The organism is Ruegeria sp. BG7, assembly GCF_056535685.1.
The window spans coordinates 2105001-2334209 of record NZ_JBQFIU010000001.1; the positions used below are offsets into that span (position 1 = coordinate 2105001).

The 229209-nt window shown below is 56.5% G+C and carries 220 protein-coding genes, 4 tRNA genes, 1 pseudogene and 2 riboswitches (1 of these 227 cut by a window edge); of the genes and pseudogenes, 124 read left to right on the forward strand and 101 right to left on the reverse strand.

Annotated features, from left to right (window positions below; translation table 11 throughout):
• Positions 1-96 precede the first annotated feature (96 nt).
• A complete protein-coding gene (locus tag ACR3EH_RS10440) occupies positions 97-1716 on the forward strand; it encodes a GMC family oxidoreductase (protein ID WP_171184786.1) in 1620 nt (539 codons plus the stop codon).
• A gap of 4 nt (positions 1717-1720) precedes the next feature.
• Here ACR3EH_RS10440 and ACR3EH_RS10445 read toward each other — a convergent pair whose 3' ends face one another.
• A complete protein-coding gene (locus tag ACR3EH_RS10445; protein WP_171184784.1) occupies positions 1721-2566 on the reverse strand; it encodes an SDR family oxidoreductase in 846 nt (281 codons plus the stop codon).
• Positions 2567-2654: 88 nt separating this feature from the next.
• Here ACR3EH_RS10445 and ACR3EH_RS10450 point away from each other — a divergent pair, with 88 nt between their 5' ends.
• On the forward strand, positions 2655-3287 hold the full coding sequence (locus ACR3EH_RS10450) for a class I SAM-dependent DNA methyltransferase (RefSeq protein ID WP_171184782.1): 633 nt from the start codon (positions 2655-2657) through the stop codon (positions 3285-3287).
• A gap of 24 nt (positions 3288-3311) precedes the next feature.
• On the opposite strand, the gene ACR3EH_RS10455 is transcribed toward ACR3EH_RS10450, so the two are convergent.
• Together ACR3EH_RS10455 and ACR3EH_RS10460 are read right to left on the reverse strand one after the other, a co-directional pair.
• Positions 3312-4301, reverse strand: coding sequence for a sterol desaturase family protein (locus ACR3EH_RS10455; RefSeq protein WP_171675770.1), 990 nt, complete (start codon positions 4299-4301; stop codon positions 3312-3314).
• 23 nt (positions 4302-4324) lie between these two features.
• Positions 4325-5080, reverse strand: coding sequence for a class II aldolase and adducin N-terminal domain-containing protein (locus ACR3EH_RS10460; RefSeq protein WP_171184778.1), 756 nt, complete (start codon positions 5078-5080; stop codon positions 4325-4327).
• A 114-nt stretch (positions 5081-5194) separates the two neighbouring features.
• Here ACR3EH_RS10460 and ACR3EH_RS10465 point away from each other — a divergent pair, with 114 nt between their 5' ends.
• From ACR3EH_RS10465 to ACR3EH_RS10480, 4 genes are all read left to right on the forward strand, one after another.
• Entirely contained in the window at positions 5195-6064 is an 870-nt protein-coding gene (locus ACR3EH_RS10465) for a LysR family transcriptional regulator (RefSeq protein WP_171648148.1), read from the forward strand.
• A 164-nt stretch (positions 6065-6228) separates the two neighbouring features.
• Entirely contained in the window at positions 6229-8031 is a 1803-nt protein-coding gene (gene ade / locus ACR3EH_RS10470) for an adenine deaminase (protein ID WP_171648150.1), read from the forward strand.
• The gene (locus ACR3EH_RS10475) at positions 8028-9491 is read left to right on the forward strand and encodes an AMP nucleosidase (protein ID WP_171648152.1); all 1464 of its coding nucleotides are present in this window, start codon (positions 8028-8030) and stop codon (positions 9489-9491) included. Before ade ends, ACR3EH_RS10475 begins: the two co-directional genes overlap by 4 nt.
• 130 nt (positions 9492-9621) lie before the next feature.
• Complete coding sequence (locus ACR3EH_RS10480) at positions 9622-9909, forward strand: HU family DNA-binding protein (RefSeq protein ID WP_068347305.1); 288 nt, start codon at positions 9622-9624, stop codon at positions 9907-9909.
• Between the two features lie 57 nt (positions 9910-9966).
• Here the strand turns inward: ACR3EH_RS10480 and ACR3EH_RS10485 are convergent, their stop codons facing one another.
• Both ACR3EH_RS10485 and ACR3EH_RS10490 read right to left on the reverse strand, forming a co-directional pair.
• Entirely contained in the window at positions 9967-10200 is a 234-nt protein-coding gene (locus ACR3EH_RS10485) for a hypothetical protein (protein ID WP_171092684.1), read from the reverse strand.
• A gap of 115 nt (positions 10201-10315) precedes the next feature.
• Positions 10316-11512, reverse strand: coding sequence for a BCCT family transporter (locus ACR3EH_RS10490; protein WP_171093338.1), 1197 nt, complete (start codon positions 11510-11512; stop codon positions 10316-10318).
• A 182-nt stretch (positions 11513-11694) separates the two neighbouring features.
• On the opposite strand from ACR3EH_RS10490, the gene ACR3EH_RS10495 reads away from it, so the two are divergent.
• Positions 11695-12582, forward strand: a complete 888-nt coding sequence (locus ACR3EH_RS10495; protein WP_171184772.1) for a DMT family transporter — start codon at positions 11695-11697, stop codon at positions 12580-12582.
• Here ACR3EH_RS10495 and ACR3EH_RS10500 read toward each other — a convergent pair.
• Positions 12558-13079, reverse strand: coding sequence for a glutathione peroxidase (locus ACR3EH_RS10500; protein WP_171648154.1), 522 nt, complete (start codon positions 13077-13079; stop codon positions 12558-12560). The genes ACR3EH_RS10495 and ACR3EH_RS10500 overlap by 25 nt on opposite strands.
• Positions 13080-13223: 144 nt before the next feature.
• On the opposite strand from ACR3EH_RS10500, the gene msrB reads away from it, so the two are divergent.
• A complete protein-coding gene (gene msrB / locus ACR3EH_RS10505) occupies positions 13224-13670 on the forward strand; it encodes a peptide-methionine (R)-S-oxide reductase MsrB (RefSeq protein ID WP_171184768.1) in 447 nt (148 codons plus the stop codon).
• The gene (msrA, locus tag ACR3EH_RS10510) at positions 13670-14182 is read left to right on the forward strand and encodes a peptide-methionine (S)-S-oxide reductase MsrA (RefSeq protein ID WP_171092693.1); all 513 of its coding nucleotides are present in this window, start codon (positions 13670-13672) and stop codon (positions 14180-14182) included. The genes msrB and msrA (ACR3EH_RS10510) overlap by 1 nt, the downstream gene beginning before the upstream one ends.
• Positions 14183-14221: 39 nt before the next feature.
• On the opposite strand, the gene ACR3EH_RS10515 is transcribed toward msrA (ACR3EH_RS10510), so the two are convergent.
• The 7 genes from ACR3EH_RS10515 to ACR3EH_RS10545 form a co-directional block, all read right to left on the reverse strand.
• Positions 14222-16225: a hydantoinase/oxoprolinase family protein gene (locus ACR3EH_RS10515; RefSeq protein WP_171184766.1), complete on the reverse strand. Its 2004-nt coding sequence runs from the start codon at positions 16223-16225 to the stop codon at positions 14222-14224.
• A gap of 72 nt (positions 16226-16297) precedes the next feature.
• A complete protein-coding gene (gene queG / locus ACR3EH_RS10520) occupies positions 16298-17335 on the reverse strand; it encodes a tRNA epoxyqueuosine(34) reductase QueG (RefSeq protein ID WP_171184764.1) in 1038 nt (345 codons plus the stop codon).
• Between the two features lie 71 nt (positions 17336-17406).
• Positions 17407-18072 carry an FtsZ-binding protein FzlA gene (gene fzlA / locus ACR3EH_RS10525; RefSeq protein ID WP_171093340.1) on the reverse strand — a complete coding sequence of 222 codons (666 nt, stop codon included), beginning with the start codon at positions 18070-18072 and terminating at the stop codon, positions 17407-17409.
• A 58-nt stretch (positions 18073-18130) separates the two neighbouring features.
• On the reverse strand, positions 18131-18865 hold the full coding sequence (mtgA, locus tag ACR3EH_RS10530) for a monofunctional biosynthetic peptidoglycan transglycosylase (RefSeq protein WP_171184762.1): 735 nt from the start codon (positions 18863-18865) through the stop codon (positions 18131-18133).
• 39 nt (positions 18866-18904) lie between these two features.
• Positions 18905-19819, reverse strand: a complete 915-nt coding sequence (locus ACR3EH_RS10535; RefSeq protein ID WP_171184760.1) for a Hint domain-containing protein — start codon at positions 19817-19819, stop codon at positions 18905-18907.
• Between the two features lie 202 nt (positions 19820-20021).
• Complete coding sequence (gene gltB, locus ACR3EH_RS10540) at positions 20022-24554, reverse strand: glutamate synthase large subunit (protein ID WP_171184758.1); 4533 nt, start codon at positions 24552-24554, stop codon at positions 20022-20024.
• A 58-nt stretch (positions 24555-24612) separates the two neighbouring features.
• Positions 24613-26046 carry an NAD(P)-dependent oxidoreductase gene (locus tag ACR3EH_RS10545; protein WP_171184756.1) on the reverse strand — a complete coding sequence of 478 codons (1434 nt, stop codon included), beginning with the start codon at positions 26044-26046 and terminating at the stop codon, positions 24613-24615.
• A gap of 229 nt (positions 26047-26275) precedes the next feature.
• Between ACR3EH_RS10545 and ACR3EH_RS10550 the strand changes: the two genes are divergently transcribed.
• Positions 26276-27079, forward strand: a complete 804-nt coding sequence (locus tag ACR3EH_RS10550; RefSeq protein ID WP_171675772.1) for an undecaprenyl-diphosphate phosphatase — start codon at positions 26276-26278, stop codon at positions 27077-27079.
• Here ACR3EH_RS10550 and ACR3EH_RS10555 read toward each other — a convergent pair.
• Complete coding sequence (locus ACR3EH_RS10555) at positions 27070-28062, reverse strand: complex I NDUFA9 subunit family protein (RefSeq protein ID WP_171675774.1); 993 nt, start codon at positions 28060-28062, stop codon at positions 27070-27072. The genes ACR3EH_RS10550 and ACR3EH_RS10555 overlap by 10 nt on opposite strands.
• Positions 28063-28263: 201 nt before the next feature.
• On the opposite strand from ACR3EH_RS10555, the gene ACR3EH_RS10560 reads away from it, so the two are divergent.
• Positions 28264-28350 (forward strand) — tRNA-Leu (locus tag ACR3EH_RS10560).
• A 297-nt stretch (positions 28351-28647) separates the two neighbouring features.
• Here the strand turns inward: ACR3EH_RS10560 and ACR3EH_RS10565 are convergent.
• The 3 genes from ACR3EH_RS10565 to ACR3EH_RS10575 are packed head-to-tail and all read right to left on the reverse strand — an operon-like array spanning position 28648 to position 32218.
• Positions 28648-30141 (reverse strand): heme biosynthesis protein HemY, encoded by a 1494-nt coding sequence (locus ACR3EH_RS10565; RefSeq protein WP_171675776.1) that lies wholly within the window; start codon positions 30139-30141, stop codon positions 28648-28650.
• Positions 30142-30151: 10 nt separating this feature from the next.
• On the reverse strand, positions 30152-31450 hold the full coding sequence (locus ACR3EH_RS10570) for a COG4223 family protein (RefSeq protein ID WP_480634832.1): 1299 nt from the start codon (positions 31448-31450) through the stop codon (positions 30152-30154).
• 54 nt (positions 31451-31504) lie between these two features.
• Entirely contained in the window at positions 31505-32218 is a 714-nt protein-coding gene (locus ACR3EH_RS10575) for a uroporphyrinogen-III synthase (protein WP_171184746.1), read from the reverse strand.
• Positions 32219-32317: 99 nt separating this feature from the next.
• Here ACR3EH_RS10575 and tsaD point away from each other — a divergent pair, with 99 nt between their 5' ends.
• From tsaD to ACR3EH_RS10600, 5 genes are all read left to right on the forward strand, one after another.
• Positions 32318-33415 carry a tRNA (adenosine(37)-N6)-threonylcarbamoyltransferase complex transferase subunit TsaD gene (tsaD, locus tag ACR3EH_RS10580; RefSeq protein WP_171184744.1) on the forward strand — a complete coding sequence of 366 codons (1098 nt, stop codon included), beginning with the start codon at positions 32318-32320 and terminating at the stop codon, positions 33413-33415.
• A complete protein-coding gene (locus tag ACR3EH_RS10585; protein ID WP_171184743.1) occupies positions 33412-34374 on the forward strand; it encodes an NAD(P)H-dependent glycerol-3-phosphate dehydrogenase in 963 nt (320 codons plus the stop codon). Before tsaD ends, ACR3EH_RS10585 begins: the two co-directional genes overlap by 4 nt.
• The gene (locus tag ACR3EH_RS10590) at positions 34375-34644 is read left to right on the forward strand and encodes a YciI family protein (protein WP_171184741.1); all 270 of its coding nucleotides are present in this window, start codon (positions 34375-34377) and stop codon (positions 34642-34644) included.
• Positions 34644-35066: an EVE domain-containing protein gene (locus ACR3EH_RS10595; RefSeq protein WP_171184807.1), complete on the forward strand. Its 423-nt coding sequence runs from the start codon at positions 34644-34646 to the stop codon at positions 35064-35066. The genes ACR3EH_RS10590 and ACR3EH_RS10595 overlap by 1 nt, the downstream gene beginning before the upstream one ends.
• Positions 35067-35228: 162 nt before the next feature.
• Positions 35229-36404 (forward strand): hypothetical protein, encoded by a 1176-nt coding sequence (locus tag ACR3EH_RS10600; RefSeq protein ID WP_171184739.1) that lies wholly within the window; start codon positions 35229-35231, stop codon positions 36402-36404.
• Between the two features lie 217 nt (positions 36405-36621).
• On the opposite strand, the gene ACR3EH_RS10605 is transcribed toward ACR3EH_RS10600, so the two are convergent.
• The 4 genes from ACR3EH_RS10605 to ACR3EH_RS10620 form a co-directional block, all read right to left on the reverse strand.
• A complete protein-coding gene (locus ACR3EH_RS10605) occupies positions 36622-36963 on the reverse strand; it encodes a DUF2853 family protein (RefSeq protein ID WP_171184737.1) in 342 nt (113 codons plus the stop codon).
• Between the two features lie 141 nt (positions 36964-37104).
• Positions 37105-37854 carry an extensin-like domain-containing protein gene (locus ACR3EH_RS10610; RefSeq protein ID WP_171184735.1) on the reverse strand — a complete coding sequence of 250 codons (750 nt, stop codon included), beginning with the start codon at positions 37852-37854 and terminating at the stop codon, positions 37105-37107.
• Between the two features lie 13 nt (positions 37855-37867).
• Complete coding sequence (gene ahcY / locus ACR3EH_RS10615; RefSeq protein WP_171093342.1) at positions 37868-39256, reverse strand: adenosylhomocysteinase; 1389 nt, start codon at positions 39254-39256, stop codon at positions 37868-37870.
• Positions 39257-39360: 104 nt separating this feature from the next.
• Positions 39361-39675, reverse strand: coding sequence for a hypothetical protein (locus ACR3EH_RS10620; RefSeq protein WP_171092729.1), 315 nt, complete (start codon positions 39673-39675; stop codon positions 39361-39363).
• 206 nt (positions 39676-39881) lie between these two features.
• Here ACR3EH_RS10620 and ACR3EH_RS10625 point away from each other — a divergent pair, with 206 nt between their 5' ends.
• Both ACR3EH_RS10625 and ACR3EH_RS10630 read left to right on the forward strand, forming a co-directional pair.
• A complete protein-coding gene (locus tag ACR3EH_RS10625; RefSeq protein ID WP_171184731.1) occupies positions 39882-40475 on the forward strand; it encodes an HD domain-containing protein in 594 nt (197 codons plus the stop codon).
• 33 nt (positions 40476-40508) lie between these two features.
• On the forward strand, positions 40509-41231 hold the full coding sequence (locus ACR3EH_RS10630) for an SGNH/GDSL hydrolase family protein (RefSeq protein WP_171184729.1): 723 nt from the start codon (positions 40509-40511) through the stop codon (positions 41229-41231).
• Between the two features lie 47 nt (positions 41232-41278).
• Here the strand turns inward: ACR3EH_RS10630 and ACR3EH_RS10635 are convergent.
• A pseudogene (locus ACR3EH_RS10635) lies at positions 41279-41353 on the reverse strand (two-component system response regulator); the annotation flags it as partial.
• 250 nt (positions 41354-41603) lie between these two features.
• Between ACR3EH_RS10635 and ACR3EH_RS10640 the strand changes: the two are divergent.
• On the forward strand, positions 41604-42098 hold the full coding sequence (locus tag ACR3EH_RS10640; RefSeq protein ID WP_371732110.1) for a CHAP domain-containing protein: 495 nt from the start codon (positions 41604-41606) through the stop codon (positions 42096-42098).
• 51 nt (positions 42099-42149) lie between these two features.
• On the opposite strand, the gene ACR3EH_RS10645 is transcribed toward ACR3EH_RS10640, so the two are convergent.
• Both ACR3EH_RS10645 and ACR3EH_RS10650 read right to left on the reverse strand, forming a co-directional pair.
• Positions 42150-42704, reverse strand: coding sequence for an ActR/PrrA/RegA family redox response regulator transcription factor (locus ACR3EH_RS10645; RefSeq protein ID WP_050604676.1), 555 nt, complete (start codon positions 42702-42704; stop codon positions 42150-42152).
• Between the two features lie 80 nt (positions 42705-42784).
• Entirely contained in the window at positions 42785-43411 is a 627-nt protein-coding gene (locus ACR3EH_RS10650) for an SCO family protein (protein ID WP_171184727.1), read from the reverse strand.
• Positions 43412-43502: 91 nt separating this feature from the next.
• On the opposite strand from ACR3EH_RS10650, the gene regB reads away from it, so the two are divergent.
• From regB to ACR3EH_RS10700, 10 genes are all read left to right on the forward strand, one after another.
• Complete coding sequence (gene regB, locus ACR3EH_RS10655) at positions 43503-44900, forward strand: sensor histidine kinase RegB (RefSeq protein WP_171092738.1); 1398 nt, start codon at positions 43503-43505, stop codon at positions 44898-44900.
• Positions 44901-44966: 66 nt separating this feature from the next.
• A complete protein-coding gene (locus ACR3EH_RS10660) occupies positions 44967-46472 on the forward strand; it encodes a PAS-domain containing protein (protein ID WP_171675780.1) in 1506 nt (501 codons plus the stop codon).
• 41 nt (positions 46473-46513) lie between these two features.
• Entirely contained in the window at positions 46514-46987 is a 474-nt protein-coding gene (tsaE, locus tag ACR3EH_RS10665) for a tRNA (adenosine(37)-N6)-threonylcarbamoyltransferase complex ATPase subunit type 1 TsaE (protein WP_171648158.1), read from the forward strand.
• Positions 46984-47988, forward strand: coding sequence for an aminoglycoside phosphotransferase family protein (locus ACR3EH_RS10670; protein ID WP_171184720.1), 1005 nt, complete (start codon positions 46984-46986; stop codon positions 47986-47988). Before tsaE ends, ACR3EH_RS10670 begins: the two co-directional genes overlap by 4 nt.
• Positions 47985-48671, forward strand: coding sequence for a nucleotidyltransferase family protein (locus ACR3EH_RS10675; protein ID WP_171184718.1), 687 nt, complete (start codon positions 47985-47987; stop codon positions 48669-48671). The genes ACR3EH_RS10670 and ACR3EH_RS10675 overlap by 4 nt, the downstream gene beginning before the upstream one ends.
• A complete protein-coding gene (gene addB, locus ACR3EH_RS10680) occupies positions 48664-51588 on the forward strand; it encodes a double-strand break repair protein AddB (protein ID WP_171184716.1) in 2925 nt (974 codons plus the stop codon). Before ACR3EH_RS10675 ends, addB begins: the two co-directional genes overlap by 8 nt.
• Positions 51585-54941: a double-strand break repair helicase AddA gene (gene addA / locus ACR3EH_RS10685; protein ID WP_171675782.1), complete on the forward strand. Its 3357-nt coding sequence runs from the start codon at positions 51585-51587 to the stop codon at positions 54939-54941. The genes addB and addA overlap by 4 nt, the downstream gene beginning before the upstream one ends.
• A gap of 59 nt (positions 54942-55000) precedes the next feature.
• Positions 55001-55321, forward strand: a complete 321-nt coding sequence (trxA, locus tag ACR3EH_RS10690; RefSeq protein WP_152459632.1) for a thioredoxin — start codon at positions 55001-55003, stop codon at positions 55319-55321.
• A gap of 74 nt (positions 55322-55395) precedes the next feature.
• A complete protein-coding gene (locus tag ACR3EH_RS10695) occupies positions 55396-55746 on the forward strand; it encodes a Lin0512 family protein (protein ID WP_171675784.1) in 351 nt (116 codons plus the stop codon).
• Positions 55743-56105, forward strand: coding sequence for a Lin0512 family protein (locus ACR3EH_RS10700; RefSeq protein ID WP_171184710.1), 363 nt, complete (start codon positions 55743-55745; stop codon positions 56103-56105). Before ACR3EH_RS10695 ends, ACR3EH_RS10700 begins: the two co-directional genes overlap by 4 nt.
• A 61-nt stretch (positions 56106-56166) precedes the next feature.
• On the opposite strand, the gene ACR3EH_RS10705 is transcribed toward ACR3EH_RS10700, so the two are convergent.
• Positions 56167-56361: a DUF1127 domain-containing protein gene (locus ACR3EH_RS10705; protein WP_171092756.1), complete on the reverse strand. Its 195-nt coding sequence runs from the start codon at positions 56359-56361 to the stop codon at positions 56167-56169.
• 197 nt (positions 56362-56558) lie between these two features.
• On the opposite strand from ACR3EH_RS10705, the gene hslV reads away from it, so the two are divergent.
• The gene (hslV, locus tag ACR3EH_RS10710) at positions 56559-57116 is read left to right on the forward strand and encodes an ATP-dependent protease subunit HslV (RefSeq protein ID WP_171184709.1); all 558 of its coding nucleotides are present in this window, start codon (positions 56559-56561) and stop codon (positions 57114-57116) included.
• Here hslV and ACR3EH_RS10715 read toward each other — a convergent pair.
• Positions 57108-58349, reverse strand: coding sequence for an MFS transporter (locus ACR3EH_RS10715; RefSeq protein WP_171184707.1), 1242 nt, complete (start codon positions 58347-58349; stop codon positions 57108-57110). The genes hslV and ACR3EH_RS10715 overlap by 9 nt on opposite strands.
• A 209-nt stretch (positions 58350-58558) precedes the next feature.
• On the reverse strand, positions 58559-58960 hold the full coding sequence (locus tag ACR3EH_RS10720) for a DM13 domain-containing protein (RefSeq protein WP_171092762.1): 402 nt from the start codon (positions 58958-58960) through the stop codon (positions 58559-58561).
• A 198-nt stretch (positions 58961-59158) separates the two neighbouring features.
• On the opposite strand from ACR3EH_RS10720, the gene hslU reads away from it, so the two are divergent.
• The 3 genes from hslU (at position 59159) to ACR3EH_RS10735 (ending at position 62882) form a co-directional block, all read left to right on the forward strand.
• Complete coding sequence (hslU, locus tag ACR3EH_RS10725; protein ID WP_171184706.1) at positions 59159-60466, forward strand: ATP-dependent protease ATPase subunit HslU; 1308 nt, start codon at positions 59159-59161, stop codon at positions 60464-60466.
• Between the two features lie 98 nt (positions 60467-60564).
• A complete protein-coding gene (locus ACR3EH_RS10730; RefSeq protein WP_171184703.1) occupies positions 60565-61665 on the forward strand; it encodes an alpha/beta hydrolase in 1101 nt (366 codons plus the stop codon).
• Positions 61662-62882 carry an MFS transporter gene (locus ACR3EH_RS10735; protein ID WP_171184701.1) on the forward strand — a complete coding sequence of 407 codons (1221 nt, stop codon included), beginning with the start codon at positions 61662-61664 and terminating at the stop codon, positions 62880-62882. Before ACR3EH_RS10730 ends, ACR3EH_RS10735 begins: the two co-directional genes overlap by 4 nt.
• Here ACR3EH_RS10735 and ACR3EH_RS10740 read toward each other — a convergent pair.
• The 3 genes from ACR3EH_RS10740 to ACR3EH_RS10750 are packed head-to-tail and all read right to left on the reverse strand — an operon-like array spanning position 62879 to position 65159.
• Positions 62879-63466, reverse strand: a complete 588-nt coding sequence (locus ACR3EH_RS10740) for a Smr/MutS family protein (protein WP_171092771.1) — start codon at positions 63464-63466, stop codon at positions 62879-62881. The genes ACR3EH_RS10735 and ACR3EH_RS10740 overlap by 4 nt on opposite strands.
• Complete coding sequence (gene mltA / locus ACR3EH_RS10745; protein WP_171648164.1) at positions 63466-64503, reverse strand: murein transglycosylase A; 1038 nt, start codon at positions 64501-64503, stop codon at positions 63466-63468. Before mltA ends, ACR3EH_RS10740 begins: the two co-directional genes overlap by 1 nt.
• On the reverse strand, positions 64500-65159 hold the full coding sequence (locus ACR3EH_RS10750; RefSeq protein ID WP_171092775.1) for a Tim44/TimA family putative adaptor protein: 660 nt from the start codon (positions 65157-65159) through the stop codon (positions 64500-64502). The genes mltA and ACR3EH_RS10750 overlap by 4 nt, the downstream gene beginning before the upstream one ends.
• A 108-nt stretch (positions 65160-65267) precedes the next feature.
• Between ACR3EH_RS10750 and ACR3EH_RS10755 the strand changes: the two genes are divergently transcribed.
• Both ACR3EH_RS10755 and secB read left to right on the forward strand, forming a co-directional pair.
• Positions 65268-65768, forward strand: coding sequence for an FxsA family protein (locus ACR3EH_RS10755; protein WP_171184697.1), 501 nt, complete (start codon positions 65268-65270; stop codon positions 65766-65768).
• Between the two features lie 54 nt (positions 65769-65822).
• Positions 65823-66323, forward strand: a complete 501-nt coding sequence (gene secB / locus ACR3EH_RS10760) for a protein-export chaperone SecB (RefSeq protein WP_171184696.1) — start codon at positions 65823-65825, stop codon at positions 66321-66323.
• 24 nt (positions 66324-66347) lie between these two features.
• On the opposite strand, the gene dnaQ is transcribed toward secB, so the two are convergent.
• The 4 genes from dnaQ to ACR3EH_RS10780 are packed head-to-tail and all read right to left on the reverse strand — an operon-like array spanning position 66348 to position 69082.
• Positions 66348-67070 (reverse strand): DNA polymerase III subunit epsilon, encoded by a 723-nt coding sequence (dnaQ, locus tag ACR3EH_RS10765; protein ID WP_171184694.1) that lies wholly within the window; start codon positions 67068-67070, stop codon positions 66348-66350.
• On the reverse strand, positions 67063-67656 hold the full coding sequence (coaE, locus tag ACR3EH_RS10770) for a dephospho-CoA kinase (RefSeq protein WP_171184693.1): 594 nt from the start codon (positions 67654-67656) through the stop codon (positions 67063-67065). The genes dnaQ and coaE overlap by 8 nt, the downstream gene beginning before the upstream one ends.
• Positions 67653-68486 carry a shikimate dehydrogenase gene (locus tag ACR3EH_RS10775; RefSeq protein WP_171184691.1) on the reverse strand — a complete coding sequence of 278 codons (834 nt, stop codon included), beginning with the start codon at positions 68484-68486 and terminating at the stop codon, positions 67653-67655. Before ACR3EH_RS10775 ends, coaE begins: the two co-directional genes overlap by 4 nt.
• On the reverse strand, positions 68483-69082 hold the full coding sequence (locus ACR3EH_RS10780) for a Maf family protein (RefSeq protein WP_171184689.1): 600 nt from the start codon (positions 69080-69082) through the stop codon (positions 68483-68485). The genes ACR3EH_RS10775 and ACR3EH_RS10780 overlap by 4 nt, the downstream gene beginning before the upstream one ends.
• A 407-nt stretch (positions 69083-69489) precedes the next feature.
• Here ACR3EH_RS10780 and ACR3EH_RS10785 point away from each other — a divergent pair, with 407 nt between their 5' ends.
• From ACR3EH_RS10785 to ACR3EH_RS10815, 7 genes are all read left to right on the forward strand, one after another.
• Positions 69490-69939 (forward strand): CopD family protein, encoded by a 450-nt coding sequence (locus ACR3EH_RS10785; RefSeq protein ID WP_171184687.1) that lies wholly within the window; start codon positions 69490-69492, stop codon positions 69937-69939.
• 122 nt (positions 69940-70061) lie between these two features.
• Positions 70062-71333, forward strand: coding sequence for a transcription termination factor Rho (rho, locus tag ACR3EH_RS10790; RefSeq protein ID WP_171092791.1), 1272 nt, complete (start codon positions 70062-70064; stop codon positions 71331-71333).
• A gap of 31 nt (positions 71334-71364) precedes the next feature.
• A complete protein-coding gene (gene mnmE, locus ACR3EH_RS10795) occupies positions 71365-72651 on the forward strand; it encodes a tRNA uridine-5-carboxymethylaminomethyl(34) synthesis GTPase MnmE (RefSeq protein ID WP_171184685.1) in 1287 nt (428 codons plus the stop codon).
• A gap of 12 nt (positions 72652-72663) precedes the next feature.
• Complete coding sequence (gene mnmG / locus ACR3EH_RS10800) at positions 72664-74532, forward strand: tRNA uridine-5-carboxymethylaminomethyl(34) synthesis enzyme MnmG (protein WP_171184683.1); 1869 nt, start codon at positions 72664-72666, stop codon at positions 74530-74532.
• A complete protein-coding gene (gene rsmG / locus ACR3EH_RS10805) occupies positions 74529-75149 on the forward strand; it encodes a 16S rRNA (guanine(527)-N(7))-methyltransferase RsmG (RefSeq protein WP_171184681.1) in 621 nt (206 codons plus the stop codon). Before mnmG ends, rsmG begins: the two co-directional genes overlap by 4 nt.
• Entirely contained in the window at positions 75142-75945 is an 804-nt protein-coding gene (locus ACR3EH_RS10810; RefSeq protein WP_171184679.1) for a ParA family protein, read from the forward strand. Before rsmG ends, ACR3EH_RS10810 begins: the two co-directional genes overlap by 8 nt.
• Before the next feature lie 20 nt (positions 75946-75965).
• Positions 75966-76862, forward strand: coding sequence for a ParB/RepB/Spo0J family partition protein (locus ACR3EH_RS10815; RefSeq protein WP_171184677.1), 897 nt, complete (start codon positions 75966-75968; stop codon positions 76860-76862).
• Here the strand turns inward: ACR3EH_RS10815 and ACR3EH_RS10820 are convergent.
• Genes ACR3EH_RS10820 through rph form a run of 4 tightly spaced genes read right to left on the reverse strand, consistent with a single transcriptional unit; the run spans position 76852 to position 79676 of the window.
• Positions 76852-77205, reverse strand: coding sequence for a YbaN family protein (locus ACR3EH_RS10820; protein WP_171184675.1), 354 nt, complete (start codon positions 77203-77205; stop codon positions 76852-76854). The genes ACR3EH_RS10815 and ACR3EH_RS10820 overlap by 11 nt on opposite strands.
• Positions 77206-77207: 2 nt before the next feature.
• Positions 77208-78362: a radical SAM family heme chaperone HemW gene (gene hemW / locus ACR3EH_RS10825; RefSeq protein WP_171648173.1), complete on the reverse strand. Its 1155-nt coding sequence runs from the start codon at positions 78360-78362 to the stop codon at positions 77208-77210.
• Positions 78352-78966, reverse strand: coding sequence for an RdgB/HAM1 family non-canonical purine NTP pyrophosphatase (gene rdgB, locus ACR3EH_RS10830; protein ID WP_171184672.1), 615 nt, complete (start codon positions 78964-78966; stop codon positions 78352-78354). Before rdgB ends, hemW begins: the two co-directional genes overlap by 11 nt.
• Positions 78963-79676 (reverse strand): ribonuclease PH, encoded by a 714-nt coding sequence (rph, locus tag ACR3EH_RS10835; protein ID WP_171184670.1) that lies wholly within the window; start codon positions 79674-79676, stop codon positions 78963-78965. The genes rdgB and rph overlap by 4 nt, the downstream gene beginning before the upstream one ends.
• Before the next feature lie 112 nt (positions 79677-79788).
• Between rph and hrcA the strand changes: the two genes are divergently transcribed.
• Together hrcA and ACR3EH_RS10845 are read left to right on the forward strand one after the other, a co-directional pair.
• Positions 79789-80853, forward strand: a complete 1065-nt coding sequence (hrcA, locus tag ACR3EH_RS10840; RefSeq protein WP_171184668.1) for a heat-inducible transcriptional repressor HrcA — start codon at positions 79789-79791, stop codon at positions 80851-80853.
• Between the two features lie 10 nt (positions 80854-80863).
• Complete coding sequence (locus ACR3EH_RS10845) at positions 80864-81427, forward strand: nucleotide exchange factor GrpE (protein WP_171675786.1); 564 nt, start codon at positions 80864-80866, stop codon at positions 81425-81427.
• 58 nt (positions 81428-81485) lie between these two features.
• Here ACR3EH_RS10845 and mutS read toward each other — a convergent pair whose 3' ends face one another.
• A complete protein-coding gene (gene mutS / locus ACR3EH_RS10850) occupies positions 81486-84101 on the reverse strand; it encodes a DNA mismatch repair protein MutS (protein ID WP_171184803.1) in 2616 nt (871 codons plus the stop codon).
• Positions 84102-84263: 162 nt separating this feature from the next.
• Here mutS and ACR3EH_RS10855 point away from each other — a divergent pair, with 162 nt between their 5' ends.
• Both ACR3EH_RS10855 and ACR3EH_RS10860 read left to right on the forward strand, forming a co-directional pair.
• Positions 84264-86519: an NADP-dependent malic enzyme gene (locus ACR3EH_RS10855; protein WP_171092812.1), complete on the forward strand. Its 2256-nt coding sequence runs from the start codon at positions 84264-84266 to the stop codon at positions 86517-86519.
• 3 nt (positions 86520-86522) lie between these two features.
• Positions 86523-87395, forward strand: a complete 873-nt coding sequence (locus ACR3EH_RS10860; protein ID WP_171184666.1) for a ribokinase — start codon at positions 86523-86525, stop codon at positions 87393-87395.
• On the opposite strand, the gene msrA (ACR3EH_RS10865) is transcribed toward ACR3EH_RS10860, so the two are convergent.
• Positions 87392-88063, reverse strand: coding sequence for a peptide-methionine (S)-S-oxide reductase MsrA (msrA, locus tag ACR3EH_RS10865; protein WP_171648175.1), 672 nt, complete (start codon positions 88061-88063; stop codon positions 87392-87394). The genes ACR3EH_RS10860 and msrA (ACR3EH_RS10865) overlap by 4 nt on opposite strands.
• 181 nt (positions 88064-88244) lie before the next feature.
• Here msrA (ACR3EH_RS10865) and ACR3EH_RS10870 point away from each other — a divergent pair, with 181 nt between their 5' ends.
• From ACR3EH_RS10870 to ACR3EH_RS10905, 8 genes are all read left to right on the forward strand, one after another.
• Positions 88245-89261, forward strand: coding sequence for a GlxA family transcriptional regulator (locus tag ACR3EH_RS10870; protein WP_171648177.1), 1017 nt, complete (start codon positions 88245-88247; stop codon positions 89259-89261).
• Positions 89262-89401: 140 nt separating this feature from the next.
• A complete protein-coding gene (locus tag ACR3EH_RS10875) occupies positions 89402-90541 on the forward strand; it encodes an aromatic ring-hydroxylating oxygenase subunit alpha (protein ID WP_171184660.1) in 1140 nt (379 codons plus the stop codon).
• Positions 90538-92073, forward strand: a complete 1536-nt coding sequence (betC, locus tag ACR3EH_RS10880) for a choline-sulfatase (RefSeq protein WP_171184658.1) — start codon at positions 90538-90540, stop codon at positions 92071-92073. Before ACR3EH_RS10875 ends, betC begins: the two co-directional genes overlap by 4 nt.
• The gene (locus ACR3EH_RS10885; protein ID WP_171184656.1) at positions 92070-92864 is read left to right on the forward strand and encodes an SDR family NAD(P)-dependent oxidoreductase; all 795 of its coding nucleotides are present in this window, start codon (positions 92070-92072) and stop codon (positions 92862-92864) included. Before betC ends, ACR3EH_RS10885 begins: the two co-directional genes overlap by 4 nt.
• Positions 92861-93790 carry a 3,5-dioxohexanoate:acetyl-CoA acetone transferase gene (gene kce / locus ACR3EH_RS10890; protein ID WP_171648179.1) on the forward strand — a complete coding sequence of 310 codons (930 nt, stop codon included), beginning with the start codon at positions 92861-92863 and terminating at the stop codon, positions 93788-93790. The genes ACR3EH_RS10885 and kce overlap by 4 nt, the downstream gene beginning before the upstream one ends.
• An 11-nt stretch (positions 93791-93801) precedes the next feature.
• Positions 93802-95220 (forward strand): gamma-aminobutyraldehyde dehydrogenase, encoded by a 1419-nt coding sequence (locus ACR3EH_RS10895; protein ID WP_171675788.1) that lies wholly within the window; start codon positions 93802-93804, stop codon positions 95218-95220.
• Entirely contained in the window at positions 95220-95960 is a 741-nt protein-coding gene (locus ACR3EH_RS10900) for an SDR family NAD(P)-dependent oxidoreductase (protein ID WP_171184650.1), read from the forward strand. Before ACR3EH_RS10895 ends, ACR3EH_RS10900 begins: the two co-directional genes overlap by 1 nt.
• Positions 95960-96886 (forward strand): 3-hydroxyacyl-CoA dehydrogenase NAD-binding domain-containing protein, encoded by a 927-nt coding sequence (locus tag ACR3EH_RS10905; RefSeq protein ID WP_171648183.1) that lies wholly within the window; start codon positions 95960-95962, stop codon positions 96884-96886. The genes ACR3EH_RS10900 and ACR3EH_RS10905 overlap by 1 nt, the downstream gene beginning before the upstream one ends.
• A 2-nt stretch (positions 96887-96888) precedes the next feature.
• On the opposite strand, the gene ACR3EH_RS10910 is transcribed toward ACR3EH_RS10905, so the two are convergent.
• The 3 genes from ACR3EH_RS10910 to ACR3EH_RS10920 all read right to left on the reverse strand — a co-directional run bounded on the left by ACR3EH_RS10910 (position 96889) and on the right by ACR3EH_RS10920 (position 98913).
• Entirely contained in the window at positions 96889-97170 is a 282-nt protein-coding gene (locus ACR3EH_RS10910; RefSeq protein WP_171184646.1) for an SCP2 sterol-binding domain-containing protein, read from the reverse strand.
• Positions 97171-97249: 79 nt separating this feature from the next.
• A complete protein-coding gene (locus ACR3EH_RS10915; RefSeq protein ID WP_171184801.1) occupies positions 97250-97654 on the reverse strand; it encodes a DUF1810 domain-containing protein in 405 nt (134 codons plus the stop codon).
• A 32-nt stretch (positions 97655-97686) separates the two neighbouring features.
• Positions 97687-98913 carry an argininosuccinate synthase gene (locus tag ACR3EH_RS10920; RefSeq protein WP_171092834.1) on the reverse strand — a complete coding sequence of 409 codons (1227 nt, stop codon included), beginning with the start codon at positions 98911-98913 and terminating at the stop codon, positions 97687-97689.
• A gap of 141 nt (positions 98914-99054) precedes the next feature.
• On the opposite strand from ACR3EH_RS10920, the gene ACR3EH_RS10925 reads away from it, so the two are divergent.
• Together ACR3EH_RS10925 and ilvA are read left to right on the forward strand one after the other, a co-directional pair.
• A complete protein-coding gene (locus tag ACR3EH_RS10925; protein ID WP_171184644.1) occupies positions 99055-99822 on the forward strand; it encodes a hypothetical protein in 768 nt (255 codons plus the stop codon).
• A 58-nt stretch (positions 99823-99880) separates the two neighbouring features.
• Positions 99881-101107 carry a threonine ammonia-lyase IlvA gene (gene ilvA, locus ACR3EH_RS10930; protein WP_171184643.1) on the forward strand — a complete coding sequence of 409 codons (1227 nt, stop codon included), beginning with the start codon at positions 99881-99883 and terminating at the stop codon, positions 101105-101107.
• Here the strand turns inward: ilvA and ACR3EH_RS10935 are convergent.
• Complete coding sequence (locus ACR3EH_RS10935) at positions 101104-101433, reverse strand: Hpt domain-containing protein (RefSeq protein WP_171648187.1); 330 nt, start codon at positions 101431-101433, stop codon at positions 101104-101106. The two genes, ilvA and ACR3EH_RS10935, sit on opposite strands and share 4 nt — an antisense overlap.
• A 163-nt stretch (positions 101434-101596) precedes the next feature.
• Here ACR3EH_RS10935 and ACR3EH_RS10940 point away from each other — a divergent pair, with 163 nt between their 5' ends.
• Positions 101597-102871 carry a PP2C family protein-serine/threonine phosphatase gene (locus tag ACR3EH_RS10940; RefSeq protein ID WP_171675790.1) on the forward strand — a complete coding sequence of 425 codons (1275 nt, stop codon included), beginning with the start codon at positions 101597-101599 and terminating at the stop codon, positions 102869-102871.
• Here the strand turns inward: ACR3EH_RS10940 and ACR3EH_RS10945 are convergent.
• Entirely contained in the window at positions 102868-103314 is a 447-nt protein-coding gene (locus tag ACR3EH_RS10945; RefSeq protein WP_171184639.1) for an NUDIX hydrolase, read from the reverse strand. The two genes, ACR3EH_RS10940 and ACR3EH_RS10945, sit on opposite strands and share 4 nt — an antisense overlap.
• Positions 103315-103390: 76 nt before the next feature.
• On the opposite strand from ACR3EH_RS10945, the gene hslO reads away from it, so the two are divergent.
• The 8 genes from hslO to ACR3EH_RS10985 all read left to right on the forward strand — a co-directional run bounded on the left by hslO (position 103391) and on the right by ACR3EH_RS10985 (position 112733).
• Positions 103391-104377, forward strand: coding sequence for an Hsp33 family molecular chaperone HslO (gene hslO, locus ACR3EH_RS10950; RefSeq protein WP_171184637.1), 987 nt, complete (start codon positions 103391-103393; stop codon positions 104375-104377).
• Positions 104370-104966, forward strand: a complete 597-nt coding sequence (locus ACR3EH_RS10955; protein ID WP_171184636.1) for a CoA pyrophosphatase — start codon at positions 104370-104372, stop codon at positions 104964-104966. The genes hslO and ACR3EH_RS10955 overlap by 8 nt, the downstream gene beginning before the upstream one ends.
• Positions 104963-106117 carry a CCA tRNA nucleotidyltransferase gene (locus tag ACR3EH_RS10960; RefSeq protein WP_171184634.1) on the forward strand — a complete coding sequence of 385 codons (1155 nt, stop codon included), beginning with the start codon at positions 104963-104965 and terminating at the stop codon, positions 106115-106117. The genes ACR3EH_RS10955 and ACR3EH_RS10960 overlap by 4 nt, the downstream gene beginning before the upstream one ends.
• Before the next feature lie 191 nt (positions 106118-106308).
• The gene (locus ACR3EH_RS10965; RefSeq protein WP_171184631.1) at positions 106309-108147 is read left to right on the forward strand and encodes an ABC transporter ATP-binding protein; all 1839 of its coding nucleotides are present in this window, start codon (positions 106309-106311) and stop codon (positions 108145-108147) included.
• Positions 108144-109976, forward strand: a complete 1833-nt coding sequence (locus tag ACR3EH_RS10970) for an ABC transporter ATP-binding protein (RefSeq protein WP_171184629.1) — start codon at positions 108144-108146, stop codon at positions 109974-109976. Before ACR3EH_RS10965 ends, ACR3EH_RS10970 begins: the two co-directional genes overlap by 4 nt.
• Before the next feature lie 140 nt (positions 109977-110116).
• The gene (locus ACR3EH_RS10975) at positions 110117-111346 is read left to right on the forward strand and encodes a class I SAM-dependent RNA methyltransferase (RefSeq protein WP_171184627.1); all 1230 of its coding nucleotides are present in this window, start codon (positions 110117-110119) and stop codon (positions 111344-111346) included.
• 21 nt (positions 111347-111367) lie between these two features.
• The gene (locus ACR3EH_RS10980; RefSeq protein WP_171092859.1) at positions 111368-112153 is read left to right on the forward strand and encodes an ion transporter; all 786 of its coding nucleotides are present in this window, start codon (positions 111368-111370) and stop codon (positions 112151-112153) included.
• Between the two features lie 61 nt (positions 112154-112214).
• Positions 112215-112733: a L,D-transpeptidase family protein gene (locus tag ACR3EH_RS10985; protein ID WP_171092861.1), complete on the forward strand. Its 519-nt coding sequence runs from the start codon at positions 112215-112217 to the stop codon at positions 112731-112733.
• Here the strand turns inward: ACR3EH_RS10985 and ACR3EH_RS10990 are convergent.
• The 7 genes from ACR3EH_RS10990 to cysQ all read right to left on the reverse strand — a co-directional run bounded on the left by ACR3EH_RS10990 (position 112717) and on the right by cysQ (position 120746).
• Positions 112717-114168 (reverse strand): nodulation protein NodH, encoded by a 1452-nt coding sequence (locus ACR3EH_RS10990; RefSeq protein ID WP_171184626.1) that lies wholly within the window; start codon positions 114166-114168, stop codon positions 112717-112719. The two genes, ACR3EH_RS10985 and ACR3EH_RS10990, sit on opposite strands and share 17 nt — an antisense overlap.
• Before the next feature lie 6 nt (positions 114169-114174).
• Positions 114175-115875, reverse strand: coding sequence for a DUF5927 domain-containing protein (locus tag ACR3EH_RS10995; RefSeq protein WP_171675792.1), 1701 nt, complete (start codon positions 115873-115875; stop codon positions 114175-114177).
• Entirely contained in the window at positions 115872-116858 is a 987-nt protein-coding gene (locus ACR3EH_RS11000; protein ID WP_171184799.1) for a glycosyltransferase family 2 protein, read from the reverse strand. The genes ACR3EH_RS10995 and ACR3EH_RS11000 overlap by 4 nt, the downstream gene beginning before the upstream one ends.
• 181 nt (positions 116859-117039) lie before the next feature.
• Positions 117040-118086: a glycosyltransferase family 2 protein gene (locus ACR3EH_RS11005; protein ID WP_171675794.1), complete on the reverse strand. Its 1047-nt coding sequence runs from the start codon at positions 118084-118086 to the stop codon at positions 117040-117042.
• 7 nt (positions 118087-118093) lie between these two features.
• Positions 118094-119077: a UDP-glucose 4-epimerase GalE gene (gene galE / locus ACR3EH_RS11010; RefSeq protein WP_171092869.1), complete on the reverse strand. Its 984-nt coding sequence runs from the start codon at positions 119075-119077 to the stop codon at positions 118094-118096.
• Between the two features lie 71 nt (positions 119078-119148).
• Positions 119149-119949, reverse strand: a complete 801-nt coding sequence (locus ACR3EH_RS11015; protein WP_171184620.1) for a 3-deoxy-manno-octulosonate cytidylyltransferase family protein — start codon at positions 119947-119949, stop codon at positions 119149-119151.
• On the reverse strand, positions 119949-120746 hold the full coding sequence (gene cysQ / locus ACR3EH_RS11020; RefSeq protein ID WP_171675796.1) for a 3'(2'),5'-bisphosphate nucleotidase CysQ: 798 nt from the start codon (positions 120744-120746) through the stop codon (positions 119949-119951). Before cysQ ends, ACR3EH_RS11015 begins: the two co-directional genes overlap by 1 nt.
• 121 nt (positions 120747-120867) lie before the next feature.
• Here cysQ and ACR3EH_RS11025 point away from each other — a divergent pair, with 121 nt between their 5' ends.
• Positions 120868-121692 (forward strand): ABC transporter permease, encoded by an 825-nt coding sequence (locus ACR3EH_RS11025; protein ID WP_171184616.1) that lies wholly within the window; start codon positions 120868-120870, stop codon positions 121690-121692.
• Here the strand turns inward: ACR3EH_RS11025 and ACR3EH_RS11030 are convergent.
• On the reverse strand, positions 121689-122291 hold the full coding sequence (locus tag ACR3EH_RS11030; RefSeq protein WP_171184614.1) for an alpha-ketoglutarate-dependent dioxygenase AlkB family protein: 603 nt from the start codon (positions 122289-122291) through the stop codon (positions 121689-121691). The genes ACR3EH_RS11025 and ACR3EH_RS11030 overlap by 4 nt on opposite strands.
• A gap of 212 nt (positions 122292-122503) precedes the next feature.
• Between ACR3EH_RS11030 and dnaK the strand changes: the two genes are divergently transcribed.
• A complete protein-coding gene (gene dnaK / locus ACR3EH_RS11035; RefSeq protein ID WP_171092878.1) occupies positions 122504-124411 on the forward strand; it encodes a molecular chaperone DnaK in 1908 nt (635 codons plus the stop codon).
• Positions 124412-124485: 74 nt separating this feature from the next.
• Positions 124486-125634: a molecular chaperone DnaJ gene (gene dnaJ, locus ACR3EH_RS11040; protein ID WP_171092880.1), complete on the forward strand. Its 1149-nt coding sequence runs from the start codon at positions 124486-124488 to the stop codon at positions 125632-125634.
• A 75-nt stretch (positions 125635-125709) separates the two neighbouring features.
• Here dnaJ and ACR3EH_RS11045 read toward each other — a convergent pair whose 3' ends face one another.
• Both ACR3EH_RS11045 and ACR3EH_RS11050 read right to left on the reverse strand, forming a co-directional pair.
• Positions 125710-127014 (reverse strand): NAD(P)/FAD-dependent oxidoreductase, encoded by a 1305-nt coding sequence (locus tag ACR3EH_RS11045; RefSeq protein ID WP_171184612.1) that lies wholly within the window; start codon positions 127012-127014, stop codon positions 125710-125712.
• Positions 127015-127062: 48 nt separating this feature from the next.
• On the reverse strand, positions 127063-127851 hold the full coding sequence (locus ACR3EH_RS11050; RefSeq protein ID WP_171184610.1) for an IclR family transcriptional regulator: 789 nt from the start codon (positions 127849-127851) through the stop codon (positions 127063-127065).
• Between the two features lie 291 nt (positions 127852-128142).
• Here ACR3EH_RS11050 and ACR3EH_RS11055 point away from each other — a divergent pair, with 291 nt between their 5' ends.
• The 14 genes from ACR3EH_RS11055 (at position 128143) to radC (ending at position 139827) form a co-directional block, all read left to right on the forward strand.
• Positions 128143-129144, forward strand: a complete 1002-nt coding sequence (locus ACR3EH_RS11055; RefSeq protein ID WP_171184608.1) for a taurine ABC transporter substrate-binding protein — start codon at positions 128143-128145, stop codon at positions 129142-129144.
• Positions 129145-129245: 101 nt separating this feature from the next.
• Positions 129246-130052 carry a taurine ABC transporter ATP-binding protein gene (locus tag ACR3EH_RS11060; protein WP_171092888.1) on the forward strand — a complete coding sequence of 269 codons (807 nt, stop codon included), beginning with the start codon at positions 129246-129248 and terminating at the stop codon, positions 130050-130052.
• Entirely contained in the window at positions 130049-131317 is a 1269-nt protein-coding gene (locus ACR3EH_RS11065; protein WP_171648197.1) for an ABC transporter permease subunit, read from the forward strand. Before ACR3EH_RS11060 ends, ACR3EH_RS11065 begins: the two co-directional genes overlap by 4 nt.
• Before the next feature lie 207 nt (positions 131318-131524).
• Positions 131525-131631, forward strand: a riboswitch (TPP riboswitch).
• A gap of 44 nt (positions 131632-131675) precedes the next feature.
• Complete coding sequence (gene thiD / locus ACR3EH_RS11070; protein WP_171184605.1) at positions 131676-132479, forward strand: bifunctional hydroxymethylpyrimidine kinase/phosphomethylpyrimidine kinase; 804 nt, start codon at positions 131676-131678, stop codon at positions 132477-132479.
• The gene (gene thiO, locus ACR3EH_RS11075) at positions 132476-133453 is read left to right on the forward strand and encodes a glycine oxidase ThiO (protein WP_171184603.1); all 978 of its coding nucleotides are present in this window, start codon (positions 132476-132478) and stop codon (positions 133451-133453) included. The genes thiD and thiO overlap by 4 nt, the downstream gene beginning before the upstream one ends.
• Positions 133437-133631, forward strand: coding sequence for a sulfur carrier protein ThiS (thiS, locus tag ACR3EH_RS11080; protein ID WP_171184601.1), 195 nt, complete (start codon positions 133437-133439; stop codon positions 133629-133631). The genes thiO and thiS overlap by 17 nt, the downstream gene beginning before the upstream one ends.
• 2 nt (positions 133632-133633) lie before the next feature.
• A complete protein-coding gene (locus ACR3EH_RS11085; protein WP_171184599.1) occupies positions 133634-134398 on the forward strand; it encodes a thiazole synthase in 765 nt (254 codons plus the stop codon).
• Positions 134395-134991 (forward strand): thiamine phosphate synthase, encoded by a 597-nt coding sequence (locus tag ACR3EH_RS11090; protein ID WP_171184597.1) that lies wholly within the window; start codon positions 134395-134397, stop codon positions 134989-134991. Before ACR3EH_RS11085 ends, ACR3EH_RS11090 begins: the two co-directional genes overlap by 4 nt.
• Positions 134988-135953 carry a HesA/MoeB/ThiF family protein gene (locus ACR3EH_RS11095; protein WP_171648199.1) on the forward strand — a complete coding sequence of 322 codons (966 nt, stop codon included), beginning with the start codon at positions 134988-134990 and terminating at the stop codon, positions 135951-135953. Before ACR3EH_RS11090 ends, ACR3EH_RS11095 begins: the two co-directional genes overlap by 4 nt.
• Before the next feature lie 20 nt (positions 135954-135973).
• On the forward strand, positions 135974-136909 hold the full coding sequence (locus ACR3EH_RS11100; RefSeq protein ID WP_171092905.1) for an ABC transporter substrate-binding protein: 936 nt from the start codon (positions 135974-135976) through the stop codon (positions 136907-136909).
• Complete coding sequence (gene tenA / locus ACR3EH_RS11105) at positions 136906-137580, forward strand: thiaminase II (RefSeq protein ID WP_171184593.1); 675 nt, start codon at positions 136906-136908, stop codon at positions 137578-137580. The genes ACR3EH_RS11100 and tenA overlap by 4 nt, the downstream gene beginning before the upstream one ends.
• Positions 137577-138305 carry an ABC transporter ATP-binding protein gene (locus ACR3EH_RS11110; protein WP_171184591.1) on the forward strand — a complete coding sequence of 243 codons (729 nt, stop codon included), beginning with the start codon at positions 137577-137579 and terminating at the stop codon, positions 138303-138305. The genes tenA and ACR3EH_RS11110 overlap by 4 nt, the downstream gene beginning before the upstream one ends.
• On the forward strand, positions 138302-139036 hold the full coding sequence (locus ACR3EH_RS11115; RefSeq protein ID WP_171184589.1) for an ABC transporter permease: 735 nt from the start codon (positions 138302-138304) through the stop codon (positions 139034-139036). Before ACR3EH_RS11110 ends, ACR3EH_RS11115 begins: the two co-directional genes overlap by 4 nt.
• A gap of 35 nt (positions 139037-139071) precedes the next feature.
• A complete protein-coding gene (radC, locus tag ACR3EH_RS11120; protein WP_171184587.1) occupies positions 139072-139827 on the forward strand; it encodes a RadC family protein in 756 nt (251 codons plus the stop codon).
• A gap of 3 nt (positions 139828-139830) precedes the next feature.
• On the opposite strand, the gene ACR3EH_RS11125 is transcribed toward radC, so the two are convergent.
• From ACR3EH_RS11125 to secA, 3 genes are all read right to left on the reverse strand, one after another.
• Positions 139831-141381: a phosphate ABC transporter substrate-binding/OmpA family protein gene (locus ACR3EH_RS11125; protein ID WP_171184585.1), complete on the reverse strand. Its 1551-nt coding sequence runs from the start codon at positions 141379-141381 to the stop codon at positions 139831-139833.
• Positions 141382-141405: 24 nt separating this feature from the next.
• Positions 141406-142323 (reverse strand): hypothetical protein, encoded by a 918-nt coding sequence (locus ACR3EH_RS11130; protein WP_171675798.1) that lies wholly within the window; start codon positions 142321-142323, stop codon positions 141406-141408.
• A 100-nt stretch (positions 142324-142423) separates the two neighbouring features.
• Positions 142424-145141, reverse strand: a complete 2718-nt coding sequence (gene secA / locus ACR3EH_RS11135) for a preprotein translocase subunit SecA (protein ID WP_171184581.1) — start codon at positions 145139-145141, stop codon at positions 142424-142426.
• Positions 145142-145317: 176 nt separating this feature from the next.
• On the opposite strand from secA, the gene ACR3EH_RS11140 reads away from it, so the two are divergent.
• The 3 genes from ACR3EH_RS11140 to mutT are packed head-to-tail and all read left to right on the forward strand — an operon-like array spanning position 145318 to position 147794.
• Positions 145318-146166, forward strand: coding sequence for a peptidylprolyl isomerase (locus ACR3EH_RS11140; protein ID WP_171648209.1), 849 nt, complete (start codon positions 145318-145320; stop codon positions 146164-146166).
• 6 nt (positions 146167-146172) lie between these two features.
• Positions 146173-147399: a bifunctional glutamate N-acetyltransferase/amino-acid acetyltransferase ArgJ gene (gene argJ, locus ACR3EH_RS11145; protein WP_171184577.1), complete on the forward strand. Its 1227-nt coding sequence runs from the start codon at positions 146173-146175 to the stop codon at positions 147397-147399.
• Positions 147396-147794 carry an 8-oxo-dGTP diphosphatase MutT gene (gene mutT / locus ACR3EH_RS11150; RefSeq protein ID WP_171184575.1) on the forward strand — a complete coding sequence of 133 codons (399 nt, stop codon included), beginning with the start codon at positions 147396-147398 and terminating at the stop codon, positions 147792-147794. The genes argJ and mutT overlap by 4 nt, the downstream gene beginning before the upstream one ends.
• Positions 147795-147893: 99 nt before the next feature.
• Here mutT and ACR3EH_RS11155 read toward each other — a convergent pair whose 3' ends face one another.
• Positions 147894-148259, reverse strand: a complete 366-nt coding sequence (locus tag ACR3EH_RS11155) for a cupin domain-containing protein (RefSeq protein ID WP_171092925.1) — start codon at positions 148257-148259, stop codon at positions 147894-147896.
• Positions 148260-148582: 323 nt separating this feature from the next.
• On the opposite strand from ACR3EH_RS11155, the gene ACR3EH_RS11160 reads away from it, so the two are divergent.
• From ACR3EH_RS11160 to ACR3EH_RS11205, 10 genes are all read left to right on the forward strand, one after another.
• Positions 148583-150547: an AMP-binding protein gene (locus ACR3EH_RS11160; protein ID WP_171184797.1), complete on the forward strand. Its 1965-nt coding sequence runs from the start codon at positions 148583-148585 to the stop codon at positions 150545-150547.
• 52 nt (positions 150548-150599) lie between these two features.
• Positions 150600-151418, forward strand: a complete 819-nt coding sequence (locus tag ACR3EH_RS11165) for an ABC transporter ATP-binding protein (RefSeq protein WP_171184573.1) — start codon at positions 150600-150602, stop codon at positions 151416-151418.
• Positions 151419-151447: 29 nt separating this feature from the next.
• Positions 151448-152434, forward strand: coding sequence for a branched-chain amino acid ABC transporter permease (locus tag ACR3EH_RS11170; protein WP_171092928.1), 987 nt, complete (start codon positions 151448-151450; stop codon positions 152432-152434).
• Positions 152435-152437: 3 nt separating this feature from the next.
• Entirely contained in the window at positions 152438-152695 is a 258-nt protein-coding gene (locus tag ACR3EH_RS11175; RefSeq protein WP_171178538.1) for a hypothetical protein, read from the forward strand.
• 3 nt (positions 152696-152698) lie between these two features.
• The gene (locus tag ACR3EH_RS11180; protein WP_171178536.1) at positions 152699-153775 is read left to right on the forward strand and encodes a branched-chain amino acid ABC transporter permease; all 1077 of its coding nucleotides are present in this window, start codon (positions 152699-152701) and stop codon (positions 153773-153775) included.
• A gap of 74 nt (positions 153776-153849) precedes the next feature.
• Entirely contained in the window at positions 153850-155133 is a 1284-nt protein-coding gene (locus ACR3EH_RS11185; RefSeq protein ID WP_171092935.1) for an ABC transporter substrate-binding protein, read from the forward strand.
• Positions 155134-155244: 111 nt separating this feature from the next.
• Positions 155245-156078, forward strand: a complete 834-nt coding sequence (locus ACR3EH_RS11190) for an ABC transporter ATP-binding protein (RefSeq protein WP_171092937.1) — start codon at positions 155245-155247, stop codon at positions 156076-156078.
• 19 nt (positions 156079-156097) lie between these two features.
• Positions 156098-157315: a phenylacetate--CoA ligase family protein gene (locus ACR3EH_RS11195; protein ID WP_171184571.1), complete on the forward strand. Its 1218-nt coding sequence runs from the start codon at positions 156098-156100 to the stop codon at positions 157313-157315.
• A gap of 122 nt (positions 157316-157437) precedes the next feature.
• Positions 157438-159102: an ABC transporter permease gene (locus ACR3EH_RS11200; RefSeq protein WP_171184569.1), complete on the forward strand. Its 1665-nt coding sequence runs from the start codon at positions 157438-157440 to the stop codon at positions 159100-159102.
• Between the two features lie 73 nt (positions 159103-159175).
• Positions 159176-159526: a DUF2794 domain-containing protein gene (locus tag ACR3EH_RS11205; RefSeq protein WP_171092942.1), complete on the forward strand. Its 351-nt coding sequence runs from the start codon at positions 159176-159178 to the stop codon at positions 159524-159526.
• On the opposite strand, the gene ACR3EH_RS11210 is transcribed toward ACR3EH_RS11205, so the two are convergent.
• From ACR3EH_RS11210 to ACR3EH_RS11220, 3 genes are all read right to left on the reverse strand, one after another.
• Positions 159523-160260 carry a C40 family peptidase gene (locus ACR3EH_RS11210; RefSeq protein WP_171184567.1) on the reverse strand — a complete coding sequence of 246 codons (738 nt, stop codon included), beginning with the start codon at positions 160258-160260 and terminating at the stop codon, positions 159523-159525. The two genes, ACR3EH_RS11205 and ACR3EH_RS11210, sit on opposite strands and share 4 nt — an antisense overlap.
• Positions 160257-161639 (reverse strand): leucyl aminopeptidase family protein, encoded by a 1383-nt coding sequence (locus ACR3EH_RS11215; RefSeq protein ID WP_171184565.1) that lies wholly within the window; start codon positions 161637-161639, stop codon positions 160257-160259. Before ACR3EH_RS11215 ends, ACR3EH_RS11210 begins: the two co-directional genes overlap by 4 nt.
• A 63-nt stretch (positions 161640-161702) precedes the next feature.
• Positions 161703-162092, reverse strand: coding sequence for a hypothetical protein (locus ACR3EH_RS11220; protein ID WP_171184563.1), 390 nt, complete (start codon positions 162090-162092; stop codon positions 161703-161705).
• Positions 162093-162236: 144 nt separating this feature from the next.
• Between ACR3EH_RS11220 and ACR3EH_RS11225 the strand changes: the two genes are divergently transcribed.
• Positions 162237-162887, forward strand: a complete 651-nt coding sequence (locus ACR3EH_RS11225) for a carbonic anhydrase (protein ID WP_171092950.1) — start codon at positions 162237-162239, stop codon at positions 162885-162887.
• A 99-nt stretch (positions 162888-162986) separates the two neighbouring features.
• On the forward strand, positions 162987-163523 hold the full coding sequence (locus ACR3EH_RS11230) for an SRPBCC family protein (protein WP_171184561.1): 537 nt from the start codon (positions 162987-162989) through the stop codon (positions 163521-163523).
• A gap of 41 nt (positions 163524-163564) precedes the next feature.
• Here the strand turns inward: ACR3EH_RS11230 and ACR3EH_RS11235 are convergent, their stop codons facing one another.
• The gene (locus ACR3EH_RS11235) at positions 163565-164482 is read right to left on the reverse strand and encodes an endonuclease/exonuclease/phosphatase family protein (RefSeq protein ID WP_171184560.1); all 918 of its coding nucleotides are present in this window, start codon (positions 164480-164482) and stop codon (positions 163565-163567) included.
• 457 nt (positions 164483-164939) lie between these two features.
• Here ACR3EH_RS11235 and ACR3EH_RS11240 point away from each other — a divergent pair, with 457 nt between their 5' ends.
• The 3 genes from ACR3EH_RS11240 (at position 164940) to ACR3EH_RS11250 (ending at position 166698) form a co-directional block, all read left to right on the forward strand.
• Positions 164940-165293 carry a hypothetical protein gene (locus ACR3EH_RS11240; RefSeq protein WP_171184558.1) on the forward strand — a complete coding sequence of 118 codons (354 nt, stop codon included), beginning with the start codon at positions 164940-164942 and terminating at the stop codon, positions 165291-165293.
• A gap of 123 nt (positions 165294-165416) precedes the next feature.
• Positions 165417-166070: a HupE/UreJ family protein gene (locus ACR3EH_RS11245; protein WP_253746717.1), complete on the forward strand. Its 654-nt coding sequence runs from the start codon at positions 165417-165419 to the stop codon at positions 166068-166070.
• A 19-nt stretch (positions 166071-166089) separates the two neighbouring features.
• Positions 166090-166698 (forward strand): transmembrane anchor protein, encoded by a 609-nt coding sequence (locus ACR3EH_RS11250; protein WP_171675800.1) that lies wholly within the window; start codon positions 166090-166092, stop codon positions 166696-166698.
• 272 nt (positions 166699-166970) lie between these two features.
• Here ACR3EH_RS11250 and ACR3EH_RS11255 read toward each other — a convergent pair whose 3' ends face one another.
• The 3 genes from ACR3EH_RS11255 to ACR3EH_RS11265 all read right to left on the reverse strand — a co-directional run bounded on the left by ACR3EH_RS11255 (position 166971) and on the right by ACR3EH_RS11265 (position 170322).
• A complete protein-coding gene (locus ACR3EH_RS11255; protein WP_171184551.1) occupies positions 166971-167993 on the reverse strand; it encodes an aspartate-semialdehyde dehydrogenase in 1023 nt (340 codons plus the stop codon).
• A 103-nt stretch (positions 167994-168096) separates the two neighbouring features.
• A complete protein-coding gene (locus ACR3EH_RS11260) occupies positions 168097-169128 on the reverse strand; it encodes a glycosyltransferase family 4 protein (RefSeq protein ID WP_171184549.1) in 1032 nt (343 codons plus the stop codon).
• Between the two features lie 21 nt (positions 169129-169149).
• Positions 169150-170322 (reverse strand): MFS transporter, encoded by a 1173-nt coding sequence (locus ACR3EH_RS11265; RefSeq protein ID WP_171184547.1) that lies wholly within the window; start codon positions 170320-170322, stop codon positions 169150-169152.
• A 139-nt stretch (positions 170323-170461) separates the two neighbouring features.
• Between ACR3EH_RS11265 and ACR3EH_RS11270 the strand changes: the two genes are divergently transcribed.
• Complete coding sequence (locus tag ACR3EH_RS11270; RefSeq protein WP_171184545.1) at positions 170462-171604, forward strand: DUF3095 domain-containing protein; 1143 nt, start codon at positions 170462-170464, stop codon at positions 171602-171604.
• Positions 171605-171608: 4 nt separating this feature from the next.
• Here the strand turns inward: ACR3EH_RS11270 and ACR3EH_RS11275 are convergent, their stop codons facing one another.
• Positions 171609-172379 carry an HpcH/HpaI aldolase family protein gene (locus ACR3EH_RS11275; RefSeq protein WP_171184543.1) on the reverse strand — a complete coding sequence of 257 codons (771 nt, stop codon included), beginning with the start codon at positions 172377-172379 and terminating at the stop codon, positions 171609-171611.
• Between the two features lie 219 nt (positions 172380-172598).
• On the opposite strand from ACR3EH_RS11275, the gene hpaR reads away from it, so the two are divergent.
• The gene (gene hpaR / locus ACR3EH_RS11280; RefSeq protein WP_171184541.1) at positions 172599-173033 is read left to right on the forward strand and encodes a homoprotocatechuate degradation operon regulator HpaR; all 435 of its coding nucleotides are present in this window, start codon (positions 172599-172601) and stop codon (positions 173031-173033) included.
• A gap of 579 nt (positions 173034-173612) precedes the next feature.
• On the forward strand, positions 173613-174311 hold the full coding sequence (locus ACR3EH_RS11285) for a fumarylacetoacetate hydrolase family protein (protein ID WP_171184539.1): 699 nt from the start codon (positions 173613-173615) through the stop codon (positions 174309-174311).
• Positions 174312-174314: 3 nt separating this feature from the next.
• Here the strand turns inward: ACR3EH_RS11285 and ACR3EH_RS11290 are convergent, their stop codons facing one another.
• A complete protein-coding gene (locus ACR3EH_RS11290) occupies positions 174315-175484 on the reverse strand; it encodes a winged helix-turn-helix domain-containing protein (RefSeq protein ID WP_253758700.1) in 1170 nt (389 codons plus the stop codon).
• Positions 175485-175531: 47 nt separating this feature from the next.
• The gene (locus ACR3EH_RS11295) at positions 175532-176557 is read right to left on the reverse strand and encodes a LacI family DNA-binding transcriptional regulator (RefSeq protein ID WP_171092978.1); all 1026 of its coding nucleotides are present in this window, start codon (positions 176555-176557) and stop codon (positions 175532-175534) included.
• Between the two features lie 115 nt (positions 176558-176672).
• Between ACR3EH_RS11295 and ACR3EH_RS11300 the strand changes: the two genes are divergently transcribed.
• A tRNA-Arg gene (locus tag ACR3EH_RS11300) sits at positions 176673-176749 on the forward strand.
• A 132-nt stretch (positions 176750-176881) separates the two neighbouring features.
• Complete coding sequence (locus ACR3EH_RS11305) at positions 176882-177769, forward strand: AraC family transcriptional regulator (RefSeq protein ID WP_171184535.1); 888 nt, start codon at positions 176882-176884, stop codon at positions 177767-177769.
• A 189-nt stretch (positions 177770-177958) separates the two neighbouring features.
• Here ACR3EH_RS11305 and arsJ read toward each other — a convergent pair whose 3' ends face one another.
• From arsJ to ACR3EH_RS11320, 3 genes are read right to left on the reverse strand one after another with little or no spacing between them, the layout of a single operon-like run.
• Positions 177959-179224, reverse strand: a complete 1266-nt coding sequence (gene arsJ / locus ACR3EH_RS11310) for an organoarsenical effux MFS transporter ArsJ (protein WP_171184533.1) — start codon at positions 179222-179224, stop codon at positions 177959-177961.
• Entirely contained in the window at positions 179221-180219 is a 999-nt protein-coding gene (locus ACR3EH_RS11315; RefSeq protein ID WP_171648253.1) for an ArsJ-associated glyceraldehyde-3-phosphate dehydrogenase, read from the reverse strand. The genes arsJ and ACR3EH_RS11315 overlap by 4 nt, the downstream gene beginning before the upstream one ends.
• Positions 180216-181049: an arsenate reductase/protein-tyrosine-phosphatase family protein gene (locus ACR3EH_RS11320; protein ID WP_171675802.1), complete on the reverse strand. Its 834-nt coding sequence runs from the start codon at positions 181047-181049 to the stop codon at positions 180216-180218. The genes ACR3EH_RS11315 and ACR3EH_RS11320 overlap by 4 nt, the downstream gene beginning before the upstream one ends.
• 226 nt (positions 181050-181275) lie before the next feature.
• On the opposite strand from ACR3EH_RS11320, the gene ACR3EH_RS11325 reads away from it, so the two are divergent.
• Both ACR3EH_RS11325 and ACR3EH_RS11330 read left to right on the forward strand, forming a co-directional pair.
• Positions 181276-181351 (forward strand) — tRNA-Thr (locus ACR3EH_RS11325).
• A gap of 275 nt (positions 181352-181626) precedes the next feature.
• On the forward strand, positions 181627-182442 hold the full coding sequence (locus ACR3EH_RS11330) for a DUF2189 domain-containing protein (RefSeq protein ID WP_171648257.1): 816 nt from the start codon (positions 181627-181629) through the stop codon (positions 182440-182442).
• 255 nt (positions 182443-182697) lie between these two features.
• On the opposite strand, the gene dxs is transcribed toward ACR3EH_RS11330, so the two are convergent.
• The 6 genes from dxs to ACR3EH_RS11360 all read right to left on the reverse strand — a co-directional run bounded on the left by dxs (position 182698) and on the right by ACR3EH_RS11360 (position 187955).
• Positions 182698-184626, reverse strand: coding sequence for a 1-deoxy-D-xylulose-5-phosphate synthase (dxs, locus tag ACR3EH_RS11335; RefSeq protein WP_171184523.1), 1929 nt, complete (start codon positions 184624-184626; stop codon positions 182698-182700).
• A 16-nt stretch (positions 184627-184642) separates the two neighbouring features.
• A complete protein-coding gene (locus tag ACR3EH_RS11340; RefSeq protein ID WP_171184522.1) occupies positions 184643-185509 on the reverse strand; it encodes a polyprenyl synthetase family protein in 867 nt (288 codons plus the stop codon).
• Entirely contained in the window at positions 185510-185752 is a 243-nt protein-coding gene (locus ACR3EH_RS11345; RefSeq protein ID WP_171092993.1) for an exodeoxyribonuclease VII small subunit, read from the reverse strand.
• A complete protein-coding gene (locus tag ACR3EH_RS11350; RefSeq protein WP_171184520.1) occupies positions 185749-186675 on the reverse strand; it encodes a histone deacetylase family protein in 927 nt (308 codons plus the stop codon). The genes ACR3EH_RS11345 and ACR3EH_RS11350 overlap by 4 nt, the downstream gene beginning before the upstream one ends.
• 69 nt (positions 186676-186744) lie before the next feature.
• Entirely contained in the window at positions 186745-187446 is a 702-nt protein-coding gene (locus ACR3EH_RS11355; RefSeq protein ID WP_171675804.1) for a response regulator, read from the reverse strand.
• Positions 187443-187955 (reverse strand): MarR family winged helix-turn-helix transcriptional regulator, encoded by a 513-nt coding sequence (locus ACR3EH_RS11360; RefSeq protein ID WP_171184516.1) that lies wholly within the window; start codon positions 187953-187955, stop codon positions 187443-187445. Before ACR3EH_RS11360 ends, ACR3EH_RS11355 begins: the two co-directional genes overlap by 4 nt.
• Before the next feature lie 159 nt (positions 187956-188114).
• Between ACR3EH_RS11360 and ACR3EH_RS11365 the strand changes: the two genes are divergently transcribed.
• The 5 genes from ACR3EH_RS11365 (at position 188115) to ACR3EH_RS11385 (ending at position 192650) form a co-directional block, all read left to right on the forward strand.
• Entirely contained in the window at positions 188115-188981 is an 867-nt protein-coding gene (locus tag ACR3EH_RS11365) for a branched-chain amino acid aminotransferase (RefSeq protein ID WP_171105773.1), read from the forward strand.
• Between the two features lie 108 nt (positions 188982-189089).
• On the forward strand, positions 189090-190040 hold the full coding sequence (locus ACR3EH_RS11370; RefSeq protein WP_171184512.1) for an AraC family transcriptional regulator: 951 nt from the start codon (positions 189090-189092) through the stop codon (positions 190038-190040).
• A 111-nt stretch (positions 190041-190151) separates the two neighbouring features.
• Positions 190152-190517, forward strand: a complete 366-nt coding sequence (locus ACR3EH_RS11375; protein WP_171184510.1) for an SPW repeat domain-containing protein — start codon at positions 190152-190154, stop codon at positions 190515-190517.
• Positions 190518-190654: 137 nt separating this feature from the next.
• Positions 190655-192223 carry an alkaline phosphatase D family protein gene (locus ACR3EH_RS11380; RefSeq protein ID WP_171675806.1) on the forward strand — a complete coding sequence of 523 codons (1569 nt, stop codon included), beginning with the start codon at positions 190655-190657 and terminating at the stop codon, positions 192221-192223.
• 208 nt (positions 192224-192431) lie between these two features.
• Positions 192432-192650, forward strand: a complete 219-nt coding sequence (locus ACR3EH_RS11385) for a hypothetical protein (protein ID WP_171184506.1) — start codon at positions 192432-192434, stop codon at positions 192648-192650.
• Positions 192651-192685: 35 nt separating this feature from the next.
• Here the strand turns inward: ACR3EH_RS11385 and cobO are convergent, their stop codons facing one another.
• The 5 genes from cobO to ACR3EH_RS11410 all read right to left on the reverse strand — a co-directional run bounded on the left by cobO (position 192686) and on the right by ACR3EH_RS11410 (position 196635).
• A complete protein-coding gene (gene cobO / locus ACR3EH_RS11390; RefSeq protein ID WP_171184504.1) occupies positions 192686-193285 on the reverse strand; it encodes a cob(I)yrinic acid a,c-diamide adenosyltransferase in 600 nt (199 codons plus the stop codon).
• A gap of 56 nt (positions 193286-193341) precedes the next feature.
• On the reverse strand, positions 193342-194277 hold the full coding sequence (locus ACR3EH_RS11395) for a DMT family transporter (protein WP_171184502.1): 936 nt from the start codon (positions 194275-194277) through the stop codon (positions 193342-193344).
• Positions 194278-194322: 45 nt separating this feature from the next.
• The gene (locus ACR3EH_RS11400; RefSeq protein ID WP_371810727.1) at positions 194323-194985 is read right to left on the reverse strand and encodes an HD domain-containing protein; all 663 of its coding nucleotides are present in this window, start codon (positions 194983-194985) and stop codon (positions 194323-194325) included.
• Positions 194969-196069 carry a chorismate synthase gene (gene aroC / locus ACR3EH_RS11405; protein ID WP_171184500.1) on the reverse strand — a complete coding sequence of 367 codons (1101 nt, stop codon included), beginning with the start codon at positions 196067-196069 and terminating at the stop codon, positions 194969-194971. The genes ACR3EH_RS11400 and aroC overlap by 17 nt, the downstream gene beginning before the upstream one ends.
• 125 nt (positions 196070-196194) lie before the next feature.
• Positions 196195-196635: a 6,7-dimethyl-8-ribityllumazine synthase gene (locus ACR3EH_RS11410; protein ID WP_171184494.1), complete on the reverse strand. Its 441-nt coding sequence runs from the start codon at positions 196633-196635 to the stop codon at positions 196195-196197.
• Between the two features lie 71 nt (positions 196636-196706).
• Positions 196707-196907, reverse strand: a riboswitch (FMN riboswitch).
• 54 nt (positions 196908-196961) lie between these two features.
• Between ACR3EH_RS11410 and ACR3EH_RS11415 the strand changes: the two genes are divergently transcribed.
• Together ACR3EH_RS11415 and ACR3EH_RS11420 are read left to right on the forward strand one after the other, a co-directional pair.
• Positions 196962-197576 (forward strand): FMN-binding negative transcriptional regulator, encoded by a 615-nt coding sequence (locus ACR3EH_RS11415; protein ID WP_171184492.1) that lies wholly within the window; start codon positions 196962-196964, stop codon positions 197574-197576.
• Between the two features lie 70 nt (positions 197577-197646).
• Entirely contained in the window at positions 197647-198255 is a 609-nt protein-coding gene (locus ACR3EH_RS11420) for a glutathione S-transferase (RefSeq protein ID WP_171184490.1), read from the forward strand.
• A 22-nt stretch (positions 198256-198277) separates the two neighbouring features.
• Here the strand turns inward: ACR3EH_RS11420 and ACR3EH_RS11425 are convergent, their stop codons facing one another.
• The gene (locus tag ACR3EH_RS11425) at positions 198278-198721 is read right to left on the reverse strand and encodes a c-type cytochrome (RefSeq protein WP_171184488.1); all 444 of its coding nucleotides are present in this window, start codon (positions 198719-198721) and stop codon (positions 198278-198280) included.
• 464 nt (positions 198722-199185) lie between these two features.
• On the opposite strand from ACR3EH_RS11425, the gene petA reads away from it, so the two are divergent.
• The 3 genes from petA to ACR3EH_RS11440 are packed head-to-tail and all read left to right on the forward strand — an operon-like array spanning position 199186 to position 201926.
• Positions 199186-199770 carry a ubiquinol-cytochrome c reductase iron-sulfur subunit gene (gene petA, locus ACR3EH_RS11430; protein WP_171093027.1) on the forward strand — a complete coding sequence of 195 codons (585 nt, stop codon included), beginning with the start codon at positions 199186-199188 and terminating at the stop codon, positions 199768-199770.
• 14 nt (positions 199771-199784) lie between these two features.
• Positions 199785-201116, forward strand: coding sequence for a cytochrome b (gene petB / locus ACR3EH_RS11435; RefSeq protein ID WP_171093028.1), 1332 nt, complete (start codon positions 199785-199787; stop codon positions 201114-201116).
• An 18-nt stretch (positions 201117-201134) separates the two neighbouring features.
• The gene (locus ACR3EH_RS11440) at positions 201135-201926 is read left to right on the forward strand and encodes a cytochrome c1 (protein WP_171093042.1); all 792 of its coding nucleotides are present in this window, start codon (positions 201135-201137) and stop codon (positions 201924-201926) included.
• A gap of 144 nt (positions 201927-202070) precedes the next feature.
• Here the strand turns inward: ACR3EH_RS11440 and mtaB are convergent, their stop codons facing one another.
• Positions 202071-203327 carry a tRNA (N(6)-L-threonylcarbamoyladenosine(37)-C(2))-methylthiotransferase MtaB gene (gene mtaB, locus ACR3EH_RS11445; RefSeq protein WP_171675808.1) on the reverse strand — a complete coding sequence of 419 codons (1257 nt, stop codon included), beginning with the start codon at positions 203325-203327 and terminating at the stop codon, positions 202071-202073.
• Entirely contained in the window at positions 203324-204157 is an 834-nt protein-coding gene (dapF, locus tag ACR3EH_RS11450; protein WP_171675810.1) for a diaminopimelate epimerase, read from the reverse strand. Before dapF ends, mtaB begins: the two co-directional genes overlap by 4 nt.
• Positions 204158-204378: 221 nt before the next feature.
• On the opposite strand from dapF, the gene ACR3EH_RS11455 reads away from it, so the two are divergent.
• The 3 genes from ACR3EH_RS11455 (at position 204379) to ACR3EH_RS11465 (ending at position 207196) form a co-directional block, all read left to right on the forward strand.
• Positions 204379-204454: transfer RNA gene (locus ACR3EH_RS11455), tRNA-Lys, on the forward strand.
• A gap of 134 nt (positions 204455-204588) precedes the next feature.
• Entirely contained in the window at positions 204589-205368 is a 780-nt protein-coding gene (locus tag ACR3EH_RS11460) for a hypothetical protein (RefSeq protein ID WP_170644466.1), read from the forward strand.
• On the forward strand, positions 205343-207196 hold the full coding sequence (locus tag ACR3EH_RS11465) for a 7-cyano-7-deazaguanine synthase (RefSeq protein WP_253762058.1): 1854 nt from the start codon (positions 205343-205345) through the stop codon (positions 207194-207196). Before ACR3EH_RS11460 ends, ACR3EH_RS11465 begins: the two co-directional genes overlap by 26 nt.
• Here ACR3EH_RS11465 and ACR3EH_RS11470 read toward each other — a convergent pair whose 3' ends face one another.
• The 7 genes from ACR3EH_RS11470 to ACR3EH_RS11500 form a co-directional block, all read right to left on the reverse strand.
• On the reverse strand, positions 207197-208258 hold the full coding sequence (locus ACR3EH_RS11470; RefSeq protein ID WP_170528624.1) for a tyrosine-type recombinase/integrase: 1062 nt from the start codon (positions 208256-208258) through the stop codon (positions 207197-207199).
• Positions 208236-208742, reverse strand: coding sequence for a helix-turn-helix domain-containing protein (locus tag ACR3EH_RS11475; RefSeq protein ID WP_171675812.1), 507 nt, complete (start codon positions 208740-208742; stop codon positions 208236-208238). The genes ACR3EH_RS11470 and ACR3EH_RS11475 overlap by 23 nt, the downstream gene beginning before the upstream one ends.
• Positions 208742-208945 (reverse strand): helix-turn-helix domain-containing protein, encoded by a 204-nt coding sequence (locus ACR3EH_RS11480; protein WP_058272705.1) that lies wholly within the window; start codon positions 208943-208945, stop codon positions 208742-208744. Before ACR3EH_RS11480 ends, ACR3EH_RS11475 begins: the two co-directional genes overlap by 1 nt.
• 483 nt (positions 208946-209428) lie before the next feature.
• Positions 209429-211054: a L,D-transpeptidase family protein gene (locus ACR3EH_RS11485; RefSeq protein WP_253762059.1), complete on the reverse strand. Its 1626-nt coding sequence runs from the start codon at positions 211052-211054 to the stop codon at positions 209429-209431.
• Between the two features lie 321 nt (positions 211055-211375).
• Complete coding sequence (locus ACR3EH_RS11490) at positions 211376-213136, reverse strand: adenylate/guanylate cyclase domain-containing protein (protein WP_171675814.1); 1761 nt, start codon at positions 213134-213136, stop codon at positions 211376-211378.
• Between the two features lie 212 nt (positions 213137-213348).
• On the reverse strand, positions 213349-214302 hold the full coding sequence (locus ACR3EH_RS11495; RefSeq protein ID WP_171675816.1) for a hypothetical protein: 954 nt from the start codon (positions 214300-214302) through the stop codon (positions 213349-213351).
• A 157-nt stretch (positions 214303-214459) separates the two neighbouring features.
• Positions 214460-216184 carry an amidohydrolase gene (locus ACR3EH_RS11500; RefSeq protein WP_171675818.1) on the reverse strand — a complete coding sequence of 575 codons (1725 nt, stop codon included), beginning with the start codon at positions 216182-216184 and terminating at the stop codon, positions 214460-214462.
• A 324-nt stretch (positions 216185-216508) separates the two neighbouring features.
• Here ACR3EH_RS11500 and ACR3EH_RS11505 point away from each other — a divergent pair, with 324 nt between their 5' ends.
• A complete protein-coding gene (locus tag ACR3EH_RS11505; protein ID WP_170493054.1) occupies positions 216509-217462 on the forward strand; it encodes a helix-turn-helix domain-containing protein in 954 nt (317 codons plus the stop codon).
• Positions 217463-217797: 335 nt separating this feature from the next.
• Entirely contained in the window at positions 217798-219723 is a 1926-nt protein-coding gene (locus ACR3EH_RS11510) for a DUF3604 domain-containing protein (protein WP_171185332.1), read from the forward strand.
• Positions 219724-219844: 121 nt separating this feature from the next.
• Here the strand turns inward: ACR3EH_RS11510 and ACR3EH_RS11515 are convergent, their stop codons facing one another.
• The 3 genes from ACR3EH_RS11515 to ACR3EH_RS11525 all read right to left on the reverse strand — a co-directional run bounded on the left by ACR3EH_RS11515 (position 219845) and on the right by ACR3EH_RS11525 (position 223542).
• Positions 219845-220477 carry a tyrosine-type recombinase/integrase gene (locus tag ACR3EH_RS11515; RefSeq protein WP_171675820.1) on the reverse strand — a complete coding sequence of 211 codons (633 nt, stop codon included), beginning with the start codon at positions 220475-220477 and terminating at the stop codon, positions 219845-219847.
• Positions 220478-220581: 104 nt separating this feature from the next.
• Complete coding sequence (locus ACR3EH_RS11520) at positions 220582-221745, reverse strand: tyrosine-type recombinase/integrase (protein ID WP_170528646.1); 1164 nt, start codon at positions 221743-221745, stop codon at positions 220582-220584.
• 420 nt (positions 221746-222165) lie between these two features.
• Positions 222166-223542, reverse strand: a complete 1377-nt coding sequence (locus ACR3EH_RS11525) for a hypothetical protein (protein ID WP_171675822.1) — start codon at positions 223540-223542, stop codon at positions 222166-222168.
• 396 nt (positions 223543-223938) lie between these two features.
• Here ACR3EH_RS11525 and ACR3EH_RS11530 point away from each other — a divergent pair, with 396 nt between their 5' ends.
• On the forward strand, positions 223939-224163 hold the full coding sequence (locus tag ACR3EH_RS11530) for a hypothetical protein (protein ID WP_171093050.1): 225 nt from the start codon (positions 223939-223941) through the stop codon (positions 224161-224163).
• 27 nt (positions 224164-224190) lie between these two features.
• Here the strand turns inward: ACR3EH_RS11530 and ACR3EH_RS11535 are convergent, their stop codons facing one another.
• The 5 genes from ACR3EH_RS11535 to ACR3EH_RS11555 are packed head-to-tail and all read right to left on the reverse strand — an operon-like array spanning position 224191 to position 228397.
• Complete coding sequence (locus ACR3EH_RS11535; protein WP_171093052.1) at positions 224191-224733, reverse strand: DUF3833 family protein; 543 nt, start codon at positions 224731-224733, stop codon at positions 224191-224193.
• Positions 224730-225347 carry a DUF3833 domain-containing protein gene (locus tag ACR3EH_RS11540; protein ID WP_171093054.1) on the reverse strand — a complete coding sequence of 206 codons (618 nt, stop codon included), beginning with the start codon at positions 225345-225347 and terminating at the stop codon, positions 224730-224732. The genes ACR3EH_RS11535 and ACR3EH_RS11540 overlap by 4 nt, the downstream gene beginning before the upstream one ends.
• A complete protein-coding gene (locus ACR3EH_RS11545) occupies positions 225344-226567 on the reverse strand; it encodes an MFS transporter (RefSeq protein ID WP_171184478.1) in 1224 nt (407 codons plus the stop codon). The genes ACR3EH_RS11540 and ACR3EH_RS11545 overlap by 4 nt, the downstream gene beginning before the upstream one ends.
• Positions 226567-227112: a hypothetical protein gene (locus ACR3EH_RS11550; RefSeq protein ID WP_171184476.1), complete on the reverse strand. Its 546-nt coding sequence runs from the start codon at positions 227110-227112 to the stop codon at positions 226567-226569. Before ACR3EH_RS11550 ends, ACR3EH_RS11545 begins: the two co-directional genes overlap by 1 nt.
• Positions 227066-228397 carry an NAD(P)/FAD-dependent oxidoreductase gene (locus tag ACR3EH_RS11555; protein ID WP_171184474.1) on the reverse strand — a complete coding sequence of 444 codons (1332 nt, stop codon included), beginning with the start codon at positions 228395-228397 and terminating at the stop codon, positions 227066-227068. The genes ACR3EH_RS11550 and ACR3EH_RS11555 overlap by 47 nt, the downstream gene beginning before the upstream one ends.
• A gap of 192 nt (positions 228398-228589) precedes the next feature.
• On the opposite strand from ACR3EH_RS11555, the gene ACR3EH_RS11560 reads away from it, so the two are divergent.
• On the forward strand, positions 228590-229209 hold the 5' portion of the coding sequence (locus ACR3EH_RS11560) for an SDR family NAD(P)-dependent oxidoreductase (protein WP_171184472.1). Its footprint extends 106 nt past the window's final position; the window shows 620 of its 726 coding nt (coding positions 1-620); it begins with the start codon at positions 228590-228592; its stop codon lies beyond the right edge, outside the window.

Below are 229209 nucleotides of genomic sequence, written 5' to 3' on the forward strand. Positions count from 1 at the left end.
TGTTTTTTTACTAAAATCCCGCAGTGTTCCCCAAACCGCTAGATCAGGACGCCAAAGACCCAGCGGCCACTGCTGAAAGAAGTTGGGAGCACAGTATTGCAATTCGACTATGTCATCGTTGGCGGAGGTTCTGCGGGATCTGTACTGGCACATCGCCTCAGCGAAGATCCCAGCATACGCGTGTGTGTGCTTGAGGCTGGAGGTCGCGGCGATGGCATGGTTGTCAGGGTACCGTCCGCTGTTGTTGCAGCTTTGCCGGGGCGTCCTCGAATTAACAACTGGGCCTTCGAGACCGTTCCGCAGCCCGGTTTGAATGGACGCAGGGGCTATCAACCACGTGGTAAGGCCCTGGGCGGTTCAAGTGCGATCAATGCGATGCTTTATATCCGGGGGCAACGACAAGACTATGATGGATGGGCGGACCTGGGGTGCGATGGGTGGGATTGGACCAGCGTATTGCCTTATTTTAAACGCGCTGAGAATAACGAGCAAGGCGCAGATGACATGCATGGCGATAGCGGACCTCTGCATGTCTCGCACCAAAAAGAACCGCGCCCTGTAACCCGCGCCTTTGTTGAAGCCGCTGAGCAATTGCAACACCACAGCACAGACGATTTCAATCGCGGTGATAATGAAGGCGTCGGGCTTTATCAGGTCACGCAGTTTCACGATCCGGCAAAGAATGGCGAGCGTTGCTCTGCGGCGGCGGCGTATCTGTTTCCAGCACTGAGCCGCCCCAACCTGACCGTCGTCACACATGCCCATGTCAAAGAACTGACGTTCGAAGGAAGACGTGCCAGCGGAGTGACCTATCAGAAAAAAGGCAAAGGCGCAGATTTCACTGTGACAGCCACGCGCGAAGTCTTGCTGTGCGCCGGTGCGTTGAAGTCGCCGCAACTGTTACAGCTATCCGGCATAGGTGCGGAAGCTGATCTGAAACCGCACGGAATCGCCATACGTCATGAGTTGCCGGGCGTTGGACAAAACCTGCAGGACCATCTGGACTTCATTCTCACGTACCGCAGCAAAGACACAAACACGTTCGGCATAGGACCTGTGGGGGCCGCCCGACTGCTTGGACATATTCACAGGTGGCGCAAGACAGGTGTATCCATGGCTGCCACCCCGTTTGCCGAAGGCGCGGCTTTTCTGAAAACCAGTCCAGATCTCGAGCGCCCGGATATTCAGCTGCATTTCACTATCGCAATGGTCGATGATCACGCTCGCAAACTGCACTACGGATACGGATATGGTTGCCATATCTGCAAGTTGCGCCCGGACAGCCGCGGAACAGTTGGGCTGCGCAGTGCTGACCCGATGGACACACCCAACATCGACCCGGCCTTTCTGTCAGACGACAGGGATATTGAGACCATGATCAAAGGGGCGCGTATGACACGGGACATCCTCGAAGCGCCCGCTTTGGCGAAATACCGACACAAAGAGATGTTCGGAACAGACACAGCCCAATCTGACGCGGATTGGGAAAAGCACATCCGCGCCCGCGCCGATACAATTTATCACCCGGTCGGCACCTGCAAAATGGGGCAGGACCCGATGGCGGTGGTGGATCCCGAACTGCGCGTACATGGCATAGAAGGGCTGCGCGTAGTCGACGCGTCGGTCATGCCAACACTTGTGTCTGGCAATACAAACGCGCCAACCATCATGATTGCGGAAAAAGCGGCGGACATGATCAAGGCAGCAGCGTGTTAAAGTGCTATTGGCCTTTCATCAAAGCGTCTAACCCGACCCTGTAGTTGGGGTAGATCAATCTCACGCCCAACTCGTCCTTGATCCGACTGTTCCGCACACGCTTGTTCTCATTATAGAAGCTGCGCGCCATTGGCGTCAGGTCGGCTTCTTCAAAGGATACCGCCGGCGGAAGGGGAAGACCTTGTAACTCAGCAGCGTAACCGATGACGTCCTGGGGCGGTACGGGTTCATCGTCACATACATTGTAGACGCGACCCGGGTTGGGGTTGGTCATCGAGGCGTCGAGGATTTGCGCGATGTCTTCCACGTGAATGCGCGAAAACACCTGCCCCGGCTTGATGATACGCCGCAACCCACCGCGTTTAAGCTTGGAAAAGGGGCCTCGGCCCGGGCCATAGATGCCAGCCAGCCGGAAGATATGTACCGGCAGGCCGGGAATAGATGACCATTGCTGCTCGGCCAGCATGCGCCATTTGCCGCGTTTGGCGGTCGGAGCCGGAGGCGTGTCTTCGTCAACCCATCCGCCTTGATGATCACCATAAACGGCAGTTGTCGACAAATACCCAACCCATGTGAATTGAGCCGCGCGGCGGGCAATTTCCTCACCCAGCGCCGCCAAAACCGGATCGCCTTCTGCATTCGGGGCGGTCGAAATCAGCAGATGCGTCACCCCATCCAGAGTCGGTTCCTGTCCAGGCCAGACCAACGGCTCGGCACCCGAGTCTCGGATGGCTGCCATGCCTTCGTTGTCACGTGTGGTGCCAAAAATGCGCCAGCCTTTCGGAGCAATATGTCGGGACAGGGCCTGTGCGGAATAACCATGGCCAAATGAGAAAAGCGTCTGAGTCATGCCCCTTTGATGGGCCTCAGTGCAAAGGGATGCAAGCGCTGCATGGACGCACTTGAATCGAATCTTTGGATGCGGCTTTCTGTTGGGTATGAGCGACAAGAAACCCGATTTGCATTCGGCCTATGCGCTGAACTCCCCAAATGAACACAAGCGCCTCTATGCGGAGTGGGCCGGGGATTATGATGATGGCTTCGCCGCGCGCGAGGATTACCAGCTTCACACCCACACCGCACGCGCATTCGTGGGTGCAGGCGGTCAGGGCCCGGTTCTGGATGTCGGCGCGGGCACAGGTCTTTGCGGCGCAGTGTTGTCCGGGCTCGGCGTTGGGCCTATTGATGCGACCGATATCAGCGCGGAAATGCTGGATCAGGCCATGCGCAAGGATATCTACCGCGACGCGATCGAAGCAGACTTGACCCAGGGCATTCCGGTACCGCGTGAAAGCTATTCCGGCATCGTCTCATCCGGGACCTTCACCCACGGCCATCTCGGCCCCGAGGTCTTTCCCGCGCTTTTGCGTGTCGCACGGCCTGGTGCGCAGTTCGCTCTTTCGATCAATGCCCGTCATTTCGAAAAACTGGGCTTCGCAGAAAAACTGCGTCAATTGGAACAGGGTCAGATTCGAAATCTGACACTGCCCAAAGTTCGTATTTATGGCGATCTTGCTGCTGGCCCCAACAAAGACGACACGGCGTTCATTGCTTTGTTTGAGCGGGTTTAAACTGAGGTAATCAGACCGAAACCATCAGGTGTACATCTGCTTTTTGTACGCGCGCGTACGCGTCGTCGCCTCAGCCGAGCCATCGTGGTAGGTGCCGAACCACTTGTCGAACGGGATTTCGGACGTGCCGTAGTTGCACTCGAAATACCTGTGGTGAAGCTGGTGGAAGAAATCCCCAGCTCGCGCGGCCTCGGTCTCGCCAGCTTTCAATTTTTCGAACCCTGAATGGGACAGAACCGGGCTGATCTGCTGGAATGAACTGTGAAACAGCAGATGCAGCGGATGAGACGGCACAATCAGGTGGATGAAGTAGGTGGTGAAATAAAGCAGGTTTTCATACCAGTGGTTCGAAATCCCAGACCAGGGCCCGATATTGACATTGCGGTGATGCACGGCGTGGACGTGTTTGTATAGCTTTGGGTGATGCTCTAGCCGGTGCACCCAGTAAAAGTGCAGGCCGGACCACATCGGAATGAACATCATCCACAATACGAACCAAACCGGAGCTTCAGCCCAGGTGATCGTCGGCGCCCAGCCATTGGCCATGGCCCAGTAGATGATCCACTGATAAACGGTGGCCACTGTCATGGCGCTGCCCAGCGTCCACCAGATATTGTCCCAAACCTGATTGCGGAAGGTAAACGTTCCGTTGTTCCGCGTCAGATCCCGCCGGTCGAACTTCTTATACATGCCCTGCCCTTTGCGCATGTAAAGCCACCAATGCAGCCCCCCAGCCACCAGGATTTGCGGCACCATGTTCAACAGCCAGATCCGAAACATCCAGCCGGGCGCAAAGCTCTGCATTGTCTCTAATGCAGGGAAAAAGAAGGAATAGGCAATTACCGCCAGGACCATGCACAAGGTCAGGGACGTGATTTGCAGCCACGCGCCGCTGTACCATTTCAGAACAGCCGCGGGGCGCGGTGGCCAGCTGAACAAAGGGTTCAGACCCACGGGGCCTTCGGGGTGATAGTGCCAGCGGGCGGTTTCGGGATCCGGGGCGATATCCGTCATGATGCTCTCTTTAGGATGTGCAGTCAGGTTGCGTAGTCTGATTCCTCTGCGTCGAGAATCGCCTTGATCTCACGCAGGTGGGCTTCGGCCTGGTCGGGGTAGTCGTCCAGTTCTTGTGCAGTTTTCTCGGCAATCTCATCCGAAAGCACACGCAGGGGCAGGCCCGTTTGCAATGCGCGGATATACGTCTCGGCCGCGCGTTCAAAGTAATACAGCCGGTTGAACGTATCTGCGGGATCGCTGCCGATGATCAGCACGCCATGATTGCCCATGATCATGACCTTTTTCTTTGGGTCCGTCAGCATCCCGGCACAGCGTTCGCCTTCGCTTTCGAAGGCTAGCCCGCCGAACTCTTGATCAATCACATAGCGATTGTAGAAGGTTGCCGTGTTCTGATCGATCGGCGGCAAGGTGCTGTCGGCCAACGAAGCCAGAACTGTCGCAAAGATCGAATGCACGTGCATGACGCAACGCGCATGCGGACAGTGGCGATGAATTGACCCATGCAACCCCCATGCGGTGGGGTCCGGCGCGCCGGGTTGGGACATCACGTCAGGATCGTTGGCATCCAACAACAACAAGTCTGACGCGCGAATGCGCGAGAAATGCGCCTGATTGGGATTCATCAGGAACTGCGTACCGTCCTCGTTCACTGCAAGGCTGAAATGGTTGGCGACGGCCTCGTGCATGTTCAGCCGCGCGGTCCAGCGGAACGCGGCAGCCATATCCACACGCTCGGACCAGTGATCGATATTGGGGCGAAGGTTGGTAACACTCATGCGGCGGCTCCTGTTGCGGTTGACCTTGGATAAAGCCTGCATTTGACTTGCGCGTTTGACCAACGAAAAAAACAAAGCTATCCCATTAGCTGAACTTATGCCGGGGTTATGTCGATGCAGAACAAACTGCCTCCGCTGGGCTGGCTGCGCACGTTTGAGGCCGCAGCACGGCATCTGTCTTTCACCGGCGCAGCGCGGGATCTGAACATGACGCAAAGCGCTGTCAGTCAGCAGATAAAATCGTTGGAAGGCCATCTGGGGCAGCCTTTATTCTTGCGCCGCCCCAAAGCGTTAGAACTGACCGAGGCCGGAATCACCTATTTGCCAGTAGTCCGAGAAGCGTTTCGGACGCTTATGCGCGGCACACAGGCTGTCACCGGTGCGCAGCCAAACGCTGTTCAGGTGCAATGCAACATCAGCTTTGCCGTCAATTGGCTGGCCCCGCGCCTGCCGATGTTTCAGGCCGAGCATCCTGATGTACAGTTAAATATCTTCACCGAACTCTGGGAACCGCGAGAGATGGCCGAAGGCGCTGCGGTTGAGATTCGTTTCTCGTTGCGCCCATCGGACACCACCCGGACCGAGATGCTGCGCACTGAACACTATTATCCGGTCTGTGCCCCAGGGTATCAGGTGAGTCTGGACGATCTTCAGGAAAAGCCATTGTTCGATTGCTCCAATCTGCTGTCCAATTGGTCAAGCTGGGCAGAAGAACAGGGTCTAACATGGGGAAACCCATCGATTACCTATGCAACAACCTATCTGGTTTGCCTTTCTGCAGCCATGGCGGGCGGGGGCCTGTGCCTTGCGCATGACGCCATTGCACACCACCTGATCGAACGCGGGCAGCTTGTCGCGCCGTTTGAACATCGCGCGCCGATGCCCGAGGCATATTATCTGCTGTTGTCCCCGCAGGCCGAGGACACGCCCGGAGCTGTGGCCTTTGCGAATTGGATTCGGCGCGAGATTGCGCCAGCCACGTAACCCGGCAAGCTTTCGCCTTTGCCCAAGGTCACTGCGCACCTGTCCAATGGCCGGGCGGCATGGGCGCGCTGCAAGTGGATGCAGGACAAGCAGGAATTTATGATCTGTTTGTGACAGCGCAGAACCGGGGTTGCACCCGCTGGCGCATTCGTGAAAGTTGAGCCATGGAATACACACCCTTCCCCAGCTGGCCCGACGTCGCCCCCAAATTGATCGCAGTTGCCGCCGGACGCGACGCCGCCGACACCGTAATTCAGGGCGGAATCTGGGTAAACGTACATACACGCGAACTGTTGCCGGATCATTCGGTTGCGATTGCAGCCGGGCGGATTGCTTTTGTCGGGCCCGACGCCTCGCACTGCATAGGCCCGGAAACACAGATCATCGAAGCGCGTGGCAGCTATATTCTGCCCGGCCTGTGCGACGCGCATATGCACATCGAATCTGGTATGCTCACCCCTGCCGAATTCGCACGCGCGGTCATCCCGCACGGTACGACCAGCATGTTCACCGATCCGCATGAGATCGCTAACGTGCTTGGTCTGGACGGTGTGCGCATGATGCATGACGAAGCCATGATGCAGCCGGTCAATATCTTCACCCAGATGCCGTCCTGCGCGCCATCTGCGCCGGGGCTGGAAACGACCGGTTATGAAATCACGCCCGAAGATGTGACGGAAGCCATGAACTGGCCCGGTATCATCGGGCTGGGTGAAATGATGAATTTTCCCGGCGTGATCCATGGCGACCCCAAAATGCTGGCCGAGATTGCAGCCACGCAACGGGCGGGTAAAACCGTGGGCGGACATTACGCTTCGCCCGATTTAGGGTCTGATTTTGCAGCCTATGTGGCCGGTGGACCAGCGGATGATCACGAAGGCACCTGCGAAGCCGACGCCATTGCCCGGGTGCGGCAGGGAATGCGGTCGATGATGCGTTTGGGATCAGCCTGGTATGATGTCGAAAGTCAGATCACCGCCGTGACCGAGAAAGGGCTGGATCCGCGTAACTTCATTCTGTGCACCGACGATTGCCACTCGGGCACGTTGGTCAATGACGGGCATATGAACCGTGTCGTGCGCCACGCCATTGCCTGTGGATGTGACCCTTTGATCGCGCTGCAAATGGCAACGATCAATACAGCCACACATTTCGGGCTGGAACGTGAAATCGGGTCTGTGACACCGGGGCGCAGGGCAGACATCCTTCTCAGCTCGGACCTGACGAGCTTGCCGATCGAAACAGTGATCGCCCGTGGGAAAGTGGTTGCGGAAAACGGTAAGATTGCGGTGGATTGCCCGCATTTGAACTGGCCCGAAAAGGCACGTAACACCGTTCACTTGGGGCACGATCTGAGCGCGACCGATTTTGAGATCAAGGCCCCGGACGGGGCGAACCGGGTGCAGGCTAATGTTATCGGTGTGGTGGAAAACCAGGCCCCGACCAAAGCGTTGAAATCTGAACTGCCGATCATAGGTGGGCTGGTCGAGGGCGAAGGTGATGTCTGCCAGATCGCTTTGGTCGAGCGGCACCGCGCGACAGGTGGTGTGACCAACGCATTTGTCTCGGGTTTCGGCTATCAGGTCAAGATGGCCATGGCCTCGACCGTGGCGCATGACAGTCATCATATGATTGTTGTCGGCACGGACCGGGAACAGATGGCCTTGGCCGCCAACCGTCTGGCCGAAGTGGGTGGTGGCATCACTCTGTTCCGTGACGGGCAGGAACTGGCTTTGGTGGAGTTACCCATCGCTGGCCTGATGTCCGACAGCCCCGCCGCCGAGGTCGCAGCCAAAGCCGATAGGATGGTGCAAGCCATGCAGGACTGCGGTTGTCATCTGAACAACGCGTATATGCAGCACTCACTACTGGCGCTGGTCGTGATTCCAGAGCTTCGAATCTCGGACCTCGGGCTGGTGGACGTACGCACCTTTGAAAAAATCGACCTTTTGGAACCTTCGGCATGACGACACTTCTGACCCCTGAATCACAAGCGCCAGAGCAATTCACCGATCCGGCAGCCGCCGTTGCTCGTCTGGAAGAGCTTTACACACAAGCCACGGAATTCCTGTGCGAAAGCTTTTCCAAGGCGATGCAGGAAGGTGCCCCATCCGCACGATACAGAGCCTATTACCCGGAAATTCGCATCCGAACGTCCACATACGCGCAGGTCGACAGCCGCCTGAGCTTTGGCCACGTTTCTGAACCCGGTGTCCATGCCACCACCGTGACACGGCCCGATCTGTTCCGGTCTTACTTAACCCAACAGATCGCTTTGTTGATCAAGAATCACGGCCAGCCGGTTACAATTTCAGCCTCGGACACACCAATCCCGGTGCATTTCGCAGTGGCGAACAACTCTGATCTGGTTGTGCCCCATCAGGGCGCGGCCGCGTTTACACTGCGCGATGTGTTTGACGTGCCGGATCTGAGCACCACCAACGACGACATCGTCAACGGTGTACACGATCACGAGGACGTCGTCGGTCCCTTGTCGCTGTTTACCGCCCAACGCGTGGATTATTCGCTGGCCCGTCTGGCGCATTACACGGCGACCGATGCAAGCCATTTCCAAAATCATGTGCTGTTCACGAACTACCAGTTCTATGTCTCAGAGTTCGAAAACTACGCCCGCGAGCAATTGGCAGATCCCGCCAGCGGTTATACCAGCTTTGTCTCAACCGGAAATGCAGAGATCACAGACCCAGAGGCAGCGATCGAACGACCGCTGAAACTGCCGCAGATGCCGACCTATCACCTCAAGCGGGAAGACGGTTCGGGGATCACTCTGGTTAATATCGGCGTTGGCCCGTCCAACGCAAAAACCGCAACAGACCATATCGCCGTTCTGCGCCCTCATGCCTGGTTGATGGTTGGCCATTGCGCCGGGTTGCGTAACACGCAAGCCTTGGGCGACTTTGTACTGGCCCATGCCTATCTGCGTGACGACAAGGTTCTGGACGACGATTTGCCTGTCTGGGTTCCGATTCCTCCGTTGGCCGAGGTTCAGGTGGCGCTGGAACGCGCCGTGGCTGAGGTAACTGAGTTGGAAGGGTATGAGCTGAAACGGATCATGCGGACAGGAACTGTGGCCTCGGTCGATAACCGCAACTGGGAATTGCGTGATCAAACCGGCCCGGTCCAGCGTCTCAGCCAATCGCGTGCAATTGCGCTGGATATGGAGAGCGCGACCATTGCTGCAAACGGCTATCGCTTCCGCGTACCCTACGGCACTTTGCTGTGCGTTTCGGACAAGCCGTTGCACGGTGAACTGAAATTGCCAGGTATGGCATCGTCCTTCTATACCACTCAGGTCAGCCGTCATCTGGCCATCGGTATCAAGGCGATGGAGCACTTGCGCGGCATGCCGCTTGAGCGGTTACACAGCCGGAAATTGCGTTCCTTTGACGAAACAGCCTTCCTCTGACGCAAAAAAGCAACGTTTTCCCCATATTTTTAGGGGTTTCAGCGCTACTATTCGTTGTGTTCGCCCACAATATCCCGTTACAGTTACGCGGTGAGGCCCTATAGATCGGGCACGTTAAGGAGACCAAGAAATGGCAAAGCCTATGACTAAGACTCAGCTGGTTGCTGCTCTCGCTGAGGAAATGGGAACCGACAAGAAATCCGCGAACGCGGCGCTGGAGGCCATCACCGGCCTGATCACCCGCGAAGTTTCTGCCGGTGGCGCAGTGACGCTGCCCGGCGTCGGCAAAATCTACTGCCGCGAGCGCCCCGAGCGTCAGGTCCGCAACCCGGCCACTGGTGAAACCTTCACCAAAGAAGCCGACAAGGTTGTGAAAATGACCATCGCGAAAGCGCTGAAGGACAGCGTGAACGGCTAAGTTCCGTTTTTTCGACATGATCAAGGGCCGCCAATTGGGGGCCCTTTTTCTTTGGCCTCAATGCAAGCTCAGCAAGACCTCCAGGTCACGGCGGCTCAACCGCTCCATCAGCGACCGTTCGTCAGACGTCAGCTTCGCGTCACCGCGAATATACTTTTCCAGATGCAAGGCAATGTCACTAGTCGGTCTGTAATACAGATCAGGATCAAGTTGGCTAAGTGCTTCGACCAGACGCATCAGAATTTTCTTCTGTTTCTCTGAGTCAAGATCTTTGCGTTTTTCTTCCAGCACTCTGCACACCTTTCGTCTTTCCCGGTGAAACATAGGGCAAACCTGATGGTCGCCAAGATGCAACGAAAAAGGGGCACCTTTGGGGTGCCCCTCAGATCAGTGATTTGATCGACGATTAGTGAACCGTCTCAACCTTATGGAAGTCCAGATCGCGGCCTTCAGGCATCGCATCGATGCTCAACACCTCTTTGCGCTTTGTGATCAGGATATAGACCACGCAGGCCAGATACAGACCAACAACCACCGCGCCGATCCACTGGATTTGAAGCCACTGGCTTTGGAAAAGCAAAGTCAGGACGAACAGCAGCACGACGTTGCCCGCCACATATGGGGCCTTACCGAACCGCTCAACCGTCATGTTCAGGTTGTCTGTGTAGAGGCGGATCAGCGAGTCGAGCGAGTTGATCACAAAGGTTACGCCAACGATCACCATCGCGATGTTGGTGATACCAGCGGTGCTGATGCCGTTGAGGTGGTAATAGTACAGAACCGTGAACCAGATACCCAGCGGGATGGACGGAAAGATCAACAGTGCCGCCAGCAATTGCCACGTGGTCAGACCGCCCACAAAGCGCGAGGTGAACTGACCGATCATGATCGACCAAGCGAACCACCAGAACAGGTAAAAGGCGTGATAGTCGGTCAGCGGCAGGACAAACTTGTGCAGGTTGGCGAAATAGGCACCAATATTGCTGCCGGTTTCCACAAACCCGGTTACGCCCATGCCTGCTGCGGCCCACATACCGATGATCAAAGCCAGGAACAGGAAGGTCGAACCCACCGACAGGATGCGTACGTATTTCAGGTCAGTCGACGAATAGGCCGCCGCCAGGATGACCACAAATACAATGATGTAGAACGTGGTTACGACCGATTCGCCGTCTCCGACCTCGGGCAGGTAGCCGGGCAGATAGATCAGGAACAGGCTGGCGGTGAAAGCGCAGGTGCCAATGATGACCACGTTGTTGATCAGCTTGACCAGTGGGATTTCAAAGAACTTCACGCGCGGCTCGATGACGCAGAAATAGAAGGCTGTCAGGAAGTAGAACGCCCAGATCAGAAAGCCCCAGAACCCAAACTCGATCGCCAGCGGATTGGCGAATGCATAAGCAGGGTCTTCGGCATAGCCGCCGAATTCGGTCAGCGGGAACATGATCAGGCCGACATCCAGACCGGATGTGAACAGGATCGCGATGAACGTGAACAGATGAACCGGTGTCACACCAACGCAACGCAGGTTCCACCATTTCACGACGAAGAAAGCGACCAGGCCCAATGCCAGCAGGACGCCAAAAGATAGTATGTACTCCAGAAGCACTGACAAACCTCCCTTGTTTGGTCAGATCGTCACGCCGTTATAGTTTATTGGCTGATCAATCAATAAAAACATGCACAAATCACACCGCATGTTACCTGCGTGTCTTTTTTGGCGCAGGCAACTTGCAGCGAGTGGGAAAATCGGGAACAGTCCGCCCAACATGACAGGGGGTCTCCATGGATCTGCGCGCCATAGCCATGGGGCTTACATTTGCTCTGATCTGGTCGTCTGCCTTTACCTCGGCGCGTATTATCGTTGCAGATGCCTCACCTTTGTTTTCGCTGGCCTTGCGGTTTCTGATCTCCGGTGTTCTGGGCGTGATGATTGCAAGGGCGATGGGCCAAAGCTGGCACCTGACCCGGAACCAGTGGCGCGCAACGATCCTGTTCGGAATTTGCCAAAATGCCCTTTATTTGGGTCTAAACTTCTATGCCATGCAAACGGTAGAAGCCTCGGTCGCCGCCATTATCGCATCCACAATGCCCTTGTTGGTGGCGCTGGCAGGGTGGTTGATTTTCAAGGAGAGGTTACGCCCGCTTGGCATACTTGGTTTGTTCGCAGGTTTCGCAGGTGTTGCGCTGATCATGAGCAGTCGGGTCAGTGCGGGTGTCGATATGTTCGGGGTCGCACTTTGCGGTATCGGAGCCCTAGCGTTGACATTTGCCACGCTCGCGGTTCGCGGCGCGACGTCTGGTGGGAACTTTATGATGGTGGTGGGGCTTCAAATGTTGGTTGGCTCAGCGGCCTTGTTTGTCGCAGCACCTATCTTTGAAACCATTTATATCCACCCGACTCTGCCACTGGCGCTGGCGTTCACTTATACCACTTTGTTCCCCGGGCTGCTCGCGACGCTGATTTGGTTCTTGCTGCTGGACCGCATTGGTGCCGTCAGGGCGGCAACATTTCATTTCCTCAACCCTGTATTCGGGGTCACAATCGCGGCGATCCTGCTGGGCGAAAAGTTAGGAGCCATGGATGCCGTTGGCGTGGGCGTCACAACACTTGGCATTCTTGCCGTCCAACTCTCGCGGCAACCCGCTCAGGGCAGCAAAGCTTCGACCTGAGACAACAGCTTGCGAGAATCGGGTTTGACGTTCGAACCATAGGTCGCAACCACTTCGCCCGCTGGATCGATCAGGATCTTGTTAAAGTTCCACTTGGGCGTGAACCCAGTCTGGGCGGCGACGGCTTTGTAAAACGGGTGGGCGTCTTTTCCCTTAACCGGCGTAATATCTGTCATCGGCAACGTCAGCCCATAGTTCATCTCGCAGAACTGTTTTACCTCTTCGGCGGACCCAAGTTCCTGATTGAACGAATCTGAGGGGACCGCGAGAACGACCAACCCTTTGTCGGAATAGGCGTCAAATACCTTTTGTAGGGCCTCATATTGCCCGGTGAAGCCACAGTGTGACGCGGTATTGACCACCAGTACCGGTTGGCCACGCCAATCTTCAATGGCCAATGTTCCCCCGTCGATCGAGGCGAACTCACCGGTCACCGGCGCGGCCTGAACGGCACGTCCCAGTAAGATCAGGGCAGTCAAAAGCAGCAATCTGAACATGTCTTGTCCTCCCTTTAAATCTGATACGCGGTTCGTCAGCAGTCAGATCACTTGCACGACTACGAGAGCCGGTTGAAATATCGCTTTGCTTTCCCCTCTGCAGTCCCCAAATTATGGCACAATACTTTACCAGCCGGAGGATCCATGACCCGCTATACCAAAGACCCCACGGCCATCGCTGCGCTTTCGCCCGAAGAGTTTCACGTCACTCAACGCAGTGGGACTGAACGTCCAGGCACCGGAAAATACCTGAACAACAAGGAACCGGGGATCTATGTGGACATCGTATCAGGTGAGCCGCTTTTCGCCTCGACCCACAAATACGAATCCGGGTGCGGCTGGCCCAGTTTTACCAAGCCGATCATCCATGAACATGTAGAAGAGTTTCGCGATACAACGCATGGTATGATCCGGACCGAGGTCCGCTCGAAACACGGCGACAGCCATCTGGGGCATGTCTTCCCCGACGGTCCACGCGAACATGGCGGGCTACGCTATTGCATCAACTCCGCCTCTCTTCGGTTCGTCCATCGCGATGAAATGGAAGCCGAAGGATATGGCGAATATCTGATTCATGTGGAGGACATCTGATGACCGAACAACGCGCTGTACTGGCCGGAGGCTGCTTTTGGGGCATGCAGGACCTGATCCGCAAAATGCCGGGCGTTTCACGCACCCGCGTCGGTTACACCGGCGGCGATGTGCCCAACGCGACCTATCGCAACCACGGTACCCACGCCGAAGGGATCGAGATCTGGTTTGATCCGTCGCAGATCAGCTATCGCGACCTGTTGGAGTTCTTTTTCCAAATCCACGATCCGACTACGATTAACCGTCAAGGCAACGATCGCGGCATGAGCTATCGCTCGGCAATCTATTATGTGGACGACGCTCAGCAGCAGGTTGCGGTCGATACCATCGCTGACGTGAACGCCAGTGGCCTGTGGCCCGGCAAGGTCGTGACCGAAGTTGAACCTGTCGGAGATTTCTGGGAGGCCGAGCCAGAGCATCAGGATTATCTGGAGCGCATTCCGAACGGCTATACCTGCCACTTCCCGCGCCCGGATTGGGTCCTTCCTAAACGCGCCAGCGCCGCAGAATAAAGCACCACCTGCCCGGCCCCTCTGAACTCTTCAGGGGGGCTAGCCTGTCGCCACCCTTGGTCGCCCGCTTGCCTCGACCGTAATCATGGCTTCGACAAAAACATCCTTGGCCTCGACCCGCGCCGTTTTGATATCGCGATCCACGATCACCCGGATATCTTCCGCGCCGGCTTCTCTGACTGCACTCTCGGCTTCGAATTTCAAAACCCGTTCCAACAACGCCAGCGCTTCATCCGATGCAGAAAAATCCTGTGGCCCGTCCTCAAGATGCACACGATACCGCCCTTCGGTCGGTGACGTGACCGTACCAGACCGCCGCAATGTCAGTCTTCCAACAACCGCGCCGATCGCATTCGCTACGCCAGCGTGCTCGGGCAGGATCATGCGACAATGCAACCGCTCGCCCACTGCGGGGTAATAGCTGGGGGCTGACGCTCCAAGGCCCACCACATCCACGTTCAACGCGGCATTTAACGACAACAACCCACGATGTTGCGCCAACCCACGCTGCGTCAACACATGCCGCGCCAATTCCTGGGGTGACAATCCGAAATCATCCTGCTCTTCATCAAAAGCAGCCTCTAACAAGGTCAAACTGGTCTGTTCCGTCAATTGATCCACGATCATCTGCGCCAATGCCTCTGGCGAATTTGCCAGCATGTCCCCGGATCCGACCCGTTTCCGGGCCACCAGTTCCAAGGCCTTGCGTGCAGCTTCAGAATCCCAAGCATCGACGCGGCCTAATACATGACTCGCGTCCGACGGCGTCACGCCCGAGACCTGAATGATCCCGCGGTCGACCAAGCGATTCATTGCGCCATTCTCCATCCGCGACCGCAGCAGTGCGCCAAGCGGAAGAACCTGATCGCCCAGACGTTCCAACAACATCTCTTCCCGAGCGCCGACACCATCCGCATGCACACCCGGCACGCGTCGTACAAATCGGGTGTCGTGCTCGCCCACCGTGGTCGCCCGCAATTGTTCGTCCAGAATGGCGTGCACAACCTCAGGCGCTTCCGCTGCGATCAATGACACAGGCAAAACGCGCCGGGGGCCCAGAAACACGCCGCCCTGCAACCCTTCGGTCACAACATGAACCTGGCTGTCCCCACCCAAACCATGTGTGCGCATCGCCACAGCCTCGACCATGGTTCGAAATCCACCGACTTGCGCGCCGCCCGGATCAATAGCTGGCTTGCCGTCCCGGATCAGCGCTACATCAGTTGTGGTGCCTCCGACATCCGACACCAGCGCATTGTCAGCCCCGGTCAGCCAGCGCGCGCCGACAATCGAAGCCGCCGGACCACTCAGGATGGTCTCAATCGGGCGCTGCCGCGCCTGTTCGGCGCTCATCAAAGCTCCATCGCCGCGAACCACCATCATCGGGGCCGAGATTCCCAGAACGCGCAATTGATCTTGCGCGCGTCCGATCAAGCGGTCGATCATTCCGATCAATCGCGCATTCAGTACCGCCGTCACAGCACGTTTCGGCCCGTTCAACTTGGCCGACAAATGATGCGAACATGTCACCGGCGCACCGGTCCTTTCAGATACGATCCGCGCCGCTTCCAGCTCATGCGCTGGGTTTCGGGTTGCGAACTGGGCCGCAATCGCAAAGCCAGAAATCCCTTTGTGAGTGTCTAAAAACTGCTCCAAACCGGCAGTATCCAGCGGCGCAGCCTCGCTGCCGGAATGTGTATGACCACCCGCAATCACAAGCGCCGGGTCATCTTTCAGCGCGTTCTTCAGACCATGCTTTACAAGATCACTCGTCTTGAACCCGATATAGATCAGCGCGACACGCCCACCCTGCCCTTCAACCAAAGCATTTGTGGCCAGTGTCGTGGACAAAGACGCCATCGCGATCTGATCCGGCGAGACCTGCGCGTCTTCCAACACGACAGAGATCGCCTTGCCCACACCGATGGCCAAATCCGCACGCGTGGTCAGCGACTTGGCCGAGGCGATCACCTCTTTCTCATCCCGGATCAACACCGCATCGGTATAGGTTCCGCCCGTATCCACCCCCAAAGACAGAGTCATCGGGTCCTCCTTACTTTTCGCTGCGAATGGGTGTAGCGGTTATGCGCGACGCGTCCAGCCTGTTTGCGGCATTTATGACAGCTGTTCCACCGCCCAGCGCGCCGCGTCGGCCACGGTTTCATCCGGGTCGCTTGTCAACACCTGTGCAACCGGCCTCAAGTTTGACTGCCCCGAGTTTCCAATGGCGTAAAGCACATTCCGGACGAACCGATCCCGCCCGATGCGCTTGATGGGCGAACCAGAGAACTTCGCACGAAAGGCCGCATCATCTAGCGCCGCCAGCTCTGCCAGCGACGGTGCTTTCAGATCAGCCCGGGCGGCATAGCGTATATCGCTGGCGGCGACAGCAAACTTGTTCCAGGGACAAGCCGCCAAGCAGTCATCGCAACCATAGATCCGATTGCCCATCTTATTGCGCAACTCGGGCTCCACTGGACCCTTGTGCTCAATGGTCAGGTACGAAATGCACCGCCGTGCATCCAATTGATACGGGGCCGGAAACGCATCGGTCGGGCAGCTGTCCAGACAGGCGCGACACGAACCACAGTGATCTACTTCCGGCGCATCCGACGGCAGCTCAATTGTGGTAAAAACAGAGCCTATAAAAGCCCAATTCCCCCATTCACGACCTACAAGGTTGGTATGCTTACCCTGCCAACCAAGGCCAGCAGCATGCCCCAAGGCTTTTTCCGGAACCGGAGCGGTGTCGACAAAAACCTTCACTTCGCCCCCCGCTTCAGCAATCAGCCATCGCGCCAATCGCTTGAGGCGTTTCTTGACCAGATCATGGTAATCCTTGTTCTGTGCATAAACGGAAATAGCGCCGCGATCCGGATGGTTCAGAACCTCTGTCGGGTTATGCTCTGGCGTGTAGCTTTCAGCCAACATGATCACAGACCGCGCCTCAGGCCACAGGGCGGCGGGATCACCGCGCCAATGCACCCGCTCAGCCATCCACCCCATCTGTCCGTGATACCCGGCCTCCAAAAACGCCCCAAGGCGCTCAGGCACTTGCGGAACATCCCATGGACGGCACACACGGCACGACACAAACCCCTCTGTCAGGGCCTGTTGCACCAGCTTTTCCTTCAGATCTGATCCGCTCTTCATCTGGCCAAAAATACCTTCGGGGGAATCGCGCCCGCGGCGCGATGGGGGCAGACAGCCCCCTGCTGAACCTATCAGAAATCCAGATCGGCGTAATGAGGCGGCGGCCGAAACCCTGGCACCTGATCCGCCAGAATGGACCGAAACGCCGGGCGCGACTTGATCTTCGCGTACCAATCTTTGACCACCTGGCTGCGGTTCCAGTCTACGTCCGAGATATAATCCAACGCCGACAAATGTGCCGCCGCCGCGAAATCGGCCAAAGTCATTTGATCCCCGGCCAGCCATCGGCGGTGATCCAGCAGCCAGGCCATATAGTCCAGATGATACTTGATCGCCTTGGCACCCTGTTTGACATTTTTACTGTCCGGGTATCCCTGACCGGTCACCTTCTTGTTCACCCGCTCATATAAAAGCTTCGATGTCACTTCGTGATGGAACTTGTCGTCAAACCATCCCACAAGGCGACGAACTTCAAACCGGGCTTCGGGGTTTTTCGGCATCAAGGGCGGTTCGGGGCGGGTTTCTTCGATATATTCGCAGATCGCCGCACTTTCCGACATGATTTGCCCATCCAGACGCAACACCGGCACTTTTCCCGCCGGATTTCGGCGCAGAAAGTCCGGATCCTGTTCCCAATATCGCTCCTCGACCAATTCAACTTCGATCTTCTTCTCGGCCAAAGACAATCGGACCTTTCGGCAATACGGAGAGAGGGGAACGTGAAACAGACGCGCCATGGGCTTCCAATCGAACCAGTGAATACCCGACTGATTTAGCCTTTGACCGCGGCTGGTTTCAATCCTCGAAACAATCTGCGCGACCATCTGCGCGGATGGTGGCCGCCCCGTCCAGAATCGAAGCCGCGCGCCGACGCGTGCGCACACTTGGGTCTGTGACCGAACGATTGCGAGGTGATGGCAGAATGGCAGCAATCCGGGCCGCCTGAACAGAAGTCAATTGCGCAGCACTTCGGTTGAAATAGCGCTGTGCCGCTGCTTCAACGCCAAACACGCCGTTACCGGTTTCTGCAACGTTCAGATAGACCTCGAGAATACGCTGCTTGCTCCAGAAGATCTCAACCACCGGGGTGATTGAGGTTTCCATCGCCTTCCTCACCCAGCTGCGCCCTTGCCAGAGAAACACGTTCTTTACCACCTGCTGCGTGATGGTCGACGCACCGCGATTGCCGCCGCCTTCCAATGCGTCACGTATGGCTTCAACATCGAATCCCCAGTGCTGGCAGAAATTCGCATCTTCCGCCGCGACGACCGATCGGGCCATGATCGGGGAAATCTCTTCTATCGGAACCCACTCGCGTTCAACTTTGCCCAACCGCCGCCACTCGGACCATATGGTGTGGGTTACCGGCGGGTTTACAACCGAATAGAACAAGACCAAGGCGACCACGAGGCCGGCAATCGCCAAAGCGGCACGTGTCGCCCAACGACGGACCGTTTGGGCCACAGTTGATTTCCGTTTGGTCGCCTTACTTTTTTTTCCGCCTGATTTGCGGGCTGCTTTCTTCGCCATATCTCAGCTATACGACGCGTCGCCGGGGTTTGAAACGGCCTAAATTCCCAAGGCGCGCGCCTCTCGCGGGTGGACGACCGGGCGCGCCGTTTCCAGCGACATCGGGTCCGCTCCGGCCAGTTCAGGAAACAGGTGCAACACTTCGCTTTGGGTCTCTCGGTTCGCGGCCGTCAAAGCATGACCCGGATAATAGCTTTCACTTTTTGCCCCATTGGCGATGACGATTTCATGCCTCTTGAACAGCAGGTGAACATATTCCACCTCCCCGCCTTCAACGCGGGTCACTGTATCGCCGTTGACAAGAACATGGGCCGCGATCAGCGCCTCGGCGTGTCCAAACAAGTAGGATGCGCGCCAATCCTCGATCAGCATTCTATGCTGCGGCGAGACAAGAAGCGGACAGTCCAGATCGAAAACGCCTGCCTCAAATCGGATTGGGGCCAGTTTCCCTTTGGCCTCGACCCTTGTGCGCCCAACCCAGATCAAGGGCTGAGGGCCATGGTCCAGTGTCGTGACCAGATCACCAGCTTTCAGGTCTTCCACCGCGCGGTCCCCGTCAGGGGTTGCAATCATAGTGCCCGGCGTGAAACAGGGCGGACCCAGAGTACCAACATCCAGCGGTCCCTGTGTGTTGACGAAACTTGTCGAAACCAACGTCCCTGGCTGTAAAACCTGACCGTCTGTCGGGGTGAACACCCGAGACCCATCGGCCAGATAGAACGTGGTTCCAACATAGGTGACATTGCCAACTCCGGTCACATTGATGGTGACCGTATCCCCTGGCCATGATGATGTGACGTCCTGCCCATTGACAGTATCACCACTGGGCGCATCGATTTCGTTGTCATCATTGACGTCCGTGAAATCGATACTGGCGACCGCAATTGCCGTTCCCACAGGCGGAGGGTTCGCCGGATCAAAGGTATAAAATTGGTCGCGATAATTTGTTGGCATTCTGCTGCCCCCGGTTTACGCCACGGGACATCTGAAGCAGCCCATGGTTTTCGCTCGAATTCCGGGGAAGATTGGCGAAATTCCGTTGCACAGGCAAGAATCCCGAAAAAACAGTGTAAACAAACCAGGCCCCGCGTGGTGCAAATGACACGCGAGGCCTGTTTTTTAGTGCTTTTCAGCCGGTAAAGCTTTGCAGCAGGCTTTATTCTGCTGGAACTGCGGTGGCTTCGATGCTCAGCGGATGGCTCAGCTTATTCAGCATCTCTTTGGGGCAAACTTGAAGGAAGTTGCCTTTTTCAACGTCCCAATGTTGCAAGATGTCTGCGGCTTTCCGGCTATAGGTCTCTTCTGCGTGGCGTATGATCAGCGACTTCAGCTGTTCTTCCCAATGCGCGACAGAAACCGGGCAGGTGACAAGGGTTTCCATGTTCATCAGCGCTTGGGCTTTGCCTTCGGGATCATACAGATAGGCCATGCCACCTGTCATGCCGGCACCAAAATTGGCACCGATGTCGCCAAGGATCACCGCAACACCACCTGTCATGTATTCACAGCCATTCGAGCCACAGCCCTCGATCACCACCTTGGCGCCCGAGTTGCGCACGGCGAACCGCTCGCCCGCTCGACCGGCAGCAAACAGATGGCCATCGGTTGCACCGTACAAAACGGTGTTGCCGATGATGGTGTTCTCGTCTGCTTTCAGTGGGCTGACCTGCGGTGGGCGTACAACGATCATGCCACCCGAAAGTCCCTTGCCGACATAGTCGTTGGCATCGCCCGAAACTTCCAGCTTCAGACCCGGCGCGGCAAATGCACCCAACGACTGACCGGCTGACCCTTGCAGTTTCACGTGGAGGTGGTCGTCCTGGAACGTATTCCGCATACCAAAATTCTGAACGATATGACTGGAGACACGAGTACCCACCGTCCGATGCGTGTTCTGCACCGCGTAAGACAGTTGCATCTTCTCGCCGTCCTTCAGGAACCGCGCCGCGTCGCGCACGATTTCGGCGTCCAGAGTATCGGGTACTGCATTCCGATCCTTGTCGCGGTTGTAGACGATGTTGTGTGCACCATCGACGGTGATCAGCAACGGGTTCAGGTCCAGATCATCCAGATGTGCAGACCCACGGCTGACCTGAGCCAGCAGGTCAGCACGGCCGATGATCTCATCCATCGAGCGTGCACCAAGGCTGGCCAAAAGCTCGCGCACTTCCTGCGCGTAGAAGGTGATCAGGTTCACCACCTTGTCCGCATTTCCGGTGAACTTGGCGCGCAGGCTTTCGTCTTGCGTACACACACCAACCGGACAGGTGTTCGATTGGCACTGACGCACCATGATACAGCCCATCGCAATCAGCGCAGCAGTGCCGATCCCGTATTCTTCGGCCCCCATCATCGCAGCCATGACAATGTCACGTCCAGTGCGCAGGCCACCATCGGTCCGCAAGGTCACGCGGTCGCGCAGGTTGTTCATCGCCAACACCTGGTGCGCCTCGGTCAGGCCCATCTCCCACGGTAGGCCCGCGTATTTGATCGAGGTCGCAGGTGACGCACCAGTTCCGCCATTGTGACCCGAAATAAGGATAATATCGGCTTTTGCCTTGGCCACACCGGCAGCAATTGTGCCAACGCCCGAAGATGCAACCAGCTTGACTGTCACCTTGCAACGCGGGTTGATCTGCTTGAGGTCATAGATCAACTGCGCCAGATCCTCGATCGAGTAGATATCGTGGTGCGGCGGCGGTGAGATCAGCGTCACGCCCTTGGTCGAATGGCGCAGACGCGCGATCAGGTCCGTGACCTTCATGCCCGGCAGCTGACCACCTTCACCCGGTTTGGCACCTTGCGCCACCTTGATCTCCAGCTCTTCGCACTGGTTCAGGTATTCGGCGGTTACGCCAAACCGGCCCGAAGCCACCTGTTTGATCTTGGCGGATGGGTTGTCGCCATTGGGCTCGGGCACGAAATGCGCCGGATCTTCGCCACCCTCGCCTGAATCAGACTTCGCACCAATCCGGTTCATCGCCACGTTCAACGTCTTATGCGCCTCGGGGCTGAGTGCACCCAAAGACATGCCCGGCGTGACAAAGCGCTTGCGGATCGAGGTGATCGATTCGACCTCTTCAATCGGGATTGGTTTGCTCATGGGCTTAAAGTCCATCAGGTCACGCAAGTGGATCGGCGGGTTCGATTGCATCTTGGCCGAATACTGCTTCCACAACTCATAGGAAGCGCGGTTACAGGCCATTTGCATCATGTGCATCGAGGTCGCTTCCCACGCGTGGGTTTCACCCGATTTCCTCGCCTTGTAGAAACCACCAATTGGCAGAACATCCAGACCGCTTTCCCAAGCCTTGGCGTGGATGTCTTCAAGCTTGGCTTGAATACCCGTCACACCGATACCTGAAATCCGACTGGTCATGCCCGGGAAATACTCGGCCACCATGGCGCGGCTGAGGCCCACGGCCTCAAAGTTCAGCCCGCCACGATACGACGAGATCACCGAAATACCCATCTTGGCCATAATCTTCAGCAGGCCCTGATCGATAGCTTCGCGATAACGGGCGACATTTTCGGTCAGGGTTCCGTCCAACAGACCGCGATCAATGCGATCGGACAGAGAGTCTTCGGCCAGATAAGCATTAACAACGGTCGCACCGCACCCGATCAGTACGGCAAAGTAATGCGGGTCGATACATTCAGCGGAACGCACGTTCAAAGAGCAGAACGTCCGCAGCCCTTGCCGGGTCAGGTGTGAGTGAATTGCACTGGTTGCCAAAATCATCGGCATCGCAATCCGGCCTTCGCCCGTGTTCATGTCAGACAACACGATATGTCCTGCACCGGACCGCACGGCTTCTTCTGATTCGGCTCTAACACGGGCCAAAGCGGCGCTCAGCGCACCACGGCCAGGTTTAAAGCTACAGTCGATTTCAACCAGGGGCGCGTCAAAATTCTCGACCAACTTGTCCCATTGCGCGTTTCCAACAAAGGGGCTTTCCAGAACGATGATCTCGGTCTGGCTGCTATCCTCATCCAACACGTTCTTGAGGTTGGCAAAGCGCGTTTTCAGCGACATCACCCGGTATTCGCGCAAACTGTCGATCGGTGGGTTGGTCACCTGACTAAAGTTCTGACGGAAGAAATGGCTAAGCGGGCGGTACTGTTTCGACAAAACAGCCGAGGGCGTGTCGTCCCCCATTGAAGCAAGTGCTTCTTTGCCATCCTCGGCCATCGGGGCAAGGATCTGCTCTAGCTCTTCGACCGAATACCCCGCAGCGATCTGACGCTTACGCAGCTCTTCGCCAGAAAAAATCGGGGCTTCGCTGACACCGGCCAACGTGTCGTCCAGATCGTTGATCTTGCCAACCCACTCACCAAAGGGCAACGCACGTGCCAGTTTGTCCTTGATCTGTCTGTCGCGGTACAGCTTGCCTTTCTTCATGTCCACGGCCAGCATCTGACCGGGGCCAAGCGCGCCTTTTTCAGTGACGCTTGCCTCGTCGATCGGAACCATTCCCGCCTCGGACCCTGCAATGACAAGCCCGTCACCGGTAACCACATAGCGCATCGGGCGCAGACCGTTCCGATCCAGACCGGCACAGACCCAACGACCATCGGTCATCGCCAGTGCAGCAGGTCCATCCCACGGCTCCATCACCGAGTTGCAGTAGGAATACATGTCGCGCCACGCCTGAGGCAGCTCTACCGCCTGTTTGGACCAGCTTTCCGGGACCAGCATGGTTTTCGCCATGGGCGCAGATCGGCCCGCACGCACTAAAACCTCGAAAACCGAGTCTAATGCGGCCGAATCCGACGATCCGCCAGCGATGATCGGCTTGATGTCTTCAGCGTAATCACCAAAAGAACCGCTGGCCATGCGGATCTCATGGCTTTTCATCCAATTTATATTGCCTTTCAGCGTGTTGATCTCGCCGTTATGGGCCAACATTCGGAAGGGTTGAGCCAGCCACCACTGCGGGAACGTATTGGTGGAGTAACGCTGGTGATAGATCGCAAAAGCGGACTCAAAACGCTCGTCCATCAGGTCGGGATAGAACACGGCGACCTGTTCGGCCAGCATCATGCCCTTGTAGATGATCGAACGGCAGGACAACGACGCCAGATAAAGGCCTGAAATACCCGCGGCAGTCGCGGCTTTTTCGATGCGGCGCCGGATCACGTATAGCTCACGCTCAAATGTCTCTTCGTCCACACCCTTGGAGTTCGAGATCAGAATCTGTTCGATCTCGGGGCGGGTCGCATTGGCTTTTTCGCCCAGGCAAGTCACATCGACCGGCACGTGACGCCAGCCATAGATGTAGTAGCCCATGCGCAGAACTTCGGTTTCCACGATGGTCCGGCAGCTTTCCTGTGCACCAAAATCTGTGCGCGGCAGGAATACCTGGCCCACAGCGATAAGCTCGTCCAGTTTGGGTTCGTGCCCCGTACGGCGAATTTGGTCATAAAAGAAGGGAACAGGGATCTGAACGTGAATACCCGCGCCGTCGCCGGTTTTACCGTCAGCGTCCACAGCACCACGGTGCCAAATCGCCTTTAGTGCATCAATCCCCGCGTCCACCACCTTGCGTGACGGCTTACCATCTACAGATACAACTAGACCCACACCACACGATGAATGCTCTTCTTCCTTGGAATAGAGACCGTTTTCCGCCATCCATTCGCGTTTGGCTTCCTCGGCTCGGACCCAGTCGGCATCATATTTGGTCATTGGATGTTTCCTTCTTTCAAGGGGACGTCTTGGCGTCGAACCCTGATAATCCTTGAGCTTATTCGGCTGCGATGGCCGCTTTGGCATTGAAACGGTCGATGATCGCGTCGGCACAGTCGCGACCGTCGCGGATCGCCCAGACGACCAGCGATGCACCGCGCACGATATCACCAATGGCATAGACGCCATCCATTTCGGTCTCACCTGTCTGGAATGCAGCCTTAACGGTGCCCCAGCGTGTCACAGGCAAATCCGGTTGGCCGAACAGAGTGGGCAGGTCCTCAGGCTCAAAACCCAACGCCTTGATGACCAGATCGGCCTCTTCCACATAGTCCGCACCTTCGATGACTTCCGGAGCCTGACGGCCCGAAGCATCGGGTTGCCCCAGACGCATCTTCTGCACCATCACGCCGGTTACTTTGTCGTCACCGGTGAACCCTTTGGGCGCGCTGAGCCATTCAAAGACGACGCCTTCTTCCTCGGCATTTTGTGTTTCACGTTGCGAGCCAGGCATATTGGCACGGTCGCGTCGGTACAGACATTTGACCGAGGTCGCGCCCTGACGGATCGAGGTACGCACACAGTCCATTGCCGTGTCGCCGCCACCGATCACAACCACTTTCTTGCCTTCAGCATTCAGGCGGCCATTGTCGAAGTCTTCTACGTCGTCGCCAAAGCTTTTACGGTTCGAGGCGGTCAGGAAATCGATGGCTTTCTCGATTCCACCCAACCCACTTCCTGGCATGGACAAGTCACGCGATTTATAAACGCCAGTTGCAATGATAACCGCGTCATGCTTGGCATGGATTTCCGCAAATTTCTCGGCGTCGACGTCGCAGTTCAGCTCAAATGTCACGCCGCCTTCAGACAGCAGATCGTTGCGCCGTTGCACAACGTCCTTTTCAAGCTTGAAACCCGGAATACCATACATCAACAATCCACCCGCACGATCATAGCGGTCGTAGACAGTGACCTGAATTCCGGCGCGGCGCAGCATGTCTGCAGCAGCCAAGCCACCTGGGCCACCACCGATGATACCCACACTTTCGCTGCGCTCTGCGGTTGGCGCGACAGGCTTCACCCAGCCTTTGTCCCAAGCGGTGTCGGTGATGTATTTCTCGATCGTGCCGATGGTCACGGTGCCATGACCCGATTGTTCGATCACACAATTGCCTTCGCACAAACGGTCCTGCGGGCAGATACGGCCGCAGATCTCGGGGAAGGTATTGGTCGCCTGGCTGGTCTGATACGCCTCTTCCAGACGACCGGTGGCCGTTAGGTTCAGCCAGTCGGGGATGTTGTTGTGCAGCGGGCAGTGTGACTGGCAATAGGGCACGCCACATTGGCTGCACCGGCTGGCTTGTTCTTCCGCTTTGGCAGCGGCATATTCCGCATAGATCTCGTTGAAGTCTTCCTTGCGCACATCAGCGGCGCGTTTTTCCGGCATGTCCCGGTCGATCTGCACAAATTTCAGCATCGGTTGCTTGGCCACGGGTCAGACTCCATGAATTGGCTTGGTCCGGTCTCTTTACGAAATAGTCTTTCGGATTAAAAGTCAATTATACTGACCTAAATTGAGAAAATCGGCCATCTGCAAGTCAATTTCAGAAAAAGTAACCGAATTTTAGTTCCGCTTCGGACCTATTTGTGTGCTTTCTTTTCTTGCACCACCCTTATACCCATACAAGGAAAGCAATAGTGACCGTAACTCGGCAGGGCAGATGAGTCTTTTCCACCTGATTCTCGTAGCAATTATTCAGGGAATCACTGAGTTTTTGCCCATATCTTCATCAGGTCACCTGATCCTTTTGCCAAACCTGACGGGCCTGCAGGATCAGGGGCAAACCATAGACGTTGCGGTGCATGTGGGAACCCTTGGCGCGGTCGTTCTGTATTTCTGGCCGGACGTTAAACGCGCCATTTCGGGCCTACCGCATGCCTTGATTGGCCGTACTGACACAGAACAAGCACGCTTAGCCCTGGGCCTGATCATCGCAACAATCCCGACAGTGATCGCAGGCTTCATCCTGTATATGACCGGGCTGAGTGAGGCCATGCGTTCGATCACTGTAATTGGTTGGACCATGTTGGGTTTCGGTCTGTTGCTGTATTGGATGGACCAGAAAGCCCCACAAACCAAAGAAACCGCTGATTGGGGCGTACGCGACGCGTTCAAAATGGGATTGTGGCAGGTTCTTGCCCTGATCCCAGGCACATCACGGTCTGGAATCACCATCACTGGCGCGCGCCAGTTAGGCTATACCCGCGAAGACGGCGCGCGGATTGCCATGTTGATGTCGATCCCGACGATCCTTGCCTCTGGCACCCTGCTTGCTTTGGATGTGATAGGAAACGCCGACGCACGGTTGGCGCGCGACGGCGCCATTGCTGCGGTGTTTGCTTTTTTCTCAGCTCTTTTGGCACTCAGCCTGATGATGCGGCTACTGCGCAGCGTCAGCTTCACACCCTATGTCATCTACCGCGTCATTCTTGGCGCGATCCTGCTGTTTATGGCCTACAGCTGATCAGTCCGCAGGTTCTTTGCCGAATTCTGAATCTCGTCATACTGACCCGAGGGGCGGAACTTCCACAAGTATTCCGGCAGCACAGATTCCAACGTGGTCGGCGTGATCTCAAGATCGGCGAAAGACCTTGCTCCATCGGACACCACATTGTCGTTCCGCAGGTTCTTCAGCTGATCGCGGGTCAGAATGTTGTTCGGGAACAACTGGAAACTGACAAACTTCACGATATCCAGAACACCCGCCATGATCCGAGCGGCAAAGAACGGCATACCGATGATAACGCGACGACGATGGATCACTTCCAGCATCTGCTGCATCAAAGCGCGGAAGGTTTTGACCTCGGGACCACCCAGCTCATACACGCCAGGTTCGGCCTGTCCCAGAACGCCTTTGACCGCAGCCTTGGCCACATCATCCACAAAAACCGGCTGGAATTTGGTTTCGGCCCCAACCAATGGCAGGAACGGCCCCATGCGCGTCATCCCGGCGAAGCGGTTGAAGAATTGATCCTCTGTGCCAAAAATCACGGAAGGCCGAAGGATCACCGCGTTTGGCATGTGCTTCAACACGCCCGCCTCGCCCTGCGCCTTGGTCTGAGAATATTCGCTGGCGGCGTTGGCAACAGCGCCAATGGCCGAGACATGAACCATCCGTTCAATCCCCTGCTCAGCCGCCAATCGCGCAATACGCTCGGCCCCTTCGGCCTGTACAGCACCAAAATCGTTTTTGCCCAGTTCGTTCAAAACACCAACGCAGTTGACCACAGCATCCGCACTGTGCATGGCAAGCGCAACGGACGCGTCATCGCGGATGTTGCACAACACCGGCTCGACCTGGCCGACGACGCCATAAGGTTTCACGAACATCGCCTCGTTCGGGCGGCGCACTGCTACCCGTACACGCCACCCTTCACTTGCCATGCGCCGCGCGATGTAGCGACCGACAAATCCCGATCCGCCATAAATCGTCACCAGTTTCGACATGAGAGGGCTCCTGCTGAGAAATTGCGCCCTAGACCTAACGCCCGCAAGCCTTCCTAACAAGGCGCTAATTCGCCGCGTGAGGAGTGAAATGCGCCGAGCCAATTCAGCGGCTCAGGAGCAAATTCAAAAAACTTTCAAAAATCTCTGCGAATCTGGTTGACGCCCTCCGCCACTGGGCTTAAACGCCCCCTCACGACACCTGCCCAGGTGGCGGAATTGGTAGACGCGCTAGCTTCAGGTGCTAGTGTCCGTATGGACGTGGAGGTTCGAGTCCTCTCCTGGGCACCAAATTTTTTCCTAACATGCTGAAAATAAACGCGGTTGCGGTAGAGCGTACCTGTCTACGTCAAGCTCTGTCTGCGTTGTGCGTTCCGTTCTGATCCCCGCACCGGGCGCAAAGCAAAACATCACGGCTTGCCCTGAAGCACATCGCTAAAAGTCCGAAAATGAAGCGGATCAAGGTATTCGCAATTCGGAGGTTCAGACCACGCCATAGCTTTCAACGCAGAAAAGCCTCCGATCAGCGACCGGAGGCTCAAAGGCACACAGATTCAGATGTGATGACCAAATTGGTCTGAGTCAGGCTCAGGCCTGTTTCTGAACTTCGGTCTCTTCTGCAACTTCGACGGGCTCCGCTGTCGCTTCAACCGTTTCAGTCTCGTCCAGCGGCTCTGCCTCTTCCGGTTCGTCCGTTTTGTCTTCAAGTGCACCGACGATCAATGGCAACATGTGAACGCCGGTCGCACTTGCGATCTCGGGCGTCTGGGGTGTTTGCCAGCTGAGCGTATCGAAGCTGCCGCAATTCTGGCAAACCGGGGCCCATTCGGGTTGGATGTCATGACAATTGTCACACACCCACTGCGGACCACGCGGTGCGTTGAGCGCCTTTGCCAGCCAGCCCTGTACAACAGCGTCCGTAGCACCTTCGCCGCGCTCAATGGCGGCCATCAACGTGAAAGCACGCGCATCTCCTTGTTTTTCCACCACATCCCCCAGCGCACGGCGGGCTTCTGGGAAATCTTCGGCTACGATGTTCAACTCGGCAAGAATCAAACGGGTTTCCAAATTCTCGGGGTGAATGCGGGTCAGCGCGGTAAAACGCTTGAGCCTTTCCGCAGGCGTTTCATCCGGCGCAATCTCGGCAAAGGCATGGGCCAAATCTGGATGAGGTTGCGCCTCCCAGGCCTTTTTCAGAATCTTGGTTGCCGGGCGGGGTTTGCCTTTGGCGATGTAAGCACGGGCGGCCATGGCCGCGGCAGGCACCAGATCAGGTGACAGTCGATTGGCCTCGATCGCGTGTTCCTGCTGTTCTACGCTCGCATCTTCGTTCAGAATATCCTTCGCTTCGGACAAAGCCAGAACCGCGTCGCGGCGCTTGAACACGTCACGCGGCAGATAGCCCGCTTTCAATTTGGAAGACAGGGTCGAACGCGCCCCGGCCCAATCCTGGGCCTTGGTTTGCAGGTTCAGCAAAACGTCTTGCGTTTCTTCATGGCGCGGTTTGATCGCCAAAGCCTTTTCGGCCAGCTTGCGGGCCGTTTCATCATCACCTTCAGCCAGCTTCTGCTTCATGATCCCGCGCACGCCGACAAAGCGGGTCGCGTTATTGGTGACAAGTTTCTTGTAGGTTTCAGCCGCTTTCTTGGTGTCGCCCGTCATCTCGGCCGCCTGTGCCACCAGCAGATTTGTCAGTTCCGGCTTGTTCAACAGCTTCTCGGCCTTGTTGGCTTTGGTCATTGCTGCACGCCCCTCACCCGAAGCCAGTGCCATCAGACCATCCGACAGCGCCTGATACCCGCGCTGTTCGCGGCTGCGGTCGAAATATCGCGACAGGGCCGTTTCATCGCCGTTGAGGAACTTAAGCGTGGCAACCAAAAGGCTGAGTAGTTTGAAGAACAGCCAAACCGCAAATACCAGCACGCCCAGCGCAATCACGGATTGCAATGGCCCAAGCGTGAATTCCGTGCCCGCAACGGTGATCTGCACCCCACCGCTGGTTTGCATCAGGAACTGACCGCCCAGCGCCAGCAGGCCAATAATCGCAACAAAAACGAGGATCTTAAACAGTGACCACAGCATGGCAGGTCCTTCAGTTCGAGTTCAGGCCAGAAGCCAAAGTATTCGCCGCATCGACGGCAGCGACCCGTGTCTGAGCCGCCTGCTCCCAATCGGCCATCGCAGTCTGCGCCGCTTCGGGAAGTGATTTCAGCTCGCTCAACGCTTTGGACAGGTCTCCGTCCGCCAGCGCAGCCTGAGCGCGCGACAGAACGGCGTCCGGCCCATCCCCTTCTTGTGGCGTGACCGAACGCGCACCCGTTTGCCGTTGCAAAAAGGCAATCAGGCCGGTGCCCTTGTCCGCATCACGCGCGTTTGCCAAAGCATTTCGGGCTGCTGGCTCAAAAGAAGCCCGAAGTGACGACAAGGTTTCCACACCTTTGTCAGCCGGCGCGCTCAATGCGTCAGGCACATCGACACCACCCGCCTTCAATTCCGCAACCAGTTCGGAATAGGGTTGGCCCGCATCCAACTGCCCATGCACACGAGACAGAACCGCAGCATTTGATGCCGTCTGAGCTTCGGCAGATGCTTTCGCCTCGAGCGCTTGCGCGTCCGACACCATCTTTTCGACCTCAGCCCGTTGCGCCGCCAGCGAATCCTGAAGCTTTTTCAGCTCAGCCTCAAATGCGGCAGTGGCCTCGGGTGATGCGTTGGCTTCGATTGGGGCTTTCTCAAGCGTTGCGATCCGTTCCGATAAAGGCGTGACCTGACCGGACAGCGCATCAACTGATGATTTGACCGCGTTCAGGTCACCTTCGACCGGTGCCAGCTTGTCAGACAGGGCTTTGACCTGATCGGTCAGACCAGAAACGTCTGGAGTGTTTGCCAGCGTCTGAGACAGCTTCGCAATCTGATCCGACTGATCCGCCAGTTTCGATTCCAGTGCCGCCAGAGCGTCCGAGTTGTCGGTTCCACCCGGTAACAGCCCACCATTGCCCAGCGCAAATCCGACTACAGCGGCGACAGCACCGCCCAGCAAAGCGGGCACAAATCCACCGCGCTTTTCCACCACACGCTCGACAGTTTTTTCTTTGACCGGAGCGGTATCTTCCGGCGGTACTTCGGCTTCGGCTTCGGCTTCGGCTTCGGCTTCGGCTTCGGCTTCGGCTTCGGCTTCGGCTTCGGCTTCGGCTTCGGCTTCGGCTTCGGCTTCGGCTTCGGCTTCGGCTTCGGCTTCGGCTTCGGCTTCGGCTTCGGCTTCGGAAAGGTCTTCTGCTACAGGTTCATCGGGGTCAACAGGCGTATCTTCCTGTTGCAGCTCGGATTCAACAACGTCGTCTGCCTTGGGGTCTTCCACCGGCTTTTCCTCGGATTTCTTCTTACCAGCCACCGCAATATTCCCCTTATCGAATCCAAATTCAGATGAATAACAGCCCAAGTTAAGTTAATCGGGGACCTCGCCTCCCTCAACCCGCAACACATGTTTTACAAGCTTTTTAACTGCCTTACGCATTTTCTTGGGTGTCGGCGCTTTGGCGATCTTTAGGTGCGCATAGTCCATGGAATAAAGGGGATCGGCCGTTGCCTGACTGATTGCGGCAAGCCAAAGCGGCGCTGAGCCGGACCAAATATCGGCAAAATGTCGCGCCGTGCGCGGCGAAAATAATGGGGCGATGACTGGCAAATTTCGGTCTGCGGCGTCTGCCGCCTCGGGTGTTAGCGGCAACAGAAGCTGCTGATAAACCGGCTGCTCGCGCACAGTCAGACCGGATTCGGTAAGTCGAGCCGCGATATTGCCGCGTGTGTGCTCGCCCCGTAAATGCAACAAAGGGCTGTCGGGCCGATTCTTCAGCAAATATCCCACAAGCTCTTCGGCTGCGGCCCCAACCATCTCGGCCTGCCAGCCGTAACCTTTGGCGGTCCCGGTCGTCGACGGACCGACGCAATAAGCAGGCAACGTGCGATCAACACCTTTGGAAGCCGCCGCATTCACCGCGTTGGCCGAGGTGAAAATCAGGCCCTTCACTCCCTCTGTTTCGACCGCGACGCTCAAGGGTCGGATCTCGAGAATAGGAGAATAGATAACCTGAACCCGGGATCTGACGCGGGTTGGCAACTGCGCGACAAACCGTTTCGAGGCTGCACGCGGGCGGGTCATCAACAAATACAACGTATGGCGCCTTGGCCCTTGAGGATTGTTTGCATCCGCGCAGGGTGATACCCCGCCGTTGATGACATGATGCAACGGATCAGGGTGATGGTGCAAACACTTACCGTGCTGGGTTTGGAAAGTAGCTGTGACGACACGGCTGCCGCCGTTGTGCGCCAAACCGAAGGCGCGCATGCTGAAATCCTGTCGTCGGTGGTACATGGTCAAACCGATCTGCACAGCGCCTATGGCGGTGTTGTGCCCGAAATCGCCGCGCGTGCGCATGCGGAAAAGCTGGACATCTGCGTAAAACAAGCGCTGGAGGCCGCTGACCTTGATCTGCGCGATATGGATGCCATAGCCGTCACAGCGGGCCCTGGCCTGATAGGCGGCGTCATGTCTGGCGTCATGTGCGCCAAAGGGCTGAGTGCCGCGACCGGTTTGCCCCTGATAGGCGTCAATCACCTTGCCGGGCACGCGCTGACACCGCGCCTGACAGACGGGATCAGCTTTCCCTATTTGATGCTTCTGGTCTCTGGCGGCCATTGCCAATACCTGATTGCTCACGGACCCGAGCAATTCACGCGCCTTGGCGGCACAATTGATGACGCGCCCGGAGAAGCCTTCGACAAAACAGCGCGCCTTCTGGGCCTGCCACAACCCGGTGGTCCGTCTGTTGAAGCTGAGGCCCGCGCAGGGGATCCCAAACGCTTTCGCTTTCCCCGGCCGCTGCTGGACCGGCCCGGTTGCGATCTGTCCTTCTCGGGGTTGAAAACGGCTTTGATGCGGATGCGCGACCAGATCGTTGCCGAAAAGGGCGGGCTGACCCGTCAGGACCGCGCGGATTTATGCGCCGGATTCCAACAAGCGATTGTGGACACCTTGGCCGAGAAAACCCGACGCGCGATGGACCAGTATCTGGTCCTCAACCCTTCCGAACCCGTCATCGCCGTTGCCGGAGGCGTCGCGGCAAATTCGGCAATTCGAGCTGCGTTAGAGACTGTTTGTGCGGAAAAAGGCACGCGATTCACGGCCCCGCCGCTGCCCTTGTGCACAGACAACGCCGCCATGATCGCCTATGCCGGGCTGGAGCGTTTTCGCACCGGCGCGCGCGACGGTCTGGACCTGACCGCACGTCCCCGTTGGCCTCTGGATCAGCGCAGCCCCGCAATGCTGGGCAGTGGCAAGAAAGGGGCCAAGGCATGAGCATTTCTGTCCTGGGCTCTGGCGCATTTGGAACCGCACTGGCGATTTCATTGGCGGGCAATGGGCAGGTTACGCTGTGGTCGCGTGACGAAAACCAAGCGCGACAAATGCAAGAGGCACGAAGAAACGAGGCCCGCCTGCCCGGTGTAACCTTGCCGCCAAACATTGCCGCTACGGCAGATATACAGGAAGCGTGCACAGCAGATACACTTCTTCTGGCTGTGCCGATGCAGAAACTGCGACAGGCTTTGACGGATCATGCACCCTTGTTGCAGGGCAAAACACTGGTTGCCTGCTGCAAAGGGATCGAATTGTCCACGGGCCTCGGACCGATAGCCGTGATTGAAAGCGTTGTACCAAATGCCAACATCGCGCTGCTGACCGGGCCCAGCTTTGCTGACGACATCGCACGCGGCCTGCCAACTGCGCTGACACTGGCATGTGCAGATGCCCAGATCGGCAAAACGCTGCAAGCCGAACTAACAACGACAAATCTTCGTCTTTATCGCACGACCGACACGGTTGGGGCCGAGCTAGGCGGTGCGCTAAAAAACGTTATGGCCATCGCATGCGGCGCGACAATGGGGGCCGGATTGGGCGACAGTGCGCGCGCGGCATTGCTGACCCGCGGCTTTGTTGAGATGCAGCGATTCGCCACGGCCCGGGGCGCGCGCCCTGATACTCTGATGGGATTGTCGGGACTGGGTGACCTTGTTCTGACCTGTTCGTCTGACTTGTCCCGAAATTACCGTTTTGGCCTGAGTTTGGGTCTAAACCAGAGTTTTGACAGCCAGACGACAGTCGAAGGTGTCGCCACAGCGCGCGCCATGTCGGACATCGCTGAAAAAGAAGGGTTGGACATGCCTATCAGCACTACGGTGGCGGATCTGAGCCACGGTGCATACAGTGTGTCTGAGGCCATTCAAACCTTGCTCAATCGACCCCTTAAGGAGGAATAAATGCTGATCGCTCTCATCGCCAAAGACAAGCCCGACGCGCAGCAAACCAGGCTGGACAACCGCGCCGCTCACCTAGCTTATATCGAAGAGACGGGCGTGGTTTCTCAGGCGGGGCCCCTGTTGAATGGTGATGCTATGATCGGGTCGTTGATCATTTTGGACGTCGCCGATACGGCCGCCGCGCAGACCTGGGCCGACAATGACCCCTATGCCAAGGCGGGGTTGTTTCAATCGGTTGAGCTGATTCCATGGAAAAAGGTGATCGGCTGATGGCGTATTGGCTGTTCAAGTCCGAACCTTCAACCTGGAGCTGGAACCAGCAATCCGCAAAAGGGGATAGCGGCGAGGAATGGGATGGCGTGCGAAACTATCAGGCGCGCAATTTCATGCGGCAGATGGCCGTTGGGGATCGCGGGTTCTTTTACCACTCGCAAAAAGACAAATCAGTGGTAGGCATCGTCGAGGTCTGCGCCGAAGCTCATCCAGATAGCACCACCGATGATGATCGATGGGAATGCGTGGACATCAAGGCAGTTCGTCCCTTTGCCAAACCGGTGACGCTGGACCAGATCAAGGGGGACGAACGTCTAGCTGAAATGGTGCTAGTCAAGAACTCGCGCTTGTCGGTGCAGCCGGTGACTGAGGACGAATGGAAGGTGATTTGCGCATTGGGCGACACGCAGCCTGATTGACGTGCAAACCTTGTGTCTGGCGTAAAACTTCTCAAGCGCTCGACAAAATGCTATGTTTCTCTGGGCTTCGCCGGGTGGGGGCTTGCCATCTGCTGTTTTTTGTAATCGCAGACGCTTGGTGGTGTTCGAATAAAATTCGGTCTTTCTTGAAAGTGTGACCCCATGTCTGACGTTAAAGGCGGCAGTGGGATTCTCGAAGACGCCGTCGCTGCGAAGAACACAAAAACCTGGGAAGCGCGCCTGAAAGAGGCGCGCGAAAAGCGTGCAAACGCGCTGGCTGATGGAAAGGTCGAAGCGCGCGAACCACCGCGCTTGAAACCAACTGAAACAGACCTTCTACCGCCAACAGATGACACTGAGATCGACGAGATCGTGTCCGAACGGGTGCGCTCACTCCACCTGGATGAACCTGTCAGCAAACCGCCTTCGAAAAGCCGAATCCCAATTATTGTGGCGGCTCTGTTATGTGGGGCTTTGCTGCATTGGGCAGGAACAAAGCTGATTGAAGCCCAACAGTCCACGCCCAAAAACTCCGTCGTGCAGTCGAATGATCCTGGCGACGAACCTGCATTGGACGAAACACTTTCGCCTACAGCGGCATCAACCGAACAAATTCCAGAGGATCCTGCTGCGCCCGCGCTTGAAGAAGAAATCCAAGCTCCGATTCTTGAGAAAAAGCCAGTTCCGCCTCCCATTGAAATTGATGAAACACCACTGCAAGAAACCGAAGCGTCACTTGCCCCGCCAATTGTGTTTCTTCCCGCCTCACTTGAACCTGTTTTGGAGGATCCGGAAACGCTTGCCAAACCGGTGTCATTTTCAGTTCCCGTTGCGCCGCCATATCCCGATTCCGGCCTGCTGAAAAAGCGTAGTTCTTTGCAGCCGACACAAGCAGTCTTCGACCCATTGCCCAAAGAGATCACGCAATCAGCGACTCCAAATTACTCTGAGGTAAAACCACTTCAACCCGCTAAACCTTCGATCGACCTTGAAGTGTCACTGTTCGTTCCGGCACGGGTTTCGCAAGACACCAGCGACCGGGCATTCGAACTATTGAACGAAAGCCAGGCGAATGTGGTTGCGACGGCGCGCGTAGGCTATCGGATCAGAGAAACTCAGGTGCGGTATTATCACCCCGCAGACGCCGAGAACGCCGATCTTGCTGCCAAGGCTTTGGGTGGTATTGCGCGGGACTTCACAGGTTCTGGCAGCAAAACACGCCCTGGACGCATTGAAGTCTATCTGGCTGGCTCGGGTGGAGGGGTAAGCCGCGAGTCAGACCGGCAACCGACAAGCTTCGAGACCTTTATAGACCGCATACTCAATGAGCTTAGGTAATAAATAAGGGAAGGTTCTGACGGTGCAGAACCTTCCCTACCCCCGCGTGCTCCCTACTCACCACACGCGTATGGAAATGTCTGGTTCTGACCGTCCTGGTCACAGTTTGAACTTAGCCCAACCGTTGCCGGTGGTTCAAACGTCAAATATTTAAACTACGATTCAAATGAGAAACGCCCGCCGAAGAAGACGGGCGTTGCATGAATTTATCGACAAATCAGCCGTATACCGCTTCTTTGCCAAAATGCTTAGTCAGCATGTAATAAACCACGGCGCGGTATTTGTTGCGCTCGGACATGCCGTAGGTTTCCATGGCTTTGTTGATCCCCTCCATCAGTTCCGGCCCGTCGGCCAGACCCAACTTTTTGATCAGGAAGTTGTTCTTGACTGTTTCCAGTTCGGAGTCTTGGCTGGCTGCAACTGTTGCCGCGTCTGCGTCGTAAATCGCCGGACCGCAACCGATGGTGACCTTGGTCAACAGGTCCATATCGGGGTCCATCCCACATTTGCTTTTCAAATCTTCTGCGTATTTAGCGATCAACTCGTCGCGCTTGCCCATATCCCAGTCTCCTTAATCCATAAATCCGGCAATCCTCACCGATGGCCGGAAGAGTAGCCGCGTCCACGGTTTTTCCAAAAGGAAAAAAATCCGCGATTTCTCCCCCCAAAATCGCGTTTGGAACAGTAACTGCCAAAAGGTCTATCGGCAGTATCCCCAACCGGGGCCTTGCAGGTGGAAATGGTCCGCGTGCAAACGATTGAAATCAGGGCCAAGAACAACGCGAAACCACTCGCAAGCCCCGCGCCAGATCTGGCGCAGAAAAGCGGCTTCCGGTTCTGCGCCCTGCCAGTCAGACAACAAGGTCAGCGTTCGACCATCAGCCGTATCCATACCGATAATGTCGATCGAGTCCGCGCGGGCGTGGCTGCTCCAACCGCTGTTTTCACCCTGCGCGGTGCGCATACGGCGGCAGTTATAGCTGCCGATGTGACGCAATCGGGTTATGTCGGTCCCAAGCAGATCGCGCGCAGCGGGTTGCACAACGTGGTGTTCCCACATGGCCAGGCGCAAGGTGGTGGTGCAGCTGGTTTCCACAGGCTCCATTCGCGCCGTGACCAGTTGCGACAGCAAACCCCGGCCGCTGATGCCACAATTCTGATCGACAACCAGATCCTGCATTGCCGGGAATTGCACACCAGCCTCTGCCAAAGCCGCCCGGCACTGTGCCTCATGCGCCAGCGCGCGATTCAGCTGCCATTTTGTGACCGGCGTCACCGGCGCGCTGATTTTCAGATCGCGCAACGGATTCCAATAAGAAGGCACCGGAGTATTGGGATGCGCCAGCAGCCACCATCCCCCTCCGCCCAACAGGATCACCACGACTGCCAGCCGGAAAATGAAAGACGCCGCCGAGTACAAAAACCGGCGGCGTCCAGAAGTCTGCGTCATCGTCAGACAGCGCTTAGTAGCGGTAGTGTTCCGGCTTGTAGGGACCTTCCGGCTTCACACCGATATAGGCAGCCTGATCGGCGTCCATCTGGGTCAGCTTCACGCCGATGCGATCCAGGTGCAGGCGGGCCACTTTCTCATCCAGATGCTTGGGCAGGATGTAGACCTCGTTGTTGTACTGATCGCCTTTGGTAAACAGCTCGATCTGCGCCAGAACCTGGTTGGTAAAGGATGCCGACATCACGAACGAGGGGTGCCCAGTGGCGTTGCCGAGGTTCAGCAGACGGCCTTCGGACAGCAGAATGATGCGGTTGCCCGAAGGCATCTCGATCATGTCCACCTGTTCCTTGATGTTGGTCCATTTGTGGTTCTTCAGGCTGGCAACCTGGATTTCATTGTCAAAGTGACCGATGTTGCCAACGATCGCCATGTCCTTCATCGCGCGCATATGCTCGATGCGGATCACGTCCTTGTTGCCGGTGGTGGTGATAAAGATATCCGCGCTGGCAACTTCGTCTTCCAACAGGGTGACTTCGAAACCGTCCATCGCAGCCTGAAGGGCGCAGATCGGGTCAACTTCGGTGACCTTCACGCGGGCACCGGCGCCGCGCAGCGAAGCGGCCGAGCCTTTGCCCACGTCGCCGTAACCGCAAACCACGGCAACCTTGCCGGCCATCATGGTGTCAGTGGCGCGGCGGATGCCGTCGACCAGCGACTCTTTGCAGCCGTATTTGTTGTCAAATTTCGACTTGGTGACCGAGTCATTCACGTTGATCGCAGGGAACGGCAGGTGGCCGTCTTTCACCAGCTGATACAGGCGGTTCACACCAGTGGTGGTTTCCTCGGACACACCCTGAATTTGGTCGCGCATCTTGGTGAACCAGCCCGGCGATGCTTCCATGCGTTTGGCGATCTGCTTCTTGATCACCTCTTCCTCTTCCGAGCCCGGAACAGGGATAATGTCTTCACCCGCCTCAGCGCGAGCACCCAGCAGGATGTAAAGCGTCGCGTCGCCGCCATCATCCAGGATCATGTTCGGGCCTTCGTCGAACAGGAAGGACTTGTCCAGATAATCCCAATGCTCTTCCAGCGTCTGACCTTTGATGGCGAAAACAGGAATACCGGCCTCAGCAATCGCAGCAGCCGCGTGGTCTTGGGTCGAGAAGATGTTGCACGAGGCCCAGCGCACATCCGCGCCCAGCGCCACCAGCGTTTCGATCAGAACGGCAGTTTGGATGGTCATGTGCAGCGATCCAACGATACGCGCACCTTTCAGAGGTTTGCTTTCACCGTATTCTGCACGCAGGGACATCAGCCCCGGCATTTCGGTTTCAGCAATGTCCAATTCCTTACGACCAAACCCGGCCAGTGAAATGTCCTTAACGATATAGTCCCCAGCCATCAGGCGCTCCATTTTTCTGGTTTTACTCAGTCCCGGCTGCCCCTAGCATTCCTTGGGGCAGGTGGCAATGTCGATGAGTTGAAACCGAAGGCTAAGGGCTGATGTCAGCTTGGGGTGCCGTCAATTTTTATCTTTGGTATTGCTTCAAAAAAATCCGTGCCAACGGCAACAATACAGCTGATGCCATTCGCATTGGTGACCAGAACGGTATAACTACCGGTTTTCTTCGAGGTCCAAACCTCCATCACCGATTGCGCACCGCGCGTCTTTTGCAAGCCACCAAAGGCCAATTCCTCGGCGTAGCTTTCCTGCAATTTGGTGATGATCGATTCTCGCTCTGCGCAGTTTTGGGCAAAAGCAGGTGGGGCTGTGGCAGCCATACCAAAGGTCAATGTAATGGCGAACAAACGCTTGAACATGGCGAACTCCTTTCGTATCGCGTTTCGCTTGCGAGAGGAGCACACCGGGAGAAGCGTGTGCCCCCCTCGGTTTTAATGTCGGGATCGAGTGGTGATGTTTCAAAGCACGAACGCTCAAGAAAACGTTGGCAGCTAGTGATCCTGACAGGTACATCATAGCAGAAAAATACGATTTTTATGTGTCCGACTTCACAAGGCATGGCAAAATGGCAACACAACCCCGAGCATGGCAGAGGATGCTGTCAGGCCGCAGGCTGGACCTGCTGGACCCGACCCCAGTGGATATCGAGATCGAAGATATCGCGCACGGACTGGCCTTTGTGGCGCGCTGGAACGGTCAAACCAATGGTGATTTTGCCTATTCCGTGGCCGAGCATTCCTTGCTGGTAGAAGAGATATTTGGTCGAATTTCGCCCAAAGCGCCAATCAAATGGCGGCTGGCCGCGCTGTTACACGATGCGCCGGAATATGTGATCGGCGACATGATCTCGCCGGTCAAATCCGCCGTCGGCCCGGATTATGGCGCACTGGATGACCGTCTGGCGGCGGCGATCCACATCCGGTTCGGCTTGCCTGCCGAAGTTCCGAAGACGGTGAAACGGCAGATTAAGAAGGCAGACAAGATCAGCGCATGGATGGAGGCGACGCAGATTGCGGGCTTTTCAGAGGCCGAGGCCACCAAGTTTTTTGGTCGTCCGGACAAAGCAGTAATGGAAGGACTGACTATTACCTTGCGCCCGCCAATTGAGGTGCGGCAAGCCTATACCGCACGGCATGAAGACCTGCTGTCACAGCTGTAGCAGGCGGTTCGAGCGACAAATGGTGGTAAAGAGATGAAGAAACAGATGGGAATCCAGCTTCTACTGCTCACTAATCTGCTTCTGTTTTTGACTCTTACTGCCGTTTTGATCAAAACCGGATACCTTTCAAAAACAATCCGCAAATTCAGCGGAGCTTCCATTCCCGTAACTGAAACCAATCACTACAAGCGTATGGTCTGGTTGCACGAACGGCCAACTTCTCAGGCATTGGCTTCACCCGATATTCAAATCGCTTTTATCGGCGATTCCATCATTGAAGGGTGGCTGACCAGTAACGTGGTCAAAAACTCTCTGAACCTGGGGATTAGCCGTGACACAACGCCGGGTCTGATTGCAAGGGTTAACCCAGAACTCATAGCGCATATTCCGGTCTGGTATCTGGCGATCGGCGTCAATGATGCAATGACTAACACTCCCGTGGAAGAGGTTCCGGGCTTTGTCGCGCAGCTTGCGGACACTTTTGCACCCGCCAACACATTGATCTGGAGCGCTGTTCTGCCCGTTAAAGACGCAACCTGGACGCCCGAGAACGAGGCGTTCCGATCCGCTTTTAACGCTGCTGCACAACAAGCCTGTGCAAACATGAAGACCTGTACCTTTCTCGCACCGCCACTTGAATACGGTGATAACGTCCGCGACTGGACATCAGACGGGTTGCATCCCAATGCACTCGGGTACGCGCATCTCGCCCGACAGCTCTGTGCTCACGTTCCGTGCCAATCAAATCAACCGTGACAAAGATCAGTCAGCGCTTTGGTCTGTGTGCTAAGACAAAGACGCCCCTAACGCGGGCTGCGCTTTGCGAAAATCCACTGCAACGTCCGACGATGCATGTTCAGACATCGTGTCGTCTCGGACGAACTACCCAAGCTCAGTATTAAACACTTCGGTTTTTTAGTCGTCTTCGGGACCCGCTATTGTCTTAACGACGCAACAGAGAACCGGCGAAATCTTGCCGCGTATTTGCAGACCTCTTTTCACAGCCCGCACGTTAGCCCTAAAACTCACATGTCTTCGAATGGGCAGTGAAGATTCTTGAACACAGGCATACGCAAAACAGACACGAATTGGCCGCGTTTGTCCGGCACAACCCGAGCCGCAATTGCGGTGGGGTTTTTGAGTCTGATTTCTGCGTGCGCCCACGGCCCAACCGATGCGCAGCTTGACCCGGACCGTCAGTTGATGGCGCTACGCGAGGTCTCGCAAAAGCAGTCCCGCGGGCAAAGGGTGTGGTGCGTGCCCTATGCGCGCAACCTCAGCGGTATCGAAATTCGTGGAAACGCCAAGGATTGGTGGGGCAAGGCGCGCAGTGCGTTTGATCGGGGCAACGAGCCGGTTGTTGGTTCTGTCATGTCGTTTCGGGCAACACGCGGGATGCCACTTGGCCATGTGGCTGTCGTATCCGATGTTGTCACCGAGCGCGAAGTCATCGTGAACCACGCCAATTGGCACCGCAACAAAGTGTCATTGAAGATGGGCGTCAGAGACGTGTCCAAAAACAATGACTGGACGCTGGTACGGGTCGAAAGCCTTCCGGGTCAATATGGCAGCTTGTACCCGGTAAACGGGTTCATTTATCCGAATCCTGACGCGCAGCCCTAATTTGGATCCTCCGAAGAGGACCCTGATCGGACCGAACCCAACGGCTTTTCTCTATCTGGGGCTGCGCTTTGCCAAAATCCGCTGCAACGTCCGGCGGTGCATGTTCAACCGTCGCGCCGTCTCCGAGACGTTCCGATCACATAGCTCATAAACCCGCTGGATGTGTTCCCAGCGCACGCGATCTGCGCTCATGGGGTTTTCCGGCGGCGGCGGCAGTTCATCGCCCTTGGCCAGCAGCGCGTTGGTAATGTCAGTCGCATCGGCGGGTTTGGACAGATAATCTGTTGCACCGATCTTCACGGCGGCCACGGCAGTCGCAATTGCGCCATAGCCCGTCAGAACCACGACCCGGCTGTCCGGGCGTTTTTCGCGCAGCACTTCAACCACGTCCAGGCCGTTGCCATCCTCAAGCCGCAGGTCAACCACGGCATAAGCCGGGGGGCGTGCAGTAGAAATAGCGCGGCCTGCTGCGACGGATCCGGCGGTTTCAACTTCGAACCCACGCTTTTCCATGGCCTTGGCCAAACGTCTCAGAAACGGCTCGTCATCATCCACCAGAAGCAGGGATTTATCAGGGCCAATATCAAGCTGAGAACTGTCTGCCATACTTAGGTCTTTCTGCTATTTCATGCCGTTGGCTTGAACATGAGTAATAGCAGCGCGGGAACAAAGGTCAAACAACCTTGTTACGAAGCGGCCTGATCCAAAAAGCATCCGACCTTGTCCGCCATTTGCTCGGCCGTGTCATCGCGCTTGAAAAATTCAAGAAAACCATGCTCGGGCGTGACCAGATATGTGAAGGTGGAGTGATCGACCAAATAGTACTCGTCGCTTTTGTCATGCGCCTTGTAATAGGTCTTGTAAGCCTTGCTTGCCGCCTTCACTTGCTCGGGCGAGCCTGTCAGCGCGATGGTCTTGCCCCCTAGGTTGAAGGCATAGTCATCCACCACCTCTGGCGTGTCACGTTCGGGGTCGATTGAAATGAACAGCGGCGTCGTGGAATACCCGCGCTCGGCCAAGATATCCACGGCGTCAGCATTGCGCGACATGTCAAAAGGACAGACATCCGGGCAGAACGTGTAGCCGAAATAAACCAGCGTCGGCTCGGTGATCACATCTGCGTCAGTCACCGTTTCGCCCTTGCCATTGACCAGCTCAAACGGCCCACCGATAGTGGCCGCTCCCCCTGCGATCTGGCTGGACCGGCACTGCGCAAACTGGTCATCAGAACCGCTGCCCCGCGTCAAAAGCCACATGGCCCCAAGGCCAATTGCCAATACAACAGTTGCGAGAATTGCGTATAGACGGGTCATTTCAGTGTTCCGGTCACAAGGGGGTTGTTGATCGTTTCGGCCGGGACACCTATCAAGATGATCAGCCTTTGCAACAGGACATAAGGAACCGATGGCAGAATCCAACCAGACTTTTTGGCGCGGCCAGGAACGGAGCAGCTGGATTCGCCTGCGCACTCTGATCCTGTTGCGATGGGTGGCCATCATTGGCCAATTCACAGCCATTACTGTTGCCCAGCAATATTACGATGTGCAGTTGCAGCTGGGCCTGTGCTATCTGGCCATCGGCATTTCGGTCATGGGCAACCTGACGGCCATCCTTTTGTTCCCACAGAACAAGCGTCTGACCGAGTTTGAAAATTTTTTGATGGTTCTGTTTGACCTCTTGCAGTTGTCCATATTGCTGTACCTGACCGGTGGGCTGAACAATCCGTTTGCGCTTCTGCTGTTGGGTCCAGTCACGATCTCGGCCAATGTCATGAGCACGCGTTCGACCCTGATCGTTGGCGCGGTGGCGATTGTGCTGACGACCCTGCTGGCCGAGTTCCATCTGCCACTGCGCACCAGCCTGGGGCTGGTTCTGGATATTCCGGATATTCTTCTGTTCGGCAATTGGGCCGCGATCGTCATCGCTATTGTTTTTATCGGAGCTTATTCCCACCGCGTCAGCGCTGAGGTTCAGTCCATGTCTGAAGCATTGGCTGCGACGCACATGGCCCTGGCGCGTGAACAGAAGTTGACTGATTTGGGTGGCGTTGTTGCGGCCGCCGCGCACGAGTTGGGCACGCCGCTGGCGACAATCAAACTGACCAGCGCGGAACTGATCGAGGAACTGGACGACCACCCCGACCTCAAGGAAGACGCCGCTTTGATCCGCGAGCAGGCCGACCGGTGCCGGGACATTCTAAGGGACATGGGCCGGGCTGGTAAGGACGACCTTCATTTGCGGCAGGCCCCGCTTTCGACCGTGGTGAATGAAGCCGCAGAACCACATGTCGGCCGCGGTAAAGAGGTCCACTTTTACGAAGGGCCGGCGCAGGACGGGGATGTGCAACAGCCTTCAATCCTGCGAAAGCCTGAAATCATCCACGGATTGCGAAACCTGATTCAGAATGCAGTGGATTTTGCACGGTATAATGTCTGGGTCGAGGCTGAATGGACCGACAACCTTATCACCGTCAGTATTATGGACGACGGACGCGGATATCCATCTCATATGATTGGTCGCATCGGTGATCCCTTTATGCGACGCAGGCGGGCAGAAACGGACCAGAAGGCCCGCCCTGAATATGAAGGCATGGGCCTTGGCCTGTTCATCGCCAAAACCTTGCTGGAACGCAGTGGTGCTGAATTGGAGTTCGCCAATGGCGCTGATCCCTATCAACGCCTGACTGACGACCCCGCACGCAGAGGCGCCATTGTCAAAGTCTCCTGGCCACGCAAGCTGATTGACGCACAAAAAGGCGATACGCCTGTCCCATCGGGTCTGAACGAACGCATTCAGGTGTGAGTTAAGAGACCGTTAACCAATCATGCTCATAGTCCAAGCGGGTTGGAGTCTGCTTTGGGGAACACAATGGCCGATTGGATCATTCTGGCCGCGATCAGCATTGTCTCGGGCTGTTTTGCCGTTCAGTGGCTCTTACCGCGTCGTGCGCAAAGGGACTTTGCGTTTGGGCTATTTTCAAACACCTCATTGTTTGACGCAGTGTTTCTGTTCGACGAAGAAAGGCTGATCAGCCATTCCGACATCGCCCTGGCGGGTTTCGAACATGTGAGAAACTGGGCCGACTTGCGCCGATTGCTACAAAGGGATTTCCCGACCTTTCCGGAATCTCCGGGCGCTGTGCGCGATAAGGGATATGTTGTGGTGTCTCCTATCGACTGCACTGTCGAGCGCGATGTTCTTTGCGAGTGGATTGACGGAATTGTCCGTGTCCGCCTGCGTGAAGCTGCCAAGGCCAGGCCCGCAGGGTCAGAAGCGCAGAACGATCCAACCCGGCTGGCCATGGATCAGGCCCCATACCCAGTGTGGCTGCTGGGTCAGAACAACCGGGTGCAATGGTGCAACGCCGCCTATGTCACACTCGTGCGCAAAGCACGCGATCAGGACACAGACCTGACCGACCCCTTATTCCCTTCAACGCCCGAGGAACGATCCGTTGGAAAGACCAGAGTGTCTGTTGAAGTTTCAGGCAGCTGTAACAAGCTTTGGTTCGATCTGACTCAGGTAGAACACGCGTCCGGCCACCTGTGTTATGCCGTCGACATCAACGCCATCGTCCAAGCAGAAACCGCCCAGCGCAAATTTGTCCAGACGATGACCAAGACCTTTGCGCAGCTATCAATCGGCTTGGCCATTTTCGATCGCAACAGGCAACTTGCACTGTTCAATCCAGCTTTGATCGACCTGACCACCCTACCGCCAGATTTTCTAAGCTGTCGTCCGAGTCTAAGCAGCTTTTTCGACCGCCTTCGGGATCAGCACATGATGCCCGAGCCCAAGAACTATCGCAGTTGGCGGCGCCAGATGAATGACCTTCTCGAGGCTGCAGAAGATGGAAACTATCACGAGACATGGTCGCTCCCATCCGGTTCAGTCTATTCGGTCAGTGGTCGACCACATCCCGACGGGGCCGTGGCGTTCTTGTTTGAGGACATCACAGCCGAGATCACCCTGACGCGCCGCTTTCGGTCTGAAATGGACCTTATGCAGTCCATACTGGACAAGCTTGCAGATGGAATAGCCGTGTTTGCAGATGACGGCACCCTGGCATTGACCAACTACGCGTATCAAAAACTTTGGGGTGACGCAGAAGATGCCGGTTTTCAAACTGACACGGCCACAGATGTCACACGACGCTGGCAGGATCTCTGTCTTGCAACCCCGATACTGGGCGAGATCAGGGATTTCTTGGAAATGCGTGATGATCGGGCTGAATGGACGGCTGAAATTCATTTGAGAACCGGTACCCCTATTCAATGCACGGTCACTCCGCTCCAGAACGGCGCGACCATAGTTCGTTTTTCCATTTCTAGAATCCCGTCGAAAATCCAGCAGATAGAACAGATCAGCGCCTGAACCGGGTTGCAGCCCGTCAGACGCAAGGCCATTGTGGCGCCATGACGACAAAGCCGCGATCCCTGACGTTTCAGTCCCCCGAAGAAACCGCCAATTTCGCCGAGCGTATTGGTGCAAACCTGCAATCGGGCGATGTTGTGTTGTTGGAAGGTGAGATCGGCAGCGGCAAGACACATTTTGCGCGCGCGCTTATTCAGTCGCTCATGTCTGAGCCCGAAGATGTCCCTTCGCCTACGTTTACCTTGGTGCAGGTCTACGATACGCCAATTGGTGAAATCTGGCACAGCGATCTCTATCGTCTGAGTGCGGTAGACGAGGTTGAGGAACTGGGCCTGATTGACGCTTTCGAAACCGCTATCTGCCTTGTCGAATGGCCTGACAAACTTGGTCCACTTACACCAGGTGCCGCTTTGAGATTGACCTTTGAAACAGACCCTAACACAGAAGATTTGCGCCATCTGACCCTATCATGGCTTGATCCGAAATGGACAAAGAAACTGGAGACCTTCGGATGACAAACAGGACGGTCCTTGCCGAGGCCCTGATTGCTCAAACCCAATGGGCTGAGGCCACCCGTGCACCGCTAGCGGGCGACGCTTCGGACCGCCGCTACGAACGGCTGACCGACCAGGCCAGCGGACAAACGGCCGTTTTGATGGATGCACCACCTGAAAAATGCGAGGATGTCGAGGACTTTGTGCGCATCGGGAATTACCTGCGTTCGGTTGGCCTGAGCGCGCCTGAGATCTACGCAGAAGATGCGCAATACGGTTTTCTGTTGCTGGAAGATTTGGGTGACGATCTTTTTAGCCGGGTGCTGGCAAAGGATCCTTCGAAGGAACGTGTTTTGTATGAAGCGGCAACAGACGTTTTGCTGCACCTGCATCAAGCGCCGTCTTTGTCTTTGACATCCTTTGACCCGCCGCTGATGACCGAACTGTGCACGCTGGCCTTTACAAGTTACGCGGCCGGAATTGTGGGGTCTTACGACGCACGTGCACTAAGCCGGTTTGAACACCGTTTCGCGGATGTTCTGCACCGCGAAACATCAGGTGCGAAAGTGGTCGCGCTCAGGGACTATCACGCGGAAAATCTGATTTGGCTCCCGGATCGCGACGGGCTAAAACGCGTTGGCCTGCTGGACTTCCAATCAGCCGTTCTGGCGCATCCCGCCTATGATCTGGTCTCCTTGCTGCAGGACATTCGCCGCAAGGTCTCTCCCGGGGTCGAAATGCAGATGATCAATCGGTATATTGCGGCCTCTGGCATGGACGATCACGATTTTCGCACCGCTTACAGCGTGCTGGGCGCACAACGGAACCTGCGCATTTTAGGTGTGTTCGCACGCCTTGCCACGGACTTTGGCAAACCGCACTACGTGGACATGATACCAGCGGTCTGGGACCATCTGATGCGCGATCTGGATCATCCGGCCCTGGTGTCGATCGCACCGTTGCTGCACGAGGCTTTGCCCAGCCCAACCCCCGAAAACTTGAACAAGCTGAGGGTGCAATGACCGGTTCACCCTTTGGCGTGATGCTGTTTGCAGCAGGGTTTGGCACACGTATGGGCGCTTTGACCAAGGACCGTCCCAAGCCGTTGATCAACGTGTCCGGGCGTCCTCTGATTGATCACGCGCTGGATCTTGTTTACGAACTTGACCCTGTGCGCATCGTGGCGAACGTGCATTACCACGCCGATCAACTGTATGCGCATCTCAACCCCAAAGGGGTATTAATCTCACGCGAAGAGCCAGAGATTCTGGAAACCGGCGGCGGATTAAGAGCCGCCCTGCCCTTGTTGGGCACCGACCCCGTTTTCACACTGAACACCGACGCCATCTGGTCGGGGCCAAACCCTCTGACCCTGTTGCAGAAAGCGTGGGATCCGACCCGTATGGATGCGCTTTTGATGTGTGTTCCTATTGCCCAAGCCACTGGTCACACGGGGGACGGAGATTTCTCGGCCGACGCGGACGGGCGTATCACGCGCGGGCCGGGTTTGGTCTATGGGGGGGCGCAGATTATCAAAACGGATGGACTGCAGGCATTCCCGCAATCCGCGTTCTCGTTGAATCTGCTTTGGAACCAGATGCACGATCAAAATCGCCTGTTTGCTATAGAGTATCCGGGGCGATGGTGTGACGTCGGTCGCCCTGAAGGGATCGCCCTGGCCGAAGGTCTGCTGACAGATGTTTGAACCCAGCACCCTGCCCCGTGTCTTTGCTGTGCCGCCCGGCACAGATTTCCCGAAAGCACTGGTGGATGGCCTGCGGCAGCGCTGCTCTGGCCCGCCAGAAGCCTTGGCGCGGGTGGAATTGGTTCTGAATACAAGGCGTATGGAACGGCGCGTTCGCGAGCTGTTCAATCAAGGGTCGCCCTGCCTGCTGCCACGCCTGTCGCTGGTCACGGATTTGGGGGAAAGCGTTGATTTGGCAAAGATTCCCCCTGCCATTCCACCGCTTCGACGACGTCTGGAACTCACGCAGCTGGTGGCCAAACTGCTGGAGCAACAGCCGGATCTGGCGGCGCGCTCTTCGGTCTTCGACCTCTCGGACAGCTTGGCGGCCCTCATTGATGAAATGCAGGGCGAAAGTGTGTCGCCCGAGGCCATTCGGCAGTTGGATGTCAGCGACATGTCGGGGCATTGGGCACGAGCGCAGGCTTTCATTGGCATTGCAGACCACTTCATCGATACCGGCGCACAAACGATGGATGCACAAGCCCGCCAACGCCGCGTTGTCGAAAACCTGATCGCGCGCTGGCAGGAGAATCCTCCGCAGCACCCAGTCATTCTGGCAGGCTCCACCGGGTCGCGCGGAACAACCTTGATGCTGATGGAGGCCATAGCGCGACTGTCACAAGGGGCACTGGTTCTGCCGGGCTATGACTTCGACCAGCCCGATCATGTATGGCAAGGGTTGGACGATGCACTGACATCGGAAGACCACCCACAATACCGGTTCCGCAAACTCATGCGTGCGCTGGATCTTGCGCCTGATCAGGTTGCTGCATGGACTGACTTGTCCTCGCCTTCACGCGCGCGCAACCGTTTGGTTTCGCTCGCTTTACGCCCGGCACCGGTAACTGACGCCTGGATGACCGAAGGGCCTGAACTTACCGACCTGGAGGGTGCAACCAAAGCCCTGACTCTGGTCGAGGCGCAATCGCCCCGCGCCGAAGCTTTGACCATCGCCTTGCGCCTGCGACAAGCCGCTGAAGACGGTCAAACCGCTGCCCTGATCACACCGGATCGCATGTTGACCCGTCAGGTCAGCGCCGCACTCGATCGGTGGAATATCCTACCGGATGACAGTGCGGGCTTGCCTCTGCAACTCTCACCGCCCGGTCGTTTTCTGCGCCATGTGGCCAACTTGTTCACGCGCCGCCTTGAAGGCGAGGCGTTGCTGACGCTGCTGAAACACCCGCTGTGCCATGACGGCGGTGAGCGTGGCACTCATCTGTTGCATACGCGTGATCTGGAGCTGGACCTTCGCCGCCATGGCCCGCCATTCCCCGACAGTATCAGCCTGACGGCATTTGCGATCCGCAAAGAAGCACCTGAAAGCTGGGTCAAATGGGTCGTACATCACCTTTGCGACCAGCAAATCAGCGGCGAGCTGCATCTTTCCGACTGGGTAGACCGGCTGACTACACTGGCCGAAGCGATCTCGGCTGGCAGCACAGGTGAAACCGGCACGCTTTGGGACAAAAACGCAGGTCAAAAGGCGCTGGCGGTCGTGAACTCTCTCAGAGATGAAGCGCAGCATGGTGGCCCGATGACGGCACATGATTTCGCCGATTTTCTGGGCGCGCTTTTGGCCAGCGAAGAGGTTCGTGATCGCGATGCCCCGCATCCACATATCATGATCTGGGGTACCCTTGAGGCGCGAGTGCAAGGTGCCGACCTGCTGATTCTGGGCGGTTTGAATGAAGGAAGCTGGCCCGAGGCCCCGTCGCCAGATCCGTGGCTGAACCGCCAGATGCGCGACAAGGCCGGGTTGCTGCTGCCTGAACGTCGGATCGGTTTGTCGGCACATGATTTCCAGCAAGCCGTCGGCGCGCCCGAGGTTTGGCTGACCCGCGCGACCCGCTCGGATGACGCGGAAACGGTGCCGTCGCGCTGGCTCAACCGGCTGACAAACCTGTTGCAAGGGTTGCCGGAGCAGGGCGGTCGCAACGCTCTGGAAGAAATGGGTGCGCGTGGTCAGCGCTGGCTGGACTGGTCAGAAGCTTTGGAAGAAGCGCCACGCATTGAACCCGCGCCTCGCCCGTCGCCTCGCCCGCCGGTCGCTGCACGCCCACGTCGCTTGTCAGTGACCGAAATCAAGCGGCTGATCCGCGATCCTTATGCGATCTATGCCAAACACGTGTTGCGCCTGAAACCGCTTGACCCCTTGGTGCAGGCCCCCGATGCCTTGCTGCGGGGCATCGTGATCCATGAAATCCTTGAACATTTCGTTAAAGACAGCGTTCTCGACAGCGCTTTGCTGACACGTGAGAATTTCCTCAAGCGGGCGCACAGCCTTCTGGAACAGCATGTGGCCTGGCCCACCGCCCGCAAACTCTGGTTGGCCCGGTTGGAACGGATCGCAGACGAATTCCTGAGCGCTGAACTCTCGCGCCGGGGTGACGGCGGGCCAATTGCGTTTGAAGCAGCTATGAAACTGGTGCTGAACCCTCTGGATTTTACCATCGTCGGACGTGCGGACCGGATTGATCGCAACAGCTGGGGCGCGCTGCGGATCATCGATTACAAAACCGGCGCGCCGCCCACAGAAAGTCAGCAATCCAAGTTCGACAAACAGCTGCTGATCGAGGCGGCCATGGCCGAGCAGGGCGGTATCGAAGGCATTGACCCGATAGACGTAGCCGAAGCCATCTTCATCGGCATGGGCGGCAGTTACAAAGAGGTTGCCGCACCCTTGATCACAGAGCCAACCGATAAAGTTATTGCTGAATTAAAAGAGCTGATTTCAGCTTATTTAGAGCCTGATCAGGGGTTTTCATCCCGTCGGATGCTGCACAAAGACACAGATATCGGCGACTATGATCATCTGGCACGGTTCGGCGAATGGGACCGAACCGCTGAAACTTGCCCTGAGGACCTGAAATGAGCCCGCGAAACGATGCAACCGAACGGCAAGTGCAGGCGGCGCGACCGGATGCCTCAACCTGGCTGGCGGCTAACGCGGGGTCGGGTAAAACGCGGGTTCTGACCGACCGCGTGGCGCGCCTGTTGCTGGGCGGGGTCCAACCGCGGCACATTCTGTGCCTGACCTATACCAAGGCGGCCGCCAGCGAGATGCAGAACAGATTGTTCAAGCGCCTTGGTGAGTGGGCAATGCTGGAAAATGCTGCTCTTTTGGAGCAATTGACCGATCTGGGCGTGCCCGGCGACATCGACTCGGACAGATTGGCGCAAGCCCGCACTTTGTTTGCCCGCGCCATCGAAACGCCGGGTGGTCTGAAAATCCAGACCATTCACTCGTTCTGCGCCTCGTTGCTGCGGCGGTTCCCGCTGGAGGCTGGGGTCAGCCCTCAGTTCTCCGAAATGGAAGACCGCGCAGCAGCGCTTTTGCGGGAAGAAATCGTCGAGGACTTCGCCGAAGGTCCGCAGGCCGGGTTGATTGAAGATGTAGCCCGGTTCGTGACCGATACGGGCTTTGACAAATTGACCGCCGCGATCACGCACAGGCGCAACCTGTTTGCACTGCCATTGGGCTGGTCCGACCTATTGAAACGGTTCGATCTTCCGGATGGCTTTGACGAAACGGCCCTGGCCGAGCGGGTGTTTCTGGGCGGCGAAGTCGAATTGATCCAGTCCATGCTGCCCGCTTTGACAGAAAGCGGCGTCAACGATGCCAAGGCAGCGGCCAAGCTGGCCAGTTTCACCGAAGCGCGATTGATGCATCTGCCGATGCTGGAGAGCGTATTCCTAACCGGAGCTAAAGCTAAGGAACCTTTCACCGCCAAGATCAACGGGTTTCCAACCAAACCCCTGCGTGAGGGCGAGCTGGCCGACCGGATGCCGCAATTGAAATCCTTCATGCTGCGGGTCGAGTCCGCGCGCGAACAGCGCCTTGCCTTGGTCGCGGCACAGAAAACCGCCGTCCTGCACCGCTTTGCCGCAGCCTTCCTGCCAGAGTACGAGCGACGCAAGCAATTGCGGGGCTGGCTGGACTTCGACGACCTGATCCTGCGCGCGCGGCAAGTGCTGAATGACCCGGCGGTGGCCGAATGGGTGCTGTATCGGTTAGACGGCGGCATCGACCATATTCTGGTGGACGAAGCACAGGACACCAGTCCGGACCAATGGGACGTGGTCGAGAAGCTGGCGCAGGAATTCACCAGCGGGGAAGGGGCCCGATCCGGGGTTGAGCGCACTATTTTTGTGGTCGGCGACAAGAAACAGTCGATCTATTCCTTTCAGGGCGCCGACCCGCAGGCGTTTGACAGAATGCAGGAAGAGTTTGGCCGGAAACTGGCTGAATCAGACTCTAAATTGTGGGATATGACGCTGGAATATTCGTTCCGCTCCTCCAGCGCCATCCTGTCTTTGGTCGATATTCTTTTTGAAAACCGGATCGAGGCAGGGTTTCACAAGGACAGCCAGCACCGTGCTTTCAAAGCTGACCTGCCAGGCCGGGTTGATCTTTGGCCTGTCGTGGAAAAGGTCGAAGAGGCCGAGGAGGGCGACTGGACCGATCCGGTGGATCGCCCCGGTGCGCGGCACCATACCGTCATTCTGGCCGAACAGGTTGCACAGTCGATCAAGGCCATGATCGAACGGGGCGAAACGATCCCTGAGGATGACAAGAACGGCACGTTTGTAAGACGAAAGGTGAAACCGGGAGATTTCCTGATCCTTGTGCAGCGGCGGTCAGACCTGTTTGCCGAAATCATCCGCGCCTGCAAATCTGCCGGGCTGCCCATCGCCGGGGCCGACCGGCTTAAGGTGGGCGCTGAACTGGCGGTCAAAGACCTCGCTGCGCTGCTGAGCTTTCTGGCCACGCCCGAAGACAGCCTGTCGCTGGCAACGGTTCTGAAATCCCCTTTGTTCGGATGGTCTGAACAGCAGCTTTTCGATCTGGCGCACCGGCGGCAGGAGCAATTCCTCTGGGCCGCGCTGCGCAAGCGGGCTGAGGAATTTCCCGAAACGCTCGCCATTTTGAACGATTTGCGCAGCCAGATCGATTTTTTGCGCCCCTATGACCTGATCGAACGCATTCTGACCCGCCATGACGGGCGGCGAAAGCTGTTAGGCCGCCTGGGGGCCGAAGCGGAAGACGGCATCAACGCGTTGCTGTCTCAGGCGCTGGCCTATGAACGAACGGATATCCCCAGCCTGACTGGGTTTTTGGTCTGGATGCAGACCGACGATCTGGAAATCAAACGGCAGATGAGCGGTTTGGGCAATATGGTCCGCGTGATGACCGTGCATGGATCAAAGGGTCTTGAGGCCCCGGTCGTGATCCTGCCGGATACCGGCAAACGCCAAGCACCGCGCGATGCCGAGATCATGGTGACCGAAGGCATTCCGCTGTGGAAAGTGTCGGCAGATGTCTCGCCCAAACTGATCGCTCAGGCGCGGGAAGAGGCGCGCACGCGTGAGGAGAATGAACGGCTCCGGCTTCTATATGTGGCTCTAACACGGGCCGAAAAGTGGTTAATCGTGGCCGCAGCCGGCGAATTGGGGAAAGACGGCAACAGCTGGTATCAAATGGTCGAGGCAGCGATGGAGAGGGCCGGAGCCGCGCAGCTGCCGGGTTCCGACATTCGCCGCCTGTCTCAGGGGGATTGGGGTGCGCTGCCTTTGGTCGATCAGCCGCAAATGGCGACTGAACGATCCGAGTTACCAGACATGTTTCGACATCCGGCACCCGAACCCGCTGAACCCACAAGCACGCTCAGCCCTTCGGATCTGGGGGGGGCCAAAGCGTTACCCGGTGATGCCGGTTTGGATGAAGACGCTGCGAAACTGCGTGGAACACGTCTGCATCTGCTGCTGGAACACTTGCCGATAGCTGAACCGGAGATTTGGCCCGAACTTTGCGCGCGGCTGCTACCCGATATGCAGGACACAGACCGGCAAGAGCTTTTGACCGAAGCCACCCGGGTTCTGACGGCTGAACCGGTGAGGGATATTTTTGCTCCTGAAACTCTGGCCGAAGTTCCAGTAACTGCAGATTTGAATGGGCAGCGCATGCATGGGGTCATCGACCGGCTCATCGTTTCGGATACGGACGTGCAAGTGATTGATTTTAAAACAAATGCAACTGTTCCAAATCGCGTTGATGACTGCCCAGAGGGCCTGTTACGCCAAATGGGGGCCTATGCGCAGGCGCTTGCTCAGATCTATCCTGACCGCAGCATTCGAACCGCCATTCTTTGGACCCGAACCGCGAACCTCATGTGGTTGCCACACGATCTTGTGACGGATGCCCTGACCCGCGCTCGGATACCTTGACCTTACCCCACGCGGCACCTACGTTCTGTTCCCGAGTTACCCCATTCAGGAGACAGAATATGTCGACCGTAGCCGTTACCGACGACACCTTTGACGCCGAAGTCAAGAACTCGACCGTTCCCGTGGTCGTGGACTTCTGGGCAGAATGGTGCGGCCCCTGCAAGCAAATCGGCCCCGCACTGGAAGAGCTGGCCGCCGAATATGGCGACAAGGTGAAAATCGCCAAGGTGGATGTGGACAGCAACCCGAACTCTGCCGCTGCGATGGGCGTACGCGGTATCCCCGCGCTGTTCATCTTCAAGGACGGTCAGGTTGTTTCCAACCGCGCAGGTGCAGCACCCAAGGCCGCACTGCAAAGCTGGATCGACGAATCCATCTGATCTGGTCCTAGCAGAACGTTTCAAAGGCGCCTCAGATCGGGGCGCCTTTTTTGTTTTATATGTCGGAGAAACCAATGGCAAAAACGCGTGTTCTTGTAGAATTCGGCATGGGTACATCCCTGCGCCGAATGGACTATACCGAGGCGTCGTTACGGGCGATCAAGGATGCGCTGTGGCACAACTCGGTCAACATGGCCGAACTGTTCGGGTTTCCTAAAGAGGCAATGATCATCGATGCCGAAATCGGGGTGCAGAAACCAGATCAGGTGGACACTGACGCGCTGAAGGCAATCTTTCCTTATGGTCAGCCGAATATCACCGTCACCAAAGGTGGGCTGGATATCGAAAAGCCACATGGGGACGGGTGCACGGTCATCGCAAACGCCGCCCTGATCATTTCCTTTGACATGGAGCCCGCGCAATGAGTGAAAAACGCATCATTCTGGAGATGGGAACGGGCAACGACCTATACGGTCAGGATTATACCAAAGCGGCGCGGCGCGCGGTGCAGGATGCGTTGCATCATTCATCAATCACACTGTTTTCCAAACTGGGTATTGATCATTCCCAAATGCGTGTCAGCGTGACCATTGGTGTCCAAAAGCCTGATCAGGTGGATTGTGATCTGGTTGCTGCCGATCTGCCGCGGGGCCGTGCCGAAGTACGCGCGGTCAAAGGCGGGCTGGACGTGATGGATAACGAGGCCGGCACTAAACACGTGGTTGCAACCGCAGCGGTCGAAGCATTTCTACCCGACTTGTCGGGGAAATACGTACAAAGCTGACAAAGAAAAAGCCGCTCGGGGTTCCGGGCGGCTGTTCCAATTCGGTAATCCAGACGAAGGATCAGATATTTGCGATGCTTTCGCGGGTCAGACCGATGTCTTCCAGCTGTGCGTCGCTGAGCTCCGACAGAAGGTTCCGTGTTTTACGTGCGTCGTTCCATTTCGCAACAGATTTGACGACGTTTGAGAACGCGTCCGCCACGTGCAGGATGGTAGCTGCTCCGAGCGGCGCATGAATGTTAGCTGTGGTTGCCATGTGCGCAGTCCTTAGATGTGAAACAGCCGACCCGTTGTCGGTTGTAAGCCTCATGTAGTCCCGCGCGCTTGGACTCACAATTGCTGGTCTGGTAACCCCGGATTGCATTTTCTGCATATCTTTTGGGCACTTTAAGAACGGGTTGCGCCAACACCTTACCCGGCCCATATATACCGCCAGCGAAAACGGAGACGATCATGGCAGATAACGACTTTCCCGGTTGGCACGGCACGACGATCATTGGCGTCAAAAAGAACGGTCAGGTTGTCATAGCCGGTGATGGTCAGGTCAGCCTTGGTCAGACCGTGATCAAGGGAACGGCCCGCAAAGTACGCCGTTTGTCGCCCGGCGGATTCGAGGTTGTGGCAGGTTTTGCCGGATCGACCGCAGATGCTTTCACACTGCTGGAACGTTTGGAAGCCAAGCTTGAGGCCACACCCGGCCAACTGGCCCGCGCTTCGGTCGAACTGGCCAAGGACTGGCGCACCGACAAATACCTACAAAAGCTTGAGGCGATGCTGATCGTCACCGACGGCAAGGATCTGCTGGTCATCACTGGGGCAGGGGACGTGCTGGAGCCTGAGCACAACGTGGCGGCCATCGGATCGGGCGGGAACTTTGCACTAGCCGCGGCCCGCGCGATGATGGACAGCGACAAAGAAGCCGAGCAGGTAGCGCGCAAAGCCATGGCGATTGCCGCCGATATTTGCGTTTATACAAACGGCAATCTGACGGTTGAAACCATTTCAGGCTAACAATGCCTTGATCTCTTTCCCTTTCCAGCGACGGTGCATTCCGATCAGGCCGAAGATCGCAGCGATGACCACGATGTAGTAAGGCACGCGGATGTCGATGCTCATCAACCCGCCGCCGATCAGGGACATAATCCCACCCGCCAGACAGAAGACCGCCGTGGTCACGCCCATGACCCAGCCTTGGTCCGTCTCACTGACGCTGGACGAGAACAGGCCCAGCATGGTTGGATATGCGACACCGAACAGGAAGTAAAAGAAGAAGACCGGCACATAGCTGAGCACACCGCTGGGGCTGAAGGCAAAGGCCAGGCCGCAAATCACCATCACGATGAGAGACGTATAGATGATCTGGTGTTTGCTGAAACGTTCTTGCGCGGGCTTGACGAGGAAAGTGCTCGAGAACGCCAGCGCAAAGCCGATCACCACCATGGCCATGCTGCCACCGATCACACCGTATCCAAATGCGCTCGTCAGAAAGTTGTCGACGAAAACATAGAAAGTGACGTTGGCGATCATGAAGAATGCGTAAACCGGCAGGATTTTCAGAACCATCGGATGCCCACGCACGGCGATCAGGCTGTCGGTGATATCACGTGGGCGGAATACAAAGGGTTCGCGCTCGGTCCGGGTGTCCTTGAAGAAGGTTGTGACCAGGAAGATGGCAATCAGAACCAGAACAAATGCGCCGTAGAACGGGGTTTTCAGGGTTGCGTAACTGCCCAACAAGGCCGCGTCGGACAGGACCGCTCCGATAATCGGGCCGCCCACCAGACCAAAGCTGACGCCAGTCACGATATAGCCCATGTTGCGGTCGCGGTCGGCCGCATCGGTGCTGCCATCAATCATCGCCGCCTGCGCGATGGGCTGATTGCCAGCCGTGAACCCGGTGATCGAGCGCCCGACGATCAGCAGCAACAGGCTATTCATGTAAAGCGCCGCGATGGTCAGCGCATAACCGATCAGTGCTCCACCCAGACAGACCAACAGCGCGTTCTTGCGCCCGATAGAATCCGAGACCTTCGAGACGTAAACGACCCCAAGAAACCAGGACAGGAAGAAACATCCAATCACGAGGCCATAATAAAAGTGGCGTCGCCCCACTGGTGTGCTGTCCGGCAGGAACCCGGACTTGGTCTCCATGATGAGCGAGTTGATGATTGGAAAGACCAGACCTTGCCCGATCAGGTCGACAAATACCACGAACAATAAGGTGATCTTGGCAATCTTGGTCATAAAAACGCCCCCGGTTCCAATACCTTGGGGCAAGTGTAACAGACAGTTGCTCTGTTACCTAAAGCGTTTCGGGTTTTGTCTGAATAATCCTGCGGCGCGAATGTCCTGAGAACGCTTGAAGAATGGCAGGGTATTCACGTCGCAAGTTAAAGCCGAAACGCTGTTAAGCCGTGTCAGAGGCCGGGGGGGTCGGCCTCTGACCTGAGTGGTTACTTCAGTGATGCAACGCCCAGCGGCACACCGGCGACTTCGCACCAGATGTACACTTCGTTGTAACCCGACACATCCATGGTCGGCGGCACGGCATAAGATTGCTTGCCGGTTAGGTGCAGCAGTGCGCCCAGTTTGCTGTCGGGGGCATATTTGCCATCCTTACCAAATGCGACACGCGGGTCGGGGCCGTTGTCCAGCGAGAAATCCTCGCCCAGTTCAACGATATAACGGTCGCCATCCTTGACCAGTTTCACCGAACCGGTGGTGATGTGGTTCGAGCGACCCTCGAACGAGCCTTTCTTTTTGGCGCCGCCGGCCAGGGCAGTGGTGGTACCGGCCAGGGTGAGCGCTGCGCCCGTGGCAGCAGCTTTCACAAAAAGCGATCGACGAGTCATCATGATTTGATATCTCCATTGATAGATGCAGGCAGGTTTGCCCGTCGCAAAAACTATGCCGTACGTGCTGCACCCATGGCGATTCACATCGGCACGAATTTCCGTGTGCACCCCGTGAGTTGGCGTGAGTTTTCCGTGATCAGCTTGTGTTTTCCCGTCTTATGATTAGGTTCCGTTTCGAAACAACCGGATTGAATACACATGACCGACCTGACCCCGCGCGAGATTGTCTCGGAACTGGACCGCTTTATTATTGGCCAGAAGGATGCCAAACGAGCGGTGGCCGTTGCCTTGCGTAATCGTTGGCGGCGCAAACAGCTGGCGGACGACATTCGGGACGAAGTCTACCCCAAGAACATTCTCATGATCGGCCCGACCGGTGTCGGCAAGACCGAGATCAGCCGACGTCTGGCCAAACTGGCCCGTGCGCCCTTTATCAAGGTCGAGGCCACAAAGTTCACCGAGGTTGGTTATGTCGGTCGAGATGTCGAGCAAATCGTTCGTGATCTGGCGGATGCAGCCATTGTCCAAACCCGCGAATACATGCGAGAGGATGTTAAGGCGCGCGCGCATCAGGCCGCCGAAGATCGCGTGATTGCCGCAATAGCAGGCGAAGACGCCCGCGAAGGCACGCGCGAGATGTTTCGCAAGAAACTGAAAGCCGGAGAACTGGATGACACGGTGATCGAGCTGGAGCTCTCCGACACTTCAAACCCGATGCCGATGTTCGACATTCCCGGTCAGCCGGGCAGTCAGATGGGCATGATGAATCTGGGTGACATTTTCGGTAAAGCGTTTGGCGGACGAACCGTTAAGAAACGCATGACGGTCGCTGAAAGCTATGACGCGCTGATCGGAGAAGAGGCCGACAAGCTGCTGGATGACGAAACCGTCAATCGGGTTGCCCTCGAGGCGGTCGAGCAAAACGGGATCGTTTTCCTTGATGAGATCGACAAGGTCTGCGCCCGTTCGGACGCGCGCGGTGGCGATGTCAGCCGCGAAGGGGTGCAGCGCGACCTGCTACCTCTGATCGAAGGCACCACCGTCAGCACCAAACACGGCCCGGTAAAAACCGACCATATCCTGTTCATCGCCTCAGGCGCGTTCCACATCGCCAAACCTTCGGACCTTCTGCCAGAACTGCAGGGCCGTCTGCCCATCCGCGTTGAACTGCGTGCGCTCACCGAAGAGGACTTCGTGCGCATTCTAACCGAAACCGACAACGCCCTGACCAGACAGTACACCGCCCTGATGGGGACCGAAGAGGTCACGGTCAGCTTTACTGAAGACGGCATTGCCGCACTGGCTAGGATTGCTGCAGACGTGAACCAGAGCGTTGAAAATATCGGCGCGCGGCGGCTTTACACGGTGATGGAGCGCGTGTTCGAAGACCTCTCATTTGCTGCACCGGACAAGGCCGGAACAGAGATCACTGTCGATGCGCAATTCGTCAGTGACAATCTTGGTGAATTGACCAAGTCCGCAGACCTGAGCCGCTACGTTTTGTAACAGGGCCAGCCGTTTTTTGCCGCTCTTTCAGACGTTCGACGCTGGACGCTGAGCGAGAATAAGATAGCGTAAGCACGATTCAACCCGAGGGCTGGCACGTGCTGCGCTATTTCATCGTCTTACTCTTGTCCCTTTCGCTGAGCGCCTGTGTTGATCGGACTGTGTCCGAAATTGTTCCATCGGCTGTGGCTGTTGGTACACCTGAAACGATTTTTGCCAGTACGACCCGAGCGCGCGAAGTCGATGGATCTTATGGATTCCGGCGTGGCGAGTCGCTCCAGTTTCTGGAAACGACTGTTTCCATTCCGCCGACACATACTCCGGGTACGCTTAAATTCTCATATGCAAACCCCAACCCGCAGAAAGAATTTGTTCTGACAGGCGTGACAGAGTTGAACGGCCCGCAAGGTCTGCGCGAACACCTGCGCGGTCAGGACGACGTTACGATTTTTGTACACGGCTATAACTCGACTCAGACCGAAACGATCTTCCGCGCCGCTCAACTGACCCATGACATCGGTCTTCCGGGATCGACGCTGGTGTATTCATGGCCTAGCCGAGCAACCGGCTATGGGTATGCCTATGACCTGGACAGCATGCTGTTCGCCCGCGACGGGCTGGAGCAGACCATCCGCGAACTCAAGGCCATGGGCGTAAAGCGCGTTATTCTGGTTGCACATTCCATGGGCGGCGCCTTGTCGATGGAAATGATGCGACAAGCTGAGCTGCAGGAACCCGGGTGGGCGAAAAGAAACCTCGAAGGTGTCGTGCTGATCTCACCGGATCTGGATCTGGATCTGTTTCGCTCGCAAATGAAACGCATCGACAATCCACCCGACCCGTTTCTTGTTATGGTATCCCAAAAGGACAAAATCCTGAATATCTCGGCTCGTCTGCGCGGCACTGATGAGGGTGAAAGGCTTGGAAACATCAGCTCGATCACCTCGCTTGAAGAATTCCCGATCAGCGTGATCGATACCACCGCTTTCAACAGCGATGCTGCGTCCTCGCATTTCGTCGCCGCAACCTCTCCGGCGCTGCTGTCGATCCTCAGCTCGTTGCGGCGCATCAACAGCACGTTCGGGCGCGAAGATCGGCAGGCCATCGATATTCTCGTGCCGCCCAGCGAACGCAATCCCGATGGCGCCACTGAAATTGTATTGACCGAAACCGGACAGGCCGAGGTGACCACACCGTGACGCAGTTTAATCTGCGTCGGTTTCTAACTGACAATGCGGCGTGGTTGGGAGCCGGAGTCCTGCTGACCTTCCTGTCCAGTTTTGGGCAGACCTTCTTTATCTCGGTCTTTGCCGGTGAAATTCGCACTGCTTACGGCCTCAGCCACGGGGCCTGGGGTGGGTTGTATTCTCTGGGCACGCTCGTAGCAGCACTGGTGATGATCTGGGCGGGCGGGCTGACAGATGTTTTCCGCGTCCGAATGTTGGGACCTGTGGTTCTGGCCGGGTTGGCGTTGGCGGCACTGGCCATGTCGCTGAACAGCTGGGTATTGCTGCTGCCCGCGGTGATCTTTCTTTTGCGCCTGTTTGGGCAAGGCATGAGCACCCATCTTGCGATGGTTGCAATGGCCCGTTGGTTCACCGCAACACGGGGCAAGGCCTTGTCCATTGCTTCGGTCGGGTACGCGATCGGAGAGGCGCTGCTGCCGCTGGCATTTGTCACCGCCATGGTGTTTCTGGACTGGCGGTGGCTGTGGGGGCTTGCAGCCATTATCGTTTTGCTGGGTATTCCAATTCTGATGCGCCTTCTCAGGGAAGAACGCACCCCGCAAAGCCTTGCCAGCGAATATTCAGCCACCGGTATGCAAGGCCGTCACTGGACACGACGTGATGCGCTGAAACACCCGTTGTTCTGGTTTATGGCGCCCGCCGTCCTTGGGCCGTCGGCTTTTGTCACGGCCTTCTTTTTTCATCAGGTCCATTTGGCTGAAGTGAAAGGATGGGCTCATATCCAATTGGTCGCCTTGTTTCCCGTTTATACCGGGGTATCGCTGCTTTCGATGTTTGCGGCCGGCTGGGCGTTGGACAAATGGGGCACAGCACGGATGATACCCTATTACCAGCTGCCGATTGCGCTGGGTTTTGTGACTCTTGCCCTGACGACCTCGATTGCCGGGGCGACGCTTGGGCTGGTTCTTCTGGCGCTCACCGCCGGGGCAAACAGCACGTTGCCCAGCGCCTTCTGGGCCGAGTTCTACGGCACCCGACACATCGGTGCGATCAAAGCGATGGCAACAGCGGTCATGGTTCTGGGTTCGGCGATCGGTCCGGGTCTGACCGGAGTGCTGATCGATTGGGGCGTTTCGTTGGATACTCAGTTCCTGTGGACCGGAGGATTTTTTGTTCTGGTCTGCACGCTGGTCCGTGTTGGTGTAACCCGTGCGGCACGATCCCTTTAGCGAAGACGCCGCAAGTAAACGTAATAAGCTCCATCCCCACCATGGCTTATGTGGGCGGGCGTAACCTGCATCACCGCCTGCGCCAGTGGCGGAATGGTCAGCCAATGCGGCACCTGATTTCGGAGTACTCCGCGTGGGGTCGGAATCGGGCCCGGTTCGTCCCGATCCTTTCCTTTGCCGGTCACAACCAAAACCAACCGTTTGCCTTGTGCCTGCGCTGTCAGGACAAAACGGATCAGCGCGGGATGCGCCGTGTCGACCCGCATGCCGTGCAAGTCCAGTTTGCTTTCCGGTTTGAGCTTACCGCGCTTCATTCGGCCAAAAGCTTTGTTGTCCATCTGAACCGGCGTTCTGCGCAGCGCATCTGTGACCGATGGCTTCAAATCATTTGGCTTAGGTTTTGTCTGATGAGTCTCACCAATTTCAAACGCTTCGAACCGAGGTCTCGGCGTTTTTTTCGGCTTGGGTTTCGGCAATGAGGTCGGATGCACCGTCTGTGGAATTTCCGGATGCATCCGTTCGGCTTGTTTGGCGACCTTGCGCCAAAGCTCGATCTCTTCAGTCGTCAGTTTGCGCCGGGTCATCAGAATTCGTCCGGCAGCAGGGCATAGGCCCGCTGAATCGGCAACAAAACGACCATCCGACCCGGATCTTTTAACCTGCCCGCAGCTTGCCCGGCTTCGTCACCCGTTCCGAAAAAGATGTCTGCCCGCTGGGCACCCTTGATGGCGGCCCCAGTGTCCTGCGCGATCATCAGGCGACGCATCGGGTTTTTGCCGTCCTTCTCAACCCAGACCGGCGCCCCCAATGGCGTATAGGCCGGATCCGCCGCAATGCTGCGCATCGTTGTAATCGATCGGTTCATGGCCCCCAATGGCCCAAGTTCGGGCGCAACGCGCGAGACTTCACGAAAGAAAACATAGGAAGGATTGTGGAACAGCAGCTCGGCACCGGCCTCAGGGTTCTTGCGCACCCACGCCCGGATCATCTGAGCACTGACCTCATGCGCGCCTAAAATCCCGCGCCGAACCAGTTCGACACCGATGGATCTGTACGGATGACCGTTTGCGCCCCCGTATCCCACACGCAAGGCACCACCATCGGGCAGCCGCACACGTCCCGAACCCTGAATTTGCAGGAAAAACAGCTCGACCGGGTCATCGACCCAAGCAATTTCAAGCCCGCGACCCTGCATCACATCACCAGTCAGGATTTCCCGACGGCTGAGCCATGGCCCATCTCGCGCTTCGGGGGGCATCTTGTAAATGGGGTACTTGAAACGATCAGTCCGGCTGCGCGCACCATCAAGTTCGGGTTCAAAATACCCCGTGAACAAGGCGTCTTTGCCATCCTCGACCAACACGGGGCGAAAAAAGAGTTCAAAAAACGCTCGCGCAGCATCCGCTTCATATGTCCCGGCAACTCCGCATAATGCACGCCAGTCCGGGTCCTTCAGATCGCCACAAGTATTCAGAAAAACGGAAAGGGCCGCGCCGTGGTCATCTTCGGCCCAGCCCTGAAGATCGTCAAACGACAGAATGGATCGCGTTGCCTCGGCTCCGGCAGCGCTGGCGGCGGTCATTGCACCCACCAGAAAAAGCGACCGGAGCGTGGCAATCATGCGTCCGTGGCAACAAGCAGCCAGTTCGGATCGTCCTTGCCCATCACACGGGCAAAGGTCCAGCTGTCCTTTTGGCGTTTCACTGTGTTGGGGTTGCCCTCGACAATATCACCGCCGCGATCCCGCACGACCGAGGTCAGTTCACCCACGAATTTCATGGTGATCTCGGCCTCATTGGTGTCTTTGTCGAACTTAACATCCGACAGGGTAGTTTCCCGTACACCGATAAATTCAGCTTCGATGGTCAGGCCCTGATCTTCGCGGGCAGCGACGACCGAGACGAATGTTTCAAATACCTCTTCCGATAGGAACGGCTGGATTTCGTCCAGGTTGCCTTTTTCGAACCCCATCACAATCATCTCATAGGCACCGCGTGCACCCTGAACAAATTCATTGACAGAAAAGGCGGGCTCAACCCGTTTCATCGCGGCCAGGGTTTGCGCCTGTTCGCTGTCTTCGGCGACATGGTCAGTGATGTCATGATCCGGGCCGCCTTCGATCACCTCGAAATCGCGACGCGATTTATGCGCTTCAGGCTGTTGCTGCAAAGGTGGTTTCTCAAAACCTTCACGCGTACCCAATACGCTTTTGAGGCGCAGGATCAGGAAAACGGCAATTCCGGCCAGGACCAGTAGCTGGATCATGGGTTCGTTCATTTCATCCTCTTTTCAGAACCGCGACTTTGTATACGCGGCCTCATGCCACTATGTAGGTGAGCGTGGGTGGCAAGTCCACAGCCCGGCCTAAGGGAAAGGATAGCGCAAATGTATCTGTTCTTGGCATTTTTATTGGTGCCCATCATTGAGATCGCTCTGTTTATTCAGGTAGGTGGTCTGATTGGACTTTGGCCAACTCTTGCCATCGTTGTGCTGACCGCCGTTCTGGGCACGGTTCTGGTGCGGACACAAGGTCGCATGGCATTGATAAATTTGCAGCGATCGTTCGCTGAACTGGATGACCCAACCGAACCTTTGGCCCACGGTGCTATGATCCTTTTGTCCGGCGCATTGCTGCTGACACCGGGATTTTTCACCGATGCCATAGGATTTGCCTTGCTGGTACCGGGCGTTCGTGTCGCTGTTTTCCGCTACCTGAAGTCGAAAGTCACCGTGGCACAGTTTCAGATGGGACCGGGCACAGGGTTTCAACCGAGACAAAACCCTTTCGAGCAGGGGGACATCATTGACGGTGAATTCAGCGAAGTTCGCCCGAAAAAAGACCCTTCAAAGCCGTCGAAATGGGTGGAAGGGCCCCACCAGCATTGAGGTGCCGCGCCCAACTTGCTAAGCAGTGGCGAAGTTTAATTTTGGAGTAGATCCATGGCCGAAGAAAACGCTGCAGAAAACACTGCGGCCCAAGCCGCCCCGCAGGTTCAAATGCGGGTTCTGGGGCAGTTCATCCGCGATATGTCCTTTGAAAACGTGATGGCGCAAAAGGGTGTGTCAGGCGACGTGCAGCCGGAAATCGCGGTTCAGGTGAACCTGGACGCGAAAAAGCGCAGCGCTGAACATCAGTTTGAAGTGTCCATTAAGCTGAACCTGACATCCAAAGCCAAAGGCATGGATGATGTGCTGTTCCTGTGCGAACTGGACTATTGCGGGCTGTTCCACGTGGAAGGCGTGCCAGAAGATCAGATGCACCCGTTCCTGATGATCGAATGCCCGCGGATGCTGTTCCCGTTCCTGCGCCGCATTGTCAGCGACATCACCCGTGATGGCGGCTTCCCACCGGTGAACCTGGACAATATCGATTTCGTGGCGCTGTATCGCAACGAATTGATGCGTCGTCAGGCCGCTCAGACCGAAAAGACCGACGCCTAAGGCTTTGACCCGCGCCTGACCGGATCAGGCGCGGGTCCACAGAGCGCTTTCGCCCAACTTCTCTACAAACGCTTCGTGTGCTGCGCGTTCATCTTCGGTGATCCGGGATGGCAATGCTGCGCTACGCGGTGTTGGTCGCCAGTCTTCGCCTCCACCGGATGCAGATGATGCGGACGTGGACAGGCCAAAATCAGGCTGCCGCCCTCCGATCAGCTCAAGATAAACCTCGGCCAGTATTTCAGAGTCGAGCAAAGCGCCGTGCAGAACACGGTTCGAGTTGTCGATGTTGAAACGTCGGCAGAGCGCATCTAGGGAAGCCGGAGAACCGGGAAACCGTTTGCGGGCGATTGCCAGCGTATCCAGCGCTTGTTCCATCGGGATCAACGGCGCGCCCATCCACTTCAGTTCAGCGTTCAGGAACTTCATGTCGAACGATGCGTTGTGGATCACCAACCGCGCATCCCCAACAAATTCACGAAACCCGTGACCCACCTTGGCAAACACCGGTTTGTCTTTCAGCGTTACCTCACCCTTTTCCGGTGGACGCGGGTTTTCCAACAGGTCTGGGCCGATGCCATGGACGCCAAACGCCTCATCCGGCATACCGCGTTCAGGGTTGATATAGACGTGATAGGTTTCACCCGTCGCGACGTGGTTCCACAGCTCAACGGCACCAATCTCAACAATCCGGTCCCCGCTTTCGGGATCGAATCCGGTGGTTTCGGTATCGAGTACGATCTCACGCATCTTTCATCCCCGCCCGTATCTGCCTGACCACATCCTGCACCTGCTGACGGGCATGGTCCAGCGTGTCTGTTACGATTACAAAATCGGACCGCGCGCATTTCTCATCATTCGACATCTGCTTGGCGCGGATCTGTTCGAACTGCGCCTCGGACATGGTTCCCCGTTCCATAACGCGGCGCTTTTGTTCGTCAGCCGGGATCGAAACGCAGGCGACGGCGTCCATGGCTGCATCTCCGCCTGTTTCGAAAAGAAGAGGTATGTCGAACACCGATATGTCGCTCGTTGTGTTTTCACGAAATACCGCGCGATCTTTCGCAACCAGAGGATGCACAATCGCTTCGATTGCTTTCAACGCTTCGGGATCGGCAGCAATGATCTGCTTTAACGCGTCTCGGCTTACAGCTCCGTCGACAATCGCACCAGCGAAGGCTGCTCGCATTGGTTCAACCGCAGCACCTCCGGACGCGTACAACCGGTGCACTGCCGCGTCAGCATCCCACAAAGCACAGCCTTCTTCGACAAACATCTGTGCTGTGGTGCTTTTCCCCATGCCGATAGAACCGGTCAGGCCAAGGGCAAAACTCATGCCAAAGCCGCCGCGCGCGTCTCTGCATCCACTTCGGGACGCACGCCAAACCACCGCTCAAACCCCGGAACCGCCTGATGCAACAACATGCCCAAACCATCAACCGTCGTGCATCCTGCTTCTTCCGCGGTTTTCAGAAGGTTTGTCTTTAACGGGGCATAGACCAGATCCGTGACCACGGCGCCGGGCTGCAACCCATCCAGAGGAACCCGCAATTCCGGCTGGCCCTGCATCCCCAATGAGGTCGTGTTGACCACCAGTTCCGCATTTTCGATGACGTTTCCGGCCTGAACCCAATCAACAACGCGGATTCGTTGGCCAAATTCCTCTTTCAGATGATCGGCACGGGCACGCGTTCGATTGGTCAACAGGATTTCCGGCACACCTGCATCGGACAAGGCTTGCAGAACAGCGCGCGCCGCCCCGCCGGCCCCAAACACTACGGCCGGGCCGTCTTTGGCATTCCAGTCGGGGGCACCGCTGCGCAGGTTTTCCATGAAACCATACCCATCAGTGTTATCTGCATGGATCGAGCCATCTTCGCGGAACACCAGTGTATTCGCAGCGCCGATCACCGTTGCGCGGTCGGATACGTGATCCGCGATCTTCAACGCTGCTTCCTTGTGAGGAACAGTCACATTGGCCCCGACAAAACCTGCTTTGGGCAGCGTACGTAGCACGGTTTCCAGATCGGCAGGTGCAACATCCATGGGAATGTAATGCCCGGCAAGGCCATACGTCTTCAGCCAATGGCCATGCAGTTTGGGGGAACGCGAATGCCCAATGGGATGTCCGATCACCCCGGCCAGTGGAACCCGGTAGTCCGTCATTGATCGATCACCCCTTTGACAGCCAGAAAATTGAGAAGCTCCAACAAGGGCATACCCAAAACGTTAAAATAGTCGCCGTCAATGGTGGCGAACAGCCGGACACCTTCTTCTTCCAGCTTATATGCTCCAACGGCATGGCGGATACTGTCCCAGTTCCGTGAAACATAATCCTTCAAATAGGCATCAGAGCTGGCCCGCATCCGCAACCGTACCTGTCCTATATGCCGCCAAATCGGTTCGCCGTCCTGATAGATCACGGCCGCAGACAAAAGCATGTGCCGTTTGCCGCGCATCTCTTTTAGCTGAGCGACTGCCTGTTCCGGGGTTTCAGGTTTTGATAGCAGCTGACCGTCAAAATCCAGAACCTGATCACACCCCAGCACCATAGCGCCAGGGTTTTTGTCACTGACCTTGCGCGCTTTCATTTCAGCAAGCGTGTCGGCAATATCCCGTGGTGACGCGTTTTCAGCCAGCAAGGCGCGCTTGGCTGTGTCTTCATCCACGCGCGCGGTTTGAACGGTGAATGGTACACCTGCATTCTCAAGCAGCTGCGCCCGTATCGCAGATCCCGATGCCAGAAGAATGGGGACAGACATGTGGAAAACCCCGTGTGCAAGTCGATGAGAGTTCTGGGGTGCTTTGTATGGTTTTCCGGTTGACACGCAACCCCGGGAAAATCGTGTCAAAGATCCCCGAGTCGCTCAAATCCCATCCAGCCGGGACAAGGATAAGTCTGATCACCGGGATAACTGAACCATCCCATGATAACCAAAGATTTACCCCCAGATCATCCGCCTCTTGTTTTAGGCTAATACATTGTTTTTAAATCTAAAAAATATAACTTCAACAGAATCATCAGAAAGTGAGATTGTTTTGCCCACCTTGGGGAAAACACATGGATAAAACAGTAATCCACGGTTTTTGAACGCCCTACAAAACCATCTTCCTTTTTCTTTTCTTATTTTTTTATTAGGGAGAGTTCCGAACAACACTCGGAGCCAAAATGACTGATCTTCTTTTCACGCTGTACCCGTGGGTGAAGTCACTTCATATCATGGCCGTAATCTCGTGGATGGCAGGTCTGTTCTATCTACCACGCTTGTTCGTCTATCACGTTGAGAAAGTTCAGGCTGTCGACGGGGCACAAGAAATTTTCTTTGAAATGGAAGAAAAGCTGCTGCGTGTCATTATGCGCCCTGCGATGATCGTGGCGTGGGTGTGTGGCCTGATCATGGTGTTTACGCCGGGTATTGTTGGATGGGATTGGTCCTGGCCTTGGGTCAAAGGTGCAGCCGTGATCGGCATGACCTGGTTCCATCACTGGCTGATGGCCCGGCGCAAGGATTTCCTGGAAGGCCAAAATAAGCTCACTGGGCGGCAGTATCGCATGATGAACGAGGTTCCGACCGTTTTGATGGTTATCATCGTTCTGGCGGTCATTCTGAAGTTCTGAAGGCACGTTTGACTCCGAAAGCTGTCGCGCTTATGTAAGGATCAACACGCCCGTCCGGGCGGCGTATCTTCCGTACTGAAATTCCACTTCGTGCCGCGCTGATCGCGGTGAAGGTATATATCATGACAACTGACGCCCTGAATCTGGCCGACCTGAAAGCCAAAAGCCCCAAAGACCTTCTGGCGATGGCCGAAGAGCTGGAGATCGAAAACGCCTCGACCATGCGGAAAGGTGAGATGATGTTCCAGATTCTGCGCGAACGCGCAGATGAGGGCTGGACCGTTGGCGGTGACGGCGTGCTGGAAGTCCTGCAAGACGGCTTCGGCTTCCTACGCTCGCCCGAGGCGAACTATCTGCCTGGTCCCGACGATATCTATGTCTCGCCCGATATGATCCGTCAGCACTCGCTGCGCACCGGCGACACGGTCGAAGGTGAGATTAAAGCGCCCGACGATAACGAGCGTTACTTTGCGCTGACCAAGGTCACCAAGATCAACTTTGAAGATCCTGAAAAGGCCAAGCACAAGATCCTGTTCGACAACCTGACGCCTCTGTACCCGGATGAACGTCTGAAGATGGAGATCGAAGATCCGACCATCAAGGACAAGTCGGCGCGTGTGATCGACCTTGTGTCACCCATCGGTAAAGGCCAGCGCTCGCTGATCGTGGCGCCTCCGCGGACCGGTAAGACGGTGATCCTGCAAAACATCGCGCACTCGATCGAACAGAACCATCCAGAGTGTTACCTGATCGTCCTTCTGATCGACGAACGCCCGGAAGAGGTGACGGACATGCAGCGTTCGGTGAAGGGTGAGGTTGTGTCCTCGACCTTTGACGAACCGGCAACGCGCCACGTGGCCGTATCCGAAATGGTGATCGAAAAAGCCAAGCGTTTGGTTGAACATAAACGAGATGTTGTTATTCTTCTCGATTCAATCACAAGACTTGGTAGAGCGTTTAACACCGTGGTGCCATCCTCAGGTAAGGTTCTCACCGGTGGTGTGGACGCCAACGCTCTGCAACGGCCCAAGCGGTTCTTTGGTGCGGCACGGAATATCGAAGAGGGTGGTTCGCTGACCATCATCGCCACCGCGCTGATCGACACCGGCAGCCGGATGGACGAGGTGATCTTTGAAGAATTCAAAGGCACCGGTAACTCGGAAATCGTTCTGGATCGTAAAATCGCAGACAAACGCGTGTTCCCGGCTATCGACATCCTCAAGTCCGGTACCCGGAAAGAGGACCTGCTGGTCGACAAGGGCGATCTGGCCAAGACCTTCGTTCTGCGCCGTATCCTCAACCCGATGGGTACCACCGACGCAATCGAGTTCCTGCTGTCGAAGTTGAAACAGACCAAGACAAACGGCGAGTTCTTCGATTCGATGAACACCTGACACAGGTCTTAGACCCAAGCGAGGCCTTCGAATGGATACGATATTCGCCTTGGCCAGCGCGCAAGGTAAAGCTGGAGTGGCTGTGATCCGCCTCTCCGGCCCTGACTCTCATTTTGCAGCGGCACGCCTTACAAGGGATGCGCTTCCAAAACGTGGCATGGTCCTGCGCACGTTGCGGGACGAGAAAGGTGCGCGTTTGGATGACGGGTTGGTTCTGACATTCCAAGCCCCGGCCAGTTTCACCGGAGAGGATGTGGCGGAGCTGCAAATCCATGGCAGCACCGCGTCTGTTAACGCCGTGCTGCGGTGTTTATCAGACATTGACGGCTTGCGCATCGCCGAACCGGGTGAGTTCACGCGCCGGGCACTTGAAAACGGTAAGATGGACCTGACTCAGGTCGAAGGTCTGGCGGATCTGATAGACGCGGAAACCGAAGCTCAGCGTAAGCAGGCCCAAACCATTCTGGCTGGCGAACTGGGTACACTGGCAGAACGGTGGCGCCGGGATTTGATACGAGCAGCGTCCTTGTTGGAAGCTGTCATCGACTTTGCCGATGAAGAGGTGCCAACAGATGTGACACCTGAAGTACGAGAACTAATCCATGGTGTGATGTCAGACCTCAGACGTGAGGCCGACGGTGTGAAAATCGCTGAGCGTATCCGGACAGGGTTTGAAGTCGCAATTGTTGGTCTTCCGAATGCAGGAAAGTCCACTCTTCTAAATGCGCTGGCCGGTCGGAAGGCGGCGATTACCTCGGAATACGCTGGAACCACGCGGGATGTGATCGAAGTGCGAATGGATCTGGCAGGATTGCCAGTGACCTTGTTGGACACGGCCGGGTTGAGAGAAACCGAAGATCACGTCGAAAACCTGGGCATCGAGCTGGCACGCGGAAGAGCGGAGGCGGCCGACCTTCGTGTTTTTCTATCGGAAAAGCCGGAAGAATTGGGTGTTGGGATGCAAGCTGGTGACATTCATGTTCTGCCCAAAGCTGATCTTCGAGGTGATGAAGGTCTGGGTGTATCTGGCAAGACTGGGCAGGGGATTGATGCGCTCGTTAACCAGATTTCGCGTGTTTTGAGTGAACGAACTACTACCCATGGTATCGCTACGCGGGAACGCCATCGCGTGGCAATTGGTCGGGCACTGGATTCGCTTCAATCTGCAATCGCGGTTCTGGAATCAGGTCCGGACCTGTATGATATCGCGGCAGAAGAGCTTAGAACTGCCATTCGAGCTCTTGAATCTCTGGTTGGTAGAATAGATGTCGAAACACTGCTGGACGAAATCTTCTCTAGCTTCTGTTTGGGAAAGTAAGGAGTGTTTCACGTGAAACATTCAAAGTTCGATGTGATCGTTATTGGAGCCGGGCACGCCGGTACCGAGGCTGCGCACGCGTCTGCCAGGATGGGGGCAAGTACCGCGCTGGTAACGCTGTCTGCATCAGATATCGGAGTTATGTCCTGCAATCCTGCAATTGGTGGTTTAGGGAAAGGCCATCTGGTACGCGAGATTGACGCCCTGGACGGCGTTATGGGACGTGTTGCAGACCAAGCTGGCATTCAGTTCCGTCTGCTGAATCGCCGAAAGGGTCCTGCGGTGCAGGGCCCCAGGACGCAAGCGGACCGCGCCCTTTACCGGGCAGCAATGCAAAAAGAAACACAAGTTCAACCCAACCTGTCTGTTATTGTCGGTGAGGTCGTTGATTTTATCATGGACGGCTCGCGCGTTTCCGGAGTTTCGCTTGCGGATGGCTCAGAGATTTCCGCGCGCGCCGTCATTCTGACCTCTGGCACGTTTTTACGCGGTGTTATTCATATCGGAGATGTATCTCGCCCCGGTGGCCGCATGGGTGATCGCCCTTCCATCAAGCTTGCGGAACGTTTGGATAGTTATGATCTGCCACTGGGTCGGTTGAAAACAGGCACGCCGCCGCGTTTGGATGGGCGGACAATCGACTGGTCTGATCTCGAGCGTCAAGACGGGGACGAAGAGCCAACACTGTTTTCGTTTCTATCGACAGACGTGGTGGCACCTCAGATTTCTTGTGGAATCACGCATACCAACGCGAAAACGCACGAGATTATTGAGGCCAATCTTTCGAAGTCAGCCATGTATGGCGGTCATATTGACGGCATCGGTCCTCGGTATTGCCCCTCTATTGAGGATAAAATTGTGCGGTTTTCTGACAAGGAATCGCATCAGATTTTCCTGGAACCCGAAGGCGTGAATGATCATACGATTTACCCCAATGGTATCTCAACATCATTACCTCAAGACGTGCAGTTGCAATATGTTCGGTCCATCAAAGGCCTTGAAAACGCAGAGATCCTGCAGCCCGGATACGCAATTGAGTATGACTACGTTGACCCTCGTGTCTTGACCGCGACTCTGTCGCTGCCCGATGTTCCCGGGTTGTATTTGGCGGGCCAGATCAATGGAACAACGGGTTATGAGGAAGCAGCTGCTCAGGGGATGGTCGCTGGCCTTAATGCCGCGCTGGAGGTTCAAGGCCGTGATCCTGTGCATTTCACCAGATCTGACAGCTATATTGGCGTAATGATAGATGATCTGACGACGCGTGGCGTGGCTGAACCATATCGTATGTTTACCTCACGAGCTGAATTCCGTCTGTCCTTGCGCGCGGATAACGCAGATCAGCGTTTGACACCGATTGGCATTGATCTTGGATGCGTTGGGTCCAGCCGTCGGCTGCATTTCGAAGACAAGATGGCTCAACTTGATGCAGTAAAAACCAAATTGGCAGAACGTACCTATACACCAAAAGAAGTGTTGTCCGCCGGAATAAACGTTAACCAGGATGGAAATCGCAGGGATGGAATGGCGATCTTGGCTTTTCCGGACGTATCCTTCGATAGCTTATTGCCTTTGATTCCGGATCTCCAAGACGTAGACCAAAAGATCAGACTACAGATTGAGCGCGACGCGCTTTACGCAAACTATATTGCGCGTCAGAAACGTGATGTGGAAGCAATGAAGCGGGATGAATCCTACGTAATTCCCCGGAATTTCGATTATTTCGCGTTGGATGGTCTATCTTCCGAGATGAAACAAAAGCTCTCGCAAGCTAAGCCCGAAAACATTGCGCAGGCGGGTCGTGTAGAAGGGGTTACACCTGCTGCGCTGACCCTTGTTCTTGCAAAACTCCGCCGCGACCAGAGGGTTCGACAGGCATGACGCCCGACTATTCTGCATTTGAACGGTTGAATGTTTCACGTGAAACATTCGAGCGCCTGGAGGCCTACGTTGAACTGGTGAAGCGTTGGAATCCCAAGATCAATCTTGTGTCTCGCAACAGTCTTGAACACATTTGGGAGCGCCACATTTTTGACTCCGTACAAGTTTTCGGCTGCGCGGAACAGTTCGTAAGCTGGGTGGATTTAGGCAGTGGGGGCGGGTTTCCGGGTATGGTTTGTGCGTTGATCGCGGCAGATCAGTCACCAAAATCGCAATTTACATTTGTTGAAAGCGATCAACGGAAGTCTGCCTTCTTACGTAGTGTTGCTCGGGAGTGTGGAATTAAATGCCGCGTGATTTCCAAACGAATCGAAAGTGTCGATCCATTGGGTGCCGATGTTCTTTCAGCGCGCGCATTGGCAGAGTTGCGGGTGTTATTGTCGTTCTGTGACAGGCATTTAAGTAAAAATGGCACGGCCTTGTTGCCCAAAGGCGCAAACTGGAAAAAAGAACTGTCAGATGCGCAAGAGGAATGGAATTTCCACGCCGAGCCGATTACAAGTTTAACCGAACCTCAGGCCGTTATCCTTAAAATCAAAGGAGTATCACGTGGTTGATCTGTCCCGACCTTCAGGACCTCGGATTATTGCGGTCGCCAATCAGAAGGGCGGAGTGGGGAAGACAACGACGGCGATCAATCTGGCAGCAGGGCTGGCGGAATCCGGTTGTCGGGTTCTGGTGGTTGATCTTGACCCTCAAGGGAATGCGTCCACCGGATTGGGTGTAGAGGATCGGGATTGGACAACCTATGATCTCATCCTGGACGACGCGCCGTTGGAGGCTGTTGTTCAAGAGACCGAGATCGAAAACCTTCTGGTTGTTCCGGCAACCGTTGATCTGAGTTCTGCCGACATTGAATTGATATCCAATGAGAAGCGCAGTTATTTATTGCACGATGCGTTGCGGCAAACTGCGGTTGATGCTTTCAACCTTGATTTCATCCTTATCGATTGCCCACCATCTTTGAACCTGTTGACCGTCAATGCAATGGTGGCGGCACATTCCGTCCTTGTTCCGCTGCAAAGTGAGTTCTTTGCCCTGGAAGGTTTGTCGCAACTAATGCTGACGATCAGGGAAGTTCGGCAAACCGCAAATCCTGACCTGAGAATCGAAGGTGTTGTGTTGACCATGTATGACAACCGCAACAACTTGTCCCGTCAGGTTGAAAAGGATGCGCGTGACAATCTGGGTGAGATGGTCTTTAAGACAAAGATACCCAGAAACGTGCGGGTCAGTGAGGCTCCGTCATATGCGTTGCCGGTCTTGCAATATGACTCGGGTTCGCTTGGCGCGATGGCTTATCGGCATCTGGCCCGCGAGATCATGCACAAGAACAATAAAACCGCTGCGTAGGCGGAAGTGAGGAGGGCGACATGAGCGCCAAGAAAGCAAAAACCCGAGGTTTGGGGCGCGGCCTGTCAGCTCTTATGGCGGATGTGAACCCCGAAGCAGAAGGGCGGGTGCCAACCGAAGCGCGCCGGCCTGATCTGAAAGTTCCAATCGAAAAGCTGAAAGCGAACCCCAATCAGCCGCGCCGCACGTTCCTGCCCGAGCAGCTGGACGAGCTGGCTGCCTCGGTCAAGGAAAAGGGCATTATCCAGCCTTTGATTGTCCGGTCGACCGGAGCTGATGAATACGAAATCGTTGCAGGGGAACGTCGTTGGCGGGCGGCGCAAATGGCGCAGCTGCATGATATTCCGGTTATTGTGCGCGATTTTGACGACACCGAAGTTCTGGAAGTTGCGATTATCGAAAACATCCAGCGCGCTGACCTGAACGCCGTGGAAGAGGCCGCTGGCTACAAGCAGCTAATGGATCGTTTTGGCCACACGCAGGAAAAGCTGGCTGAAGCTTTGGGTAAGAGCCGTAGCCATATTGCAAATCTTCTGCGTCTTTTGTCCTTGCCAATGGATGTTCAAACCCTTGTTATTGAAGGAAAAATATCTGCTGGACATGCGCGAGCTCTGATTACAGCCGAAAACCCTTCGGAATTGGCGAAGCAGATCGTCAAAGAGGGGCTTTCGGTGCGTGCAACCGAAGCTTTGGTCAAAAAACAACAACAAGGTGACGCCGAACGCCCTGCGCCTCGGTCCAGAAATCTTGATGCGGGCAAGGATGCCGATACGCGGGCGTTGGAAAAAGACCTGTCTGCAATTCTGGCGATGAAGGTCTCGATCAATCACAAGGCTGGAACAGAAACGGGCCAGGTTGTTCTGACGTATGAGAACCTGGACCAGCTTGACGATTTGTGCGCCAAGCTCAGCCGTTAGGCCGCGTCCAGATAAAGACCAATACACCGCCCAGGACAACGGCTTGAATGGCCAAAACGAAAACTGGGGCGGACATCCAAATTGAGAGACCAAAAACGGCGGCGACGGAAACAGTTGCCGCCTTTTTTGCCGCAGGCCGTATAGCACCAGAGCTTTGCCAATCTTGTATCAACGGTCCGAACAGTTGGTGAGTCAGCAGCCAAGTGTGAAGACGCGAAGATGATCTGGCAAAGAAGAACGCTGCCAATAGCAGGAATGGCACGGTTGGCAGAAGGGGAAGAACAACCCCAACCATCGCCAGAGCAACGCATAATAATCCCAGTCCTGCCCACAGGTAGTGCATGGCTAGCTCAATAGTTCCCGGATGACGGCATTCAGAACGGCCCGGCCGTCCGCAGTCGCCCGAAGCCTGTCGTTACTATGTTCAATCATTTTAATTTCCGAGAGATGATCAATAGTGTTCTTTGGAAGTTTTCGACCGGATAGGGTTTCCCATCTGTCTATATTTAGCCCCTCTGAAATTCTCATACCCATCATAAGGTACTCGTTTGCCTGATCTTCGTAGGACAGTAACGTTCTATCTTTTTCCCCGTTGCTGCGCTCGGCAGCATCAAGCCAACGTTGCGGATTCAGGTATGTTTCGGTTGCGTATCTTTGGGCGTTCAAGGTGACCCGTCCATGAGCACCTGGTCCGATGCCGACATAGTCTCCGTAACGCCAATAGGTCAGGTTGTGTTGGGATTCCGCGCCTGCGCGCGCATGATTGGATACTTCATAGGCGGGCAAACCGTGGGCTTCGCAAATGTCCTGCGTGATCAGATACATGTCGGCGGCGCTGTCATCCTCGGGCAAGCCACGCAGTTTTCCAACGGCATAGCGATCACCAAAAGCCGTTCCGTCCTCGATCGTCAATTGGTACAGCGACAGGTGGTCCACGGCCATTGACAGGGCCTCGTTCAGCTCCGTGCGCCAAGCTTCGGGTGTTTGGTGCTGTCTGGCATAGATCAGGTCAAAACTCACACGATCAAAGCAGGCACGTGCAATGTCAAATGCCGCTCGGGCCTCGGTGACTGTGTGGATCCGGCCCAGCCGACGCAAATCTTCGTCATTCAGGGCCTGAACGCCCATCGAGATTCGATTTACGCCTGCATCTCGATAAGCCGCGAACCGACCAGCTTCGACCGATCCGGGATTGGCCTCGAGCGTGATTTCCATGTCATTGGACGGGTGCCAGAGCGCGCGCGCCTCATCAATCACGTCAGAAACGGTTTCCGGGTCCATCAGAGACGGGGTGCCACCCCCAAAGAAAATCGTGTTCAGTACCCGACCCGGCGTTTCAGAGGCAGCGCGGCGCAGCTCGCTCAGATAAGCAGTAAGCCATTGTTTCTGGTCTATTTTCTTTGAAACATGGCTGTTGAAGTCACAATAGGGGCATTTGGCCTCGCAAAAAGGCCAATGGATATAAAGGCCAAAGCCCCCGTTGCGCCAATCATCCGCCAAAGCAGCCTTTCACGAACTTCTCAACCGCGCGGCCGCGGTGGCTGATCTTGTTCTTTTCCCAGCGATCCATTTCGGCAAAGGTAATGTCGTGCCCGTCCGGAACAAACATCGGGTCATAGCCGAATCCATCCTTGCCGCGGATCGGCCAGACCAGGTGGCCCGGGGCGATGCCTTCGAAAACTTCATCATGTCCGTCGGGCCAGGCCAGAACCAATGTACAACGAAATTGCGCAGTGCGTGGGTGAGGGGCGTTTTTAGCCTCCAGCTCATTATGTGCGCGGGTCATGGCCAATAGGAAATCGCGACCATTTGCCGTTTCCGCCCAATCAGCAGTGTAAACCCCCGGCGCGCCGTCCAGCGCGTCGATGGTGATCCCGGAATCGTCCGACAGGGCAGGCAGGCCGGTGGCTTTGGCGGCGGCATGGGCTTTGATCCGCGCGTTGCCGACAAATGTGTCTTCGGTCTCTTCCGGCTCGGGCAGGTTCATCTCGCCCGCGCCGACGACAGTGACGCCAAAAGGTTCGAGGAGATGCGCCATCTCCTCAAGCTTGCCTTTGTTGTGGGTGGCAACCAGCAGCCTGTCCCCATCGAACTTACGGGTCATGCGGTTGCGGCCTTTTGCGCGGCAGCCAATTCGCCGACGCCTTTTTCGGCGAGATCCATCAGCTGATCCATTTGCGCGCGGCTAAAGACCGAGCCTTCGGCGCTCATCTGCACTTCGATCAGCTTGCCGGATCCGGTCATGATGAAGTTGCCATCAACACCCGCTTCGCTGTCTTCCGGGTAATCCAGATCCAGAACTGGCTGACCAGCATAAATACCGCAGGACACAGCCGCAACTGGATCCACCAGGGGATCAGAGATGACGTCGCCCGCTTTCATCAGCTTGTTCACGGCCAGACGCAGGGCCACCCAGCCGCCGGTGATCGACGCGCATCGGGTGCCGCCATCGGCTTGGATCACGTCGCAGTCCACAGTGATCTGACGCTCACCCAACGCGACCCGATCCACACCAGCGCGTAGGGCGCGGCCGATCAGGCGCTGGATTTCCACGGTGCGACCACCTTGCTTGCCGCTGGCAGCTTCGCGCCGCATTCGGGTGTTGGTGGCGCGGGGCAGCATACCGTATTCTGCCGTGACCCAACCCAGGCCCGAGCCTTTTATAAAGGGCGGCACGCGATCTTCGATCGTTGCGGTGCAAAGCACATGAGTGTCGCCCATTTTGATCAGGCAGGAACCTTCGGCATGTTTGGTGAACCCCGTTTCGATTGAAACGGTGCGCATTTCGCTTAAATCTCTTCCAGAGGGTCGCATCGGAATTCCTTTGTTTGCTGGGTTGGGGATAACGCCCCGCAGCGTTACGATGCAACCCCGATTGACCTTTCATTTGCCTGCTATTTAATGACGAACGAGCAGGGGACGACGCATGAGCGAAGCGAGCAAGATTCTGGATGAGATGAACGACCGGTCGCGCGAAGTGTTTCGGTTGATTGTCGAGAGTTATCTAGAAAGCGGTGAGCCGGTTGGCAGCCGCACCTTGACGCGTACCTTGTCCGAAAAAGTCAGCGCCGCGACCGTTCGCAATGTGATGCAGGATCTGGAATTTTTGGGCCTTCTGGACAGCCCACATGTCAGTGCAGGTCGAATTCCAACGCAGCAGGGCTTGCGGATGTTTGTGGACGGGTTGCTTGAAGTTGGCGATCTGGGTGCCGATGATCGGCAGAAACTGGAACAGACATTAGGCTCTAACACGGGCGATGTGGGTGGGATGCTCGACCGAGTGGGCTCTGCTTTGTCACACGTGACACAAGGCGCCTCGCTGGTTTTGACGCCCAAGCATGAATCGGAAATCAAACATATCGAGTTCGTTTCTCTGGGTCATGACCGGGCTTTGGTGGTTCTGGTTTTCTCGGATGGTCATGTGGAAAACCGTCTGTTCACCCCGCCAGCGGGGCAAACCCCCAGTTCAATGCGCGAGGCGGCGAATTTCCTCAATGCGCTGATCGAGGGGCGGACCCTTGGCGAAGTGCGTCGGCAGATGCAGACGCAGATCGATGCACGCAAGCAGGAAATAGACATTCTGGCGCGTGAGATGGTGGAAAGCGGAATGGCTGCCTGGGACGGAGACGGCGGCGACTCGGCCCGATTGATCGTGCGTGGGCGGGCGAATCTGTTGAACGAACCGGGTCAGGCCGAGGAGCTTGACCGGATTCGGACCCTGTTTGACGATCTGGAACGCAAACGTGACATCGCGGAATTCCTTGAATTGACCGAGGATGGCGAAGGTGTGCGCATTTTTATTGGGTCTGAGAACAAACTTTTCTCACTTTCGGGTTCCTCTTTGGTGGTGTCTCCATATATGAACGCTGATCGTAAGATAATCGGTGCGGTCGGGGTCATCGGGCCCACGCGTCTGAATTATGGACGGATCGTGCCGATCGTGGATTATACGGCGCAACTGGTCGGTAAGTTGATATCCGACCGGAGCTAGAGGGTAAGAGATGGCAGAGCCCAAGAACGAAGATTTTCTGGACGACATCATGGCTGCGGAAGCGGAAGAGCTGGCCGAAGAGTTTGCAGAGATCAGCGAGGAAGCGCTGGAGCTCGATGAGCTGCGCGCCGAGCGGGATGACTATAAAGACAAGTTCATGCGCGCGCTGGCGGATGCTGAGAATGCGCGTAAGCGCGGCGACAAGGCGCGCCGGGATGCGGAACAGTATGGCGGGTCGAAGCTGGCCCGGGACATGCTGCCGGTTTATGACAACATGAAGCGTGCGCTTGAAGCTGCGACGGATGAGCAGAAAGAAGTGGCCGCTGGGTTGCTGGAAGGTGTCGAACTGACCATGCGTGCGCTGAAGGACGTGTTCCAGAAGCACGGGATTGAAGTGATCACGCCTGAGGTCGGAGACCGGTTCGATCCAAACGTGCATGAGGCGATGTTCGAAGCGCCGGTGCCCGGCACCAGGGCGGGGGACATCATTCAGGTGTCTGCCGAAGGGTTCATGTTGCATGACCGCCTGCTGCGTCCGGCGCAGGTTGGCGTGTCGTCGGCGCCTGCAAGCTGATTGGCCCCTGCGAGGCGAAGCCTTCGGCGAGAGTATTTTGGAAAAGATGAAGGGGCGGTCAGGATCTGGCCGCCTCTTTCAGCTTGTAGATCAGATCGAGTGCTTCACGAGGAGTGAGCTCGTCCGGTAAGATATCATCCAACATATCCGTGACAGGCGAGGCCCTAGGGGCAGGTGGCGGGGGTGGCGGCGCGGCTGAAAACAGCGGCAGATCATCGATCAGAGCTTTTTGCTTTCCACCTTCGCGTTCGGTTTTCTCGAGTTGATCCAGAACGACACGGGCGCGTTCGACAACCGAGGCTGGCAGGCCGGCAAGTTGGGCGACTTGCACACCATAGGACCGGTCTGCAGCGCCCTTGTGAACCTCGTGCAGGAAGATCACCTCGCCTTCCCATTCTTTGACAGCAACGGTTGCGTTATCCACGCCTTCCAGCTTACCGGCCAGAGCTGTGAGCTCATGATAGTGCGTGGCAAACAGAGCGCGGCATTTGTTGGAGGCGTGCAGATGTTCCAGTGTGGCCCACGCGATTGAGAGGCCGTCATAGGTGGCGGTGCCACGTCCGATTTCGTCCAGAATAACCAGCGCGCGGTCATCGGCCTGGTTCAGAATCGCGGCAGTTTCGACCATTTCGACCATGAAGGTCGAACGACCCCGAGCCAGATCATCCGATGCACCAACGCGGCTGAACAATTGACTTACGACGCCGATACGGGCGTGTTCGGCGGGTACATAGCTTCCCATCTGAGCCAGAAGCGCGATCAGGGCGTTCTGGCGCAGGAAAGTCGATTTACCGGCCATATTGGGGCCGGTCAGCAACCAGATGGCGGCACCCTGTTCAGCGCTAAGATCGCAGTCGTTGGCGACAAAGGCATCGCCACTTTGCTGACGCAAGGCGTGCTCCACAACCGGATGGCGGCCGCCGTGCACGCTGAACGCGCGTGATGTGTCCACATGTGGGCGACACCAGTTTTCCCCACGCGCCAGATCGGACAGTGCCGTTGTCAAATCCAGCTCGGCCAACCCTCGAGCGGCTTGGTTGAGACGGGCTGCCAAGGTCAAAATCTGATCAGAAAGCTTTTGATAGAGCCGCTTTTCAATCTCAAGCGCCAGATTGCCAGCGTTCAGGATGCGGGTTTCGATCTCTGACAGTTCGACGGTCGTAAATCGTACCTGATTGGCGGTCGTCTGACGGTGGATATAGGTTTTGCTGAACGGCGGGTTCAGCATCTTCTCGGCGTGGGTCGCCGTGGTTTCGATGAAATACCCCAGCACATTGTTGTGCTTGATCTTCAGCGAGGCGATACCAGTGTGTTCCGCGTATTTTTGCTGATATCCGGCAATGACCGAGCGACCTTCGTCCCGAAGGGTGCGCGCCTCATCCAGTTCAGTATCAAAGCCAGGGGCGATGAAACCACCATCGCGCGCCAGCAAGGGTGGTTCGGCGACAAGTGCCTCGTCGAGCAGGCCGAGAAGGTCATCAAACCCGGTCAGGTTTTGGACGGCGGTCGATAACAGTACTGGCAAATCTTGGGTTTCGCACAATTCTGCAATTTTAGCCGCCTGCGCCAACCCGTTTCGAATGGCAGCCAGATCGCGCGGACCGCCTCGGTCCAGCGACAGCCGCGACAAGGCGCGGTCCAGATCCGGTGTTTTGCGCAGTGCTTCACGCAGGTCTGACGCAATCAGGCTGTCCTCAACTGCGAAGCTTACCGCATCCAGGCGCGCATGGATCACTTCCAGATTGCGCGATGGGCTGGACAGGCGTTGTTCCAGCAACCGTGCGCCACCGGGTGTGACGGTGCGGTCGACCACAGACAACAACGATCCGGCGCGACCACCTGAGAGCGACCGCGTCAGTTCCAGATTGCGGCGTGTTGCAGCATCAATTTGAACAACGCGGTCTTCTGATTCCTTGAGAGGGGTCTGCAGTAGAGGCAATTTGCCCTTTTGCGTGATCTCAAGGTAATCGATCAGTGCACCCATTGCCGAGACTTCGGCTCGACCGAAGTTCCCGAATGCATCCAAAGCACCGACGTGAAACAAACCGCATATGCGTTTTTCCGCCGCTGTGCTGTCAAAACTGGCACGTCCCACCGGCGTCAGAGAAATCCCAAGATCGCGAACAGGTTCGTGCAACTTGTCTTGCGCCCCGTCTGCAACGATCAACTCGGACGGGGCCAGCCGTGCCAGTTCCGGGCTAAGGCGCGCGCCGGTCAAAGGCATCACGTGAAATGCACCGGTCGAGATATCGGCCCAGGCCAAAGCGGCCTCGTCCCGAACTTCGGCATAGGAGGCCAGAAAGTTGTGGCGGCGGGCCTCCAGCAGGGCGTCCTCGGTCAGCGTGCCGGGCGTCACCAGACGCACAACATCGCGCTTTACGACTGATTTAGAGCCTCTTTTCTTCGCTTCGGCAGGGCTTTCCATTTGTTCGCAGACAGCGACGCGAAAGCCTTTGCGGATCAGGGTCAGCAAATACCCTTCGGCTGAATGCACTGGCACACCGCACATGGGAATATCGTTGCCATTGTGTTTGCCGCGCTTGGTCAGGGCGATGTCCAGCGCTTCGGCGGCATTGACGGCATCTTCGAAGAACATTTCGTAGAAATCGCCCATGCGATAGAACAGCAATGCATCGGCGTGGGCCTCTTTGATTTCGAGATATTGCGCCATCATCGGCGTGACTGTGGACAAAGGCGGCCCCCTTTTGGCGTTTCCGGGCGTGACCTTACAAACCCGGCCCCTGCGACGAAAGGCGAAAACGTATTGTCGTTGAGGCGCGCCCCTGCCTGCGCTATGAGGCAACAGCCCAACAGATGCAAAGAAACGACATTTCCGATGCCCAAAGCGAAGATCACCAAAGAAGAGGCGCTGGCCTTTCACCTGGACCCCACCCCCGGCAAATGGGAAGTGCAAGCCACTGTTCCCATGACCACGCAGCGAGACCTGTCACTGGCTTACAGCCCCGGTGTGGCTGTTCCCTGTGAAGCCATCGCCGAAGCGCCTGAGACTGCTTATGACTATACCAACAAGGGCAATCTGGTGGCTGTGATCTCGAACGGGACGGCGGTACTTGGTCTGGGAAACCTTGGCGCGCTGGGCTCAAAACCGGTGATGGAAGGGAAATCCGTTCTGTTCAAGCGGTTCGCTGATGTGAACTCGATCGACATCGAGCTGGACACCGAAGACCCGGATGAGTTCTGCCGTGCGGTGCGTCTGATGGGACCGACTTTTGGTGGCATCAATCTGGAAGACATCAAAGCGCCCGAATGTTTCATCATCGAGCAGCGCCTGAAGGAAGAGATGGATATCCCTGTCTTCCATGATGACCAGCATGGCACGGCCGTGATTTGTGCTGCGGGTTTGCTGAATGCGCTGCACATCTCGGGCAAGAAGATCGAGGATGTAAAGATTGTCCTGAACGGTGCGGGCGCGGCAGGGATCGCTTGTATCGAGTTGCTGAAAGCGATGGGCGCACGGCACGAGAATTGCATCGTCTGTGACACCAAAGGCGTTATTTATCAGGGCCGGACCGAAGGTATGAACCAGTGGAAGTCCGCCCACGCCATCACCACGGATTTGCGTACGCTGGAAGATGCGATGAAGGACGCGGATGTGTTTCTTGGCGTGTCGGTCAAAGGCGCGGTCACACAAGAAATGGTCGCCAGCATGGCGGACAACCCGGTGATTTTCGCGATGGCGAACCCTGACCCCGAGATCACGCCGGAAGAAGCGCACGAGGTTCGCGTGGATGCTATCGTTGCCACCGGGCGCAGCGATTACCCCAATCAGGTCAACAACGTGCTTGGCTTCCCCTATCTGTTTCGTGGCGCTTTGGACATCCATGCCCGTGCCATCAATGACGAGATGAAGATTGCCTGCGCCCATGCGCTCGCCAATCTGGCGCGCGAGGATGTACCGGATGAGGTCGCCATGGCCTATGGCAAATCTCTGACGTTCGGGCGCGATTATATCATCCCGACACCGTTTGACCCGCGGCTGATCCACCGTATTCCACCAGCCGTTGCCAAGGCCGGAATGGATACTGGTGCAGCGCGGCGTCCGATCATTGATATGGACGCGTATGAACTAAGCCTGAAATCTCGCATGGATCCGACCGCGAGCATCCTGCGCGGTTTGAACGCCCGTGCGCGTCAGGCCCAAAGCCGGATGATCTTTGCCGAGGGCGACGATCCACGGGTGCTGCGCGCTGCGGTCATGTATCAGCGTTCAGGCTTTGGTAAAGCGCTTGTGGTCGGTCGGGCAGATGACGTCAAAGACAAGCTGGAAGCCACAGGTCTTGGGGATGCGGTACGAGAAATCGAGGTTGTGAACGCCGCAAATACCAGCCATCTCGAAACCTATTCCAATTTCCTCTATGAGCGCCTGCAGCGTAAGGGTTTTGACCGCAAGGACATTCACCGTCTTGCCGCACGGGATCGGCATGTGTTTTCTTCGTTGATGCTGGCACATGGTCACGGGGATGGGCTGGTCACGGGCGCGACGCGTAAGTCGGCCCACGTGCTGGACCGGATCAACCACGTCTTTGATGCCGATGCTGCGCACGGGGCTGCTGGTGTGACGGCCCTCTTGCATAAAGGTCGGATTGTCTTGATTGGGGACACCCTAGTGCATGAATGGCCGGACGAAAACGATCTGGCCAATATCGCCGAGCGTTCCGCAGCCGTCGCCCGACACATGGGTCTGGAGCCACGGGTTGCGTTTGTCAGTTTCTCGACCTTTGGTTACCCGGTCTCGGAACGCGCCGAAAAGATGCACCGCGCGCCCGCAGTGTTGGACCAGCGCGGCGTGGATTTCGAGTATGAAGGCGAAATGACGGTTGATGTGGCCCTGAACGTGGATCAGCAAGCAGCTTATCCTTTCCAGCGTCTGACAGGTCCGGCGAACATCTTGATCGTTCCGGCGCGGCACTCAGCCTCGATCTCAACCAAGCTGATGCAGGAAATGGGTGGCGCGACCGTGATTGGCCCGATCCTGTCGGGCGTGGATAAGCCAATTCAGATCTGTTCCACCGTCTCGACTGCGAATGACATTCTCAACATGGCCATTCTGGCCTCATGCGATATTGGATAAGTCATGACGATCTGGAACCTCGGCTCGATCAACGCGGATATGGTTTATGACCTGCCGCATTTGCCTGCGCCGGGGGAAACTCTGGCCGCCCTTGGACTGGACCGGTTTCTGGGCGGCAAGGGGGCCAATATGTCGGTTGCAGCGGCACGGGCGGGTGCGCGTGTCAGCCATATTGGCGCTGTCGGCCATGATGGGCGCTGGGCGAAAGACCGATTGACTGAATATGGCGTGGATACGCGTTATATTTCAGAGGCAGATGTACCAACCGGGCACGCGATTATTGCCGTGGATGCTGAGGGCGAAAACCTGATCATCCTGTATCCCGGTGCCAATCATGCGTTAGAGGTCAGCGATCTGGGACAAGCTCTGTCGTCGGCAAGCACGGGTGACCTGCTGATCCTGCAGAATGAAACCAACGCACAGGTTGAAGCCGCGCAGTTGGGGCACCGGATGGGATTGACCGTGTGCTATGCCGCTGCTCCGTTTCAGGCCCAGGCGGTAAAGGCGGTTCTGCCTTATCTGGATTTTCTGATCCTCAACGAGGTCGAGGCTGACCAGCTACGTCAGGAAACCGGGTTAAATGCCGCTGACCTGCCAGTGCGGCACGTGATTGTCACGCTGGGTTCAAAAGGCGCGCGGTATTTGCAGAATGGCAGTGATCCGGTCGAGTTCGAAGCGCAAAAGGTGCGGGCCGTCGACACCACGGGGGCGGGCGATACGTTCACCGGCTATGTACTGGCAGGCATGGATCGTGGGATGCCGATGGAACAGGCTATTCTGCAAGCAAACCGCGCCGCGGCCCTGATGGTCACGCGGCACGGAACGGCTGATGTTATCCCCGATTTAAAAGAGGTGCGCGACGCGTCCTTTGACTAAGATCCGACAAACGGCGCGTCAGAACCCCAAAGCTGTTTGACGCGTGCGTCACGGCCGCAGGCTTTGCGGTAAGCTTTGTACGCACTGTGCTGTCGCTTGGGCCCAAAGCGGGTGAAGATCAGTTTGTTCCCCTTGTAGTAATCCTGATGATACGCCTCGGCTGGGTAAAAAGTTCCTTCGCTGAGGATTGGTGTTACCACTGTCTGGCCCAAGGCCCGCTGCGCATCTGCTTTTGCCTTCTCGGCCAAAGCTTTTTCCCCTGTGTTAGAGACGAATATTGCAGTGCGGTAGCTATCACCGCGATCGCAGAATTGACCCCCGGCATCTGTGGGGTCGACCGAGCGGAAGAACATGTTCAGAAGCGTTTCACGTGAGACTTGAGCTGGATTGAACGTGATCTGAACCGCCTCATAATGGCCGGTTCCTCCTTTTGAGACCTGATCATAGGTGGGATTTGCTGATTTGCCGCCGGTATAGCCTGAAACAGCCTCGATGACGCCGGGGACAGACTCAAAATCAGATTCAACGCACCAGAAACATCCTCCGGCTACTGTCAGAGTTTCTGTTCCTGCCGCCGGCGCGGGCAAAGCGCGCAACATCGCCGCCAGTGCGATCAGCGTGAACAGAAGGGCTGGTTTTAGCGTGTCGAGGTAAGCAGTCCGTGTCATGTCAGGTCTCCTTTCACGACCAAGGTGACCCGACTTGGATCAACATGCAATTGCCTGACATCCCATGTCACGCGCTGGTGAGGCGAGTTTATCAAATTCAGCCAAGTCCGAAGAAACCTTGTGTATCGCAGTCAAAAGACCTTTTCTGAGATGTGGTGATGCAAGGTTGGATTCAGGATCGATGACACAGGAGATGCAGGTTTCGACGCGCGTGCTGGTCATAGTTGCGCCCAGCTTCAATATGGCGGCCACCATGGCGTTCATAGATCCGTTTCGCGCCGCCAACTATCTGGATGGAAAGCCTTATTTCAAATGGGACTTCGTGTCAGAAGCAGGTGGTTTCTGTGTGTCCAGCAACGGTGCTGGCATCGAAACTCAATCGCTTGACGCGCTTTCGTTCACCGAGGCCGACATTGTCATTGTATCTTCCAGTTGGACACCGGAACGGCACCTGACGTCCAAACTGGGAACAGCTTTGCGCCAACTTGCGCGCAGCGGCGCGACTTTGGGCGCTTTGGATACGGGCGCCTTCATACTGGCGCAGGCCGGGTTGTTGAGCGGACGGCGCGCCACCGTTCATTATGAGCATATCGATGCCTTGCAGGAGCTTTATCCAGAGGTAGAGGTTGTTGAGAATCTCTATGTTATGGACGGCAATCGGCTTACGTGTTGCGGTGGGTCTGCAGCAACTGACTTTGGGTTGCAAATCCTTCAGGGGATACATGGCAGCGCGCTTGCCAACGCTGCAGCCAGATACGTGTTTCACGACCGTTTGCGCGGCCCTGCCGAACAACAACAGCCCCAAAGAACCGAGCCTTTGGGAACGACAGTGCCTGCCAAGCTTAAAACGGCGATTCAGGTGATGGAGGCCAATCTTGAGGAACCGATTCCCGTTCCCCAGATTTGCAAGCGCGCGGGAATCTCTCATCGCCAACTGGATCGGCTGTTCGCGACCTACATCAAGAAAACGCCCGCGCTTTACTATCGTGACATTCGCTTGGATCGGGCGCGTGGCCTGGTCACGCAGACCGAGCTTCCCATTGCAGAGGTCGCTCTGGCGTCGGGTTTTTCCAGCCCCGTGCATTTCAGCCGGGCTTATAAAGAAAGATTTGGCCTGCCCCCGACGCGCGACCGGGTCGAGGGCAGGGTTCCATTCGAATTCCGCGCCTGGCCAATGCATCGCAAGCCCAAAGATTGACACCTTCGGAATCACCAATTTGGCCAAAATAGAAAACAATAGGGCGGAAAAAGTCAAGTAACGAGCAAAGACTCAGAAGATCATACGCGCCACACGTCAATCATTGGGGCAAAGCCTGTCCCTGAGCTGTGGAGCCACCCATGAGCCAGCTGCCGTCCAAAACCCAGTTCGAGCGGATTTCCGATGGTTTTAGCACCGATCCTTTCAATACCAGTTCCCTGAAGGCCGAAGCCTATGTCGATCCGTCCTGGTATCAGGTCGATCAAAACGAAGTGCTAGCCAAGACATGGCAATGGGTGTGCCACGTTGAAAAGCTGCGCGCTCCGGGGTCATACACAACCGTCGAAATCGCCGGACGTCCGATTGCTGTCGTGCGCGACCGCGAGGGCACACTGCGTGCGTTCTATAATGTCTGCAAACACCGCGCCCATCATTTGCTGTCGGGCGAGGGCGAAACCACACGCATCATGTGCCCGTATCACGCATGGGTTTACAAACTGGACGGCCAATTGGTGCGTGCGCCCGAGACTGAGAACCTGGTTAATTTTAAAACATCGGATATCTGCCTGGACCAAGTACAGGTCGAAGAGTTTGCGGGGTTTATTTACGTCAACTTAAACCCTAACGCAGCACCTTTGCGCGAAGTTTCCGGGAATCTGGAAACCGAAATCCGCCACTGGGCACCGGATATCGAGCAACTGACATTTGGTCACCGCCTGACCTATGACATCAAGTCGAACTGGAAGAACGTCGTCGACAACTTCCTTGAATGCTATCACTGCCCGACAGCGCACAAGGATTTCTGTGATCTGGTCGATATGGACACCTACAAGGTGACTACATACGGCATCTACTCCAGCCATATGGCCGAGGCGGGTAAGGGTGCCAACACCGCTTATGACGTGTCCAATGCCACAGTACGAACCCATGCAGTTTGGTGGTTGTGGCCCACGACATGTCTGATGCGCTACCCGGGGCGGTCTTCGATGATCGTGCTGAATATCATCCCGATAGGTCCTGACCGAACGCTCGAAACCTATGATTTCTTCCTTGAAACCCCGGAACCTGATGAGGCCGAGCTGGAAGCAATCCGGTATCTTGATGAGGTTCTGCAACGCGAAGACATCGACATTGTCGAAAGCGTTCAACGCGGGATGAACACCCCGGCGTTTACGCAAGGTCGGATCGTGCATGATCCTAATGGTTCGGGCAAATCAGAACATGCGGTGCATCATTTCCACGGGCTTGTATTGGATGCATATGCAAAGGCCGCACCGTGACACGGCCGAACATCGTTGTGATTATGGCCGATCAACTGGCGCCGCATTTTTGCGGCGCGTACGGCCATCCAACGGTCAAGACCCCGAACATCGACGCGCTTGCCGCGCGCGGGATGCGATTTGACGCGGCCTATTGCAACTCACCCCTCTGCGCGCCGTCCCGATTTGCGTTCATGTCCGGGCAGCTGATCAGCCGGATCGCTGCTTATGACAACGCCAGCGAGTTTCGCGCATCGGTCCCGACCTTTGCGCATTACCTAAAGGCGTTAGGCTACCGGACCTGCCTGTCGGGCAAGATGCATTTTGTTGGGCCGGATCAGAAACACGGGTTTCAGGACCGTGTGACAACCGACATTTACCCCGCCGACTTTGCCTGGACCCCGGACTGGGAAGCCCCGGATGAACGGATCGAAAAATGGTATCACAACATGCAAACGGTCAAGGAAAGTGGCGAGGCAGTCGCTACCTTCCAGACGGATTATGACGACGAGGTCGAATTTGCCGCGCGTCGCTGGTTGATCGACAGGGGCCGCGATCGGGCGGCTGGGGATAATGCTCCGTTCTGTATGGTGGCCAGCTTCATTCATCCCCATGACCCCTATGTGGCCAAACCGGAATGGTGGAACCTGTATTCCGACGCAGACGTCCCGATGCCGGAGTTTACACTGACGCCCGAGGAGCAAGACCCGTTTTCACGTCGAGTTATGGATGGGATCGAGGCAAGCTATGTCCCTCTGACCGAGGAAGAAATCCGCCGCGCGCGTCGCGCTTATCTGGCCAATGTCAGTTACTTTGACAGCAAGGTCGGCGCGATGGTCAAAGCCATGGAAGACATCGGTGCGTTAGACAATACCATCGTCATCATCACCGCAGACCACGGCGATATGCTGGGTGAGCGTGGGTTGTGGTACAAGATGAATTTCTTTGAACACTCGGCCCGAGTGCCGCTGATCATGGCGGGTCCCGGTGTTGCCAAAGGCTGGGCTGCCAACGCCTGTTCCCTGCTCGATCTTCTGCCTACATTCGTGGACATCGCCGGCGGTTCTGACGCGATCTTCGGGGAACCGATTGATGGCCGATCCTTGATGCCTCTTGCGCGCGGAGAATCTGACCCTGTGGATGAAGCCATCGGTGAGTATTGCGCCGAGATGACGCCTTATCCGGTATTCATGATCCGACGCGGCCCGTTGAAGTATATTCACTGCGACCCGGACCCACCTCAGCTTTATGACCTGTTCAGGGATCCGTTGGAAAAGGTGAATGTGGCAGATGACCCGGCTTACGCTGAACAGTCCGCACAGTTTGCTGAAGACGTGGCGCGACGTTGGAACAGCGAAAGCCTACGTGCGGATGTCATTGCGACGCAAAAGTCCCGGCGCACCTTGCACGCCGCGATGGAGGCGGGTGCCGGAGAGGCCTGGGATTACACCCCGCCGCGCGACGCAACGCAGGAATATGTACGCAATCACATGGATTGGACGGTTGCAGCGACTCGCTATCGCTATCCGCCATTGAAGGAGACCAAAGAATGATGCTGGTCGGCAAAACAGCGCTTGTAACCGGTGGGCGCGGCGGGATCGGGCGCGCGATCGTGGCACGTTTTCTGCGCGAAGGCGCGCGGGTTTACGCGGCTGATCTGACGCCCGAAGGATCCTTGTCAGCCCATGACGACGACGGCAGCATCTTTGTGAAACTGGACGTCACGCAAGAAGCTGATGCAATAGCCGCGATGGAACAGGTTGGGGCCGAGGCTGGCCAATTGGATGTTTTGGTTAACGCCGCTGGCATCGAGATTGAAAAGACGATTGAACAGACCACGTTGGAGGAATGGAACCTGTCCTTCGCTGTGAATGTCACGGGCACGTTTTTGACCTCAAAACACGCGTTGCCGCTGTTGCGCAAAGGGGCCGCGTCGGGAACATCAGCCTCGATTATCAATTTCGGGAGTTACGATGGGTTCATTGCGGACCCCGGCCTTGCAGCCTATTGCGCGACCAAAGGTGCGGTTCATGCCTTGACGCGTGCGATGGCGTGTGATCACGGGCCGGAGGGTATTCGCGTGAATGCCATATGCCCCGGCTATGTCGACACACCCATGTTGCAAAGCTTCTTCACGGGCGATGGCTCGGGTGGCGGCGGCAAGACCATTGACCAGTTACAGCAAGCCGTGCGTGACGTGCACCCGATGCGCACTTATGGCACGCCGGATGATATCGCCAATCTGGTGAATTGGCTGGCTTCGGACGAGGCGCGCTATGCAAGCGGTCAACTTTGGGTTCTGGACGGAGGGCTGAGCGCGCAAGTCCAGCAGATGAAGCTATGAGCAAACCGGTTATCATTACATGTGCTCCAACTGGTGGGATTCATACGCCGACCATGTCAGAACACTTGCCCATCACGCCAAACGAAATCACCGAGGCCAGTATTGGTGCCGTCGAGGCCGGGGCTTCGATCATCCATCTTCATGCCCGCAATCCGGAAAACGGTCGACCAGATCCGGACCCTGACCTTTTTATGCAGTTCCTGCCTCGCATCAAACAAGCAACCGGTGCTGTGATGAATGTCTCAACCGGTGGAGGGTTGGGCATGACCCGCGAAGAACGCCTGCGTGCGGCACTACGGGCCAGCCCCGAAATGGCCAGCATGAACATGGGCTCGATGAACTTCGGCATCTTCCCTATGATGCAGAAATATTCAGGCTGGAAACATGACTGGGAACCTGAGTTTCTGGACATGACCCGCGACTTCATTTTCCGCAACACGTTTGCCGATATCGAATATGCGATGAAGGAACTGGGTGAAGGTCACGGCACGAAGTTCGAGTTTGAATGCTACGATCTGGGGCACCTCTACAACCTGGCTTGGGTGGTAGATCAAGGCTGGGTGAAACCGCCGTTTTTCATCCAGATGGTGTTTGGCATTCTGGGTGGCGTGGGGGCTGATCCCGACAACCTGATGCACATGCACACAATTGCCGAAAAGTTGTTTGGAAACAGCTATGAATGGTCGGTGCTGGCCGCAGGTCGCCACCAGATGGCCTTCACGACACAGGCTGCGATCCTTGGTGGCAATGTACGGGTTGGGCTGGAAGACAGCCTTTACATCGGGCCCGGCGAAAAAGCGAAGTCCAACGCTGATCAGGTCCGCAAGATTCGCTCAATCATCGAAAATCTTGGCCTGACAGTCGCTACACCGGACGAGGCCCGCCAACGGCTGGGTCTGAAGGGCAACGACCAGACAGCTTTTTGACGGGGGACGACATGCAGACAAAGATGCTGATTGACGGACAGATGGTAGAAGGTCAGGGCGATGCTCTGCCCGTTCTGGATCCATCTACCGGTGAAACCGTGGCCCATGTGCCCGAAGCGACGCCTGAGCAGATCGAAGCTGCAACGCGTGCTGCCCATGAAGCCTTTGACGCCTATCGGCTTGTTTCGCCTTCCGAACGGTCGGGATATCTGCACGCGATTGCGGATGTAATGGAAGAAAACATCGATGAATTGGCCGAGTTAGAGACGCTTGATGTTGGCAAGCCATGGCCGATGGCCCGCGATGAAGAGATGCCTCTGACCATCGACACTTTCCGTTTCATGGCCGGTGCCGCGCGCACGATAAGCGGGTCGGTGGCCGGAGAATACGCGACGGGCCACACGTCAATGATCCGCAAGGATCCGATTGGCCCAGTGGCTTCCATCGCGCCATGGAACTATCCGCTTATGATGGCGGCATGGAAGATCGCTGCCCCCCTGGCGGCGGGCTGCACCATTGTTATGAAACCATCCGAAATCACGCCGCTGGCCACGCTGCGGCTGGCAGAGTTGCTGGCAGATGTATTGCCCAAAGGTGTGTTGAACGTAGTCCATGGTCGGGGCATGTCGGTTGGTGACAGCCTGATCAATGACCCTCGGATTGAAGGGATCTCAATCACCGGCTCACCTGCGACCGGAATGGCCGCGATGCGGGCTGCATCCAACCAGATCCGCCATGTACATCTGGAACTTGGGGGCAAGGCACCGGTCATCGTGTTCAATGATGCTGATATCGACGCCGTGGCCGAGACGATCCGATACGGTTCGTTCTTCAACGCAGGTCAGGATTGTGCGCAGCCCTGTCGGGTGATGGTGCAGGATGATGTATACGACAAAGTGGTTGCTGCCGTCGCTGATCAGGTTGGTCAGATCAGGATCGGTGCGCCAAAGGCCGAAGGCACAGAAATGGGGCCTATCGTATCAACAGCCCAACGGGACCGGGTTGCGGGATTTGTCGACCGCGCCCGCAGCAGCGCTGAAATCGCCGTAGGTGGCAAGGTTGGTGAAGGGGAAGGGTTCTTCTATCAGCCGACCGTCGTCGCAAATGTGGATAATAACGCTGAGATCGCGTGTAGCGAGGTGTTCGGCCCGGTCGTGACTCTGTCGCGATTTACCGAGGCGGACGAAGCCCTTCGGATTGCAAACGCGGGGCGGTACGGGTTGGCGTCGTCTGTCTGGACCAAAGATGTCTCGACCGCGATGAAAATGACGGCGCAGCTGCGGTACGGCATGACCTGGGTGAATACGCACGGAATGCCAGCGGCGGAAATGCCCTGGGCTGCGATGAAAGGGTCTGGCACGGGTTGTGACATGTCGGTTTATGCGCTGGATGCTTATACGTCCGTGCGCCATGTGATGGTGGCACACTGATGCGGTTGGCTGGGAAAAGAGCGCTGGTGACAGGTGGGCGGCAAGGCATTGGTCGCGGAATAGTCGAGGCCTTTCGCCGTGAAGGCGCAACAGTGACGACATGCGGGCGCGGGGCGCGGCCCGATGGGCTGGCTGACGACATCATCTGGTATCCGCTGGATGTCACGGACACGGACGCCGTCGAAGCGTTGGCCGAAGCCACAGATGGCACCGACATTCTGGTGAATAATGCTGGTGTGCAGGTTGAAAAGACTGTTCCAGACAGCTCGGATGCGGATTGGGACGCTGTGATAGGCACCAATTGCAAGGGCGTCTTCAATATGTGCCGGGCTTACATACCTCGGATGGATGAGGGCGCTGCGATCATTAATATAGGCTCTATTTCAGGGAATATCGCCGATCCGTCCATGGCGCTTTACAACGCGTCCAAGGCATTTGTGCATGGCTTGACCCGTTCTATTGCGGTCGATCACGGGCCAAAGATCCGCTGCAACGCAATTTGCCCCGGATGGATTGAAACAGGAATGCTGGACGCCGGGTTCGAGCTGGCTAACGACCCCGACGCCGCGCGAAGGGATGCAATCGCCCGCCATGCGGCGCGCCGCTTTGGCAAGCCCGAGGATATCGCGAGTATGGCGGTCTGGCTGGCTTCGGATGAGGCAAGCTTTGCGACAGGTCAGCTTTTCACCGTGGATGGCGGCATGACGGCAGCTTCACCTTTGAACCCGGGATTGTTCTGATGGAAATACAACACACGGCCTGCTTGGGCGGAGGCGTCATTGGTGCCAGTTGGGCGGCGCTTTTTCTTGCATCCGGGCGTTCTGTTGCCCTTTTTGATCCTGACCCGGACGTCGAAAAGAAAGTACGCCAGTATGTAGAAAATGCATGGCCGACACTGGATGCCTTAGGTCTGACGGGCAACGGAAACCCGGACGCCATCACGTTTCATTCAAGCGCTGCTGCCGCAGTGGCTGATGCGGGATTTGTTCAGGAAAACGTGCCTGAGCGTTTGCAGATCAAACATGCAACCTTTGCCGAGATTGAGCCAGCTTTGTCCACGGGCGCGATCGTCGCCAGCTCTGCATCGGGTCTAACTCTGGGGCAAATGCAGCCCGGCTGGTCTGACCCGTCGCATTTTGTGTTAGGGCATCCCTTCAATCCACCGCACCTGATACCGCTGGTTGAGGTGATGGGGAATGAAAAAACCGCCGATGGCGTCGTTGACGTGGCGCAGGCGTTTTATGAAAGCGTGGGCAAGACCACGATCCGGGTCAACAAAGAGGTGCCCGGCCATGTTGCCAACCGGCTGCAAGCCGCGTTGTGGCGTGAAGCAATCCACCTTGTTGTTTCGGGGGTTGCATCAGTTGAGGACGTGGACAAGGCCGTCTGGGCCGGACCGGGTGTCAGGTGGGCGGCGATGGGGCCGACCATGTTATTCAATCTCGGCGCGGGGGAAGGTGGGTTGAAGGCGTTCTGCGACCACTTTACCGATACGTTCAACGGCTGGTGGGACGATCTGGGTCAGGTCTATTTAACAGATGAAGTCGCTCAGCAACTTGCTGATGGTGTGAAAGATGAGGCCGCAGGGAAAACCCAAGCCGAGCTGTCCGGGCAACGGGACGCTTTGATCCTGGCGATGCAGAAATCTATTGCAGATTTGCGCTGAACTTAGCCCAACAGCTGACCCAGCTTCATCGCGACGCCCATATTGCCCGAGATCTTGAGCTTGCCCATAGCGACACCCGTCATCGGGTTCAGTTTCCCGGTCAGCAGCTTGGTCAGGTTGTCTTGTGAGATACGGATGGTGCAATCCGTGTCCTGATCCTGCGTCGTGGCCTGATTGTCGGCCAGAACAATCACCCCGTCTGCGCCACAGTCGAATTTCAACGAGCCATCAAAGGTTTTGCCGTTCAGGCCCTTTTGAATTCCATCAGCGATGTCTTGAAGCATCCGGGTTCCTTTCGCAGTTTCCGAATGCGTAAAGGGTCAGACGGCGCGCAGGCAAGGCTGACCCAACGGGAGCTTGGCTTTATGACGCACCAAGTATCTGGGTTGTCCGATCACAGGCTTGACCATCGTAAAAGGCGTCGAGAACGGCCTGAAATTCGACCGGAGCATCCGCGACAGAAGAAAACAGCGTCATCGAAGATCGCAACTTCTTTGCATCAACCCCACCCAGGACGTCAGCCGCATCTCGCCCTTTGTGCAACAGCATCAGCGACGCCGCTTCTGTCAGCCGACGGCGCAGTTCGGGGTGGGCCAGATAGCTCGTTGCTTCGTCCAGATCTTCGATGCCGTAAAGCTGCGCCATATGGGATTGGCCCAGCTCGGCCAGTTGCGGAAACACAAACCACATCCAGTGGCTGGTTTTCTGCCCCTGTTCCAATTCACGCAGGACATCGGCCCAAACCGTGTCCTGCGCCTCGATGAACATATCGAGTTCGTCGTCGGTATCGTCGTCGTCGATCACTTGGACAAACGCTTGTCGCGTGCGGCCAGCAGTTTCAGGCGCAGGGCGTTCAGCTGGATGAAACCGGCTGCGTCTGTCTGATCGTATGCACCAGCGTCTTCCTCAAATGTCACATGCGCCTCGGAATACAGCGAGTGATCCGACCAGCGTCCAACGGTCGAGGCCAGACCCTTGTACAGCTTCACACGAACGGTGCCGGTGACGTGCTCTTGCGATTTGTCGATGGCGGCTTGCAGCATCTCACGCTCGGGCGAATACCAGAAGCCGTTATAGATCAGCTCGGCATATTGCGGCATCAGCTGGTCTTTCAGGTGCATCGCGCCGCGGTCCATGGTGATGGATTCGATCCCGCGATGCGCTTCCAGCAGGATGGTGCCGCCCGGTGTTTCATAGATGCCGCGCGACTTCATGCCCACGAAGCGGCCTTCGACCAGATCCAGACGGCCAATGCCGTGCTTGCCGCCATATTCGTTCAGCTTGGTCAGGATGGTGGCCGGGCTCATCGCCTCGCCATTGATGCTGACCGCGTCGCCTTTTTCAAAGCCGATCTCGATGAACTCGGGCTCGTTTGGCGCATCCTCGGGGTGGACGGTGCGCTGATAGACATAGTCGGGTGCCATATCGGCAGGGTCTTCCAGAACCTTACCCTCGGACGAGGTGTGCAGCAGGTTCGCATCGACCGAGAAGGGCGCCTCGCCGCGCTTGTCCTTGGCAATCGGGATCTGGTTTTGTTCGGCGAACTCCAGCAGCTTGGTGCGGCTGGTCAAGTCCCATTCACGCCAGGGGGCAATGACCTTGATTTCGGGGTTCAGCGCGTATGCTGCCAGTTCGAACCGCACCTGATCGTTGCCCTTGCCGGTCGCGCCGTGGGCCACGGCATCGGCGCCGGTGGCTTCGGCGATCTCAACCAGACGTTTCGAGATCAGCGGGCGCGCGATGGACGTACCCAGCAGATACAGCCCTTCATACTGCGCGTTGGCGCGGAACATTGGGAACACGAAGTCGCGTACAAATTCTTCGCGGATGTCCTCGATATAGATGTTCTCGGGCTTGATCCCCAGCAGCTCGGCCTTCTGGCGTGCGGGCTCTAGCTCTTCTCCCTGACCCAGATCGGCGGTGAAGGTCACGACCTCACACCCATACTCGGTCTGCAGCCATTTCAGAATGATCGAGGTATCAAGGCCACCGGAATAGGCCAGAACAACTTTCTTGGGCGCGGACATCTGACTTCCCTTTATGCGTAGAACGATTGGCCCCTAGCGGGTTTTGAACGCGGGGGCAAGCTGTGTGGATTGACGCAGAGCGGGAATTAAGGTGAAACATACGCAATTAAAACAATGTTTGGTTGAAGGGGCAGTATTCGGATGTTGGGATGGCAGATTTTTGTGCATTCGGTGCGGATGGTTTTTGGAAATCTCAAGCAGGTGCTACAGATCACATTTGGTCCTGCGTTGATTGCCACCGCGTTGATTGTCGCATTGTTCATGGTGTCAGGCGTTCCGCTGGAAGCGTTTGAAGCAGAAACGGGAGAATTGCCGCCCGGCACGTCGCCTGGCTCTATCCTGCTTTTGGTTTTTGGGCTGATTGCGGTGATCTTTGTAACCATGTTCTGGATTGCGGTGTCGTGGCACAGGTTCATTCTGCTGGAAGAGTATCCCAACGGTATATTGCCAACATTCCGTTCTGACCGAATTCTCGCATATTTCGGGCGCGCTATATTGCTTGTACTATTGATGGCAATCGCGTGGCTTCCGGGTGGCGTGGTTCTCGGCACTTTCGTTCAAAGTTCGCCTGTTCTCGGAATTCTATTGCTTGTTGCATATCTTCTGTTTCTGGCCGTTTGCTTGTATCGTCTTTCCATTATTTTGCCCGCAGCAGCTATTGGCAGCCCCATAACACTTGGCGAAGCTTGGAAAAACACAGCAGGAACTGCCGGTGCGATTCTAGTCCTGCTCATCGTAGCCTTTCTGTTTCAGTTTGCTGTTCAGCTTGTTTTTACATTGCTGGCCTTCATTCCGGTTCTGGGGATATTGCTGACCGTGTTTTTCGGCACGCTTATCCTTCCGATGATCAATGTCAGCATTTTTACAACCATGTACGGCGTGTTCATCGAAAAACGCGAACTCTCCTGACCCGCGTACACATATGTATTCCTTGCCCTTAACGCGGTGATGCGGCAGTGAAACGGTCATGACTGATTTCATGACCCGCGCCCGCGCCGCCGAACAGGCGATGCGCTCTGTGTTTCCAGCAACGCCGTTGCAGCGGAACGCCCATTTGTCCGACCGTTATGGTGCGGACATCTGGCTCAAACGCGAAGACCTCAGCCCGGTGCGGTCGTACAAGATCCGGGGCGCGTTCAATGCGATGCGCAAGCAGCAGGGCCAGGATCTGTTCGTTTGTGCCAGTGCGGGTAATCACGCGCAGGGCGTGGCGTTCATGTGCAAGCATCTGGGGGTCAAAGGCGTGATCTTCATGCCGGTCACGACGCCACAGCAGAAAATCCAAAAGACCCGAATCTTTGGCGGCGACAATATCGAGATTCACCTGACCGGCGATTATTTTGATGACACGCTGGCTGCTGCCCAAGCTTGGTGCACACAGCAGGGCGGGCATTTCCTGTCACCGTTTGACGACGCGGATGTAATCGAAGGTCAGGCCTCATTGGCGGTTGAGATCGAAGAGCAACTGGGCGGTGTACCGGATCATGTCGTTTTGCCGGTTGGTGGTGGCGGAATGTCCTCCGGCGTGGCGACGTGGTTCGGGGATCGCAGTCATTGCTTGTTTGTCGAGCCCGCTGGAGGCGCGTGTCTGCGTGCTGCCTTGGCGGCAGGGCATCCCGTTGCGCTGGATCATGTGGATACCTTCGTCGATGGCGCGGCGGTCGGACGAATTGGTGAGAAGCCGTTCGAACTGCTCAAGTCGCGGCATCTGTCGGATGTGCTGGTCCTGTCCGAAGACCGTATCTGCGCCACCATGATTGAGATGCTGAATGTCGAAGGCATCGTGCTTGAACCGGCTGGGGCTTTGGCGATTGAAGCAGTGGGCGATGTTCAAAGCTTTGTGCGCGGCAAGACCGTAGTCTGCGTGACGTCCGGCGGGAATTTCGATTTCGAACGTTTGCCCGAGGTCAAAGAACGCGCGCAGCGCTATTCCGGGGTGAAAAAGTACTTCATCCTGCGCTTGCCGCAGCGCCCGGGGGCATTGAAAGAGTTTCTGGGCATTCTTGGCCCCGAAGATGACATCGCCCGCTTTGAATACATGAAGAAATCAGCGCGCAATTTCGGCTCGGTTCTGATCGGGATTGAAACCCGCAAACCTGAAAACTTCATGCGTCTGTTTGCGCATCTGGACGAGGCCGGGTTCACCTATACCGACATCACCGAAGATGAGACACTGGCGCAGTTTGTAATCTAACTCAGGTTTTCGCACAGCTCTGATACGAATTTGAGTTTCGAGCTTTCAAAAACGGCTAACAAAGCTGGCAGATCAACCTCCGCTCCCTGTCCTGCGGCAGCCTGCCGTTCGCCGTCCTGACAGAGTTTCGAGAACTGATCGAAGCCAAGGCTGAGCGCACTTCCCTTCAGAAAATGCAGGTTTTGTTCCAATTCGATCCGGTTGGTGTCGTGATGCAGGCGCGCAATGACCTCTTGCACCTCTTCCAGAAAAATCTCGACCACCTCGTCAAATTCATTCGGGCCAACTTCGTCCCGCAATTGCCTGACTCTGTCCCAGTGGATCATGATGCGCTACCCGTCGACCAATCTGTAAGGTTCTGGGTAAGCCACGGCTGGTAAAAGCCCAGTTAACGGCAATGTCTGAACGTGAGTCATGTCTTCACCGGATGTTAAACCCGCGAAGGCTAGGGTCGCCCTGACCGGTCAATCTCATGAGAGCAGAGGGTAAATGGTGCCAGGGGCGAGTCTTGAGGACACCAGATCAGATCTGGACTTCGGCGCGATCCGCAAGGTGCTGGTTGTGGATGACAGCCGTTTGCAGCGGCGCATCCTTGTGGCTTCGCTCAGAAAATGGGGGTTTGACGTAGTCGAGGCTGATACCGGCGAGGCCGCGTTGGAGCTGTGTCGGACAGACCCGCCCGACCTTGTGCTCAGCGACTGGGTTATGCCGGGGATGAGCGGGCTGGAGTTCTGCTGCGCATTTCGCGCTCTGGAAACGGATCAATACAGCTATTTCATCCTGCTGACGTCCAAAAGCGAAAAGCAAGAGGTGGCACGCGGTCTGGATGCCGGGGCGGATAATTTTCTGATCAAACCTCTGGAAGCCGACGAACTCCGGGCGCGCATTTCCGCCGGGGCGCGTATTCTGGACATGCAGCGCGAGCTTTCGCAGAAAAACCGCCTGATCGAATCCGCGTTGGAAGAGCTGAAACTGGCGCATGACGCGATCGACAAAGATCTGATGCAGGCGCGTAAGATTCAGGAATCTCTGATGCCCGAGCTATCGCGGGATTTTGGCAACTCGCGCGTCAGCCTTTTGCTAAAGCCATGCGGCCATATTGGCGGCGATCTTGTTGGCATGTTCTCGCCCGGTGTGAATCGGTTGGGGTTCTACAGCATTGATGTGTCCGGCCACGGCATCACTTCGGCCATGATGACGGCCCGATTGGGTGGCTATCTGTCCAGCAAGCACTTTGACCAGAACGTTGCGATGGAACAGCGGTTCAACAAGTTCTACGCGCTCTTGCCGCCCGAGGATGTCGCCAAAACGCTCAACTCCCGCCTGATGGCAGATACGGGGATCGAAGAATATTTTACGATGGTCTATGCCATTGTTGACCTGCGCAACGGGCTTATGAAGATGGTGCAGGCCGGGCATCCCCACCCCCTTTTGTTACGCAAAGATGGCAGCAGTGAATTTCTGGGCGATGGTGGTTTGCCCATAGGCTTGATCGAGGATGCGGGCTTCCATCAGATCGAAACGAAACTGCAACCCGGGGACAAGCTGTTGTTGTATTCTGACGGGTTTACCGAATGCCCTCTGGCAGATGGTGGCCTGTTGGATGAAGGCGGTTTGCAAGAAATGGCGCAAAACTGTGTTTCAGAAAATGGCGGGTCCGAGTTTCTGGATGACATGTTTTGGCGACTGACCCAGGTTATGTCGCCCAAAGAAGGAATCGGCGATGACGTTTCGGCCGTGTTCTTCGAATATAACGGCCCTTAAAGCGACCAAAGATGCAACTTGGCAAAATGTCGGTCACCGTCATTGCCAAGCTTTACCACCGCATCTGACGCATCTATCCATCGTGCTTCGTGAAACGCCTCGGCTGGTGGTCCGATGCGGCGGACGGGACGCGCGCGATAGATCATGCAGACCTTTTCCGCCCACAGATCGTATTCAGGCAAATAGGTAAAGCGGCGAAAGGTACCGACCCGGCGCGGGTTGGCAACCAGCCAGCCTGTTTCTTCGTATACCTCGCGATGCAGGGCCGTGATTGGCGATTCGCCCGGATCAATTCCTCCGCCCGGCAGTTGCAGCTCTGGGTTGAGGCTGTCGTCATACCATGTCACCAGCAATGATCGTCCACGAGGCAAAAGCACGTACACGCCGGGTCGTTGCGTGTATTTCTGCCCTGCCTGAGGGGTTTCGCCAAACCGTCTGATCATGTATGGCCCCTTAAAACCCAATCTGTACGACCTATATGGTGCCGGTATGCCAACCTGTGGCGTGTAAGGAAACCCCATGTCTCTTGGAACAAAAATCGCGTGGGACGATACCGTCCTGCCCTTTCAACTTGATGCATCCGACATGCGCGGCCGCGTGGCCCGTTTGGATGGCGTGCTGGATGGCATCCTGAAGCAGCACGACTATCCGCCGCAAGTCGAAGCACTGGTGGCTGAAATGGCCTTGCTGACCGCGTTGATCGGCCAGACCGTTGCGTTGCGCTGGAAGCTGTCGTTGCAGGTGCAGTCCAAAGGGGCGGTGCGCATGATCGCAACCGACTATTACGCGCCGCAGGAAGAAGGCCAAGCCGCCCAAATCCGCGCATATGCCAGCTTTGACCGCGACCGGCTGACCGACGCGGCACCTTTTGATCAGGTGGGCGAGGGGTATTTTGCCATCATGATCGACCAGGGCGAAGGCACGCAGCCGTATCAGGGCATCACGCCGCTGGCGGGTGGATCGCTGAGCGCATGTGCCGAGGCGTATTTCGCCCAGTCTGAGCAGCTGCCGACGCGGTTTTCGCTGAGCTTTGGTAAATCGACCGAGCCCGGCGTGGGTGAGCATTGGCGCGCCGGCGGCATCATGTTGCAGCACATGCCCAAAGCCTCGCCCTTTGCAGCATCTGGCGAAGGTACCGGTGAGATCCTGACCGCCAGCGATCTGGTAGACGGCGAAGAGGGTGAGAACTGGGGCCGCGTCAATATCCTGCTGGATACTGTCGAGGATCTGGAAATGATCGGCCCTTCGGTTGCGCCGACCGACCTTTTGGTTCGCCTGTTCCACGAGGAACAGCCGCGTGTCTATGACGCGCAGTCGGTTCAATTTGGCTGTACCTGCTCCGAGGACCGAGTGCGCCAGAGCCTGTCGATCTATTCGGCGAAGGACATCGAAAAGATGACAACACCGGAAGGTCTGGTCACGGCTGATTGTCAGTTCTGTGGTGCGCATTACGTGCTGGATCCGGCAACTGTGGGCTTTGAAGCCGAAGACAGCGAAGGTGCATGATCCGGTTGAACAGATCCGGGCGGCCTTGCGCCGCCCCGGTCACGGGTCCAGCGACTTTGACCTGAACCCCGACACCGTTCTGCCACCCGGGCGACGGCTGCGCCCAGCCGGTGTTCTGGTGGCCATCTCTCTGGCTTATGAAGCGCCTCGGGTGATCCTGACCAAACGGTCCTCAGCCCTGAAGCATCACCCCGGTCAGATCGCATTTCCGGGCGGTAAGCAGGATGAAAGTGACGCCGACGTAACCGCGGCAGCCCTGCGCGAGGCGCAGGAAGAGATTGGGCTGCCCGTTGACCAGCCCGAGGTTTTGGGGTTTCTGCCCATGCATGAAACGGTCACCTCTTTCAACGTCACCCCTGTGGTCGCAATCGTGCGAGACACATTCAAGCCTGTGCCCGAGCCCGGCGAGGTGGACGAGGTTTTCTCGACCCCTCTTGCCCATCTTCTAAATCCCGAGAATTATCTGATTGAGTCGCGTCGCTGGCGTGGTCAGAAACGCAGATACTACGCAGTTCCGTACGGCCCTTATTATATTTGGGGCGCGACGGCCCGCATATTGCGCGGGCTTGCAGCACGGGTGAATGAATGATGCAGATAAACGAGCCTTGGGTCAGTGAACCAGCGACCCAACTGGTGTGCGCCGCCCTGACTGCTTCTGGTGCGCAGGCACTTTTTGTGGGTGGCTGTGTGCGCAACGCGCTTTTGGGCGCGCCTGTCTCGGATATCGATATTGCCACCGACGCGCGACCCCAGCAGGTTGTTGAGATGGCGCAGGCTGCGGGGCTCAAGGCTATTCCAACGGGCATCGATCACGGTACGATCACGGTCGTCAGTGCCGGTATCCCTCACGAGATCACCACTTTCCGACGTGACGTGGAAACCGACGGGCGGCGCGCTGTTGTTGCGTTCTCTGATCACGTCGAGGAAGACGCGGCCCGGCGCGATTTCACCATGAACGCGATCTACGCACGGCCCGATGGCGCAGTGTTAGACCCGCTCGGTGGATTACCCGACCTACAGGCACGTCGGGTTCGGTTCATTGGAACGGCAGAGAATCGTATCCGCGAAGATTATTTGCGCTCGCTTCGGTATTTCCGATTTCATGCCTGGTATGGTGACGCGGGCGCTGGATTTGATCCCGACGCTCTGGCCGCCATTGGTGCCAATCTTGATGGGTTGAAATCACTGTCGCGCGAACGGGTCGGGGCGGAACTGCTGAAACTACTGGCAGCGCCCGATCCCGCCCCTGCAATTGCAACAATGCGCAGCACGGGTGTCTTGGCACAGTTGTTGCCGGGTGCAAATGACCGATCCCTTTCGCCTCTTGTCGCCCTCGAACAAGCCGCAGGTGCTGATCCCGATCCGGTGCGACGGCTGGCAGCCATTGCCACGCCCGAAGACGCAGCGACATTGCGGTTGAGCCGTTCGCAGCTGCAACGTCTGACCCGGATGCGAGAGGAGGCACAAGCCACCACCAGTGTGGCCGAGTTGGGCTATCGCTATGGCGATGAAGGCGGTTTGCACGAGACACTTCTGCGTTGCGCCTTTTTGGAACAACCTTGGTCCGAAGACCTGAGGCATGACTTACATACAGGGGCGGCTGCCCGTTTCCCAATTCAAGCCAAAGATCTGATCCCCACCTTCACAGGCCCAGCGCTGGGCCAGAAACTGGCCGAGCTTGAAAGCCGCTGGATCGCGTCCGGCTTTGCGTTGTCGCGCGAGGAGTTGCTGGCAAGTTAGCGCTAAGTCTCAAAAGGGGATGACAAATCAAAAAGATTGTGCTTACGTGCGGCTGTCACATGGATGGAGGACAGCGAATGTATTACGGGATCTGGTTCGGCTAAAGCCAGGACACTTGCCCCGTAAAGGGTGGTGTTCAGGCGCCATTCTTCTTCGCACGTCTACATTTCTGCTCAATCGGAGCACTCTCCATGTTTCGCTATTTTGAAAACCTCATTGACCCTTTTGTCGCCTACAAAGAGTCCAACGCGCCACCGACAAAGCTGTGGCCGTTCATGCTGGACTATTCCCGGCCGTTTTTCCGCGTGTTTGTCTGGGCCACGCTGCTATCCATTGTTGTGGCGGGGGTTGAGGTCGGTCTGATCTATTACATGGGGCGCGTCGTAGATTTGCTTGTCGGCTCTCCCACCGAAGTCTGGCAGGATCACGGGACCGAATTGCTGCTGATGGCGGCGTTCATCCTTCTGCTGCGGCCGGTTCTGCATATTCTGGATGTGCTGGTGATCAACAATGCGATCCTACCTCAATACGGCACTCTGTTCCGCTGGCGGGCGCATAAACACGTTTTGCGTCAGTCGGTCAGTTGGTTTGAAAACGATTTTGCCGGGCGGATTGCCAACCGGATCATGCAGACACCGCCTGCCGCAGGTGAGGTGGTCTTTCAGGTCTTTGACGCGATTTCCTTCTCGCTCGCTTATCTGATTGGGGCTGCTGTCTTGCTGATGGCCGCCGATCCGCGGCTTCTATTGCCGTTGGTTATCTGGTTTGCGCTATATGCGGTGTTGGTCCGATGGGCGATCGTGCGTGTTGGTCCGGCGTCCAAGGCGGCATCTGATGCACGTTCGACTGTGACGGGGCGTGTGGTCGACAGCTACACAAACATCCATTCGGTCAAAATGTTCGCGCATGCGGATCAAGAAATGACCTATGCCCGCGAGGCAATCGAAGAAACCCGCCGAACCGTGCAGGTTGAGATGCGGATTTTCACCATTATGGATGCGTTTCTGGTCACTCTGAACGGCTTTTTGATCGTCGGGGTAGTTGGTTGGGCGATTGTGCTTTGGATGCAGGGCCAAGCCTCGGTTGGCGTGGTCGCAGCGGCAACCGCGTTGACCCTGCGCCTGAATGCCATGACCGGATGGATCATGTGGGCGCTGACCAGCCTGTTCCGCCAGCTTGGCGTAGTTGCCGAGGGGTTGGAGACGATTGCCCAGCCGATCCAGTTGCTGGATGCGCCTGATGCCAAGTCGCTAAAGCTGAACAAAGGCGAGATCGAAATCCGCGACCTGTCGCACCATTACGGCCGTGAAACCGGTGGCCTGGACCATATCAACCTGACCATTCAGCCCGGCGAAAAGATCGGTCTGATTGGGCGGTCTGGCGCTGGTAAATCGACCCTCGTCAAGCTGCTTTTACGGTTTTATGACGTCGAACGCGGTGCGATTCTGATTGACGGGCAGAACATCGCGGATGTCACGCAGGACAGCCTGCGCAGCCATATCGGCATGGTTCAGCAGGACAGCGCTTTGCTGCACCGGTCGGTTCGGGACAACATCCTTTATGGACGCCCCAACGCGACCGAAGCACAGATGATAGAGGCCGCCAAGCAGGCCGAAGCGCATGACTTCATCCTTGACCTGCAAGATCCGCAGGGACGCACCGGGTACGATGCGCATGTTGGAGAGCGTGGTGTAAAGCTGTCCGGCGGGCAGCGGCAGCGCGTGACACTGGCGCGGGTGATCCTAAAAGATGCACCGATTTTGTTGTTGGATGAGGCGACATCCGCCCTAGATTCCGAGGTTGAAGCGTCAATTCAGGAAACCCTTTACGGCATGATGCAAGGCAAAACCGTGATCGCCATTGCGCACAGGCTCAGCACGATCGCGCAGATGGACCGTATTCTGGTCATGGACGGTGGCCGTATCGTTGAAGAAGGCGCGCATTCTGACCTTCTGGCGCAAGGTGGCCTTTACGCGCAGTTCTGGGCGCGGCAATCTGGCGGCTTCATGAATCCGGAGGCCGCGGAATGAGGGTTGCTGACCTCATCCAACCGTTCAAAACCACTGAAACGCCCCCACCACAGACGTTGGGGGCGTTCATTCGCTGGAGTCTGTCCGGGGCCTGGCCGATGTTGTTTGTTGCAGCCTTCTTCTCGGCCACAGCCGGTGCGATGGAGGCTGGCACGGCCTGGATTTTGGGTCGCGTGATTGATGTGGCAACGTCCAGTGGTCCGGAACAGTTTCTGACCGCGCAAAACATGTGGATGATTTTCGGCGCGGTTGCGTTCTTTATGCTGGTGCGTCCGATCTTGTTTGGCCTGTCGTCCCTGTCGAACAACTACATCGTTATGCCCAACATCACCCCTTTGGTGTTGGCCAAGCTGAACCGTTGGACGCTGGGCCAGTCGGTGACATATTTCGACGATGATTTTGCTGGGCGCATTGCGCAGAAGCAGATGCAAACGTCGAACGCGATGGCTTCCGTCGTGTCGGAAACGATCAGCGCGATTGTGTTTGCTTTGGCGTCTTTGGCAGGATCTTTGTTTTTGTTAGGGTCTATTCACCCGCTTGCGATGCTGCCCTTTGCCGCTTGGTTAGTTGTCTATTTTATGCTGGTCCGTTGGTATCTGCCGCGTATCCGAAAACGTTCAGCCGCACGGGCCGGGGCGCGGGCTATGGTGTCGGGGCAGGTGGTCGATACGATCACCAATATCAAGACTGTAAAGCTGTTTGCGCATTCCGCTTTCGAAGATCAGGCTGCGCGCGACTCGATGGTGGAACTGCGTGAACGGTCGCTGGATTTTGGAAAACTGTCCGCCAGTTTCCGGTTCATCCTGATGACGCTGGCCGGGGTACTGCCCGTGCTGCTGTTGGGCGCAACGCTATGGTTATGGCAACTCGGTATGGCCACTGCAGGGGATATTGTTGCGGCCGGGGCGGTCTCAATCCGCATCGCGCAAATGACGGGTTGGGTCAGTTTCACGCTGATGGGTCTGTATGCCAACGTGGGCGAAATCGAAAACGGGATGAAAACGCTGGCCAAGCGGGACCGGGTCGAAGACGCGGGGGGCGCAAAAGAACTGGAAGTGCACGACGGATCTATTTCGTTCGAGCATGTCAGTTTTGCATATGGTCGGGATGTTGGTGGCGTCATCGATCTGTCCCTGACCATAAAACCCGGTGAAAAGCTGGGTATTGTTGGCGCTTCAGGGGCGGGGAAATCGACGCTCGTGTCCTTGCTGCTTCGACTCTATGACAGGGAAAATGGCGCTATTTGTATTGACGGGCAGGACGTGTCGCAGGTGACACAAGACAGCCTGCGCCGCCAGATCGGTATGGTCACGCAGGAAACGGCGATGTTCAACCGTTCGGCGCGCGAAAACATCCTGTACGGTCGCCCAGATGCGTCCGAGGATGAGATGATCACCGCCGCGAAAAAGGCCGAGGCGCATGAATTCATCCTCAGCCTTGAGGATGCCAACGGTCGCCAAGGCTATGACGCTCATCTGGGCGAAAGGGGTGTAAAGCTCAGCGGCGGGCAGCGTCAGCGGATCGCTTTGGCCCGTGCCATTCTGAAGGACGCGCCGATTTTAGTTCTGGACGAAGCAACCTCGGCGCTGGATTCCGAGGTCGAAGCCTCGATTCAGACCGCGCTGCATCGGGTGATGGAAGGTAAGACCGTTCTGGCCATTGCGCACCGCCTGTCCACCCTCAGCGAGATGGATCGGATCGTTGTTCTGGACCAGGGGCGGATTGTCGAAAGCGGAACACATGAGGCGCTGCTGGATCACGGCGGTCTGTATGCGCGGTTCTGGCACCGTCAATCAGGCGGCTTTATTCAGGCAGAAGCTGCGGAATAAGGACCTTTGCGGCTTTCTTAACCACACCGTGTCGGAATGCGCGTTCGACCGGAGGGAGAGGCAGCGTATTGCGATTCAATGCAAGCGCAAAGTGCCCTAAGGGGTTTTGTTGACGTGAAAGCCCGGTTATCAGGCCCCTCATGACGCAGCAATTCACAATCACAAGGCTAGGGCATCAGGGCGATGGTATTGCCGATGGTCCCATCTATGCCCCGCGCACGCTGCCCGGTGAGGTCGTAAGCGGCACTTTGACGGGTCAAGTGCTGACCGATATCCGGGTGGAAACGCCATCCGAAGATCGGGTCAAGGCGCCGTGTCGCCATTACAAAGCCTGTGGCGGGTGTCAGTTGCAGCATGCCTCTGACGCCTTTGTGGCCGATTGGAAGCTTGAAATTGTGCGCAACGCCTTGGCCGCGCAGGGTCTGGATGCACAGATGCGCCCGATCCACACGTCACCCGAACAGTCGCGCAGGCGTGCAACGGTTGCTGTAAGACGAACAAAAAAGGGCACATTGGCAGGGTTTCATGGTCGCGCGTCGGACACGATCACGGAAATCCCCGACTGCCGGTTGCTGGATCCCGAGTTGATCGCGGCCATTCCTGTGGCCGAGGCGCTGGTTGTTCTGGGCGGAAGCCGTAAGGGTGTTCTGGCGGTAACACTTACACTCTCCGAAGGGGGGTTGGATGTAGCCGTCAAAGGCGGCAAACCATTGGACGGGCCGCTGGAACTGGCGCTCGCTCAAGCGACAGAGAAACACGGATTGGCGCGGCTGAGTTGGGATGATGAAGTGATCGCCATGCGACAAGCACCGCTTCAACGTTTTGGAACGGCTGAAGTCACACCGCCACCCGGCGCCTTCCTGCAGGCAACAAAGGACGGAGAACAGGCTCTATTACAGGCTGTTTCAGAGGCCACACAGGGTGCCAAGCGCGTTGTCGATCTGTTTGCAGGTAGCGGTACGTTTTCCCTTCCATTGGCCGAAACTGCTGAGGTTCACGCTGTGGAAGGCGAGTCCGCCATGGTTCAGGCATTGGATCAGGGTTGGCGCAAGGCGCATGGTTTGAAGCGCGTAACGACTGAGGCCCGCGACCTGTTCCGTCGTCCATTGATGCCCGATGAGTTGAAGGCGTTTGACGCGATCGTGTTGGATCCACCCCGTGCCGGAGCCGAGGCGCAGGTGGAAGAACTGGCCAAAGCAAAGCGCCCGGTGATTGCTTACGTTTCGTGCAACCCGGTGAGCTTTGCACGGGACGCGAAAATCCTTGTTAACGCAGGCTACACCCTTGAATGGGTACAGGTCGTTGACCAATTTCGATGGTCGTCACATACGGAACTTGCTGCGCGGTTTGTCCTGAACGCCGCATCTTGACCAGACAGGAGAACGCGACACATGGGTGTCAAACAGCGCTTGCTGACCATCATCGAAGCCCCGGCTTTCGGACGTTTCATCACAGCTGTCATCATTTTCAACGCGATTCTCTTGGGGATGGAGACGTCGCCCACCCTGATGGAGGCAGCAGGACCGCTGATTGTCACGCTGGACAAGCTGTGCCTTGCGATCTTTGTCGCTGAGATCACGATGAAGCTGATTGCGACCGGGCGCAGGTTCTTTACCAGCGGTTGGAATATTTTCGACTTTCTTATCGTGGGCATCGCGCTTGTCCCCAGTGCCGGCAGTTTGTCTGTGCTGCGGGCTCTGCGAATTCTGCGGGTGTTGCGGGTAATCTCTGTTGCGCCCCGTCTACGGCGCGTGGTCGAAGGATTCATTTCGGCCCTGCCAGGGATGGCCAGTGTCTTCCTGCTGATGGCCATCCTGTTCTACATCGGTGCGGTGATCTCGACCAAGCTGTTCTCGGTGTCATTTCCCGTCTGGTTCGGTGATCTGGGCCTGTCGGCTTACACCCTGTTCCAGATCATGACGTTGGAAAGCTGGTCCATGGGCATCGTCCGCCCCGTGATGGAGGTTTATCCCTACGCATGGCTGTTTTTTGTGCCATTTATCATGGTCACGACCTTTGCCGTGGTGAACCTGCTGGTCGGTCTGATCGTGAACTCGATGCAGGATGCCCATCATGCAGAAGACGAGGTTAAAACCGACGCCTATCGTGATGAGGTGCTGGAACGGCTGGAAAATATCGAACGTCGCCTGACCGAGCAGATAAACAGCAAAAAGTGATTTCCGTTTCTGAAGGTTTTTGGCATATTAATCTCCAAAAAACAGAGCAGGCAGTGAAAAAATGGATCGTCGAGCATTCGGATTGGGGGTGATGGCAACGCTGAGCCTTTCGGCTTGTGCCTCAGCCAGCCCAAGATTTCTGACATATAATGGGCCCGAAGTGACCTCTTTGGTGGTCAACAAGGGCGCGCGCAAACTCTATCTGCTGCATCATGAGCAGGTATTGCGTGAATATGAAGTTGATTTGGGCTTTGCGCCACGCGGAACAAAGACCAAGAAAGGCGATGGTCGAACGCCCGAGGGCAGCTATCTGATCGATCGCCGGAATCCCCGCAGCCGTTATCATTTGTCGCTGGGCATCTCGTACCCCAACTCTCAGGATGTCGCGCAGGCCAAGGCAGCGGGCGTTGATCCGGGGGGCGATATTTTCATCCACGGCCAGCCCAATCTTCGGTCCGAGTTCAAGCGTGCTCGCAAAACGCCGGATTGGACGGCGGGATGCATCGCGGTCAAGAATGACGAGATGGAAGAGATCTATGCCATGGTGAACAAAGGTACGCTTATCACCTTGCGCCCTTAGTGGCGTCCGGCGCCCAGGCACCAAACCCAAACACTTCATAGTCGCGCTGGTAGACCTCTGCTGCCAGCGCCTCAAGCTCTGCGTCGTAAATCTGGCTCAACGTAAATGGCACATCGGGTGCGCATGGGCCCGGCTCGGGCGGGTTCGAAAGTCCAACTTCGCGTGCCAGTGCGGGAAGTGCTGTTGCCAACTCGTCCTCTCGCAGGATCAGGTCCGGCAAAAGGAAACTGGCAATCCCGTCCAAAACCCGGGATTGGCTGCACCACGTCCCATCAACGCGGATTGGTGTCTGACCGTTCAGGTTGAGGCGCAAGAAGCCCAGAAAAGCCGCAAATGCATCGCGGTGCTGCTCGACCGAATAATTCGTGTCCCGCACCTGTCCGGGGATTGGCATCTTGAGCCGATTGCGAAGATAGTTTCGCACCATTTTATAACTGCCCGGTCCTGTGCTCAGGATGTGTTGGCAAAATGCCGTATGCGCCCGTGCCAGCGGGTGTCGCAGGACGGCGAACTTTCGATGACCGGGATGATCCTTCAGCCAGGTTCGGATTTGTTTTCTGTTTCGATCGGTGATCAAATCGTCGTCCTCGCTGCCATCCAAATCGGCCAACCATTGGCTTAAAACAGGCTCTAATCCGTTGCGAATGGGCAAATACATCAGGGCTGATTTTGACGCTGCGATGTATTGCGGTACGGCGGCCCCACGTTGCGGCTCAAAGCCCTTGGTCTCATGCAATCCAAAGCGGTCGACATCCCTCAAAGCTTGGGTCATTTCTTCGGGGTTGGTGACTTTTGAAACCGCAGGGGCCGGGTTTTGTGGTTTCAGCGTATCATCCAGCCGGGTCAAACGCGCTTTTACCCCCAGCCATGCCGCCAGACCGTTTAGAACGTCCAACTCGGTCAGATCATCATAGGTGATGAAAAACGCGTTCTGACCCGTCTTCTGCAAATGTCGCCTCAGCATGTGCTGGTGGCTTTGGATCTGATCCAGATAGTCCGCGAATTCTTGCGTATCAAAAGCAATCTCGGCCTCGACGCGCCGTTTGACGTTTTTAAGCAACCATTGCTGGGTTGCCCGCGCGATTTTCAGCGAAAGGTAACTGTCCAGAGGGTTGCGTGTCAGAATGATCTTGGCGCAGCGAGGGTCATTCAGGACCGGTTTCAGGATGCGTGGGTCATGTTCTTGGAAATATCGGAACCCGTTGATGTCACCGGGGGCCGAGCGAATGGCCTTGAGCAACTTTGCCGGATCCGCGTCACGGTCTCCCAACGACAGGCCCAGCAGAGTTTCAGATTTCAGATTACCGGCAAAATGTGGATTAAAGGCCTCACCATGGCAGGTCACGCCGTCCAGCGCGTTCAGGTTTGCCTCTAGCAAATTCGATCCTGTGCGCATGGCCGCCAGTACGACGAAGTAATCATAGTTGGCTGCCATCGACCGTCACTGCACCAGATAGGGTTTGCGGAAAGGTTTTGTTTGCCGACCAAACACATCGTCGGATGGGAAATCTCCCGTTAGATAAGGATGCATGCCCTGGTTCTTGAGGTTTTGCAGGAACTTTCCGAACCCGGACAAGTCAACCATGGTGGGCACTTCTGTCAGGTGGCTGGCCTGATTTGCACCGATCTCGTCCAGGATCGTCTGCAACGGATCCATCGGCGATTCAATGAAATCAGCCAAAGTCCAGTTGCGCATACGGGCTTTGGTCCAGACCGAGGTCATCACCTCAAGCTGTTTGGTTTCAATCTGCTGCAACCGCGCGGCTTCACATCGGATTTCCGAAAAGTTCAGGTTTGACCGAAACAGTGGAATTGCCCACGCCCCAGTGATAATCGAAATCTGAGCATTCTTGTCACGTGCGAGAAGCCAGTTGATTTCCTGTGTGTCCCGAGGGCTGAACTGAAAACACTGCCGTTCACCCCGCGTGTTCCAGATCAAACTAGACAGGAAAGCTGTGGGGTTATAGTCGCGCAACGATGCGCAATCGCTTAGGGCCCCGTTTGTTATGGTTTCGCCCTGTGCAAATTCGGCCCGGTCGGGTCCAAACAGATGGCCATGGACCTTTGTGCCTGTGGCCGTTGCTAGCCAGGTTTCGAAATCCTCAAACAATTCAGAAAAACCCTGAAACACGGAATAGGGCGAAGATGTCAGGCCGTTTTCGCTGCCATGTCGTGGAAAGCGGCTTTGCATATACAGTCCGTCGCGCCCACGTGTTCGTCTTTCAACGGCTTTCGAGAATATGCGATCAATCTTGCCGGGGTTGGGTTCTGCCGGTTTCATAGCGCTGGTCTGGTCCGTCAGAAACGCCTGATACAACCGCTCTGCCTGAGGCCAGATTTTGCGGGCGACAAAGCAATCCGAGCGTCGCAACAATTGGAGGTGGTCGTCGTAGAAAATATGCGGGCGGCCCTGATAGTCGAACTTGGAAAGGGTTAAGGACCGGCTTTCTATATGTGTGGAATACTGCCGGGCCAGGGTTTGGAAATAGCTTTCGTCCGGGATCCAAACATGACGGAAATACAGGTCATACTGCTTGCGCTTGGGGTCCTGAAGAATAGCCGACAGCGTTTGGCGGGTAAGGCACCACCACTGGCTGCCCATATGTGGCACCAACCCGTCGGGAATGCGCCTGCGATACCCCACCGCACGTTGCAGCCTGACGTAAGCGTCAAAAAGCTTGCGTTGTTTGCGCCAGGAAAACGGGAACCTCAGGGTAAATCGCTCATGGTCCAGCCCTCCAATCGTCCAGCTGACGTCGGATGTTGTCGCGCTCTCGATAAAATCAACACGGGGTCGGTCGGCCAGGTAATCGATCAGTTCCTGAACGGGCCGCAACGGCAGGCAGGCCCCTGAGGACAGAAACACATGCCGTACGTCTGGGAATTGGTCCAGCATCACCTCGGATGCGCTTTGTGAGGCGGCAACGATGCCCCATCCCCCCCAATCGCACTTGTGGCGTTCAGAAAACACAATCTTGGGATCGTTCGAGCAGGACGCTTTAAAGCGCGTATAGACACCGTCGGCTACTTTGCGGTCCACATGGATCACGACCGGGCATCCTGCGGCCGTCCAGTGACGCGCCACCTGTTCCGCTCGGTCCAGCGAAGTATGGACCAACATGACGATGCCCAGACCGCTCATGCCCAGTTTCCCTTGGACATCAGGCCCAGAATCTCAAGTTGCCTCCAGTTTATGTATGCCTCGGACCATTCGCACCAGAAAACCGGCTTTTCCTCTAGCTGCGCAGCGTAGGCTTTGTATTCACCCGAACCGCGATAATGCTGACCACGTTCCAGTTCCTCGCGTGCCTTGTCGCCAAGGGTGTTGATCAGTTTGGCATGAAGCAGGGACCCGCTGGCTTTTTCTCCGCCCCATTCGTCATAAACCTGGTTCAATCCACGGGGTAAAAGTGAATGTGTCGAGCTGACATAGACATACCGCCGATCCCATTTGACCAAGGGAATCTTGTTCAACGCCGGAGCCTTGGATGGGTTTTCTCGGAAAAACACGCGCGCCCTGGGGCCACCTTGAATCCAAAGGTTTTTGTAATCCGGGTTTTTGGTGATCATGTAGTTCCCGGGATCGAACCAACGCGCGATTTCGAACGGGTCCTGACCTTCTCGGTAGGGTTCGGCATCGACAGGACCTTCAGGGTACATGTCGATCAACATGGTTCCAAAACTGCGCACGGCGCTGCCATCCAGCCAATCCGTCAAGGCACGGATCGGGCGGGTATCGCAATACGGATAGATGAAGAACTCGTCTGGATCGACGGTCAGAACCCAATGACCATGGGCGTATTTGCGCAGGATATAGTTTGACCAGTCCAGACCATATCCCGCGCGTTTGTAACTGGTTGTTGTCCGCCAAACCGACACGTCGGCCTGTTCTTTCAGGAACTCAAAGCTTCCGTCATCGCTGTTGTTGTCGACGAACAGAAAGTGGTCGATGCCAAGCTTGCGGTAATATTCCAGAAAAAAGGGCAGGCGGATTTTTTCGTTGCGGATAACGCTCATCAACAGGATGTCGTCGCGCCGAATTGCTGATGTGTTGACGCTGGCAGGTTTGAGTTCACGGCGTCGCCTGAGGCAACGCAAAATACGGCGCTTGCGCCGCAATCTCATTTTGTAGGACTCAAACAGGCTCACGTGACTGCCCAACCCTTTTTATAACGCGAGCTTTCCCCGACCTCGTCTTTGTTGGTGGCACGACAAGGCATTACCGGTTTATGCCACTTTTGCATCTTCTGAGGCAACAATTTAGAACCCAGTAAAGGTAAACGTGTCGTTGACCGATGCGTTTTCATTACCGGACCCAGCCTTGATCTGACATTAGCCCCAATCCTTGCAACTGTGCCCAGCCAGTGTATTGCACCGATTGTGGTGTCCACATGACCGGTTGATTAAGGATGCCGTCATAATACGCGCCGAATTGGTTCGGATCATGAAAGTGCTGGCGTCGTCGCTTTTCGGATCTGGACTTTTCAACAACCCCGGGCAGGAATTTCGTGTGAAGCAACACCCCAGAAGGCGCCGAACCGCCCGGCCCGTCATACGCGTTGTTCAGGTGGCGCGGCAGGGCGGAATGGCATGAGTTCACATATGCATAGCGTCGCGACCAGCGCATCAGGGGGAGTTTGTTCAGTGTCGGTGACCGTTGCCGGGTCGTGCTGAAAAACATCCGTTCCCGAACCCCACCCTGAACCCAAAGATTGCCCATCGGGCTTTGCCTTTGAGCGCGATAGGGGCCGGCATCGAACCAACACAGCAGATTTGTTGGGTCGGTATCTGGATCATAGGTGTCACGGCCCAACGGACCTTTGGGATAGAGGTCCAGCATCAACGCGCCAAAACCCACCCGGCCTTGTTGGTCCAACCAGGCCGTCAAATCCTGCAGGGGTCGGGTATCGCACTGGGAATAAACCAACAGTTCATCCGCATCGACCATCAGACACCAGTGATTGTGCCCATATCGCATCTGAAGCCAGGTCAGCCAATCCAGTCCAAACCGAGATCCCCGATAACTGGAGTAGGTTTGCCAGACAGATACATCTGGTTGATCCAGCAAAAGCTCAGTTGAACCGTCATCGCTGCCGTTGTCCACGATCAAAAAATGACGCACACCCAATTGACGATAGTGACGAAAGAACCAGGGCAGGCGGGTAATCTCGTTGCGCAAGGTGATAAAGGCCAGCACATCGCCCGCGTTGATTTCGCGGGTCTGATCTTTCAGGCACGCCAATTGGTGCCGACTGCGCAAGGACCGCCACAGCAGCCGACGACGTTTCCAACGCAGCAGATACTTTTGCCGCCAACTGATCAGGGGCAGGTTCTGCAGGGAGTCGGAGGTCACGGACGGCTCATTTTTCGTAATGTCCGTTCTGATGCCAGCGCCAGGCGTCCGCTATCATCGTCTCCAACGTTGAACGTTTTGGCGTCCATCCCAGTTCGGTTTCAGCCCGTACAGAGCCCGAGACCAGCTTGGTGCAATCGCCCGCCCGACGCGGCCCGGTTGAATAGGGCACGGGGCGATTTGTGACGGATTTGGATTGCTCGATCACCTCAAGCACGGAAAATCCCGATCCGGTGCCCAGGTTGAAGACACGGCTTTCCTTGCCCTGTTCCAGCCAGTCCAATCCCAGCACATGCGCGTCGACCAGATCGCAGACATGTACATAGTCGCGGATACATGTGCCGTCGGGGGTGTCGTAATCGGTGCCAAAGACGGTCAGGCCCTCACGCTTTCCGTCAATTGCATCCAGCATCAGGGGGATCAGGTGGGTCTCGGGTCGGTGGAATTCGCCCACCTCTCCTTCCGGGTCTGCCCCGGCGACATTGAAATAGCGAAAGATGACATGGCGCAGGCCGTGGGCCGCTTCGAAATCATTCAGAATGTCCTCGATTGCGCGTTTTGAGGCACCATAGGCGTTCAGAGGATACTGCGCAGTGGATTCATCCAGAACCACGTTGTCATGCTCGCCATAGGTGGCGCATGTGGATGAGAACACGAAATCCAGGCACCCGGCTGCAACCGCAGCTTCGATCAAGGTCAACGAACCCGTGACGTTGTTTGACCAATACAGCCCGGGCTGGCGCATTGCGTCACCCACTTGGCTGAGGGCCGCAAAGTGCATTACCGCGGCTGGTTTGTGTTTGGCAAACACCTGATCCAGACGGTCCCGGTCCAGCAGGTCGCCTTGCTCAAACGGTCCGTATTTCACCGCATCCTGCCAACCTGTGACCAGGTTGTCGTAGGTCACCGGGACGTAGCCTGCCTTCGCCAGCGCCTTGCACGCGTGCGAGCCGATATACCCGGCGCCGCCAGTTACGAGGATAGTTGTCATTTTGCGTCCTTTGGAACCAAATTGCTTGTATAAAAGATGTGGGGGCCGCCGGATGTCATGGGGAAAATCGGTTACTCCAGCCCCATCGCCGCCATCATCTCTTCAATTTTGGGCACGTCCTGCGGGTTGTTCAACTCCCAGAACTGGCGGCCTTTGGCTTCGACCTCGACACATAGGACCTTGCGGCCGTTCTCCATGAACCTGAGTTGCTCCAGCCCTTCCAGTTGTTCCAGCGGGCCAGTGGGCCAGCCTGGATATGCCGCAAGCGCATCGGGCCGATAAGCATATACACCCACGTGATGAAACACTGGGGTCGGTTCGTCGCCCGCATAGGTCTGGGATGTAAACGGCACGACTTCTTTCGAGAAATACATCGCACTGTGATCGCGCCCGAATACGGCCGTTGTCCCACCAACACGGTCATGCTTACGGTCGTTCAGCAGACTGTTCAACGCGTCGCCGTCGCAGCGCAGAACGGGTGTCGCAACACCGGCATCTGGTGCGGCGCGCAAACCTGCGATCAGGTCTTCGACAAACCAATGCGGCGTCAGAGGTGCATCTCCTTGCAGGTTGACCACGATTTCATGCCCACCGCCCAGAACTTCATGCGCTTCGGCACAACGTTCGGTGCCATTCTGACAATTCTCAGAGGTCATGACCACTTCGGCTCCAAACCCCTCCGAGACCTCGCGGATACGGTCGTCGTCCGTTGCAACGACCACCCGATCAACGCCCGACACAGACTTGGCCGCACGCCAGGACCGTTCGATCAACGTCATAGCCGTACCTGTGGCACCAGATAGCGGCACCAATGGTTTGCCCGGATAGCGGGTCGAAGCGTATCGGGCAGGGATGGCAATCAGAACAGACATCAGGCTTCCTTCAGCTCAACACCCGGAGCGTAGGCGATAAAAAACGGGTTGGCATATCCTTCTTTGCCATAGAGCAGCGGCGAATGGTCGTCAAAACGCACAACCCGGCCACCGGCGCCAGCCAAAACCGCGTGGCCCGCTGCGGTGTCCCATTCCATTGTGCGCCCAACGCGCGGGTAGACATCCGCCTCACCTGTCGCCACCAGGCAGAACTTGAGAGACGACCCGGCGCTTTTGCTGTCCTTGGTCTGGTATTTGTTGATGTAGTCCTCGGTCGCCTGATCCCTGTGGGATTTCGAAGCCACCACAAAAAGTGCAGAATTGTCCGGTTTAGAGACTGATATTTCAGTCAGCACACCGGGTGTGTCCTTGTCAAACGCGCCTGTTTCCTCGACCGACCGGCCGTCAGCTTGCGTATAGAACATACGCCCCCGTGCTGGCGCATACACCACGCCACGCGTTGGCGTGCCATTTTCAACCAGCGCAATGTTGACGGTAAAATCACCACGGCGGTTGATGAATTCCTTGGTGCCATCCAGTGGATCCACAATCAGAAAAGTATCGCCTTTTTCCGAGTGTGACGCGGCCTGCTCTTCAGTAACCAGCAGGATGTCTGGGAAAGCTGCGCGCAAACCGGCGGAGATCAATGCGTCCGCAGCCTCATCCGCTTCGGTTACCGGGCTGGAGTCCGATTTGACTTTGACATCAAAATCATCCGCCGCATAGATCTCCATGATCTTGTCACCTGCTTCTAGGGCCAGACGTCGGATGACCGGGATAAGCGCGTCGTAAGTCACAAAAATGCTCCGTTCCTGTGGTTTGTTGATCCAAACTCATGACCGACTTATGATGCGGCGGTTACGGAACGGCAAGATATTCATGCCAGATTGAGGGCGGCGAGGCAGGAAAGACCTTCGAGTGTATTACTTCAAGCGTAATCAATCGCTGCTGGGCGGCGCGTTTACAACTGCTGAACTGGTGTTCCATGCAGTCGTCAGGAACGTACGCTCGCAACATCCGAATGCGGTGATCGCAATTCTGATGAACATCGTGCAGCTGGTTGTGATGTGCATGGTGTTCTACCTGCTCATAACGCTGATGGGCCGGGGTGGCATTGCCAAGATCAGGGGTGAATTCCTGCTGTATATCTTGTCCGGCGTCTTTCCATTCATGATCCACATACAGTCGATTGGGGCAATCTCGGGGGTTGGTGCTGCCAACAACCCAATGACGCTGCATTCACCAATGAACGTAATGGTTCTGATCTTATCGGCCGCTTTCAGCACTCTGTACAAGCAGGTGATGGCGATGTTCGTCCTTCTGTTCATATACAGTGTCGCGGTCGCTCCGTTAGAGATTGAGAACCCTGGTGGCGCCTTTGGTATGGTGCTGCTGGCGTGGTTTACGGGGTGCGCGATCGGACTTGTGTTCATGGCCATCAAGCCCTGGTTCCCGAAAACTGTTTCCATGCTGACGAATATTTATCGGCGGATGAATATGATTTTCTCGGGAAAGATGTTTGTCGCAAACACTATGGGTGGTTGGTTGTTGATGATGTTTGCGTGGAATCCGCTTTTCCACATCATCGATCAATGTCGCGGCTTCATTTTCCGCAACTACTTCACCCGTAATACCAGTTGGGAGTACGCGGTGTGGGTTGGGATCGCCCTTTTGATGATCGGATTGATGGGTGAGTTCTTTACGCGCCAGCATGTTTCGCAAAGCTGGAACGCCCGCCGTTAACGCGCCACCCGCAATGTCAGATTGATCCGCCCGCCCTTGGGCAATAAGCGCGACGATCCGAACCTGATCCGGTCCACCCCGTGATATGCCAACCGTGCGGGCCCACCCATAACGACCACATCCCCCGAGCTCAGCCAGATCGACTCGGTCTTGCCGCCGCGGGTCGTGTTGCCAATGCGAAACAGGGCGTCATCGCCCAGAGAAACTGACAACACGGGCCAGGAAAAATCAGCCTCGTCCTTGTCCTGATGCAGGCCCATCTTTGCGCCTTCGCCATAGTAATTGACCAAACAGCAATCCGGTTCACGTTCCGTACTGACCAAGTCATGCCAGATACCCAAAATACTGTCGGGAATGCCGGGCCAAACTCCGCCCTTGGGATGCTGTTCCTGATAGCGATAGCCTGCCTTGTCTGTCACCCAACCCAAATCCCCGGCCGATGTCATACGCACCGACATTTCTTTGCCCGAAGGCGTAACGGGGCGAAACAAGGGTGCCGCTTTCAGAATCGGTCGCAAATCGGCAATGACCTGCGTCTGAGCGGCAGGATCCAGATAGCCTTTTCTGATATCGAACCCACGCAAAACCAGCCGCGCCATTCCGGAAACCCCAATCCTTTCCAAATCCTTGCCAAAAAAGGCCACAGATTCCCGAAAACCTGCCTTTTACGGTGCTTGCAGGCCCTTGGTCTGGCCCTTATATACGCCGGGACGCGCGATGGTAGTGCTGTCGCGCACATCAGATCGGGGACAGGATGCCGTAACGGGTCCGGTTCTCGGGACATCGCCTTGAAGAGAAAGGGATTGCAAAAATGGGAAAAGTAATCGGGATTGACCTCGGTACCACCAACTCGTGTGTGGCCATCATGGACGGCTCGCAGCCGAAGGTCATCGAAAACGCTGAAGGGGCGCGGACCACGCCCTCGATCGTCGCCTTCACCGAAGATGAGCGACTGGTCGGTCAGCCTGCAAAACGTCAGGCGGTCACCAACCCCGACAACACGATCTTTGGCGTCAAGCGTCTGATCGGTCGTCGCGTGGATGATGCTGAAGTCGAAAAAGACAAGAAAATGGTGCCGTATGCCATTGTTGATGGCGGCAACGGCGACGCGTGGGTCGAAGCCCGCGGCGAAAAATACTCTCCAAGCCAGATCTCGGCCTTCACTCTGGGTAAGATGAAGGAAACGGCTGAAAGCTATCTGGGTGAGGAAGTCACGCAAGCGGTCATCACCGTACCGGCCTACTTCAACGACGCACAACGTCAGGCCACCAAAGACGCCGGTAAAATCGCTGGTCTGGAAGTGCTGCGGATCATCAACGAACCGACAGCGGCTGCTCTGGCCTATGGTCTGGACAAGGAAGAAACCCAAACCATCGCGGTGTATGACCTTGGTGGTGGTACCTTCGACGTGACCATCCTGGAAATCGATGACGGCCTGTTCGAGGTGAAGTCGACCAACGGTGACACCTTCCTGGGTGGTGAAGACTTTGACATGCGCATCGTCAACTACCTGGCGGATGAGTTCAAAAAGGAACACGGCGTCGATCTGTCCCAAGACAAGATGGCGCTGCAGCGTCTGAAAGAAGCTGCTGAAAAAGCCAAGATCGAACTGTCGTCGACCTCGCAGACCGAAATCAACCAGCCGTTCATCTCGATGGGTTCGAACGGTCAGCCGCTGCACATGGTCATGAAACTGACCCGTGCCAAGTTGGAATCGCTGGTTGCGGACCTGATCAAGAAGTCGATGAAGCCTTGCGCCGCTGCTCTTAAAGACGCCGGCCTGTCGGCTGCTGACGTTGACGAAGTTGTTCTGGTCGGTGGTATGACCCGGATGCCGAAAGTGATCGAAGAGGTCACCAAGTTCTTCGGTAAAGAGCCGCACAAGGGTGTGAACCCGGACGAAGTGGTTGCCATGGGCGCCGCCATTCAGGCCGGTGTTCTGCAAGGCGACGTCAAAGACGTTGTTCTGCTGGACGTGACCCCGCTGTCGCTGGGCATCGAGACGCTGGGTGGCGTGTTCACCCGCCTGATCGACCGCAACACGACGATCCCGACCAAGAAGTCTCAGGTCTTCTCGACCGCCGAGGACAACCAGAATGCCGTGACCATCCGCGTGTTCCAGGGTGAGCGTGAAATGGCTGCGGACAACAAGATCCTGGGTCAGTTCAACCTCGAAGACATCCCACCGGCACCGCGCGGTATGCCTCAGATCGAGGTGACGTTTGACATCGACGCCAACGGTATTGTCTCGGTTTCGGCCAAAGACAAAGGCACCGGCAAAGAGCAGAAGATCACCATCCAGGCTTCGGGCGGTCTGTCCGACGAGGATATCGAAAAGATGGTCAAGGACGCCGAAGAGAACGCGGAAGCCGACAAGGAACGCCGCGAGCTGGTCGACGCAAAGAACCAGGCGGAAAGCCTCATCCACTCGACCGAGAAGTCGATGGAAGAGCATTCCGACAAGGTCGACCCGACCACCATCGAAGCCATCGAGCTGGCGATTGCCGCACTGAAGGACGAGTTGGAAACCGAGAATGCCGACAAGATCAAGTCGGGCATCCAGAACGTCACCGAAGCGGCCATGAAGCTGGGCGAAGCCATCTACAAGGCGCAAGCCGAAGAGGGCGAAGATGAGCCTGCCGCCGCAGATGCCGCACCGGGCGATGATGACATTGTCGACGCCGAGTTCGAAGATCTGGACGACGACAAGCGTAAGTAACGGGTAACCGGGCCAATCTGGGCCGGTCCGCTCGCCGGGCCGGCCCGATTACGTTGAGGCAGAAGGAAACACTGATGTCAAAACGCGACTATTACGATGTGCTCGGCGTAGCCAAGGGTGCATCGGCGGACGAGATCAAAAAAGGTTTTCGCAAGAAAGCCAAAGAGTTGCATCCCGACCGCAACAAAGACAACCCGGATGCCGAGGCGCAGTTCAAGGAAGCGAACGAAGCCTATGACGTGTTGAAGGACGCCGAGCGCAAGGCCGCTTATGACCGTTTTGGCCATGCCGCTTTTGAAAACGGCATGGGCGGCGGCGGGCGTCCCGGCGGCGGCTTTGGTCAGGGCGACTTTTCCAGCGCGTTCTCGGACGTTTTCGATGATCTGTTCGGCGATTTCATGGGCGGTCAACGCGGTGGTGGCGGCGGGCGTCGTGCCGCGCGCGGATCAGACCTGCGCTACAATCTGCGCGTGACGCTGGAAGAGGCGTTCTCGGGCCTGCAGAAAACCATTAACGTCCCTACCGCTGTGGCCTGTTCGTCCTGTGACGGAACCGGCGCTGAAGGTGGCGTTGAACCGACAACCTGCCCCACCTGTTCAGGCATGGGTAAGGTGCGGGCGCAACAGGGCTTCTTTACGGTCGAGCGCACCTGCCCGACATGTTCAGGGCTGGGTCAGATCATCAAGAACCCCTGCAAATCCTGCCAGGGATCAGGTCGTGTCGAAAAAGACCGTGCCTTGTCCGTCAATATCCCGGCTGGTGTTGAAACCGGAACACGGATTCGGCTGGCTGGCGAGGGCGAAGCTGGGATGCGCGGTGGTCCTCCGGGCGATCTCTATATCTTTGTCGAGGTCTCTGACCACAAGCTGTTCGAACGCGACAGCGTAAACCTCTATTGCCGGGTTCCGGTCAGCATGGCCAAGGCGGCGCTGGGCGGTTCGATCGAAGTGCCGACCATTGATGGCGGACGGGGGCGTGTCCAGATTCCGGCAGGCAGTCAGTCAGGTCGCCAAATGCGCCTGCGTGGCAAGGGTATGCCCGCGCTGCGTGGTGGTGGCGTTGGTGACATGTTCATCGAACTGGCGGTGGAAACTCCGGTCAACCTGACCAGCCGCCAGAAAGAGCTGCTGCGTGAGTTTGAGGACCTGGGCGAAGACAACCACCCGGAATCCAAAAGCTTTTTCTCTTCCGTCAAATCCTTCTGGGACGGAATGAAAGGCTGAGACTGAGGCGGCGATTGCCGCCTCTTTTACGTTTTGGCAGTTGTGAAAACCAACACGACACGGTGTCGTTTGGCGCTATCTGGTTTCCAGCCAATCCATCAAACGCATCGACCAGATCGCCGTTCCCAAACCTGCAACCTTGAACGGGCGATAGGACATGGTTCGCACAGGGGTTGTTGGAAAGGTCAAAGACTCAGGGTCAGCGCCCAAGGCACGCTCTGCCAGAACACGGCCCATCACATGTGACATGGCAACGCCGCGTCCGTTGTATCCTAGCCCGATTAAAAGACCCGGCTGAGGTTCATGCAGGTGGGGCAGGTGGTCGTCTGTTACCGCAATGCGCCCTCCCCAGCGATGGGACCAATTGGCACCTTTCAACTGAGGGAAAACGCGTTCGGCGTCTCGTTGAAGCCAATCGAAACCGCCCAAGTTGCCTGCGCCATCCACACGCCCCAACCCACCGTAAACCAACCGATTGTCCGGCTCTCGCCGTGCGTACATGATGATACGTCGGCTGTCCGAGATCGTGTGTCCCTGCGGCAGGATCGAAGCGATGACGTCTTCCGGCAACGGGTCTGTTGCGATCTGAATCGGGGTCAGGGGTAAGATGCTGTTGGGTAGTTTCGGCACCAGCGGGCCGGTATAGCCGTTGGTTGCAACAGTCACAGTGTCGGACGTGACCGACCCGTGATCCGTGCGCAGTTGCCACTTGCCGCCTACCTTGTTCATCGAGGTGACAGCGCTGTTTCCGAAAATTGAAACGCCACGTTGTTGGGCAGCACCTGCGACTCCTTGCGCCAGCATCATTGGCTGTACCGCGCCGCCGCGTGGGGTCACGACGCCACTGGAATAGGCAGTTGTGCCTGATGCGATTCGCAGATCATCCCCGCGCAAAATCTCCATTCCTGCGCCAAAGTCGTTCCAGGCTTTCACATCTGCCTCGGCCTTGCGCAACGCCCGGTCATTATGCAGCACGCGCAACCACCCTTTTTGCCGGGCCTGGCACGGGATTTGATAGGTGTCGATCAGGGTAAACAATTCGTCTGCGGAATTCAGCGACGCTTCGGTCAGGCGTTCAAAATATGTCTGTCCAAGCATACGCCGTAAGTCTTTGGGCGAGTTGAAGGGCAGCATCGGATTAACCTGCCCGCCCGTGCGACCCGAAGCACCCCAGCCGACGTCACCGGCATCAAGCACAACAACAGACGTTCCTGCTTCGGCAAGGGCCAGCGCTGCACGCAGGCCAGTAAAGCCAGCGCCTATGATGACCACATCCGCCCGCAGATCGCCGGACAATTGCGGACTGTCGAGCTTCTTTGGTGCCGTGGTTGCCCAAAGCGAATTTGGCCGTGTCGCCACGGCGGGCGGCGTTGCAAGCATTTTACTCTCGCATTACGGAACATTTATTCCATTATTCGATAGTAAAACTCAGGTCGTCAAGCCGAAGTTTTCGGGTGCTTCACCTCCGATCTGGTCGCAGATCTCGGCGGCGGTTTGTTTCAGCAAGTTGAGATTTGCGCGCAATTCGTCAGGTGTGTTTTCTGCCGTCAAAGTCCACATTGACAAGCAGGCGGCTACTTTACCCTGTTCATTCCAGATCGGGACGGACATGCCCATGACCTGCAGGAACTCTTCTTTGACGACCATCGCGTAACCCTGGCTTCGAACGACATCAAGATCCGCTTCAAGCTCAGGCAGGTGGGTTCTGGTGAACTCGGTGAACTTTTCCAACCCAGATGACCCCAGTACGGAATTGCGCTGCTTTTCAGTCATAAACGCCAGGAAAACCTTGCCTGCGGCGGTGCAATGTAGCGGCGCGTGGTCACCTGTTCGCGCAGCATATCGAATCGCGACATGGTTGGACGTTCGCAGGTACAGAATGGTATCGCCATCCAGAACGGACAGCGCAATGTTCATACCGGTCACTTCGCTGAGGCGGTCAACGGGTTCGGCGACAACTTGCTGAAGATCGGGGTGGCGGAACCCTGCACGCGCCCATGCCTGAAACCGCGGCCCGGGTTTGTAGGTTCTGCCGGTTTTCTCATACTCGACCAGACCTTCGCTTTGCAGAACGGCAAGGACGCGATGGCACGAACTTTTGACAAAGCCCGTCTGTGCGACAATGTCTGAAAACACCATCGGCCGTTTCGCATGGGTTAGGACATCCATGATCCTTGCGCATTTTGCGACGATGGAACTGTCTGTGGGTCTTGCCATACCTGATCTCACATCTACTACATTGCAGAACTACGACGAGATTTTGTTCATTTCAAGCTTTTGAGCGCTTGTTTATGTATAGTTGAACAATAAACAGTTGACGGAAAGAACGCGCACTCTCTAGTGTTTTATTCCAGAACAACTGTTCTGCACCACGATAGAGCGAAGGGCTTCAAGGTAAGCGGTGTGCAAAAGACTCGGCACCGTGTCGCAAGACGCAACCAACGCTCCCTCAAAAGATAAAACGGCGGTTCGCGCTGAAAACAAAAAGTGACCCAACCGGAGGATACTATGAAGAAGACACTCGCTACTCTCGCCGCGACCAGTGTGCTTGCACTGACAAGCCATGCGGTACTTGCGCAGGATCTGGAAGAAATCACAGTCGCATACTTCCTGGAATGGCCCCTGCCCATGCTGGAAGCCAAAGCCAACGGAACCTATGACGAAGCGCTTGGCCTCAAGGTCAACTGGGTGAGTTTTGAAACCGGCACCGCGATGAGCGCGGCGATGGCTTCGGGCGACGTACAGATTGCGGTCAGCCAGGGCATTCCGCCTTTCGTTGTTGCCGCATCCGCCGGCCAGGCGATTCAGGTGGTTGATGTCGCCGTGACGTATTCCGAGAATGACAACTGTGTCGTGTCGGAAGCGCTGGAGATCGACAAGGAAAACGCCAGCGAACTGGCGGGCAAAAAGGTCGCTGTTCCGCTGGGTACAGCTGCGCATTATGGCTTCCTGCGCCAGATGGATCATTTCGGAATCGACTTGGCCAGCCTTGAAGTTGTCGACATGGCCCCGCCTGAAGGTGCGGCAGCCCTGAGCCAGGGCGCGGTTGATTTCGCCTGCGGATATGGCGGCGGTCTGTCCCGTATGAAAGAACACGGGAACGTTCTATTGACTGGTGCCGAGAAAGAAGAACTGGGCATTCTTGTGTTCGACGTAACCTCGTCCCCGGAAAGCTTTATCTCGGAAAATCCGGAACTGGTCGCACAGTTCCTGCAGGTAACTGCAGATGCAAACGAGCGCTGGAACTCGGGTGCCGGCGGTGATGCGATGCTTGAGGTTATTGCCAAGGAATCCGGCATGGACCTTGATGGCGCACGCGCCGCTATTGGGACAATGGGCTTCCCCAGCATGGATGATCAGCTGTCCGAGAAATGGCTGGGCGGCAATGTGCAGACCTTTATGAAGGGTGTGGCCGACGTGTTTGTCGAAGCCGGCAGCATCGACGGTGCGCTGGACAGCTATGCCAACTCGGTCAACACTGAACCGATGACGATTGCCGACGGCAAGTAACAGAGTCCGGCGTGGCGCATTTCGATGCGCCCGCCGGTGCTGACCCGGCAATTGGGCGCGCCGCCCGCGCGTGAGGGCGCCTGTATCAAAGAGAGACGGATATGACAGGTTTATCCATCGAAAACATCTCTATGCGCTTCGACCTGCCCAATGGAACGGCAGTGCAGGCGTTGAAAGATGTCACGTTGCATCTGAACGAAGGCGAGTTGATGAGCGTGCTGGGCCCCTCGGGCTGCGGCAAGACCACACTGCTGAACATCGTTGCGGGTTTTCTGGCCCCGACCGAAGGGCAGATTGTGATGAATGGCCACACGGTCACTGGCCCTGATGCCGAGCGTGGCATGGTGTTTCAAAAAGGCGCTTTGTTCGAATGGATGAGCGTGCGTGACAATGTAAGTTTTGGTCCCCGGATGAAGGGCCAGAAGGAAGCGCAATACGCGGCCGAAGTCGATCATCTGCTTGAGGTCGTGGGCCTTCAGGACTTCAAGGAAAAGGCGATCTATGAATTGTCTGGCGGGATGCAGCAGCGTGTGGCGCTGGCGCGATGTCTGGCCAATGACCCCGATGTCATCCTGATGGACGAACCGCTGGGTGCGCTGGACGCGCTGACCCGTGAAAAAATGCAATCGCTGGTTTTGAAACTTTGGAAAGAGACCGGCAAGACTATCATCCTGATCACCCACTCTGTCGAAGAGGCGCTGCTGCTGGGTGAGCGTCTGTTGGTGATGGCACCTAGACCGGGGCGCATTCACAAGGAATATCGCCTTCCCTTCGCAGATATGGGCGTCGACCAGGATCTGCGTGAGGTCAAGAAACACCCTGACTTCGCCACCAACCGCGAAGAGATTCTGGGCATGATCTGGGACATGGAAGAAGAAATCATGGGTCGGACGGAGGCAGCGCAATGATCCCCATTCTGATCTATATCGCGATATTCATCGGCGCTTTCTTTGTGGTCAAACTGGTGACTGCAGGCACAGACCGCCATGATTTCACATCTCTAAAGACGGTCACCTTTGGCGATGAAAGCGCCGTTGTCTCGGATCGTAAGGCGTCAATCATCTCAATCATCGCCATCTTCGTGCTATGGGGCGCATTCACCGGGTCGGCCTTGTTGCCGTCGTTCTTGCACGCGCCGGGGCCGTATGTCGGAGAAGGTACGTTCACCTACACGGTGGAAACGGCAGATGGTCAGACCGATGACGCCACGGTGACGGTAATTGTACACCCTGCGGACGCACCGGTGGACGAACCCGAGGTCGCACCCGGCGACGGATTTGCCAAAGACGATGCCGTAGTGGTTCAGGCTTATCGCAGCAAACTGGCCCGTCTTGACCGAAATGATGAGGTCGGCCGCGACGAGGGGGCCAAGATCGTTGCTGTGAATGGTCAGCCGATTGAACCGGGTGGCGTCGTGAACACCGATTTCGGCCGTGTGGTCATGTCGCAGCGTGGCACACTCAATATTGACCCGGACAAAGGCTGGCAGATGGAACCGATCTGGCTGCCCGCACCGGAAAACGTTTTCGAACGGCTGGGCGAGATTGCCAGCGAAGGCTTCCGGAACTTCACCCTTTGGGAGCATCTGGGCTATTCGCTGTTCCGCGTGATCGTGGGCTTCCTTCTGGGATCGCTTGTGGGCATTCCGTTGGGATATGCAATGGGCCTGTCCAACTGGTTCCGTGGATGGTTCGACCCGATCGTCGAATTCATGCGCCCGGTTCCGCCGCTGGCCTTGATCCCGCTGGTGATCATCTGGGCCGGGATTGGTGAGGGCGGCAAGATCATCCTGCTGTTCCTGGCGGCGCTGTGGATCATGGCGATTGCGGCCCGTTCTGGTGTGTCCGGCGTGAACATCTCGAAGGTACACGCGGCCTATTCCCTTGGGGCGTCAAAGTGGCAGGTGATGCGCTATGTGATCATCCCCAACTCGCTGCCCGAGATCTTCACCGGTGCGCGGGTTGCGATGGGCGTCTGCTGGGGCACGGTTGTTGCTGCAGAACTGGTCGCTGCTGAAAAAGGGGCTGGCATGATGATCATGGTTGCCTCGAAATTTCAGAACACCGACATCGTGATCATGGGTATCATCCTGATTGGCGTCATCGGCTTCGGTATCGACATGCTGATGCGCTGGGCCGAACGTGTTCTGGTGCCCTGGAAAGGTAAAAGCTGATCGATTTGAATCAGACGTCAACGCGCGTCTGATTGCTTTTAGACCGATAAAAGGCGCGGTTTCCCGGTCCCGGGTGCCGCGCCTCTTTCATTGTGCGCCTGCCGCCCTGCTATGCGTGTGACAAAACGGGTCAGCGATATATCCAGTTTGCAGGCTGATTACGCCCAATTGGCTCTTGCGTTTGGCGTCGGCGGCTGAGATTGTCTGCGCCAACCGTTGGGGTGCCCTGATCGCAGGGCTGAGAGGCGCGGCTGCGCTAACCCATCGAACCTGATCCGGGCAATTCCGGCGTAGGGAACGGTCTTATGAATGCAGACAGTTTTCCTACATCGTTGCCCAAAGAAGATGGAGCGACGACATGGCTGCAATTGCCTTGACCATTGCGGGATCCGACAGCGGCGGCGGTGCCGGGATACAGGCCGATCTGAAGGCCATGTCAGCACTTGGTGTTTTTGGGGCCAGCGTGATCACCGCTGTCACCGCACAGAACACACAGGCCGTCACAGCGGTGCATGGTATCCCTCTGGACGTGATCGAGGCGCAAATTCACGCAGTGCTGGGCGATCTGGACGTCAAAGCCGTAAAGATCGGTATGCTGGCTACACCCGAGATCATTCAATCCGTTGCCAAGGGGCTGGCTGACTTTCAAGGCCCCATTGTTCTGGACCCGGTGATGATCGCCAAGTCCGGTGACGCCTTGCTGGCGCAAGAGGCAATTCAAACCTTGCGCGATATGCTGTTGCCGATGGCGACGGTTTTGACCCCAAATCTGCCCGAAGCCGCTTGCCTGTTGGATGCACAAGAGGCCGAAACGCCCGAGGAGATGGCCGCTCAGGGTCAGGCTCTTTGCGCCTTGGGTGCGCGCGCTGTGGTGATGAAAGGCGGTCATGGTGCGGGCGAGGTGTGTCATGATTTGCTGATCGACCCGACAGGTATCGTGGCAGAGTTTCTGGCCCCGCGCCTGAACACCAAAAACACGCATGGGACCGGATGCACCTTGTCATCCTCGATTGCCGCTGGTTTAGCAAAGGGTCTGCCTTTGAAGGAGGCCGCTGCGCAGGCGCATGAATACCTGCAAGGCGCGATTGGACGCGCAGATGAGCTGAACGTGGGTTCCGGGCATGGTCCGGTGCATCATTTCCATCAGGTCTGGCCCAAGTGACCGTCTGGTCTGTCATAGGAGCCGGGGTTGCCGGTCTGGCCGTCGCCAGCGAACTGGTGTCGCGCGGCGCGAAGGTGCAGGTGTTTGATCCCGGCGGCCCGCCTGGCCCGCACGGGTGTTCGTGGTGGGCCGGGGGCATGCTGGCCCCCTGGTGTGAATATGAAAACGCGGAAGAACCGGTGCTGAGACTGGGTCAGCAGGCAATCGACTGGTGGGCTGGTCGCACACAGGTACAGCGGTGCGGTACGCTGGTTGTCGCCAATACACGAGACCTGCCCGACCTGCGCAGGTTTGCGCGCCGGACTGAGGCGTTTGTTGATGTAGATCGCGCGAAACTCACTGAGTTAGAGCCTGACCTACACGGGTTTGGGAAGGGCCTGTTCTTTGACCAAGAAGCTCATCTTGACCCCCGTCAGGCGTTGCAGGACCTCTATCGAGGTCTGAAAGATCAAGGGGTGGAGTTCCACCGGAAACTGGCCCCAGCACAACTTGGAAACGCAATCGACTGCCGCGGCTTGCACGCGCGCGAATATCTTCACGATCTGCGGGGCGTGAAGGGCGAGATGCTGGTCGTACGCTGCCCCGACGTGACGCTGAACCGTCCTGTGCGCCTGTTGCACCCTCGAATGCCGCTTTACATCGTGCCGAGGGGCGATGGCATCTACATGCTGGGTGCGACCATGATCGAAAGCGAAGACAGCAGCCGCATCACGGCCCGGTCCATGCTGGAACTGCTCAGCGCGGCTTATGCCCTGAACCCGGCCTTTGGTGAGGCTGAGGTGCTGGAAATCGGCGTCGACCTGCGCCCCGCCTTTCCCGATAATTTGCCCCGCATCCGCCGCTTGGGCAGGACAATCTATGCCAACGGGCTTTATCGACACGGTTACCTGCTGGCCCCGGCGTTGGCGCAGGGTGTGGCGGATCTGGCGTTGGACAACACACATTCGGAGATGGTCGATGAAGATCGTGCTTAACGGAGAGGCGCGGGACGTACGCGCCGAAACCCTGGCCGAGCTGCTGGACGAATGCGGCTTCACTGGCCGCGTTGCCACCGCAGTGAACGAGGATTTCGTGCCGTCCAGTCTACGCATTGCGCACGAACTGGCCGATGGCGACCGGGTCGAAGTTGTTGCACCGATGCAGGGAGGGTGAGCATGAAGACCTTCTACGGAACCGAACTGCCCAACCCTTTGATGCTCGGCACGGCCCAGTATCCCAGCCCGGCCATTTTGGAGCAGGCTTTCCGCGACAGTGGTGCGGGTGTTGCAACCGTATCCTTGCGCCGTGAATCCGGTGCCGGGCAGACCTTTTGGCAGATGATCCGGGAACTGGGCGTCCTGATCCTGCCCAACACCGCTGGTTGCCACACAGTGAAAGAGGCTGTGACCACGGCCCATATGGCCCGTGAGGTGTTTGAGACCCCGTGGATCAAGCTGGAACTGATTGGACACACCGACAGCCTGCAACCGGATGTGTTCCAGTTGGTCGAAGCCGCCCGCATCCTGACTGAAGACGGGTTTCAGGTTTTTCCCTATACCACCGATGATCTGATCGTGGGCGAACGCCTGCTGGAAGCAGGGTGCGAGGTGCTGATGCCTTGGGGCGCGCCGATTGGGTCTGGGCGTGGTCTGAACAACGAATATGCCTTGCGCGCGATGCGGGCCGAGTTTCCGGACGTTCCACTGGTGGTCGATGCCGGTATTGGCCTGCCCAGCCATGCGGCCCACGCGATGGAGCTGGGCTATGACGCCGTGCTGTTGAACACTGCCGTGGCTCGCGCCGGGGATCCTGTTCTGATGGCCAAAGCGATGGCGCAGGCGACGCTGGCCGGGCAGTTGGCCCATCAGGCTGACCCGATCGAGGCGCGCGATATGGCTGAACCTTCTACCCCTGTTGTTGGAAAGGCATTCCTGTCATGACGCTGGACCGTTTTTATCCGATCTTCGATCACTCGGACTGGCTGCGACGGATGTTGCCGCTGGGTATCAAGCTGGTGCAGCTGCGCGTCAAGGATCAGCCGGATGATGAGGTGCGCGACCAGATAGCGGCTTCGCGCGATTTGTGCCGCGATCATGGGTCGGTTCTGGTGATCAATGATTACTGGCAACATGCCATTGATCTGGGGTGCGACTGGGTTCATCTGGGGCAAGAGGATCTGGACGATGCAGATCTGAAAGCCATCCGAAAAGCGGGTCTAAAGCTGGGCGTTTCTACCCATGACGATGATGAGCTTGAGCGCGTGTTGGCCATGGATCCCGACTATGTGGCGTTAGGGCCCGTCTATCCAACCATCCTGAAAAAGATGAAATGGCATCAACAGGGCCTGCCCCGCGTGACCGAATGGAAGGCTCGCGTTGGCGACATTCCCTTGGTGGGCATCGGTGGTATGAGTGTTGAGCGCGCGGCAGGTGTTATAGAGGCCGGGGCCGATATTGTCTCGGCCGTGACGGACATTACTCTGAATGCTGACCCCGAAGCGCGGGTGCGCGCGTGGATCGAGGCCACGCGATGAGCCGCTATGCCCGTCAGACGCTTTTGCCAGAAGTGGGCGAAGAAGGGCAGGGTCGCCTGACTTCGGCTCATGTTCTCGTGGTTGGCGCGGGCGGGTTGGCCGCGCCGGTCCTTCCGCTTTTGGCCGGGGCTGGTTTGGGGCAGATCACGATTGTAGATGGTGACAACGTGGACCTGTCGAATCTGCATCGGCAAACCTTGTTTGCTGAGGCCGATTGCGGACAGCCCAAGGCAGAGCGGGCCGCCGACCGGTGCCGCGCGTTGAATTCCGAGGTTGAAGTTGTTGCCTTCAATCACGCGCTTACCAGTGAAAATGCGGCCTCTCTGGTCGCGCAAGCCGATGCCGTTTTGGATTGCGCTGACAGTCACGCGGCCAGCTATATCCTGTCGGACACGTGCCTGGAGCAAGACAAACCGTTGATCAGCGCATCGGTTCTGGGGCTTTCCGGCTATGTCGGCGGGTTCTGTGGCGGTGCGCCATCCCTGCGCGCTGTGTTCCCGGATGCGCCGGACAGTGGGGCCAGTTGCGCGACAGCGGGCGTTCTGGGTCCTGTGGTTGGCGTGATCGGGGCGATGCAGGCGCAGATGGTGCTGAACCTGATCCTCGGGTTGGAGCCGTCACCTTTGGGGCAGATGGTGCAGTATGACGCGCGTACCCTGCGCAGTACTGGGTTCCGGTTTGACGATGCACCCGAGCCGAATACGTGCTTTCGGTTCCTCTCTGCCAGTCAACTGACGGATACCGACCAGATCGTGGAGCTGCGCGGTGTCGAAGAAGCGCCGATTGCAACCCATCCAAACGCCGCTCGCTTTTTGCCGAATGAACTTCACAAGTTAGACCCTAACAAAGGCAAAAGGCTTGCACTTTGCTGCGCGACGGGCCTGCGGTCTTGGCGCGCCGCCGAACAGTTACAACCAGATTGGCCGGGCGAGATCGTCCTTGTCGCGGCCTCAACCTCGTGAGTGAAAAGGAAACGCGAGACATGAAAAAGCTGATGACAGCCATTGCCCTTCTGGCCGCCGTGCCAGCTTGGGCCGAAGACAAGATGACCGTTCTGCTGGATTGGTTTATCAACCCTGACCACGGCCCTATTATTGTGGCGCAGGAAAACGGCTATTTCGCCGAGCAGGGGCTTGAGGTTGAAATCGTCCCACCTGCGGACCCGTCCGCCCCGCCGCGTCTGGTAGCTGCCGGTCAGGCAGAACTGGCCGTGTCGTATCAGCCGCAGCTACATCTGCAAATCCACGAGGGCCTGCCCCTGAAACGCGTTGGCACGCTGGTTGCAACACCCTTGAACTGCCTTTTGGTGCTGGAAGACGGCCCGATCAAATCGCCCGCCGACCTCAAGGGCAAGAAGATCGGTTTCTCTGTCGCAGGTGTCGAAGAGGCCATCCTTGGCACCGTTCTGGGCAAATATGACGTTGCTCTGGACGATGTGGAGCTGATCAACGTCAACTTCTCGCTCTCGCCCTCGCTGATGACCGGTCAGGTCGACGCGGTTATCGGGGCTTACCGTAACTTTGAACTCAACCAGATGGATATCGAAGGTCGTCCGGGCACTTGTTTTTACATCGAGGAAGAAGGCGTGCCATCCTACGACGAACTGATTTATGTCGCCAACCCCGAGACGATGGACAAAGACAAGATCGCCCGCTTTTTGGCCGCGACCGAAAAGGCGACCCAGTATATCGTCAACAACCCGGAAAAAAGCTGGGAGATCTTCGCAAGCACGTCACCTGAACTGCAAGATGAGCTGAACGCCCGCGCCTGGGTCGACACGCTGCCACGTTTTGCACTGCGCCCCGCAGGCTTTGATGCCGGTCGCTATGCCCGGTTCGAGGCGTTCCTGAATGAAAGCGGCATGATCGACAGTATCCTTCCGGTCAGTGATCTGACCATCGACGTGACCGCGCAATGAACGGGTATGGCAAAGCCTTCACGCTGATGCGTGATGCGGCGCAGGGGCCGTGGCGGGACTATACCCGCCACGCCTTTGTCGAAGGAATGAAAGACGGCACGCTGCCGCGTGAGGCGTTTCTTCACTATCTGCGACAGGATTACGTGTTTCTGATCCATTTTTCTCGTGCCTGGGCTTTGGCGGTAGTGAAATCGGAAACGCATTCCGAAATGCTGACAGCGGTTGGCACCGTGAACGCTTTGGTCGCGGAAGAAATGCAACTGCACATCGGTATCTGTGAGGCTGCTGGAATCTCACAGGATGAATTGTTCGCCACCCCCGAGCGCGCCGAAAATCTTGCATATACGCGGTTCGTCCTCGAAGCGGGATACAGCGGCGATCTGCTGGACCTGCTGGCAGCGTTGGCCCCCTGCGTTATGGGCTATGGCGAGATCGGTGCGCGGTTGGCGGAGGAAGCGACGTCCGAGACCTATCGCGACTGGATCAACACCTATGCCGGTGAAGAGTATCAAGGCGCGTGCCAAGCGGTAGGTGAGTTGCTGGATTCGGCTCTAACACGGCGACTTGGGGGAGATTTTGAATCTTCGCCCCGCTGGGATCGTTTGTGCCAAACCTTCCGAACGGCGACGGAATTGGAAGTGAATTTCTGGCAAATGGGACTGACCCCGTGACCCCTGCGCCTGATCTGACCATAAACGGGTCTGCCAAAATCGACGGCGCAACCCTGTTCGCTCCGTTGACCCTGACCCTTGGGGCAGGGGCATGGACCTGTTTGCTGGGCGGATCGGGCGTGGGAAAAACGACCGTTTTGCGGTTGATTGCCGGGCTGGAAACCGGGGCCGAGTTCTCGGGCCAGATAACAGCAAGCGACGGTTTGCCGGTCTCGGATCGGGTGGCTTACATGGCGCAGGACGACTTACTTCTGCCTTGGGCGACTGTGGCGCAGAACGTTTCACTTGGTGCGCGGCTGCGGGGCGAAAAGCCTGATCTGGATCGGCGTGACCGCCTGATCAAACGGATGCGCCTGCAGGATCACATGACCAAGAAACCGACCGAGCTGTCGGGGGGCCAAAGACAGCGCGTCGCGCTGGCCCGTACGCTGATGGAAGATCGGCCTATCGTGCTGTTGGATGAGCCGTTTTCAGCGCTCGACGCCCGGACCCGCGCCGATATGCAGGATTTGGCGGCCGAGGCTCTGGCAGGGCGAACTGTCCTTTTGGTCACGCATGACCCCGGTGAAGCCGCGCGCTTGGGGCAGTCCATTGTTGTCATGACCGAACACGGCCTGACCCCTTGCGACCCGCCTCATGCTCCGGCCCCACGCAGCGTGGATGATCTGGAAACGCTGGAAACTCAGGGTGCGTTGCTGCGACTTCTGCGGGAGGACGCAGTATGAAGTACCTGTCGGCCCTCGCAGCTACACTGTTTGCATTGATCATGTGGCAAGGGATCGTGACCCTGACAGGTTTGCCAAAATTCATTCTGCCCGGCCCCGCTTTGGTGGCCGAAACCTGGTGGCAAAACAGATGGTTGATCGCCGAACATGCGTGGATCACCGCAGTTGAAGTTGTCATAGGCTTGGCTGTCGGAACGGTTCTGGGCGTCATCACAGCGCTTCAATTGGCGAATTCGCGCGCCGCGCGGGTTTTGGTGCAGCCCATGCTGGTGTTCACTCAGGCGCTGCCGGTTTTTGCACTGGCACCGTTGCTGACCCTGTGGCTTGGCTATGGTCTGTGGTCCAAGGTCGCGATGGCGGTGCTGATCATCTATTTCCCGATCACCTCGTCGTTTTTTGATGGGCTGATGCGTACGCCACCGGGTTATCTGGATCTGGCGCGCACGATGCAGGCCAGCAAACGGTCGGTGCTGTGGCACATCCGTATTCCGGCGGCGCTGCCTTCGCTGGCTTCGGGCATGCGTCTGGCGGCGGTTTATGCTCCGATCGGGGCGGTGATTGGCGAATGGGTCGGCTCGTCGCAAGGTTTGGGCTATCTGATGCTGCTGGCCAATGGCCGCGCCAAGACCGACCTGATGTTTGCGGCAATGCTGACGCTGGGTGTGTTCTCGATCCTTCTGCATATGATCGTCCGCCGCGCCACCGCGCGCATGGCAGGCGAGGCGCGTTAACCAATCAGAAACCGATTCTGCGTCAGGGTGAAGCTATGACCCAGAACGCCTTTGCCGAAGCCCCTATGCTGTTTGACACGGACGAAGCGCCCGCGCAGCCGCTGCCCTCTGGTCGGTTACCCTCCTACATCAAAGACCATCGCAAGCGGCTGCGCGAACGGTTCATGGCAGGTGGGTCAGCGGCAATGCCGGATTACGAGTTGCTGGAACTGGTGCTGTTCCGATCCATCCCGCGACAAGACGTGAAGCCGCTGGCGCGTGCGTTGATGGATGCGTTTGGCGATTTCAACCGCGTGTTGACCGCGCCCGAAGAACGACTGCGCCAGATCAAGGGCGTGGGCGATTCGGTGGTCACCGACCTTAAAATCCTTGAGGCTTGCGCCCACAGGATGGCGCGTGCGCGGGTGATGCAGCGGCATGTGATCTCGGGCTGGGATGCGCTGCTGGACTATTGTCACACCACCATGGCCCATCGTGAGACCGAGCAGTTTCGGGTGTTTTATCTGGATCGAAAAAACGTTCTGATCGCAGATGAAGAGCAAGCCAAAGGCACCGTTGATCACGTGCCGGTCTATCCGCGCGAGGTTGCCAAACGCGCGCTGGAGTTGAATGCTTCGGCTTTGATTTTGGTCCATAACCATCCGTCTGGTGACCCAACGCCTTCGCAGTCGGATATAGATATGACCAACCGTATTCAGGATGCGTGTTCGGCGTTGGGGCTAACCTTGCACGATCATCTGATCATTGGGAAATCGACCGAATTGAGTTTTCGATCGGAAGGATTCCTGTAGCGCTTACTGAACCCAGATTTCGACCCGACGGTTAACTTTGCGGCCCCATTCGGTGTCATCGCACGCCATTGGCATCGCTTCACCAAACCCTTCGGCAGATATCTCGATACCCTCGGGCAATGACGATTCCATTGCCGCCAGCACAGTATTTCTCACGGTTTGAGCGCGCCGCAAGGCGATGCGGGCATTGGCAGCGGCCCCGCCATCACCGTCGCTGAAGCCAGCAAACACCAGCTTGCGCGCCTTCAGCGTTCCGGTTTCAAGCATTTGCGCCAAGTGTTGAATGTTTGAACGAGACTGCGCATCGGGCCGCGATGATCCGGGTTCAAACCGAACGGACAAGGACAGGCGCGACAGCGGACGCAGCGTGTCGATCATACGCTGCAATTCTTCCAGTTCGACCTCAGCGCCGCCGGTAACAATAGCGTTGGCAAGCCGGTCGCCCTGCACGCCAATTGGCAGAGTTTCAGGCGATTGATCCACATAACCAGCGCCCCGTATCGCCATCTGTGCGCCGGGGCCTTGGGTATATGCCAGAAACTGCCGCGCGATCCGTGGCAGGCGTCGATCCGGCAGGTAGAGGAACATCGGCAGGGTCAGCGGATAATCCTCGGTCTTGATTGATTGTCGGGTGGCGGCAAGCGGATGCCCGCAGCCTCCGGTCAACGGCAGGGGGCGCGTGCCATCAGCTGTGGCTTTGCTGGCTATCCCAATTGAAAAGGGGTCTTTGGCCACAGCATCTGTCAGATCGCGGATTCGGCTGTGCGGGATCGCTGTCGGTGATAACTCCGCGTCCACGGTTTTCAGGACCTGGTCTTCAACAGCTTGTGCAAGCCCGGATCCCATTTCCGGGACATGCAGGGCAATCGGTGCGTCCGGGCCGCCCAAATCCATCCAATTGGTCACATCCCCGGATAGAACGCGGGCCAAATCCGCCATCGAGATTTGCTGCATCATGCTGTCGGCAGCGACCACCGGGACCATAGCGTCCAACGCAATGACGCGCGAGCGCCGCGCCCGCTTCAGATCGCCCAGACCTGTGGCTTCGGCTTCCTCTCGTTCTGACTCGCGCACCTCCCGCTGGGCCATCACAATATCTGTCTGACCCGCAACCAGATCCCTGAACCCACGCGCCGTTGTTCCAACGTCAAAATAAAACCGTGCAAGTGGTGCTGAGCGGTCAGCCTGCCTGAGCTCATAGACAAAGCTGTCCGAATCTACGCGGGCTGGGGTTGCTGTTAGGTTCTCTTGCTGTGCGAACCCTATAATGAGTGCGGGAAGAACCGTTTCAGCCATAACGGATGAGCCGGAAAACCACAGCTCAGCAACAAAATCCGTCAGGTTTGGACAGGCGGGGCCGTCGCAGGTGACGCCAGAGCCATCTACTGTCAGCGGGCCAAACTGAGTCTCAACGCGATAAAACTCGCCGTCAAAACCCAGCAGATTGCCGGTTATTTCGACCTTGCCGTCATGCGACGTCAGCGTGATGTCCTGCGCCAAAGCGCCGGTGGCAAATGAAATCAGCGCAGCTGCCGCTACACGGAATAATGTCATAAGAGAGTCAAACCTGCCTGCGGATTACTTTGCCGCGATTGTCAGGTCTGAGAGCAGATTATTCAACACCAGAAACTCACCTGCGTGTGAACAATCGGGCAGGTCCAGCGACATGTCGCGGGATCGTAGGCGGCGGTCTGACAAAAGTTCTAACGCTTGCACGTTCAGAGTATGCCCGCAATTTGCCTCGGTCACTTCTGCTTCGACCGTCAGATTGATTGTGCCAGACCGATCTGAAGCGCCGGACGGGAAGGAATAAACTTCGATATTCTGCGTTTTGCTCAATCCCTGTTGACCAAGTCGCACAATGTCGCCTGTTCCTTGCGCCGAAGCATCATCCCACACGTGGCCATCGCCGCCATAGCTGGCGCCGAACTCCAGAGCATGGATCTGCAATTCGGTCTCACCCTGCCATTGCAGGGCAACGCGATTGTACTTGGCAATGTCAGAAACGTGAGTGGTGGCGACAGTGCCGGTTTCGTCTTCGAATGAAATCAGAAAAATCGCATATTCCGACAAGGCCGGGATCGTCATTTGCAGCGCACCGGACGTGTCAGTCATCTGACTTACCGTCAGGCCGCTATGATGGACCTCGACCCGTTCTTCCGCGTTACAAGGCGCTTTAAGTGTCAGGCGGGCCATCGCGCCCGGAACAGCGGTAGCGCGGGCGCTGATGTTGCAATCTGTCGGTCTGACCGCAGAGGGAACCCCACGAGGTACAGGAGGTGCATTGCCGGGAATTGCGTCAGACGGTGTGGCCGAGGTCAAAACGATATCCTCCAGCCCGGACAAAACCGAAGACTGTTCTGATGCCGATGCGACATCAATACCCGCCTGCGCGGCGTTACGCTGCGCAGAAGGTCCGTTTTGCATCAGGTAGCCGATGCCCAAAGCACATGCCACCGTTCCGCACATGGTCACGTAGTTGCGAACTACAAACAAGACACCCTCCCCAGTTGAAGGAGCAGCTTGCACTCTCGCTACGAATCGCGGCTAATTTGTGGCCGCGAGGCGGACTCATTGTGAACAGAGGGCGTTAACGTTAGGTCAATCGACCGTGGCAGTGTTTGAACTTTTTGCCGGACCCGCAGGGGCAGGGATCGTTCCGCGACGGGTTCCCCCAGGTTGACGGGTCAGTCTCATCAAACCCGGGCAACGCATCGCCAGATGCCGCAGCTTCGGCTTTGGCTTCGGCCTGACCAGCGGCTTTGTCCACCGCCTGTTGCGCCTGTGCCTGCTGTGCCGCCATCTGGGCAAGCATCTCTTTCTGCTCTTCCTCAGTCAGGGGGCGCACGCGCGACAATTGCTGCGTGACGGTTTCGCGCAAGCTGTCCAGCATCCCTTCGAACAACTGGAAGCTTTCGTTTTTGTATTCGTTCAGCGGATCGCGCTGGGCGTAACCGCGAAAACCGACAACCGAACGCAAATGTTCCAGCGTCAACAAGTGCTCGCGCCATTTGCTGTCGATGGTTTGCAGCAATACCTGTTTTTCGATGTTGCGCATGTTTTCCGGACCAAAGGCGACGGCTTTTTGCGCCATCATCTCATCTGCGGTCTTGATGAGACGCTCGCGCACCTGTTCGTCGTCCACGCCTTCCTCAGCGGCCCAGTCCTGAACCGGCGCGTCGACGGTCAGCTTGTCTTTGATTGCTTCATGCAGCCCGTCTGTATCCCACTGGTCCGCATAGGACTTTGGCGGCATATATTCGTCGATCAGATCGTCGATCACCTGTTCACGCATATCCGAGACGATCTCGGACAAGTCATTGGCTGACATGATTTCGCGGCGTTGGCTAAAGATCACCTTACGCTGATCGTTCATCACGTCGTCGAACTTGAGAACGTTTTTCCGCATGTCAAAGTTGCGGCCTTCGACCTTAGATTGCGCACGTTCCAGCGACTTGTTCACCCAAGGGTGGACGATCGCCTCGCCTTCTTTCATGCCTAGCGTCGTCAGAACCTTGTCCAGACGTTCCGAGCCAAAGATACGCATCAAATCGTCTTCAAGGCTCAGGTAGAACACAGTGCGGCCCGGATCGCCCTGACGGCCCGAACGACCACGCAGCTGGTTGTCGATGCGGCGGCTTTCGTGGCGTTCAGACGCCATGACGTACAGGCCGCCCGCCGCCAGAACCTTTTCTTTTTCCTCAGCGTGGCGCGCTTCTTCTGCGGCCCGCAGTTCGGATGGATCAGCCTCGGGGTTTTCGGCCAGTGCCTTCAGTACTTTCATTTCGACATTGCCGCCGAGTTGAATGTCGGTACCACGACCGGCCATGTTTGTGGCAATTGTCACGGCACCCAAACGGCCTGCATCCGCAACGATTTGCGCCTCTTGCTCGTGCTGACGGGCGTTCAGAACATTGTGCTCGATGCCTTCTTTGGTCAGCATTTGGCTCAACAGTTCAGATTTCTCAATGGACGTAGTGCCCAGCAAAACAGGCTGGCCTTTTTCCTGAGCCTTTTGGGTTTCGCTGATCATTGCACCGTATTTTTCCATTGCGGTGCGATAGACCTGATCGTCCTCGTCGATCCGGGCAATTGGCTTGTTGGTTGGAACCTCGATCACGCCCAGACCGTAGATTTCCTGAAATTCCTCAGCCTCGGTCAACGCGGTCCCGGTCATACCGCCCAGCTTGTCATACAGGCGGAAGTAGTTCTGGAAGGTCACGCTGGCCAGCGTCACGTTTTCGGGCTGGATCTGCACACCTTCCTTGGCCTCAATCGCCTGGTGCAGGCCTTCAGACAGGCGGCGGCCCGGCATCATGCGGCCGGTGAACTCGTCGATCAGAACAACGTTGCCGTCACGCACGATGTAGTCTTTGTCGCGTTGGAACAACTTGTGTGCGCGAAGGCCCTGATTGACGTGGTGCACGACTGTCGTGCTTTCCGGGTCATACAAGGAATGGCCTTCTGGTATCAGCCCGGTCTCAAGCAGCTGAGCTTCCAGAAACTCGTTGCCCTCATCGGTGAACGTCACATTGCGCGACTTTTCATCCAGCGTGAAATGATCATCGCTGAGCGTTGGAATCAGCGCGTCAATCGCGGTGTACAGATCCGAGCGGTCCTGTGCGGGTCCCGAGATGATCAGCGGCGTCCGCGCCTCGTCGATCAGAATCGAGTCGACCTCGTCCACAATCGCGAAGTTGTGGTGTTTCTGATAAACCTGTTCCAGATCTGCCTTCATGTTGTCGCGCAGATAATCGAAACCCAGTTCGTTGTTGGTGGCGTAGGTGATGTCGCACTTATATGCGGCCATCTTTTCTGGATCGGGCTGACCCGACCAGATCACGCCCGTGGTCATGCCCACAGCGGCAAATACTTTGCCCATCCATTCCGAGTCGCGCTTGGCCAGGTATTCGTTCACTGTGACCACATGCACACCCTTGCCGGTCAGCGCGTTCAGATAGGCAGGGAAGGTTGCAACCAGTGTCTTACCTTCACCCGTCTTCATTTCCGAGATGTTGCCCTGATGCAGGAAGATGCCGCCCATCAACTGCACGTCAAAGCCGCGCAGGCCCAAAGCACGCTTGGCCCCTTCGCGCACGTTTGCAAAGGCTTCGGGCAGCAGATCATCCAGGCTTTCGCCATCCAGAGCGCGCTTGCGTAGTTCCTCGGTCTTGTCGATCAGGCCCTGATCCGACAGTTTTTCAAACTCTGGCTCCAATGCGTTGATCTTTTCGATCAGGGGGCGGGTCGCCTTGATCTTGCGGTCGTTCGGTGTTCCGAACACCTTTTTGGCGAGCGTTCCGAGTCCCAGCATGTTCACTCCAGCGGATCTGTTCTTGTCTTGGTTTCGACAGGCTTGCCCACCTTGCGCGCAACCCATAGATACGGGGGGTGAAAGGCGGCCCTGTCCAAGGCTTCAAAGCGATGTAAGCGGCAGGTTCCAGAGTGTCAACGCTGCGCCCTGTCGCGGCAAGGAAATAGGATGATTCAATGCCCAAAGGCCTCACTTTTCTGCCATCGCTGGCTCTGACTGCCATGATGGCACTGCCGCTGGCCGCCGAAACCAAGCCCGACGCGTCCACAGTTTTGGCACGTGTGAATGGCGACGAAATCACACTTGGTCACTTGATTGCGACCGTTGCTGCGCTGCCTCAGCAGTACCTGCAGGCTGAAGATGATGTTCTGTTCGACTTTGTGCTGGAGCAGATGATTCAACAGCAACTGCTGGGCCAGCAGCAGGAAGATCTGACCACCGAAAACGCCCTGCGGTTGGAAAATGAAAAACGCTCGTTGCGTGCAGTACAGACTGTCACTGCGTTGACGGAAGCTGCCGTCACGGATGAGGCCATTCAGGCGGCCTATGATGCGCAGTTCAAAGATTTCGCGGGCGAAGATGAATTTGACGCCAGCCATATTCTGGTCGAGACCGAGGAAAAAGCAAAAGAGCTGAAGGCGCAGTTGGATGATGGTGCCGACTTTGCCGAGCTTGCACGCGAGAACTCGACCGGACCGTCCGGCCCAAACGGAGGTGCGCTTGGCTGGTTCGGCAAAGGCCAGATGGTACCCGAATTCGAAGGTGCCGTGATCGCGTTGGAAAAAGGGCAGATCTCGGACCCGGTTCAGACCCAATTTGGCTGGCATCTGGTCAAGCTGAACGACAAGCGCAAGACCGAAGCGCCTGAATTGGACGTTGTGCGCGAAGAGCTTGTGCAGACGATCCAGCAGGAGGCCATTCAGGCCCGCATTGATGAACTGACGCAGCAGGCTCAGATCGAGCGTCCCGCATTGAAAGGCGCAGGCCCCGAGATCATGCGCCAACTGGATCTGATTCAGGAGTAAAGACCCGTGGCCAAGATCACCAAGGTTTCGCCGCTGGCCCCAGCGTCTTTCCCCGATTTGCCCGCGATTGACGGTGTGCGTTTCGCAACTGTCGAGGCCGGCGTGCGTTATCAGGGCCGTACCGACGTCATGCTGGCGGTTCTGGACCCAGGCACTTCGGCGGCCGGGGTCTTTACCCGCTCGGCCACACGGGCTGCGCCGGTGCTGGATTGTCAGGACAAGATCGGTGGGTCCAGCGAAGGGCCTGCGGCGATCCTGGTGAACTCGGGCAATGCCAATGCCTTTACAGGTCACTATGGCCAGACCTCGGTGGCCGAAGTGACACAAGCCGTGTCCAAGGCCACTGGCGTTCCGGTAGAACGTGTCTTTACCTCGTCCACCGGCGTGATCGGCGAACCGCTGCCGCATGACCGTATTGTATCGCAGCTTGAGACGTTGAAATCCGGCCTGAGCCGCCATGCCATCGAGGATGCGGCACGGGCCATCATGACCACCGACACCTTCCCTAAGGGCGCATCAGCGCAGGTCGAGATTGGCGGAAAAACAGTCTCTATTGCGGGGATTGCGAAGGGATCCGGCATGATCGCGCCCGATATGGCGACGATGCTGGTCTATATCTTCACCGACGCACAGGTCGAGCAATCGGCGCTGCAGTCCATGCTGAGCGCGCAGACTGACCGGACCTTCAACTGCATTACCGTAGACAGCGATACGTCGACCTCGGACAGCCTTTTGCTGTGCGCCACCGGGGCATCTGGCGTGGACGCCACTGGCAATTTCGCCTTTGCCGAGGCTTTGGAAACCGTGATGCTGGATCTCGCGCAACAGGTCGTGCGTGACGGGGAAGGGGCAACGAAATTCGTAGAAATTCGTTTGACCGGAGCCGCTACGGACGCCGACGCCAAAACCCACGGGCTGGCCATCGCCAACTCTCCGCTGGTCAAAACCGCCATCGCGGGCGAGGACCCCAACTGGGGTCGTATCGTCATGGCCATTGGCAAATCTGGCGCGGCGGCGGATCGTGACCTGCTGAGCATCTCGTTCGGCGACATTCTTGTGGCGGAAAAAGGATGGGTCAGCCCTGACTACCGTGAGGAGGATGCGGCCGAATATATGAAGGGTCAGGACCTTGTGATCGCGGTCGATCTGGGGCTGGGCGAGGGTAAATCCACCGTCTGGACCTGCGACCTGACCCATGGATATATCGAGATCAACGCGGATTACCGTTCATGAAGACAGTGTTAGTGTCTGCCGTTGCCCTGATCGACATTGAGGGCCGCGTCCTGCTGGCCCAACGTCCCGAGGGCAAATCCATGGCCGGTCTGTGGGAATTCCCCGGCGGAAAAATCGAACCCGGCGAAACCCCCGAAGCCGCGCTGATCCGCGAATTGCATGAGGAACTGGGCATCGACACCTGGGCCTCGTGCCTTGCGCCGCTGACCTTTGCCAGCCACAGCTACGATGATTTCCACCTTCTGATGCCTCTGTTTGCCTGCCGCAAGTGGGAGGGGATACCGCAGTCCAATGAAGGTCAGGCGCTGAAATGGGTGCGCGCGAATGATCTGCGGAACTACCCGATGCCTGCGGCGGATGTGCCATTGATCCCGATATTGCGGGATTGGTTGTAGGTTCGAGCAGCGTTTTTGTACCTAAGAAGCGTATCCGACTTAGACCTAACTTAGTTTTTTTATGATCTGTCCTGATCGCAACGATCGCGCGGGCCAGGATCATTCATATTGTATAATCACCGCTTCGAAATCGCCTCGGCTGATCACCTCTGTGTGATGGCCTTTCCCGTGTTTGTCTTCCATGTGCCACACGTCACCTGGCCTGATTTCCCGAGCTTCACCATCGCTTGCGGTAACTTTCACCGCGCCTTTCAAGCAGATGAGTCTTTGTTTGACAGGTGTAGGATGAATTGGCTCGTTCCACCCCGCCCTCAACCTGAGAAATAGAACTTGTCGGGCGGGCTCTGGTTCCGAAATCTCGATCTCTCGGGCCGGTGGGGCAAAGCTGCGTTCGTTCAGAATCACGGGCACATCTTCCCAATGGCTTTCGCCTTTGTGATCAGAGAAAAGTTTGAAAAAATGCACAAGTCGATCCCTTCAAATTTGGTCATTGCTGATCACATGATAGGAGAAAATCCGTCCTGCAGATCAAGAGATCAAACCTGATTTTCCTGCCAAAAACCGCCAACCGCCAATGAATTCTGGCAGGTTGCACAGCTTGTACAGCTCGAAACACCGTCCATCCAGCCCTGTTACAATTCGTAAGAATTGAGAAAACATCAGGCAAAACTTGACGTTGATCTTTCCTGCGTCCCTTATCGGGGCATCGACAACTGGGGCGTGTTCCCGATCTGTCGTTTCCGGCTCGGAGGAGGGGCCGGATGGGGAGGAGAAAAAGATTGGCTCAGATGCAGTCGGGCGCTGAGGGGTTAAGCTCCCTTCCGGCGCTGTTACACCGCAACGTGACCCAGTTCGGGGATGCCCCGGCCTATCGGGAAAAGGAATTCGGGATCTGGCAATGCTGGACCTGGGCGGAAGCCGCCAAGGAAATCCGCGCGATTGCGCTTGGGTTTTTGGAATTGGGTGTTGAGAAAGGCGACCATATCGCCGTCATAGGCCGCAACCGTCCCGCGCATTACTGGTCGATGGTGGCTGCGCAGATGGTCGGCGCAGTTCCGGTGCCCCTGTATCAGGACTCGGTCGCCGAAGAGATGGCCTATGTGCTGGAACACTGTGGTGCGAAATACGTCGTGTGCGGTGATCAAGAGCAGGTCGACAAGGTCATCGAAATTCAGGAAAACCTGCATCAGGTCAAACACATCCTCTATACCGACAAGCGTGGAATGCGGAAGTATGACCATTCCCAGATGAACGCGCTTGAGGACATCATGGCCGAGGGCAGTGCCGGTCATGCACGATTTGATGCGGAACTGGACAAGCGCATCGCTGCGATCACTTACGACGATACCTGCGTGATGCTTTATACTTCGGGCACCACGGGCAAACCCAAGGGTGTGGTGTTGTCGAACCGTAATGTTATCGAGAGCGCCAAGAACTCAGCCGAGTTTGATCATCTGACGCGGAACGAAGACATTCTCTCTTACCTGCCGATGGCCTGGGTCGGAGATTTCATTTTCTCGATTGGTCAGGCCTATTGGTGCGGTTTCTGCGTGAACTGCCCCGAAAGCGCCGACACGATGATGACGGACCTGCGCGAGATCGGGCCGACCTATTTCTTCGCACCGCCGCGCGTGTTCGAAACGCAGCTGACCAATGTGATGATCCGGATGGAGGATGCGGGCAAGCTGAAGCAGCGCATGTTCCACCACTTCATGGCGCACGCCAAGAAGGTCGGAGGATTGCTGCTGGACGGCAAACCGGTGGGCTTTGGCGATAAGCTGAAATACGCGTTGGGCAATATGCTGGTCTACGGCCCGCTCAAGGATACGTTGGGCTATGGCCGTTTTCGCGTCGGCTATACCGCGGGTGAGGCGATTGGGCCGGAAATCTTTGATTTCTACCGCTCTTTGGGCATCAACCTGAAACAGCTTTACGGTCAGACCGAGGCAACCGTCTTCATCACCGTGCAGCCCGATGGTGAAGTGCGCGCCGACACAGTTGGGGTTCCCGCACCGGATGTGGAGCTGAAGATCGACGACAAGGGTGAGATTCACTACCGCTCGCCCGGTGTGTTTGTTGAGTATTACAACAATCCCGATTCGACGGCCTCAACCAAAGATGCCGAGGGGTGGGTGGCCACCGGGGATGCGGGGTTCATTGAAGAGACCTCGGGTCACTTGCGGATCATCGACCGGGCCAAGGACGTGGGCAAAATGGCCGATGGGTCGATGTTTGCGCCGAAGTATGTCGAGAACAAGCTGAAGTTCTATCCCGATATCCTTGAGGTCGTGCTGTTCGGAAACGGCAAGGATCGCTGCGTGGCCTTCATCAATATCGATCTCACGGCGGTCGGAAACTGGGCAGAACGTAACAACGTGGCCTACGCGTCATATCAGGAACTGGCAGGTCATCCCCGCGTGTTAGAGACGATTCGAAGCCACGTGGAAGAGGTCAACAAGTCGGTCGCGGCAGATGAAATGCTGTCGGGCTGCCAGGTGCATCGCTTTGTGGTTCTGCACAAGGAACTGGATGCTGATGATGGCGAGATGACCCGGACCCGCAAAGTGCGTCGCGGCTTTGTCGAGGACAAGTTCCACGACATCATTGCCGCGCTATATGACGGGTCCAAGAGCGTTTCGACCACCACCGAAGTGACCTATGAGGATGGCCGCAAGGGCTCGATCAGCGCGACGCTGGAGATCGTAGACGCGCCGGTTGTGCCGGTCGCGCAACACAAGGTTGCGGCGGAATGAGCGCCGCTCGACCTGTCGCCCGTCGTCTCGTTTTCGTGTCAGGGAGTAACTGATGCTGGATAATTCCGAAGGATATGTCACCGAAGACGGCCGCAAGATCGGCGGTGTGGTGATGGAGATGAAGAACATCACCCTGCGCTTTGGCGGTGTGGTGGCGATCAAGGATATCTCGTTCGACATTCGCGAGGGTGAGATCCGGGCGATCATCGGCCCGAACGGCGCGGGTAAGTCCTCGATGCTGAACGTGATCTCGGGCTTTTATGTGCCGCAAGAGGGAGAGGTCTGGTTCCACGGCTCAAAACGCCCGCCAATGCGGCCTTTTGAGGTGGCGCAGCAGGGCATCGCGCGGACGTTCCAGAACATTGCTCTGTTTGAAGGCATGAGCGTTCTGGACAACGTGATGACCGGGCGGCTGAGCTTTATGAAAACCAACATGTTTCAGCAGGCGTGGTGGAAGGGCAAGGCTGAGGCGGAAGAGACGGAGAACCGTGAGGCGGTCGAGAAGATTATCGATTTCCTTGAGATTCAGCACATCCGCAAAACGCCGGTGTCCCGCCTGCCCTATGGTTTGAAAAAACGCGTTGAATTGGCGCGAGCGCTGGCGGCGGAACCCAAGCTGCTGCTGCTGGATGAACCCATGGCAGGCATGAACGTTGAAGAGAAAGAGGACATGAGCCGCTTTATCCTCGACGTGAATGATGAGTTTGGCACAACGATTGCTCTGATCGAACACGACATGGGCGTCGTGATGGACCTGAGTGACCGGGTGGTTGTGATGGATTACGGCAAGAAGATCGGGGACGGCACACCTGATGAGGTGCGCAACAATCAAGAGGTCATCGACGCCTATCTGGGGGTCAGCCATGATTGATATCCAGACAGATATTTGGGGAGGCGCAGATGCCTGAACAACTCGTATTTGCGATGGAGGTCATCCTCAACGGTCTCATGGCCGGGGTGCTCTATGCTCTGGTCGCGCTGGGCTTTGTGCTGATCTACAAGGCTTCGGGGATTTTCAATTATGCGCAGGGGGTTATGGCCCTGTTCGCAGCGATGACGCTGGTTGGGATCATGAAGGGTCAGGTGCCGTTTGCGCATCTGATCAACGCGATTTTCGGAACGCATATCCACTACTTTGGATGGAACGTACCCGCTTTGGTGGCGATTATCCTTACAATGGCGGTGATGGTTCTGCTGGCCTGGGCGGTACAACGTTTTGTAATGCGCCATCTGGTCGGACAAGAGCCGATCATCCTGTTCATGGCGACCATCGGTCTGGCCTATTTCCTTGAGGGCGTGGCCGACCTGATGTGGGGGTCCGAAATCAAGACGCTGGATGTGGGGCTGCCTCAGGGGATCAACCTGTGGATCGACGAGACGACCTTTAACATCTTCGATTACGGCTTCTTCATCGACAATCTGGACATCGTGGCGACGGTCATCGCGGCGCTTCTGGTGGCTGCCTTGGTGGCGTTCAGCCAATACACCAAACAGGGCCGTGCGATGCGCGCGGTGGCGGATGACCATCAGGCGGCGCTGTCGGTTGGCATTTCTCTGAACTTTATCTGGATCATGGTCTGGTCGGTCGCGGGCTTTGTCGCGCTGGTCGCGGGGATCATGTGGGGCACCAAATCTGGTGTGCAATTCTCGCTGTCTTTGATCGCGCTCAAGGCGCTGCCGGTGCTGATGCTGGGTGGGTTTACCTCGATCCCCGGCGCCATTGTGGGCGGGCTGATCATCGGTGTGGGCGAGAAACTCTTTGAATTCGCGCTTGGCCCCGCCTTGGGCGGCGCGACCGAGAACTGGTTTGCCTATGTTCTTGCACTGATCTTCCTGGTGTTTCGACCGCAAGGTCTGTTCGGCGAGAAGATCATTGAGAGGGTGTAGTGCATGACCAAGCTGATCGCCATCATCAACGTGATCGCATGGGCAGGTTTCTGGGCCTTCGGGTATATCGCCCTGACCTCGGATGATCTGACCGAAGGCCAGCTGACCATCGCCGCGATCCTAGCCTTTGCGGGCCTGATCATGGGGGTCCTGGCCTACTTGAAACTGGTGCGCGCCTCGGAGGCGAGCGGATACGCCAAAGGATCCAACCAACTAGACGCCGCAGCCCGGAACCGGGCACAGGAAGAATGGGGAAAGTAAGACATGTTCTATCGTGAAGCCGGGGATTTCAAAACCTCGTACATTGATGACAGCCAGACCTTCCCGATCAAGTTCGACCGGTACCGGTATTACGTCGTCCTGGCCGTGGCTTTTGGGATCATTCCCTTCATCATCAACGACTATTGGGCCAACGCGCTGCTGCTGCCGTTCCTGATCTATGCGATTGCCGCGATCGGGCTGAACATTCTGGTGGGCTATTGCGGACAGGTCAGCCTGGGCACCGGTGGTTTCATGGCGGTCGGGGCCTATGCCTGCTACAAGCTGATGACCGCTTTCCCCGATGTCAGCATGTTCATCCACGTGATCCTCGCCGGGGGCATCACAGCCTTTGTGGGCGTCTTGTTTGGCCTGCCCTCACTGCGGATCAAAGGGTTTTATCTGGCCGTGGCCACGTTGGCGGCACAGTTCTTTCTGGTGTGGCTCTTCAACAGGGTGCCGTGGTTCTACAACTATTCCGCATCAGGTCAGATCAACGCGCCCGAGCGGGACGTGTTCGGCATCATCATCACCGGTCCGAATGCGCCGGCCTGGGCCACATACCTGTTCTGCCTGATCTTCCTGACAGTCTGCGCCATCATTGCGCGTAACCTGACCCGTGGAACAACAGGTCGGACCTGGATGGCGATCCGCGACATGGACATCGCAGCCGAAATCATTGGAGTGAACCCGCTCAAGGCCAAGCTCACGGCATTTGCCGTCAGTTCGTTCTTTGTCGGCATCTCGGGCGCGCTGTTCTTTGCGGTTTACCTGGGTGCAGTCGAAGTGGGCGAGGTCTTCGGTATCCAGAAATCATTCCTGGTGCTCTTCATGGTGATTATTGGCGGGTTAGGCTCGATCTTTGGGTCATTCGCCGGGGCGGCCTTCCTGGTTTTGCTGCCTGTGGTTCTAAAGCTGCTTGGTGTCGACCTGCTTGGCTGGCCGACAGATATCGTGGCGCACCTGAACCTCGTGATTGTGGGTGCACTGATCATCATGTTCCTGATCCTCGAACCGCACGGGCTGGCCCAATTGTGGCGCGTTGCGAAAGAGAAACTCAGACTCTGGCCATTCCCGCACTAAGGGACTGGCCCAAGGAAAAGACAGGCGGAAAGCCTGAAACACAACATCGGATCAATCAAGGGAGGAGACACCCGATGAACAAGAAACTGGCAACCCTGGCGCTGGGCGCCGTGATGGCCGCAGGTCCGGTCATGGCCGACCTTGTGTTCCCGTCGCTCAGCTACCGGACTGGCCCTTATGCTGCAGGCGGTATCCCGTTTGCTGACGGCTACGCCGACTATTTCACCCTGCTGAACGAGCGCGATGGCGGCATCGGTGGTGTTCCGGCCCGCGTGCTGGAATGCGAAACCGGGTATAACACCGAAAAAGGTGTGGAATGCTATGAATCGACCAAAGGCGAAGGCGCGCTGGTTTATCAGCCGTTGTCGACCGGCATTACCTATCAGCTGATTCCCAAGGTGACCGCAGACGGCATTCCGCTGCACACGATGGGATATGGCCGAACCTCGGCGGCGAACGGTAAAGTGTTCAGCCACGTGTTCAACTATCCTGCCAACTACTGGAATGGCGCGTCAGGCGCGATCAACTATCTTCTGGAATCAAATGGCGGAGATCTGAGCGGCAAGAAGATCGCGCTGGTCTATCACAACTCGGCTTACGGCAAAGAGCCGATCCGCACGCTCGAGACACTGGCCGAGAAGCATGGCTATGACCTGACACTGCTTCCTGTCGACCACCCTGGTCAGGAACAAAAGTCGCAATGGCTGCAAATTCGTCGTGAAAAGCCTGACTTTGTCATCATGTGGGGCTGGGGTGTCATGAACCAGGTTGCGGTTCAGGAAGCTGCCAATATCCGCTTCCCGATGGAAAACTTCATCGGTGTATGGTGGTCCGGCGCTGAATTCGACGTGCAACCCGCAGGTGAAAAGGCCACCGGTTACAAGGCGCTGACCTTCACCGGGCTGGGTGACGATTACCCAGTTTATGACGATCTGCAGAAATATGTTGTCGATTCTGGCAAGGCCGCAGGTGCGGGTGATCAGCTGGGCACGGTGCAATACAACCGTGGTCTTTATGCAGCGATGCTTGCCGCTGAAGCGGTGAAAACCGCGCAAGAGATGCACGGCACCGCAGATATCGACGCGTCGATGATGCGCGATGGCATGGAAGCGCTTGAAATCACCAACGCCAAGATGGAAGCGCTGGGCATGGCCGGGTTTGGACCTGAATTCGCGGTCTCGTGTGACAATCACGGCGGTCCGGGTCTTGTCGGTGTTGTCCAGTGGGATGCAGCCGCTGGAACATGGAACCCTGTTCAGGATTTCAAGCCAACTGACGTCGAGGTCATCAACGCGCTGATCGAGGAAGACTCGGCAGCCTATGCGGCCGAAAACAACATCTCGCAGCGCTGCGAGTAAACCAACCCAGTGTCCCGGAACCTATCCGGGGCACCCTAACATTCGGAGTGGCGGTTTCGCTGCCGCTCCTTACAGACGCCCCAAGCTGGGCAGGCATGAGGACACGCGCTGATGCTGGATGCGGCAAATACCACTGACGTGCAGGCGGAAACCCTGCTTGAAGTCAACAATATCGAGGTGATCTACAATCACGTAATCCTCGTGCTGAAGGGCGTCAGCCTGACTGTGCCCAAAGGCGGTATCACGGCATTGCTGGGAGGCAATGGCGCTGGCAAGACGACAACCCTCAAGGCTGTGTCAAACCTGCTGCATTCGGAACGGGGTGAGGTCACCAAAGGCTCGATCAAGTATCGCGGTCAAAGCGTACATGAAAGCGACCCGGCTGATCTGGTGGAAAAGGGCGTCATCCAGGTGATGGAAGGTCGCCACTGTTTTGAACATCTGACTGTTGAAGAAAACCTGCTGACGGGGGCCTATACCCGCAAAGATGGGTCTGCAGCGATCCAGCAGGATCTGGAACTGGTCTACAACTATTTCCCGCGTCTAAAAGAACGCCGCAAGTCACAAGCGGGCTATACCTCGGGCGGTGAACAGCAAATGGTTGCCATGGGTCGGGCCTTGATGTCGCGGCCCGAAACGATCCTGTTGGACGAGCCCTCGATGGGTCTTGCGCCGCAGCTGGTCGAAGAGATTTTTGGCATTGTGAAAGACCTCAATGAGAAAGAGGGTGTGTCTTTCCTGCTGGCTGAGCAGAACACCAACGTGGCTCTGCGGTTTGCGCATTACGGATACATTTTGGAATCCGGACGCGTGGTGATGGATGGCCCTGCTGCCGAGCTGCGCGAGAACCCGGATGTTAAAGAATTCTACCTCGGCATGTCAGATGAAGGCCGCAAAAGCTTCCGTGACGTGCGGTCTTACCGCCGTCGCAAGAGGTGGCTGTGAGCGGATGGAGGATATTGCGATGACCTATTTCGATTCACTCGAAACCCGTTCGGCAGACCAACGCGCCTCCGATCAGGCGGTAGCACTTGTAGAACAGATCAAGCGCGTGTCATCCGCGCCCGGGTTCGCGGCGCATCTGACGGATTCAGACACTAATAAAGTGGTTTCGACCGAAGATTTGCCGCTTTTGCCGGTGTTGCGAAAGTCGGACCTGACCCGCGCGCAGGCAGAACGGCCGCCCTTCGGTGGGTTTACGGTGAAGCCCGCGCGGCATTTTCATCATGTATTCCAGTCGCCGGGCCCAATTTATGAACCGGGCAGCACGGATCACGACTGGTGGCGCATGGGGCGGTTCCTGAATGCTGCGGGTGTAGGCGCCGGTGATATTGTGCAGAACTGCTTTGGCTATCACCTGACCCCGGCGGGCATGATCTTTGAAAACGGAGCCCGTGCAGTCGGGGCGGCGGTTCTGCCAGCTGGAACTGGTCAGACCGAGTTGCAGGTTACAGCCGCGCGGGATGTCGGTTGTACGGCCTACGCAGGAACGCCGGATTATCTGAAAGTCATTCTGGACAAAGCCGATGAGATGGGCGTTTCGCTGAATTTCTCGAAAGCTGCTGTTGGCGGCGGGGCGCTGTTTCCGTCATTGCGTCAGGAATATGCGGATCGCGGAATTTCGTGCCTGCAATGTTATGCGACGGCGGATCTTGGTAACATCGCCTACGAAAGCGCAGCAATGGAAGGGATGATCATCGACGAACATGTGATCGTCGAGATTGTCACCCCCGGAACTGGTATACCGGTCGCCCCGGGTGAAGTGGGTGAGGTTGTTGTGACCTCTTTGAACCCTGATTACCCGCTCATCCGCTTTGCGACAGGGGATCTGTCGGCGGTGATGCCGGGGGTTTCGCCTTGTGGCCGCACCAACACGAGGATCAAGGGCTGGATGGGCCGCGCGGACCAGACCACCAAGATCAAAGGTATGTTCGTGCGCCCGGAACAGGTAGCGGCACTGGTCGACAAACATGACGAGATTGTCAAAGCCCGCGTCATCGCGATGCGTCAAGGCGAGATGGACACGATGACCGTACAAATCGAAAGCGCAGGCGGGGATAACCCGGCCTATGCTAAGTCGGTGGCCGAAGTGCTGAAGCTGAAAGGCGCGATCGAGGTTGTAGCCCCGGGCTCACTTCCCAAAGACGGTTTGGTCATCGAGGATCAAAGGGTCTACGAATAGCTGCAAAAAACACGTCTGCGGCGTTAAATGCCGCAGATTTGTTGCCGGGTGCACTGGTGTTTCCGAGTTTTTTGGTCGATTAAAGGCGGACCTTTCGCCTTTGCCAGTCACAAGCCGGGATGATGGCCCAGATCGAATACTCACAAAACGGATCGCGCAATCGTGGCGTACGCGGGACCCGCCTGCTGGCTGGGATCGCTTACCTTGTGGCGGCGGCTTGCCTGCTGCCCATGGTTGCGGTGGTGCTGGCAGCGGTGACGGGTGGGACCGATACGATCTCGCACCTGATGCAAACCGTTCTGCCGAGTTATACGGTGACCACCCTGATCCTTGTGGTGCTTGTCGCAACAGGTACGTTCTGCATCGGCACCGGCGCGGCCTGGCTGGTGACGATGACCCGATTTCCGGGTGTGAGGTTTCTTGAGATTGCCCTGGTTCTACCATTGGCTTTCCCGGCCTATGTTCTGGCTTATGCCTACACGTTCATTCTGGACCATCCGGGGATCGTACAAAGCACATTGCGGGACGTAACGGGCTGGGGTCCGCGCGACTATTGGTTCCCGGAAATACGCTCGACCGAAGGTGCAGCGGTGATGCTGATCCTTGTTCTGTACCCCTATGTCTATTTGCTGGCGCGTGCCGCGTTTCTGCAGCAAAGCGCAACGGCGTTTTTGGCGGCCCGGGCGTTGGGGAACAACCCGTGGCTGGCGTTTCGGCGCGTTTCGTTGCCAATGGCACGGCCGGCGATTGCGGGCGGCGTTCTGTTGGCGGTGATGGAGACCATCGCGGATTTTGGCACCGTTTCGTATTTCGGCGTGCAGACCTTTGCGACCGGTATCTACACCAGTTGGTTTTCCATGGCGGACCGCGCGGCGGCGGCGCAATTGGCGCTGTGCCTTCTGGTCTTTGCCTTGGTCATGGCTATGGCTGAACGCACCCAACGCGGAAAGGCGAAGTATTATCAGGCAGGAAAACAACATGTGGCGCAACCGGCAGCCGATCTGACGGGCCTGCGCGCCTTTGGGGCCTTTCTGCTGTGTGCGATACCGGTTCTGTTCGGGTTCTTGCTGCCTGTGATCATTCTGGTCGAGATGGGGCTGGAATCGGAACAAAACCTACTGTCGCGGCGCTATATCGAGTTTATCCAGAACTCGCTGACTCTGGCCGGAACGGCAGCGGTCATCACTGTCTTTGCGGCGATCAGCATCGGGTTCTTCCAACGTCTCAGGCCCGGACGGGCGTCCTCTGCGACGGCTTATCTGGCGCGGTTGGGATATGCCGTGCCGGGGGGCGTGATTGCGGTGGGTCTGATCGTACCGTTCGCCGGGTTCGACAATGCGCTGGATGCCTGGATGCGCAAGACATTCGATGTATCCACCGGATTGCTGGTCACAGGTTCGATCTGGTTGCTTGTCGCTGCCTATATGGTGCGGTTCCTGGCAGCCGCGCTCAGCGCCTATGAAGGGGGTCAAAGCACGGTGCACGCCAATATGGATGCTGCTGCGAGGTCACTGGGTCAGTCACCGCTGGGGACCTTGCGGCGTGTTCATTTGCCTATTCTGACGCCTTCCCTGTTGACGGCGCTCTTGATCGTATTCGTGGACGTAATGAAAGAATTGCCCGCCACGCTGATCATGCGGCCGTTCAACTTCGATACCTTGGCGGTGCAAGCCTACAGGTTGGCTTCGGATGAGCGGTTGGAGGGCGCGGCAGTGCCATCACTGGTCATTCTGGCCGTTGGTTTGTTGCCGGTGATCCTGATTTGCCGTCAGGTTGGTCGGCGGTAACACTTCTGCCTGAATTACCAAGTTGTAACGCATCAGGCTTGATTCAAACGCGATTTCCGGCAAGGCTGGAAGTATGAATATGCAGCCTCCCAGCCGGTTCTCGGCAAGTGCAGCGCAGATGCCCGTCGCCTTTGACCGGCATGAGATGTCCCAAATCCTGTCCGTTTATGGCCGGATGGTCGCCGCCGGAGAATGGCGGGACTACGGTATCTCGAACCTGCGCGACATGGCAGTGTTCTCGATCTTTCGGCGCACTGCTGAACATCCGATCTATCGTGTCGAAAAACATCCGCGGCTTAGGTCCCGACAGGGGATGTATTCTGTTGTTGGTATGGATGGCCGCATCCTAAAACGCGGCCACGATTTGCGTGCGGTTCTTCGGGTGTTGGAGCGTAAGCTGATCCGCGCAGTTAAGCCCGATTAGAGCCTTTTGTGGGCCGTGACCGGACCATCACCCTGCGCCTGAATACGCTCAATAGCCTGATCCATAGGTTCAAACACTACCGCCATATGGCTGGCGTTGGCGTGCAAAATCATATTGTCTCCGGATACCCAGGCCACATGACCTTTCCAGAACAACAAATCGCCCCTTTGCGCTGCTGACCCGTCAGCGAGTGTCGTGCCCAAAGCAGTTTCCTGATCGCCGCTGTCGCCGGGGCAAGGCACGCCGCAGGCCAAGAGCGCTGCTTGGACAAGCCCGGAACAATCGATACCAAGCCGGCTGTTTCCGCCCCACAAATAGGGCGTCCCAAGGAATAACTCGGCCACTGCGACCGGGTCCTGCGAGGTCTCAGAGATTGGTGCGGTGTGTATCTTCGGAACAAAGCCCAATTCGGTTTCCAGATAGCGATCTGTTTCCGCCAATACATGGATCTTGCTTCCGAAGCTGAGCGATACCAGATCGCGGCTTTTGAAGTCTGCGCTTTCATAGGCATGAGTCGCCGGGGCTTTAATCCAATGGGTGGCGGGGATGTCATGGGTCAATTGATCTGTTTGCAGCCAGCCAGTGTACCCGTCTTTGTCCGCGATGACCCTGATCCAGCCGTCCTTTTCATCTGCGACCTGAACCGTATCACCGAAAAGCACCTGCCTGTCGCGGGGCCCTTCAGGGTCGCGCAAAAGATCGACCACAGGCTTGGATATGCGCAGGCGAGTCATAGGCCCAACATCTCGGGCAAAGCGTTCAGAATCGCGCGCGGCCCTTGACCCAGACCACCCTTGCTGCGCCCGGGTTCCTTGCTGGGCTGCCACGCATAGATGTCGAAATGGACATAGCGGCGCGATCCTACGAACCTGCGCAGAAACAAGGCAGCGGTGATCGAACCTGCAAACCCGCCCGAGGGCGCATTGTCCAGATCAGCGATGCCGGGTTCGATCATCGCCTCGTAAGGTGCGTGAAACGGCATACGCCAGACCGGATCGGCCGACGCCTTCGCGGATTGCGACAGAGCCGAAACGCAAGTTTCATCATCCGTGTAAAACGGGGCCAAGTCGGGGCCAACGGCGACGCGCGCCGCGCCGGTCAGCGTGGCCATCGAGATCACCAGATCGGGCTCACCCTCATCCGCGAACGTCAGAGCATCGGCCAGAACCAAACGCCCTTCGGCGTCGGTGTTGTTGATCTCAACCGTCAGCCCCTTGCGTGAGGTCAGGATGTCACCGGGCCGGAAGGCGTTGCCCGCAACCGCGTTCTCGACAGCCGGGATCAGGACGCGCAGCTGCACCGGCAGATTCAGCGCCATAATCATGCGCGCCAATCCAAGCACATTGGCGGCCCCACCCATGTCTTTTTTCATCAGGCCCATCGAAGCACCCGGTTTCAGGTTCAACCCCCCTGTGTCAAAACACACGCCCTTGCCCACAAGCGTCAGTTTGGGGCCGCTGCTGCCCCAGTTCAGCTCGATCAATCGCGGGGCCTGTTCCGCGGCCCGCCCGACCGTGTGGATCATCGGGAAGTTCTGATCTAACAGCGTGTCACCCAGGGTAACGTTGCACGCAGCGCCAAATTCTCCGGCCAATGCCTCTGCCGCCTGTTGCAACTGCTCGGGTCCCATATCTGACGCCGGTGTATTGACCAGATCGCGCGTAAAAGCCTCGGCCTGCGCCATTGCTTCGATGCGCGCCGCATCCACCCCATCCGGTGCGACCAAAGCCGCTGATCCGCCGGATTGTGAGGCATAGCGATCAAAGGCATAGCCAGACATCAGCCAGCCAAAACACTCAATCTCTAACCGATCCGAAGGGAGGCCAGACGCGATATGATAGACGCCTTCCGGCAGGGACAGGGCAGCAGCGGCCAGTGGGAACCGTTTGCGCGCGCGCTTTTCATCGGTTCCGTATCCGGCCAGCGCCATCTCTGCTGTGCCAGTTGCATCGGGAACCAACAATGTCTGACCCAGCGCCGCTGAAAACCCGTTTACTGCGACCCAGGATTGCACGTGCTGCGTCTGTTCTTGCAGCCACGCTTCAAGGTCCGGTTGGGGGATTACATGAAGCGGTATCGAGGTGTCGGAGGATGCGGCAAAGGACAGAGTCATATGTGTCTCAGAAGTTGATTTCTAAGCCCAGACTAGCCGCGCCTGATCCGCCTGCAACCCCTGTCAGACGGAAAGATCCTGTTGATCCCACACGGCCGTCAAAGAGCGTTCACCGACGCGGATCAGCCGCGCCAACGTTGCACCCGCTGCTACCGCATCACCGGCATCGACGGTTTGGGCCACATCAGCGGCTACACGCGCCAGCGCCGTCATCCCGACTTGCTCAGAGATTGCGACCAACGATTTGGCACATTTGCGAAGATCGGCCCATTCGCGATGCCGCCAGTGCCGTTCGCAGTTTGAAAGGCGTACAGCCAGTTCTTCAACCGTGCGGCACAGCACGTCCAGCGCGTTCTTGTCCCCCAATTGGCGGTACAGCCCATTGAGTTGATCCGGGTCCAGCCGGACGGATTCTTTGTGTTCAAGCGTTGTAATCTTATCCACCACATTCACCCTAGTTTTAACGCCCCCACGGCGTGGAACTGATATTGGAGGTAAATTCCTTTGCAAAACCTTGCGGGGAAATCGGATAATGGGTCGAATTTTCCTTGAATTCGGTTTAGAGCGTCCTAAAGCGAGAAGAACTGGGACATCATAATGGACTTTGCCAAGCCTTTGCCGACCTATCTGGTCAAGCGGTATCACGGGTGGAAAGCCACAACTTATTCCGAGAACCAGGTTTGGTACAAGCGGTTGGCAGAAGAAGGGCAACGCCCCCGCGCGATGGTGATTTCCTGCTGTGACAGCCGGGTTCATGTGACCTCGATGTTCGGGGCCGACCAGGGTGATTTCTTTATTCACCGAAATATCGCCAATCTGGTTCCACCCTACGCGCCTGATGGTGATCACCACGGCACCAGTGCCGCAATTGAATACGCCGTTACCGCGCTGAAGGTCGCGCATCTGATCGTGTTGGGCCATTCGCAATGTGGCGGCGTTCAGGGATGCATCGACATGTGCAAGGGCGAAGCGCCGCAACTGGAAGCCAAAGAAAGCTTTGTTGGCCGTTGGATGGACATCCTAAAACCAAAATACGGGCTGGTCGCGGACATCGAAGACCCGGTCGATCAAGCCAGGCAATTCGAACGCCAGGCGGTTGTGGCATCTTTGGAAAACCTGATGACCTTCCCGTTTATCTCTTCGGCGGTCGAAGAGGGCGCGCTGAGCCTGCATGGTTTGTGGACTGATATCGGCGCGGGTGGTCTGGAATGCTTTGATCCCCATCAAAAGAAGTTTGTCTCGGTCTGACACCAATCTGACATCGAAGAAACGAAACGCATTACGGTTCTGATTCAGAGCCGCAATCCTGTATGATATGTGCATGCGTTTCCAGTTTCGGAGATTGAGATGAAAGTTTTTTTACGCATTCTGGCGGGATTGGGCCTGCTTGTTGTTGCGCTGATCGCGGTGTCGTATCTGTTGCCCGGCAAGGCCGAAGTGTCCCGCAGCATCACCATCGATGCGCCAGCCGAGGCGATTTTTCCCTACGTGAATTCCATGCAAGAGACGGAACAATGGTCTCCTTGGCTGCACCGTGATCCTGACACCCAACTCACCTATTCCGGACCCGACAGTGGGGTCGGAAACACTCTGAACTGGGCCTCGGACCATCCACAGGTTGGTACTGGTTCGCAGGTGATCGTCGAAAGTACTGAGAATCAGCAGGTCCTAACGGAACTGGATTTCGGTCCGATGGGGACAGCCTCGGCGTTCTTCCTGTTGGAACCGGATGGAGGGGCGACATTGGTGACCTGGGGCTTTGAATCTAATTTGGGTCTTAATCCGATGTCCAGATGGATGGGGTTGATGATGGATAATTGGGTGGGCGGCGACTACCAGCGCGGCTTGACCAATTTGAAAACGCTGGTCGAAAACAACAGTTGATCACGCGCATTAAACTTGCCCTGAACAGCGGTGTTTAGACACTATTCAATGCGAAATCGGGCAAGTTTCCCAAGATGATCCGATCCCATGAACGGGCGCAGTTCGACAGTTCCGGTTGTGCCTTTGGGAAACAGCAGGTTGTCTATCGGTAACGGCACCTTCCAACTGCCGAGGTTATGCGTGTTCAGCGCAGTTCCGAAACTTTGATTGTCTGCCGCCGCCGCAATCCTTTGGACGCTGGCCCCCCAAGGCACCATATTGAAATCCCCCGCGATCAGGACAGGTCCGTCCAGATCCGCGATGCGATCCGCGATAACCTGGCTTTGTTGTGCCTGATCGTATGGAAACGGCCATTTCAGGTGCACCGAAACGATCCAAACCGCAGTCTCATCGGGTGCCTCGACCTGTACGCCGACCAATCCACTGCCCTTAAGGCAAAACTCTGAGTTTTCGACGATAGGCAGTGTCGTCAGGATGGCAACGCTCTGCTCGGGGCGAAAGCTGCATACGGCCTTGGATGGATAGTGTTCGAAGAGGTTGTTCATGTATTTTTGGTTGTGACTGGATACTTCCTGCAATGTCACGATCTGGGCGTTGGAGGCGATGATATCGTCCGCCAAAGGATAGCGAGGCCAAGCCCTGCTCATCAGATTCTTTTGGTACAGCGTCAGGCAGGTTCCATTGCATTCCGCAGAGGGTGCAGCATAGCTGGCGGCAATGGAGCCGAGAGCCATCACAGCAACAGCCAAGGTTGTCAGAGCCATGTATCTTGCGCGCAAGTAGAGCAGCAACACCGCACAAGGCAAAAGTAAAACCCCCGCCTGCGGACGCAACAGGGCAACCGAGTCCCCCACCGCAAAAATCTGTCCGGTAAAGCCAACAACGACAAGCGCCATCAGAATACACGCGCATCCGACGGTCAGAGTTCTGCCAATTCTGCGTTTGGTCGAAACCTGCATGCTTGCCTCAGCCACCTTGCGCGGGACACTGCCTGTGGGGTGTTGGGTTACTTCTGCCGCAGTCAAGGTTCTGTATTTAGGTGGCAAGCGCGCCTGTTTTTGTCAACTGGTTGGGGGAACCTGCCGCGTTCGGGGCCGGTCTTTGAAAACGTTTCGTTAGAAGAGCCGACGAGTATGGTTGATGAGTCAGTATGTGCTGAGTGAGAGGAATGGGAGGTTGGATGTGGAACTGTATTGAGGGGCGAGGTCCGTTTGGAGCCGATCGTGACCGATGCTGCAAGAGGAACGAAAGGCAGCTATGCGGAGTTATCGCTTCGGGTGCCGTAGCAGGCCCAAGGCAGCCCAATCTATACGATGGTCTGTTGTCCGGAATTGACCACGTGGCGCACACTACGGTAGAAGTTAACAAAATCATGGCGGCCGCATAAAGGCTGCGATCACCGGGCAGACAGATGTGATGAAACAGGCTTACGAGCACATTCAGAGAGTTGGCTTGGCTGCCCTCTGTCTAGCGTTGGTCGTTTGGTCCGTAACGCCATCATTCTCTCATGCACCGGCGATATTTGAGACGATCCAAGACCATCTTGAAATGGTTGAAGATCATGGCCATTCACATGGCTTCGAAGAAGACCTATTCTGGGCGATGCACGGCCATAGCCACGATGTGGCGGATCATGACCACAATCAGGCGTTTCTTACCAGCGGCCCCGGCATCGCACCTGAATTGCACCTAGGCGAGGCCTGGCGACGGCTGGCTTCCGCCAACGGCCCCACCCGTCAGTTCCGAATAGACCGACCTCCGCGCGCTTGATCGGCTCTGCGCGGCTCTCGCGCACCACTGATCAATCCAACTACTATGCGGAGTTAATCCATGAGAACCTTCATTGAAGGCGTTAGGCGCAGTTCTAAGCGTCTCGCGTTCTTCGTCCTATCCATGTTGTTGCTATCGACAAGCGCAGCATTGGCGCATGATGTTACGCCCGGCGATGCTGGCTACATCCAAGAAATCTGGGGCGTGCACATCATCCCCTTCATGTATCTCGGGGCCAAACACATGGTGACGGGCTACGACCATATCCTGTTCCTCCTCGGCGTCGTCTTCTTCCTCCATCGGTCGAAAGACGTTGCAGTCTACGTGAGCCTCTTTGCCGTGGGGCATTCCATCACGATGCTTGCAGGCGTCTGGTTTGGCTGGGGCATCAGTTCATACATTGTCGATGCCATCATCGGGCTGTCGGTAGTCTACAAGGCGCTCGACAACCTCGGGGCCTATCAGCGGTGGTTCGGTTTCCAGCCTAATACCAAGGCGGCGACTTTCATCTTTGGCCTGTTTCACGGCACTGGCTTGGCCACGAAGATATTGGACTATCAGATCGCACCTGACGGGCTTCTGCCCAACCTTCTAGCGTTCAATGTTGGCGTTGAGATCGGTCAACTGCTGGCACTCGCAGCCATCCTCATCGTCATGGGGTACTGGCGAAAGAGCGCCAAGTTCTTCGAACAAGCCTACACCGTCAATGTCGTCATGATGACCATCGGCTTTGTGCTGATGGGGTACCAACTCACTGGCTACTTCGTGGCCGCATAAGGAACAGCACAGATGTTTAATGCAAAAAAAACCGAGCCTCGAAGAGTTGCCAAGCTCAGCCCAACTCCTTCGGTCCACCATCATCGCGGCTGTCAGCGCCGTGGCAATACTGGTCGCTGTTGTGCTGCCTGCGGAATACGGGATCGATCCAACGGGTGCAGGCCGCGTGCTTGGCCTGACTGAGATGGGTGAAATCAAGCAGGAACTGGCGGATGAAGCCGAACAAGACCAACAGCTTCATGGGCCTGACCAGTCGTCCAGCCTGCTAGGCGACATCTTTGGTCTGTTTGTTGGAACAGCGCACGCTCAAGAAGCGTGGCGGGACACAATCACATTCACGCTTGAACCGGGTGAGTTCACCGAGATCAAGGCAACCATGGAAGAGGGGGCGACACTTTTCTACGCGTGGGTGGCAGATGGTGGTCGGATCAACTTCGATCTCCATGCACATGCGGGCGACCAAAACGTGACCTACGAGAAAGGGCGTGGTCAAACGGAAGGCGAGGGCAGTTTTGAAACCCCCTTCGCCGGTGATCACGGCTGGTTCTGGCGCAATAGGGACGATGATCCAGTTACAATCACGCTCAACCTGAATGGCGCTTACTCGGACATTGTTCGAAGCGAGTGATATCGCAAGCCGCGCATCAAAAAAGTGGTGCGCGGCATCAATGCGGTCATTCGCTGCTTTGCTGTCAACGGCCGTTTGGTCCGCATCGCTGCCATCCGTCGCACTATGAACCGCAAGTCCGGTGAATGTCCGCCTGGTGGCCTAAATAGCTTGCCACAAAAAAACGTAGGCGCAGCTAAAGCCAGTTTCGGTTTGCAATCTGGGCTTACAGAAACAAAAAACCCGCTGACCAAACAGCGGGTTTCTTTTTAGTCTTTGGCAGGATTGAACCGTCAGCCCTTTTTCAGAACCTCACGACCCAGCAGCTCGGCGATCTGGACAGCGTTCAGGGCGGCACCCTTGCGCAGGTTGTCCGAGACGCACCACAGGTTGATGCCGTTTTCCACGGTCGAATCCTGACGGATACGGCTAATGAATGTGGCGAAGTCGCCCGCGCATTCGATGGGCGAGACGTAGCCACCAGCCTCGCGCTTGTCGATCACCATGATGCCTGGTGCTTCGCGCAGGATGTCGCGGGCTTCGTCTTCGTCCAGGAATTCTTCGAACTCGATATTTACGGCCTCGGAATGGCCGACGAAAACCGGAACGCGGACACAGGTGGCTGTAACCTTGATCGAGGGATCGACGATCTTCTTGGTCTCGACCACCATCTTCCACTCTTCCTTGGTCGAGCCGTCTTCCATGAAGACGTCGATTTGGGGAATGACGTTGAACGCGATTTGCTTCTGGAACTTCTTCGGCTCAACCTCGGTGGTTGGGTTGTAGATGGCTTTGGTCTGATCCCAAAGCTCATCCATGCCGTCCTTACCGGCACCCGACACCGACTGATAGGTCGAGACAACCACGCGCTTGATTTTGGCGCGGTCATGCAGCGGCTTCAGCGCGACAACCATCTGCGCGGTCGAGCAGTTGGGGTTGGCAATGATGTTCTTGTTTTTATAGTCGTGGATCGCCTCGGGGTTACATTCCGGCACGATCAGCGGAATGTCCGGGTCATAGCGATAAAGCGACGAGTTATCGATCACCACGCAGCCCGCAGCTGCGGCCTTGGGGGCATAGGTTTTGGTGGCGTCCGAGCCGATGGCGAACAAAGCCATGTCCCAGCCGGTGAAGTCGAACGTGTCGATGTCCTGGGTCGTCAGTGTCTTGTCGCCAAAGCTCACCTCTGTGCCCAAGGAACGACGGCTTGCCAGAGCGGCAAGTTCATCGACCGGGAACTGGCGTTCCGCCAGGATGTTCAGCATTTCGCGGCCCACGTTACCCGTGGCGCCGGCGACAACGACGCGATAGCCCATTTCATGTCTCCAAAGTTAAGGACGCGCGTTCATAGCTGCGTTGCGGCGAAGAAAAAAGGGCTTTTGGTGTGGAATCGAACGTTTGACGTCGAATTGAAGCGCATCAGGCGTTCAGAAGTCGCTGGTAGAGCGCAACCAACGTCTCTGCTTCACCGTGAATATCGAAATTCTGTTCGATATGGGCGCGGGCGGCCTGACTGGCCTTCGACAGGGAATCACGGTTTTCCAGCATCTCCGCCGCTGCATCGGCCAGCGCTGGAATGTCGTCGGGGGCTACGACCCGGCCCAGCGAGGGGTCGGTCACGATCTCGGAAAACGCGCCAACATCCGTTGCCACAACCGGCACGCCGCAAGCCATGGCTTCTAGGGGGGTGAGCCCGAACCCCTCCCACCGCTGCGGCGCGATGAACAGGTCCAGAACCTGATACCATTCGGCAATTTGATCAACCGTGACCTCGGGCATGAAAAGGATGCGATCAGAGAGTCCCGCCTTCGCGACCTTGTCTTTCAGCTCGGCCAGAAATGCGGTGTGCTTTTCGGTGGCCCGGCCCATGACGATGCCCGACACGTCGTCGAACTGCCCACACAGATCGATCATCGCGTCAACAAAGGCATCTGTACCTTTTTGGTGCCGGATGCGGCCGTAGCATCCCAACAGCAGCCCGTCCGGCAGCCCCAGTTTCGCGCGAACGGCGGCCTTGTCCTGTGGGGGCGTAAAGTCCTCAAGGTTGATGCCATGCATGACAACCTGTGCGTCGCGTTCAAGATACCCGGCGGTTTTTTGCGATGTCGCTACAATCGCGTCCATCTTGCCAATCAGCCATTTGGTATATCCCGTGTGGGGGCGTTGGGATGCGCTGGTGAACAGCAGTTTGAGTTTCAAGCGGAACACGTTCCGCAGGATCAGACCCAGAAGCATCTCGGTGTTGCGGCGGGCGTGCCAAACGCGTGTTGGACGGCGTGACAGAAAGGGCAGGCGACCCAGCGGGATATGCGGGATGTCAGCAGGCAGGCCCGGACCCGTTGCGGCGATGTTGATGGAGTGTGCCTGCAGCGGAACCAGCCTTGCGATGGTTGCGGTCACGCCCGAAAGCCTGCGTTTCAGATTTGGGGCTATGACGACGGGGTCTTTCACCGGGCTCTCCTGATGGCTGCTTCAGTCGACACTATCCCGGCTGAATAGATAGATCACGCAACCAATGGCAAGCGATATGGCAAAAAACCCGAATATCGCTGTGTAAGGCGCAGTTGACCCTGTCTGAACGGTGGCTGCATGAATCCGGCCGGTGACGAACTGGGCGACGCCCACACCGCCGATCCCGAACAAGTTCAAAAGGGTCACGCCGCGGCCGACCAGATGCGGCGGAACGAAAGCCCGACCATGGGCCATGATGACCGGAAAGCTGGCCCCGGCAAAGCCGATGACGGCCAGCAGCAGCACAGACAGCCAGATTGCGTTGTCAATCCACAGGCACAGCAAGGTCAGCGCCACTGCCCCCAGCGCATTGCCTGCAAAAATTACCCATTTTCGAGTGCCAAATATGCGATCCAACGGCCCATAGACAAATGTGCCAGCAATCATTGCGGCCCCCATGATCAGGGTCGCGGTGCCGATTTGCGTTGTGCTTAAACCGAAGACATCGTTCAGATATGGCCCGGCCCAAAGGCCACGCAAAGCGGCAGAGGGTGCGTATGCGACCAACATCAGCGGCAGGATCAGCCAAAGCGTGGGTTCTTTCAACAGGTGCAGCAAAGACCCCTTGTGATCCGTTTCCGCCTTCTCTGGGTCGTGTACGGTCAGCCAAATACCAACCGCAATAGCAGCGGACATACCGGCCAGACCCACCATTGTGGCACGCCACCCCATCCACTCTACAGCAAGGGCCGTCGGGTATGATGCTACAAGATTACCGACCGACCCCACACCCAGCATCACAGCAGCCAATGTGGCAAACCGAGCAGGAGGGTATTCACGTGCGAAGATGAAATATGAGGCCATAAGAACAGGAGAGCACCCAACACCGATCAGCCCCATGGCAATGCTGATGTGCAGTGGCGATGAAGCAGCCGCAAAAACTCCGGCACCTCCTGCGCCACCAATCAACAGCAGTACCGCTGCGGTCAGCCGTGGGCCAACCCGATCCAGCGCCCAGCCGACCGGGATTTGCATCGCGGCAAAAATCAGAAACCAAAGGCCCGAGGCAAATGCCAGATCTTCAGGCGTTGCGCCGATGTCCCGTTCCAGATCGAGGCTGAGAACAGCCAGAAACGCGCGGAAAAATTGGCTGAGCACATAGCCCAGGCATAAAACCACCAAACCTGCCTGCATAACTTGCCCCTTTTTGCGCACTTTAGGCAAAGGCTTGGCATGCCATGATGCAACGCACAAGCGTGTGTAGTATGTTTCAGAAACGCGACTTGGACCAACGTCCACCTAATTTATGCTCAACATTGATTTGAGGGGGACCATGAAAGACCTCCATTCCGAGTTTTATGAAAACCTTCCCCTCTTGCGGGATTTTACCTTGGTTGCGGATCCGGCACGGTTTTCGGCTGTCCCGGACGATTGGGTATTGGGTGTTGCAGACATCGTCGATTCAACCGGTGAAATCGCGCGGGGCCGGTACAAAACGGTTAACACGGTCGGAGCCGCCGTGATTTCAGCGATGATCAACGCCATGGACGGTAAGCTGTTTCCTTATGTCTTTGGCGGTGACGGCGCTGGTTTCGCCGTGCCACCCAGTCAGGTCGACGCGGCACGCGATGCTTTGGCCGCGTTGCGGCGCTGGGCGGAGGAAGAGTTTTCCATGCCGCTGCGCGCTGCATTGGTATCGGTGGCAGATATCCGAGCCGCCGGTCGAGACTTGCGTGTGACCCGCTATGCGCCATCAACCGGTGTGGATTATGCAATGTTTTCAGGCGGCGGCTTGGCCTGGGCTGAGGCTGAGATGAAAGCAGGCCGCAATATGGTTGAGCGTGCCGAGCCGGGGGTACAGCCGGATTTGACCGGCCTGTCCTGCAGGTGGTCCAACAGTACGGCACGGCATGGTCAGATCGTCTCGCTGGTTGTGGAGCCCACGGCGTCGGCCACAGAACGTGACTTTGCCGATCTTGCCCAATCTGTGCTGTCCATGTCGGAGCAACTGGAGCGCGCGGGTCACCCTGTGCCCGAGAGCGGCCCGCCCATGAAATGGCCGCCGCCAGGCTTAGAGATTGATGCCCATGTGTCGCGCAACGGACGAAATATTATGCTGCAAAAAATCGTTTTGCTGTTTCAGAATTTGCTTATTGCGATCTTGTTTAAATCGGGAAAGCGCATGGGCCAGTTCGAGCCGGACCACTACAAGCACATGGTCAGTAGCAATGCGGACTTTCGCAAGTTTGACGACGGTTTGAAAATGACGCTGGATTGCGACCCGTCCACGCTGAAGCGTATCGAACAGATGCTCGAAGAGGCGCGGGCGCGTGGTAAAATCATGTATGGGCTGCACGCACAAGACGAAGCGATGATGACATGCATTGTGCCCTCGGCCACGCGCGACGACCACATGCATTTTGTTGACGGCGCGTCCGGTGGGTACGCTCAGGCCGCTGCAGCCATGCGTGCCTGAAAGCTCACTTTTCCTTCCACTGCTCCGACAGTGAACGGGCCGCCTGCGCCAGCAGCATCACGTCAATGCCAACGGCCAGGAACTGTGCCCCCATATCCTTATAGGCTTGCCGTGCTTCGTCATTGGTTGCAAGGATGCCCGGTGCTTTGCCGGCGGCCTTGATCCGCGCCAAAGCGTCACTGATGACCTTGCGCATCTCGGGCGCGGCGCTGTTGCCCTGATACCCCATGTCGGTGGACAGGTCGGCGGGGCCGATGAACACACCATCAACGCCGTCGACTTGCAGGATGTCATCCAATGCGGCCAATCCGGCGCGGGTTTCAACCTGCAACAGCAAACAGATCTCTTGATCTGCCGTCTGTATATAGTCCGAAACAGATCCGTACATCGTCGCGCGTGACGCCATCGCGCCTACGCCGCGTATACCGGTTGGAGGATAGCGACACGCACGAACCAGTTCACGGGCCTGTTCGGCGCTTTCGACGATCGGCACCAAAACGGTCTGCGCCCCGGCATCCAGAACCATCTTGATCAACCACGTTTCGCCGATTGGAATGCGGACCACCGGATGTGACGGGCTGGCCGCCAATGCCATCAGCTGATCCCGAATCGAGCGGATGTCATTTGGAGCGTGCTCTCCGTCAATCACCAACCAATCGAAGCCTGCGGTCCCCATGATCTCAGCTGTGACAGGTTCGGCAAAACTCATCCAACATCCAATCTGGGTTTTTCCCTGATTTAGAGCCTTTTTAAACGCGTTTTCGGGGGCAGCCATTGGGTCTCTCTTTGTCACATATCCAAGGTTTTCAAAGGACTCCGGTTGGGCCCTTTGTGCATCTTCTCTGATGGTTTTGAATTGTCCAGCGGGAATGTGAAACTGTCAGGGGCGTTGTTGAATTTGACAGGTCCGTTTGTTGTCTTGATTGGGTTCGGCGTATTCACGAGAACGTGCGGTTTGCTTGCGAAAAAGCTGAAATTCGGCGATAATTTTAGCATGACCGACGATCTACCACTGACGTCGCGATCTTTGCCCATTGCGCTTTTGCGCGCGCGGGAAAAGGTTATGGGACCCATCCGTGCCATGCTGGCTGACGCTGGTGTCACCGAACAGCAATGGCGTGTGTTGCGTGTCTTAAACGAAGAGGGTCCGCAGGAACCAACGCATCTGGCTGATCGCGCCTGCCTTTTGTTGCCCAGCCTCACGCGGATTTTGCAGAAACTTGAGCAGCGCGGATTGATCTCAAGGCGTTCCCATCCTGCAGATCGCCGTCGGCAGATTGTTAAAATCAGCGCAAGCGGCGTTCAGGTCATTCGCGCCAATCTCTCTGTAAGTATCGCACAGGCGGAACGCATTCGATCTCAGCTTGGGGCTGAAAAGCATGAGCTTTTGCTGGACCTTCTGAACGACTTGAAGGATCTCGACCCCTGACCAAGGTCTACTTTATGGGACTTTGTCAGGGACCCCGCCGGAGAATGTAGGGGGGGTCTCCGACGGGGCGGCCAGACTCGGACTGGATATTATGTGCCTGGCCCGAGGCCGGTTGCGTCACGTGTAGCCTGACGGTCCGGCCTGCGCTTCGGAGTGTATGCCGAGCCAAGAAAGGCTCTAATCAAGGCATTTTGCCCAAGGGGTGGGTGTATGCCTTTGCTCTCCGAAATAAGTGTTGCCAAATGCCGACTGATAAGTGGTTCCGAAATGTTGCCCAGGCAGGTCGGTTCGCCATAGAAGCAAGTTTGGATTTCGGGCGTTCGTTAGGTCGGCTTCACAACTTTCAAGTTAGGAGATAGTTCAACTTATGCCTGAGCCAAGTCGTATGTGTTCTTCCCCAGACGATGCCATAAAGGCGGAAGCAAACTGGCTTGGAAACGGGCTTTGTGTTGGCCACCTGAATTGAGCGACTTCGCGCTGAAACATCGCAATAGTCTTGGCGAGTTCCGGCGTGTTTTTCTGTATTGCTGACCGGCCCGACGCTCGTAAGATGAAGCAGCGCAATTGTCAGAGAGCACCATGTCAAACAGCCTTTTTTCTCTTCCTGACCCGGTCACTATCCCTGTTATTGGCAAAACGGCCGCGTATCCCGTTGGTCGCATATTCTGCGTTGGTCGAAATTATGCTGCCCACGCGGCTGAAATGGGAAACGAGGTCGATCGCGAAGCGCCGTTTTACTTCACCAAGTCAGCCGCAAACGCGGTTTTGTCCGGGGCAAAGGTTCCGTACCCTGCGGGCACTGAGAATTATCACCATGAAATGGAACTGGCGTTGGCCATCGGGAAGCCAGTGTTCCGCGCGAGCAGTACACAGGCTTGGGACGCTGTATACGCTTATGGCTGCGCCCTCGACATGACCCGGCGTGACCTGCAGATACGAGAGCGGAACAAGCAGCGCCCCTGGGATCTGGGTAAAGATGTCGAATACGGCGCTGTATTTGCCCCTCTGACATTAGCCGAAGATTGGTCTCCGGACGCGGACAAGCACATCCGGCTTCGTGTGAATGCTGAGATAAGTCAGGATGCGACGCTTGAGGAACTGATTTGGAAGATTGATGAAATCATCTGCCATCTGTCTGGCTTTTATCACCTGCACCCCGGCGATCTGATCTTGACGGGCACACCGGCGGGTGTTGGACCGGTCGTGGCAGGGGATGTTCTGAACGGTGAGATTGACGGGCTCGCGCCGATCGAATTGACCCTGACGGATGCAGAATAGACCCTATTTAGGGTCTTTTAGCCAGTTGTTGGCAAACTCGACATGCGTAACACCAGCCAACCGGCGTACCCGGTCCAGTTCGGCGTTCAGGCGTCGGGTACGGGCGTCGGACCAGCGTATTCCGCGCTCGGGCCAAAGGGCTTTGACGTGCAACATGTCGCAATCGCGATGCGCTTTCATGTCAATACGGCCAATCAAACGATCACCTTCAAGCAGGGGAAACACGTAGTAACCATAGCTGCGCTTGGGTTCTGGTACGAAGACTTCGATGCGATAGTGAAACCCGAACAGCCGCTCGGCCCGGTTCCGGTCGCGCAACATGGGATCAAACGGGCTAAGCACGCGAATGCGCCCCGGCGGCGGGGGCAGGTCCAAACTCTGGTCCGCCAGGTCTGGGCGGGCAAAGACCTTGCGGTGCCGCCCATCCGCGCAGGTGATTTCGATCTCTTCTATATCGCCTTTGGTCAGTGCCTTTGCGCACCAGTTTTTGGCTTCTGCTGCGCTGACCGTGTCCCAGAACGCTGCCAATTCGCCCGATGTTGCAAATCCAAGCCGGTCAAGTGCTGCGTTGCAAAGCCAATCCACAGTCGCTTCTGCATCGCAATGCATGTTTCCCGGACAAAGTTGGGTTTCAATAACCCGCTCTGTTAGGTCATAGCGTTTCTGAAACCCGTCGCGGCCAACAACTGTAAGCGCGCCAGACCGCCACAAAAACTCCAAGGCGGTTTTTGACGGGTGCCAATCCCACCAACCGCCCGAGCCTTTCTTTTCGTCCTTGCCCACGTCCGAAGAGGATACCGGCCCATTGTCTCGGATGTGCTGCAACACCGTTTCAAACTGTTGTTCGAACCCATCCCGTCGCCAGTTCTTCCACCGTGCCTTCAGCAAATCTGCGTCGCGCTGAAAACGTAGATGCCAATGCGGGTAGAACTCCATCGGGATCACGGCCGCATCATGCGTCCAATGTTCGAACAGCTCTTTTTCCCTTTCATAGAGCCTTTTGAGGTTCGCACTGCGATAGCTGGGTCTGCGAGAGAACAGGATCAAATCGTGGGCGCGAGCAACCGTATTGATACTGTCAAGCTGCACAAAACCAAGCCTCTGGATCAGATCCAGAAGCGCATCGCCTTTGGCCTCACCCGATGGCTGTTCTGCCAGCGCGTGGCGGTCCATGAAAACGGCCCGAGCCGTTCGGTTATCGAGCCGTTTGAGGGGTGCCGTCATCGCCGTTTGAGGGTGTCGCCAAAGCTGATCTTGGGTGTCAGTGTCGCGCGTGTTTCAATCTCAGAATCGGGGTCTTTCAGGCGTTCGGCGATGATTTGGGCGGCGTGGCGGCCAATCTCAAGCCGGCAGGCATCCATCGTCGCAAGCTTGCGCGGAAGACCTTGCAACAACTCGACATTGTTAAACCCGGCCAACCCGATCTGTCCCGGGATGTCGATGCCTTGCTCAAGCAAGTACAACAAGCCACCCGCACCGATCATATCGTTGGAATAATACAGAAAATCCAGATCGGGAGAACGTTCCAACATCGCCTGCGTCATCTCGCGCCCCTTCGCAAGGGCCGACCCGCCGGAATAAAACTCGCGGTCTTCGATTTCGATCCCGTGCTTGCCCAATACCTCAGTGAAGCCTTCGAATCGCTTCCGGGCGCGGTGATCCAGAGGCATCTTGGTGCCCATGAAGCCGATATGCTGATACCCGGCCTTGAGGATCGCCTGCGCCATCTCGCGCCCGGCGCGACGGTGCGAGATGCCGACCATCGCATCCACTGGCTTGCCGTCGGTATCCATGATCTCGACCACAGGAATGCCCGCTGAATCCAGCATGGCGCGTGCGGCTTCAGTATGTTCCAGCCCTGCAATGATCACGCCTGAAGGCCGCCACGAAAGCATCTCGTACAGCACTTTTTCTTCTTTTTCGGGCAGGTAGTCGGTCACACCCACAACAGGCTGCAGTTCGGTGTCTTCCAGCACCTGATTAATGCCTGTCAGAACCTCAGGAAACACCATGTTCGACAGCGAAGGGATAATGACCGCGACCAGATTGACCCGGCTGGACGCCAGAGCGCCCGCGATCTTGTTGGGGACATAGCCAAGCTCTTTTGCGGCGGCCAGAACGCGGGTGCGGGTGGCGTCTGACACGTCCCCCCGGTTCCGCAGCACCCGGCTTACCGTCATTTCGGATACTCCAGAAGCCTCGGACACATCGCGAAGGGTAAGCGGGCGTTTGGATTCACTGTTCACGGGAGGCACCTGTGTTGTTGTTTTGCCCGATGGTAGCGTGAACAGGTCTGCGTGTACAACAATTGTGCAAAGCCGATGACAACCCGGAAAATCCCGGTTACAGAAGGCCACACACGGCCCCGTGGCTCAACTGGATAGAGCAGCCCCCTCCTAAGGGGCAGGTTGCAGGTTCGAATCCTGCCGGGGTCGCCATTTATTTCAAGTCTTTCGGATATTGGCGGGTGATGGAACACGATGCCCCCGGGCTTTGCGGGTGCATCAAATGCGTTGTCTGCACGGCGGATAGCTGCGTAAATTGCGCAAGCTTGTTTTGGGAACACAAAAGTGCCGCTGAGATACGCAGATATTTACCCGTCTGAACCGCTGCTCAACAGTGACGCTATGGATCGTCCTTCAGCAGCGGCGCTGATGTCTGTGCGATACTTTCAGGCAGAGCCGGACCAGATGCCCGAAGAAGTGTTTGCGGAACACCATGTTTTGTTGAACTTGCAGGACAGCCCCCACCGCGTGCAGAACTGGCGTGATGGCACGCTGCGGGATTTCACCTTTTGCAAAGATGAGGTCATTGTTACGCCCGCAGGCGTGCGGTCAGGCTGGCGGTGGTTTGGGCCGTCGGATGTCATAGTTGTCACACTGGACCCGGCCAAGGTAGACCGTTTTGCGCAATCTGAGCTTGGGATGCTTCTTGATCCGCAGCAGTTTCGGGATCTTCCGCAATTTTCCGACCCTGACCTTTGCGTTGCAGGTGTTCTGTTGCGGGATGCGCTGGAGACGGATGACATGTCCTCGGCGGTTATGTTCGAGGCCATGAGCCGGGTGTTTCTGGTAAAACTTTTGCAGAAATACGGAAAACGCCGCGCTGAAGATATTGAACTGTCGTCGCGGTTCACGTCCCAGCACTATCAACGCGTTTTGGCTTATGTGCAAAAGCGCCTGGATCGCACGATCACCGTTGACCAACTGGCGTCCGAGGCTGGAATGAGCACGTCGCATTTTGCCCGGGTCTTCAAGGAAACGCTTGGGTCAACGCCTATGCAATATGTCATGTCGTTCCGGATCGAGCAGGCCATGAAGATGATCGAGGATCCCGGCCGTCCCTTCGGGGACATTGCGCTGGCTTGTGGGTTTTCGGATCAGGCGCATTTCACCCGCAGCTTCAAGCAAGTCACTGGACAAACCCCGCGTGCTTTTCGGGCTGCGCTGAACGGTTAAAGCGGGATCTTTGAAAGGCAGACGGACCGGTGCAAGTGATGTGGCCTCTGTCTTCGGACCTTTCATGTCATCGGGCTTGCGCCGAACCAGATAGGTTTCGGAAGATTCCGCCCTGAACACCAACGCTGCGCTGATGGCTTCGAATGCCGCGCCGGTCCAAATAATTTCAGGTCCGTGGCAGCAGAAGGCTCAGGACAGAGCCTCTGACGCCTGATCCGTGAGCTTGCCCGAGGTCAGCGCGGCCAGGGCAACCATCACGGCAGCTGTGCCCAGCACCAAGGCCAACCCCCCGATCTGGTAGGTCAGACCGGACAAAACGGTGCCGACCAGACGGCCTGTGGCATTGGCCATATAGTAAAACCCCACATCCATCGTCACACGCTCGGATCTGGTGAAAGCCAGGATCAGATAGGAATGCAGTGACGAGTTGACGGCGAAGATCGCGCCAAAAACCAGAAGGCCGATCACAAGCGTCACGGTTAACCAGACTTCAGGCCCATCTGACAGCAAAACTGCCAAGGTTAGAGCCGCTGGAACAAAAAAGAGCGCAATGGCCCAACTGCGTGCGGCACCTATCAGATCACCTTCGCTACGGTCTGCGGCGCGCAATATCCTTGGCGCGTTGGCCTGCACGGTGCCATACAGGATGATCCACAGGGCCATGAAAGTGCCGATCATGAAAAACGCGGCCCGATTGCCGTCTTCTGTGCCGTCAGACAGGACAGCGTAGAAATAGATCGGAATTCCAACCACAAACCAAACGTCCCGCGCGCCAAACAGGAAGACGCGGGCGGCGGACAGCCAGTTGACGTTGGCGGATTTCGAAAACACTTCTGAAAATTTTGCGCCCTTGCGCCCTTTGGGCAAACCCGGTGGCATGAAAAGGAAGACCGCCAATAGGATCAGCGCCAGAATCGCCGCCATCACAATGATTGCGGTCATGAAGCCAAGCGTTGCCAACATCGCAGCGCCCAGCAGAAAACCCAGGCCCTTTACCGCGTTCTTTGACCCGGTAAGAACGGCCACCCAACGAAACAAGCCTCCACCCTCAGCCGGTGCCAGTAGTTTCACTGCGGATTTCGAGGACATTTTGGCAAGATCCTTGGCCACCCCGCTTGCCCCTTGCACCACCATCACGAAGGAGACCGAGGCGGCGACGGTCCAGTTCGGATCAAGCTGCGTCATGGCGAGCAGCGCCAACACTTGCAGGCCCAGCCCGGCGTAAAGGGTTGAGGTCAATCCGAACCGAGCGGCAATCCAGCCGGCGGACAGGTTGGTCACAATCCCGGCAATCTCATAAAGAACAAACAGATAAGCCAACTGAACCGGCGAGAAGCCCAAGGTATGAAAGTGCAACAACACCAACATCCTGAGTGCCCCGTCGGTCAGCATAAAGGCCCAATAGGCCGCCGTGACCGCGATATAGGCCGACATGCCTTCGGGCCGTTGGGTCACAGCGTTGCCCCAACCATAAAGGCCACATCCACCAGACGATGCGCATAGCCCATTTCGTTGTCATACCAGGCGTAGATTTTCACCTGCGTCCCGTTCACCACCATTGTCGAGGGCGCATCCACAATCGATGATCGTTCATCATTGGTGTAGTCGGTCGAAACCAACGGGCGCGTCTCGTAACCCAGAATACCCTTCAACTCACCTTCGGCGGCTGCTTTGAAGAAGGCGTTGACTTCTTCGGCTGTCGTTTCCCGCTCGACTTCGAACACGCAATCGGTCAGCGATGCGTTCAGCAAAGGCACCCGCACCGCATGGCCGTTCAGACGCCCTTTGAGTTCGGGATAGATCAGCGTGATCGCCGTCGCCGAGCCAGTGGTGGTTGGGATCAGTGAATTCAGGGCAGACCGTGCGCGGCGCAGGTCTTTGGCAGGCCGGTCTACGATGGTTTGCGTATTGGTTACATCGTGGATCGTCGTCATCGACCCATGGCGGATACCAAGGTTTTCGTGAATGACTTTGACAACCGGTGCCAGGCAGTTGGTTGTGCAGGATGCGGCGGTCACGATCTTGTGGGCGGCAGGATCATAGGTGTCGTCGTTCACACCCACGACAATATTCGCCGTCGGGCCGTCCTTGACCGGGGCGGAAACCACCACTTTCTTCACGCCAGCGTCGAAGTAAGGGGATAGCTTCGCCTCGGTTTTGAACACGCCTGTGCAATCGATCACCACATCGACGCCATCCAAAGGCAGAGCAGTCAGGTCTGTGGTGCCGATGTATGGCAGATGCGTTCCGTTCACAGTGATGCTATTGGCATCGTGGCTGAATTCCGCATCCCAACGCCCATGCACGGTGTCGAATTCCAACAGATGCGCATGCATTTCGGGATCACCAACAGCATCGTTGATCCACGCGATTTTTGCGCCCCGTTCCAGCAAAGGCTTCAGCGCAAGCTTTCCCATCCGGCCAAGGCCGTTTAGTGCGTAGGTTGTCATTTTACGTCCTCAAAGGATGTTCGCCCGATGTCGTCGACAGCGGATTGCAATGCGATCCGATCGAGGCTTTCGACCGGCAGCGATGTAAAGGCTTGAATCCGACGCTTCAGCGCGCCGTAAGCGTTTTGAAAAGCCAGGCTTTTTTCGGCGTCAGTGCCGCCCGCCTTGACCGGATCGACCATGCCCCAGTGACCGCTGATCGGTTGACCTTCCCAAGCGGGGCATTCCTCATTTGCGGCCTGGTTGCAGACCGTGAAAACAAAATCCAGATCAGGCGCGTCCGGCCCTGAAAACTCGGATACATTTTTTGACCGCAGAACCGACGTATCGTGACCCTTGTCTTGCAGGACCTGAACCGCAAACGGGTTCAACTGGGAAAAAGGCTGTGTTCCGGCGGAAAAGACATTGAACCGGTCACCACCAATTTCCCGCAACAGAGATTCGGCAAAGATTGAGCGGGCGGAATTGCCCACGCAAATGAACAGCACGTTGAACTTCCGGTCAGTCATCGTCTCACTTCCCTTGGTTGAAAGCATACAAAGATCAGGTCGGCCACGGCAGCAGTTCACAATCAGAAAATCAAACATTTTCTGCACGTTAGCCATATCTATCGAATAGCGCAGGGATGTTCCGAGGCGCACTTGCGTCACAAGGCCCGACCGTTGCAGCGCGTTCAGATAATTTGACATGGTGCTGGGCTTGATCCCCAGTTCAGACGCCAGTTCCCCAGCAGGCACGCTGTCAGGAAACCGTCGCACTAACATGCGAAACACGGTGATACGCTGCGGGTGGCCAAGAATAGCCAGTTGATCGGTAATCTGTTCTATCATATTTCATGAAATATTGAAATAAAAGCAGTGAGTCAATTTGAACCGACTGACGTTACAAAAAATTCACAGAACGCAGTTTCCACCATATGGGTGGCCTCTTCTTGCCTCCCATCAGCACTTTGGTGCGGTACGTTAAAAGCGGATGTATCTGGACTTGCAGGCATCAGAGTGAGGGTTTAAATGACCCATCGCACCTGGACAGAACCAGTTCCGGCTGCAAAAGATTGCCTCAATAGCTCAGCTGGTAGAGCAGGTCCTTCGTAAGGACAAGGTCGGGGGTTCGAGTCCCTCTTGAGGCACCACTCTTCTCGTGTTTCTCAAAAGAGCCCGTATTGAATTCGTGTTCGTTTTCACGTTTGAGGAGCCTCGGTTGCAAAGGCGTCGACCTAAGGTTCTTTGTGAAAAGGTTCATTTCCCTATGCCCGCAGGCGGCCTGCACGCGGGTGTCGACCGTATCCCGACCTTGCCCCAATACCTTGCGTAAGGCATGCTTGTCTTAGGAGGATTGGTATCTGTTCACCGCTGGGTTTGTCGGTCAACGGATCAGCGCGGCGCTCTGCTTTGGGAGGAATGTGTCATGACATCCAAGACCGCAGGTTCCACACCACCAGACAACCTGACACCGCAGCAATCCATGCCCACGGTCAACAAAGTGACAGCGGATGACATCACCGCAGCGCTTAAGGCTGGGTTTTCCGATTTTCTGGCACGCCCTGTCATGAGCGGCTTTTTCGGCCTGTTCTATACAGTTTTCGGGCTTCTGTTGGTTTGGGCCCTGGTTTGGCTGGGCAAGATCTGGATGATCATTCCTGCAATTGTAGGATTTCCGCTGGTCGCGCCGTTCGCCGCTGCCGGGCTTTATGAAATGTCGCGCCGCTTGCAAAATGGGGAAAGTTTCGGGTGGTCCGAAATCCTTACGGTCATGGCCGATCAACGCAAGCGCGAAATGGGCTGGATGGCCTTTGTGACCTTGTTCATTTTTTGGGTGTGGGTTTATCAGGTGCGGCTTTGGTTGGCGATCATCCTTCAGAATGCATCCTTTTCCGATTTCGACGGGTTTTTGAATACTGTGTTATTCACGCCGCAAGGTTGGACCTTCTTGGCCATTGGCACCTGCGTCGGCGCGTTTCTGTCAGCAGCCCTGTTCACGGTGACCGTTGTCGCCATGCCGATGTTGCTGGACCGGGAAACCAATTTCGTTTCTGCGATGCTCACCTCTGTCCGCGTTGTCAGGGAAAGCCCTGTGGTCATGCTCACGTGGGCAGCAATCATCTCGTTTACCATGCTGATATCGCTGGTTCCCGCATTTTTGGGCCTGATCTTTACTCTGCCGATCCTTGGCCACACCACGTGGCACCTGTACCAGCGGGCCGTGCCGCCCGACGAGGTGTGATCTAACGGTAAGGCGTCTCCGATAGTTGAACGGGGGCAGACATATTTTTTTGCTGACAACGAAGAGGTTTAAGCTGCTTTTTCAGCGCCTATGTTCAACGGAGCGGCTAAGGTTTGTTTATTTGCAGTGAAACAATTTCGACCGACGAACTGGGAGCGCCGATACTCCTTCCACTAAGAACACTTCAATCGGCACAAACCTCATAGCACGCATCCCACTTGCGTCGGAGGAAGTCACCAGACCAATGCGCGCAGCTCAAGCGCGCTTTTCCCCGATTGATGCAACGCCCAAAACGTCCAGAACCTTGGCTTCGATCTGTTCGGCGTTCATGCCGGCCACGGCATACATGTCCGCTGGGCTGGCCTGATCGATGAACGTATCGGGCAAGACCATCGAGCGGTATTTCAGCCCTTGATCAAGAACGCCTTCCTCCGCCAAAAGCTGTGCGACATGGCTGCCAAAGCCGCCAATCGCGCCTTCTTCGATGGTGATCAGAGCCTCGTGGTTGGCGGCCAGATCCAGGATCAGGTCGCGGTCCAGAGGTTTGGCAAAGCGGGCGTCGGCGATGGTTGGGGTGATGCCCTTGCCCGCAAGGGATTCGGCGGCTTTCTGCACCTCAGACAATCGGGTACCGAACGAAAGCAGTGCCACGCGCGCGCCTTTCTGGATCACGCGGCCTTTGCCGATCTCAAGCACTTCACCGCGCTCTGGAAGGTCGACGCCAACGCCTTCACCACGCGGGTAGCGGAACGCAATCGGCCCATCGTTGTGCGCAACAGCGGTGGCCACCATATGCATCAGCTCGGCTTCGTCGGCAGCTGCCATGACGACCATACCCGGTAGGTTGGACAAATACGCAATATCGAACGATCCGGCATGGGTGGCTCCGTCGGCACCCACCAGACCTGCGCGGTCAATGGCGAAGCGGACGGGCAGACGCTGAATCGCAACATCGTGCACCACCTGATCATAACCGCGCTGAAGAAAGGTCGAATACATGGCGCAGAATGGTTTCATCCCTCCGGCGGCCAGTGCAGCCGAGAATGTCACGCCATGCTGCTCGGCAATCGCAACATCGAAACAGCGCGACGGGTAGCGTTCGGCAAACAGGTTCAGACCGGTACCGTCTGGCATGGCGGCGGTCACGGCAACGATCTTGTCGTCTCGCGCAGCTTCATCCACCAAGGTTTTGCCAAAGACGGACGTGTAAGAGGGCGCGTTGGAGGGTGCCTTTTTCTGCTCACCCGTCACCACATCAAATTTGGCCGTTGCGTGACCCCTGTCACGGGCTTGCTCGGCCGGGGCGTATCCTTTGCCTTTCTTGGTCAGAACATGGATCAGGATCGGACCGGTCGCCCGCGCCTTGACGGTCCGCAGCACAGGCAGCAACTGATCCAGATCATGCCCGTCGATGGGGCCTAGGTAAGAAAAACCAAGCTCTTCGAACAGCGTGCCGCCGACGGCCATGCCTTTCAGCATTTCCTTGGCACGTTTGGCGCCTTCGCGGAAGGGCTCGGGCAGCAGCGAAACCGCGCCTTTTGCGGCGGCTTTCAGGTCATGGAACGGCTCTTCTGCATAGATACGGGACAGATAATTGGACAAGGCGCCCACAGGTGGCGCAATGCTCATCTCGTTGTCGTTCAGAATGACGATCAGTCGCTTGCCCAGATGGCCTGCGTTGTTCATCGCTTCAAATGCCATGCCTGCAGACATCGAGCCATCGCCGATCACAGCAATCGCATCGCCCAGCCCTTCGGGTGTGACACCTCCCAGATCGCGCGCCACAGCAAAACCAAGTGCTGCACTGATCGAAGTGCTGGAATGTGCTGCGCCGAACGGGTCATAAGGGCTTTCGCTGCGCTTGGTGAACCCGCTCAACCCATCCTTCATCCGCAATGTGCGAATACGATCGCGCCGCTCGGTCAGGATTTTGTGGGGATAGCACTGATGGCCCACGTCCCAAATGATCTTGTCGCGCGGCGTATCGAACACTGCGTGCAGCGCTGTTGTCAGTTCGACCACGCCAAGACCAGCCCCAAGGTGCCCGCCCGTCACGGACACGGCCGAGATTGTCTCGGCCCGCAATTCCTGCGCCAGCTGATGCAACTGCGCGTCCGAAAACTGCTTGAGATCCGCAGGGCGGTTCACAAGGTCCAGCAAGGGCGTATTGGGTCGGTCAGACATATGGCGCGTTCCTGGCTTAGCTGTCCCGGGCAATAACGAAGCGGGCGGCGTCCTTCAAGGTTTCTGCTGACGCACCGTACCCATCCAACGCAGCACAGGCCGTTTCAACCAGCTCTGTCGCGCGGGATTTGGCCGCCTCAAGACCCAAAAGCGAAACAAAGGTCGCTTTGCCTGCATCGGCGTCCTTTTGCAGCCGTTTTCCGGCCTTTTCGGCATCACCTTCAACATCCAAAATGTCGTCAGCAATCTGAAAGGCAAGTCCAAGAGCTTGGGCATAATCACGCAGAGGGGTCGGATCGGCTTGTGCCAACCGCGCTCCTGCGCAGACGGACCATTCGATCAACGCACCTGTCTTGCCTGCCTGCAGATGGGTGATTTGTTCCAGTGTCAAAGGTGTAGCCGCTGTTTCGGCTGCGATATCCAGCGCCTGACCCAGAACCATGCCTTGCGCCCCGCTGGCTTGGGCCAGAGTCAGAGCCAATTCTGCACGAATTTGCGCATCGCCGACTTCGGGTCGAGTGCACAGCTCAAACGCCAGGGTCTGCAACGCATCGCCGGCCAACACCCCGGTTCCTTCGTTCCATTTCACGTGAACAGTGGGCCGCCCCCGCCGCAGATCATCATCATCCATGCAGGGCAGGTCATCATGGACCAAAGAATAAGCGTGTAGCGCTTCGATCCCCGTTGCGGGCCAGATCGAACTGCCCACATCCACATCATGCAAGCGCGCGCTTTCCTGCACCAAAAAACCGCGCAACCGTTTTCCGCCTTGCGTTGCATAGGCCATGGCCCGCGTGACGTCGATATCGTCCAGCGCGCCCAGAATCAGGTCAAAGTGAGCCTGAATGCGCGCTGCATCCTGCGCCAGTCTTTCGCGAAACATTTACTGACCGTCGACAGGCGTGGTCCCGGTGGGCTGCCCCGTGGCATCCAGAGTGATGGCGGCCACTTTCTCTTCAGCCCGCTTCAACTCGTCCTCGCACCGTTTCTTCAGGGCCGCACCGCGTTCATACAGCGCGATCGACTGATCCAACGCCACATCGCCGCGTTCAAGCTGGCCCACAACGGCCTCAAGCTCTTTCATGGCCTGCTCGAATGTCATCTGCTCAACTGGGGTATCGGTCATCGTGCTGCCTTCATCAATTCTTCCACATGGGCGCGTGTGGCCGCGGCCAATGCGTTCAGATCATACCCGCCTTCCAGAGTCGAGACGATACGACCGTCACAAACCTCGTCAGCGATCTTGCACAGCTCGGCTGTGATCCACGCGAAGTCGCCGGTGGACCAGTTCAGATTGGCCAGCGGGTCGTCCTGATGGGCGTCAAACCCTGCGGAAATGATAATCAGATCGGGGTTGAACGCCCGCAAGCGCGGAAACGCCTGGGACTCGTACGCGGCGCGCATCTCGGCCCCGCCGCTGCCCGGAGCCAGCGGGATATTCAGAACCGTATCGTGAACCCCCGTCTCATCCGGGCGTCCCGATCCGGGCCAGAGGGGCATCTGCTGGCTGGTAACAACCAGCGCGCGCGCTTCATCCCACAGCAGGTCCTGTGTTCCATTGCCGTGATGAACATCGAAATCGACAACGGCGACACGGTTCAGCCTGTGGTGGTCCAGCGCATGTTTCGCGGCCAATGCCGCATTGCCGAACAAGCAAAACCCCATTGCAGTATCTGTTTCCGCATGGTGCCCCGGTGGGCGAATGGCGCAGAACGCGTTCGACACATCTCCGCTCAGCACCAGATCAACGGCCCGGACAACAGCGCCCGCAGCACGATAGGCGGCGTCTACCGAGCCCGGTGACATGAACGTATCCCCGTCAATCTGCGCAAACCCCTCAGACGGGCGCGTGGATCGAATATCGCGAATGTAACCTTCCGGATGCACCCGCAGCAGATCGTCATCTGCCGCCAACGGAGCGGTCACCCATTTCAGGTCCAACCCTTCCAAGGCGTGCAGGATATGTTCCAGCCGCGCCACTCGTTCGGGGTGACCGTCAGGTGTCACATGGCCCAGACAATCGGCATGGGTCAAAAGGGCAGTTGTCATCGGGGTCCCCTGTTCATCTGGCTAAAAATACCTTCGCCGAAGGCACAAAACCGCCGCGCAGCGGCACGCTTAATCTTGTGCCAGCATATAACCTGCGCCGCGGACGGTTTGCAGATATCTGGGTTGTTTCGGATCCTGCTCGATCTTGCGCCGCAGGCGCGTGATCTGTACGTCCACCGCGCGTTCCTGCGCCTGGCCTTTGTCGCGCCCCAGATCCTCGACCAGCTTCGCGCGGCTGATCGGTTCGCCGGGCTGGGCCGAGAAGATTTTCATCAACTGGCTTTCCGTTGCAGTCAGACGTACCGGCTCTTCACCCTGCCACATCTCGCCCCGCTCGATGTCATATCTGATCGGGCCAAGGTTGAGGATCTTTGCCGCCGTTTCCTCGGCAGGTGTTTCCGGCATCCTGCGCAGAATTGCGTTGATCCGCAGCAGAAGTTCCTTTGGCTCGAACGGCTTCGCCAGATAATCATCCGCCCCGGCCTCAAGCCCTGCAATCCGGTGTTCGGTTTCCCCTTTGGCAGTCAGAAGCAGGATGGGGGTGCTATGTGTCTCTCGCAGCGATTTTGTCAGGCTGACACCATCTTCGCCCGGCATCATCACGTCCAGAATGATCATGTCGAAATCCAGACCCGACAGGACCCGCCGCGCATGGGCCGCGTCCCGAGCCGCCGTGACCAAAAACCCGTTTCGCATCAGGAATTTCTTGAGCAGATCGCGAATGCGCTCGTCGTCGTCAACAATCAGCAGATGGGCGTCCATATCGCTCATGAGGTCGTATCCCGAAGTTTCGTATAGGCATGACGCATATCAGCATCCATCATTGCTTCAAGCACTTTGCGAAATCCGGCCACGGCTTCGGGACCGGCATCTTTGTAGGCCGCGCGCATTCGGGCGCGCTGCGCATCGGACAGAGTGGTTTCCAACGCCTGTCCCTTCTCTGTCAGAAATAGGTGGCGTTCACGTTTGTCCACTGTGCCAACGCGGCTTTCCACCAGCCCATCTTCGATCAAGGTTCGCAAAACCCTGTTTAGAGACTGCTTTGTGACTCCAAGGATCGCTAACAAGTTGTTGACCGTCGTGCCCGGCGCGCGGTTGATGAAATGGATCGCCCTGTGATGAGCGCGGCCATAGGCCATTTCGGTCAGGATGCGGTCAGGATCTGCGGTAAATCCGCGATAGGCGAAGAACATGGCCTCAATCCCCTGCCTCAATTGCTCATCGGTCAAAAACAACAGGCTCTCGCCCCCGTAACGCGGGGCAGGGCGGATGTCGGACATGGTACGCCTCATTCGTTACTCTGGGCCGAGTTTATGTCAGCCTTATTGACATTCCAAGGGTAGAGCGGTATCGAATCGCAGTTTTTGCGCAACATTATGTCCGCATCGGACCTAAGCGGCGCAACAATCGCAAATTCAACCCGGTTCAGGAGGTTTCGCATGGCGGGGTATGATGATCGTGATGGCACCATTTGGTTGGATGGCAAGCTGGTGCCCTGGCGTGAGGCCAATGTCCATATTCTGACCCACGCTATGCACTATGCGTCGTCCGTATTCGAAGGCGAGCGCGCCTATAACGGCAAGATATTCAAAAGCCGCGAACATTCCGAACGTCTGATCGCTTCAGCCGAAGCGCTGGATATGCCTATGCCCTATTCGGTCGATGAAATCGAAGCTGCGAAGGAAGAAGCGCTGAAAGCCAGCGGTCTGAAAGACGCCTATGTGCGTGCTCTGGTCTGGCGCGGCTCGGGCGAAGATATGGGCGTGGCATCGGCCAAGAACCCGGTGCGCATGGCTGTCGCGGTTTGGCCTTGGGGCGCTTATTACGGCGATGCCAAGATGCAGGGCGCAAAGCTGGACATTGCCGAATGGAAACGCCCCAGCCCTGAAACAATTCCGGTTCACGCCAAGGCCGCAGGTCTTTACATGATCTGCACCATCTCGAAGCACAAAGCCGAAGCCAAAGGTTGCTCGGATGCCTTGTTCATGGACTGGCGCGGGTATGTGGCCGAAGCAACCGGTGCGAACGTGTTTTTCGTCAAGGATGGAGAGGTTCACACACCCCTGGCCGATTGCTTTTTGAACGGTATCACGCGTCAGACAGTCATTCAGATGCTGAAAGACAAGGGCATCACCGTGCATGAACGCCGCATCAAGCCAGAAGAGATGGCTGATTTCGAACAATGCTGGCTGACCGGTACCGCAGCCGAGGTGACGCCTGTGGGGCAGATCGGCGAATATACATTCGAAGTGGGCGACCTGACCCGCGAGATTGCGGAAGATTACGAAAAGCTGGTTCGCTCGTAAGCTTTTAAACCCCCGCTTCGGCGGGGGTTTTCTGTGCAGAACGTGCACAACTTCGTGCAAATCGTCCTGTAGGCTGGACGATCTGCACATGTTGCGTATCTTTCGCGCATGTTAGATCTTCTCAGCGATATTCTCACGCGTCTGTCCCTGCGTGGCACGTTTTACTTCCGCACATCGTTCACACCGCCCTTCGGCATTCAGGTGCCGGGCTACGAAAACGTGGCGCGGTTTCATTTCGTGCAGCGCGGTGAGCTTAAAGTGCATGTCTCGACGACTGGCGAGACACTTAGGCTGCGGCAGGGTGACTTGATCCTGATTCCCCACGGTGCGCCGCACGCGTTGCTCTGTGCCGAGGTCAAGCCATTGGACGCGTTGCCTTTGGAACAGGTGCTCGAGGTGGCAGGCTACACAGGCGATGGTGTGCTGGTTTACGGCGGTCCTGACGACGAACGCGATACGCAGTTGATCTGCGGTCACTTTTCCTTCACGGGTCCAGCCGGACGGCAGGGCACTGGGCATATGCTGATCGACCGTCTGCCGCCCTACATCCTGATCGAAAACTACGGAGAGGAGTCCGGGGCCTGGATGGAATCGACCCTGCGAATGATCGGTTCCGAGGTCTCGGGCGCGAAAATTGGCGGCGACCTGATCGCGATGAAATTGTCCGAGGTGCTGTTCGCGCAGGCAATTCGGGTCTATCTGGAACGTCAGAGTCCGCAGGATTCAGCTTTGGCCGGGTTTGCCGATCTGCGCATCTCGCGGGCGTTGACCGCGTTCCATCAAGCCCCGGCTGAGGATTGGAGCGTCGCATCTTTGGCGCGAGAGTCCGGTATGTCACGCACTGCCTTTGCTCAGCTTTTTGCCGAGAAAATGGGAACGACGCCGATGCAATATCTCACAGACTGGCGGATGCAGATCGCCTGCCATGGTCTGACCGAGGCACGCTGGAACGTGGCTGATGCCGCAGCAGAAGTCGGATACGCCTCGGAAGCCGCGTTCTCGCGAGTCTTCAAAAAGCAGGTTGGTCTTTCACCGGCTGCATACAGGGCGATGCACTGATACACCAAAATTTACGAACGATCTGCATGAAATCAGAAACGGTCAGGAATTCAGCGTTCGGGATCACCAGATTAGCTTCCTTTCATCACTGGTTGAGGAAAGGAAAACCTTATGTCCCTTCGTTTTGTTACACGTTCTGTCCACGCGTATCTGGATTACCCGGTCGCCGTTGCCCTGATGACCTTGCCGTTCCTTCTGGGGCTGGGTCAGTCCAATCCGCTGGCCCTGTGGTTGTCTGTTGCAACCGGGGTGGCCGCCTTTGTTCTGACAGTTCTGACCGATCACCATCTGGGGATCTGGCGGGTTCTACCCTACAGGTTTCATCTGGCGGTGGACTTGCTGGTTGGCGTCACCTTTCTGTTTGCACCCAGTATCTTTGGTTTCACGGGTATGGATGCGGCGTTTTACTGGTTGAACGGTGCGGCTGTGGTGCTTGTCATCTCGCTCAGCGCGCCCGAGCAGGACGTCGCTGCCTGACGACGTTATCCACATCTGTCATGGTATCATCATGATACTGTCAAGAAACTGAGCCGCGGGTTTTACAAACTGGCGGCTCATATCGGCGCACCAATCGCGTGGTCGGAGAATCGATCACCAGACAGGAGAGCCTCACTATGACCAAGATCCTACGCCCAAACCGTCGTTCGTTTCTGGCGGGCAGCACCGCCTTTGCCGCTTCACTGGCCATGCCAGCCATCAGCCGCGCCGGATCGCGCCCCGTGTTCACACACGGCGTTCAGTCCGGTGACGTCGATACGACATCGGGCATGATCTGGACCCGCACGGATCGCCCCTCTCGCGTGATGATGGAAGTATCAACCACAGAAAGCTTCGCAGATGCCCGCACACTCCCGCCGATGGATGCCATCCCCAACAGCGATTTTGCTGTCAAACGTCTGGTCGAGGGGCTGCCATCGGATCAGGACATTTTCTACCGGTTCGTTGCTGCCGATCTGAGTGACATCAACACAATATCAGAGCCTATTATTGGCCAATTCCGCACTGCACCGACCTCGCGCCGCAACATTCGGTTTGCCTGGTCAGGTGACACCGCCGGTCAGGGATGGGGTATTGATGACGAAGGTATGCGCACCTACGCGACCATGGCGCAGCACAAGCCGGACTTCTTCATACATTCCGGTGACACCGTCTATGCCGACGGTCCTATGCAGGATGAGGTCGAAAAAGACGGCCAATTGATCTGGAAGAACACAACCCTGATCGACGAGAAACGCAAGGTGGCCGAAACACTGGACGAGTTCCGTGCCCAGTGGAAATACAACATGATGGACGAGCATGTGCGGGCCATGAACGCCGTTTGTCCGACCTTTTTCCAGTGGGATGACCATGAGGTTGTGAACAACTGGTCCGATGCGAAAGACCTGATTTCAGACGACCGATATACCGAGAAGTCGGTGCATGTTCTTCAGTCCCGCGCCGGACGTGCTTTCCACGAAATGACACCGTTGCGCATTACGCCGGCAGAGCCAGGTCGTGTGTATCGCAAGATTTCCTATGGTCCGATGCTGGACGTCTTCTTCCTGGACCTGCGCAGTTATCGTGGACCGAACAGCCCGTCAATGGAGGATGAAATCACGGATCAGTCCCGCATTCTGGGCGCGGAACAACTGGCATGGCTCAAGCAAGAGCTGGCAGGATCTCAAGCGACCTGGAAGGTGATCGCCTCGGACATGCCAATCGGGTTGATCGTCTGGGACAACTGGAAGGAACAGGCCGGAGCAGAGGCAATTTCGAACGGCGATAGCGGGCCGGCCAAGGGGCGTGAGTTGGAGATCGCGGACCTGCTGCGTTTCATCAAAACGGCTGGCATCACCAACACGGTCTGGTTCACCGCGGATGTCCACTACACCGCTGCGCACTACTATGACCCTAACAAAGCACAATTCCAGGATTTTGAACCGTTTTGGGAGTTTGTTTCAGGCCCGCTGCACGCAGGGACATTTGGTCCAAACACCCTGGACGGCACCTTCGGACCTGAGGTCAAATACGTCAAAGCGCCCGCCGAAGGGCAGGGGGTAAACCTTCCGCCCAGCGAAGGTCTGCAGTTCTTTGGTCTGGTGGACATTGACGGCGCGACCGAACAGATGACGGTTCGGCTGATGGACCGGGCAGATACCGAGCTCTGGTCGGTTACGTTGGACCCGCAGAATCGCGCGCTCTGATTTTTTATAAGGGCGTGTGTGCACCCCGAGAAATCCTCGGGGTGTTTTAGGGCTTGAAAATCCCGACTTAAATAGTCAGATTATGCTCAACGCCAGATGGTGTACCATCAAGCTTATGGTTTCGGGGCGGTTTGCAGGTTTAGCATGACTTTGGTGATAGCTTGCCGCCGCTCCGGAAACGAATCTGCCTAAACAGAACGAGGCTGAAATGAGCGAGTCGCTAGATGAAATTATGGCACGCCATGATGCGTTGGCTGCATGTGGATGCACTTGTTGCGACAGTGACTATTGCGCCTATGTCGACTGTCGAAAGCCGCGCCGTAAACAAACCGAAGCGATGCAGCCTGTAAGATCAAAACCTAACGATCTTACCCCACGCGCCTCGCTTCGAGAGATTGTTGAAGCGACCCTGAGCCGTTTTGGCTGAGTGACGCAGGCCAACGGGCCTACGTTAAAAAAGGGTCAAAAATCCACGCCGCGCTGGGCCTTGATCCCCGTTTGGAAAGGGTGCTTTTCCTCAGTCATTTCGGTCACAAGATCGGCATAGTCACGCAGGGCTTGGGGCGCGTCGCGGCCCGTCAGAAATACACTGGTTTTGTCCGAACGCGCGTTCAGGCCGTCGATGACTTGCTCAACTGATAGATACTCGTACCGCAAGGCAATGTTGATCTCGTCCAGAACGACTAGATCGTATTCGCCGCTGGACATCAGGGCGCGCGCCTTGTCGAAGGCGGCGTTTGCGGCAGCGATGTCGCGTTCGCGATCTTGCGTGTCCCAGGTGAAACCTTCGCCCATCGTGTGCCATGTCACCAGATCGCGTTCTTCGAAGAAACGACGCTCGCCTGTTTTCCACTTGCCCTTGATGAACTGCACCACGGCGACTTTCTGACCCCAGCCCAGGGCGCGTATGACCACGCCAAAAGCGGCCGAGGATTTACCTTTGCCCTTGCCGGTGTTGATCAGAACCAGACCGCGACCGGGATCCACTGCCTCGGACACTTTCTTGCGGTGCTTGGCCTGCACCTGCTGCATCTTTTCCTTGTGATCCTGCGCTTCGCTCATGGGGGAACCTCTTTGATTGTCCGGCCCAAACTAGGGGAAGATTACAAAAGGTAAAGTCACGCTTTGGGGTCTGTGACCGACCGGGCTTTGCCCCGCTCGAGCCCCAACTGGTGTTCGCGCCAGATTACAACGACATTGCCTGCGATGACCAAAGCGGCCCCAATCAGGATTGCAAGCGTTGGCAGTTCGTCGAACCAGACATAGCCAATCACAATCGCAAACAGCATGGTCGCGTAGTCATAAGGTGCCAGCATCGAAGCCTGACCAAAGCGATAAGAGGACGTCACCAAAATCTGCGCAACCCCGCCGATCAGGCCCATCATAATCAGTATTAGAGCCTGATTCAGCGTTGGCATCGACCATCCCCAGAACGCGGTCAGCGCCGATAGCAGCGTCGCAGTCATCGAGAAATAGAAGACGATGGCAGCTGGGTGATCAACCTTGACCAGTTGTCGGATATGGATCTGAACAAAGGCGCGCGCGACAGTAGCGCCCAAAACGCATAGCGCACCAATGGTGGCCGCAACCTCCATCTCGGTGCTGCCCAAGCGTGGCCAAATCATGATCAGGACCCCCAGCAGACCAAGCGCCACCGCGCCGATACGGATCAGACGAATGCGTTCGCCCAGCATCACGGCGGCCAGAATCAGGGTGAAGATCGGTGTGGCATAGCCTATTGCCGTCACCTCGGGCAGGGGCAGCAGGCTTAGGCCGGTAAAGGTAAGCCCCATGGCGCTGGTGCCCAGAACACCGCGCCAGAAATGGCCCATGGGTTTCTTGACCACAAAGCCCTTGGACAACTCACCGCGCGCGATGAGCCAGAGGATGATGACGGGAATCGCGAACAGGGACCGGAAGAACACCAATTGGCCCGGTGGGAATTCATCCGATAAAGCTTTGACCAAGGCGGACATCGACGTGAACAGGAACAGCGCGCCCAGTTTCAGCGTCACAGCCAGCAGAGGTCGATGCGATGTTAAGGGTTTTGTCATCGGCGCGAACCTGCGCCTTTGGCGGACAAAGATCAACGGGTGGGTTTAGTCGTTCACCCAGGATTGAGGCAGAGAATCGCCGATTTCCTCGGCGAATTCTTCGAGAAAACGGATCATACGTGCGGTGCGTTGTTCCGCAATCTGTCTGCCGGTCTGTGTCAGCATGTCGCCCGGCAGCCTCAGCAGTTTGACTTTCCAATGGTCGAGTGAGAAATGCAGGTCGTCCAAAGGCCGGTTTTGGGCAAAGGGATCTGCCGCGTCATACAAAGTGCGCCCCAAAGCACCTGAAACGGAAAAGTTGCGTGCGATGCCTATGGCGCCCAAAGCATCAAGCCGATCCGCATCGCGCAGGATGCGTGCCTCGGCCGTTTTTGGAGCAATATTGGCCGAGAAACTATGGGCTTCAATTGCGTGCTGGATGGCTCGAACCTGGTTCGAGTTATACCCCAAATCCTTCAGAATAGGCTCTGATTCCACTGCGGATTTGCGAGATGCCAGATGCCGGTCTGGATCATCCTTTGGCAGATTTACCAGATCATGCAGATAACTTGCGGCCAGCAGCACGGTCATATCGGTTTGATCATCCGCGATGGCCTGAGCGTTGGTCCAGACCCGATCCAGATGGGCCAGATCATGAGCCGGATCCGTTTCCATGCGATGCGCGACCACCGCACGCAAGCGCGTGCGCAGATCAGCCGATCCGTCCACGGTTCTCTCCGATCTGACCGCGATGCAGAAGCAGGTGGTCGAGGATCACGCAGGCCATCATCGCCTCGCCAACCGGAACGGCGCGGATGCCGACGCAGGGGTCGTGGCGGCCTTTGGTGATGATCTCGGTCTCTTCGCCTGACTTGGTGATCGTCTTGCGTGTGGTCAGGATCGACGACGTAGGCTTCACGGCAAAGCGCACAACGATGTCTTGCCCGGTCGAGATACCACCCAGAATGCCACCGGCATGATTCGAGCTGTATTGCGGGCCGTTCTGGCCCATGAAGATCTCATCCGCGTTGGCTTCGCCGGTCAGTTCAGCGGCCGCCATGCCTTCGCCAATTTCGACACCTTTGACGGCGTTGATAGACATCATCGAAGCGGCCAGATCAGTGTCTAACTTGGCGTATACGGGCGCTCCGATTCCTGCTGGAACACCGCGCGCGACGACTTCAACGACCGCACCGACCGAGTTGCCGGACTTGCGCAGATCGTCCAGATACGCGGCCCAGTCTTCGGCAGCTTGCGCATCGGGTGTCCAGAACGGGTTCTTTTCGATCTGAGACCAGTCAAAGTTCGCACGGTTGATTTTGTGCGGTCCGATTTGCGTCATATAACCGGTGATTTGTACATTCGGCGCGATCTGTTTGATCGCCTCTCGCGCCAGCCCTCCGGCAGCAACACGCGATGCGGTTTCCCGCGCCGAGCTGCGCCCGCCACCTCGATAGTCGCGGATGCCGTATTTCTGCCAATAGGTGATATCGGCGTGGCCGGGACGGAACTTGTCCATGATATCGCCGTAGTCTTTTGACCGCTGATCGGTATTCTCGATCATCAACTGCACCGGTGTGCCGGTGGTCTGGCCTTCGAACACGCCGGACAGGATCTTTACCTGATCCGGTTCCCGCCGTTGAGTGGTGAATTTGTTCTGACCCGGTTTGCGCTTGTCTAGCCAGTACTGAATCATGGCTTCGTCGATTTGAACGCCCGGAGGGCAGCCGTCGACCGTCGCGCCTAATGCGGGACCATGGCTTTCGCCCCAGGTGGTGACGCGGAAGAGGTGTCCAAAGCTGTTCATCGACATGGGGCGTGCTCCTTTGCGGGTTGTGATTAGCGGGCAAGGCCCCCGGCCTCAAGCGGATTTGGTCTTTGATGACGTGAACGCCGCCCGGTGGGCGGCGCATTTGAGTATTTTTGAAAAGATGAAGCTTAGGCGGCCTGCGCGACTTTCTCGCGGGTATCCGTGATCATCAGTGCGGCCTGAGCCGCTTCGCGCCCTTTCTGAACGAAATGGTCGCGGTAGATCGCGTTGTGGTGGTCGGTTTCCTGATACTGGTGCGGTGTCAGCGAGACCGACAGGACAGGAACGCCTGTGTCCAGTCCGGCGCGCATCAGGCCATCAACCACGGCCTGCGCGACGAAATCGTGGCGGTAGATGCCGCCATCCACAACAAAGGCGGCGCACGCTACGGCGGCGTATTTGCCGGTTTGGGCCAAGTCGCGGGCCAACAGAGGCATTTCGAACGCGCCGGGAACGTCGAAGACATCGACCTGATCGGCGGGGATGAGTTCGAGGAAGCCGTCAAGCGCGCGGTCGACGATGTCGGAGTGCCATTTGGCTTTGACAAAAGCATAGCGGGTGTGTGTCATTATGGTCTCCTTTCGCAACAGACACGTCACCCAAGGCGATCACGGGCAAGCACGCCGATTGCCGGCGTGTTGCACGTTCTCTTTCATCCGGACTGTAACCGTCGGCTCTGGCCTCTCACCAGATCTGCTTGACACCCTTTGGCGCTTCCACACTTTGTCCGAAAACCGGTTGCCGCTCTTCGGATCGTGGACACGTCTGGGCCGCTCGCGGGCTTACGGGTCGTCGCCCGCATACCGCCGGTGGGGAATTCCGCCCCGCCCTGAGAACAAGACGGACCTTGCATATCTTGGGTCTGGTCTGCAAGAGATTTGGCAGGAGGACCGCCATGCACCCGAACCCCGCCTTTCGCGCCGAGGACCGCACGCGCCATATTGCGTATGCACGTGAACGAGGATTCGGCGTTTTGGCCTTGTCGACAGATGGTGCCCCGCTGTTGAGCCATGTGCCGTTTCTTCTGTCCGAAGATGGTCTGGTGGCTGAACTGCATCTTGTCCGCTCAAATCCCATCGTGCGCGCCTTGGGAACGCCGAAAGCGATGAAGATCGCGGTGCAGGGGCCGGATGGGTATATCTCGCCGGATTGGTACGAGGTCGAGGATCAGGTGCCAACCTGGAATTATGTGGCCGTGCATTTGACCGGGCAGCTGGAGCTGCGCCCGCAGGAGGAGCTGTTGGATCTGTTGAACCGGCAATCAGCCTTCTATGAAGAGCGCCTGCAACCAAAGCCTCCGTGGGATACGGCAAAGATGTCAGACGAGGCTCTGACCAAAATGATGCGGATGATCGTGCCGTGCCGAATACAGGTCGAGGATGTTCAGGGCACATGGAAGTTAAGCCAGAACAAGCCTGATGATGTGCGCTTGCGGGCGTCTGAACAGGTTGCGTCGTCGGGGATCGGGTCCGAATTGAGTGTTCTGCAAGAGTTGATGCGCAACGCCTAGCCGTCGGCGAAGTGTGGGCTTTCGTTTTTGTGGACCTCCTGTAAGGTCGGCACAAACAGGGAGCCTGCCGATGAAACTCTACCACAGTCTGACCTCGCCCTATGTTCGCAAAGTCATGGTATTGCTGCATGAAACAGATCAGCTTGAAGATGTTGAGCTGGAGACAGTGGCCGGAACACCGATCTCACCGGCTGAGCCACTGGTTAGCAAAGCACCGTTGACAAAAGTTCCAGCGCTGGAGCGCCCGGACGGGCCTACCTTGTTCGACAGCCGGGTAATCTGTGCGTTTCTGGATGCCCGTGCTGGTGGAAAGCTTTATCCCGAGGGCGCAGGTCGCTGGGATGTTCTGACACTCGAAGCGCTTGCTGACGGCATTCTGGATGCAGCCCTTTTGATGACTTACGAAGACCGCCTGCGTCCCGACGACAAAAAGTGGGATGCCTGGATTGAATCGCAGTGGGTCAAGATTGAACGGGCCTGTGCTGTACTGAACCAACGGTGGATGGCGCATTTGTCGGGCCCGTTGGATATGGGGCAGGTCGCCGTCGGCTGTGCGCTGGGCTATCTGGATCTGCGCCACGATGCGCGGGGGTGGCGCAAGGGCAATGACGCGCTTGCCAAGTGGTTTGCGGAGTTTGGCGAGCGGCCCAGCATGGTGGCCACCCGCCCTCAGGGCTAAAGCATCCGCAGCCGCGTCTGAGTCACTGGCTGAACGTCGCCAGATACGCGGCGATATCTTCCGCACCTTTCTTGAGTTTGACGCTCATGTTCGGGCGGGCGGTGTCGTCGTCGAGATAAACCTTGATGAACCCGATCGGGTCTTTGGAATAGGCGGCGATGTTTTCTTCGGTCCAGACCAGACCTTCTTCACCGGCGCGGATCATGTCGTCGGTGAACATGCCGATGGGCAGGCGTTCGCTGCCATAACGGTAGTCATTCTCGGATCCGGCAACCCGTCCGATGACGCCATAGAGATTCGGCCCGGTGATTCCGCCTTTGACCAGAACTTTTCCGTCTTTGATGATCGCGTGGCATGACGAGCAGCGGTTATACATCGCCTTTCCCTTTTCGGGGTCACCTGCGGCAAGGGTCTGAGTGGACAGGGCCAGCGTAAATAAAGCTGTGGTCAACAGGGTTTTTGGCATAGGGGGTCTCCTGACAGGAGTTCGCGCGTTTTGCCCGCTGTCCTGTATTCGCGCAAAAAGTGCAACGGGGTAAACCTGCACAATTTGCAATTTAAATCATCTATTTGGGGAATATGATTTTGCAGAAAACAATCCCGTTCCCGCCGGTTGGATTGTGAACATTCAAGGCGCAATTCAGCGTTACATGGCTGGAACGCTCCGCGCCTGCTGGGCGTCGTCTTTGGTGTCTGCTGGCAATCGAATCAAAGCAGCCTGATTCGACCTGATCAACAAAGTTGAGCGCAAGATTCACCAAAAAAACGGTCTCGTTCCCTAAATGAAGCGGCACATGCGGCGTATTGCGCGTTTATGAACGCTGGACGAACACTATTCTCCCCGATAGTAAGCGCGTTTAAGACGCCGCTTTCACGCGGTGCGCGAGCTTTTTGCCCGTCCGCGGGCGCCAGACAATCGGAGATAACCTCGTGTCCCACGCAGAAGACCACGAAGGCACCCGCAGAGATTTCCTGTATTACGTCGCTGGCGGCGCAGGTGTCGTTGCGACGGGTGCAGCCGTATGGCCCCTGATCAACCAAATGAACCCGTCAGCAGACGTGCAGGCGCTTTCGTCGATCCGCACGGATGTAAGCGGGGTTGAGCCGGGCACACAGCTGACAGTTAAATGGCTGGGTAAACCCGTGTTTATCCGTCACCGCACCGGTGCCGAGATTGCCGAAGCCCAGCAACAAGACGAAGAAGCCGTTGGCAACTTGCCTGATCCGCTGGCGCGTAACTTCAACCTGAACGCAGATGCACCTGCAACAGACGCCAACCGCGTCATGCCGTCGCCCGAAGGCGAAGCCGAGGGTGCCTGGATCGTTCAGATGGGCGTTTGTACGCACCTTGGATGTGTGCCGTTGGGTGATGCTGGCGACTTTGGCGGTTGGTTCTGCCCATGCCACGGCTCGCACTACGATCTGGCAGGCCGGATCCGTAAAGGTCCCGCGCCTGAGAACCTGCCTGTTCCACCTGCGGAATGGGTCGACGCAACAACCATCAAACTCGGCTAAGGGAGACCCAGTTTATGTCCGGAATTCCCCACGATCATTACGAGCCGAAGTCTGACGGCGAAAAGTGGCTGAACAGCCGCCTTCCCATCGTCGGCCTGCTGTATGACACCCTGATGATCCCGACCCCCAAGAACCTGAACTGGTGGTGGATCTGGGGCATCGTCCTGGCGTTCTGCTTGGCGCTGCAAATCGTTACCGGCATCATTCTGGTGATGCACTATACGCCGCATGTCGATCTGGCCTTTGCCAGTGTTGAGCACATCATGCGTAACGTGAATGGCGGTTACTTCATCCGTTATCTGCACATGAACGGTGCTTCGCTGTTCTTTGTTGCGGTCTACATTCACATGTTCCGCGGCCTGTATTACGGCTCGTACAAAGCCCCGCGTGAAATCACTTGGATCATCGGGATGCTTATCTACCTGATGATGATGGGTACCGCGTTCATGGGCTACGTTCTGCCTTGGGGCCAGATGTCCTTCTGGGGCGCGACCGTGATCACCGGCCTGTTTGGTGCGATCCCGTTTGTGGGTGAAGCAATCCAGACCTGGCTGTTGGGCGGGCCCGCTGTGGACAACGCCACGCTGAACCGCTTCTTCTCGCTGCACTACCTGCTGCCGTTTATCATTGCGGCGCTGGTCATCGTGCATATCTGGGCTTTCCACACCACCGGCAACAACAACCCCACGGGCGTTGAAGTGCGCCGTGGTTCGAAAGCCGAGGCCGAGAAAGACACATTGCCGTTCTGGCCCTACTTCGTGATCAAGGACCTGTTTGCGCTGGCCGTGATCCTGGTCGTGTTCTGGGCAATCGTCGGCTTTATGCCGAACTACCTGGGCCACCCGGACAACTACATCGAAGCCAACCCGCTGGTCACACCTGCACACATCGTTCCGGAATGGTACTTCCTGCCCTTCTACGCGATCCTGCGGGCCTTCACTGGCGAGGTTTGGGTTGTACAATTCGCAAGCTTCATCACCGGCGGTATCATTGATGCCAAGTTCTTCGGTGTGATTGCGATGTTTGGTGCGATCCTGGCCATGGCGCTGGCGCCCTGGCTGGACACATCGAGCGTGCGTTCGGGAAAATACCGTCCGATGTTCAAATGGTGGTTCTACCTGCTGATCATCGACTTCTTTGCCCTGATGTGGCTGGGTGCGATGCCCGCGGAAGAGCCTTATGCGACCTTCTCGCTGATCGCGTCTGCCTACTGGTTCGCCTATTTCTTCGTGATCCTGCCGATCCTGGGTGTCATCGAAAAACCGCTGACCCCACCGGAGACCATCGAAGAAGACTTCAACGCGCATTATGGCAAGGCTGACGCCGAAGCCACGCCGGCCGAGTAAGAAGAGGGACCGGATACCATGTTCAAGAAACTTGCAATCGGCGCTGCGTTTGCTCTGGCCCTGACCCCTGCTGCATCTTTTGCGGCAGGTGGTGGCGATCAGCATATCGAAGATTTCGCCTTTTCGTTCGAAGGTCCGTTTGGCACCTGGGATCAAAACCAGCTGCAACGCGGTCTGCAAATCTATACCGAGGTTTGCGCAGCCTGCCACGGCCTGCAATATGTTCCTCTGCGCGATTTGGAAGCGCTGGGTTACAACGAAGAGCAGGTCATCACCTATGCGGCGGACAATTTTGAGGTTTTTGACCCTGAATTGGACGATTTCCGCCCTGCGATCCCGACCGACCACTTCCCGGCCAATACAGCCGTTGGCGCACCTGACCTGAGTCTGATGGCCAAAGCCCGCGCAGGCTTCCACGGTCCTTACGGGTTGGGCATCAACCAGCTGGTCAAAGGCATGGGTGGCGCGGAATACATCGCCTCGTTGCTGGACGGCTATACTGGCAAGGAAAAGGAAGAGGCAGGCACCATCCTGTACGAAAACACCGCCTTCCCGGGTGGCTGGATTTCGATGGCCCCGCCGCTGGCAGAAGATCAGGTCGAGTTTGCCGATGGTCACCCCGCCAGTGTCGAAGCGATGTCCGAAGATGTTTCTGCGTTCCTGATGTGGGCGGCTGAGCCCAAGATGATGGACCGCAAGAATGCAGGCTTCGTTGGCGTCATCTTCCTGTCTGTTCTGTCAGTCCTGCTGTATCTGGTGAACAAGCGCCTGTGGGCGCCGCACAAAGGCAAACTCCGTCCTGAGGATTGATCCTTTTTCGGAGTTAGAAATCGAAACCCCCGCGCCACCCGGTTGCGGGGGTTTTTATTTGCGAGGTTGCTTGCAAGGGGCCAGCCCCTTCTTGGCCTTTGGCCAATTCAACCCCGAGGTATTTTGGACCAGATGAAGGGCGGATCAGACGGTGAGTTGGTCTGCAGTCTGTCCGGTGATCGCAGCCGTCACAATCTGACCTTCGGGCTGAGGCGTGGCGAAGGACACTTCGGTGAATTGCTCGGTCCGGCCCATATGGGGGTTTTCCATCAGGATATGATGGGTTTTGCCGATCTGTTCCGATAGGTGCTTTGCGACCTGAGCATCACCGGCCGCGCGCAGTCGCGCCGCGCGTTTTTTGATCACCGTTCCATTGACTTGCTGTGGGATCCGCGCAGCGGGCGTGCCGTCACGCTTGGAGTATGGGAAGACGTGCAACCAGGTGAGATTGCAGTCTTTGACCAGCCTAAGCGAGTTTTCGAAATGCTCTTCGGATTCCGTCGGAAATCCCGCGATAATATCGGCACCAAATGTCATGTCAGGGCGCAGCTTACGGGCGTCTTCGGTGAAGCGGATCGCATCGTCGCGCAAGTGGCGGCGTTTCATCCGTTTCAGAATCAGGTCGTCCCCGTGCTGAAGCGACAGGTGCAGGTGCGGCATCAGGCGTGGCTCGGTCGCGATGGCCTGCATCAGGTTCTCGTCGACCTCGATCGAGTCGATCGAACTGATCCGAAGGCGCGGCAGGTCGGGCACCAGTTTGAGGATGCGCATCACCAGATCGCCCAGCCGGGGCTGTGCGGGCAGGTCGGCCCCCCACGAGGTCAGATCGACCCCGGTCAGAACCACTTCGTTATAGCCCTTGTCCACCAGGCGCTTGATCTGGTCTACGACCACACCTGCGGGCACGCTGCGCGAGTTGCCACGGCCATAGGGAATGATGCAGAAGGTGCAGCGATGATCACAGCCGTTTTGAACCTGCACGTAGGCGCGTGAGCGTGTGCCAAAGCCGTCGATCAGGTGGCCCGCCGTTTCGGTCACGGACATGATGTCGTCGACCTGAACTGCTTCGGTCTCACCGATGAAATCGGCGGCCAAGCCGTTCCAGGTGTCTGGCTGCATCTTCTCGGTGTTGCCGATGACTGCGTCGACCTCTTCCATTTGGGCAAAGGTCTCGGGTTCCGTTTGCGCCGCGCAGCCGGTGACGATCAGACGGGCGTTGGGGTTTTCGCGCCGCAGCTTGCGGATCTCTTGCCGGGCTTTGCGGACCGCCTCAGCCGTTACCGCGCATGTGTTTACCACCACAGCATCGGTCAGACCTGCCTGCTGTGACAGCTCTTTCATCGCCTCGGTTTCATAGGCGTTCAGGCGGCAGCCCAAAGTGGTGAATTTGGGCGGGTTCATCCCAAAGACCCCAAGAACTCAGGGGTGAGGGTGCCCGAGAAGACATGGGCTGTGGGGCCGGTCATCCAGACTCCATCCTCGCGCCAGTCGATCCAGATCGTGCCGCCATCCAGCTCGATCTGAACTTTGCGCCCCGTTAGACCGCGCCGTGCGGCTGCAACCGCCGTCGCACAAGAGGATGAGCCAGACGCCAATGTGATCCCCACACCACGCTCCCAGACGCGCATACGTATATTGTCCGGGCCGATCACCTGTGCGACCTGGACATTGGTGCGCTCAGGGTAGAGTGGGTGGTGTTCGTAACGCGCGCCAAACTCGGTCAGTGGAATTGCCTCGGCGTCGTCGACAAAGAAGGTGCAATGCGGATTGCCCATACCGGTTGCCGTAGGCGCGCCTTCGATTGGCAACTCCAGCGTGTCCATCTCTTCTGCCAGCGGTATGTCCTGCCAGTCCAGTTGAGGCTGCCCCATGTTTACCGAGGTCAGACCATCGCCGACATCTTTCGCAAAGAGGGCACCGCGTTCAGTTGTCAGGGATAATTCGGACTTTCCGGTCTCATCCATCAGAAACCGCGCGATGCAGCGTGTGGCATTGCCACATGCGGCCGAGGTTGATCCATCGGAATTGTAGAAGATCAGATGCGCGTCTGCCTGTCCGTTTTCAATCACGGCCAGTTGGTCGAAACCCACGCCGAACTGTCGGTGGCCGATTCCCTTTGCAAGCGCCGGGTTGATCCGGGAATCGCGGGCGCGCGCATCCACGATGACAAAGTCATTTCCCAGCCCGTGCATCTTCATGAAGGGCAAACCGGTATCGAGTCTCTGTTGCATAGCGGCGATATAACCCTGGTCCGAACATGAATCCACCCTGTTGCGCAGAATCGTGAAAAAAGGGGTTGACCCCCCAGCGACACCTGCCTAATTAGGCCGCCTATCGGGTCGCCGGAAACACAAGATGTGATGGTGAAACGAGGCGCAAATTAAGGGCTTGAACCTGATCAGGGAATTGCCTTAAAGAGCGCCACGGATCGAAGAGATCCAGCAAAAAGAGTGGGCCGTTAGCTCAGTTGGTAGAGCAACTGACTTTTAATCAGTGGGTCGCAGGTTCGAATCCTGCACGGCTCACCACTGTTTTCAAAGACTTACGAGGCGATCTCATGCCTAACACTCGCTTCGGGTAAGCGCAGGGTAAGCGAAGGCCGCCATTTTTCCCTTTACATTCGCCTGATGGTTGAATGACTCTTCAGGCAAGGGAGGAGCGGATGGGACACATCAGGCTTGGCACTTTGCCTCGGTCCAGGAAGTGGCGCGAGGTCGTTGATCTGATCGCAACCAATGCGCCGGTCGAACAGATCGCCGAGGCCGCAGCGGATGCATCCGACAAAGATCTTAAACGGGCGAGTCGTGACCCTCGGTTTCAATTTGTAAGTGATCTTCTGGTGCGGTTGCCTTTGCTTGCGAGGGCCCCTGGCTTCGAAGACGCTTTGGTCGATCTCGGAATCGACAGATCAGAGCTTAACTCTGTGACAGGACTGCTTGCAGGATTGGAACGCGTTGTTGATCGCAACAGTTTTGATCTCCGAGGTTCCTCAGATGCAGGCGAATTGGCGAAGGCCGCGCTCTTGGAAAGCCTTTCCGTTCAGCTGCACGACCGGTTGCCATCGCTGTTTGAACCGACACCGCAAGAAATTCGCCAAGCACTCGCGAGTTTCGCCGTGGGTGATGCATTTGCGAGACTCGCGCGGGATTTCTTTGCCCGGCTGACATACCGCTCTCTAGACTACTATCTGAGCCGGGAACTCGCCAATCACACTGGCGAGGATCGACGCTTTTCAACCGATGCACAGCGAGTGGCATTTCAACAAGCCCTGGCCCAGCACACATTTGAAGTGTCAAGAATCGTCGAAGAATATGCGGGCGGCTGGTATGGCAAAACCGTCTGGCAGAAGCAGGCGCTTGATCGCGATGCAATAGACAAGTTCACAGCTTACGCGTTCAAAAAGATGCGCTCGGAATTTGGGCGCCGTCGCGCCGTTGCCTGAAGTTGAAGTCAGATGGTTGCCGCCCCTGACAAAAAGCGGCGGTGATGAAGTCCTGCGTCTCGACATTGCTGGCCGCGAAGTCGCAATGACGCTACGGATTGGACAATTGAACCGTCAATTGGTCGAGGGATTGCAGGATCGTGCGCTCGATTTGCTGGAGATTGCCGCGCTTGTCTATTGCGCGGACGCGGCAGTCAGCCGTGGTGGTTTGGCAGATCAGAAGATGGGTGAGAAGTGGCACAGACGGTTCGTAGCCACCATGCCGGTACGCGATCTGGATTTCTGGCAACGTGAGAGCGTAATACAGGCTCTGGAAGAAACGTTGATGTTTCTATCCGGCGATCGCTTTGAATTTTCTTTTTCGATCAAAGACGAACCGGATGCAGAGCGATCGCGCTTCTTCAAATTCGGTCGAAATAGTTCATGGAAGCCCCACCGTGTCTTGATGTTTTCCGGCGGGCTCGATTCCTTTGCGGGCGCTGTGGAAGAAATCGTGGAACAGAAGCATCGGGTTGCTTTGGTCAGTCATGCCTCGTCCACGAAAATAGCGCCGGTCCAGAAACGGCTGATCTCAGCGTTGAGCAAACGGTACGGACCGGAAAAGTGCCGTCACATTCCCATGAGCGCCCAGTTGAAGGGTCGATCGACTGCGGAAAGAACGCATCGCACGCGCTCATTCTTGTTCGCGGTACTTGGGTCGATCACTGCAAAGGCCTTCGGACTGGACCGCTTGTCGTTCCATGAAAACGGCGTTGTGAGCCTCAACCTGCCGCCGGTTGGCAGTGTCATTGGAACGCGAGCGACGAGAACGACCCATCCTAAGGCACTCAACCTGTTGACCGGTTTTCTGCAGCTTGTTTTCGAGAACGATATGCGCGTCGACAATCCCTACTTCGCGCGCACTAAAGCTGAAGTCGTGGAGCGCATCTCCCAACTTGGGATGGCAGATCAAATTGTCGAGACGCGCAGTTGCGCGAATGTGCATAATCAAACCAATCAATACTTCCATTGCGGTCGCTGTTCGCAGTGTATCGATCGGCGTTTTGCGATGCTCTCAATAGGGCTTGAACGTTTTGACCCTGAAGATGCGTATCGCGTGGACTTGATGTCGGACGCTCGACCGAACGGCATCGACCGGGAGATGGCGTTGTCCTATGTGCGCAATGCAGTGTTGTTTGAAAACGCCACGCCAGATGCACTGATCCGAAATTTCCCCGTTGTGTTGGATGCGGTCAATTACCTCGACAATCCGCCAGACACAGCCATGGTGATGATCGCAGATTTGCTGAACCGCCATGGAAAGGCGGACACATCGGTGATGCGTCAAACTCTTGAAAGCAAGTCACCCGGTGAGTTCCCTGAACAGAGTTTGCCAAGACTATATGGTGCGATGCAGAGCGCCTTGACCTTGCCGTTCGTACCTGCGGCCTCAGTTGATAAAAACGAGAAACAGCAACTTCCGCTGTCCATAGAAATCGACAAAGCCTCCCGTTTGGTTGTGATCGGCGAACATGTTGAGCTTAAGAAAAATGCCACAGCTGACCTGTTAGTGGTCTTGGCTGAAGAGTGGCTCCGTTCTGCTGGTGAAGGTCTCGAACCCATGGACCATCACTGCGTGAAATCTGTCGAACTCGTTGAAAAATTAGGCGTTGAATCCGACGAAGCCGTTAGACGGAGAATTCAGACTGCTCGCAGAACGCTTGCAGGGAGATTGGAGTCCGCTGGCCTGTCAGTTGATAAGCCCCAAGAGCTGATTGAAAATCTCCCTTGGCATGGATACCGGCTTGCTCCCGAGCGCGTGGTCGTTCGGGTGCGTCACCGGAGCTGATCATTCATCAATAACCGCGTCCTCGTCTGGCAACGGTCCACGGCGGCGAAACCGCCCCATCAGTTCGACCTGACGGCCAGGTGAAACAGAACCATAGGAGCTGAACGTCGTCATCACGTCGTCGTGTCCCATGTTCTGCGACCAGGCTTTATAGTCCTCTGGTGTCCTGCAGTGAAGTTTTGCCAGCTCTGCGATCGTATCTCGCACGCGGTGCGGCGAAAACGGTGGCAGCCCAGCGTTGATGAAGGCTTTCTTGAAGATTCCGGCCGCTGATGACGGGCCTGCCCACGGCTCACGCGCGATCCCCATGGTCTCAAAGCGCCGAGACGGGCCAACAGCAACGCGCGTTTTTGGAAATAAAGCATCTGTGTCTGAGAAGAGATGGTCCTTACGAAGCTCTCCGATCCATTCTCGCATAATTTGTTCGACGTTATCACCGAAGGGAAAAAAGCTGGCCGTGAAGGACTTTCCAAACTTCGTATCCACGGAACGTCCGTCAAACTGCACGCATCTGTTCGCAAGGTCGACGTGTCGCAGTTGCACTGTGATGGCCGCACCTTCGCGCGATCCGGTCAGGAACAAGAAGGCAATCAGGGCGCGATCACGGCGCTGGATTACGGTTTCCACCGGCATCGAAGACAAAAGGTGGTCCACCTGTTCGGGAGACGGATGCGGCTTCCAAAGAGTGCTACGACGGGCCTGTTCCGATTTGCGGTCCGGCGTGAGATAGGCGATGTCTGAGCGTGAGATCTTTGACTTGTACCCCGGTTGGTCCGCCATCCAGTCAAAGAGCTTCATTACATCGCGCAACACACCGTTTATCGTGGCAGCCGACAATGGGGCGCCCGTGCGTTCGTTGCGCAAACTTTGCAGATGGCGTTTGAACGCGCGCGCCCTTTCTGAATGAAACGCCCTGTAGTCCTTGCCTTTGAGCCATCTGTCATAGATGGCAATCGACGCTGCAGCTTTGTCGATCGAAGATTGCGACAGCCCCTTTGCGTCCTTCAGCCAGACAAGGTGTTTGCGCTTGATGCGCAGGTTATCCGAGGTGTGTTTTGGCATGGGTCTCGGGCTCCTCTTTCAAGGTCACTTTTGAATGAGTTTCGGTACAGGACACTGATCTTGGGGAGGCTTGTTGAAGTGTGACCTCCAGTTTGGCCTGAATGGCTTCCAGATCTGAACGGCGAATGATCTTGTTCATGACCGCACCACACGTGGGACAGAGGGCTGTTAGGCGGCCGCTGGAAGCTGTTTCCTGAACATAGTCAGCGATCTTGCCGTCGGGTTCGCGCGGACCTCTGCAGCTGAGGCAGTAGCAGTGATGCAATGCCAACTTGCACCGCGCCTTGCGTCGTCTTTGTCCGAGGAAGTCCTTGAGCACATGTCCTTCGATCAACCAAGGCTTGCTGCTGGTATCAGCCGCAAGTCCGTTGTTCCCAATCCAGCGAATGACGGTCTGGCGATGACAGCCCAAAACGTCCGCCACCTCCCAGACTGTGTAGACAAGGTGCGATTTGACTTTGTGTGAGGGGAAGGACTTTGCCACTACACACCCTCCCCGGAAATCGGTCCGCATGTATTCTGGCAGACCTGCGCCTCCTCAAAGGCTTCGATCACGCCTTCATCGTATAAAACGCGCGCGCCGATCTTCAAAAACCTGGGCCCCTTTCCGAGCCAGCGCCACTGCTCCAGCGTCCGCGGCGACATGTGCCACCGCTCCGCCAGCTGATCTTGTGTCAACTTGGGCATATCAACCTCAATTGCTCACTGCGGCACGAGGAAGTTCGGTCCGCTTCTGTTGAACAAAGTGAGGGATCGGATCTCTAAAATCTGTGGCCGCCGCCAATAAAGGCGTGACACATGCCAGGGCTAAATCATTGATATTATGTGACTTGAATCAGAAAGGTGTGACCCATCCGCAAAATGCGTAACCTTGCCACCCAAATCGCAGGGAGTCAGCGGCTGCAAACGACCCGAAAGCTGACGTTAATCAAAAATGCTTGGAAGACGGCTTCGAGCCCATAGCGAACGATGCTGAGGTTGCCATCAACGTCAGCGATGCGCAGAAACCGGACATTGCAAAGTCTAGTAGACCGCCCAGAGCGGCCACTCGGCGCTGCTACGCGCGTTGAGCGCTTGTGAGTCCTGAACGCAGCTGCGCTGGTTCATTTTGGTGACGACAACTATTGCAGTTTGAACATGGAATAGCGCATCTCTTTGAGGATGACGTGTTCATCGATCCAAAGCTGCGAGGATTCGAGCATCTCGTTCGTATGGGTCCTCACGGAAATGAACGGCCCCATCTTCGACCCAAGCAGTCCAATAGGTCAAAAGGACCGGCATGGGCTCGGGTAGGTTAACTCGCGTTGTCTTACCGCTATCCAAAATGGATTGCATCTTTTGCCGACTCCAGTCGGGCTCTCCCTCCATCAAAAGGCTGGCAAATTCGAACGGATACTCAAGACGAACGCAGCCGGAACTTAGGTTCCGCTCATTTCGGTCGAAAAGACTGCGGTCGTTGGTATCATGCAAGTACACAGCGTATTTATTGGGAAACATGAACTTGACTAAACCTAACGCATTGTCTGGGCCCGGCTGCTGAACCAAAGTCACGGCGGGGTTCTTTGCCCCCCAGTTGACAGCGTTGGCAGGAATTGTCTGCCCGTCTTTGTTCCGAACTACGTAATTGTTGCGCGCTAGATAGGCTGGATCCTTGCGGATCCGCGAAAGCTTGTCTTTCCGAAAAATCGAGGCGGGAACGGTCCAAGTCGGATTGAATTCCATGTATTCAATTTCATCTCGGAACACTGGGGTTTTGCGGTAGGCTGATCCTGTGATTGACCGGGTGGTCCAAAGCGTCCCGCCAGATGTGACCAAGTAAGTACGAGCGCCTGCAATATTTACCAGTACGAACTCCTCGTCGATTTCCCGCATGAGCCAACGGCCCCGTTCCAGGCTTAGGCGCAACTTATTTATGCGGTCTTCGACAGGTTTGTTGAGAGACGCGAAGGTCTTGCCACCAACGACGCCATCTGCCTCCAGGCCGTGACGATTTTGAAAGGTTTTTACCAGTTGCACCAAGTAATCGTCATAAACCCAAGCTGGATTTATGCCGTTTTGGCTGATTTCTTGAAATTCATTTGTTCCCTCGTAGCCTTCTGTCGCTAGCCTTTTGCGCAGTTCGGCGACGGCAGGATCCACCATTTCCGGCTTCAGAACCGTTTCTTCGGGGACTGTGTTCCAGCCTCCCTTTGATGCGATAGCTCTGTATTTGCGCAATGCATCAACGAGCATCGTATATTGCACATTGTCGATATCAATGCGTTCAATCAAAGCGCTAAAGCCTTCGCCTTGAAGAAATTGGCTCAATACTATGGAAGGGTCTTGTTGAATTACTGGTTTTGAGAAGTTCCAATCGTCATCCAATGCATTTGGATCGACTTTTCCAAACACCAAATGGTGTACGAGTTTCACGGCCGCGTCAGTCGCCAGAATATCGAATAATGCTCGACTGGAGGCATCGCCACCCTGTGAAGCTTTGAACGCGGATCGAAGCTCCTCTAGTTTGAAGTCACTCGGCGTAAAGCCCTGATCAATTGCTCCACCCAACTCCTCAAAAAGCTCGTCAACCAATTCAATACTGGTCCAAGCTGGCGTAAATTCTCTAGCCGTATAGAAACGAGGTACAAGGATTTCTGCGTCCAAACTCTTGCTGTTTGAAAGCGTACTACTCGCATTCGTATTTGACCTTAGAAGCGCTTCTATCTGTTCCGAGACTTGGTCTGCTGCGCCTAAATTGGGCCATGTCATCAGCGTTGCAGTCAGTGCAGTTGCAACTACTGATTTAAGACCTTTCATCATCCGCTCCGCCACCTTCAATCTATATATTGGCTCTCCATCGGAAGATACTCCAACATTATGTATAATCAAATTGGAATTTATTGGTTTCGGATCTTGCTCGCGCCGCATCGACGACAATTATTTGCGAATGGCTGCGTTGCCCGTAGAATAGACGGCGGGTGAAAACTTGAGAACGTCTGATTTGGGCTGAAACAGTCGTTGCCGATTGAAGCAATGAGCGATTGCTTAGAACCTTTCGAGAACAGTGCGCCAAAATTGGATCTACCTTTGGCACGTTTTGTCTGCGGTAGTTTGCGAGCTTTGGCATTTGGACCAACTCTACGGCTTAACACCAGCTTTCTTCAGGCCTTCGACCAAAAGCGCATTGTGTTCGGGTAGACGGAAGAGGATCAAAGCGCCGGAGACAATGCTGTCTAGGAACGCTGGCGCGAAATCCGCCAGCGCCTGCTCATGTGGCAGGCCTGCTTCGGCACGCCCGAGGTGGGCGGCACTGGCGATCATAAGAGCCCGGCGGATCGGCGCACGCGGCGTCATCTGAATCGCGCGCTCACCCCAACGCATTGCGTCTTCAAATTCAGCGTCGGCGAAGGCAGCTTGAGCGAGCGCCAGATAGGCGTCTCCTACCCAGAGATCAGTGTCGCGTGGGGAAAGCCGGAGGGCAAGGTGGGCATGTTCGCGCGCCTCTGTGGTTCGGCCGACCAAAGACTCATGCCAGGCCATGAAGAAGATGTTCCGGGCAAAGTTCGGGTTCAGTGTGAAGCCCAATCTGAAGTCGGCGTTGGCACCGTCAAAATCTCCACGGAAATGACGAACCATTCCGCGAACGCATAAGGCGCGCGGGTCGAGGTGACCACCAAGAAACAGAGGTTCAATGCTTTTCTCAGCTAGGCTCAGGTTTTCGGTGGGGTCCTCATCGAACTGGTATAGATAACGCATCAGGTAGGCAAACGCTTTGATCCAATGCGCCTGGACATTGCGCGGGTCGAGATCAATGGCGCGATCAGAGGCCGATATGACCTCATCGAACTTTTCCTGAGAGTAGAAGCCTCCTGCGTAGAAGATCGCCATCGCACGTAGCGAGAGGTCGTAGGAGTTGAAGTCGATATCTCGAGCCACAGACGCGCGATCTATTTCGGCAATGGATATCTGGGGGGCGATGGCTCCGACCACGCTGCGTGTAATCTCATCCTGTAACGCGAAGATGTCGTCTAGCGTGCGGTCGTAGCGCTCGGCCCAAACATGGGCTCCATTTGTGCAGTCGATGAGTTGGGCAGTAATGCGTACGCGGTTTTGGGCTCGACGGAGGCTACCCTCTAGCATGAAGCGAACACCGAGTTCACGAGCGACATCTATATGGGTGACGGGGCGACCCCTGAACGAAAACGAGGAGTTGCGGGCGATGACGAAAAGCTCGGGAAAGCGCGAGAGCTCTGTGATGATGTCTTCGGAAACGCCGTCACAGAAGTATTCCTGTTCTGGATCATTGGACATGTTCTGGAAGGGCAAGACAGCGATTGAGGGTTTGTCAGTGGGTTGCAATTGGTATTGCGTGGAATCAGATTCGCCCTCCATCGCCAATTTGTAGGCGCGAACTGGCTTGGAGATGTTTTTGAGCGCTACTTCGCCAAGGTCTATGATGTCGTATTCAATTTTGCCTCGAACCTGCCGGCATGCGTCGTCAGACAGAATGACACCGCCTGGGTCAGCGACGCCTTCGAGTCTGGCGGCAAGATTAACACCCTCGCCATAAATGTCGCCCTCGTCCAAGATTACGTCTCCAATGTGCAAGCCTATTCGGAAGCTGATCCGGCTTTCGGTGGGGCTCTCGGCTTCGGCGGCGTGCAGCGCCTTCTGGAGCGCTGCTGCGGCCTCAACGGCAGAAACGACCGAGCTAAAAAGGGCAAACAGGCCATCACCGGTAAGCTTGATAATCTCACCTCCGGCACTTTCGATACCTGGATTGATGATGTCCCGGCGTAGGTCTTTGAGACGAGCAAGTGTTCCCGCCTCGTTAGCCGCCATAAGCCGTGAGTAGCCGACCATATCGGCGGCAAGTATGGCGGCAAGTCGGCGTGTCATGCGCATTTCCCAATAGCAACCTTTTTTCGAATCTATCAAGTTCGGTAGTAGTGTGCCAATTTTCGAAAATGTCCGGTTTGGGCTATCTACAGTCCTTCGGTGAAAGCGGGCCAATGGCGGCGAAGTCCGCAAAGCAGACTTTGAGCAGATTTCACTGAATGTCCGTTCTGAGCCCAATGTGGACATTGAAGATTCAATAGTCGCAATTGTGACTACTGTATCGCCACAGCCCGAGCCTCACCGGCCAGAGACATGTATTCGCGCACCGCAATGACATCTTCTGGCGAGGTTAAGTGCCCAGCCTTTAGGAGGTTGGCAAGCAGCTTGGCTTGGCTCCATTCTTCACGAGCTCCGAATTGACGGGCCACAACCGCGGCAATCGATGGTTCATTCTGCAAAACCGTTGCAACAGCGCCTCGAACAACGTTTTGCATCTCTTCTTCCCCGGATTGGCTATGAATTGCCAAAGCCTCGGCGACCAGTTCCTTGTTTTCGAGCGGAAGTGTTTCATCTGCCAGATAACCCATTGCCAATTCGAAGGCGGCCTCTGGCCCACCGTGTTCCAAGAAAGCTGTCGCGAAAGCACCCAATGCAGGACCAGATTTATTTGAATAAACTTTGAGCCCCACTTTCAAAGGTCGCTCAGCTTCCCTGCCGTCGGACAGTCCAAGGAGAAGAATCTGTATTGGCAAGAGTGTGGGGTCTGACAAAGCAACCCATTGTGAAGTGATAGAAGCCGCCGGTATGGTCAGTTCAAGCCCCTTCAGCGTCTTGTAGTCCACACGGTCTAATTCGCGGAGCGCCAACCGATGCACGCGGATGTCTGAGTGGCCTAACATAGCTCCGAAATACGCCAACCTGTCAGCGTCGTTCCCTCCGCGCCAGTCCTCAAGCCTAGCGATGATATGATCAAAGATTGGGATCAGATCTCCATCGACAAGCGCAAGTCGCGTCCAAGCGCCATACTTTTCCCGTCCAAAAACTGCGTAGGCCCCCGGACTTTTCCCCAGTCTTTCGATTGCAGTTGCGTCTACGCGTTGCGGAATTTCTATATCTTCGCGCGCTATACCGATTGCAGCGATCGGGTCGTATCGCAATGGGTCCACTGGATCCTCTATCACCGGTATTGCCAGCGCGATTTCGTTACTGCGCAGTAACTTGTCCACTAGAGTGTCTTGAGGGATATAGTTGTGAAAGGCGCAGGCAAGCGCAGTGTGGACGGCCATTAACACGGAGACTACTGAGCCCGAAAAGGCTGCGATGATTATACGTTTCAACGTCTTAACCTCCCTGAGAAGATTTGACTTTCATGCAACAGTCCAATCACAGCGTGTCCGTCTCCATGCCCTCCAACCATGTCTCGCTCACGGCGATGTTCTCGATCTGCATTGAATCGACTGCTGTGGGGTCATCTTCGAGAATTGCGAGGTCGGCGTATTTGCCAACTTCGAGGCTGCCTGCGATGTCGTCCATGTGCAGCTGCCACGCCGCATGAGTCGTGACCCCTTTTAGCGCCTCTTCTACCGGAATGCGCTGGTCTGGCGCGAATACCTCACCCCCGTCAGCCATGACACGGGTGACCATATCTTGCACACAGCGCAGTGGGCCAAGCGGCGATACCGAGTAGTCACTGTGCATTGAGAACGGGATGCCCTTTTCAACGGCTGTGGCAGCAGCATCGTAATACTCGACCCTTTCTGGCCCAAGCAGATTGTCCCGGAACGCCTTACCCCACCAACGGATATGGCCGGATAGGTAGGTTGGTGAAACACCGAGTTCCTTCATCTTGTCGTACTGCTCGGGGTGGCCGACGCTGCAATGCTCAATCCGGTGCCGATGATCGTCACGTGGATTCTCCGACAAAACCTGTTCGTACACTCTTAGCACTAGATCTATGGCGGCATCCCCGTTTCCATGAACGGCAAGAGAGAAGCCATCCCCATGTGCACGTTTGACCACTTCGTACAGTTGATCCTCGGTGTAGTTGAGTGCTCCACGGCTGTCCGTGCCAAGGTAAGGCTCGCGCAAGTAAGAGCTGTAGGCCTGCGTTGCGCCATCTGACCACGCCTTCATCTTGGCAACGCGCATCTTGTCGTCGCCGTAGCCCATACCGATTCCGTTTTCGGCCCATTCGTCCATCAGGGTTGAGACTAGAAACGCGCGCGTCCGCACCGGCGCGCGATCCTTGATGCGCTCAAATAATCTGAGGTCTTCTATCCCTTTGTTTTGACCGACGCTTGGATCACCGAAGGTCGTAATTCCGACCTTGGCACCCGAGTTGAAAAAACGGAGCGTTCGCGCCTCCATATCCTCATCGGTCAGTTGTTGGGCAGCGTTTAGAAACGGGCCAAATGTCGGGAGCTCTTCCAAGCGACCAGTGAGTTCCCCGTCGTCATTTTTGACGTAGCGAGCCGCGACGGGGTCCGGAGTGTTCTTGTCTATTCCAACGATTTTGAAGGCGAGTGAATTAGCGTAAGCTGCATGACCACTTCCTTCCAGCAACAGGAACGGGTTGTTGGGGGCGATGCGGTCCATATCCTCAAGAGTGAACTGTCGTCCGCCGGGGGTTACGACGCCGTCATAGTCAGCGGCCAGAAGCCAATCGCCTTCTTTCAATTTGGCGGCACCTTCGTTCAGTTTTTGCATTACCTCATCGAAACTCGCCACTTCTGTCGGACTGATGATAATAAAGTCGTCCTTGACTACCGAATACGAATGCGCGTGGCTGTCGATCATGCCGGGCATTAGCGTTCTGCCGTCAAGATCAATGATGCGTGTCGTGCTCGCGGTTAGCGCGTCGATTTCGCCTTGGCTACCGGCAGCGACGATCCGCCCATCACGGATCGCCAAAGCTTCAGCCCGTGGATTGGAGGTGTCCATCGTCAGGATACTACCGCCACTGAAAACCACGTCTGCTGCATCAGATTGGGCAAGAGCTGTTCGATAGGGAAGCATAAGAGCCCCTGCAGCAGCGAGCGACCCGGTTTTCAATACATCACGCCTGTTTGGTAGGTATGCCGTTTTGTAGGGAAGCAATGGGTCTCTCATGCGATAACTCCTTATATCTCAATAAATTTTGATGAAGCCGCTGCGCAGCCGGCTCTATGTGTCTCGAATTCGGTTTGGCAAAGCCACCTAAACTCCATGCGTTTGCAGGACTCATTACATGACGGAATGCATGAAAGTCTGCCTCCGCAATCCTCTATTGGGCATTCCCAACCCGCTTTGCTTTCGACGAATTGTCGCGATCAGATTAGTTGATTTGGTGAAATTCTCGCGATGAAATAGTATTCAATTTATCCGGTGTATTATTTTTTTCGGACCGCACATTAATTTTGGTCCTAAGTGTTTCACGTATCTTGGAGCGGCCATATGCAGTTGCGACCTATAAAGAGTTTTGCACAACACTTCACGAACGCACCAGTTCGGGAAACAGAACTTGTTCAGCTTGGTCCCGGTAAAATCGACTTAAAAGATTGTTGGATCTACGGAGAAAACAGTTTCGTGAATACTGCCTCCAGTAAAGCCCGGTCTTCTTGGACAGTGCTCGGCCGGCAGGATTTGATGGCACTAATGTTGCCACTTTCTTGGGATGGGGATTACCGCGTAAATGGTTGGTATTCCAATCCTGGCGATGTCTATCTTCTAGACGGGCAGTACGAGTACTGCAACGTAGGTCAAGATCGGAAAGTGCTATTCATTGCTTTCGAACGCCATCGAATGACAAGGGAAATCGCCTCCTTAAGCAGGCGTACCTACGATGAGCTGCCCAAAGGGCACAATAAGTTGGAAGTTGGTCTGGCAACAGCCGAGAAGCTATCCAAGATAGCTGACCGAGCTTTCCTAAATGCCACACCTTTTGATCAAAGCGGCCGACGGTTTGCCATGAACCGCATAGTGGAAAGCGCATTCTTTGCTCAGATCGCGGACTGGATGTTGTCTTTGGACCTACTATCCAAAAGTACACATGTTCTGGACAAGGCAGCGTTTAAAAGTGTTAGGTTGGCGAGGGACGCAATCACTCGTATCTCTCCGGACGAACTAACGATCCCAACTCTGTGTCGAGTGGCAGGCGTCGGGCGCAGCCAACTTCACGAGAGCTTTGTCGATATTTTTGGTGAATCGCCCTGGCAATATGTACTGAAACGGCGCTTGACCTCCGTCAGAGAGCATCTCCTAGACGTTGAATCACCACCAAGATCAGTAAAGGACACGGCGCTCATGCATGGTTTCTTGTCGGGTGGCCATTTTGCGAAAGAATACCAAAAGATGTTCAGAGAGTTGCCGTCTGAGACGTTGAAAAAGACCTTGGCCGACAAGTCTTAACTGTGATCAGGCCGCCCGCGGTTTTGGCGTCAATTGGCTAAGCAATCAATATTTTCTTGGAGCTTCTAATCAAATTACGAGGGCAACCACTTCGACGTATTATGAATTGGGTTGTCGGTATGGATGAAAATCTGCATGGTCCGCATAGCCGACTTCGATCCAATGGCAGCAATGTCCGCAGAGCGGTCTTTCGCTGCAACTTGCTTGAACTTCTACTTTGCGGACAACGCGGAATTTCGAAGACATGGTAATAATGACGTATTATCATCAGGTCTGAATGTGCGGCTTTCGTGAAGAAACGCGTTTTGATTTCAGCAAGTCTTGGGAGGTTTATTATGCTCAGGTTCCTAAATTCCGCTTTGTTCTCTTCCATATTTGTAGTTTCGAGCGCAGCCAACGCGCAGTTCTTACCCTCTGAACAGTCCCTTCAAGACCTTTACCCCGGCAAAGCCTATTCACCCAATGCTCAACGCAGCTTTCCATCGCGCGTATTTTGGGGCGACACTCATATTCACACCGGTCTTTCAATGGATGCAGGTCTTTTCGGGAACACGACCGATCTTGACACAATGCTTCGGTTTGCGCGCGGCGAAGAGGTCGTCTCGGCCACAGGGCAGCCTGTTAGGCTGGCGCGACCGCTAGACTGGATCGTGACAACGGAACACTCGGATGGAATGGGCATGATCACCGATCTGGCTAAAGGTTCTCCCAACATTATGGAATCAGAACAGGGCTCCCGCTGGGCAAAAGGTCTGCAAGAAGGCGGTGAGGCGTCTGCTGCAGCAGCTCTGGACCTGATCACTACGTTCTCTCAAGGGAACATGGATCCGGACTTGATCGCAGATTATTCTCCCGGATCGCCCATCTATGCCTCTGTCTGGGAAGACATGATCGCTACTGTGGAATCGTTCAACGATCCGGGAGACTTCACGGCTTTCCACGGCTTTGAGTGGACATCGCTGATCCGGGGCAACAACATGCACCGCAATATCATTTTTCGTGACAATGCAGACAGGGTCAAACAAGTCCAACCTATGACCACGCAGACGCCCATCGGCTCTACAGACCCGATGGACTTGTACAAATGGTTGCAGGCCTATGAGGCCGATACGGGTGGACAAGCTTTTGCACTCGCGCACAACGGAAACCTGTCAAACGGCATCATGTTCCCATCTGAAACACGTTACAATGGCGAACCCGTGGACGAAGCCTATGCAATGGCGCGGATGAGATGGGAACCGCTCTACGAAATCACCCAGATCAAGGGAGACGGCGAGGCGCACCCCGCACTTAGTCCCGATGACGAGTTTGCGAATTACGAAACATGGGATGCGGGCAACCTCGATCTAACTGAAGCTAAGACGCCAGATATGCTTGCAGGCGAATATGCGCGTGAGGCATTTAAGCAGGGGTTCGCCATCGAGGCGCGCACGGGCGTAAACCCATACAAATTTGGCTTGTCCGGGGCGACGGACAGCCATACATCGCTGGCAACCGCTGACAGCGACAATTACTTTGGTAAAGCGACAAATGCCGAGCCATCGTTGACCCGCGCGTCGCATCCGTTCACCGAAACAGAAAATGGCGTTTTCCCAGGTTGGTCATTGGTGGCGTCAGGCTACACAGGTGTCTGGGCCGAAGAGAACACGCGGACCAGTCTGTGGGATGCCATGGTGCGCCGTGAGGTTTATGCCACAACAGGTCCGCGCATGGCCGTGCGGTTCTTTGGGGGATGGGAGTTCGACGAGGATGACATGAGGTCTCGCGCTCCAGCCTTTGTTGGATACGAAAAGGGTGTTCCTATGGGTGGTGATCTGCGCCCGGCAACGTCCGATGCGCCAACCTTCATGGTCTATGCATTGCGCGATCCCATCGGAGCCAATCTTGATCGCATCCAGATCATTAAAGGCTGGATGGACAGCGACGGGAACTTGTCCGAAAAAGTCTATGATGTGGCATGGTCGGATGAACGTGAACTGGACGCTAACGGTAAACTGCCGGCTGTAGGTAATACGGTCGATCTGGAAGCAGCAAACTATATCAACACCATCGGCGCTTCAGAGCTAGGAACGGTCTGGACAGACCCAGATTTTGATTCGTCCGAGCACGCGTTTTACTACGCTCGCGTCATTGAAATCCCGACGCCGCGCTGGGTCGTTTACGACAAAGTGCGTCTAGGCGCTGACATTCCCGAAGAAGCGACATTGATCGGACAAGAGCGCGCATATACGTCGCCGATCTGGTATTCACCAAATACTTAGTAGAATGCCCGTCATTCTTGCTTTTTTGACTGACCGCTTTGGGCTCGAAGCGGAAGATTAACGGGAGATTCCGAAAGTCTGCTTGGGAGCGGCGAGCGGACGATCCCGCCCGCCTAAAAGGTTAAAGATCGATGCGTTCGGCAATACTAAGCGCGTCTTCAAGCTCGACGCCAAGGTAACGCACCGTACTGTCCACTTTGCTGTGACCGAGCAGAAGTTGAACGGCACGTAGGTTTCCGGTCTTTCTGTATATCAAAGCCGCTTTGGTGCGCCTAAGCGAATGCGTGCCGTAGCTGGACGGATCGAGACCAATCGCTGACACCCCTTCCCGGACAAGCCTAGCGTATTGCCGGGTCGAAAGATGCGGCAAAGCATGCATACGACTTGGAAACAGATACCGTTGTCCATGCATATATTGAGAAGAAACCCATTGCGACACGACTTCACGTGTATTCTCCGTCACTTCAAATTGCACCGGCTTCGCAGTTTTACGTTGAACAACGGATACCCGATCGCGAACAGAATTGCCGACGGCGAGATCGTTAACCCTCAGGCGGACGAGATCGCACCCGCGCAACTTGCTATCGATGGCAAGATTGAACAATGCTAGGTCTCTCAGCTTGTTTGCAAGTTCGAGCCGAGCGCGAATGGCCCAGACTTGCTTTGACTGCAATGGCCGCTTCTGTCCGACTAGTCTGCCTTTGTTCCAAGGCGGACGACGCGTTGTGACAACGGGAAGTAGAGATTTGGACATCTTATATCTCCGTCCATTCCCTTCCGTCCCAAACATCGACACTGTGCCGACAGCTGTAGTCTAATTGCCGCTCGCGTGTCTTCAGCACAGGAAATTCTCAGGTTTCAGGAACTGCCACCGCTGATCTTCTTACCCATCACATCCGCTGCCTGCCGCAACGGGTCATCTGCGAGATGCGCGTAGCGTTGCGTGGTAGACGGGTTCGTGTGTCCAAGCAATCGACCAACTATAGGCAGACTCAGACCGCTGGAAACGAGATGCGACGCATGCGTATGCCGATTGTCGTGGATACGGTAGTCTTGAAGGCCTGCTGATGTGGTGACCGAGCTCCAAAATTTCTTCAGATCTTTGTACGGTTGGTCCGGAGAGCGTCCCGGAAACAACCAGCGACTCTCAGGAGAATCCCCTGCGCTCATTGCCGCAAGCAAATCACAGGTTGCTGACGATATTGGCAGGTGCTCTCGTCGCTTTTGCTTTGTGTGGTGCGACGGCTTTGTCCAGACCGCTCGATCCAAATCGAAGTCTTCCCATTTTGCCGTCAGGACCTCGCCGATCCGTGCACCTGTCAGGAGTTGCAGTCGGATAGCGTTGGCTGCAACCTGATTTGGATGCTCTGACAGAGCCACCAACAGCCTTTGCAGCTCATCGTCAGATAACCAGCGGTCCCGCTTTTCCTCGGGAAACTTTTCTATGCCGCGCGCCGGATTGTCAGAACGCTGACCCCAGCGCACAGACAGTTCAAACATTTTCGACATGAGGGCCAGAGTGCGATTGGCTTGATATGGAGTATCACGCATTTGATTGTGAAGCTTCTGAACATGCTGATGCGTCACTTCAATGACTTTAAGGTTACCAAGCTTGGGGAGAATGTATCGGTCCAGCATTGACCGATCATTCCGAACACTACCGGGACGTTTCTTTGGCTCCGCATGTGCGGTCATGTATTGCTCGGCAAGTAAGTTCACCGTTGGTGAATGCCTGAGCGTTTGAGCGTCCGCGACAGGGTCTCCGCCACGCACCACGTCAGCAAGAATCGCGCGTGCCATTTCGCGGGCGGCGCCCAATGACAAGGTCGGCCCATATCGCCCAAGTGTCTTGCGTTTCGACCGTCCGGTTTGTTTGTTGCGATATTGAACTACGAAGCTTTTGACACCGGTTGTTTTCACGCGGAGTCCAAAACCCGGCAGACCGTCATCCCAATAGATCGTGTCCCGGTTTGTTGCTGAAAGGCGATCGACACTTGATTTTGTTAATCTGACGTTGGGCATATTGGTCTCGGACGGATTGGGTAAGCACAAGGTAAGCAAAGTGCGGAGGGTTGGGAAGGGTCTTTAAGAAACCTCTGCACGCTAAAACTTCTGTTATTTAAGAGAATATACTGTTCAATCGAATTGGCTATAATGCTATCGAAAATGAGATAATAAGACTTTTAATCAGTGGGTCGCAGGTTCGAATCCTGCACGGCTCACCACTTTTTCATACTGTATCAATCGCTCCCGGCCGCAAAATGCGACGCTGCGATTTGATCAACTTGCGACTGTCTTGCACCGACAAAATTCGCAGACACTGGTGGTTTCCAGTGTTCCTGTAACACTGGCATTGATCGATGAAACCATATGGGTAAAGGCCGTATCGACGCAGGTTTCACAGATATGTCGATGGTCGTTTTGATGACAAAGGCCGCGGTACTACCACGTAATTCTTATCTCATCACGCTGACCTTCACTTCTAACAATTAGTACCGGCTGGTCCGTTACGACCCCAAAAACGTATCTGCTTTTGTGCTCAACCGGGTATCCATTGCTGGTAACTTTCACTTCGTCCTCTGCCAGACCTTGCGGTAGGGCAAGCGCATACCAGATTGCGCCGGGATCGGGGTCGGGGCTGGTTACATCCAGCGAGATGCTTCTGCCAGCTGGGCTGAATTCATACGCCCTGAGCACAGCACCAATTCGATTGTCTGCAATGGGGAACGGAGCTTGTAGTTCATCGCGTGAGACTGGCAGGCGAACAATAAGATTGCCAATTCGACCGTCCCGAATGGAAAGCGGAAGTGTGACATTCGATGTTCCAGCCGTCTCGTCGATCCCTGCGTTATCGAACGATAGAGAATACAGGTAGTCACCTTCAGGGGCCGTGAAATCTGGGAAACTCCTTGTTTTGAAAGGCGGTTCCATCACTTCTGTGTATCCTGCACCGCTGAGTTCCATCTTGTTTGGGTAAATCGCGCCGTCATTTATTGTCGCCACGGCCAACTGCAAACCGCCGATACCTGGCGGCAGTTCCTCCCACTCAGACTCTGGCGGTTCCGATGTGAGGATGCCTTCGCACATGTTGTAATTGGCTTTCCAGTAGCCACGGGACACACAAGTTGATGAACATGTGTAACACATTGGGTCGCAGTTAAGGTCCTGAAAGAGGTGTGGGCAATTGTCTCCACATGTGAAGTCGCGTTCGTCGTCTGGATCTGTTTCTTCGGTCGAATAGATCCCATCCAAAAGAACAAGTGACGGCTTGGACTTTTCAATGCGAGACGTAAGTTTGAGACGGTTGGGTTTGGAAGACACTTCCTCCGCCCGGTTGGATACCGTGACATCGACGCCTGCTTCGCGAATGAAAATAACTGGGTCAAATGGCTTGGGAAGATCAGATGGAAGCACTGAGACGATCAGATCGAGAGAGCCTGAATCAGGGATCTCCAGGATTGGGATAACGTCACGGAACGTTATGGGTATCGTTTGATCGTCGTCGGGGGGCTTCAGGTCGAAGATATATGTCGCAGATGATGGCACTTCTGCGAATATTTCAGAGACATCGACCCATTCTTGACGCGATGTCCCGTTGGACACGATGAGGCTGCCGTTTGCTGGTTTGCCTTCGTATTCAAACTTGACCGATAGTTTGCCAAAATTCTCTGGTTTTTCTACGTCGGCCAACAACACAACGGGCAGCGCAAGAAGGGACAGGAACGGGATTGCAAGGCGTGCGTATAACGCCGCCGTGGTTTGTACTAACATTTGCTTAATCCAATACAAAAAAGGGCTTTTGGAAAATTCAGGTGTCAAAAATTCACCTGCCTCATTGTACACTTTTTTCGTTTATCCGTCGAGAATGGGCGCTCTAGTCGCTGTAACCGGCACAGCTTGGCAAAACGCGCGACATTTCACAGCGCTGGCCCGGCACCCCCGTTTCATCAATGGTCCAATCGGAATCTGTGTTGTCCCGGTTGAACGGGTCAAAACGCGGTTTGATCTGTTTCGGCGACCGATCAAGGAAACACGATAAGACTTCGCTTTCAGCAATTTTATGCGTTGGCATAAGGCACGCTAAACGAGATACTCTTTTCATCCTGACAACGCTTGGTTGCGGGCGCGTTTTTGCCTATGCAAAATTGATTTTTTGCAACTAAACCGGTAGCCTTTCCAAAAAGGTGGACAACACCGGAGGCAGTGAGAGAGCAGATGCCACAAGCAAAAACACGTGTTTTGCGGGCCAGGGTGCCTGCGCGTATGATGGGCAAAAGGGACGGTCTGTTTTTCCTTTGGGGCGAGATCGAGCGCGCGCGCCTCAAAGCGGAAAGCGCGCTTGCGCCCGAGGCGGCCGCATCGGATGGAACAAGAGCGAAGAGGGCAGGCTCGACCAAGGGATCATCGCCGGTTCCGACCGACGAATTCATCTTTTATTGATGAAATGAAAGGGTCAGCCCACGTCGCCTATTTCTTTTCAAAAAACAGGATCACTTCGCCCAGGCGAACGCCAAAACGTGATACGTAGGCGCGGTTCAGCAGTCGATCATCATCCAGCAACCACATCCAGTCGTCGAATTTGACACGCATCGTGCCTTCTTTGATCGGCAGGTCGATCTTGTACTTCCAGTTGAACGTATCGCCGCGTTCAATCCCGCTGGCCGTGCCCAAAACGCCAGGGGCAGTCCCTGTCCACGTATCTTCACCGGTTTTCGTCAGCGTCCAGATACGCTGTTCGGTGGCGCCATCGTCATAAACGAAATCTTCAACTAGCGTCAGGGTTTCACCATCCCATGTCCCGTCGATATCCACCGTAAATCTGCGGGGGATATTGCCCAGAATATCCTGAAACTGACCGTAGGCCACTGTTTTGCCTTCGAAGAACTCTTCGAGATTCAGTTGCCGGTCGGACAAGAAGGTTTTGGGCACTTTCGGCTTGCTGGAACAGGCCGCCAGAAGCGCAAGGCTTGCTATGGCAAGAAAGGTGAGAAGGGAACGAAAAACACTCATTGCAGTGGTTTCCCTTCGGATGTCGCATCATACCCGTTTGCGCCTGGCACATGCGTGGTTTTTACATCGGGAGCAGGGCGCATCGTGGCAACCAGCTCAGCGACCTTGAGGCCGAACTTGCGCATCTCGGATCGGTTCATGATGACGCCGTGTTCCGTCAGATACATCCAGTCTGTGACGTCCAAAGTGTGCCCACCGGCATCTTCGGGCAGGATGATCCGATAGGACAGTTTGACGGTCGATCCCGAAATGATGCCCCGACCCTCACCGACAATATCGTCCGCCGTTGCCGTGAACGTGTTGCCTGTGCCCAGTGTCAGATACCACTTTCGTGTCATCTGTTTTCCGTTGGAATAGGTGAAGTATTCAGACAGCGTGCCCGAATTTCCTTTCCATTCGCCGACCATGCGCGCGACGAAGCTGTTCGACATCTTCCCATTGGGGCCATAGATCAGCCCTTCAGACAGGATTTCTCCGTTCAGATGCTCTTTCAGTGAAAAGGCAGGTCCGGTTCCTGTGTAGTCTGACGGAGATTGTGCGCGAAAGCTCAGCAGGCGGGCGCGGATGAAAACTGCGATCAGAAGGACCAGCAGGATGATGGCGATAGCGTTCATTTGCTTGTGACCTCGGTGGGCAGGGTCAAGACCATTCCAAACGCGCCGAGCTTGAGGATGCAGGGCAGCACCGCATAAGCAAGGTTGAGTGTCTCTAGCGCGTCAGCAGAATTGGTCTGACCGGGGGTGAAGCCGCTGCGTTCCAGCAGTGGCAAGGTGAAAAAGGCAGCCAGGGCGAGGCCCAGCTTGCCAGCGAAGGACCAGATGCCAAACGCGGCAGAGGCGTTCAGCCCGGCCCGAGTCAGGACGACAGAAAACATAGCGGGCAGCACGACCATATCCGCACCTAAGGCTGCGCCCGAGGCAAGGCAGATCACGGCAAACCCGGCTAGATTCCCAGCACTCAGGGTGGCGGCACCGATAAACCCCGCGATTGAGAGGGGCATGGCAATCATCAGAGTCTGTTTCGGGCCAATCCGGTTGCTGAGCTTGGCCCAAAGCGGCACACTTGCGCCCGCGCTGAGGAAGAACAGGATCAACAGCGGGCCTGCTTTGCCCGGCAGTTGCAACCGATCTTCAACAAAAAACAAAAACAGGGTCGAGGTGATGGCCACGGGAAGGCTGTTAACCAGCGCAAGCGCCAGCAGGCGAAGCCCTCCGGCCTGACCCAGCCCTGCAAAAGACAGACCGGTGCCGGTGATCGGCGTACGCCTCCAGATCGGAATAGTCAGCAACAGAGTCAGAACGGACAGCAGCCCCAGAAATACCCCAAACGCGGGATAGCCTTGGGCTTGCGCGCCAAATGCAACCAAAAGCGCCGGGGCGCTGGCGGCGATGACCACACCGGTCAGCTGCCCGCCTTCGCGATAGGCGGCCAAGGTCATAAGCTCTTGCGGGTCTGGACGTTTTGCCAAAGTTGCGCTGCGCCCGTACAAAAGGATGGTGCCCAGGCTGTAAGCCGAGAACAGCAGGATCAGAATCGCGATCAGCGCGGCGACACTGGCGCCCTGCGGCAAGCTAAAGAGCAAAGGGAACCCGACCGCCAGCCCTAACGCCGCCAGAGAAGCAAATACAAGCTGGCCCTTTGGCCACTTGTCGATTGCCCAGCCAATCAACGGGTCCTGAACCAGATCAACAAGGCGGATCACCAGCAGAACGGTTCCAATAACCCCCAGGCCAATACCCAGATTCACCGCCGCAAAGCGCGGCAGGTGGATATAAAGCGGAATGCCCGCCGCAGCGAGCATCAGCGCATACAGGCTGACCCGAGGATAAAGCATCAGCGCCCCTGAAGTTTCTGTGTAAACGAGGCTGACCGCGTGTTGTCGCCCAGAAATACAGACATGAAACTGCGTTTGATGCCCGGATAGGACATCGTGCAGGTCTTTTGCCCGTTCAGCCAGAAGCTCACCTTATTCGGCCCATCGGACACCGCGAGAAAGCTGTCCCCCTTCGTCACAGCTTTGAAGCACTGGTCCAGTTGATTGCGCACCGGGGCGGAACGTCCGATCCGCTCCATCTCGTCCAGAGTCGAGTTGACCAGCGCTTTTTTCTTGAAGTTCTTGCGGTAGGTCAGTTGCAGGCCGATATCTTCGCTCCAACTGAACGGCGCGCCGCCGGGGGTATAAAGTTTGGCGTCATAAATTGGCAGACCCAGATACCGAAAGGTTGCTGAGCCACGCAGTTGCGCGTCCTTCAACTCGTCCGTTACGGGCGATGCCAATACCCCTGACGGGGCCAGCAGCGCCGCTGCCAGTAGCGCTGCGTGCAAAATTCCCTTATTCGGCCGCCACAGGGATGGCCGGGTCGTTCCCAGAAATGCCATTGTCAGCTCCGATGGTTTGCGGGGTGCCGTTTATTCGCGCAACGACATGCATCGCGCTGGCAATCCCGTCTTCGTGAAATCCGTGCCGGTTATAAGCGCCGGCAAACCAAGTTCGGTTCTGTCCCTGCATCTCGCGGATTTGCCCTTGTGCTTTCAGGGCGGCTTTGTCGAACACCGGATGGGCAAATTCGACCTGATCATAGATTTTGTCCGCGGGAATTTCTGATGAGGCGTTCAGTGTCACAAACAGCGGATCGCTGTCCGGGATGTTCTGAAGCCGGTTCATCCAATAGGTCACGCCCACATCTCCGGCTTGCGAGCGATACGTCCAGCTGGACCAGCACGCGCGACGCTTGGGCATCTGACGTGGGTCGCAATGCAGAATTGCCGTATTGGGTTGGTAGCGGATCGCACCCAAAGCTGCGGCCTCGGCCGGTGTTGCGCCTTCGCCCAGAATGGCAAGGGACTGGTCCGAGTGCGTTGCCAAGATGATCTCGTCGAATTGATCAGTATGCCCTTGGCTGGTGACGCTGACGCCCATGTCGTCGCGATGAACGTGTTGAACCGGGGCGGCCAGCCTGATGTCACAGCCACGGGCGCGCAAGGCCGCGTCGATCCGGCGGACATATTCGATGCTGCCGCCTTTGACCGTGTACCACTGGTGTTGATTGGCGCGTCCACTGGCCAGCAGGGCATGGTTGCGGAAGAACTGCACAAGCGACCGGGCCGGGAACTGATCTACGAACTCAACCGGGGTGGACCAGATCGCGCCACACATCGGCATCAGATAGTTGTGCCGGAACCAGTGACCCAAACGCAGTTGATCGACCAATTCACCAATCGTTGTGTCGTCGTCCTTGGCGGCCTCGGGCGCTTCTTTGCCGAACCGCAGAATGTCTGCAATCATCTTGTAATAGGCGGGGCGCGCCAGATTGCGTTTCTGTGCGGTCAGGGTGCGCAGATTGTTCAACCCGTATTCGATGCGGCCATTGTCGATGGTCGCTCCAAAGCTCATTTCGCTTTTGATTACAGGTACGTTCAGCTCATCAAAAAGCTGCGTCAGGTAAGGGTAGGTCGCGTAGTTGAAAACGATAAAGCCGGTGTCGACCGGCTGGTCGCCGTTTTTGCCAGCCATCACCGTACGGGCATGTCCACCCAGCCTGGGTTCGGCTTCATACACCGTCACGTCGTTGTTTTCTGAAAGGTAATACGCGGCAGAGAGACCCGAAATGCCTGCACCTACAATCGCAATTTTCTTTCGTACACCCCGGGTTTCGTCGAACATTCCAGCCTCGTTATGTGACATTTTACAATGAGATACGCAGGGTATGGCGTGTTGGATCAATCCGGATAGAAGTTTTTAACAGATGCACTATCTTGTGACTTCGGGTTTCAGCGCCCGCTTCCTTGCGTCACCCTATGATCCACCGCGGATGCAGGGCCGTAAAAAGGATAACTTCAACAAAACGGCGCGGGTATGAGCAGCTTTGACGGAAAAACCTATTGGATCATCGGCGCAAGCGAAGGCTTGGGCCGTGCCTTGGCCGAGGCGTTGAGCCATAAGGGCGCGCATCTGATCTTGTCTGCACGCAACGCCGCGCGTTTGAATGAAATCTGTTCCAAGCTTCCAAATGCACGCGCGATTCATTGTGATGTGACCGATTTAGACTCTGTGCGTAGTGCCGTGGCCGAGGCTGGTCAGATCGACGGGCTGGTTTACAATGCAGGCGCTTACGAGCCCATGCGCTCGGGCGATTGGGATACCGATGCGTCGCTCAGGATCAGCGATGTGAACTATTCGGGGGCGTTGCGGGTGTTAGGTGAAACGGTTCCTGGCTTTGTTCATAAAGGTCAGGGAGAGATCACTTTGATCGGGTCGCTGGCCGGGTATCACGGTTTGCCTGCCGCTATCGGATATGGGGCCAGCAAGGCGGCGCTGATCTCGCTGGCCGAAACGATGCGGCATGATTTGGCGGGCACCGGTGTGACGGTGCGCATTATCAATCCTGGCTTCATCAAGACCCGCCTGACCGACAAGAACAGTTTCAAAATGCCGATGCTGATGACGGCTGAGGACGCGGCAGAGCGCGTGGTCAA

Coding starts and splice junctions, on each gene's coding strand:
- ACR3EH_RS10445 (WP_171184784.1), bottom strand. CDS start 2,566: ATGACTCAGACGCTTTTCTCATTTGGCCATGGTTATTCCGCACAGGCC.
- ACR3EH_RS10450 (WP_171184782.1), top strand. CDS start 2,655: ATGAGCGACAAGAAACCCGATTTGCATTCGGCCTATGCGCTGAACTCC.
- ACR3EH_RS10455 (WP_171675770.1), bottom strand. CDS start 4,301: ATGACGGATATCGCCCCGGATCCCGAAACCGCCCGCTGGCACTATCAC.
- ACR3EH_RS10460 (WP_171184778.1), bottom strand. CDS start 5,080: ATGAGTGTTACCAACCTTCGCCCCAATATCGATCACTGGTCCGAGCGT.
- ACR3EH_RS10465 (WP_171648148.1), top strand. CDS start 5,195: ATGCAGAACAAACTGCCTCCGCTGGGCTGGCTGCGCACGTTTGAGGCC.
- ade (WP_171648150.1), top strand. CDS start 6,229: ATGGAATACACACCCTTCCCCAGCTGGCCCGACGTCGCCCCCAAATTG.
- ACR3EH_RS10475 (WP_171648152.1), top strand. CDS start 8,028: ATGACGACACTTCTGACCCCTGAATCACAAGCGCCAGAGCAATTCACC.
- ACR3EH_RS10480 (WP_068347305.1), top strand. CDS start 9,622: ATGGCAAAGCCTATGACTAAGACTCAGCTGGTTGCTGCTCTCGCTGAG.
- ACR3EH_RS10495 (WP_171184772.1), top strand. CDS start 11,695: ATGGATCTGCGCGCCATAGCCATGGGGCTTACATTTGCTCTGATCTGG.
- ACR3EH_RS10500 (WP_171648154.1), bottom strand. CDS start 13,079: ATGTTCAGATTGCTGCTTTTGACTGCCCTGATCTTACTGGGACGTGCC.
- msrB (WP_171184768.1), top strand. CDS start 13,224: ATGACCCGCTATACCAAAGACCCCACGGCCATCGCTGCGCTTTCGCCC.
- msrA (WP_171092693.1), top strand. CDS start 13,670: ATGACCGAACAACGCGCTGTACTGGCCGGAGGCTGCTTTTGGGGCATG.
- ACR3EH_RS10515 (WP_171184766.1), bottom strand. CDS start 16,225: ATGACTCTGTCTTTGGGGGTGGATACGGGCGGAACCTATACCGATGCG.
- queG (WP_171184764.1), bottom strand. CDS start 17,335: ATGAAGAGCGGATCAGATCTGAAGGAAAAGCTGGTGCAACAGGCCCTG.
- fzlA (WP_171093340.1), bottom strand. CDS start 18,072: ATGGCGCGTCTGTTTCACGTTCCCCTCTCTCCGTATTGCCGAAAGGTC.
- mtgA (WP_171184762.1), bottom strand. CDS start 18,865: ATGGCGAAGAAAGCAGCCCGCAAATCAGGCGGAAAAAAAAGTAAGGCG.
- ACR3EH_RS10535 (WP_171184760.1), bottom strand. CDS start 19,819: ATGCCAACAAATTATCGCGACCAATTTTATACCTTTGATCCGGCGAAC.
- gltB (WP_171184758.1), bottom strand. CDS start 24,554: ATGACCAAATATGATGCCGACTGGGTCCGAGCCGAGGAAGCCAAACGC.
- ACR3EH_RS10550 (WP_171675772.1), top strand. CDS start 26,276: ATGAGTCTTTTCCACCTGATTCTCGTAGCAATTATTCAGGGAATCACT.
- ACR3EH_RS10555 (WP_171675774.1), bottom strand. CDS start 28,062: ATGTCGAAACTGGTGACGATTTATGGCGGATCGGGATTTGTCGGTCGC.
- ACR3EH_RS10565 (WP_171675776.1), bottom strand. CDS start 30,141: ATGCTGTGGTCACTGTTTAAGATCCTCGTTTTTGTTGCGATTATTGGC.
- ACR3EH_RS10575 (WP_171184746.1), bottom strand. CDS start 32,218: ATGACCCGCCCGCGTGCAGCCTCGAAACGGTTTGTCGCGCAGTTGCCA.
- tsaD (WP_171184744.1), top strand. CDS start 32,318: ATGGTGCAAACACTTACCGTGCTGGGTTTGGAAAGTAGCTGTGACGAC.
- ACR3EH_RS10585 (WP_171184743.1), top strand. CDS start 33,412: ATGAGCATTTCTGTCCTGGGCTCTGGCGCATTTGGAACCGCACTGGCG.
- ACR3EH_RS10590 (WP_171184741.1), top strand. CDS start 34,375: ATGCTGATCGCTCTCATCGCCAAAGACAAGCCCGACGCGCAGCAAACC.
- ACR3EH_RS10595 (WP_171184807.1), top strand. CDS start 34,644: ATGGCGTATTGGCTGTTCAAGTCCGAACCTTCAACCTGGAGCTGGAAC.
- ACR3EH_RS10600 (WP_171184739.1), top strand. CDS start 35,229: ATGTCTGACGTTAAAGGCGGCAGTGGGATTCTCGAAGACGCCGTCGCT.
- ACR3EH_RS10605 (WP_171184737.1), bottom strand. CDS start 36,963: ATGGGCAAGCGCGACGAGTTGATCGCTAAATACGCAGAAGATTTGAAA.
- ACR3EH_RS10610 (WP_171184735.1), bottom strand. CDS start 37,854: ATGACGCAGACTTCTGGACGCCGCCGGTTTTTGTACTCGGCGGCGTCT.
- ahcY (WP_171093342.1), bottom strand. CDS start 39,256: ATGGCTGGGGACTATATCGTTAAGGACATTTCACTGGCCGGGTTTGGT.
- ACR3EH_RS10620 (WP_171092729.1), bottom strand. CDS start 39,675: ATGTTCAAGCGTTTGTTCGCCATTACATTGACCTTTGGTATGGCTGCC.
- ACR3EH_RS10625 (WP_171184731.1), top strand. CDS start 39,882: ATGGCAACACAACCCCGAGCATGGCAGAGGATGCTGTCAGGCCGCAGG.
- ACR3EH_RS10630 (WP_171184729.1), top strand. CDS start 40,509: ATGAAGAAACAGATGGGAATCCAGCTTCTACTGCTCACTAATCTGCTT.
- ACR3EH_RS10645 (WP_050604676.1), bottom strand. CDS start 42,704: ATGGCAGACAGTTCTCAGCTTGATATTGGCCCTGATAAATCCCTGCTT.
- ACR3EH_RS10650 (WP_171184727.1), bottom strand. CDS start 43,411: ATGACCCGTCTATACGCAATTCTCGCAACTGTTGTATTGGCAATTGGC.
- regB (WP_171092738.1), top strand. CDS start 43,503: ATGGCAGAATCCAACCAGACTTTTTGGCGCGGCCAGGAACGGAGCAGC.
- ACR3EH_RS10660 (WP_171675780.1), top strand. CDS start 44,967: ATGGCCGATTGGATCATTCTGGCCGCGATCAGCATTGTCTCGGGCTGT.
- tsaE (WP_171648158.1), top strand. CDS start 46,514: ATGACGACAAAGCCGCGATCCCTGACGTTTCAGTCCCCCGAAGAAACC.
- ACR3EH_RS10670 (WP_171184720.1), top strand. CDS start 46,984: ATGACAAACAGGACGGTCCTTGCCGAGGCCCTGATTGCTCAAACCCAA.
- ACR3EH_RS10675 (WP_171184718.1), top strand. CDS start 47,985: ATGACCGGTTCACCCTTTGGCGTGATGCTGTTTGCAGCAGGGTTTGGC.
- addB (WP_171184716.1), top strand. CDS start 48,664: ATGTTTGAACCCAGCACCCTGCCCCGTGTCTTTGCTGTGCCGCCCGGC.
- addA (WP_171675782.1), top strand. CDS start 51,585: ATGAGCCCGCGAAACGATGCAACCGAACGGCAAGTGCAGGCGGCGCGA.
- trxA (WP_152459632.1), top strand. CDS start 55,001: ATGTCGACCGTAGCCGTTACCGACGACACCTTTGACGCCGAAGTCAAG.
- ACR3EH_RS10695 (WP_171675784.1), top strand. CDS start 55,396: ATGGCAAAAACGCGTGTTCTTGTAGAATTCGGCATGGGTACATCCCTG.
- ACR3EH_RS10700 (WP_171184710.1), top strand. CDS start 55,743: ATGAGTGAAAAACGCATCATTCTGGAGATGGGAACGGGCAACGACCTA.
- ACR3EH_RS10705 (WP_171092756.1), bottom strand. CDS start 56,361: ATGGCAACCACAGCTAACATTCATGCGCCGCTCGGAGCAGCTACCATC.
- hslV (WP_171184709.1), top strand. CDS start 56,559: ATGGCAGATAACGACTTTCCCGGTTGGCACGGCACGACGATCATTGGC.
- ACR3EH_RS10715 (WP_171184707.1), bottom strand. CDS start 58,349: ATGACCAAGATTGCCAAGATCACCTTATTGTTCGTGGTATTTGTCGAC.
- ACR3EH_RS10720 (WP_171092762.1), bottom strand. CDS start 58,960: ATGATGACTCGTCGATCGCTTTTTGTGAAAGCTGCTGCCACGGGCGCA.
- hslU (WP_171184706.1), top strand. CDS start 59,159: ATGACCGACCTGACCCCGCGCGAGATTGTCTCGGAACTGGACCGCTTT.
- ACR3EH_RS10740 (WP_171092771.1), bottom strand. CDS start 63,466: ATGACCCGGCGCAAACTGACGACTGAAGAGATCGAGCTTTGGCGCAAG.
- mltA (WP_171648164.1), bottom strand. CDS start 64,503: ATGATTGCCACGCTCCGGTCGCTTTTTCTGGTGGGTGCAATGACCGCC.
- ACR3EH_RS10750 (WP_171092775.1), bottom strand. CDS start 65,159: ATGAACGAACCCATGATCCAGCTACTGGTCCTGGCCGGAATTGCCGTT.
- ACR3EH_RS10755 (WP_171184697.1), top strand. CDS start 65,268: ATGTATCTGTTCTTGGCATTTTTATTGGTGCCCATCATTGAGATCGCT.
- secB (WP_171184696.1), top strand. CDS start 65,823: ATGGCCGAAGAAAACGCTGCAGAAAACACTGCGGCCCAAGCCGCCCCG.
- dnaQ (WP_171184694.1), bottom strand. CDS start 67,070: ATGCGTGAGATCGTACTCGATACCGAAACCACCGGATTCGATCCCGAA.
- coaE (WP_171184693.1), bottom strand. CDS start 67,656: ATGAGTTTTGCCCTTGGCCTGACCGGTTCTATCGGCATGGGGAAAAGC.
- ACR3EH_RS10775 (WP_171184691.1), bottom strand. CDS start 68,486: ATGACGGACTACCGGGTTCCACTGGCCGGGGTGATCGGACATCCCATT.
- ACR3EH_RS10780 (WP_171184689.1), bottom strand. CDS start 69,082: ATGTCTGTCCCCATTCTTCTGGCATCGGGATCTGCGATACGGGCGCAG.
- ACR3EH_RS10785 (WP_171184687.1), top strand. CDS start 69,490: ATGACTGATCTTCTTTTCACGCTGTACCCGTGGGTGAAGTCACTTCAT.
- rho (WP_171092791.1), top strand. CDS start 70,062: ATGACAACTGACGCCCTGAATCTGGCCGACCTGAAAGCCAAAAGCCCC.
- mnmE (WP_171184685.1), top strand. CDS start 71,365: ATGGATACGATATTCGCCTTGGCCAGCGCGCAAGGTAAAGCTGGAGTG.
- rsmG (WP_171184681.1), top strand. CDS start 74,529: ATGACGCCCGACTATTCTGCATTTGAACGGTTGAATGTTTCACGTGAA.
- ACR3EH_RS10815 (WP_171184677.1), top strand. CDS start 75,966: ATGAGCGCCAAGAAAGCAAAAACCCGAGGTTTGGGGCGCGGCCTGTCA.
- ACR3EH_RS10820 (WP_171184675.1), bottom strand. CDS start 77,205: ATGCACTACCTGTGGGCAGGACTGGGATTATTATGCGTTGCTCTGGCG.
- rdgB (WP_171184672.1), bottom strand. CDS start 78,966: ATGACCCGTAAGTTCGATGGGGACAGGCTGCTGGTTGCCACCCACAAC.
- rph (WP_171184670.1), bottom strand. CDS start 79,676: ATGCGACCCTCTGGAAGAGATTTAAGCGAAATGCGCACCGTTTCAATC.
- hrcA (WP_171184668.1), top strand. CDS start 79,789: ATGAGCGAAGCGAGCAAGATTCTGGATGAGATGAACGACCGGTCGCGC.
- ACR3EH_RS10845 (WP_171675786.1), top strand. CDS start 80,864: ATGGCAGAGCCCAAGAACGAAGATTTTCTGGACGACATCATGGCTGCG.
- mutS (WP_171184803.1), bottom strand. CDS start 84,101: ATGATGGCGCAATATCTCGAAATCAAAGAGGCCCACGCCGATGCATTG.
- ACR3EH_RS10855 (WP_171092812.1), top strand. CDS start 84,264: ATGCCCAAAGCGAAGATCACCAAAGAAGAGGCGCTGGCCTTTCACCTG.
- ACR3EH_RS10860 (WP_171184666.1), top strand. CDS start 86,523: ATGACGATCTGGAACCTCGGCTCGATCAACGCGGATATGGTTTATGAC.
- msrA (WP_171648175.1), bottom strand. CDS start 88,063: ATGACACGGACTGCTTACCTCGACACGCTAAAACCAGCCCTTCTGTTC.
- ACR3EH_RS10870 (WP_171648177.1), top strand. CDS start 88,245: ATGACACAGGAGATGCAGGTTTCGACGCGCGTGCTGGTCATAGTTGCG.
- ACR3EH_RS10875 (WP_171184660.1), top strand. CDS start 89,402: ATGAGCCAGCTGCCGTCCAAAACCCAGTTCGAGCGGATTTCCGATGGT.
- ACR3EH_RS10885 (WP_171184656.1), top strand. CDS start 92,070: ATGATGCTGGTCGGCAAAACAGCGCTTGTAACCGGTGGGCGCGGCGGG.
- kce (WP_171648179.1), top strand. CDS start 92,861: ATGAGCAAACCGGTTATCATTACATGTGCTCCAACTGGTGGGATTCAT.
- ACR3EH_RS10895 (WP_171675788.1), top strand. CDS start 93,802: ATGCAGACAAAGATGCTGATTGACGGACAGATGGTAGAAGGTCAGGGC.
- ACR3EH_RS10900 (WP_171184650.1), top strand. CDS start 95,220: ATGCGGTTGGCTGGGAAAAGAGCGCTGGTGACAGGTGGGCGGCAAGGC.
- ACR3EH_RS10905 (WP_171648183.1), top strand. CDS start 95,960: ATGGAAATACAACACACGGCCTGCTTGGGCGGAGGCGTCATTGGTGCC.
- ACR3EH_RS10910 (WP_171184646.1), bottom strand. CDS start 97,170: ATGCTTCAAGACATCGCTGATGGAATTCAAAAGGGCCTGAACGGCAAA.
- ACR3EH_RS10915 (WP_171184801.1), bottom strand. CDS start 97,654: ATGTTCATCGAGGCGCAGGACACGGTTTGGGCCGATGTCCTGCGTGAA.
- ACR3EH_RS10920 (WP_171092834.1), bottom strand. CDS start 98,913: ATGTCCGCGCCCAAGAAAGTTGTTCTGGCCTATTCCGGTGGCCTTGAT.
- ACR3EH_RS10925 (WP_171184644.1), top strand. CDS start 99,055: ATGTTGGGATGGCAGATTTTTGTGCATTCGGTGCGGATGGTTTTTGGA.
- ilvA (WP_171184643.1), top strand. CDS start 99,881: ATGACTGATTTCATGACCCGCGCCCGCGCCGCCGAACAGGCGATGCGC.
- ACR3EH_RS10935 (WP_171648187.1), bottom strand. CDS start 101,433: ATGATCCACTGGGACAGAGTCAGGCAATTGCGGGACGAAGTTGGCCCG.
- ACR3EH_RS10940 (WP_171675790.1), top strand. CDS start 101,597: ATGGTGCCAGGGGCGAGTCTTGAGGACACCAGATCAGATCTGGACTTC.
- ACR3EH_RS10945 (WP_171184639.1), bottom strand. CDS start 103,314: ATGATCAGACGGTTTGGCGAAACCCCTCAGGCAGGGCAGAAATACACG.
- hslO (WP_171184637.1), top strand. CDS start 103,391: ATGTCTCTTGGAACAAAAATCGCGTGGGACGATACCGTCCTGCCCTTT.
- ACR3EH_RS10960 (WP_171184634.1), top strand. CDS start 104,963: ATGATGCAGATAAACGAGCCTTGGGTCAGTGAACCAGCGACCCAACTG.
- ACR3EH_RS10965 (WP_171184631.1), top strand. CDS start 106,309: ATGTTTCGCTATTTTGAAAACCTCATTGACCCTTTTGTCGCCTACAAA.
- ACR3EH_RS10970 (WP_171184629.1), top strand. CDS start 108,144: ATGAGGGTTGCTGACCTCATCCAACCGTTCAAAACCACTGAAACGCCC.
- ACR3EH_RS10975 (WP_171184627.1), top strand. CDS start 110,117: ATGACGCAGCAATTCACAATCACAAGGCTAGGGCATCAGGGCGATGGT.
- ACR3EH_RS10980 (WP_171092859.1), top strand. CDS start 111,368: ATGGGTGTCAAACAGCGCTTGCTGACCATCATCGAAGCCCCGGCTTTC.
- ACR3EH_RS10985 (WP_171092861.1), top strand. CDS start 112,215: ATGGATCGTCGAGCATTCGGATTGGGGGTGATGGCAACGCTGAGCCTT.
- ACR3EH_RS10990 (WP_171184626.1), bottom strand. CDS start 114,168: ATGGCAGCCAACTATGATTACTTCGTCGTACTGGCGGCCATGCGCACA.
- ACR3EH_RS10995 (WP_171675792.1), bottom strand. CDS start 115,875: ATGAGCGGTCTGGGCATCGTCATGTTGGTCCATACTTCGCTGGACCGA.
- ACR3EH_RS11000 (WP_171184799.1), bottom strand. CDS start 116,858: ATGAGATTGCGGCGCAAGCGCCGTATTTTGCGTTGCCTCAGGCGACGC.
- galE (WP_171092869.1), bottom strand. CDS start 119,077: ATGACAACTATCCTCGTAACTGGCGGCGCCGGGTATATCGGCTCGCAC.
- ACR3EH_RS11015 (WP_171184620.1), bottom strand. CDS start 119,949: ATGTCTGTTCTGATTGCCATCCCTGCCCGATACGCTTCGACCCGCTAT.
- ACR3EH_RS11030 (WP_171184614.1), bottom strand. CDS start 122,291: ATGGCGCGGCTGGTTTTGCGTGGGTTCGATATCAGAAAAGGCTATCTG.
- dnaK (WP_171092878.1), top strand. CDS start 122,504: ATGGGAAAAGTAATCGGGATTGACCTCGGTACCACCAACTCGTGTGTG.
- dnaJ (WP_171092880.1), top strand. CDS start 124,486: ATGTCAAAACGCGACTATTACGATGTGCTCGGCGTAGCCAAGGGTGCA.
- ACR3EH_RS11045 (WP_171184612.1), bottom strand. CDS start 127,014: ATGCTTGCAACGCCGCCCGCCGTGGCGACACGGCCAAATTCGCTTTGG.
- ACR3EH_RS11050 (WP_171184610.1), bottom strand. CDS start 127,851: ATGGCAAGACCCACAGACAGTTCCATCGTCGCAAAATGCGCAAGGATC.
- ACR3EH_RS11055 (WP_171184608.1), top strand. CDS start 128,143: ATGAAGAAGACACTCGCTACTCTCGCCGCGACCAGTGTGCTTGCACTG.
- ACR3EH_RS11060 (WP_171092888.1), top strand. CDS start 129,246: ATGACAGGTTTATCCATCGAAAACATCTCTATGCGCTTCGACCTGCCC.
- ACR3EH_RS11065 (WP_171648197.1), top strand. CDS start 130,049: ATGATCCCCATTCTGATCTATATCGCGATATTCATCGGCGCTTTCTTT.
- thiD (WP_171184605.1), top strand. CDS start 131,676: ATGGCTGCAATTGCCTTGACCATTGCGGGATCCGACAGCGGCGGCGGT.
- thiS (WP_171184601.1), top strand. CDS start 133,437: ATGAAGATCGTGCTTAACGGAGAGGCGCGGGACGTACGCGCCGAAACC.
- ACR3EH_RS11085 (WP_171184599.1), top strand. CDS start 133,634: ATGAAGACCTTCTACGGAACCGAACTGCCCAACCCTTTGATGCTCGGC.
- ACR3EH_RS11090 (WP_171184597.1), top strand. CDS start 134,395: ATGACGCTGGACCGTTTTTATCCGATCTTCGATCACTCGGACTGGCTG.
- ACR3EH_RS11095 (WP_171648199.1), top strand. CDS start 134,988: ATGAGCCGCTATGCCCGTCAGACGCTTTTGCCAGAAGTGGGCGAAGAA.
- ACR3EH_RS11100 (WP_171092905.1), top strand. CDS start 135,974: ATGAAAAAGCTGATGACAGCCATTGCCCTTCTGGCCGCCGTGCCAGCT.
- tenA (WP_171184593.1), top strand. CDS start 136,906: ATGAACGGGTATGGCAAAGCCTTCACGCTGATGCGTGATGCGGCGCAG.
- ACR3EH_RS11115 (WP_171184589.1), top strand. CDS start 138,302: ATGAAGTACCTGTCGGCCCTCGCAGCTACACTGTTTGCATTGATCATG.
- radC (WP_171184587.1), top strand. CDS start 139,072: ATGACCCAGAACGCCTTTGCCGAAGCCCCTATGCTGTTTGACACGGAC.
- ACR3EH_RS11125 (WP_171184585.1), bottom strand. CDS start 141,381: ATGACATTATTCCGTGTAGCGGCAGCTGCGCTGATTTCATTTGCCACC.
- secA (WP_171184581.1), bottom strand. CDS start 145,141: ATGCTGGGACTCGGAACGCTCGCCAAAAAGGTGTTCGGAACACCGAAC.
- ACR3EH_RS11140 (WP_171648209.1), top strand. CDS start 145,318: ATGCCCAAAGGCCTCACTTTTCTGCCATCGCTGGCTCTGACTGCCATG.
- mutT (WP_171184575.1), top strand. CDS start 147,396: ATGAAGACAGTGTTAGTGTCTGCCGTTGCCCTGATCGACATTGAGGGC.
- ACR3EH_RS11160 (WP_171184797.1), top strand. CDS start 148,583: ATGCAGTCGGGCGCTGAGGGGTTAAGCTCCCTTCCGGCGCTGTTACAC.
- ACR3EH_RS11165 (WP_171184573.1), top strand. CDS start 150,600: ATGCTGGATAATTCCGAAGGATATGTCACCGAAGACGGCCGCAAGATC.
- ACR3EH_RS11170 (WP_171092928.1), top strand. CDS start 151,448: ATGCCTGAACAACTCGTATTTGCGATGGAGGTCATCCTCAACGGTCTC.
- ACR3EH_RS11175 (WP_171178538.1), top strand. CDS start 152,438: ATGACCAAGCTGATCGCCATCATCAACGTGATCGCATGGGCAGGTTTC.
- ACR3EH_RS11180 (WP_171178536.1), top strand. CDS start 152,699: ATGTTCTATCGTGAAGCCGGGGATTTCAAAACCTCGTACATTGATGAC.
- ACR3EH_RS11185 (WP_171092935.1), top strand. CDS start 153,850: ATGAACAAGAAACTGGCAACCCTGGCGCTGGGCGCCGTGATGGCCGCA.
- ACR3EH_RS11190 (WP_171092937.1), top strand. CDS start 155,245: ATGCTGGATGCGGCAAATACCACTGACGTGCAGGCGGAAACCCTGCTT.
- ACR3EH_RS11195 (WP_171184571.1), top strand. CDS start 156,098: ATGACCTATTTCGATTCACTCGAAACCCGTTCGGCAGACCAACGCGCC.
- ACR3EH_RS11200 (WP_171184569.1), top strand. CDS start 157,438: ATGGCCCAGATCGAATACTCACAAAACGGATCGCGCAATCGTGGCGTA.
- ACR3EH_RS11205 (WP_171092942.1), top strand. CDS start 159,176: ATGAATATGCAGCCTCCCAGCCGGTTCTCGGCAAGTGCAGCGCAGATG.
- ACR3EH_RS11210 (WP_171184567.1), bottom strand. CDS start 160,260: ATGACTCGCCTGCGCATATCCAAGCCTGTGGTCGATCTTTTGCGCGAC.
- ACR3EH_RS11215 (WP_171184565.1), bottom strand. CDS start 161,639: ATGACTCTGTCCTTTGCCGCATCCTCCGACACCTCGATACCGCTTCAT.
- ACR3EH_RS11225 (WP_171092950.1), top strand. CDS start 162,237: ATGGACTTTGCCAAGCCTTTGCCGACCTATCTGGTCAAGCGGTATCAC.
- ACR3EH_RS11230 (WP_171184561.1), top strand. CDS start 162,987: ATGAAAGTTTTTTTACGCATTCTGGCGGGATTGGGCCTGCTTGTTGTT.
- ACR3EH_RS11235 (WP_171184560.1), bottom strand. CDS start 164,482: ATGCAGGTTTCGACCAAACGCAGAATTGGCAGAACTCTGACCGTCGGA.
- ACR3EH_RS11240 (WP_171184558.1), top strand. CDS start 164,940: ATGAAACAGGCTTACGAGCACATTCAGAGAGTTGGCTTGGCTGCCCTC.
- ACR3EH_RS11245 (WP_253746717.1), top strand. CDS start 165,417: ATGTTGTTGCTATCGACAAGCGCAGCATTGGCGCATGATGTTACGCCC.
- ACR3EH_RS11250 (WP_171675800.1), top strand. CDS start 166,090: ATGCAAAAAAAACCGAGCCTCGAAGAGTTGCCAAGCTCAGCCCAACTC.
- ACR3EH_RS11255 (WP_171184551.1), bottom strand. CDS start 167,993: ATGGGCTATCGCGTCGTTGTCGCCGGCGCCACGGGTAACGTGGGCCGC.
- ACR3EH_RS11265 (WP_171184547.1), bottom strand. CDS start 170,322: ATGCAGGCAGGTTTGGTGGTTTTATGCCTGGGCTATGTGCTCAGCCAA.
- ACR3EH_RS11270 (WP_171184545.1), top strand. CDS start 170,462: ATGAAAGACCTCCATTCCGAGTTTTATGAAAACCTTCCCCTCTTGCGG.
- ACR3EH_RS11275 (WP_171184543.1), bottom strand. CDS start 172,379: ATGGCTGCCCCCGAAAACGCGTTTAAAAAGGCTCTAAATCAGGGAAAA.
- hpaR (WP_171184541.1), top strand. CDS start 172,599: ATGACCGACGATCTACCACTGACGTCGCGATCTTTGCCCATTGCGCTT.
- ACR3EH_RS11285 (WP_171184539.1), top strand. CDS start 173,613: ATGTCAAACAGCCTTTTTTCTCTTCCTGACCCGGTCACTATCCCTGTT.
- ACR3EH_RS11290 (WP_253758700.1), bottom strand. CDS start 175,484: ATGGACCGCCACGCGCTGGCAGAACAGCCATCGGGTGAGGCCAAAGGC.
- ACR3EH_RS11315 (WP_171648253.1), bottom strand. CDS start 180,219: ATGACAACCTACGCACTAAACGGCCTTGGCCGGATGGGAAAGCTTGCG.
- ACR3EH_RS11320 (WP_171675802.1), bottom strand. CDS start 181,049: ATGATAGAACAGATTACCGATCAACTGGCTATTCTTGGCCACCCGCAG.
- ACR3EH_RS11330 (WP_171648257.1), top strand. CDS start 181,627: ATGACATCCAAGACCGCAGGTTCCACACCACCAGACAACCTGACACCG.
- dxs (WP_171184523.1), bottom strand. CDS start 184,626: ATGTCTGACCGACCCAATACGCCCTTGCTGGACCTTGTGAACCGCCCT.
- ACR3EH_RS11340 (WP_171184522.1), bottom strand. CDS start 185,509: ATGTTTCGCGAAAGACTGGCGCAGGATGCAGCGCGCATTCAGGCTCAC.
- ACR3EH_RS11345 (WP_171092993.1), bottom strand. CDS start 185,752: ATGACCGATACCCCAGTTGAGCAGATGACATTCGAGCAGGCCATGAAA.
- ACR3EH_RS11350 (WP_171184520.1), bottom strand. CDS start 186,675: ATGACAACTGCCCTTTTGACCCATGCCGATTGTCTGGGCCATGTGACA.
- ACR3EH_RS11355 (WP_171675804.1), bottom strand. CDS start 187,446: ATGAGCGATATGGACGCCCATCTGCTGATTGTTGACGACGACGAGCGC.
- ACR3EH_RS11360 (WP_171184516.1), bottom strand. CDS start 187,955: ATGTCCGACATCCGCCCTGCCCCGCGTTACGGGGGCGAGAGCCTGTTG.
- ACR3EH_RS11365 (WP_171105773.1), top strand. CDS start 188,115: ATGGCGGGGTATGATGATCGTGATGGCACCATTTGGTTGGATGGCAAG.
- ACR3EH_RS11370 (WP_171184512.1), top strand. CDS start 189,090: ATGTTAGATCTTCTCAGCGATATTCTCACGCGTCTGTCCCTGCGTGGC.
- ACR3EH_RS11375 (WP_171184510.1), top strand. CDS start 190,152: ATGTCCCTTCGTTTTGTTACACGTTCTGTCCACGCGTATCTGGATTAC.
- ACR3EH_RS11380 (WP_171675806.1), top strand. CDS start 190,655: ATGACCAAGATCCTACGCCCAAACCGTCGTTCGTTTCTGGCGGGCAGC.
- ACR3EH_RS11385 (WP_171184506.1), top strand. CDS start 192,432: ATGAGCGAGTCGCTAGATGAAATTATGGCACGCCATGATGCGTTGGCT.
- cobO (WP_171184504.1), bottom strand. CDS start 193,285: ATGAGCGAAGCGCAGGATCACAAGGAAAAGATGCAGCAGGTGCAGGCC.
- ACR3EH_RS11395 (WP_171184502.1), bottom strand. CDS start 194,277: ATGACAAAACCCTTAACATCGCATCGACCTCTGCTGGCTGTGACGCTG.
- aroC (WP_171184500.1), bottom strand. CDS start 196,069: ATGTCGATGAACAGCTTTGGACACCTCTTCCGCGTCACCACCTGGGGC.
- ACR3EH_RS11410 (WP_171184494.1), bottom strand. CDS start 196,635: ATGACACACACCCGCTATGCTTTTGTCAAAGCCAAATGGCACTCCGAC.
- ACR3EH_RS11415 (WP_171184492.1), top strand. CDS start 196,962: ATGCACCCGAACCCCGCCTTTCGCGCCGAGGACCGCACGCGCCATATT.
- ACR3EH_RS11420 (WP_171184490.1), top strand. CDS start 197,647: ATGAAACTCTACCACAGTCTGACCTCGCCCTATGTTCGCAAAGTCATG.
- ACR3EH_RS11425 (WP_171184488.1), bottom strand. CDS start 198,721: ATGCCAAAAACCCTGTTGACCACAGCTTTATTTACGCTGGCCCTGTCC.
- petB (WP_171093028.1), top strand. CDS start 199,785: ATGTCCGGAATTCCCCACGATCATTACGAGCCGAAGTCTGACGGCGAA.
- ACR3EH_RS11440 (WP_171093042.1), top strand. CDS start 201,135: ATGTTCAAGAAACTTGCAATCGGCGCTGCGTTTGCTCTGGCCCTGACC.
- mtaB (WP_171675808.1), bottom strand. CDS start 203,327: ATGAACCCGCCCAAATTCACCACTTTGGGCTGCCGCCTGAACGCCTAT.
- dapF (WP_171675810.1), bottom strand. CDS start 204,157: ATGCAACAGAGACTCGATACCGGTTTGCCCTTCATGAAGATGCACGGG.
- ACR3EH_RS11460 (WP_170644466.1), top strand. CDS start 204,589: ATGGGACACATCAGGCTTGGCACTTTGCCTCGGTCCAGGAAGTGGCGC.
- ACR3EH_RS11470 (WP_170528624.1), bottom strand. CDS start 208,258: ATGCCAAAACACACCTCGGATAACCTGCGCATCAAGCGCAAACACCTT.
- ACR3EH_RS11480 (WP_058272705.1), bottom strand. CDS start 208,945: ATGCCCAAGTTGACACAAGATCAGCTGGCGGAGCGGTGGCACATGTCG.
- ACR3EH_RS11485 (WP_253762059.1), bottom strand. CDS start 211,054: ATGAAAGGTCTTAAATCAGTAGTTGCAACTGCACTGACTGCAACGCTG.
- ACR3EH_RS11490 (WP_171675814.1), bottom strand. CDS start 213,136: ATGACACGCCGACTTGCCGCCATACTTGCCGCCGATATGGTCGGCTAC.
- ACR3EH_RS11500 (WP_171675818.1), bottom strand. CDS start 216,184: ATGAGAGACCCATTGCTTCCCTACAAAACGGCATACCTACCAAACAGG.
- ACR3EH_RS11505 (WP_170493054.1), top strand. CDS start 216,509: ATGCAGTTGCGACCTATAAAGAGTTTTGCACAACACTTCACGAACGCA.
- ACR3EH_RS11510 (WP_171185332.1), top strand. CDS start 217,798: ATGCTCAGGTTCCTAAATTCCGCTTTGTTCTCTTCCATATTTGTAGTT.
- ACR3EH_RS11515 (WP_171675820.1), bottom strand. CDS start 220,477: ATGTCCAAATCTCTACTTCCCGTTGTCACAACGCGTCGTCCGCCTTGG.
- ACR3EH_RS11520 (WP_170528646.1), bottom strand. CDS start 221,745: ATGCCCAACGTCAGATTAACAAAATCAAGTGTCGATCGCCTTTCAGCA.
- ACR3EH_RS11530 (WP_171093050.1), top strand. CDS start 223,939: ATGCCACAAGCAAAAACACGTGTTTTGCGGGCCAGGGTGCCTGCGCGT.
- ACR3EH_RS11535 (WP_171093052.1), bottom strand. CDS start 224,733: ATGAGTGTTTTTCGTTCCCTTCTCACCTTTCTTGCCATAGCAAGCCTT.
- ACR3EH_RS11540 (WP_171093054.1), bottom strand. CDS start 225,347: ATGAACGCTATCGCCATCATCCTGCTGGTCCTTCTGATCGCAGTTTTC.
- ACR3EH_RS11545 (WP_171184478.1), bottom strand. CDS start 226,567: ATGCTTTATCCTCGGGTCAGCCTGTATGCGCTGATGCTCGCTGCGGCG.
- ACR3EH_RS11550 (WP_171184476.1), bottom strand. CDS start 227,112: ATGGCATTTCTGGGAACGACCCGGCCATCCCTGTGGCGGCCGAATAAG.
- ACR3EH_RS11555 (WP_171184474.1), bottom strand. CDS start 228,397: ATGTTCGACGAAACCCGGGGTGTACGAAAGAAAATTGCGATTGTAGGT.